Annotated in this window: 153 protein-coding genes, 2 tRNA genes and 1 pseudogene (1 of these 156 running past the window's edge); 93 read left to right on the forward strand and 63 right to left on the reverse strand. The window is 43.5% G+C overall.

Translation table 11 applies throughout. The annotated features are described in order from the left end of the window. From AC59JO_RS24805 to AC59JO_RS24815, 3 genes are all read left to right on the forward strand, one after another. Nucleotides 1-962, forward strand: the 3' portion of a protein-coding gene (locus AC59JO_RS24805) for a hypothetical protein (RefSeq protein WP_497308771.1). Its footprint begins 490 nt before the window's first position; the window shows 962 of its 1,452 coding nt (coding positions 491-1,452); its start codon lies beyond the left edge, outside the window; its stop codon occupies nt 960-962. 816 nt (nt 963-1,778) lie between these two features. After that, nucleotides 1,779-2,906 (forward strand): redoxin domain-containing protein, encoded by a 1,128-nt coding sequence (locus AC59JO_RS24810; protein WP_497308773.1) that lies wholly within the window; start codon nt 1,779-1,781, stop codon nt 2,904-2,906. A 1-nt stretch (nt 2,907) separates the two neighbouring features. Continuing rightward, nucleotides 2,908-4,425 carry a trypsin-like peptidase domain-containing protein gene (locus AC59JO_RS24815; RefSeq protein ID WP_497308775.1) on the forward strand — a complete coding sequence of 506 codons (1,518 nt, stop codon included), beginning with the start codon at nt 2,908-2,910 and terminating at the stop codon, nt 4,423-4,425. A 563-nt stretch (nt 4,426-4,988) separates the two neighbouring features. Here AC59JO_RS24815 and AC59JO_RS24820 read toward each other — a convergent pair. The 3 genes from AC59JO_RS24820 to AC59JO_RS24830 are packed head-to-tail and all read right to left on the reverse strand — an operon-like array spanning nt 4,989 to nt 8,705. Next, the gene (locus AC59JO_RS24820) at nt 4,989-7,097 is read right to left on the reverse strand and encodes a carboxypeptidase-like regulatory domain-containing protein (RefSeq protein ID WP_497308777.1); all 2,109 of its coding nucleotides are present in this window, start codon (nt 7,095-7,097) and stop codon (nt 4,989-4,991) included. A 43-nt stretch (nt 7,098-7,140) separates the two neighbouring features. Then, complete coding sequence (locus tag AC59JO_RS24825) at nt 7,141-8,100, reverse strand: FecR family protein (protein ID WP_497308779.1); 960 nt, start codon at nt 8,098-8,100, stop codon at nt 7,141-7,143. Then, nucleotides 8,097-8,705: an RNA polymerase sigma-70 factor gene (locus AC59JO_RS24830; protein WP_497308781.1), complete on the reverse strand. Its 609-nt coding sequence runs from the start codon at nt 8,703-8,705 to the stop codon at nt 8,097-8,099. The genes AC59JO_RS24825 and AC59JO_RS24830 overlap by 4 nt, the downstream gene beginning before the upstream one ends. A 512-nt stretch (nt 8,706-9,217) precedes the next feature. Between AC59JO_RS24830 and AC59JO_RS24835 the strand changes: the two genes are divergently transcribed. Then, nucleotides 9,218-10,177 carry a hypothetical protein gene (locus AC59JO_RS24835; protein WP_497308783.1) on the forward strand — a complete coding sequence of 320 codons (960 nt, stop codon included), beginning with the start codon at nt 9,218-9,220 and terminating at the stop codon, nt 10,175-10,177. Between the two features lie 252 nt (nt 10,178-10,429). On the opposite strand, the gene AC59JO_RS24840 is transcribed toward AC59JO_RS24835, so the two are convergent. From AC59JO_RS24840 to AC59JO_RS24850, 3 genes are all read right to left on the reverse strand, one after another. Further along, on the reverse strand, nt 10,430-11,302 hold the full coding sequence (locus tag AC59JO_RS24840; RefSeq protein ID WP_497308785.1) for an alpha/beta fold hydrolase: 873 nt from the start codon (nt 11,300-11,302) through the stop codon (nt 10,430-10,432). A 181-nt stretch (nt 11,303-11,483) separates the two neighbouring features. Next, nucleotides 11,484-12,167 carry a type 1 glutamine amidotransferase domain-containing protein gene (locus tag AC59JO_RS24845; RefSeq protein ID WP_497308786.1) on the reverse strand — a complete coding sequence of 228 codons (684 nt, stop codon included), beginning with the start codon at nt 12,165-12,167 and terminating at the stop codon, nt 11,484-11,486. Between the two features lie 145 nt (nt 12,168-12,312). Beyond that, entirely contained in the window at nt 12,313-13,380 is a 1,068-nt protein-coding gene (locus AC59JO_RS24850; protein WP_497308788.1) for an NADH:flavin oxidoreductase/NADH oxidase, read from the reverse strand. A gap of 454 nt (nt 13,381-13,834) precedes the next feature. On the opposite strand from AC59JO_RS24850, the gene AC59JO_RS24855 reads away from it, so the two are divergent. The 5 genes from AC59JO_RS24855 to AC59JO_RS24875 all read left to right on the forward strand — a co-directional run bounded on the left by AC59JO_RS24855 (nt 13,835) and on the right by AC59JO_RS24875 (nt 17,695). Continuing rightward, nucleotides 13,835-14,857, forward strand: coding sequence for a proline iminopeptidase-family hydrolase (locus AC59JO_RS24855; RefSeq protein WP_497308790.1), 1,023 nt, complete (start codon nt 13,835-13,837; stop codon nt 14,855-14,857). 202 nt (nt 14,858-15,059) lie between these two features. Continuing rightward, nucleotides 15,060-15,953, forward strand: a complete 894-nt coding sequence (locus AC59JO_RS24860; protein WP_497308792.1) for an alpha/beta fold hydrolase — start codon at nt 15,060-15,062, stop codon at nt 15,951-15,953. Between the two features lie 49 nt (nt 15,954-16,002). Next, nucleotides 16,003-16,302 (forward strand): hypothetical protein, encoded by a 300-nt coding sequence (locus AC59JO_RS24865; protein WP_497308794.1) that lies wholly within the window; start codon nt 16,003-16,005, stop codon nt 16,300-16,302. After that, nucleotides 16,299-16,745 (forward strand): hypothetical protein, encoded by a 447-nt coding sequence (locus tag AC59JO_RS24870; protein ID WP_497308796.1) that lies wholly within the window; start codon nt 16,299-16,301, stop codon nt 16,743-16,745. Before AC59JO_RS24865 ends, AC59JO_RS24870 begins: the two co-directional genes overlap by 4 nt. Before the next feature lie 293 nt (nt 16,746-17,038). Beyond that, the gene (locus AC59JO_RS24875; RefSeq protein ID WP_497308798.1) at nt 17,039-17,695 is read left to right on the forward strand and encodes a Crp/Fnr family transcriptional regulator; all 657 of its coding nucleotides are present in this window, start codon (nt 17,039-17,041) and stop codon (nt 17,693-17,695) included. 142 nt (nt 17,696-17,837) lie between these two features. Here the strand turns inward: AC59JO_RS24875 and AC59JO_RS24880 are convergent, their stop codons facing one another. Both AC59JO_RS24880 and AC59JO_RS24885 read right to left on the reverse strand, forming a co-directional pair. Continuing rightward, a complete protein-coding gene (locus AC59JO_RS24880) occupies nt 17,838-18,041 on the reverse strand; it encodes a hypothetical protein (RefSeq protein WP_497308800.1) in 204 nt (67 codons plus the stop codon). Between the two features lie 57 nt (nt 18,042-18,098). After that, a complete protein-coding gene (locus AC59JO_RS24885) occupies nt 18,099-18,800 on the reverse strand; it encodes a helix-turn-helix transcriptional regulator (protein ID WP_497308802.1) in 702 nt (233 codons plus the stop codon). Nucleotides 18,801-18,992: 192 nt separating this feature from the next. Between AC59JO_RS24885 and budA the strand changes: the two genes are divergently transcribed. The 7 genes from budA to AC59JO_RS24920 all read left to right on the forward strand — a co-directional run bounded on the left by budA (nt 18,993) and on the right by AC59JO_RS24920 (nt 25,361). Next, a complete protein-coding gene (budA, locus tag AC59JO_RS24890; protein ID WP_497308804.1) occupies nt 18,993-19,832 on the forward strand; it encodes an acetolactate decarboxylase in 840 nt (279 codons plus the stop codon). Nucleotides 19,833-20,241: 409 nt separating this feature from the next. Continuing rightward, nucleotides 20,242-21,258: an aldo/keto reductase gene (locus tag AC59JO_RS24895; RefSeq protein WP_497308806.1), complete on the forward strand. Its 1,017-nt coding sequence runs from the start codon at nt 20,242-20,244 to the stop codon at nt 21,256-21,258. A 12-nt stretch (nt 21,259-21,270) separates the two neighbouring features. Beyond that, nucleotides 21,271-21,696 (forward strand): SRPBCC family protein, encoded by a 426-nt coding sequence (locus AC59JO_RS24900; protein ID WP_497308808.1) that lies wholly within the window; start codon nt 21,271-21,273, stop codon nt 21,694-21,696. Nucleotides 21,697-21,764: 68 nt separating this feature from the next. Continuing rightward, a complete protein-coding gene (locus AC59JO_RS24905; RefSeq protein WP_497308810.1) occupies nt 21,765-22,814 on the forward strand; it encodes an aldo/keto reductase in 1,050 nt (349 codons plus the stop codon). A 740-nt stretch (nt 22,815-23,554) separates the two neighbouring features. Continuing rightward, complete coding sequence (locus AC59JO_RS24910; RefSeq protein ID WP_497308812.1) at nt 23,555-23,788, forward strand: DUF2630 family protein; 234 nt, start codon at nt 23,555-23,557, stop codon at nt 23,786-23,788. Nucleotides 23,789-23,817: 29 nt separating this feature from the next. Next, a complete protein-coding gene (locus AC59JO_RS24915) occupies nt 23,818-25,113 on the forward strand; it encodes an NAD(P)/FAD-dependent oxidoreductase (RefSeq protein ID WP_497308814.1) in 1,296 nt (431 codons plus the stop codon). Then, nucleotides 25,086-25,361 carry a UBP-type zinc finger domain-containing protein gene (locus tag AC59JO_RS24920; RefSeq protein ID WP_497308816.1) on the forward strand — a complete coding sequence of 92 codons (276 nt, stop codon included), beginning with the start codon at nt 25,086-25,088 and terminating at the stop codon, nt 25,359-25,361. Before AC59JO_RS24915 ends, AC59JO_RS24920 begins: the two co-directional genes overlap by 28 nt. Before the next feature lie 11 nt (nt 25,362-25,372). Here AC59JO_RS24920 and AC59JO_RS24925 read toward each other — a convergent pair whose 3' ends face one another. From AC59JO_RS24925 to AC59JO_RS24940, 4 genes are all read right to left on the reverse strand, one after another. Then, nucleotides 25,373-26,836, reverse strand: coding sequence for a hypothetical protein (locus AC59JO_RS24925; protein ID WP_497308818.1), 1,464 nt, complete (start codon nt 26,834-26,836; stop codon nt 25,373-25,375). Nucleotides 26,837-27,627: 791 nt separating this feature from the next. Further along, the gene (locus tag AC59JO_RS24930) at nt 27,628-29,217 is read right to left on the reverse strand and encodes an MFS transporter (protein WP_497308819.1); all 1,590 of its coding nucleotides are present in this window, start codon (nt 29,215-29,217) and stop codon (nt 27,628-27,630) included. Beyond that, nucleotides 29,214-29,915, reverse strand: a complete 702-nt coding sequence (locus AC59JO_RS24935) for an HlyD family secretion protein (protein WP_497308821.1) — start codon at nt 29,913-29,915, stop codon at nt 29,214-29,216. The genes AC59JO_RS24930 and AC59JO_RS24935 overlap by 4 nt, the downstream gene beginning before the upstream one ends. 18 nt (nt 29,916-29,933) lie before the next feature. Further along, entirely contained in the window at nt 29,934-30,629 is a 696-nt protein-coding gene (locus AC59JO_RS24940; protein WP_497308823.1) for a LytR/AlgR family response regulator transcription factor, read from the reverse strand. An 820-nt stretch (nt 30,630-31,449) separates the two neighbouring features. On the opposite strand from AC59JO_RS24940, the gene AC59JO_RS24945 reads away from it, so the two are divergent. The 7 genes from AC59JO_RS24945 (at nt 31,450) to AC59JO_RS24975 (ending at nt 40,165) form a co-directional block, all read left to right on the forward strand. Then, on the forward strand, nt 31,450-31,761 hold the full coding sequence (locus AC59JO_RS24945) for a putative quinol monooxygenase (RefSeq protein ID WP_497308825.1): 312 nt from the start codon (nt 31,450-31,452) through the stop codon (nt 31,759-31,761). A 1,445-nt stretch (nt 31,762-33,206) separates the two neighbouring features. Further along, nucleotides 33,207-34,022, forward strand: coding sequence for a sensor histidine kinase (locus tag AC59JO_RS24950; RefSeq protein WP_497308827.1), 816 nt, complete (start codon nt 33,207-33,209; stop codon nt 34,020-34,022). A gap of 37 nt (nt 34,023-34,059) precedes the next feature. Then, on the forward strand, nt 34,060-36,003 hold the full coding sequence (locus AC59JO_RS24955; RefSeq protein ID WP_497308829.1) for a sigma 54-interacting transcriptional regulator: 1,944 nt from the start codon (nt 34,060-34,062) through the stop codon (nt 36,001-36,003). A gap of 944 nt (nt 36,004-36,947) precedes the next feature. Then, nucleotides 36,948-37,847, forward strand: a complete 900-nt coding sequence (locus tag AC59JO_RS24960) for a LysR family transcriptional regulator (protein ID WP_497308831.1) — start codon at nt 36,948-36,950, stop codon at nt 37,845-37,847. A gap of 318 nt (nt 37,848-38,165) precedes the next feature. After that, on the forward strand, nt 38,166-38,516 hold the full coding sequence (locus AC59JO_RS24965) for a response regulator transcription factor (RefSeq protein ID WP_497308833.1): 351 nt from the start codon (nt 38,166-38,168) through the stop codon (nt 38,514-38,516). Between the two features lie 159 nt (nt 38,517-38,675). Continuing rightward, on the forward strand, nt 38,676-39,146 hold the full coding sequence (locus AC59JO_RS24970; protein WP_497308835.1) for a hypothetical protein: 471 nt from the start codon (nt 38,676-38,678) through the stop codon (nt 39,144-39,146). 257 nt (nt 39,147-39,403) lie between these two features. Continuing rightward, nucleotides 39,404-40,165, forward strand: a complete 762-nt coding sequence (locus tag AC59JO_RS24975) for an alpha/beta fold hydrolase (RefSeq protein WP_497308837.1) — start codon at nt 39,404-39,406, stop codon at nt 40,163-40,165. Nucleotides 40,166-40,473: 308 nt separating this feature from the next. Here AC59JO_RS24975 and AC59JO_RS24980 read toward each other — a convergent pair whose 3' ends face one another. Further along, nucleotides 40,474-40,779, reverse strand: coding sequence for a DUF2911 domain-containing protein (locus tag AC59JO_RS24980; RefSeq protein ID WP_497308839.1), 306 nt, complete (start codon nt 40,777-40,779; stop codon nt 40,474-40,476). Nucleotides 40,780-41,276: 497 nt separating this feature from the next. Here AC59JO_RS24980 and AC59JO_RS24985 point away from each other — a divergent pair, with 497 nt between their 5' ends. Beyond that, entirely contained in the window at nt 41,277-42,284 is a 1,008-nt protein-coding gene (locus tag AC59JO_RS24985) for a sigma-54 interaction domain-containing protein (RefSeq protein ID WP_497308841.1), read from the forward strand. Between the two features lie 123 nt (nt 42,285-42,407). Here the strand turns inward: AC59JO_RS24985 and AC59JO_RS24990 are convergent, their stop codons facing one another. The 9 genes from AC59JO_RS24990 to AC59JO_RS25030 all read right to left on the reverse strand — a co-directional run bounded on the left by AC59JO_RS24990 (nt 42,408) and on the right by AC59JO_RS25030 (nt 59,316). Then, complete coding sequence (locus AC59JO_RS24990) at nt 42,408-44,723, reverse strand: sensor histidine kinase (protein ID WP_497308843.1); 2,316 nt, start codon at nt 44,721-44,723, stop codon at nt 42,408-42,410. A gap of 1,766 nt (nt 44,724-46,489) precedes the next feature. Continuing rightward, nucleotides 46,490-47,446 carry an MBL fold metallo-hydrolase gene (locus AC59JO_RS24995; RefSeq protein ID WP_497308845.1) on the reverse strand — a complete coding sequence of 319 codons (957 nt, stop codon included), beginning with the start codon at nt 47,444-47,446 and terminating at the stop codon, nt 46,490-46,492. 1,501 nt (nt 47,447-48,947) lie between these two features. Then, the gene (locus AC59JO_RS25000; RefSeq protein WP_497308847.1) at nt 48,948-51,227 is read right to left on the reverse strand and encodes a tetratricopeptide repeat-containing sensor histidine kinase; all 2,280 of its coding nucleotides are present in this window, start codon (nt 51,225-51,227) and stop codon (nt 48,948-48,950) included. 203 nt (nt 51,228-51,430) lie between these two features. Next, a complete protein-coding gene (locus AC59JO_RS25005) occupies nt 51,431-51,841 on the reverse strand; it encodes a helix-turn-helix domain-containing protein (protein ID WP_497308849.1) in 411 nt (136 codons plus the stop codon). A gap of 453 nt (nt 51,842-52,294) precedes the next feature. After that, on the reverse strand, nt 52,295-53,410 hold the full coding sequence (locus tag AC59JO_RS25010; RefSeq protein WP_497308851.1) for a S1/P1 nuclease: 1,116 nt from the start codon (nt 53,408-53,410) through the stop codon (nt 52,295-52,297). A 117-nt stretch (nt 53,411-53,527) separates the two neighbouring features. Continuing rightward, nucleotides 53,528-53,791, reverse strand: a complete 264-nt coding sequence (locus tag AC59JO_RS25015; protein ID WP_497308853.1) for a hypothetical protein — start codon at nt 53,789-53,791, stop codon at nt 53,528-53,530. Between the two features lie 868 nt (nt 53,792-54,659). Then, nucleotides 54,660-56,864 carry a glycosyltransferase gene (locus AC59JO_RS25020; protein ID WP_497308855.1) on the reverse strand — a complete coding sequence of 735 codons (2,205 nt, stop codon included), beginning with the start codon at nt 56,862-56,864 and terminating at the stop codon, nt 54,660-54,662. A gap of 10 nt (nt 56,865-56,874) precedes the next feature. After that, nucleotides 56,875-58,665 (reverse strand): erythromycin esterase family protein, encoded by a 1,791-nt coding sequence (locus tag AC59JO_RS25025; RefSeq protein ID WP_497308857.1) that lies wholly within the window; start codon nt 58,663-58,665, stop codon nt 56,875-56,877. Between the two features lie 114 nt (nt 58,666-58,779). Continuing rightward, a complete protein-coding gene (locus tag AC59JO_RS25030) occupies nt 58,780-59,316 on the reverse strand; it encodes a hypothetical protein (protein WP_109610994.1) in 537 nt (178 codons plus the stop codon). Nucleotides 59,317-59,456: 140 nt separating this feature from the next. On the opposite strand from AC59JO_RS25030, the gene AC59JO_RS25035 reads away from it, so the two are divergent. The 3 genes from AC59JO_RS25035 (at nt 59,457) to AC59JO_RS25045 (ending at nt 63,840) form a co-directional block, all read left to right on the forward strand. Then, complete coding sequence (locus AC59JO_RS25035) at nt 59,457-61,736, forward strand: peptidase domain-containing ABC transporter (RefSeq protein WP_497308859.1); 2,280 nt, start codon at nt 59,457-59,459, stop codon at nt 61,734-61,736. 64 nt (nt 61,737-61,800) lie between these two features. Then, the gene (locus AC59JO_RS25040; protein ID WP_497308861.1) at nt 61,801-63,117 is read left to right on the forward strand and encodes an HlyD family secretion protein; all 1,317 of its coding nucleotides are present in this window, start codon (nt 61,801-61,803) and stop codon (nt 63,115-63,117) included. A gap of 69 nt (nt 63,118-63,186) precedes the next feature. Beyond that, the gene (locus AC59JO_RS25045; protein WP_497308863.1) at nt 63,187-63,840 is read left to right on the forward strand and encodes a glycosyltransferase; all 654 of its coding nucleotides are present in this window, start codon (nt 63,187-63,189) and stop codon (nt 63,838-63,840) included. A 62-nt stretch (nt 63,841-63,902) separates the two neighbouring features. Here the strand turns inward: AC59JO_RS25045 and AC59JO_RS25050 are convergent, their stop codons facing one another. Then, nucleotides 63,903-65,006 carry an alpha-mannosyltransferase gene (locus tag AC59JO_RS25050; protein WP_497308865.1) on the reverse strand — a complete coding sequence of 368 codons (1,104 nt, stop codon included), beginning with the start codon at nt 65,004-65,006 and terminating at the stop codon, nt 63,903-63,905. 407 nt (nt 65,007-65,413) lie between these two features. Between AC59JO_RS25050 and AC59JO_RS25055 the strand changes: the two genes are divergently transcribed. Further along, nucleotides 65,414-66,016 carry an ImuA family protein gene (locus AC59JO_RS25055; RefSeq protein ID WP_497308867.1) on the forward strand — a complete coding sequence of 201 codons (603 nt, stop codon included), beginning with the start codon at nt 65,414-65,416 and terminating at the stop codon, nt 66,014-66,016. A gap of 114 nt (nt 66,017-66,130) precedes the next feature. Beyond that, nucleotides 66,131-67,297, forward strand: a complete 1,167-nt coding sequence (locus AC59JO_RS25060) for a Y-family DNA polymerase (RefSeq protein ID WP_497308869.1) — start codon at nt 66,131-66,133, stop codon at nt 67,295-67,297. Between the two features lie 217 nt (nt 67,298-67,514). Here AC59JO_RS25060 and AC59JO_RS25065 read toward each other — a convergent pair whose 3' ends face one another. Genes AC59JO_RS25065 through AC59JO_RS25080 form a run of 4 tightly spaced genes read right to left on the reverse strand, consistent with a single transcriptional unit; the run spans nt 67,515 to nt 69,978 of the window. Then, a complete protein-coding gene (locus tag AC59JO_RS25065) occupies nt 67,515-67,739 on the reverse strand; it encodes a hypothetical protein (RefSeq protein WP_497308871.1) in 225 nt (74 codons plus the stop codon). 19 nt (nt 67,740-67,758) lie between these two features. Continuing rightward, a complete protein-coding gene (locus AC59JO_RS25070; RefSeq protein ID WP_497308873.1) occupies nt 67,759-68,244 on the reverse strand; it encodes a hypothetical protein in 486 nt (161 codons plus the stop codon). A gap of 14 nt (nt 68,245-68,258) precedes the next feature. Then, a complete protein-coding gene (locus AC59JO_RS25075; protein WP_497308875.1) occupies nt 68,259-69,062 on the reverse strand; it encodes a hypothetical protein in 804 nt (267 codons plus the stop codon). A gap of 25 nt (nt 69,063-69,087) precedes the next feature. After that, a complete protein-coding gene (locus AC59JO_RS25080) occupies nt 69,088-69,978 on the reverse strand; it encodes a hypothetical protein (RefSeq protein ID WP_497308877.1) in 891 nt (296 codons plus the stop codon). Nucleotides 69,979-70,249: 271 nt separating this feature from the next. Between AC59JO_RS25080 and AC59JO_RS25085 the strand changes: the two genes are divergently transcribed. From AC59JO_RS25085 to AC59JO_RS25095, 3 genes are all read left to right on the forward strand, one after another. Continuing rightward, nucleotides 70,250-70,723 carry a YybH family protein gene (locus AC59JO_RS25085; RefSeq protein ID WP_497308879.1) on the forward strand — a complete coding sequence of 158 codons (474 nt, stop codon included), beginning with the start codon at nt 70,250-70,252 and terminating at the stop codon, nt 70,721-70,723. Nucleotides 70,724-70,852: 129 nt separating this feature from the next. Next, complete coding sequence (locus tag AC59JO_RS25090; RefSeq protein ID WP_497308881.1) at nt 70,853-73,789, forward strand: hybrid sensor histidine kinase/response regulator transcription factor; 2,937 nt, start codon at nt 70,853-70,855, stop codon at nt 73,787-73,789. Nucleotides 73,790-74,102: 313 nt separating this feature from the next. Further along, nucleotides 74,103-74,954: a hypothetical protein gene (locus AC59JO_RS25095; protein WP_497308883.1), complete on the forward strand. Its 852-nt coding sequence runs from the start codon at nt 74,103-74,105 to the stop codon at nt 74,952-74,954. Between the two features lie 146 nt (nt 74,955-75,100). On the opposite strand, the gene AC59JO_RS25100 is transcribed toward AC59JO_RS25095, so the two are convergent. Together AC59JO_RS25100 and AC59JO_RS25105 are read right to left on the reverse strand one after the other, a co-directional pair. Further along, complete coding sequence (locus AC59JO_RS25100) at nt 75,101-75,292, reverse strand: hypothetical protein (RefSeq protein WP_497308885.1); 192 nt, start codon at nt 75,290-75,292, stop codon at nt 75,101-75,103. A gap of 53 nt (nt 75,293-75,345) precedes the next feature. Next, entirely contained in the window at nt 75,346-75,504 is a 159-nt protein-coding gene (locus AC59JO_RS25105) for a hypothetical protein (RefSeq protein WP_497308887.1), read from the reverse strand. Nucleotides 75,505-75,655: 151 nt separating this feature from the next. Between AC59JO_RS25105 and AC59JO_RS25110 the strand changes: the two are divergent. From AC59JO_RS25110 to AC59JO_RS25120, 3 genes and pseudogenes are all read left to right on the forward strand, one after another. Further along, nucleotides 75,656-76,552, forward strand: a pseudogene (locus AC59JO_RS25110) (DUF72 domain-containing protein). A gap of 75 nt (nt 76,553-76,627) precedes the next feature. Continuing rightward, nucleotides 76,628-76,783 (forward strand): hypothetical protein, encoded by a 156-nt coding sequence (locus tag AC59JO_RS25115; RefSeq protein WP_497308889.1) that lies wholly within the window; start codon nt 76,628-76,630, stop codon nt 76,781-76,783. A gap of 10 nt (nt 76,784-76,793) precedes the next feature. After that, complete coding sequence (locus AC59JO_RS25120; RefSeq protein WP_497308891.1) at nt 76,794-77,567, forward strand: DNA-formamidopyrimidine glycosylase family protein; 774 nt, start codon at nt 76,794-76,796, stop codon at nt 77,565-77,567. Nucleotides 77,568-78,498: 931 nt separating this feature from the next. Here AC59JO_RS25120 and AC59JO_RS25125 read toward each other — a convergent pair. Beyond that, entirely contained in the window at nt 78,499-79,461 is a 963-nt protein-coding gene (locus AC59JO_RS25125; RefSeq protein ID WP_497308893.1) for a hypothetical protein, read from the reverse strand. Nucleotides 79,462-79,855: 394 nt separating this feature from the next. On the opposite strand from AC59JO_RS25125, the gene AC59JO_RS25130 reads away from it, so the two are divergent. The 21 genes from AC59JO_RS25130 to AC59JO_RS25230 all read left to right on the forward strand — a co-directional run bounded on the left by AC59JO_RS25130 (nt 79,856) and on the right by AC59JO_RS25230 (nt 107,833). Continuing rightward, nucleotides 79,856-79,987 (forward strand): hypothetical protein, encoded by a 132-nt coding sequence (locus tag AC59JO_RS25130; RefSeq protein WP_497308895.1) that lies wholly within the window; start codon nt 79,856-79,858, stop codon nt 79,985-79,987. A gap of 86 nt (nt 79,988-80,073) precedes the next feature. Next, the gene (locus AC59JO_RS25135; protein ID WP_497308897.1) at nt 80,074-81,753 is read left to right on the forward strand and encodes an ATP-binding protein; all 1,680 of its coding nucleotides are present in this window, start codon (nt 80,074-80,076) and stop codon (nt 81,751-81,753) included. Between the two features lie 10 nt (nt 81,754-81,763). Continuing rightward, nucleotides 81,764-82,429, forward strand: a complete 666-nt coding sequence (locus AC59JO_RS25140; protein WP_497308899.1) for a response regulator — start codon at nt 81,764-81,766, stop codon at nt 82,427-82,429. Nucleotides 82,430-82,838: 409 nt separating this feature from the next. Continuing rightward, the gene (locus AC59JO_RS25145) at nt 82,839-83,045 is read left to right on the forward strand and encodes a hypothetical protein (RefSeq protein ID WP_497308901.1); all 207 of its coding nucleotides are present in this window, start codon (nt 82,839-82,841) and stop codon (nt 83,043-83,045) included. 132 nt (nt 83,046-83,177) lie between these two features. Continuing rightward, nucleotides 83,178-84,653 carry a hypothetical protein gene (locus AC59JO_RS25150; RefSeq protein ID WP_497308903.1) on the forward strand — a complete coding sequence of 492 codons (1,476 nt, stop codon included), beginning with the start codon at nt 83,178-83,180 and terminating at the stop codon, nt 84,651-84,653. Nucleotides 84,654-84,656: 3 nt separating this feature from the next. After that, complete coding sequence (locus AC59JO_RS25155; RefSeq protein WP_497308905.1) at nt 84,657-85,118, forward strand: hypothetical protein; 462 nt, start codon at nt 84,657-84,659, stop codon at nt 85,116-85,118. Between the two features lie 59 nt (nt 85,119-85,177). Further along, nucleotides 85,178-86,629, forward strand: coding sequence for a hypothetical protein (locus AC59JO_RS25160; protein WP_497308907.1), 1,452 nt, complete (start codon nt 85,178-85,180; stop codon nt 86,627-86,629). Between the two features lie 5 nt (nt 86,630-86,634). Beyond that, nucleotides 86,635-90,078 carry a hypothetical protein gene (locus AC59JO_RS25165; protein WP_497308909.1) on the forward strand — a complete coding sequence of 1,148 codons (3,444 nt, stop codon included), beginning with the start codon at nt 86,635-86,637 and terminating at the stop codon, nt 90,076-90,078. A 3-nt stretch (nt 90,079-90,081) separates the two neighbouring features. After that, nucleotides 90,082-91,317, forward strand: coding sequence for a hypothetical protein (locus AC59JO_RS25170; protein ID WP_497308911.1), 1,236 nt, complete (start codon nt 90,082-90,084; stop codon nt 91,315-91,317). Next, a complete protein-coding gene (locus AC59JO_RS25175; protein WP_497308913.1) occupies nt 91,307-92,872 on the forward strand; it encodes a hypothetical protein in 1,566 nt (521 codons plus the stop codon). The genes AC59JO_RS25170 and AC59JO_RS25175 overlap by 11 nt, the downstream gene beginning before the upstream one ends. 3 nt (nt 92,873-92,875) lie before the next feature. Beyond that, nucleotides 92,876-93,484, forward strand: coding sequence for an OmpA family protein (locus tag AC59JO_RS25180; RefSeq protein ID WP_497308915.1), 609 nt, complete (start codon nt 92,876-92,878; stop codon nt 93,482-93,484). Further along, the gene (locus AC59JO_RS25185; RefSeq protein ID WP_497308917.1) at nt 93,481-93,972 is read left to right on the forward strand and encodes a retropepsin-like aspartic protease family protein; all 492 of its coding nucleotides are present in this window, start codon (nt 93,481-93,483) and stop codon (nt 93,970-93,972) included. Before AC59JO_RS25180 ends, AC59JO_RS25185 begins: the two co-directional genes overlap by 4 nt. A gap of 341 nt (nt 93,973-94,313) precedes the next feature. Next, nucleotides 94,314-94,829, forward strand: a complete 516-nt coding sequence (locus AC59JO_RS25190) for a hypothetical protein (RefSeq protein WP_497308919.1) — start codon at nt 94,314-94,316, stop codon at nt 94,827-94,829. 89 nt (nt 94,830-94,918) lie between these two features. Next, a complete protein-coding gene (locus AC59JO_RS25195; protein WP_497308921.1) occupies nt 94,919-95,992 on the forward strand; it encodes a type I restriction endonuclease in 1,074 nt (357 codons plus the stop codon). Nucleotides 95,993-96,005: 13 nt separating this feature from the next. Next, nucleotides 96,006-96,767 carry a hypothetical protein gene (locus tag AC59JO_RS25200; RefSeq protein WP_497308923.1) on the forward strand — a complete coding sequence of 254 codons (762 nt, stop codon included), beginning with the start codon at nt 96,006-96,008 and terminating at the stop codon, nt 96,765-96,767. A 626-nt stretch (nt 96,768-97,393) separates the two neighbouring features. Next, on the forward strand, nt 97,394-99,388 hold the full coding sequence (locus AC59JO_RS25205) for an ATP-dependent nuclease (protein WP_497308925.1): 1,995 nt from the start codon (nt 97,394-97,396) through the stop codon (nt 99,386-99,388). Further along, nucleotides 99,385-101,253, forward strand: coding sequence for a UvrD-helicase domain-containing protein (locus AC59JO_RS25210; protein WP_497308927.1), 1,869 nt, complete (start codon nt 99,385-99,387; stop codon nt 101,251-101,253). The genes AC59JO_RS25205 and AC59JO_RS25210 overlap by 4 nt, the downstream gene beginning before the upstream one ends. Then, nucleotides 101,254-102,498, forward strand: coding sequence for an exonuclease SbcCD subunit D (locus AC59JO_RS25215; protein ID WP_497308929.1), 1,245 nt, complete (start codon nt 101,254-101,256; stop codon nt 102,496-102,498). Beyond that, the gene (locus tag AC59JO_RS25220) at nt 102,495-106,226 is read left to right on the forward strand and encodes an AAA family ATPase (RefSeq protein ID WP_497308931.1); all 3,732 of its coding nucleotides are present in this window, start codon (nt 102,495-102,497) and stop codon (nt 106,224-106,226) included. Before AC59JO_RS25215 ends, AC59JO_RS25220 begins: the two co-directional genes overlap by 4 nt. A gap of 17 nt (nt 106,227-106,243) precedes the next feature. Continuing rightward, nucleotides 106,244-106,606, forward strand: coding sequence for a hypothetical protein (locus tag AC59JO_RS25225; RefSeq protein ID WP_497308934.1), 363 nt, complete (start codon nt 106,244-106,246; stop codon nt 106,604-106,606). 75 nt (nt 106,607-106,681) lie between these two features. Beyond that, complete coding sequence (locus AC59JO_RS25230; protein WP_497308936.1) at nt 106,682-107,833, forward strand: abortive infection family protein; 1,152 nt, start codon at nt 106,682-106,684, stop codon at nt 107,831-107,833. A 191-nt stretch (nt 107,834-108,024) separates the two neighbouring features. On the opposite strand, the gene AC59JO_RS25235 is transcribed toward AC59JO_RS25230, so the two are convergent. Then, entirely contained in the window at nt 108,025-108,648 is a 624-nt protein-coding gene (locus AC59JO_RS25235) for a helix-turn-helix transcriptional regulator (protein WP_497308938.1), read from the reverse strand. A 693-nt stretch (nt 108,649-109,341) separates the two neighbouring features. Between AC59JO_RS25235 and AC59JO_RS25240 the strand changes: the two genes are divergently transcribed. The 4 genes from AC59JO_RS25240 to AC59JO_RS25255 are packed head-to-tail and all read left to right on the forward strand — an operon-like array spanning nt 109,342 to nt 115,380. Continuing rightward, nucleotides 109,342-109,683: a hypothetical protein gene (locus AC59JO_RS25240; RefSeq protein WP_497308940.1), complete on the forward strand. Its 342-nt coding sequence runs from the start codon at nt 109,342-109,344 to the stop codon at nt 109,681-109,683. A 60-nt stretch (nt 109,684-109,743) separates the two neighbouring features. Next, a complete protein-coding gene (locus AC59JO_RS25245) occupies nt 109,744-110,748 on the forward strand; it encodes a TlpA family protein disulfide reductase (RefSeq protein ID WP_497308942.1) in 1,005 nt (334 codons plus the stop codon). 23 nt (nt 110,749-110,771) lie between these two features. Continuing rightward, nucleotides 110,772-113,999, forward strand: a complete 3,228-nt coding sequence (locus tag AC59JO_RS25250) for a SusC/RagA family TonB-linked outer membrane protein (protein ID WP_497308944.1) — start codon at nt 110,772-110,774, stop codon at nt 113,997-113,999. 10 nt (nt 114,000-114,009) lie between these two features. Beyond that, nucleotides 114,010-115,380, forward strand: coding sequence for a RagB/SusD family nutrient uptake outer membrane protein (locus AC59JO_RS25255; RefSeq protein ID WP_497308946.1), 1,371 nt, complete (start codon nt 114,010-114,012; stop codon nt 115,378-115,380). 55 nt (nt 115,381-115,435) lie between these two features. Here AC59JO_RS25255 and AC59JO_RS25260 read toward each other — a convergent pair whose 3' ends face one another. Both AC59JO_RS25260 and AC59JO_RS25265 read right to left on the reverse strand, forming a co-directional pair. Continuing rightward, a complete protein-coding gene (locus AC59JO_RS25260) occupies nt 115,436-115,729 on the reverse strand; it encodes a hypothetical protein (RefSeq protein ID WP_497308948.1) in 294 nt (97 codons plus the stop codon). Between the two features lie 106 nt (nt 115,730-115,835). Next, the gene (locus AC59JO_RS25265) at nt 115,836-116,258 is read right to left on the reverse strand and encodes a MauE/DoxX family redox-associated membrane protein (protein WP_497308950.1); all 423 of its coding nucleotides are present in this window, start codon (nt 116,256-116,258) and stop codon (nt 115,836-115,838) included. Between the two features lie 89 nt (nt 116,259-116,347). Here AC59JO_RS25265 and AC59JO_RS25270 point away from each other — a divergent pair, with 89 nt between their 5' ends. Beyond that, the gene (locus AC59JO_RS25270; RefSeq protein WP_497308952.1) at nt 116,348-119,371 is read left to right on the forward strand and encodes a lantibiotic dehydratase; all 3,024 of its coding nucleotides are present in this window, start codon (nt 116,348-116,350) and stop codon (nt 119,369-119,371) included. Between the two features lie 2 nt (nt 119,372-119,373). Here the strand turns inward: AC59JO_RS25270 and AC59JO_RS25275 are convergent, their stop codons facing one another. Both AC59JO_RS25275 and AC59JO_RS25280 read right to left on the reverse strand, forming a co-directional pair. Further along, a complete protein-coding gene (locus tag AC59JO_RS25275) occupies nt 119,374-120,099 on the reverse strand; it encodes a LytR/AlgR family response regulator transcription factor (RefSeq protein WP_497308954.1) in 726 nt (241 codons plus the stop codon). Next, entirely contained in the window at nt 120,096-121,121 is a 1,026-nt protein-coding gene (locus tag AC59JO_RS25280) for a sensor histidine kinase (protein ID WP_497308956.1), read from the reverse strand. Before AC59JO_RS25280 ends, AC59JO_RS25275 begins: the two co-directional genes overlap by 4 nt. 95 nt (nt 121,122-121,216) lie before the next feature. On the opposite strand from AC59JO_RS25280, the gene AC59JO_RS25285 reads away from it, so the two are divergent. Together AC59JO_RS25285 and AC59JO_RS25290 are read left to right on the forward strand one after the other, a co-directional pair. Beyond that, complete coding sequence (locus AC59JO_RS25285) at nt 121,217-121,363, forward strand: hypothetical protein (protein ID WP_497308958.1); 147 nt, start codon at nt 121,217-121,219, stop codon at nt 121,361-121,363. Nucleotides 121,364-121,382: 19 nt separating this feature from the next. Then, nucleotides 121,383-122,549 carry a hypothetical protein gene (locus AC59JO_RS25290; RefSeq protein ID WP_497308960.1) on the forward strand — a complete coding sequence of 389 codons (1,167 nt, stop codon included), beginning with the start codon at nt 121,383-121,385 and terminating at the stop codon, nt 122,547-122,549. A gap of 9 nt (nt 122,550-122,558) precedes the next feature. On the opposite strand, the gene AC59JO_RS25295 is transcribed toward AC59JO_RS25290, so the two are convergent. Then, entirely contained in the window at nt 122,559-122,759 is a 201-nt protein-coding gene (locus AC59JO_RS25295) for a hypothetical protein (RefSeq protein WP_497308962.1), read from the reverse strand. 76 nt (nt 122,760-122,835) lie between these two features. Here AC59JO_RS25295 and AC59JO_RS25300 point away from each other — a divergent pair, with 76 nt between their 5' ends. After that, nucleotides 122,836-123,096, forward strand: a complete 261-nt coding sequence (locus AC59JO_RS25300; protein WP_497308964.1) for a helix-turn-helix domain-containing protein — start codon at nt 122,836-122,838, stop codon at nt 123,094-123,096. Between the two features lie 148 nt (nt 123,097-123,244). Here AC59JO_RS25300 and AC59JO_RS25305 read toward each other — a convergent pair whose 3' ends face one another. From AC59JO_RS25305 to AC59JO_RS25325, 5 genes are all read right to left on the reverse strand, one after another. Beyond that, nucleotides 123,245-123,559, reverse strand: coding sequence for a hypothetical protein (locus AC59JO_RS25305; protein WP_497308966.1), 315 nt, complete (start codon nt 123,557-123,559; stop codon nt 123,245-123,247). A gap of 11 nt (nt 123,560-123,570) precedes the next feature. Continuing rightward, nucleotides 123,571-124,881, reverse strand: coding sequence for a hypothetical protein (locus tag AC59JO_RS25310; RefSeq protein ID WP_497308968.1), 1,311 nt, complete (start codon nt 124,879-124,881; stop codon nt 123,571-123,573). Nucleotides 124,882-124,937: 56 nt separating this feature from the next. Beyond that, entirely contained in the window at nt 124,938-125,537 is a 600-nt protein-coding gene (locus AC59JO_RS25315) for a Crp/Fnr family transcriptional regulator (protein WP_497308970.1), read from the reverse strand. Nucleotides 125,538-125,729: 192 nt separating this feature from the next. After that, nucleotides 125,730-126,410, reverse strand: a complete 681-nt coding sequence (locus AC59JO_RS25320) for a hypothetical protein (protein WP_497308972.1) — start codon at nt 126,408-126,410, stop codon at nt 125,730-125,732. A 451-nt stretch (nt 126,411-126,861) separates the two neighbouring features. After that, nucleotides 126,862-127,071, reverse strand: coding sequence for a hypothetical protein (locus tag AC59JO_RS25325; protein WP_497308974.1), 210 nt, complete (start codon nt 127,069-127,071; stop codon nt 126,862-126,864). A gap of 520 nt (nt 127,072-127,591) precedes the next feature. Between AC59JO_RS25325 and AC59JO_RS25330 the strand changes: the two genes are divergently transcribed. Next, nucleotides 127,592-128,227: an IS110 family transposase gene (locus tag AC59JO_RS25330; protein ID WP_497308976.1), complete on the forward strand. Its 636-nt coding sequence runs from the start codon at nt 127,592-127,594 to the stop codon at nt 128,225-128,227. Continuing rightward, nucleotides 128,224-128,829 (forward strand): transposase, encoded by a 606-nt coding sequence (locus AC59JO_RS25335; RefSeq protein WP_497308978.1) that lies wholly within the window; start codon nt 128,224-128,226, stop codon nt 128,827-128,829. The genes AC59JO_RS25330 and AC59JO_RS25335 overlap by 4 nt, the downstream gene beginning before the upstream one ends. A gap of 280 nt (nt 128,830-129,109) precedes the next feature. Here the strand turns inward: AC59JO_RS25335 and AC59JO_RS25340 are convergent, their stop codons facing one another. Continuing rightward, a complete protein-coding gene (locus tag AC59JO_RS25340; RefSeq protein ID WP_497308980.1) occupies nt 129,110-130,270 on the reverse strand; it encodes an alpha/beta fold hydrolase in 1,161 nt (386 codons plus the stop codon). A gap of 604 nt (nt 130,271-130,874) precedes the next feature. Then, complete coding sequence (locus tag AC59JO_RS25345; RefSeq protein ID WP_497308982.1) at nt 130,875-131,297, reverse strand: hypothetical protein; 423 nt, start codon at nt 131,295-131,297, stop codon at nt 130,875-130,877. A gap of 104 nt (nt 131,298-131,401) precedes the next feature. On the opposite strand from AC59JO_RS25345, the gene AC59JO_RS25350 reads away from it, so the two are divergent. From AC59JO_RS25350 to AC59JO_RS25360, 3 genes are all read left to right on the forward strand, one after another. After that, the gene (locus AC59JO_RS25350) at nt 131,402-131,989 is read left to right on the forward strand and encodes a UPF0758 domain-containing protein (RefSeq protein ID WP_497308984.1); all 588 of its coding nucleotides are present in this window, start codon (nt 131,402-131,404) and stop codon (nt 131,987-131,989) included. Between the two features lie 127 nt (nt 131,990-132,116). Next, on the forward strand, nt 132,117-132,692 hold the full coding sequence (locus AC59JO_RS25355; protein WP_497308986.1) for a hypothetical protein: 576 nt from the start codon (nt 132,117-132,119) through the stop codon (nt 132,690-132,692). Nucleotides 132,693-132,896: 204 nt separating this feature from the next. Further along, the gene (locus AC59JO_RS25360) at nt 132,897-133,046 is read left to right on the forward strand and encodes a hypothetical protein (RefSeq protein ID WP_497308988.1); all 150 of its coding nucleotides are present in this window, start codon (nt 132,897-132,899) and stop codon (nt 133,044-133,046) included. 26 nt (nt 133,047-133,072) lie between these two features. On the opposite strand, the gene AC59JO_RS25365 is transcribed toward AC59JO_RS25360, so the two are convergent. Then, complete coding sequence (locus AC59JO_RS25365; protein WP_497308990.1) at nt 133,073-133,351, reverse strand: hypothetical protein; 279 nt, start codon at nt 133,349-133,351, stop codon at nt 133,073-133,075. A gap of 84 nt (nt 133,352-133,435) precedes the next feature. Here AC59JO_RS25365 and AC59JO_RS25370 point away from each other — a divergent pair, with 84 nt between their 5' ends. The 6 genes from AC59JO_RS25370 (at nt 133,436) to AC59JO_RS25395 (ending at nt 141,798) form a co-directional block, all read left to right on the forward strand. Beyond that, on the forward strand, nt 133,436-134,395 hold the full coding sequence (locus AC59JO_RS25370; RefSeq protein ID WP_497308992.1) for a DUF8464 domain-containing protein: 960 nt from the start codon (nt 133,436-133,438) through the stop codon (nt 134,393-134,395). Nucleotides 134,396-134,585: 190 nt separating this feature from the next. Further along, nucleotides 134,586-134,987 (forward strand): plasmid mobilization protein, encoded by a 402-nt coding sequence (locus AC59JO_RS25375; RefSeq protein WP_497308994.1) that lies wholly within the window; start codon nt 134,586-134,588, stop codon nt 134,985-134,987. Continuing rightward, nucleotides 134,975-136,258 carry a relaxase/mobilization nuclease domain-containing protein gene (locus tag AC59JO_RS25380; RefSeq protein WP_497308996.1) on the forward strand — a complete coding sequence of 428 codons (1,284 nt, stop codon included), beginning with the start codon at nt 134,975-134,977 and terminating at the stop codon, nt 136,256-136,258. The genes AC59JO_RS25375 and AC59JO_RS25380 overlap by 13 nt, the downstream gene beginning before the upstream one ends. A 117-nt stretch (nt 136,259-136,375) precedes the next feature. Beyond that, nucleotides 136,376-138,361: a conjugal transfer protein MobC gene (gene mobC / locus AC59JO_RS25385; RefSeq protein ID WP_497308998.1), complete on the forward strand. Its 1,986-nt coding sequence runs from the start codon at nt 136,376-136,378 to the stop codon at nt 138,359-138,361. Between the two features lie 322 nt (nt 138,362-138,683). Then, entirely contained in the window at nt 138,684-140,720 is a 2,037-nt protein-coding gene (locus AC59JO_RS25390) for a hypothetical protein (RefSeq protein ID WP_497309000.1), read from the forward strand. Next, complete coding sequence (locus tag AC59JO_RS25395) at nt 140,698-141,798, forward strand: hypothetical protein (protein WP_497309002.1); 1,101 nt, start codon at nt 140,698-140,700, stop codon at nt 141,796-141,798. Before AC59JO_RS25390 ends, AC59JO_RS25395 begins: the two co-directional genes overlap by 23 nt. 768 nt (nt 141,799-142,566) lie before the next feature. On the opposite strand, the gene AC59JO_RS25400 is transcribed toward AC59JO_RS25395, so the two are convergent. The 4 genes from AC59JO_RS25400 to AC59JO_RS25415 form a co-directional block, all read right to left on the reverse strand. Then, the gene (locus tag AC59JO_RS25400) at nt 142,567-143,751 is read right to left on the reverse strand and encodes a site-specific integrase (protein ID WP_497309004.1); all 1,185 of its coding nucleotides are present in this window, start codon (nt 143,749-143,751) and stop codon (nt 142,567-142,569) included. Between the two features lie 284 nt (nt 143,752-144,035). Continuing rightward, nucleotides 144,036-144,120 (reverse strand) — tRNA-Leu (locus AC59JO_RS25405). 53 nt (nt 144,121-144,173) lie between these two features. Further along, nucleotides 144,174-144,246 (reverse strand) — tRNA-Gly (locus tag AC59JO_RS25410). 123 nt (nt 144,247-144,369) lie between these two features. Then, the gene (locus tag AC59JO_RS25415) at nt 144,370-144,852 is read right to left on the reverse strand and encodes a regulatory protein RecX (protein WP_413666752.1); all 483 of its coding nucleotides are present in this window, start codon (nt 144,850-144,852) and stop codon (nt 144,370-144,372) included. A gap of 60 nt (nt 144,853-144,912) precedes the next feature. On the opposite strand from AC59JO_RS25415, the gene AC59JO_RS25420 reads away from it, so the two are divergent. Beyond that, nucleotides 144,913-147,375 carry a bifunctional UDP-N-acetylmuramoyl-tripeptide:D-alanyl-D-alanine ligase/alanine racemase gene (locus AC59JO_RS25420; protein WP_413666753.1) on the forward strand — a complete coding sequence of 821 codons (2,463 nt, stop codon included), beginning with the start codon at nt 144,913-144,915 and terminating at the stop codon, nt 147,373-147,375. A gap of 48 nt (nt 147,376-147,423) precedes the next feature. On the opposite strand, the gene AC59JO_RS25425 is transcribed toward AC59JO_RS25420, so the two are convergent. Further along, nucleotides 147,424-147,735: a hypothetical protein gene (locus AC59JO_RS25425; RefSeq protein ID WP_413666754.1), complete on the reverse strand. Its 312-nt coding sequence runs from the start codon at nt 147,733-147,735 to the stop codon at nt 147,424-147,426. Between the two features lie 372 nt (nt 147,736-148,107). Here AC59JO_RS25425 and AC59JO_RS25430 point away from each other — a divergent pair, with 372 nt between their 5' ends. Further along, complete coding sequence (locus tag AC59JO_RS25430; protein ID WP_413666755.1) at nt 148,108-148,698, forward strand: DUF502 domain-containing protein; 591 nt, start codon at nt 148,108-148,110, stop codon at nt 148,696-148,698. A 498-nt stretch (nt 148,699-149,196) separates the two neighbouring features. Here the strand turns inward: AC59JO_RS25430 and AC59JO_RS25435 are convergent, their stop codons facing one another. Together AC59JO_RS25435 and AC59JO_RS25440 are read right to left on the reverse strand one after the other, a co-directional pair. Beyond that, complete coding sequence (locus AC59JO_RS25435) at nt 149,197-150,453, reverse strand: TCR/Tet family MFS transporter (RefSeq protein ID WP_413666756.1); 1,257 nt, start codon at nt 150,451-150,453, stop codon at nt 149,197-149,199. Nucleotides 150,454-150,837: 384 nt separating this feature from the next. Next, complete coding sequence (locus tag AC59JO_RS25440; RefSeq protein ID WP_497309008.1) at nt 150,838-152,103, reverse strand: TCR/Tet family MFS transporter; 1,266 nt, start codon at nt 152,101-152,103, stop codon at nt 150,838-150,840. Between the two features lie 93 nt (nt 152,104-152,196). Between AC59JO_RS25440 and AC59JO_RS25445 the strand changes: the two genes are divergently transcribed. Next, nucleotides 152,197-154,149 (forward strand): TlpA family protein disulfide reductase, encoded by a 1,953-nt coding sequence (locus tag AC59JO_RS25445; protein WP_497309010.1) that lies wholly within the window; start codon nt 152,197-152,199, stop codon nt 154,147-154,149. Nucleotides 154,150-154,223: 74 nt separating this feature from the next. Here the strand turns inward: AC59JO_RS25445 and AC59JO_RS25450 are convergent, their stop codons facing one another. Next, the gene (locus AC59JO_RS25450) at nt 154,224-154,931 is read right to left on the reverse strand and encodes an LOG family protein (protein WP_413666759.1); all 708 of its coding nucleotides are present in this window, start codon (nt 154,929-154,931) and stop codon (nt 154,224-154,226) included. Nucleotides 154,932-155,094: 163 nt separating this feature from the next. Continuing rightward, nucleotides 155,095-156,588 (reverse strand): sodium:solute symporter, encoded by a 1,494-nt coding sequence (locus AC59JO_RS25455; protein ID WP_413666760.1) that lies wholly within the window; start codon nt 156,586-156,588, stop codon nt 155,095-155,097. A 258-nt stretch (nt 156,589-156,846) separates the two neighbouring features. Between AC59JO_RS25455 and recR the strand changes: the two genes are divergently transcribed. The 3 genes from recR to AC59JO_RS25470 are packed head-to-tail and all read left to right on the forward strand — an operon-like array spanning nt 156,847 to nt 159,111. Beyond that, the gene (gene recR / locus AC59JO_RS25460; protein ID WP_413666761.1) at nt 156,847-157,473 is read left to right on the forward strand and encodes a recombination mediator RecR; all 627 of its coding nucleotides are present in this window, start codon (nt 156,847-156,849) and stop codon (nt 157,471-157,473) included. A 2-nt stretch (nt 157,474-157,475) separates the two neighbouring features. Beyond that, nucleotides 157,476-158,309: a glycosyltransferase family 2 protein gene (locus AC59JO_RS25465; RefSeq protein WP_497309013.1), complete on the forward strand. Its 834-nt coding sequence runs from the start codon at nt 157,476-157,478 to the stop codon at nt 158,307-158,309. Then, a complete protein-coding gene (locus AC59JO_RS25470; RefSeq protein WP_497309015.1) occupies nt 158,296-159,111 on the forward strand; it encodes an SDR family oxidoreductase in 816 nt (271 codons plus the stop codon). The genes AC59JO_RS25465 and AC59JO_RS25470 overlap by 14 nt, the downstream gene beginning before the upstream one ends. A 150-nt stretch (nt 159,112-159,261) precedes the next feature. Here the strand turns inward: AC59JO_RS25470 and AC59JO_RS25475 are convergent, their stop codons facing one another. Further along, nucleotides 159,262-160,209, reverse strand: coding sequence for an ion channel (locus AC59JO_RS25475; protein WP_413666764.1), 948 nt, complete (start codon nt 160,207-160,209; stop codon nt 159,262-159,264). A 473-nt stretch (nt 160,210-160,682) separates the two neighbouring features. Here AC59JO_RS25475 and trpD point away from each other — a divergent pair, with 473 nt between their 5' ends. The 3 genes from trpD (at nt 160,683) to trpA (ending at nt 164,368) form a co-directional block, all read left to right on the forward strand. Continuing rightward, complete coding sequence (trpD, locus tag AC59JO_RS25480) at nt 160,683-161,672, forward strand: anthranilate phosphoribosyltransferase (RefSeq protein WP_497309017.1); 990 nt, start codon at nt 160,683-160,685, stop codon at nt 161,670-161,672. Nucleotides 161,673-161,675: 3 nt separating this feature from the next. After that, on the forward strand, nt 161,676-163,481 hold the full coding sequence (locus AC59JO_RS25485; RefSeq protein WP_497309019.1) for a bifunctional phosphoribosylanthranilate isomerase/tryptophan synthase subunit beta: 1,806 nt from the start codon (nt 161,676-161,678) through the stop codon (nt 163,479-163,481). A gap of 116 nt (nt 163,482-163,597) precedes the next feature. Beyond that, entirely contained in the window at nt 163,598-164,368 is a 771-nt protein-coding gene (gene trpA, locus AC59JO_RS25490) for a tryptophan synthase subunit alpha (protein ID WP_413666767.1), read from the forward strand. A gap of 287 nt (nt 164,369-164,655) precedes the next feature. Here trpA and AC59JO_RS25495 read toward each other — a convergent pair whose 3' ends face one another. The 3 genes from AC59JO_RS25495 to AC59JO_RS25505 all read right to left on the reverse strand — a co-directional run bounded on the left by AC59JO_RS25495 (nt 164,656) and on the right by AC59JO_RS25505 (nt 166,924). Then, nucleotides 164,656-165,276 (reverse strand): L-threonylcarbamoyladenylate synthase, encoded by a 621-nt coding sequence (locus AC59JO_RS25495; RefSeq protein ID WP_497309022.1) that lies wholly within the window; start codon nt 165,274-165,276, stop codon nt 164,656-164,658. A 143-nt stretch (nt 165,277-165,419) separates the two neighbouring features. Further along, a complete protein-coding gene (locus tag AC59JO_RS25500; RefSeq protein ID WP_413666769.1) occupies nt 165,420-166,184 on the reverse strand; it encodes a hypothetical protein in 765 nt (254 codons plus the stop codon). A gap of 197 nt (nt 166,185-166,381) precedes the next feature. Next, nucleotides 166,382-166,924, reverse strand: coding sequence for a YceI family protein (locus AC59JO_RS25505; protein WP_091219559.1), 543 nt, complete (start codon nt 166,922-166,924; stop codon nt 166,382-166,384). Between the two features lie 185 nt (nt 166,925-167,109). On the opposite strand from AC59JO_RS25505, the gene AC59JO_RS25510 reads away from it, so the two are divergent. The 7 genes from AC59JO_RS25510 to smc all read left to right on the forward strand — a co-directional run bounded on the left by AC59JO_RS25510 (nt 167,110) and on the right by smc (nt 177,854). Beyond that, nucleotides 167,110-168,744, forward strand: a complete 1,635-nt coding sequence (locus tag AC59JO_RS25510) for an FMN-binding glutamate synthase family protein (protein ID WP_497309025.1) — start codon at nt 167,110-167,112, stop codon at nt 168,742-168,744. Nucleotides 168,745-169,001: 257 nt separating this feature from the next. Beyond that, entirely contained in the window at nt 169,002-169,703 is a 702-nt protein-coding gene (nfi, locus tag AC59JO_RS25515) for a deoxyribonuclease V (RefSeq protein ID WP_497309027.1), read from the forward strand. Nucleotides 169,704-170,029: 326 nt separating this feature from the next. Beyond that, entirely contained in the window at nt 170,030-170,695 is a 666-nt protein-coding gene (locus tag AC59JO_RS25520; RefSeq protein ID WP_497309029.1) for an ATP-binding cassette domain-containing protein, read from the forward strand. Nucleotides 170,696-170,756: 61 nt separating this feature from the next. Continuing rightward, complete coding sequence (locus AC59JO_RS25525; RefSeq protein ID WP_497309031.1) at nt 170,757-171,731, forward strand: pepsin/retropepsin-like aspartic protease family protein; 975 nt, start codon at nt 170,757-170,759, stop codon at nt 171,729-171,731. Between the two features lies 1 nt (nt 171,732). Beyond that, nucleotides 171,733-173,160 carry a glycogen-binding domain-containing protein gene (locus AC59JO_RS25530; protein WP_497309033.1) on the forward strand — a complete coding sequence of 476 codons (1,428 nt, stop codon included), beginning with the start codon at nt 171,733-171,735 and terminating at the stop codon, nt 173,158-173,160. A 213-nt stretch (nt 173,161-173,373) separates the two neighbouring features. After that, complete coding sequence (locus AC59JO_RS25535; RefSeq protein ID WP_413666775.1) at nt 173,374-174,159, forward strand: PhzF family phenazine biosynthesis protein; 786 nt, start codon at nt 173,374-173,376, stop codon at nt 174,157-174,159. Nucleotides 174,160-174,311: 152 nt separating this feature from the next. Next, the gene (smc, locus tag AC59JO_RS25540) at nt 174,312-177,854 is read left to right on the forward strand and encodes a chromosome segregation protein SMC (protein ID WP_497309035.1); all 3,543 of its coding nucleotides are present in this window, start codon (nt 174,312-174,314) and stop codon (nt 177,852-177,854) included. A gap of 155 nt (nt 177,855-178,009) precedes the next feature. Here smc and AC59JO_RS25545 read toward each other — a convergent pair whose 3' ends face one another. From AC59JO_RS25545 to AC59JO_RS25565, 5 genes are all read right to left on the reverse strand, one after another. Next, nucleotides 178,010-179,536 carry a S41 family peptidase gene (locus tag AC59JO_RS25545; RefSeq protein ID WP_497309037.1) on the reverse strand — a complete coding sequence of 509 codons (1,527 nt, stop codon included), beginning with the start codon at nt 179,534-179,536 and terminating at the stop codon, nt 178,010-178,012. Nucleotides 179,537-179,590: 54 nt separating this feature from the next. Next, nucleotides 179,591-180,199 carry an HAD family hydrolase gene (locus tag AC59JO_RS25550; protein WP_497309039.1) on the reverse strand — a complete coding sequence of 203 codons (609 nt, stop codon included), beginning with the start codon at nt 180,197-180,199 and terminating at the stop codon, nt 179,591-179,593. Beyond that, nucleotides 180,199-180,498, reverse strand: coding sequence for a hypothetical protein (locus AC59JO_RS25555; RefSeq protein ID WP_497309041.1), 300 nt, complete (start codon nt 180,496-180,498; stop codon nt 180,199-180,201). The genes AC59JO_RS25550 and AC59JO_RS25555 overlap by 1 nt, the downstream gene beginning before the upstream one ends. A 1-nt stretch (nt 180,499) precedes the next feature. Next, nucleotides 180,500-181,159 carry an ABC transporter ATP-binding protein gene (locus tag AC59JO_RS25560; RefSeq protein ID WP_413666780.1) on the reverse strand — a complete coding sequence of 220 codons (660 nt, stop codon included), beginning with the start codon at nt 181,157-181,159 and terminating at the stop codon, nt 180,500-180,502. A gap of 70 nt (nt 181,160-181,229) precedes the next feature. Next, nucleotides 181,230-181,445, reverse strand: coding sequence for a hypothetical protein (locus AC59JO_RS25565; protein ID WP_497309043.1), 216 nt, complete (start codon nt 181,443-181,445; stop codon nt 181,230-181,232). A 186-nt stretch (nt 181,446-181,631) separates the two neighbouring features. On the opposite strand from AC59JO_RS25565, the gene sucC reads away from it, so the two are divergent. After that, on the forward strand, nt 181,632-182,825 hold the full coding sequence (gene sucC / locus AC59JO_RS25570) for an ADP-forming succinate--CoA ligase subunit beta (RefSeq protein WP_413666781.1): 1,194 nt from the start codon (nt 181,632-181,634) through the stop codon (nt 182,823-182,825). 323 nt (nt 182,826-183,148) lie between these two features. On the opposite strand, the gene AC59JO_RS25575 is transcribed toward sucC, so the two are convergent. Further along, nucleotides 183,149-184,009, reverse strand: a complete 861-nt coding sequence (locus tag AC59JO_RS25575; protein WP_090466905.1) for a sigma-70 family RNA polymerase sigma factor — start codon at nt 184,007-184,009, stop codon at nt 183,149-183,151. A 778-nt stretch (nt 184,010-184,787) separates the two neighbouring features. Between AC59JO_RS25575 and AC59JO_RS25580 the strand changes: the two genes are divergently transcribed. Beyond that, nucleotides 184,788-184,988: a helix-turn-helix domain-containing protein gene (locus AC59JO_RS25580; RefSeq protein WP_413666782.1), complete on the forward strand. Its 201-nt coding sequence runs from the start codon at nt 184,788-184,790 to the stop codon at nt 184,986-184,988. Nucleotides 184,989-185,059: the final 71 nt, after the last annotated feature.

A 185,059-nucleotide genomic window follows, 5' to 3' on the forward strand; every position in this document is an offset into this window, starting at 1 on the left:
CGTTGTATATCGGAACAGGATTGCACTATTGGATGGGATTAAGCCGGATGACCTCCGCAAGTTCGTCCAATTATCTGGCGCTTGATGCCCCTATTTATAATTGGCCAACGGTTGAGCTTTCAGATCAATTTGCACGTGCGTTAGGAATTTATTTCAAGGGGAACGTGGGACCGGTGGCGTACCGCTGGTCGCTCAACAAACCTTTTACGGTGCTTTCCAGCGCTGCTAATTATCCTGCCGGTTCTCCTGAGATAAATTACGCAGTTGATAATAATGCAACTGGCAAGCTGGCCACCACCGGTTACGCGGCTTGGCAGTTTTTTGAGAAGGAAGGCAATTCGTTACCCTATACAACGGGAACATATATCGGTACGAAGAAGGTTTTTAACATTGGAGCTGGCTATTACTCAGCCGGCGAGGGTACGGTCACGCAAGCCGGAAATACCACCGCGTCGCCACTAATCCGGCATGATATCAGTCTTTGGGCGGTCGACGGTTTCGCCGATCTGCCTTTCGGCGGACATGAAAACTGGGCACTGACCGCCTACAGTGTCTACTACCATTATAACTTCGGTCCTAACTATTTAAGGAACGGCTCCATCATGAATGCGAACGTCTCTGCAGATCCCAGTTATGGCGGCTCTGTTTCACAGGCTGGCTTAGGCAATAATGCACCCTTGATTGGGACAGGCTGGAGCTGGTTCACACAAGCCGGTTTATTATTACCCAGGAGCTTTACCAGATCCAATACACGGATACAGCCCTTCGGTGAATTCAGTCTGCAGGAATTTCAACGGTATGGCAACTCGAAATTTACTTACTGGAGTGCGGGCGGTAATATATTTCTTGACGGGCATTATGCCAGGCTTACTATTAAGTACCAGACCAGGCCGATCGTAGAAAACAATGTGCAGGCAGCATCAAAAGGGACATTCATTATTGCCACGCAAATTACCTTATAATCTGGGAAGCCCGATCAAAACCCTTAGAAAGCGCCAGTTCCGAATTTTAAAGTTATTTAACGCGATAGTTGCACAACACGATGCATTGACTGCCAATATTTTGCATTATGCGTAGAAGCACCGGCAATCAAAATAACTTTTATTTTTATATGTATTTGATAGGAAAACAATTTCCTGTCGAAGATATAAACAAAGCAGGTATTGGCATTTATCAAAAGCCATACTAATTCAATTGTAAGTTAATGGTACTTAGAAGTTTCACCATATCGTTATCGCAGATAGTCGATATGCTGACATCGTTTAATTCATTCAAGGTGCTGGTGTTTGCCTTGCTGTGCAGAGAATCGCAAGTCAATGAAAGCCTATCATCGTGTTGAGGATAATGGATTTTCAGTTCTCAATGCTTTTCTTGATTAAAAAGTCGACAGATAACCGGCGTAAAGTATCCGCACTGATAGGCTATCCGGATTAAGGTATATAAGTGAAACGTATAGAGCAGCAGTCCTGCTGCAAGGTTATGCGCAATTCAATCTATACCTCAAAACTTTTTGATAGATACGGGCAGAAAAGTTGCTGCCGGCAACATTCGGAGGATGCATCTACTGGAAAGCTGACAAAAAGTTTAGGACAATGTTAATAGATGTCGATAATTCTAAAAAAAGTTTTGCTCCCGATGGGCGTTTTTCATTCTTGGAGATCATATAGACGTACAATTCGTTCAAAGGCATTTTTACTGTCAACGGCAAATGGCCGGAGTCATCACCTTTTTGTAAAACAATTTTTGAAGAACTAAACACATCTGAATATCACTAAAAAATGAAAAAACTATTAAACATCATTTTAAGCATGGCCGCGCTGAATGCCGCCGCCCAAACCTCACATTTTGATATTAATGGGAAGATTGGCAACCTTAATGGCAAGAAAGTTTATTTAAGCTTTATGACAGACGGTAAAGGACATGAAGATTCAACCACGCTGGTTAACGGCGCTTTTCACTTTACCGGCCAAATGAACCCTTACAGCTCAGTACGCATGGCAATTGATCATAAGGGTGTTGGACGCGAGATTGCCACACACGGGGGAGATGTAATTTATTTTAACTTCGCCAATGAAACACTAAATATAGCTTCAAAAGACTCGTTAGCAAACGCGCAATTAAGCGGTTCAAAAACTTACGAGGAATATTCGGCTTATGTGAAAGCTGTTGAGCCTATGCCATGGGATATTGATCGTATTTCCAACGCCGAAATAGCGGCGGCACCCGAACTGGCCAACGATACCGCATTTACTAACCAGGTAGCCCGTCACCATTTTAAGATGATTGCCGATTTCGGAGTTAAAAATCTGGAGTTCGCTAAAACTCACCCCAATTCTTTTTTTGCACCGGTTGCCTTATTCGGTACAGCTGCTAATGAGAAAACCGTTGCAGTAGCTGAACAGGTATTTAAAACTTTGAGCCCCGCTATCCAGACTTCGGATAACGGCAAAAAAATCAAAGAATTTATCGACGCTCACCATCGTTTGAAAATCGGCGGAGATGCTCCTGCTTTTACGCAAGCGAATACAGCCGGCAAAAAGGTTTCGCTGACCAACTATAAAGGCAAGATTGTATTGGTTGATTTTTGGGCCAGCTGGTGTACACCCTGCCGTCTGGAAATTCCAAACCTAATAAGCCAATATAAGAAATATAAAGATAAAGGCTTCGAAATACTGTCTGTATCGTTGGATAATGACCGCAACAAATGGCTGAAGGCTATACAGCAGGAAGGCATGGGTTGGGAGCAGGTAAGCGACCTTAAAGGCGGTAGTAATGACGCCGCCCGCCTCTATGGCGTTTCGGGTATACCGGCTACCTTCCTGGTTGATCGTGATGGTAAACTCATCAGTACAACCCTGCGCGGTGAAGACCTTAATAAAAAGCTGGCAGAACTTTTTAAGAATTAAAATGTACTCACGCTTTCTATTAATCCTGTGCTGCATCATAATTACCCGCTTTGCGGCAGCACAGGATATTAAATCAACGATCATAAAAGTAAGGCCTGCCTGCGTGCGAATGTGGGGTTTCGATACCCTACAACAGCAACGCACCACAGCACAATTCAGTGGCGTACTGGTAAAGGGGCGTTTTATCCTTACGGCAGCTCACGTTATTACACCGGGTAATACCTACAAGGTTTTTTTTCCTGATGGAAGTGAAACCATAGCGCAGGCACTTGGGAAAATCGAGTTGTCGGAAGACAAAACGCGCCCTGATGTGGCGTTAATGAAGATTTTGAAAGGGAACGATCGCCCCGGAGTAGAGATGAGTTTGGCAGGGCCCGTTAAAGGTGCACCTTGTCTTAGTGTTGCTTATCCTGAAAGCCTCGACCAGGTGCAGCCGACCATTCGTTTTGGCAGGATTACCGATCCGTTGAATAGCCGGGGTTTTATCCAATCGACAGCGTTGATGGAGCCGGGTGATTCCGGTGGCCCTCTTTTTAATTTAAACGGAGAATTGATCGGGCTACATAGTGCGATCGAGATTCCGGAATCAAATAATTATGACGTACCTGTAAATCTGTACGAAAAATATTGGTCTGCGCTTCAGGAGCCGGTTATTTATCACGCCTGGCCCGTAAAGACAGATTCCGTTAAAGAAATTGGCAAAGTAACAGATTTTTCCTGGCCAAAAGCTGGAACTTATACTGGAGATTGTGTCAGGCTTACGAGCCGCTTAAACGGTAAAACGCAAATGGTACTTGCTACTGTGATCGAATCGATAGTTGTATCGAAGAACTCAATGGTTGGCGATTCGGTTCTGATCCTTGGTAAACCGGGTATCGTTATTGCGCGTGATAAAATAAATGATCTTGTGCTGATCCGCCCCTTGCAAAAACTTAAAGGTTTAAAAATTAAACAGGCTATCATTCCGGCGGAAGGGGATGTGTTGTTTGCACCTGTAATAGATTCAGTAGTGACGGGTATACTTAGCGGAGGCCCGCTCGAACTTCGGAAGATTACCGGTGCCGGATTTCTGGGAGCTACGCCTCTGCATAACAGCAAGCCGGAAAAAATTTATTTTGTCCGTCCTGGTTCGCCGGCAGCGTATCACGATATCCGGTCCGGGGATATTATCCCGGGATTGAATGATTCATTGACTGCTCATTGGCCGGGCGACACCTTGCAATTAAAACTGCAAAGGGGCTCCCAGTTTTTAGAAAAGGACATTGTACTTACATATCCACCTGTAATAGTTCATGACCACCCTGCTGATCATTTTGCAGGTGGCAGAAGTCAGCGCAGTGATGGTTTCAGAAATGTTTATAGCACTGATTTGATCCTGCGTCCTGAACAATGCGGCGGCCCGGTTGTTGACTCTCAAAATCATTTTCTGGGTATTAATATCGCACGTTTTAGCCGGGCCAACTCGATACTGATCACTGCAGAAACGATCAGGCAGTTTATAGAAAATAGTATGCGATGAGGCGGACGCTCATGGTCTCTTTTCCCGTATTAATGAGCGTCCCCTTCGATTAGATTGACAAAGGGCCACTACCGATTGGAAAAGAAAAAACAGGATCAGGCAATTTTTTATTCATAGACTTACGGTTTATTGAAAAAATATTCCGGGCAGTTCCTGAGTTTAAATTACTACTATCAAGAAAATACAAAGGCTTACCAGGCATCATTCGCAAATTGCTTAATGCTCATGAGCCACTGATTTAACCAACTATTCGCCGGTAATATGCCCTTGTTATGACGCAGGATTATTTGATATTGAAATGGAGATATTTTAATTGTGAAAAATACAAGCTGGATTATAACAGTTACGAGATTAATGATGGCGTAATCTTCAGAATGTTTTATTGGCTGAATATAGTGTTTTAATAAAGTGCGCTAATACCGACTGTCTGTTGCAGCGTTGTCGAATGCCCAAATGAAGAATTGGCAACCATTTTTAATACTGCAAGCAATCTGATAATTGTAGTGGAAATTGCCCTGAAAATGCTCCCTTAACTTATTCTCAATTCATTGCCTTTTCAATTTTCAAAGCTTAAATCTGTAACCCAGTTTTAAAGCATATTGCTGAATACCTCCGCTAATTTTATAAGCGTCTTTTTTAAATCCGGCCTCCACTCCGTTCGGAAAACTAAACCCTGCAGAAAGGCTGTACATGAATGTGTTTTCTCCGTTTACCTCATTGTTGAAATTGCCTAATGAAGAGGGTTTCGAAAAGGAATAATGGCTGCGACTGCGAGATGCCAGGCCCAGCCCTCCATCAACATAACAGATCCGGAAAAATGTATAACGCAATCCGCCGGTAAGCGGAACATAGCTGTACGCGCTACTGTGGTAATCCTCTCCATTGGAGTCCACGTTATGATGGTTTAGGGAGGGGAACCTGTTGTACCCGGCGGAAATAAAAGTACCGAACCCGGAGCCGAGGTCCCGGCGCAACGACAATTCGGTTCCTGGGATAAATCTCGTATTGGACGACAAATCATCCAGGCCTGCGGTGGCAGCAAAACTGACTGACCATGAATTGGACCGGTCGCCGGATTGCTTTTCCTTTTTTAATGCTGAATGATAGGCAATTCCTGCTTCCCAGCCCAGCGAGGTTTTAAAGTTGCCATGCTTTTGTGTATAGTAATCGTTGGCATTATTGTTCTGCGTGTAGGCCAAAGGATTGCTCCATATATAAGAATACCTGTTTAAGGCCGGTCCCGCTAAAATGCTGAAATACTTACCGATCCGGGCATTCAGCAATAATTTTGCCTGCATCCACCGTTCTTCCCAACTTTGGTTGACAGGTATGCTCACGTTAGTTTCAGCAGAGAGGTACATTTTGCCACCCAGCATAAAATCATGTCCGGCACCCAGCCCTACCGCAACAAGGCTTTGGCCGTCAAATAGTTTGACACGGGTGAGGATTGTGGAGTAAAAATAGTGTGTGCCGCTTTTGAAAGTCAAGTTTGTACCGGCTATGTTATTCGCAGAGTATGCCACCTCGTAAAATCCATTGTGCACAATATTGATCAGTCCGAGGCTGATTCCCTGTGAGGTATCGGCTATATTGACCAGGCCGAATTGTAAGCCTTTCAAATGTCCTGTTGAATTATGAAGCAAGCCCAGTTGCACTCCGTTTGCCCCCGCTGCCGCACGGTTGCTGAACAATGAAAGCTGCATGCCCCGCAAAGTATCTAATACCACATTGCCTGCTCCGGCAATTTGTAATCCGGTCATATTGCCGCCAACCAGGTTGAAAACACCTGCCAGCTGCAAATATTTTGATTCTTCCTTATTAATATTGAAAAGGCCGCCGATTTCCAGCCCTTTTACGCCGGCAGTATATCCACCTGCCAGATTAAGGGAAAAGTTATTCACTACCTGAGGGCTAAACATGCCGTGGGTGCTCAAACCCGGCGTAACCGATATCTGGATGGGACGTTTGGCAAAAAAATCCGGGATATTCAGGCTTTGAATTTTTTGGCGGGCAGATATCAGTAAACTGCCTAAAGCAGTACGTTCTACATGGTTCTTTTTATTGCCGGAACTTTTATAGGCGGGATCATCGTTGCTGATGGTGACAGAAACGGATTGAAGGAATGTCACCGTGGTATCCCGGTACCTTAATTTACTTATCGTTATCCGGAAGGGATTAGTTTTGTTCCCTTTTAGCTTCAACCTGAAATAGCCGTGATCATCAGTCAATGTAGAGCTGAGCTGCTGCTTTTCATAAACGCTCGCATTTCTCAGGCGCTCCCCGGTACGTTCATCGGTTACCAAGCCGCTGATAGAATAGTTGCCGCCTTCGTCATTAAGGTCCGCATTTAAAAAAGTGAGGCGACGGAGCGCAGGGGTAATGATCAAATAGTTTTTTCGTTCTTCATAAGCAAACCGGTTGGCGAAGAGCTGCGTGAGCACCTGCATAATTTTTTGGTCACTTACTTTTATAGTAACCGTACTGTCCCTGGGAAGCAGCTGACTATCGTAAGAAAAAATGAACTGTCCTTGTCTGCCCATTTCATCAAGGACATCGGCTAAGCGCCTGCTCTCTTCGTAAAGCGTAACTTCTTTATTAAGTATAGTTTGACCGAATAAGGGAAGGGTTGAAGTGTAAAAAAATAGTAAGGTGAAAAATAAATATACAATCACAGGATTTCCCGGTGAACGGGAACCGCGTATGGGGCCCGTTGAATTATTTAAGCAGGATTGTTTCATTATTTTTAATTACCCTGATTTTGAAAGTGCGGCTGATAATATCAAGAATATCGTCCAGTGATACGTTTTTGAACGTGCTGTTCAGTTTAAGGCTATCGAGCCTCCGGTTTTCAATAACGATGTGACAGCCATAAGCGTCGTTAAGTACGTTCACCAGCTGTGGAAGGGGGGTATCATCTGCAATGAACTCCCGTGTCCGGTAATACTTATAAAGTTGACTGGTGTTTTTAGATACACGCAAATTCCCGGCTTTTGGGCCCATATTTAATTTCTCGCCAGGGTGCAGAAAAAATTGATGAAGGCCGTCCGTAACTGAAACCAGGCCGGTTTCTACCAGTACCTCCACAGTACCTGTTTTGTTACTGACATTGAATGAGGTTCCCAAAACCTGAATACGGATGTTTCCTGCAGTGATAATGAAGGGCTGATTTGCCCGGTGATTGACTTTGAAAAAAGCTTCTCCCTGCTCAAGCCAAACTTCTCTTTGATGCGCTTTAAACCGGTAAGGGTATTTGAAGGAGGTATTTTGATTTAGCGTGATAACAGATCCATCGGATAAAGTGTCTGTTTTGACTTCCATCCTTGTTGTCGAAAGCATTAACTGCCTGTTGTTACGCTGTTGCAGGAAAAGCCACGAAGCGCCAAGTGCCAGCAATAGTACGGCCGCGGCCTTTAACCATATGGCCGGCCTGCTTATGGCGATAACTTTGGGCTGTTCACGTGCTTCGCCATATGTTTTTTGCTTAAATCGCGCCAAAGATTCATGAGCGTTCACCGGATACTTCAAATCCAGGCTTTTGCTAGCGATCCAGATCATCCTGAACTGCTCCAGTCGGTGTCCGTTTTTAGCATTTATGTTTTGCCAGGATTCGACCTCTTCGATATCCCGGGGTGAAGCTTCCCCGAGTATATAGCTGATTATTTTTTCATCATTCATTTTCTTATTAATAAATTGGTCATGCGTGATAAAAAATTAATTAGAAACCAGGCTATAAAGGGCAGGTATTCGGCCAGTTGCACGCGGAGTTTTTTTAATGCCTTGCCCATTTGCGTTTCCACGGTTTTTATCGATAAACCCAACTGGCTTGCGATCTCTGAATATTTCAATTCTTCGAACCGGCTGAGCTGAAATATCGTGCGGCATTGTTCGGGTAGTTTGTTGATCGCGTTTTCTAAATTTTGCACCAGTTCGCGATACTGCAACTGATAGGCGGCATTTTCTTCATAGGGTGTATCTTCAGCTATGCTGCGTGATTCGTAGGCTTGTCTCACTTTTTGATGTTTAATGTAGTTAAGGCATTCGTGATGAACAGATCTGTACAAATAGGCTTTTAACGAAGTATGCACTTTCAGCCCGTCAGGTTTCTCTAAGATCTTCCAGAACATCTGGTGTACCATTTCCTCAGCAATAATTTCATTCTGCACCATTGTGTACGCGTATCGGTGCAAAGCCTCGAAATACTTCAGGTATATTTCGTCAAAATCCTGACTCTCCTTTTTTAGTTTTAAATACCCTGTTGTATTATTTGGATCTGTTAACAATGTTTTATTATTATTGAATACTTACACTATGACAACTTTGATTTGATGCACCCTGACAGCACCAATCAATTTTTTGATGAATCGACCGAAGGAAATTAATCCTTCACTTTAAGGGCAATGCTCCACTAACAACTGAAAAGAAATCTTCAGCCTCATTTATTTCTTATCTGGTTTTACCAACAAGAATTTTTTGTTCCTGCCTAATATGTCGACGTAGGTCTGACCACTGACTGCCCAAATAAGTATGCCATTTGCCTGCGAATCGGATGAGTTTTAATTCTTGAATGTAATTGCTTGTAAGTCAGTGTTTTGATATTTTTTAATGAAGGCTTTTCCCTTTTGGGGAGAATAACTCCTCCGAAAATATCGGAGTCATTAAGGATTAACTCCGAATTATATGGAGTTGAAACATTTTTCCCATTCCTGGCCTCATTAAGAATAAAAATTTAATTGGGGTTGTAAGGGTATACGCTGTTACCGATGTCTTAGGGAGACAAAAAATAATAATAAACATGATTAAGTATTTCGTATTACTGGTAATTGCATTTTTGTTAGTCAATATCAACTCCTTCGCCCAGACACAGCCTGATTACCGGCTGGAGTTTGGCCTAAGCGGTGGTAAAACCACTTCAACTCCCGGTCGGGGTGTGGGAGGGCTGGACATTCGACTGGAAAAAAGCATTTCCAACCGCTTTACAGGCACTATTACTGCAGGTTATGAGCATTATTTCAGTTCAAATGATATGCCGGCGAAAGGACATTACGTTTACACCGGGACCGCTAATGTTTTTCCGGTTAAAGCTGGATTAAAGTTTTTCGTAGATCAGAACATTTACGTTGGAGGTGAGGCTGGAGCCGGTCTCGGGTTGTCCCGTGGCACAAGTTCGTTTTTATATTCCTCCTCCGTTGGCTACACTTTTAGAAACGGTCCTGACCTGAGCCTCAAATATGAAGGTTTCAGCAGGAACACCATCGCCAGCGGACTGATGCTTCGTCTGGCTTATGGCCTTGACCTGAATAAACGTTTTGCCCGTAAACCAATCCCTCCGGCTGATAACTGGCAAATGGGAATCAGCGTTATTTCGGGTACAACCAGCAGTCATGATGTAGTTATCGGCGGTGACATCAGTTTATACAGGCCGTTAACGGGTAACCTCGAAACTACTGCTTCCCTCGGTGTTTTTCATATTTTTGATGCGTATCGTTCAGTTAGTACCAATAAAGAAACTTCAGGTCACAATTTGGTTCCGCTTATGGCAGGATTACGATTGTTTGCGGGAAATAATTTCTATATCGCCGGCGAGGCAGGTGCTGCATTTGACACTCACGGAAAAGTTGAGTTTGCCTGGGCGCCTTCTGTTGGTTTGTTATTTGGGAAAGGATTTGATGTGTCACTTAAATATTCAGGTTTCAACGGCAATCATATACAGGATTTTACCGCACTTAAATTTGGCTATCACTTTAAGCTTTGATTTTTCAAATTAAATGCGCCTTGTTGCTGAAGTTAATGCAAAGAAATGTCTTGTTGCTTGGGGTATTTCGAGCTGCCGGTCAGCATCTTTGAATTTTAACTCTTTGATGTGAACATTGTTAACCGTTTATCCATCGATTAAGCAAATCAAAGATTAGCGTAAAAATGCGCGTTGATAAAGCAAAGAGGTCATTTTCTTATTGAATATGACCTCTTTGTTATTTTGATGCAGATTAATCAATGATTTTGTATATTATCGGCTAATCTTTCTTTTTAAGAAATCCCTGATGGTTGCAGCAATCTCAATTCCATGACTCTCCAAAGCAAAGTGTCCTGCATCGAACAGATGATATTCTAAATTCTTAACATCTTTTTTGTAAGCCTCGGCGCCACCTATCGGGAAAATGTAATCGTTTTTTCCGTATACAATTAACATTTCGGGATTGTGTTTACGAAAATACTCCTGCCATTCCGGATATTTGGGTGGATTTGTACGGTAGTCATAAAACATATCCAGCTGTATTTGGCCATTTTCGGGTCGTTCCAGGTGACGGAGATCTATTTCCCAGTTATCGGGACTGATCACAGAGGTATCCGCGACCCCATGTGTATATTGCCATTTTAATCCGTCGGGATTATGGAACGTTCTTAAAGTATCCTCTGCCTGCTTATTACTCCTGTCCTGCCAGTAAGCTTTGATCGGGTCCCAAAAGGTTTCTAGGCCTTCGTCGTAGGCGCAGCCATTTTGAACAATCAGCGTTTGTATCCTTTCCGGATACTTTGCTGCCAGCCGCCAGCCAACCGGCGCCCCATAATCCATCAGGTAGAGACTATATTTGATAATGCCCAGTTTATTTAACAACTCCTCAATGATGCTCGAAAAATTATCAAAGGTGTAAGCGAAATCAGCAATAAGGGGCTGTTCACTTCTTCCGTATCCCGGGTAATCGGCTGCTATCAGATGAAACTCGTCAGATAGATCGGCAATCAGATTCCTGAACATATGGGAAGATGCTGGGTATCCATGTAGCAACACAAGCGTTGGTGCATTTTTAGGTCCAGCTTCACGGTAAAAAATATTTCTTCCATTGATGTCAATGAAATGGTATGTGGTTTGACTTTTCATCTTATTAAAGGTTTTGTTTTTTGAGTAATGCGCCTCGGGTGAGCGATACCAGGCCACCATTAGTCTGTTCGCTATCGTGTAACGCACCGCGCCGTCCTGCGACAGTTCTTCTTTTAATGATTACGCGGTTTTTAGAAAAAATTGAATATCTGATGTGAGAGCAACAGCTATACCGCCATTTTTATTTATTCGTGCTTTCAAGGATAGCAGCCACTTTTTCGCCGACTCCGGTACCTGACGCGGGGTTTTGACCGGTTACAATCCTGCGGCCAGCAATACTAAAGGGTTGCCATGGGTCTGCAGTGTGGTATATTGCTCCATAGGCGAGAAGTTCCGTTTGCAAGTGGGAAGGAACATCCATCCTGGCGTAATTGTCTTCTTCGACGGTGGTAAAAGATGAAATGTTTTTGCCATTAACGATGTAGGAGCCGTCACTGAGTTTAACGTTTAACAATGATACCGGGCCATGGCAAACTGCGCTTACAACAGATCCCCGTTCATAAGTTTCTGCAATTACTTTTCTTAGTAAGGGAGCTTCAGGCATATCCTCCACAGGTGCAAGGCCTCCGGGAACAAAAATTGCATCGTGGGTACTTACATCTGCTGTATCTAATTTAACCGCTTTCTGCATATCGGCCCATCCTTCGCCGGTCAGGAATTTCAGATTTGCCGGATCTGCTGCCGGTAACAGCGCGTTAAGATCTGGAGTGTCACCGGTGAGGCTGGAGAAATTTATCTCATAGCCAGCTTTTTCCCAAACTTCGTAAGGATGTGCAACTTCAGGTAAAAAGTTACCTGTCCTCCTTCTGTTATGCGGGACAATCGCGTTAGCGTTGGAGACGATGATCAAAATTCTCTTTTTCATAATTTTAATTTGATTGATAGTTATAGCATTGTTTTTATTGTATTTAGATTATAAAATGCGACTGGCTGGTAAACCCGGCGAAAAAAAAACGGATTTTTAAAGAAATATGAATGTTTCCCTTTTCTGCTTGCTGTTGCTGGTTATTTTATTGGGGTTTCGCCCTTGCATATTGGTGGGGCCATGGCACATCCGTATGTACTATTGGTGCAGCCCTCAACGGGAAATAAGGGTCGCGTAATAATTCCCGTGCCATCATAACGATGTCGGCATCCCCATTGGCCAGAATTGTTTCTGCCTGAGCAGCATCGGTGATCAGACCAACCGTACTCGTAAGCGCTCCTGTCCGCTTCCTGATATTTGAAGCAAAGGGTAACTGATAGCCATAGCCTACAGGTATTTTTTGCTGGGCTACTAACCCGCCGGTCGTAACATCTAAAAGATCAACACCTTTTACCTTCAGCACTTCAGCTATTCTAAGCGCATCGTCCATCCCCAGGCCGCCGTCCGCCCAGTCTGTTCCCGGCATCCTTACAAAAATCGGCCTGTCATCAGTCCAAACAGATCGTATACTATCCACAATTTCCAGCAATAACCGGATGCGCCCATCAAAACCTCGCCCATATTGGTCTGTGCGGTGGTTGGTTAACGGTGAAAGAAATTGATGAAGCAGGTAACCATGTGCTGCATGTATTTCTATCACTCCGAAGCCGGCTTGCAAAGCGCGTTTGGCTGCATTTGAAAAATCTTCAATCACTTTATCTATATCTCTGAGATCCATTTCTAAAGGAGCTAAATAGCTATCAGCATAGGGGATAGGTGATGGCGCAAGGGTTTGCCAGCCGCCTGAACTGATAGTAATTTGACTGCGCCCACGTTGGGGCGCCAGTGTGCTCGCTTTCCTGCCAGCATGTGATAGCTGAATACCTGCTATACATTGCTGCGACGCAAGGAACGCATTGATATGTTTGAGGCTTGAAATATGCTCGTCCTTCCAGAGACCAAGGTCGTCCGGCGAAATTCTGCCTTCCGGTGATATTGCAGTACATTCGGTAATGATCAATCCGGCCCCCCCAACCGCACGGCTCCCAAGGTGTACAAAATGCCAGTCATTGGCAAAGCCGTCAATAGCCGAATACTGACACATCGGTGATACGACAATCCGATTTTTCAATGTCACATTTTTAATGCTGATCGGTTCAAATAGCTTTGCCATGGTTTAAATATTGACGTTGGCAGTTAAGCCTGCATTTATAATTATCGAGAACTGTTTTATGCTTCGGATAGCTGGCCGGTGAGCAGGGATTAAGCCCGGTGCCTGTATATCTGTTACTCCTTTAATTATGTCCAAATTTCGTAGGGGGAATATTTTACTGTATATCAGGATTATTATATCTGTTATCAAATAGCTGATAGTTCAGCTAATTCAGGATGGTATATTTTTGAATGGAAGCGAATTGGTGACTGCGATGTCTTTGGCTTGTAAATGATATGGATTGCGCGTTTTCTGTAAGAATATATGGGCTGACTGATAAAAAAATGTGCCTGGTACAGAGAAAGTATGGCTCCTCATCAATATTATCGACTGATTGGCATGTTTCAAACTAAGCTTAAGTTTCGTATCCGTTACTTATAAATTATTTAAACGTTTAACATATCTATTAAAAACTATGAACTCATTTGTGAAATTGTTGCTTGGATTGATGGTTGTGGCTTTAACGGCTTGTAACTCCGGGCACGAATCTTCTGCAAAAAGCACGGCAGCAGATCATGATTCGATCATGACCGGGGGGAATCGCCTTATCGAGGTTGCTGGCGGGCATAAAGTATGGACAAAAAAGGTGGGCAGCGGAAAAATCAAGGTGTTGCTTTTGCACGGTGGCCCTGGCATACCCCACGATTACATGGAATGTTTTGAAGATTTTTTGCCAAAAGAGGGGATGGAGATCTTTTACTATGATCAATTGGGTTGCGGCAATTCGGACGTTCCTTCAGATACAACACTTTGGAATATACCACGTTACGTAGAGGAGGTTGAACAGGTGCGAAAAGGGTTGGGACTAGACCAGTTTTATATTGTTGGGCATTCCTGGGGTGGTTTACTGGCGATGGAGTATCTGAAAAAATATCAAGAACATGTTAAAGGCGCCGTATTATCTAATATGACGGCAGGCATGAAAGATTTTACCAGTTACCTGGCGGTTTTAAAAGGTAAACTTTTTGATCAGAAGGATCGGGTTACGTTTGATGCGCTTGACAAAGCGGGAATGTACGAGTCGGCAGAGTACAATGACTTACTGATGGATAAACTATATGGAAAAGTCGTTTGCAGGATCCCATTGGAGAAATGGCCCGAGCCATTATTGAGGGCCTTCAAAAAAATGAATCGTACCATATACGTTCAAATGCAAGGTGTTGATGAATTTCACGTAACCGGTAACTTCAAAAACTGGGAGTTTTGGGATAAGTTACCGGATATTAAAAAGCCCGTTTTGGTTTTAGGAGGTGTGTATGACGAAATGAATCCGGAGTCGATCAAAAAAGAAGGGAGGTTGCTTCCCAATAGCCGTACTTTTCTTTGTCCCAATGGCAGTCACATGGCCATGTATGACGATCAACAAAATTATTTCAGCGCATTGATAACGTTTTTCAAAGATGTTGACCAAGGAAAGTTTAAACCAGACCCTAAGTAAATATTTTAAAGTCCGAAAATATGCGTTTGTTTATTTAATGAACGCAATTTATTATCCACATTAAATATTTGATGCATTTTATTAGGCAATATTCATCGCCTAATAAAATGCAATTATTAACCTATGTGAATGCTTTTCGATAAAAGTCCTGCGATCTTCGCAGCCCGAAGAATATTTTTTTAGGTGATATAATTACAAAGAAATGAAATGGATTTTAACGATCTGGGGGGGATTGATATTCCTCCCTGCAACAGTGTTTGCGCAAAAAAAATATCTGATCCGTTCCGGCGATAACATATCGTTATATGTTAATGAATACGGCAACGGTAAACCGGTTGTTTTGCTTGCGGGCGGTCCTGGTTTCAACGCCGCTTACCTGGAGCCGGTCTGGAAGGCGCTGCCGGGTTATCGGTTTATTGTGCCCGATCAGCGCGGTACGGGAAACTCTGTTATGGATAAAATCGACTCTGCCAGGGTGACGGTCGATAATTATGTGGAAGACCTGGAGCTATTGAGAAAGCACCTCCGCATAGAAAAACTCGTAATCGCCGGACACTCCTGGGGAGGGATGCTCGCACTGGCATATACGGCTAAATACCCTGCAAATGTTGATCGTCTTCTGCTATTGGACTGCGGAGGTATTACGCGAAATTTTTTCGGCTATTTTAGCAGCAATATCAAGATGCGTCTTCGGGAGGAAGATCTGGCTCAGGCTAAAGCGGCGGGCAATCTTGCGCAGAATCTTAGGGCCATTTGGCCCGGCTATTTTTTTAGTCGTACCAGCGCTTTAAATACGAGATTCCTGGTAGATACCAATCTTGCGAATCATAATGCTGCAAAGATCAATCATATTACCTTGCAGGATTACAAAAATAACGATCAGACGAGGACTTTAAATCTACATAAGTTTAAAGGCGCTGTTCGTTTGATCCAGGGAAGGCAGGACCCCGTTGGGGAATCAACAGCATATGAAACCAAAGGCATCATCCCGCAAACACAAATCTTCTTTATTGAAAAATGCGGGCATCTTCCCTGGTTGGAGGATGAAGTAGCAGCCAAAAGGTTTTATGAACTGATTAAAACTTATTTAAATTAAAATTACTTCAAAATGGCATCAGCGTTTTATCCCTTAATTAATTAACCCAGTGAAGAATAATGACATAGCGTTGCCTGGTTTTACAATTACAATAAAGCCGGTAACTGAAAAGAATGCGAAACCGGGAGAAATGCCAATCGCACCAGACCAGTTTGCATCAAAAATCTCGGATTTTATTAAAAGCAGGTTATTAACAAATAATAATGATATAAAAGTCAGGCTTAGCATTGAAAGCTGGGACGAAACTTTTGACCTGGAAGAATCAATTTACGACATTCATCTTGATTCGCCTACCAATCATACAAATAATTACACCAGGAATTACTGGATTGAAATTGAACGAAAATGAAAAAGACAACATTTAAAATTACAATCATCTTGCCGGCTATCGCGTTATGTACCTTTACCCAGTCGGCAAGCGCCCAATCGGCAAATGAAAAAGTGCCGGCTATACAACCAAATGCTATAATACACGCGTTTTCTATTATCGAACAGCTGGAACCGGTAAAGCTTCCCAGTAATGACGGCTCAGTACAGAAGCCTGAACTATTTAGCTTTGATATGCCGAAAATCAAACAATTGCTGCCTGAACTGATCCGCACGGAAACAGTCTGGGTACAAAAAGGTAAAAATAATCAAGCTGCAACCAATAAAGAAACAGTGGATTTCGCTCAGTTGGTGCCTGTACTCGTTGCGGCCCTACAGGAGCAAAATGTTGAAATAAATGAACTAAAATTAAAACTGAATCAGGTACAAAACCAACTGAGCCCTGATAAAGAAGCGGCCAGGTAATTGAAACATTCGCCGATCCCCATTCAAGACTACAAGACGACTGTCGGGCAGGGTCTGTAAAATAATATGAGGCGCGCCTCGTAGTGTTACTTAAGTAAAGGAGCAGCGGAAGCTGCTCCTTTATGCGTTTCTGTTTTTGAAATAGCTTAACATAACATCATTTATGCCTGCCTTTAGTGACATGGATTGTAATTAAAATCTCATAATAGAGGTGGGTATATCGTTTTACCAATTTTTTTCGTTCTTCCGGATACGTTAAGCCGCATTTGCGGCACAATATAGAAAGGAGTATTATGATTGATAATAATGATATTTTGCGTTGCGAAAATGATGCGCAGGAGCTGTTTTATACACCCTTTTTAAAATATATAGAGAAAGCTATTCCTATAGATGAAGAAATAACAACCTTAGTCGCGAAACATTGTAGGTTGGTTACTTTTGATAAGGGCGAACGTTTATTTAATGCCGGGAAAGCCTGTAAGTACATTTATTTTATCGTATCCGGAGAATGTATGTCTTATTATGCCAATTTGAAGGGAAAAACAACCACCTGGTTTTTTCATTTTAATCAGCCTGAAAGTACTGCAAAAAATTTGTTTGCGGTTGATTATAAAAGTTTTCTTTCCGGAAATCCGGCTACCATTTCTATCGAAGCTTTGTCGCAGGTTACTGCTATCCGGTTTTCTGCCGGCGATGTACAGGCCCTTATAGAGGGATCGCAGGATATGGAACGTTGGTTACGCCAGTTAAATGAAAAGGTGTACATCCAAACTTATGACAGGATTACAACATTGCTTACCTTATCAGCAGCAGAGCGTTATGAAAAATTTCTGGCAACTGAGCCTCATCTTTTGAACATGTTCTCAAACTACCTTGTCGCAAGTTATCTGAATGTTGCTCCACAATCTTTAAGCAGGATCAGAAAACAAATGGTATCCGCTGCTTTGTAACGCTTCGCAAACAATAAAGGTCCGGTCGGGGATAGTTAACCGCAATAAGGGGGCACTTGCAAGATCAAAGGGGGGAGCTAATTCCTTCTCCCCTCTTTGTCCCAAAGGCCATTCAAAGGTATCGGCTTAATAACTAATGGAATCATTGCAGCTGGGGCTCTTCAAAAATAACTTCTTCGCTAGTATTGCCATTTATTTTATAAGTGAAGGGCTGTGTTTTGATGTTGCATCCTCCGTAGCGCCTGTTGCCGGGTTTCTTCTCCGGGTAACTGCGATGTTTCAATTTTTCCGCTATTACAAAAATGGATCTTTCGTTTCTGCGCCAGCGTTCAATAAGCTTTTTCATTAGGCATTGCCGGCCTTTTATTTGTATGTTCTTGATGTTTGAGATTTGTATTAGAAGTTAGAGGAGCTTGCAGTTAATTACTTTTGCAACCAATTCTGTTAAAGAGCTTACGTCAAGTTTCTTGTAAATATTTTTAATGTGGCTCCTGACAGTTTCACGGGTTATATTCAATACGCTTCCCGCCATTTTATAATTAAACCCTTTTACAATAACCGCAAGTACTTCTTTTTCACGAACCGTCAGTCGGTAATCGACCGCCGCCTGTTGAGGTGCGTTGCGATTACAAACGGCTAACAAAGCTTGTAGAGAGATTTCTAAATTATTTGGTATGCCAGGTTTTAACTGAGCCAGAAGAGGAATTATGGATGTACTGATTTCATTATCTAAAAGGGCAGCCGTGGCTCCGTTGAGTAGCCAGCGAAGTAGATGCCCGCTGTTTAGGACAGAACCGATTACCAATACATTAAGATTTGGGTGCGACCGTCGTGATGCAATGATTTGGATCTGCTTTTCTATATCCTCAGGACCGGCTGACGTGATAATGACCGTTGTATCGGTAGTTAGCTGATCTGCAAAATTCACGTCCTGGTCGTAAATATGGGTAACGATCTGTTTTTGATTTTTTAGTATTGTTAATATATGCCGCTGCAACCTATTGTCATCTATGGCTATTATTACACGTATAAATGCAAATCCTGCATTTATTATAGTTCTTTCTTCACTTGAAAAGGAGCTGGTATTTGCATGGCTGTTAATCATTTCCTGCAAATTTCTTTGCTCTAACCCTCTTTATCGTTCACATAGGTTAATAAATGCGATTTAAGATAAATTGTGTCATAAAAGAGATGGTTTCCCACTACATGGTCTTTAAAATGAAATTTTTACGCCTGATACCTAATATCCCCTTTGTAGGTAATTGTTTTACGTAATCAACCTCTATAATTTTGCAAAATGAAAACTCGTTTGGTATCCAGCACATGCTTAATTCTTCTCAGCGTCGGTGAGCTTTTCGCTCAATCGCACGCGATATCTAAAATCAATAAAATGACATATTTAAATCTTAATAAAGAATCAGACAGCCCCTATCTTTATCAATACGGAGTGGCAAGCGCTTTTATATCGGGGTTGTACGAAGGTGAACTTTCAATCAATGACTTAAGGCGACATGGAAACTTCGGGCTCGGCGCTCCCAATCTTATTGATGGCGAACTGACGATAGTGGATGGCAAAGCTTACCGTAGTAACGCGGAAGGACGAACCGTCGAAGCTCAGGGGGACCTTAAAACTCCTTTCGCATTCGTTACATCTTTTGTCCCGGACACCGTTTTGTACCTTTCAAACATACAGGACCTAAACGGCCTGTTTCGGCAAATAGAAGATCTTTTGCCAAATCCTAATGGAATTTATGCGTTGCGTATTAAAGGAGTGTTTTCAAGTATGAAAGTACGGGCTTTCCCGCCGGTGAGTAAAAAACCGTTTAAGCCCCTTGCTCAGTTAATTGACCGGCAAAACTTTTTCCAGTTTAGTCAAATAAACGGGGAGATGATCGGGTTTAATATGCCCGGCTATCTTTCAGGCATTAATATTACAGGACCTCATTTCCATTTTTTATCGGAAGACCGTCAATCAGGGGGACATGTAGTAGGTTTGACAGCAGCAAATGTAAAGCTGGAAATAGCTGAGCTGAAAGGTGTTTACCTGGACCCGTTAAAAACAAGTGAATTTAAAAAATATAATTTCGGCGGTGGCAACAGCCCGGACCTGCAAAAAGTAGAAAAAGGACGAAATTGAATTTAGCAGGCGATAGCAGTTGTGCACAGCTACAAAAGTTCCATTGCTCCACATTTCCCTAATACGACGCTTGCAGCGCATTGGTATTAAAAAGCAATCAGTTTAAACTAAATATAACAAATGGTGAACCGATCAACGATCGTAGTTCACCATTTACTTTAATGGTATCCTTCCCCGGTTGAATCTTTACTTTATTCAAAGTAGTTTCCAATGGCCATAAAGAAGCTATCGCATGTGGCTGATATATAGTAAATTATAGTGTGTTAAATTATAATATTAATAACACTTATAATTCCTGTAATTTGACTTCTCCTTCCTCGTTCCCGTAAATTTGAATAACCAATAATAGTTTACGTATACCTGTTTAACAGGAAATTTTAAAACCGTTGATAAACAAATTATTAAAGCTATGAATATAAAAAAATTACTGCCTGGTAAGATAGGTTTTGGGTCTGCCCCGTTAGGCAATATGTTTAGGGATATACCTGACCATGAAGCTGCTGCCACTGTAGAAGCAGCATGGAACGCGGGGATACGGTATTATGACAGCGCTCCATTTTATGGGGCAGGTTTGGCCGAAATCCGTTTAGGTAATGTGCTGTCACAATATCCAAGAAACGAATATATTATCAGTACTAAAGTTGGTCGTATTATTCTTGATGAAGTTGAGGATGTGAGCAAGAGGGACTTTGGTGAAAAGGGGGATTTGTTTAAATACGGCCGCCCGAATAAGATAGTGAATGATTATTCTTCGGATGCTACCTTACGCTCAATTGAGGACAGCTTAAAACGTCTTCAAACTGATCATATTGACATCGTTTGGGTACATGACGTAGCCCAGGATTTTTATGGAGATGAGTGGTTGGATATGTTTGAAATTGCCCGTAAAGGAGCGTTTAAAGTTCTTGACAGGCTCCGCGACGAGGGCGTGATTAAAGCCTGGGGTTTAGGTGTCAACCGGGTGGAACCAATTGAAATTATACTTGCACTTGAAAATGCACGTCCCGATGGTTTTCTCCTCGCCGGTCGGTATTCATTGCTGGATCATGATCGGGCATTGCAGCGCGTAATGCCCGAAGTATCAAAGCAAGGTCTGGGCATTGTTGTTGGTGGTCCATATAGTTCGGGCGTGTTGGTTGGCGGTTCAAATTTTGAGTATGCTCCGGCATCTCCGGAAATATTGATAAAGGTGGAAAAGATTAAAGCAATTGCCGATCAATATGGTGTAAGCATGAAATCTGCTGGCATACAGTTTTCACTTGCCAACCCTGCAGTTGCCGCGGTTATTCCGGGTTCCAGCAAGCCAGGGCGTATTGTTGAAGATATTGAAGCACTCAATGCCGGTGTGCCGGCTGAATTTTGGCAGGAACTGCGGGCTCATAACCTTGTCAATATCGCCGCGCCGCTTCCGATCGATAACTATTAAATGAGATTCATTATGGCAAAAGCATCTGCATACATTGAAATATCCGTCGACCCTGAAAAAGTTTGGCGGTTAATAGGCGGGTTTAATTCCCTGCCCGACTGGCTTCCTTATATCCCAAAGTCGGAGTTACACGAGGGGGGAAGGGTACGTCACCTGGTTAATCCGGATGGCGGCATCATTATCGAACGTTTAATGGCCTTTGACGAAAAGGAACGCAGTTATAGTTATAGTATCTTACAGGCCCCTTTTCCGGTAAAAGATTATTATTCGACCTTAAGAGTAAAGACGATTGTTGATGGCATTGGAGCGCGGGTGGAATGGTTTGGCGAATTTACGCCGGTAAACACCTCTGAGTCGGAAGCCTCATCTCTGTTTCAGGGCATTTATGAAGATGGCTTAAACGCACTAAAGCAATCCTGTATGAATTTGACTGTGTAAATTTCGTTCAATTTCGTCTTATGGTTGTATATAGTTTCATAAAAAAAATAAATTAATTAATAAATAGGATGGAGTATAAGCAATTAGGTCAGTCGGATTTATGCTTGTCTGTAATTGCTCTTGGTAGTTTTGCAATCGGGGGTATGATGTGGGGAGGCACGGACATTGGTAGCGCTACAGAGGCAGTTCATGCCGCTCTTGATTATGGAGTAACTACTATTGATACCGCGCCTTTTTATGGGCTGGGTTTGAGCGAAGAGATAATTGGAGGGGCAATAAAAGGACGGGACAGGTCCAAAATTCAAATTTTAACTAAGTTTGGAATGGTATGGGATGGAAGCAATAGGGGAAGGGGAGAATTTATGTTTGATATTGACCATGAGGGGACAAGCTATCCGATATATACATTCGCATCTAGAAAAAATGTCATAAAGGAAGCTGATGAATGTTTGAAACGGTTAAATACGGATTATATAGACTTGTTTCAAATCCATTGGAACGATCCTACCACGCCGATAGACGAGACGATGGAGGCGTTACAAACGCTTATAACCCAAGGGAAAATTCGCGCGGCTGGTGTTTGTAACTACAACGTTGAACAAATGAAGAAAGCGCAGGAAAGCATCCGTTTTTCGTCAAATCAGGTGCCTTTCAGCATGCTCACGCAAGATATTTTAAAGGAAGTTATACCTTATGCGGTAAAAGAAAATATAGGGGTAATTGCCTATACTCCTTTAGAAAGAAGTTTGCTGACTGGAAGCTACTTTTCAGGTAAACGCCTGAAACCAAATGACCACAGAAATGATTATTTTAATCACTTTCAACTTGATAAGGTTAAATCTTTTCTCGACCGGATTAGCCCTTTAGCTGAATATAAAAATGCGACACTTGCGCAATTGGTATTAAGATGGACGACCTTGAAGCCTGGCATAACCATAACATTGGCAGGTGCCAGAAATAAGCAACAAGCGATTGAAAACGCCCTCGCTTTGACAATCAGCCTAAGCGAAGAAGAGATAGTATTGATCGACTGTGAGATAGCTAAACTGATTCAGCAGGGAGGATATATAAAGCGTCAGATTAAATGGGGGGCAGAAGGCATTGCAATTTGGGAATAATCAAGTTAAATGTGCCACCGTCGGCAAATTTATAAGTCAAAAGGTGTTTGCCCCGTTGATACATTTCCTTAGCAATATCATCTTGTGTATCATATTAGCGGCGTGTGGTGACGGTCTTTTGAACCGGAAAAACGATGCTTACCTTCACACTGGCATTATCGGAAAGTACGAATGAAAGATCACCTTTAAGCTGGGCGTCTTTTCAATTGTAAGCAACGCAACTATGCTATCGCGTGTTGTTCCGGTAAACCGAACGCCGCGATGTGCCATTTTTAAAAGGGGATTCAAGTGCCTGAATATTTATAATGTCCCGAAAAATTATTAGCAAAGAGATCGGTGTAAAGGTTTTTACAACTAATTCTCCCGGAGATAACATATGATTCATTATCCAGGTTAACTAAAAGCGTTGGTATAAAAAGGCCCCGACAATATCACGTCGTTACGTTTGTTGTTGGCTATGCCTTTCCCGATCAGCTTTTTCTTCACAATTACATTATTATGAATAAAAACAAATTTGTGCGAGCAAAAAATATATTAAAAGAGTCAATTCCTTTGCAAGGCCTTATCACATTATGCCATTTGGATGGGACGAACATAGTATTTTTTTGTGTTTGCGGTTTGCCCAGGCTTTTCATTTTAAGCAGTTTGCACACGATATGCACCGTTCATGGAGTATAGATCGTTCGTACGTTTCTCAACAGTTATCTTTATCAAGAACCTTCAATCATTTATAAACCGGTATGGAAGACGGACAGATATTAAACCACATCAAAAAACTCACTTCTGAAGAGGAAGAATTATGGCGCAAGGATGACCTCAGTGCACAGGAGACAGATCAGTTGCATAAGATCAAACTGGAACTTGATCAATGCTGGGATCTGCTGCGTCAGCGTAGGGCACTGGAGGATGCGGGAAAAAAGCCGGATCGTGCTGAAGCGAGGGATATTGATTCCATCGAGAACGACGTTGACTGATCCTTGCAAATTTTTTTTAACTGTCGGTTATGGATCTCACTAAAGCGTTACTCAATAAAGTCAAGCTTTACAGTTTGGCGGATTCAAGGGAGTATTATGTGATCCGGGATTTTCTGAACCGGAATGTAGTGTCATTCGACTGGGTAATGGTCAATGACATACATGAACTAAGGGTCAAATTCGATTTGGATATTGCCGATGAGGCGTCCTTGCCGGTGGTGAAGCCGCTGAATGGCAAACCGCTCATCGCAACTGCCTCGGAGACCTTCGCCAATGATCTCGGCTGGATCGCCAGGCCACAGCATGCCGGATATCACAATTCGATTTTTGGCGGCGGCCCGGCCGGGCTAAGCGCCGAAGCATATCCAGCTTCTAAAGGACTTCGAACGGTCATGGTCGAGCGCGAAACAATCAGCGGTCAGGCGGGAACGAGTTGTAGAAAAGAGAATTACCTGGGTTTTGCTAATGGTATTATCGGAACAGAACTCGCCAAGCGTGAGCGCCAGCGAGCCGTCAAATTTGGTGTCGAGATCATTTTGATCCGAAAAAGCGTCCTGGTCGGGTCCCTTGACCGGAAAATTGACTTTAATCTCAATGACAGAAGCAAGATCGTCGCCGGAGCAGATATTTGCGGAACAGCTAACACTTGCAGCAGGCTTGGGCTAACCGAGGAAGACAAACACCTCGACCTTGGCGTCTGTTATGGTGTCGATTCAAGTGAAACGCTGTTGTGCGCAGTTGAGCACGTTTTTGTGGTCGGCCGCGGTAATTCTGCCGGACAGGCAGCAATGAATTTAAGTAAGCGTGTCCGGAAAGTGATGATGATCATTCAGGGGAAAGACGTTTCTTCTACCTTGTCCTGCCGGCTGCTTCATAGCATCCAAAAGAAAAAGAGTATCGAGGCACTTTACGATTCGAGTATCAGCGAATTGGATGGGGATTGCATATTACGACAAATAGCGATATGCAACTCCCTTGAACAAACCTCTGCCGTTCATCAAAACTGCTTAGTATCCGTATGCATCGGCTGCAAACCGAACACCAATTGGGTGGATCAAACCGGTGTGGTGAGAGACCAGAGCGGATACCTTGTTACCGGGAACTACCTATACAAAAAGCCATTCCGGAACCGCCGGAAAGGTTACTTCAATCCCGCATTTTTTAAAACCGGCGTCGCCGGACGCTACGCGGCTGGCGTTGTTCGGTATAATTCAATAAAAAAGGTCGCTTCGGCTGTCGACGATGGCGCGATGGCCTTTCCCTTGTACAGCATTAACATAGCTAAAATTATTAAGATATGGCAACTCAAGTATGTGAACACCTGAAAAATTTTGAATTGATACCCGCAGATAAATACTATTGCGAGGAATGTGTAAAGACCGGCAGTAAATGGGTCCATCTGAGGGTCTGTCAGACCTGCGGTGCCGTGCTCTGCTGCGACTCGTCACCGAATAAGCATGCGCACAAACATGCTAACCATACACACCATCCCGTGGTCATTTCCGCCGAACCCGGAGAATTCTGGGCGTATTGCTTTCCTGATAACCAAATGGTGGAACTGGAGCCTTTTTAGGATCTGCCGGATTATAAAGTAATTTCTGTGGCGATTATGAATGTACCTTTTGATGCAGTCTGTGCATTGTTTTGTACAATTGGTCTTGTCTGGTATTTAAATGTCAGTTTAGCGTAGTGTCCGTCGAGAAATATATTACCGCCCGCACTCCAGTAAGTAAATTTCGAGCTACCGTACCGTTGAAATTCCTGCAGACTGAATTCACCGAAGGGCTGTATCCGTGTATTGGATCTGGTAAAGCTCTTGGGTAATAATAAACCGGCTTGTGTGAACGAGCTCCAGCCTGTCCCAATCAAGGGTGCATTATTGCCTAAGCCAGCCTGTGAAACAGAGCCGCCATAACTGGGATCTGCAGAGACGTTCGCATTCATGATGGAGCCGTTCCTTAAATAGTTAGGACCGAAGTTATAATGGTAGTAGACACTGTAGGCGGTCAGTGCCCAGTTTTCATGTCCGCCAAAAGGCAGATCGGCAAAACCGTCGACCGCCCAAAGATTGATATCATGCCGGATTAGTGGGGACGCGGTGGTATTTCCGGCTTGCGTGACCGTACCCTCGCCGGCTGAGTAATAGCCAGCCCCGAAATTCAGTACCTTTTTTGTGCCCACATAAGTGCCGGTCGTGTATGGCAGCGAATTCCCTTCCCTGTCAAAAAATTGCCAGGCTGCATAACCTGTAGTGGCCAGCTTGCCGGTCGCATTATTGTCGACTGCATAATTAATCTCCGGTGATCCTGCTGGATAATTCGCAGCCGCCGAGAGCACGGTAAATGGCTTGTTCAATGACCAGCGGTACGCAACCGGCCCGACGTTGCCTTTAAAGTAGATACCAAGTTGCCGGGCGACTTGGTCAGAAAGTTCAGTCGTCGGCCAGTTATAGATCGGTGCGTCCAGCGCAAGATAATTGGAAGAAGTTGCAGAGGCCATCCGGCTCAGCCCCAGCCAGTAGTGCAGGCCCGACCCGATGTATAACGAAAATCGGTTCGTTTGTCCCGTATTCATATTTTTATCGGGAATCAGGGCAAATTCATTGGTTAGGCCTTGCAGGATTATGGCTGGTTTTTTCCCCAGGGTCCCGTTGAATGTGGCACCGCCATTCCCCGTGTTTCCGCCGCCGGGTATGCCGCCCGAAGAAAAGGCCTGGTTGACCATTCCAATATCGGTCAGAATCAGGAACCTCGGACTCAGCTGGCCAATGATGATGAACTTGAATTGCCGCAGGCTGAGATCTGTCCAGTTACTTTTAGGCAACCCATTCACAGTTGTTCCGGGATTGGCTTCTGTATACCTCGCCCAGAAAGTTGCCGAGGTTACAAAGCGGATGTATTTCCTGCCTGTACTGTCGAATTTAAGCGTCATGCCTTCCCTGTAATCCGGCGATTCACCTTGTCCGAAAGCACGGAGGACAGACAGTAGAATAGCTGCTGTAAGCAAGGAAAACAAACGGATATTTTGATAATTGGTTCTCGTGTTCATTACTATTTTTTACTTGATAATTCGTTCGGGATGAACTGTGTATTCCCTCCCTTCGGATCGACCGGGTAAATCCGTTTCCATGGACCGTCATTGCTCTGCCGCCAGCGCTACCCGGTCCCTATATGTTCGGTCGCAAACAGGATGTCGACTGGATAGATCGTAAAGGGTTCACTGCTTTTCAGCGTAAATCCAGGTGAGTAGAGTTCGTATCGATCGTAAACTAACCACTAACATAGCTTAACGCCTATTTTTTATTTCCGCTTATCTTCGATTAAGTTCGGGTTAGTTCGGTTCTATTGAAAATAACTTAAATTATACGTTTTATCAGTTTTTTAATGAATGCATGCCTTACCATCCGAAGGCCGCCGCCCCGGCTGTGTCAGCGGCCCCGTCTTCGCTGACCATTTCACCGGAAACACCGATGCGAGTGCAAACCTGGCAGTCCCGGGTTAGGAGCATATGGCTGCCTGGAGAATGGAGAAGCCCGCCATTGGTCAGTTCGTCATTGTAAAATGTGCCGATAGGTTTGGCGAATTCACCGAGCCGGCCACTATCCATCCAGACAAACTACTTGACCTTCCCGCCGTCATCCAAAGCGGAAACTTTCATCGGTATGTTGGTCTCTGCTGCTTTAATAATTGCTGCCACGGCGACCTTTATGCTTATAAATGTGATATACTGCATATCGAATTTTTTCTTCGATCTGGTATTTCTTTTAATTTCTTATCTATTAATTATATTACATTTTCTTTGCTGATCAGTAGGACGATGTACTGGCAAGGAAGTCGCGCTTACAAGGGTATATCATCGTCCGGGTTGATCTTTCGCATACTTTGCCTGATGGCCGGGATCAGGCTAATCATCAGTATTACAAGCAGTACGACCCGGTCGATCATGGAATAATAATCTCTGACAGCCTGCAATTTCGATCCTACCATCAAGGCATTTACAAATTGCAACGCAATATCCGGTGGCATCCTGCCGCTGAACGCTGAGACATCGCCCGTAGCGTGATTTAGTTCAATTGCACGCGTAAATGGAGCATTCAACACACTCAGCCCATCCTGTAATCTGGATAAATGATCTTCTGTGCCATAAGTGATGAAATGATTGATCAGGGCTATGCTGATGCACGTTCCGGTCAAACGTCCGAATATTCCCAGTGCAATAGCGGATATGCCGGATTCTGCAGGTACTGAGCTTACCATAAAAACCATCAGCGGCGTTAACAGCATGCCTGTCCCGGCACCTTGCAAAAAAAGTACCGGAAAATAGATACCTGATCCGATTCGTGTCCCTAAAAGCAAGGTGATCCAGATATGGTAGATGAACAGGGCGGTAAAACCGGTCAGCCAGGCCAGGCGAAAGCGATCTTTCAGGACAAGCCTGGAAGAAACGAACGCTCCGGAAAGAATTCCTAAAACATTGAAACCAATGATGGCCGCGTCCGCCCTCGGGCCTAGCTGTAGGACATCTGAAAAATAAAGGATCGTGATGTTGTACCCACCCCGTGCGAAATAAAGGATGATCAGCAGGACAAATCCGGAAAGATAGTTTTTATTTAAAAATACACTCACATCAAGATAGGGCTCCCGACTACAGAGCTGACGGATGATAAAGCCGCCCCCTGCTATAAACGTGACGAAAACAGATGCTACGATTTTACAGTCATTGAACCAGTTCAACCGCTGACCGTATATGAGCGAATAGCTGAGCGCGATGAGCCCCGTTAACAGAAGAATAACACTTGTCCAATCGAGATCGCCGATCGGGCTTTGTGGCTTTAGTCTCCCACGGTCGAGGATGATCAGCATAATGAGTCCTCCGGGAATGAAAAGGAACGCAAGTCCGACGTAAAGTTCATTATAGTTCCAGGTATCGATCAGGGGCGCCGTTATTAAAGCGCAGAACGGGAAAATGGCAAGTAACAAGGTAAAAACGAGGCTGTATCCGACCCTTATGGCTCCCTGGCTCTGGAACCTGCTGATCAGAAGCGTAACGCAAACCGAACCAACGCTGACTGTTGTGATCCCGGCGAAAAACCGGCAGATCAGAATGCCCGCAAAACTGTTCGCATTATAAGATAACCATATCACGATCATTTGGAAAGACAAGCTGAGGAACAGGTAATCCTTGCTGGGGAAATAATTGGAGAATTTTTTCTCCAGGACGAAAAAACTGACGAATGTCGCGTACTGCAATAATTGTGAGAACTGTACGTCGTCAGTACCTATACCATAAAAGCGGGCCGCGTAATCAATGCCCGCGGTCGAAATTGCCAGCAACAGGAGATTTGGTATAAAGACCAGGCAGATACCGGTCCTGATCGCCCATTCGGGAGCATGGGACTTGAATACCGGTACCTCGATAGCTGTTGTCATTTTATCACTTTAACAGAAACGCTCATTCCCGGGATAAGCCTTGCTAACTTCTGCTGATCACCAGAAAATATGATTTTTACAGGGATCCGTTGAACGGTTTTAACGAAATTACCTGTAGAGTTATTCGTGGGAAGTACGGAAAAGTAGGAGCCGGTCGCGGAAGAAAAGGATGCTATGGTGCCCTCGAAATTTTCGTCGGGGAATGCGTCCACGCTGATCTCGGCCTTATCGCCTATATGCAGTTCTTGTAAATCTGTTTCCCTGAAATTAGCGATAACCCACTTCCCGGCATCCTCGTTGATGATAAAAGCGATTACCTGGCCTTTTTCAATAAACTGCCCCTGCTGTATCGCCTGTTTGCCCATCGTCCCGCGAAATGGTGACCGCAAAATCACGGCAGACTGTTCGTCGACAGCCGTGCTAAAAGGATCATTGCCGATCACGAGCAGGGTATCGCCTTTTTTTACGCGCAGGTTCTCGAAACACCTGACCGATAATAAGTAGCCGTCGCGGGGCGCAGTAAGCGGAACGATATACTGTCCGATCTGTGCATCATTGGTCTGCTCGAACCTGAAGTAATTGACCGCATATAGGATCGCTATGATAACAAGGATCAATGCGATCGCGCCGGCAAGTAGCGATGTTATTCTAAGTATAAGGGTGTCTGGTTTTGAATTTACTTCTTTATGCTCTCCCATGATGCCGTTTTTTGATACTCAGTAACATACTGTGTAGTCCTGTACCCGCCGGCTGAGCGCCTTCCTGCAGGAATTGGCGACAGGTATCAATTGCCCGTTAATGAACAGCCCGCCCGCATAAAGCATGTCAATTCTGCTGATTGACACGATGTAACAGCGGTGCACCCTGATAAATTGAATTGCAGGAAGCCGTTCTTTTGTGCTTTTGAGCGTTCCATAAACGGTATGATTTTTTTTTGCTGTGTAGGCCCTGACAAAGTCACCCATAGCCTGTAAATAAAGGATATCGTCCACATTAAGCTTCCAGGTCATTTTCATATCTCTGACAAAGAAGAAATTCTCACCGAATGCCGCTGCCTTATTCCTTGCGAACGTTAACTTATTGACCGCCTTGGTGAGTCTTACGCTCGTGAACGGGCGCAACAGATAATCGATGGCATTCAACTCAAACGCTTCTGGTGCGAAGTCTTTTTTTGAGGCTGTAAAGATGACGGGGATTTTTTTAACCAAAAGATAACCTGCCATTTTCAGACCAGTCGTTTCCGGCATATCCGCTTCCAGGAAAGCCACATCGACTTTTTCCTTCTGCAGGTACTTAGGGGCGCTAACAGTGTCTTCAAATTCATGGATATTATGGATACCTGTCATATTCCCCGCCAGATATCTCATCATTGTCCTATGAACAGGGTTATGGTCTATTAGCAGGCAATTCATATATTTTGGAGAATCGTTTGAGTGTCGGAACGAATTTCCATATTATTCTTACACGGTCAAAATCACTTAAATCATCGCACTTATTAGTATTTTTATAAAACAAGTTGCTCGCTGGGATATCCATCCCCGTCGTGTTTCGCTTTGTCAGCGATTTCAAGATTATTTTATCGCCTTTTGGAGTGTTAGTTTTTACGAAATCCGTCCGATAATGACAATTCTGTGTCTACGACGCTTTTCAACAAACTCTACAGGTTGATGATTTTGTCGCTTGCCTTTTTATTTCGGCAATTCTACTACCAAGTTGTCCCAAGTACCTACTTTGCGTCCAGTCTCATGCATATCACTCTGCTATCGAAATATCCCTGGTTGTCGCAATTATAATTCATCTGGTACACGCTATCAGATCTTGATGGTTGTCAACATAAGCTGATGAGGTTTTTCGAATAGATTAACTAAGTGATTTGGTGAATGATTAGTCACTTTGTGCTTTGGTTGAGGCAGCTTATTCCAGGCGCTGCGCGTTTGTTTTTTTATTAGATTTCTTATATCACCTATTATTAAGGTTATTATAATGCTGATCTTGCTTTTACGAACTTCGGAAAATAATTGTGATTTGCGCGCTGAACCCCGATCTCTTTTATAGCGGCAGAAAGTTAATTGTATTGTTTTCAGTCGCGAGGTCAGGTGAACATTTGATCGTCCTAAAGACTATTTACTTGGTACGACTTTTAGCTGTAGACGACATTTGAATTGAGATGAAGAAAAGGGAGATATTGTTTCATTTCAATGCCAGAGAAATTAATTAAAAAAACTTTAAAATATGAATGAAAGTACTATTCACAGTTTTGCAAAGTGGCAGGTGAGCCCCGGTATGATAGAAACCGTGTTAGATTTATTGAAACGAGTTGTAGAAGAAAGCATACAAGAAAAGGGTAACTTATTTTATCTGGTTCATCAAAGCAACGATGATCCTCATATGATCATATTATATGAAGGTTACCAAAATAATGAAGCCTTAGCTGCGCATAGAAACTCACCTCATTTTCAAAACTTCGTTGTAAAGCAAATACTTCCTGTTCTTGAAAAGAGAGAGGTAATTCTCGCCCATCAGTTGCCTTTTGATGGACTATAGTTATCAAGTTTCGCAAATGGGAGATGCTCCGGGCTCAGCTCGAATTCTATGTGCACTTTATCAACCGTTTTTTTAATTATTATGATTCTATTGTTGTCATTTTTTTGTTGTTAATTGGTGAATAGTTAGATATTGAACCCTATGCATTCAACAATGGGATTAAAAATGAAAAAGCAATTACCGCTGGATAGGATCCAACAATTTTTGAAAAATATCATTACTAAACATCAGAAGCCGGACCTGCGCTTATTCACTTACAAAACGCGCTAAATGCTTAGTAATAGATCCAAAGAAAATAGCAGCGCGATATGACTTATTCAACGCTGAGCAATTTGTTTTACTTGACGCGGTATGGTTTCATTGTATAGCGTGTTTCACAGCCAAAATGATCCGTATTGCGGGCACCGAATGAGCAAAATAATATCTTTCCGATTTTCGAGTGATCACGCAGCCTTTTAAAATGTATTTCTCATAGCCGGCGGTACTCCTCATGATGAAGACCAGGAACGACTTAAGGGCATTGACAAAGCGTTTGATGCCTTTGCTCACACTAAGTAATGAAAAAAAGATCAAACCTTTTTGCAAATCATCACCGGGGTTTTCCGGACCAAAGCTTATGATGACGCAGATAAAGCATTGCTTGTGATCATTCGTCACGCGCAAGGGAATCGGTGTTTACTGCCAGCAATATTCGTTTGATGACCCGACTTATTCCAACTTGAAATAGATGCCCGGTTAAAACCCTAAGATATAAAGATCAATACCAGGAAACCAATCATTTCGGTGTCGATTCTTCCTCGATGGGTGATCTTTATCTGCTTAAGGTGCATTTCTTTAATTCTTTATCAAAGAAATGGAAAGCTATGCTTAGGGTTGACATGATACTGAACACATCAGCAGATTGATTTAATTGATGCTAGTTCCGGACGACGGTTCGTAAAGTGGATTCGCTTATTAATTTCAGCAAAACTTTTGATGCATTAAAAATATTAAATTTGTATCTAAAATGTATCTGTCATCTTATTTTTTGGAAAAATGCGCTACACCTGTTTACTAAGATCCGATTATGGTAAATTACAAATAGAGAAGCTTGTGGAACGAAACTGCAGGCAGCTCGTGGCCAGGCAAGAGCTGCTCTGGTTGAAGGTGTTTACTGTACCTTTCTCCAGGCCTGTTGCCAGATAAGTAATTTCTGCAGAGAAGGGCCAAATTCAAAAAAGTAAATGAATTTATAGCTGCAAAGGTCTTCTATGGATCGGATTATATTTTCAGTCTTGTGCTAACGTCTATTCTGATGCAAAATGCTATTTAAATATGGTCACAAACCTTCAAAAGTAAAATGCGAATAACGTTTTTGCATTTAGTGATGACCATGTCCGCTGAACAATGGGATAATGATATTCAGAGCGCCGAAAAAAAATGCAGGCAGCAGATTAGTCAAAAAAATGGAACAAGCCAACGTGGAACCAATACTGACAATAAAGGTGATAACAGGATGTTTATTGTTGTCGGTCACCATTATCCTCCTGTTAATCAGGGTTTATTTTAATAGGCGCGGCGTCAGGCTTAAAATGGAGGCCATCCGAAAAGAGCTGGATATAAAAAATATCATTTTGGAAAATGTCTACAAAGATCAAGATAGACTGTTAAAAGAAAAAGAATGGTTGCTTGAAGAAATGCATCATCGCGTCAAAAATAATCTTCAGATGGTGACAAGCCTCCTTTATTCTCAAGCTGTTTACCTCGAAGATTGTGCAGCTAAGCTTGCTGTTAACGACAGTCTTCGACGTGTCGAGGCGATGTCGCTTATCCATCAAAGGCTAAATATGGATCAGGTCAAATCAGTTATTAACATGCCCGGTTACATCAATGACCTGGTGCAATACTTCAGTGAAAGTTTTGATGCTGATAATAAAATCGTATTTGAGAAGCATATTGAGAAAATTTTTCTTGATTCGTCGCAAGCGACCCCGCTCGGTTTAATTGTCGCTGAAAGCGTAGGAAATTCGCTGAAATATGCATTTTCGAAAGAACAGGAAGGCCTTGTTCAAATTGCGTTGCAATCTGATGGTTCCGAGCATGTAAAACTCAAGATATCGGACAACGGGGTTGGGTTGCCGGCAGGCTTGGATACTATGGGAAATAATTCCCTTGGTTTCGACCTGATATACGGCTTAGCCCAGCAGTTAGATGGCGAAATGGCTATTGAAACCGATAATGGCGTTCATATTACGCTTAGGTTTAAAGCGTTAATGAACTGATGTTTTATGATAAAAATAAACAGACAGGTTATTTGATATGAGTTGCAAAGTACTGATTGTTGAAGATGAATTTATTGTAGCAAATGCCTTGCGTCTGTTCATCAAAGAGGCAGGTTACGAAGTGTGTGGGATAGCTGCATCCGCCGACAACGCGGAAATTGTTATTCAAAAAACCAAACCGGACATTGTACTGCTGGATATTCATTTGAATGGTAAGCGTTCGGGGATTGACCTGGCAAAAAAATTAAAGAAAGACATTATTCCTTTTATTTATCTATCGGCTAATTCCAGCCAGAAGATTTTGGAAGAAGCCAAAGCTACAGAACCCTATGGTTTCCTGGTAAAACCGTTTCGGGAAAAAGATGTGCTGGTGGCGCTTGATATCGCGTCTTACAAAGCTAAAAACAGCCTTGAGTTCAAATTGCTACGGGAGCAATCGCTAAAGGAAAGGCTGAAAGAAATAAGTAATGGTGAATTGGATCCCGTGCAGGTTTTTTTGAAGATTACCCGTTTGCTCCAGCCTTACGTTCCGAATGATCTGTTTGTAGCAGGACGAAGGCTGCTTCATGAAGAAAGTTTTGGTTTTTTGCGGACTGGCGCTGAAGAGTATCAGATTATCGGAAATGAAAAACTAGCTGCTATAGCAGAACTGACATCTAATTATTTTCTTAAAACCGAACCCTTTAAAAACAAGTCCGGTGGCATCATTTTTACCAAAGGAGCCTACGGTAACTTCGATGACCTGAGTGAGTTGGAAAGAAAATTATTCGATCACTTCAGGATAGAGTCCATTCTTATTTACAGTGTGATATTGAATAACGGCACGACGGTGAGCTTCACATTTTATAATCGTCAGCGCGGTATTTATAAAGAAGAGCACATCGCTATGCTGAGTCGTTTGAGCGTCAACCTGAAAGATATCTCGGAAAGATATTTTGGCGGGAAATCCGGACCGGAGGTTAGTTCCCCTGATCAAGGGTATTCGACGATCATGCCGGCATCAGAATTACCCGAATTCGACCGTATAATTGGAAAACATCCGCTACTAATGGAGGCCCTCGATCTTGTGAAACAGGTAGCACCATACAACTCCTCGGTCCTGATACTTGGTGAAAGCGGTACTGGAAAAGAACGAATTGCGGAGTGTATTCACATGCTTTCGGGGAGAAGGCAAGCACCGTTAGTGAAAGTAAACTGCGCGACTATCCCGGCGGCGCTCGTGGAGTCTGAACTTTTCGGACATGAAAAAGGCGCTTTTACCGGTGCTACGGAAAAGAGGATTGGCAAATTCGAACAAGCTTCGGGCGGAACTATTTTTCTGGATGAGGTTGGCGAACTGCAATTGGATATGCAGGTTAAACTGCTTCGTGTCTTACAGGAAAAGGAAATCAGCTACGTTGGGGGGGCAGGCGCCAAAAAGATCGACGTTCGTATAGTTGCAGCGACAAACCGAAACCTGGAGAAAGAAATAGCTGCCGGGAAATTTAGGCTCGATTTGTTTTACAGGTTAAATATTTTTCCGATTACGTTACCCGCTCTCCGGGAACGGAAAAGTGACATTGCCACGCTGGCTTCTTATTTTGCTAATAAATTTTGCAATGAATTTAAAAAGAAATTCACGGGCATATCGGAACAGATGATGGCAGAAATGCAAGCTTATCATTGGCCGGGAAACATTCGTGAGTTGGAAAACTTTATGGAGCGTTCGGTTATCCTGAACGACGGGATCTCTAAATTAGCATTAAAACACTTCCTAACAGGAAACGCTGTAGAATTGGTAGCTTCGAACAAGCAAACAAGCTATAGCGATATCAAGGATGCTCAGAGAGAAACTGAGCGGGAGTACATTATTGCCATTCTGAAACAAACAGAAGGCCGGATACGTGGCTCCCTCGGGGCAGCAGAATTGTTGAATATCAAACCAACGACGCTCGAATCCAAAATAGCTCGATTGGGTATCAACCGTGATGATTATTTATAATGGCGCTTATCACTTGCCCAGGCCTTACGCGCCCAAGGATAAATACGAAAAACCGGATTTAATTATTTTTTTCTACGAAAGTTTGGAGGAATTGAAACTTGCCTTGTGCGATTTTTAATTTATTTTTTTTAAGCATTTCATTATTAAAACCTTACTAACGTTAGGCGAATTTACTGTTAATTGGCACGCGAATGGAATAGGTGGTCTGTATGGATTTGACAGAATTAAGAAAAAACTTTATAAATCACGAGCTCCAAAATGAAAAAAGAATTCTTGAAAGCAGAGTTGCAGCCGGTAAAGCGAAGGACATCGCCGAAATTCAGAGGATACAACTCCCAAAGACGGTTTATTGTAGTGTCCTGACAGGACTAATAATTTAGTCATGAGCTATATGCCTTCGATCTGGCTTGCAGAAGGTATTAGGGTCGATTACCTTACTATGAATCCATTCGTCCGCACGCCGTTGCTGCGCCGGATCAAACGATCGTGATCACATTTCCGGCATATTTCATCATGCGGTCTGGGCAAATTGCTTACAGCGGTTTTTCAGCGATACCTTCCGTTTTTTATAGGAATATCTGAATGGTGTATTGTAAATCTTTTGATTTCAGTTTTCGGATTGATACAAGTGCTTGCAATTGTTCGGTTGCTTGTGTGCATTGATTTTCATTGCAGGATGACAACACTGAACTGCGGCATTATTTTGAAGGGAACATCGTTCATACAGGTCTTACATCTTTATTGACGCGTGGAGCTTTGATTGGCAAATAACATAAATGATCATCCTGTTGTAATATGGCAGCTTGCTGGATAATGAAAAATGACAATTTCTCAGGAATATTCTGATAAAGCTTAAAGAGAAATTTCAAATCTCCATACAGCAAAATTTCATGATTAAATAAATAATAATTAGCAATTAATATTCAACCCTAACTTAACCTACAATGATCAACCTGGAATGGTTTAGAACGTTTAAGGCTATATATGAAGCAGGTACTTTGTCCGCGGCGGCACGAGCACTATTTATGTCGCAACCAGGAGTAACTCAGCATTTAAGTTCGCTGGAAGCCTATACCGGAGATCGCCTTTTTGACCGGAATACCCGAAGATTGAATGCGACTGAAAAGGGTAACTTTCTTTACAGTTACATCATAGAGCATTTGAATAAACTTGAGGAAGCAGAGCATATCTTTCATAAGCGAAGGAAATCCGAAAATGCAACTGTAAGTGCAGGGATGTCACAGGAAATCTTTCAATACATCCTTGAATCTCACGTTCCTGATCTGCCGTTCAACCTGATCACCCGTTTTGGTGATTATCCGCAAATGTTACAAGAGTTGAACAACGGTTCGCTAGACCTGATTTTAACAGCGCAAAGAGGATCGCAACATAATCTTGAATATATTCCATTCTGTACAGAGAAAATCGTCCTGGTCTGCGGGGGAATGACGGATACCAAGAAGCTGGAAAAGTTGCTGCTGGAAGATGACCGCAATGCGGTCAAAGATTGGCTGACAACTCAGGTATGGTATGCCACAGATGCGGGTATGGAGCCTTTGAAAAGGTTTTGGTCCGCCAGTTTCAATTGCTTTCCGGTCTTTCGCGCTAACTATGTTGTACCATATTACGGAGCAATATTACGGTGTCTTTCAAATAATAGGGGATTTGCAGTGGTGCCTGATTTTTTATGTCGGCGGGAAATTACCGAAAATAAAATCAAATTGGTCTGGGAAGGTATTGAGCCCATTGAAGATACGTTATACTTCTGTAAGAGAAAAACAACGGCATTTTCGAAGGAAATTGAGCAACTGCAAACAATCTTATCTGAATTGGCTTGCTTATGAACGTGAAAATTAGCGTGGGTAAATCTCTGATGGAATTCGTCTTGGAACAGTTTTGGCTTCGATCTTAAGGCAGCCAGATGCGTTTGAGACTTAAGTAAGGCTGCACTGGGTTGCCTGTTTTTGGAGGTATCTCCCTATTATAATGGAAGACGAAAATACGTTGCGAAAATACCAATACCACACTTTATGCAGCAATTGATCTAAGTCTAATGCGATTGATATACATTTTTTAACCGCTCCGGGTGAAATTCTGGAGAGCAGCATCTGGTTAAACCTGTCAAACGCCCGGTTTTTAGCCATGTTTCCTACTGCATATTTATGAAAAAGATTCTGATTTATGACAGGGACCAGGATATCCTGAATATTCTCTGTTTTGCACTGCAACTTGAGGGGTATCTAGCTTTAAGTTGTTTTAACGATGAAGCCGATATTTTACAATCAATCCAGACCTTCAAGCCCGGAATGGTACTCTTGGACTTTGTTTGTAATGGCCTCGATAGTATCAGATTTTGCGAAGCTATTAAACTTAATTATCCTTATTTACCAGTGGTTGCGCTAAGCTCCAATGATAAGATAGCCGAAATCTTTAGCTTACATGGCTTCGATGACTACGTTCCAAAACCCTTCGATCTCCATTCTCTGTATGCTGTAGTTCGCAGATTCCTATAGCATGTTTATAATATGTTGGTCTTAGTCAATGAGCGGCTATGTGGTTTTTTATTTATTACGGTAATTATAAGAGCTATAAGTCAAGTAATTTCCAATGCCGGCAAGCAAAAGCGAACTTCGTGATATGAAAATCAGAAAGCGCCGGATCATTTACTTAATATGGAAAACGCCATGAGCAATCACTCATTAATGCCAGTTTATACTTTGGCTAAGTCGCATTTGGGGTGCAAAATAGGTCGTACTTTTGCACTTTACAATACAAGCCTACCCGTTAGCGAGCCTGCAGATAATTCCCCGCAGAGTACCGGTACATATAAAGATGGTGAAAATCTCTCTTTACAAGGTGGGATTGTAAGGATTTTTAGTATCCCAGTTTTGGCTTTTTCTTCTGCTATAGCCTGGTATGTCATTCCGGTCTATATTATAGTTCTTGCTCCCGTTGCCTTTTACATGATAGTAACAGCCTTTACGCTATACTGCCCAATAAAAGCTGTTTGGTGCAATGCAAAACGGTTTGTAATTAATCAGTTAAAAATTAACTGCCCTGATATAAAGGTATTGAACCAGGATAAAGATATTCGAAGATACCTGATTAGTTTCTTGCGACGAATTAAATCCGTGAAAAGCTAAATTCCGGGTACGCTGTCGATAATTACGATTGAAACAGTCGAGCTTGTCAGCACGAAATAGCTCAGTTATAATTTAGCTAATATGTTGTATTAGTTTATTTATATCTGGATTCGGTAATACTTATTGAACTTCGTTGTACCCTAATTGGTCATACATCCTGCTGTTTATAAGAAATTTTAGTAAACCTGGTAATTGAATATCGTTTATGTTCCGCGAAAAAACACATAACAAAAAAATAATATAACTAATCAGAAATCATGAAAACCTTAAAATTAAAAACCATGTTACTTTTAACCTTATTTGTGGCAACCGGAACGCATGCCCAAACCACTCAAAACGAAAAGCCAACTATTATTTTTGTCCACGGCATATGGGCGGACGGGTCTTGCTTTACCAATCAAATTGAAGCGCTGCAAGCTAAAGGTTATCAGGTTATGTCAATTCAAAACGAAGTAGCTTCTATTGACGCAGATGCAGCGAAAGTTCAGCAGGCTATTGACCTGGTAAAAGGCAAGGTCATTCTCGTTGGCCATTCTTGGGGAGGTATGGTGATTACAAAAGCCGGCAATGATCCGAAAGTTCTTGGTCTGGTGTATCTCGCAGCCTACGCACCTGAAGCCGGCGAGTCGCTTCTCGCCCTATCTTCAAATGCTCCTCAAACTGAATTGACCAAATATTTGGTTCCTTCCGGTGATGCAGTATTCATTACTCAGGAAGGTGTAAAAACAGTTTTTGCAACCGATTTAAGCGAAAAACAACAAGGATTGATCTTTGCAACACAAACTCCGGCAGCGCACACTGTTTTTGACGATAAAAGCGGCGAGCCTGCCTGGAAGCATAAACCAACCTGGTTCGTTATAGCTCAACACGACAAAACGATTCATCCCGACCTCGAGCGATTCATGTCGAAAAGAATGAAAGCAAAGACTATTGAGTTACCGTCATCACACGTGATGATGCTTTCACATCCCGCGGAGGTGCTCAAGGTAATTGAGGAAGCGGCAACTTATAAATATTAAATATTCTTGAAGAGCAAGACGGCATAATGGCCCTATCCCCCGCATTGTTAGTTACCTCAATACAACACTTGGTAAGGTAACCAACTGTTTTGCGCAGCTCTGGATATTGGTAAAATAAGAATTTGAAAGAGATGGAAAGAGAGTTCAGGCATTTGCCTGAACTCTTTATAAGATGGGATACAGGTATTATTTCGTACCTATAAATACATCAGCATACTCCCATTGTAACGAGAAGCCGTTTTTGGTGATGACATACTTTATTTGTTCTTTTCGATCAGGTAATTTTGGGTGCTTGACGATAAAAGAAATTACTGTCCTTGCGGGATCGATATTGGTTTCGCCCCGTCTTTTGAGCCATACTGCCCGGTCTCGGAATTAAAGAAAATTATCCGTTCCGTTTCTCCGGGCGTCGCAAAAAAGCTATACTTATCTGCGGGAAATTTTTTACCTGCAATGGCAATGCCCCTATCGATTAGAAAAACAGTAGCGTCATTGGCTCCTGCTGTCCACACCTTTCGATATGGCAGCAGTCCTCCCAATATTTTCTGCCTTAACGAATGGGCTGCTGTTGTTGTTGAGATGAGCATCACCGATTTTTCCTTTTGCTTCCGCATATGGGCTAAGGTTTTTGCGTTTACTTTACTAGGCTCTTCAAAAAACCGCAGACATAAAGCACAACATCAGCAACATAATTAATTTTAGTGAGGAATTTGTTTTTATGGCTGGCTTAACAAGTTTGTGTTGATATCAAATTTCAAAAAAAGCAATTGTTAAACCAATGAAGTTTTTTCAAATCGCCCGATTTTATAAAAAAGTTTGCACGGCCTTTATTAGATATTTTATATTACATATAACTCAGGTAATTATTAAAATTAGCTTCTTTTAGCCATTTTTGATTAACAATCAAATTGCATGAATAGATATTCCGCGGGTAATTTGATACCCTTCATGACCGGCCAAATAGTTCCAGGCGGGCAGATTGAAACGAATGTTTATCTATCTAACTAAAGGATTTTCCCGGAATAATTAAAATGAGTAGAACTATCATAAAGAATTTACATATAAACAGCTTTACCAATTTATAACAGAGCGAATTTAAATTAAATCAGCAATGCAACTTCGAAAACAACATATTTGCTTGGACAACGATTTCAAAGATATGCCATGTTTTTCCGAAATAATTGGTGAAAGCACGGCTATTAAAGATTCGTTAAATCTGGTTACCAAGATAGCTTCGACAAGTTGTACGGTGTTAATCACAGGGGAAACAGGTACTGGAAAAGAACTTGCCGCAAGAGCGATTCACAATAATTCGCCTCGTAAAGATAAAACCTTGATCAAACTAAATTGCGCAACGTTACCGGCAACTTTAATTGAATCAGAATTGTTTGGACATGAACGGGGTAGTTTTACTGGTGCTCATGAACGCCGAATCGGTAAGTTTGAAATAGCAAATAATAGCACGCTTTTTTTAGATGAAATAGGGGAGCTGCCTTTAGAGATGCAGGCAAAGTTGCTTTCTGTACTTCAGGATCGCGTCATAGATAGAATTGGTGGCAAAAATACCCTGAAAATAGACGTTAGGATAATTGCGGCCACAAACCGCGATTTGGAAATTGAGGTCGAAGAGGGACGCTTCAGAGCTGATCTTTACTACAGGCTCAATGTATTCCCTATTAATTTGCCGTCGCTCAGGGATAGGCGCGAAGACATTCTTCCGTTAACTAATCATTTCATCCAAAAGAGTTCGCAAAAGTTTGGTAGAATGATAACTATGGTGAATCAATGGGCCTTGCAGGAATTGATAGATTATGACTGGCCCGGAAATATCCGCGAGCTGGAGCATACCGTAGAGCGAAGTATTTTGTTAGCTGACGATAAGACCATAAGGCAATTTTACTTACCGGTGAAGAGAAAGAAGTTGCAATCAAAATCCGTTCAGGACCAAAATATTATTAAAACGATCGATGAAAATGAACGTGATCATATTATGTATGCGCTCCAGCGTTGCAAGGGGATAATTTCGGGAAGTAACGGGGCAGCAAAATTTTTAGGTGTCCCATCCAGTACTTTACATTCAAAAATAAAACGGTTGGGCATCAAAAAACTATTTTTTTAATGGCTATCGTTTTATCGACTAATTAGTTAAGGGCAGATGTGGAAACATGATGATTTAAAGCGTAGCAGAGGACTAATGCGTTTATGGCGGCCGAAAATTCCTGATGCTGTTTAAATGCTATTATTAAATATTTGCATCTCGCATCTCGCTTAAATCACTTGCGACAACGGTTTTCTCGACTGGAAAATCTATACGTACTGTCACACCGGCATCAACCGAAAATGAAAGGTTGCCTTTAAGCTGGGTGCTGAGGCCCTTTACCAATGATATACCCATTGAATCCTTCATCTCAAAGTCCAGGTTTATGGATGATCCGACGCCATCGTCACTAACCTGGAGGATGGCCCGCTGACGATCCTTTTTCATGCGGACTTTGATTTCCCCCGATCTTTTGTTTGGGTAGGCATATTTCAAGGCATTGGTAACGAGCTCATTTAAAATAATCCCAACGGGAATAGCTTGTGACACGTCAAGCCACAGATTATCAACGTCAAGCCTGAGCCTGATTTTATCCTCCTTTTTATTTAAAGATTCGTCCAATGATTCCAGTAACCTGGTTATATAAGGTAATATATTAATCTCCGCTACCTTATCGCTTTTATATAACTGCTCGTGGATGAAGGCAATGGCCCGTACACGATGCTGGCTTTCCAGGATAGCTTCCTTCGCAAGTTTGTTGTGCGCCTGGATCGATTGCGATTCGAGCAGGCTCATTACAATTTGAAGATTGTTTTTTACCCTGTGATTGACCTCTTTCAACAACAGGTCTTTTTCTGAAAGTAATTCATCTTTATCTTCTAACAGCTTATTTTTGTCGATAACCAGTTTTTGCAGAACGGTATTCTTTCGGTCTATCTCCGATTTTTGCTGCAACAAAAGTGAGTTGCTACGCTGTTTTAACCGGTATTGACTATAGATAAGAGAAGTGATGATAAATAGTAACAATGTTCCTCCAAAGGTTACCTTTTGGAGAAGCTGATCGCGCTTCATTTTAGCCTCATTTAAAAAAGCATTTCTGGAGAGCGAGTCGATGTGCTTGTTTTTTTCCAGTGCTTCATTTTCAATATGCAGCAATGATATTTGGTAAGCTTTTGCTGCGTTATCGATCGAATCTTTAATTTCTTTTTCTTTAAGGAAATGTTCCATGGCAGACTTCCTTTCTCCTTTTAGCGAGAGTAATTCATAATAACGGTATTCTGCTGTCCTGACATTTGCTGCAAAATTTTGCTTGTGCGCCATGGTGGCAAACAACTCTGTGTAACGAGAGGCCTGTTTTATATTCCCCGTTGAAGAATAGTATGAAGCAAGCGCATTGTAACCGTCCATCAGTTCCTGGGTATTTGCCGGAGATATCGCTTTTAACAAGATTTTCAGTCGCTGAACATAACGGGCTGCTTCGCCAAAACGCTTCACGTAGGTCAGATTGTTAACAAATTCCACTGCTACTGACATCTTATCCAAATCACTGACAGCTTGGCTTTCCATTTCATCGAGTACTGCAAAAGCCTTTATGAGTTGGTTGGTGCGGGTATATTCCAGGGCTAAAGCAGAAGCCTCCAAAATTATAATACGGCGATCATTATATCGTCTTGCCAGCTTTAAGACGTTAATGGAGTAAGGGATTGCCCTGTTATATTCTTCCAATTTAATATATGTGGAAGCGATGGAATGATTTATGCCGGCGATCTGCAAAGTTGTATCTTGAACTTCTTTGGCCGTTTTAAGAGCTAAAAAATTATATTTCAACGAATTATCATAATCTCCTAACTTGAATGATATTCTGCCTATATTCCGGTAGATACCTTCAACAGTTCTGCGACTAACAGATGATCCTAAATTTAACGCTTCAAACAATAATTTTAGGCCTTCAGTGTTTTTTTCGGCCAGAAACAGCAGGTCGGCATTTACTGTAAGTAAATATGACAGCCAAAGCATATTGCGTTCTTTTCTGAATATGTCAATAGCCTTGTTGATGTAAAATATCCGGTTCTGGATTTCTACAGGATCTGAAAACCTATAATATTGGGCGATCAAATGGTATGATCTCGCCTGTCCGTCGTTGTTATTGTGTTTTTGGGCGAATGCAAGTGCGCCTTGTGCGATCTTTAAGGCCGATTGCCGGTCATCGCGATTATAATAAATTTCAGCACTAAGCAACATGGAATTAATTATTCCAAAATCATAATTGAGCCGATGGCTAAGTTCAGAGGCCTGAGCTGCAAATGCTGTTGCTGTATCAATTTCCTTTGCGCCCGTGGTGGGTCTTTGAAACATCAGGTGCCCCAGTGCAAGTTCCAGTTTGACCTTCGTAGTGTCGTTTTTACTTTCTGAAAGTTTTTGTCTTAATACGGGCAAAGTTAGTTCGTCCAGATCGCTTGTCTGGGCGATCGACGGAGCAGTAAAAAATAGTAGTAGTAGAAAGAAATAAAATCGCTTCATTAAATCTTCTGCTTCAAATTGTTTTCTAACTTACGAAATTTTCATAAAAGGCATTTGTTAACCATCGCACATTGCCGAAGAAAGCCTTGACATTCATGGGCTTTGTATACAGATCAATTTGAATGATTGTTGTACACTGCCCCTTAATGCGGTGTAAAATAATGGCTTAGAACATGATCAATCTTTTATCGCAAATAGATCAAAAAAATATTTAAGAACATTAGACAAAGACTTTGATCTCAATACGAGACATAGCATTTTAGGTGATGTACATTCATAAATGCTTGTGCTTTACGGAAAGGGAGATATGAATTCGCAATTTTATTCGGTCTAATAATTCTGTAATTTTTGAACATTTCTTTAGCTGATGGTCGTAGGAATTCCATGGGATTGAAATTAAGATTTTTTAAATATTCCCTATACCCCAGTCTTCTGTTGGCGATGACCCCTACATGGTAGCTGTGACTATTATTCACGGTTTCCAGTAAATGGCGCTGTCTTATCGATGTCGCACATATGAATTGCTGCGGAAAATGTGTCTCCGTCGCATTTCGGGTGTAACAACTTTCTGGCTCTTTAAAAATACCGGGCTTATTTATAATGTAGTTACCACTTGTGTATGAGCATAAATGGGAAAATTCTTATTGTTGTTGGTCGTCTTGTTGGTGCTGATGTAAGTCTGTTTGCATAACTTTTGTCCAGTTGCTCTTTTATCTTAAAAATGTTCAAAGTTGCACTCTTTGTTCATGGTGTACAGATACCAATGAGGTATCCCGAATGAAGATACTTTCTGGATTATGATAATCACCCTCATCTTTTTTTTGACCCAAATTCATAGCACTTCATGATATGCCAGATGAGACAAACAGCCTGCTCCTGATATCGAAATTGAGTATATCCGCGATACATGGCTTCATGACAAAACATAACTGAGGAATTCCTGATGTGCCGGTTTACATATCTAATTACTCTTAGGGTTCAGATGGTATGTTAAACATTTTATGTTCGAACACGTTAACCCGGGTATTTACAGATCAGCTCTTTTGATGAATATCAATTCCGATGCACAGCTGTATTTTTGCATAAGCGGATTGTTTGGCTTTCTAAAGCTTTTACATAAATGCTTTACGGTTTTTATAAGTAGCTCATTTTGTCACGGATCGTCGCGGCTATCCCCAAAATTGGAAGGAGGGAAAGGCAGGTGTGTATGAGGGCGTAATACACACCTGCACCCACATCGGCGAAGACAGCGGTATATGAAACCCAGGGAGCAAATTGGAACCAGGAACGCGTGGCATATTCCGCTGCTGCACGGTAATACAATCAGTCATAGTACTAATAACTTATCTACAGCAGAAAGCTTCAATGTGAGATCCGATGGCCTTGATGTATTTTCTTCCTTTTCATTAATCTCACTTTAAGGGATGATGTGAATAGCATAGGTATGAATAGATCCAATATCTTATAGGAAAATTAGGTTTAGGCCCAGTCATGCATTCCCATATTTCTGATGTTGTTTTCGAGAGCCACTACGCTAAAGCCTAATCTTTCGTGCAAGAGTTAATAATTTGCAAAATAATAACTGTGACGGTTAAACTTAATTGCGGGCCCGGCTCTTATATATTTATAGTGATCAATTTCTTTATGCAAATTACCATTGAATTTTAATAAGTTACGACTGTTAACTACAACGAAAAGTTGCCAACGCAAAAGGCAATTACGATTATGGCGTGCAGTTTATCATGGATCATCAATCCAGAGCGATTTTAAGCCCCCTTATAAACGAGACGTGTGAAAAATTGTCCGTTTATGGCAAAACCGCCAAATTTTGCATCAAATGCAGCCGTTGGCTTTAACGCTAAAACTTCAGAAAGGGGCTTTCCCTGTCTTTTTAAGTTTTGAATTTTTGAAAATATGGTAGTAAGCATATCATAAAATTCAATTAGCTGTTGTTTTTTGGCCACCGGGCCGTGTCCGGGAATGATAAGCGTTTCATTGGTTGTCCGGTCTATATTGATCTTAGTCGCAGCAATCATGCCACTTATATTTCCGCCGGTGGAATAATCAATAAACGGATAGTAGCCATTCCAAAAGGTGTCCGCAGTGTGTAAAATGTTTGCGTTGGCAAAAAATATCGAGCTGTCACCGTCGGTATGAGCATGCGGATAGGTTTTAACAGACACCTTTTCACCGTTGAATTGCAGATGGTGTTCGTTTTCATAAATTATGGATGGCAAACCGGCAGCAGAATGCGGGGGAAAAGTAAAATCCCAATCTTCAACTCGGGTTGTCTGAGATAAATGCTTTTTAGTGATATTCTGAGCAATTATAGTTGCGCCTGCTCTGTGGAGCCATTCATTTCCATCGGCGTGATCAAAATGCCAGTGGCTGTTGATGACATATTTGATCGGATGACTGCTTATGCTGTTTAAGGCACGCTGAATATTTGCCTGAGAGCCTGCGATTCCTGTGTCTACCAGCAGTTTTCCGTCTGCGCCGGATGATACCCCAATATTTCCGCCTGAACCCTCAAGCATAGAAATATTTCCTCGTAATTTGTTTACTGTGATTTTTGCAGTTTTCGCGGCAGTTGTAATAGCTACCACGGGATTTTGCTGTTGGGCAAAAATTGACTTCGGACATATCAAAGTTCCGGCGGCGATTAGACTCGCTGTACTGATAAATTTCCGGCGGTTGATCTGGTGTAAATCTTGATTATTCATAAATGTTTGTTTGTGTGAGCCGTTTGCTATTTTTCGGAATAATATCGGCATGTTGATGGTCTTTAATTGGTACTGGATCATCGACGTGCAGAATCATTTTTAGCCATCTTCAAAGATTAACGTCCTTCACGTTAAATCAATGATGAAGCTTTGATAATCGGCCGTGAGGTTCTTAATAAACCTATTCCACCGTTTTTCTCATGTTTGACTACAAATAGATCTGTAAAATGGATCTTAAATTTTATCTTAATACTGCATAGCGCCCGAATATTCGTATTCGTTCCGCAAGCTCATCCAAGCTGAGAATAATTGCTTATATCGGGTTTCGAAAAATAATCTTTGCGATTAAAATTTGGACTTCCAAAGTTTCAAGGAGCATTCCCGCTTATTGCAGACAGCAGAAATTCTTTCGCATAAATTTTGCCAAGCTGATGAGCACTTGATAGCTGGTTTTCGCCTCTTATTTCGATTTCGGCAATCATTTCTTTGTATTTTATTTGTGATTACACTACCATGACAGACAACGTATAAACAGTTGGTTAATCGACAATTTATAAACCTCGGATAATGTTTCAAATTTAAGCTGCGTGTGATTTTGATACTAATCACCTAATTGATATCAGTTATTAGAATACTTATTAACGCGCTGCAATCTGTGTGTTGCGGAATTGGCTTTCAGGGTCTGAGCGGGAATTTCCTTTGTTAGTTAGGCAGGCAAAATTCCCGAAAATATTTTTTGATAACGTCACGGCGAGGTTGAAAAAACGTCCTGGCTTCTTTTAAGGATCTGTATGATTAAGCCAATTTCGGTTCATCTGCAGGCAATTTATTTCAAGCCTTTAACCGTCTGTTAGCACCTTGGTTAAGTCTACACAGCCTATTTTTGCCGATGATTCAGTTGATAGTTTACCATTTAGATATACCACATTATTTTTTACGCCCTGATAAACGTAAATCAACGATGTGTTTTTCGTTGGAATATGGTGATGCGTTTCTTCATCCCGATAGCATACTTGAGTTTAGACTAAATAGTCTTTTAATTAATCTTTATTATAATCGGAAACATCGACATCTGCTTTGTAGCTTTTTTCGGGGTTATTTTATCAGATGTACAAATTTAAACTGATAGCAATGAGCGTTGTTGAATGCTCTTTATAAAAGCTTATTTATCCACAAATGCCTGTGTGTAAATTGTTTATATTCCTTCTTGATTTCCGTATAGCAAACTCATACCGGCACCGCGCAAAAGATCAGCAAATTTTGTCTTTTGATTCATGCCTTCTTAAGGCAGCAGACGTTCAGCAAATATAATGAGACTACGTTCCTGTATTTGGCTTTGAGCTATGTTTTCTATAGCGGCAGCCGGATAATAAATAGGTTGTGATGGAACATCCATAATGCAATTACACCGGGTATCTTTGGTAAAAGATGATCAAATCGGGAAATGTAATCCTGATCAGATATTCCGCTGCCTGGTACACTAACGTTTTTATTATATAATTTATTTGTTCAGGAGTTGAGCCTGCATCTGTGCGATTCTCATTGGAAATTTAAAAGAAACAGTCAGGCCATTTTTATTTTCGACGTCAAAAGAACCTTCAAGTTGTGCAGTCAGACCTTCTAAAAGCGCAATTCCCAGCGTATTTGTTTCCGACAGCGTAAAATTTGCAGGTAACCCCACCCCATTATCACTGACCCGTGCTACAATAAATTCTCCTTCTTGTTTAACGAAGATTCTAATCGCGCCACCCTGATCATTTGGGAATGCGTATTTGAGAGCATTGGTAACCATTTCATTCAAAATGATGCCGACCGATATGGCCTGGGATACGTCAAGTGTGATTTCATCTACTTCACATGTTATTATGATCTTGTTAACACTGTGATTTAAGGATTCGTCCAACGAATCAATCAACTCCTTAATATATAATGGAAGATTAATTTCTGTAATATTATCTGTTTTATACAACTGATCATGGATCAGTGCGATGGATCGCACCCGGTTTTGGCTTTCTAAAATGGCCTGTTGTGCGTTCTCGATAGAGATATACACGGATTGGGACGCCAATAGGCTCATGACAATCTGGAGGTTGTTCTTTACACGGTGGTTCACTTCTTTTAAGAGTAGGTCTTTTTCGCCAAGAAGTTGATTTTTATCGGATACCAGGTTTTTAAGGGAAATATTTTGCTGGTCGATCTCTGATTTCTGTAAGAGTAATAAAGCGTTGCTTTTTTGTTTTAACCGATAACGGCTGTAGATCAATCCCGTAATAACTAAGAGCATGACACATCCAGTAAGTGCTACTTTTTTTATCAATTGGTTATGCTTAAGCGTAATATCGCGTAATTGCCCTTCCTTTGTTAGTGAGTCGATGTGTTTGTTTTTTGCGAGTGCTTCATTTTCAATTTGTAATAGCGATATCTGATAAGCTTTGGCAATATTATCAATGGAATCCTTCATTTCTTGCTCTTTTAGGAAGTGGCCGATCGCAGACTTCAAATCACCTTTTGAAGTAATCAATTTATAAAATCTGCGTTCGGCCGTTCTTATCCCAGAAATAAAATTCAGCTTACGGGCCATAGCAGAATATAAATCTGTGTAATGATATGCCTGATTTGCCTGGCCAGTCTCTGCATAATAGACAGCAAGCGCATTATACGCGTTCATAAGTTCTGTCACATTATGTGGCGCGACCCTTTTCAGCAGCTCCCTGATTTCATGTGCATAATGCCCGGCCTGCGTGAGACTTTTTGCATAGGTGAGGCTGTTCAGAAACTGGGTGTACACCGTTAATTTGTCGAGATCGCTATAGGCCCGGCTTTTTAAATCATTAAGCAGAGCAAGCGCTTTTTGAAGTTGATTAGTATGTGTGTACTCCTGTGCAAGCGCAGGAGATTCTAAATTGATAAAATCTGGTTCGTTATAGCGCTTCGCCATATCCAATACCGCAACGGAATGCGGAATTGCTCTTTGGTAATCCTGCATTTTGATATAAGAGGCCGCGATATAATGATTAATGATACTTACTTGCATGGTCGTGTCATTTACTTCCTTCGCTGTTTTCAGTGCTAATAAATTGTACTTTAGAGCGTTTTTGTAATCGCCAGATTTATAGGATATCCTTCCTATGTACCAATAGATTCCCTCGATAGTCCTACGGCTGACCCCTTTTCCCAGGTTCAAAGCTTCAAAAAGCAGCCTAAGTCCTTCCGTTCTCCGTTCTGCCTGAAACAGCAAATCTGCATTTGCTGTAAGCAAGTAGGAAAGCCAGAGATTATTATGGTTTTTTCTAAATATGGCTATTGCTTTGTCAATGTAGAATATTCTGTTCTGTAACGCAGCAGGTTCAGACACCGGATAGTATTTAGCGATCAAGTGATATGATCTGGCTTGTCCGTCGCTATTATGATGTTTTTCCGCGAATTCAAGTGCTTTCTGAGCGATTTTTAACCCTTTTTCCATGTCATTCCGCTCATAAAATGTTTCAACATCAAGCAGCATTGCGTTGATTATTCCGAAATGATAATTAAGTTTCCGGCTTAGCGCGGCTGCATCGGCTGCGAATCTCTTAGCTGAGTCGATATCTTTTTCACCCTTTATCGCCTTGAAAAACATTAAATGCCCCAATGCAAGTTGTACCTGTACCTTATTCGTATCGTTTTTGCTGGTTGAAAGTTTTTCTCTTAATACGGGCAAAGGCAATTCATCCAAGTCACTGGTCTGGGCCAGCGCCGGCGTAGTGAAGATAAGGAAGAAAAGGTATAAAAACACTCTCCTCATTGCCAAAACTTAATATACGCTTGATCAGCGGTTGCTATTCCCGAATATAACCAATTTGCATCTGTTAATAAACCTAATTAACACTTTTCTGACCTCTATTTATAGCTTTATAATACCTGGCGATACAGCTTTATACCCGTAAGTTGTGCAATTAATGCTACCCGACCACTCAAAAAACAGCATTCTGCTTTGCTGTTATCCTTTCATCTTTTTGGATTTTCCATTTTACAGCTTAAAATTTCGTTGTACTGCTCCATCAGCCTGATATATTTTTCCATCCAGTAATATACAGCCTGGTTTCCGCCATCAACGCGAACAGCTTCTGTTGTTGCCTGATCTTTTAAGTTCGCATGGCTGTGCTCATAAGCCCCGGGAAATTCGTTTGAAAAGTCGTAACCTATCGCGAAGCCGATTTTAACAATGTCGCTCATGTCAAGATCTTCTTTTTCAAACCAATTATATAAAGTCCGCCGGCTGACGTTGAGTTTTCGTGAAATTTCGCTCAGCCCCGATGGATGACGGCGTACAATGTACTCCACGATTTTGCCGCGGTGGGTATCCCGCGCTGTTCCTGCTGTTGCCTGCTTTGTTGAATTGCAAGGCGTATTAGTCATTAGGCTAACGACATTGTTCATATCACTCCAAATTGTTAAAATCGCTTAAAATGCCGGCTTATAAATATTACAGGTAATAGCCGTTTACACAGCTAAAACCTATACGTTGAATGGAACTTCAGAAATTACGGGTTTATATTTTAACTGCTAATTTAAATATCGTTGGGGTTGATTATTGCAGGAAGGTACGATTGTATAACGATATGTAAATCACTTGTGAAGTTTTGGAAAGTCATCGGCATTCAGTGTAAGCCAATCGATACTTTAATCCTTTTAGCCGGCTGTTTTTCGCACGAGGCTTTTCTGCACAAAGAACGTATAAGGATTGAGATAAATTAAAATTAAATAGTGAATGAGGGGCAAGCTTTCGTGTGAGCCGGGAGCAATAAAATAAGAAACGCCGGGCTCAATCAGCCCGGCGTTTCCTTTAACAATGACTATTGCCTTGTCAACTCACTTTTCAATACTTATTGCGTGCACATCCTCAACAACGATCTCAGCCTTGCCCTGATAGTCAATCACCTTTCCCTGTACGGTAATGGTCTGATCATCTACCTGACCCGCTAATTGCCTGGCATCTCCCTTTAACACCACTGTCAATAACTGCTTTGGATAAGCTGCGCCGAGATTAACCAGTACCATGCTCTTGATATCTTTACCGCTAAATACCTTTCCGCTAACGGTCACGTCCTTGCCAGTGTTGTTTTTTGCATCTTCAAGTCTGATCTTCTGATATTGAGCAGAAGAGTTTGGTACAGGAGGGGGAGCTGACAACTCCATCTTAACGATCTTCACCTTCGTATCATTAAACAACTTGTTCAGCTCCCCGGCCAATCTGATACCAGCCTGGTCAATCCGCAAATGTATGGTTGGAATATACTTCTTATAATAAGCGTCATCTATATTTTGACCTGATTTAACATCAGCGTATAGCTCAGAACTAATCTGGTAACTCTCCCAAAGCCATTCCATCGGGCTGTCAGCCTGCCATTTCTTAATTTGCGTTTCGTTGGCCCAGTCATATTGTTTTGCGATCTGTTCCTCACTTAAGCCCTCGTGTTCGATCAATTTGCTGTCCCATAAACTGTGCAGATTAGTGCCCGCATTGTCAAAACGCACCTGGATCGTGTTACCCCCTTTATCTTCGGCACGGCTGATATGCATCGGTTGATGAGCGTCACCGACTAAATGGATCAGGTATTTAAGGGCGCTGTTCTTTTGATCCGGTGTCGAAGCCTGATCTTTTAAAATAGCTTCCTCCTTAAGTATGGCCCCGTAAACATTATCATTGCTTTGCTGATTAACAAAGTCAACAAATTGCTGGTGGTTCAGACCCAAAGGCAGGTTTAAAAAGTGCCATTTACCCGTTGTCGGGTTGCGGTGATCGTCAGCCCAGGTACTCACATCCGCCATGCTTTCGCCTTTCAAATAAGCGGAAACTGCATAGGCGGTATTGGACGTTAAATGCTTTTGCGCTATGGTCGCCACAGCCCTGTGCCCTTTATATCCCCAGGAAATCAAAGCTGCTGATAAGGCTATCAAGGTAATTGATAATACTTGTTTTCTCATGTGGCAAATGTAGGAAAGCAAATGACAGGTGGAGATCTTTATTTGAATTTTTGCTAATTAATTTAGTATGGTCTTTGTGTGATCACAAGTCACGACCACAAAAGTCCGGATAAGGGTTTAAAAAGCCAGGCTTGACCAAAGTATTTTAAGGAAGCTAAGTGCCTGTTTATCAAATATGGCCCGCAGGTTTGATTTATCAGTTGGGTTTGGTAAGTTTAGGTACCCAAACTGAATGATCATGAAAAGACAACTTATCATGCTGTTCCTGGCTGCCGGAACGCTATTGTGTAAAGCAAGCCTTAATTCACCTGCTAAGACCTCCAATAGCAGCTTCGCTACCTGCAAGGGAGCAAACCCATGCAGGGCCTGCAGGAATTGCAAATACTGTAAACGTTGCGCAAAGCAGGGGCTGACATGCGGGGTTTGCAAAAAATAGGCTGAATGGCTTAACCGGATTCAAGGCAAACTGTACGGGGTGTTTGGTAATAGCGGGGTATGCTTAGGGGAATTTTGACCTGTAGTAGCCTGCCGACGCCCGTTTTCCTTAATAGTGGTATAGAAGAAATGGTATAGGCTGGTGGCCAACATTTCCGGTTTCCTGTTTATCTGCTAATCGTAATCTAATCCGGCACTTGTTGCGATTGCCGATGAAAGCGGAGCGCCTTTCTACGCTGATTAAAGCTTGCCTCTAGTTCTTTGCCACAGTTGCCGGCGCAGCAACAAGAAAATACGGAATAGTAACAGCCCAACTGGAGCTGTAAGGACATTTTATAATCAAATGGATTACGACGGAGTGGTTAATTCAAAAGCAGGTAGCGATTATTGGGCATTTACCCCAGTTTGGACCGTAGCGGATTGGAGGCATCCATTAGCCGGACATAGAGAGTTTCGCTTAACTGATAACCAAAATGGCACATTTACATTTTATACCCGGGGGCGTAGCTCGGCTATGGACGCGTCAGGATGCGATATACAATCGCCTTCTCGGGAATCCAATTAATTAGCTTAGAAAAGAAGGAGATCGAAACTTCTTTGATAGTGCTAATCAACTTTGGAATTCGGTTATGGATAATAAACTAACAAGTTCTTACATAGTTTTTTGTGCGGAACAACTTACTTCGCTTATAAGCTAGAATGTAAAAACAAAAAGCTATGCACCCTCGTTAATTAATCTTTCACCTGCCTACGTTTTCCTTATTATCGATAGTTTTCGTTAATATAGATCAATATAGTTATTTCGCATAAATGACTATTTGATCGGAGAACCGTATTGGTTTTGTATAATACCCTTTTTAAATTTGTTTAATTGCCCCAGACTAAACGTTTCCGTAAACTTGGGAGAAGAAAATACCTTATCCAGCCAGTCGCTTAATAACTTGCCCTTTTCTGGCGTATTAAAATAGTTTGATCCGTAACTAAAACTTATGGCACCATGCATTACCAATTCTTTGGGCGTGTACGAAATATTTAATTTATCTAATTCCCGTGATAGTAAATTGAGAACGTTTTGTTTGATAGTTTTTTCATCGCTGCTTGAAATATTTTTATTATGCACGCGATATTGAAGCAAATATTGCGGAAGATTAGCGACTTCGGTGACTGCGCTCATTCTTGTCCATAAATCATAGTCTTCACAAAGCAGAAATTTGGGATCATACCTTAATTGTTTTGCTAGCTCCGTTCGCATCATTACCAGCGGGTGTATAAAGGGATTGTTAAAATACAATTGTAGTTTAAGATGTTTGCTCTCCACCGGGCGTTGTAACCGCTTAATAACCATGCCATAACCATCGATGATTTCATGCCAAGCCCCGACCATGCCGTATTTGGGATTTTTTTCAAGGAAATTCACCTGCAACGCCAGCCTGTTAGGCGACATGATATCATCTGCATCCATACGGGCCAGATATTTGCCTTTTATTATTTTCAAACCTTTGTTCAGGGTGTGGGCAATACCTTTGTTTTCCTTGTTAACCAATAGCCTGATCCGTTTATCAGAATAGCTTTTAAGTATTTCCAAAGTATTATCCGTACTGCCGTCATCGATTATCAGCAATTCAAAATTGGAATAGCTTTGATTCAGAATAGAATCCACGCACGCTTGCAGGTATGCAGCGGCATTGTAACAAGGCATTAAAACACTAACGAATGGAGTATTTTGTTCGGGAATGTATATGGGCTGCTCCTGTTGTTTTCTGACTTCCGAAGCTGATACTTCACGAAAGACCGCAAGCGTATTATTGATCATTTGCTCCAGGGAAAAAGCTTCAGATGCGTGTTTTCGAGCGTCAACAGATAATTGTTTTGCAGCTTCCTTATCTTTCAAAAGGAAAGCGAGTTTTTGACGCAGATCTTTGCTGTTTAAGCTTACCCCGTCTTTTTTAAAATCCACTTTTATTCTTAAACCGCAGTCCCGGGGGACAATCTCTTTAAGCCCTTCAACTTCACTGACGATAATCGGCAAGCCAAAACGCATCATTTCGATAGCAGTATAACTGCACTGCTCTGCAAAACTTGGGACTATACCCACATCAGCTAACTGATAGAAATCATACAATGTAGATTTGGATAAATTGCCGGTTAATGTAATATTTGCCCAATATCGCTTGGCCGTTTCCGCGATACGGGTACCATCGCCATTACCGGCAATAATTAACCTCGTTTGATGCACGCTTCTATCTTTCAAAAACTCTTCAAATATTTTAACGAGGTCTACAATCCCCTTTCTGGCGTGCAGAACATGTGCGAAAATCACTATTTGTTCGTGCTGTCCAAAGCCGTATTGACGACGCAATTTAGCACGCAGCTTTTCCGTCCTTTGGCTTACCTGAAGATCAATGCCATTGTATATTACCGTGATTTTTTCAGGTTTTACGTTGAACAATAATTCCAAATTTTCTCTGGCATAATCGGTAACGGTTATAATATGGTCTACAAACTCATAGTTAATTTCCTCCTGATGTAATTGCAGCAAGTTTAAAGGGACCTTTTTCTTTTTGTTGAACGCGTCATCTAAACGATAAAACTCCCTGTAATTGACAGTGACCAGGTCCCGCCACGGCACACAATGTTTGGTCAAAACAATTTTACATTTTATTTTTTGTCTGATATGCCAGGCAAGGCTGCAATGGTTAATCCAGTTTAAATGGATAAGCACATTTTCTTTAACGTCGATATGCTTTTCTAAAACCGTTGTCAAATATGCATCAGATTGATTCTTATTATCGGCGGTCCTCCTAAACCTGGGGACAAAAATATGGTCTGCTTTATTGCCGTTTTCAACGCTGACTTCGGGATTATTGCTTTCAACCCAAACATAGGTTAAAGCAATATCATCTATTTTTTCAAAAGCCCGGCCAAGTTCTGCTACGTAAGTATTTAAACCATTATCTTTTTTTTCTTTATAATAATCAATTATATAGAGGTTAATTGGTGTCGATTTATTTTCTAACATATTTACAGAATTAATTATCAATTTCCCTTGCTACACTGTCCATTGCCATTTTTTTTGAATAGAAATAGTGCATTCCATAAATTAAAAGCGAGGGTTCAATTTTTTCCATTGCCTTACTTTCCTTAATAAATACGTAAGCATCAAACTGTCTTCGCAAGGGCGAAAACTTATACAAATCCTCGTATCTGCCGCCTCTTGGTATAAACCCACAGGTTAGGATATCATTGCCCAAATAATTTGCCGGGTAATAGAAATAGGGGATCCCTGTATTGAGTCCAGCATATTCAAAGCTGTAAAAAGGTGGTTTTTTTAAAGTATCCGTTACTGTTTTAACATCCATAGCACACTCATCCTGGCTAAAGGTTCCGGTGCCGATTTGGAAGCTGATTGAAAAATATTTTTCCTTATAATATTCCCGGAGACAAAGCCCTAATGTGGTATCACCGGGAAATCGTTCAAGATTTTGAAGGTGCCCGCTATGCGCCAGTATTGCTGCTTTGTCGTCTTTCTTTAAACAATTGTCCATAAGGCCTTTGACGCTTTTGAACATGATAATGTCCCTGTTAGGAGAAGAAGAAAGTTCGCTTTTGTGAGAAATTACGGCATTATTTAAAAAAGAGATATAGCAGTCAAAGTTTTCTTTGCCCATTATGTTTTGCAGCGTTTTATCGAAATATGAATGGGTTATTAAGGAACCATAGTTTTTTTCAATAGTATTTTTTAAATACCATACTGCTTTATCCTTTCCAAGTAACGTTAAATAAAAGTTAAATAGATAAAGCTTTTTTTCCTCTGGATCGGAATTGTCGATCCCCGAAATATAGACCTTATTGTTTGACCTTATGTTATAGCTTCTCAACCATGAAAGGAAGTCCATCAACAATTTATGATCAATAAAACATGCCCTAATATCATCCTCTATGGATTTTTCGTATTCTCTGGATATCTTCCCCTGTACATATAAGTTCCAGGACAGCGTTGCCGCTGTTGACATTTCCAATAATACAAGCCTGCAGTGATTACTGATAATCAGGTTTTTTATAAACTGGTAATTTGCTTCCTTCGATGTATTGCTACCGTGTGTACTTTCTGCCAGACCAATTAGTTGCTTGCCGTCAAACGCTTTTATTTCTGAAAGCAGGCTGCTGTCGTTCCCGGTTGCTAAAGGCACGATATATTTTTTATCAAGGCTCTTAATCGTTCTTAAACTGTCTTTGAGGTTATCTGAAAAGTAATTGGCACCCGTAATGTCTTTTTTTTCGGCTTTTATTAGAATCCTGTCGATCCAAATATCCTGACTGTTTGAATTATTACCATTATAGTAAATGCTGATCCTTATGGCTTTAGCATCGGAGAGCATCATCTTAACGGAGTTTTCTTTCCATGACTTACTGTTTATTTTAATAGCGCAGGAACGCTTCTCAATAGCATCCTGATCAAGAGCTGTGACCTTAAACCAAACATCCTGGCTGACATCACCTTTGGAAACTATAGAAATATCATATGTTTCACCGGTTAAGGTAACCGGAAGTATAAGCGTTTTTGAGAGGTTAAAGCGCATAGTGTTTCCCTGGTCAAAATTCTTATATGAGAGTTTAACTGCAGGCTTACCTTGTACGATGGTTGTTTCGTCCTTAAAAAAAATACAATTAAACTTAGAGGATATCCAGGAATGATTGCAGGGGACAACATCGTTGAAATTAAGGTCATATTTTTCGCCAATTGTTTGTGATAAGGCGGAAACGGAAGTAAAAAACAGTATCGTTAACGCGGATATCAGGCAATATATTCTATTTTTCAAGTTGGGTGAGAAATGTAGTTCTATGCAGATTGCATAGAACTACTATGGACGGTGAAAATCTATTTCGTATGAAATTTGGAATTTTATACCAATGAGGCGTAGATATGGCGAATGTTATCTGCCATATGTGCCAAATATACTTGGATCGTTCTTAGACACGGTCCCAAAAGTGCAGGTTTGGGGATCGTAGGTTTTATAAGTGCCAGAGCTTTCCATGCCTAAAATATCAATTGCATGGCCTGAGTTTCCGGACGTTGATAGAAGAAGAATTCCCTGAGTGCCTGAAGAGTACTGGCCTACAGGGGCGGTGCTTGTATAACCCGAGTGCAATCCATATTGCATGAAAAATCCGCTGACAAATTCTTCCTGGACACCGAGGTAGCCCGAAAAGTTACCGCTGATATGTAAACTGGCGCCTGAGGCTGCACCATATTTAACATCCACGGCATGGTTGTAATAAGTTACATATTCATCCTGGATTTGCTGAACGGATTTATTCTCTATAAAACCTATAGATTGAAACACACAATCGTTGGGGCCGCCAAGACCAGCGCCTCCCTTAAGTTGTTCCATTTCCTGGATGAGTACGCCTTCCATTTCTTTTTCCAACATTTCAAATGCAAGCTTTCCTTTGTGATTCGGTTTTTTCATTTTTTTGATTTTAAGGTAAAAGGTTAGTTTATAATTACCTATAAAGAAAAATAATAATATTTAATTTTCAAAATTTAAAATGTATTATTATAAAAAAAACTACCTTGGTAGTACTTAACCTTAACCTGAATACTAATTCTATGTTACCTAAGAAATTTCCGAACGACAGGCAATTGGACTTCATGGACTGCGGTCCTTCCTGCTTAAAGATGATTGCTAAGCATTACGGGAAATTTTATAGTCTGCAATATCTGCGGGATAAGTGTGGACAAACCAAGGAGGGCATATCTTTTCTTGACCTAAGCCATGCGGGAGAAGAAATCGGTCTTCGTACGCTCTCTTTAAAATGCAATATGGAAGACCTATTATTAAAAATCCCCTTGCCTGCCATTGTCCATTGGGCCGATAGTCACTTTGTAGTAGTATACAAGGCGGAGGCTAAACGTTTCAAAAGAAAAAGCCGAGGCGTAGAATCAGGAAGAAAGTTCAACGGCATAATTCATGTATCAGATCCGGCCAAGGGTTATATTAAGTATACTGCACAGGAGTTTGCAGATAAATGGGTCAAAGCGGGCAGCGATAAAGGTATTTTAATGGCGGTAGAGCCCCAAGCAGATTTTTATCAGCGCCAGGGTAACGAAAAAATAGAACGCCGCAAAACCTTTGAAAATTTCGTTAGCTATTTTAAACCTTACCGGAAGAGTTTTGCAAGCCTGTTTGTGGTTATGTTACTGGTCACCATTTTACAAGGACTATTGCCGTTCATTAGTAAAGCGGTAATTGACGTTGGCATACAGACCCATGACATTGATTTTATCAATATTGTTCTGCTTGCTAATGTGGCAATTATTATAAGTATCTTATTAAGCAATATTATCAGGGATTGGATTCTGTTACATGTAACCAGCCGGATCAATATCTCTCTGATATCTGATTATTTAATAAAACTCATGCGTTTGCCTATTACTTTTTTTGAGAACAAAATGACCGGTGATATTTTGCAGAGGGCGCAGGATCATGAGAGAATCCGCAGTTTTATTATGACCAATTCCTTAAATATGATTTTCTCCACATTTACCTTTGCTGTCTTTGGTATCATCATGTTTATCTACAATCCCGTTATTTTTTATATTTTCCTTACCGGGAGTTTAGTTTACGTGGGTTGGGTTATGGCCTTTCTAAACGTTCGAAAAAAATTGGATTGGGAGTATTTTGGTCTCGTGAGCAAAAATCAAAGCTACTGGGTGGAAACTATTGATAGTATACAAGATATCAAGATCAACAATTACGAAAAACACAGGCGTTGGAAGTGGGAAGACATACAAGCCAGACTATATCAGATTAACCTGCGTGTATTGAGTATAACAAATACTCAGAACGTTGGGGCTCAGTTTATAGATAGTTTAAAAAACTTATTTATCACCTTTTATTGTGCCAAAGCAGTAATCAATGGTGAAATTACCTTTGGTGTAATGATATCAACACAATTTATCATCGGTCTGCTAAATGCCCCGGTGGTACAATTTATTCAATTTATCATTGGGTTTCAATTTGCCAAAATCAGTTTTTTGCGATTGAACGAAATCCATCAATTGGAGGATGAACACGATAATGTCGGCACCAACAACGTGGATCTACCTGAGAATAAGAATCTGACCATCAATAATGTGGCTTTCCAATACACCCCGAAAGGAAGGATCGTTCTTCATGGTATACAACTTGTTATTCCAGAAGGCAAAGTTACAGCCATCGTCGGGGACAGCGGCAGTGGAAAATCGACATTGCTTAAACTATTGCTTCGTTTGTATAAACCGAGTTACGGCGAAATCATGATCGGTAACATGAATATCAATAACATTAGCCTGAGGCAATGGCGCAATAAATGCGGCGCAGTAATGCAGGATGGCAAGATTTTTAATGATACCATCATAAACAATATCGTACTAGACGATGAAAAGGTCGACTATGTGAAGTTAAAAAAAGCACTGCACACCGCCAATATTGCCCAGGAAATTGAACAGCTGCCGCTGGGTTATTTGACCATGATGGGGGAGCAGGGAAGAGGACTCAGCGGTGGGCAAAAACAACGGATATTGATTGCCCGCGCTCTTTATAAAGACCCGGACTATCTTTTTTTTGACGAAGCTACGAACAGTTTAGACACAATAAACGAGCAGAAAATTGTGACCGCCCTCGATAATGTTTTTAAAGACAAGACAGTAATCGTAGTTGCACATCGGTTGAGTACTATCCGAAAAGCCGATCAAATTATTGTAATGCAGGGCGGCATGGTGGTAGAAATAGGCAATCATGATAGTTTAATGGAACGAAAGGAAAGATATTTTCAACTGGTTCAATCTCAAATGGACTTAACGAATGAAAACAACGCAGGTCCATTAATACCAGTTGCCGGGAATTAGCAATTATGATTAAAGGCCAAACATTATTTGAGTAAACACTTACTTCCACCTTATCAGAGAATCAATGACAGATGAAAAATTAAAACAAGCCGACGAACGTACAGAAGAAGTACAGAGTATCATTGAGCGGATGCCAACCCGGTTTGGCGTTTTGGTAAGTATGATAGTTTTGCTTCTTTTCATATTTATGTTTGTATTTGGCTGGATAGTACGGTATCCGGATATTGTTGTCGGTCGGATTACTATAAACGCTAACGTAGCGCCCCTGAAATTGATAGCCAACAGTAATGGGAAAATTAAGTTAAACCATATAAAATCAATGGATTGGGTTAAGGAGGGTTCGGTAATAGCCTATATTGAAAACCCAACTGATCTCCGAAGTGTGATCTTCGTGGATAGTTTACTGAAATTTTATAATCCTAATAGCGGCGACATCCGGAAAATCTATAGCGAGTTGCCATATAATTTTTCCATGGGCGAACTTAACGCGAAGTATTATGCTTTTGCAAATAGTCTTCAGGAATTTATGAATTATAAGGACGACAAGTTATTTGATAAACAGGGAGAAAGTTATAAAGAGCTTGAAAGGGAACAAAAAAAGGCTGTTTCGGTGGCATTAGAGCGTATAACAATGGTGAAAAAAAGCCTCGACTATTCACACAAGTTTTATTCACGTGACTCCATACTTTTTATCAATAAAGTAATTAGCGAATCGGAAATGGACAAGTCTCAAATGACTTATTTAACAAGCAAAGATGCACTGCAGAATGCCTATAATAACTTGATAAATGCCAAACAAACGCTACAGCAAACGCAAAGCAAATTACGGGAGCTGGGCATACAGAAACCCGAGAAGGAAAAAGAATTGCGAATTGCATTGATCTCTTCTTACAATGACTTGGTGGACAACATCAAAAGCTGGGAACAGAAATATGTCTTTAAATCCCCTTTTACAGGAAGAGTCCAGTTCTTGAAATTTTATAGTGAAAACCAGTTTGTTCAAACAGGCGAAGAGGTTTTTACCGTTGTGCCGAAAGAAGAAAAAGCATTTGGCCAACTTATTTTACCTGCACAGGGAAGTGGGAAAGTAAAACGGGGACAAGAAGTTGTTATTAAGCTGGACAACTATCCGTACATGGAATATGGTTCAATCGTCGGTCGGGTGAAATCAATTTCGTTAACAACAAGCGTTGAAAGATCGGAAAAAAACGAAATGGAAACTTACATGGTTTTAGTTGATTTCCCAAAACAACTAAAAACTAATTATGGGGCGAAACTCGATTTTAAGGCCGAATCTAAGGGTTCGGCTGAAATAATCACCAATGATCGCCGGTTGATCGAAAGGCTTTTTGACAATTTAAAATATGTAACGAAAAGATAGTGGCTATCGCCTGGTATTCTGCAACATAATTGAAACCTTATTGATTTTATAAAACTGATTCTTATTAAAATGGTACCAAAGATTATTCATATTATAGTCGGGCCTAAGGCTAATTTTCTAATAAAAAAATGTATCTATTCATGGTCTGTCTTAAACGATGTAGGTTTTGAAATTATGATTTGGGATGACAATAAGATCCTGGATTTCATGAAAAAGCATTATGCTTTCACGCTCGGAGCAATCGAGAACGCGAGAAATCATGCCGAGGTTGCGGATTTAGCCAGGTATGCAATAGTGCATTATTTTGGAGGCTATTACTTTGACTGGGATATTGAACTATTAAATAAAGAAAGGTTCCTCTATTTATGTGATTCTAATCCGTTGGGCTTTTTAATTCAGGACCCAATTAATCAAACATTGGCCCCGGAAGCTTTCTCTGCTCTTCCCGGTGAATTTTTTTTTAATTGTCTGTTAGACAATATCGTGGATATCTTTTCCAATAATTTTAGGGACTCAATGCCTACACCTCACTATTCCGGACCGTTTAGGATGAGGGAGGTTTTCTATTTTCATAAACAAAGAACCAGACAGTCGATAAAATTAGTGAAAGAGGTTTTTTTGTACGATTATTTAGAAATAAGGCAAATGCCACCACGCGAAGTGGAGGTACCCATGATACATTATTGGATCCATTCCTGGCTGCCTGTTGCAGAAAGTCGTTGATTTGCAGTGTTTTGTAAAGTTGTAAATTGCTTATTGTGAGCTAATCGCTGTTCGTTTTTAAATCAGCCATTAGAAAGCCGGTTTGTTTTCATATATTCAAATAAAAGAAACCGCTGATAAAACCCCGATCTTCGAAGTTTATTCAAAAAATACAAACATTTTTTTTCAAGTTTTGGGAATTTTATTCTAAAATCAAGCAACTCAGTTTCTCCATCAATATCAATTGCTATATGGAACTTTTCTCCGGTCCTCAAGTAATATTTCCGCGAAGTAGAGTCCTCCTTGAACTTTTTAATTTTGTCCCAGAACATTTCTGTGTTAAACGTAACATCCCACTTTATTAAATTCCTGTGTAAGAAAAGAATGTTACCAAGGGGGTCATGTTGCACCATTGTAATTCCATTAAATACTTCATTCTTTCCTTGATATCCACAACTTGCAGTATCAGTTGCTATCATATAATACTCAGTTTTTAAGGCAAGCCATGCAAATTTGAATGTATCCTTATCGCCATACAGCAGTTTATAATAAATATGAGAATGTAAATTTAAATAGATACATAGATTCAGTTCTCGCCAACAAAGGCTTTTATTGATTAATATTTGACCGCTTTCTTGTTCAGCAGTTTCCAAATAAGGCACCTCCAGTATATCCCAAATGGGGTTGTTTTTTGGCGTTTTCCAAAAGTCTGGCCAAAAAATCGTTCCATGTTTTTTATAATTTGAATCTTCAAAAATATAAGATGGGTCATTGGCCGTAATATTGTCCGCGTCTAAAAACAAAACTTCCTTGAATTTACTGTAAAGGATAGCCAAGGGTTTCATAGCAACGCCACTGGCTTCTTTAACAAATTCATAGATGTTTTTGCATTCTACATCAAATTTGGTTAACTCAATCATCATTTCCTGCGAAACTTCATTTCCCGCATACCAAAGCTCTATCGGCAATTTACAGTTCTGATATCTTAACATTGAAATCAATACCCATGCGCAAGTGATGTATTTCACACCACCAGCACAAATCACAATTCCCTTGCCCTCGTATGTATCAGGATATTCCTGAATTGAAGAAACAAAAGCTTTCCAGCTATACTTTGCGTTTTCAATAATTTCATTTGAAAATGAAGTGTTTACTTCCCTAAGGCCGGTTTCAGAAAATTTGCTCACTTTATGATAGGTTTAGTTGTTAAGCAGCAAACTTAACCAAAGGAATTTATTTAAAATTCAAATAATTAAATATACAAAGCGAAGATCATTATCGAAAGGTCAATCGCACAATGATATTTATTGATCCCCAAACAGGCTTCAGGCGTACCCGGCAACTCACCGGCCGTAATTTTTCGGAGATTAACTTCGCGAATAGTGATTTTAAGATTTCGATCGCCATAAGACAATAAAAATAACTACATTAGTTCAGGCCGAATCCGCATCCATTTCGGCAATTCGTTTAATCGTTCCGGCTCATATTAAAACTTACTTCTCATGAAAAACAAAGGTGGATAAAAAATTGTAAAAAAGTATAGTAATTTACTAAAAATATTAGCATTGTTTTGTGATTGCCAAATTGAATTGTTATGGCAGGCGAGAAACAGGCAATCATCGACAAGCTCAGGCAGGATATCCTGTCCCGGGAGGGCTATAAGCCCGCAGCAAGCGGCGAGGCCGATCATTTCGGCCTCGGACCGCTCGAAGCAGCATTCCCCAATAAGGTTTTTCCAACCGGGGCCACTCATGAATTCATCAGCGGGCGGCCCGTTGAAACGGCGGCATGCGGTGGTATCATCGCAGGTATACTCCGTGTACTGTTGGAAAAAGGAGGAATTTGTGTATGGGTAAGTTATACGGGGCGGATCTATCCGCCTGCATTGAAACGGTTCGGACTGGACCCTGACTGCGTGATCTTCGTCGATGTCCCCCTGCAGAAAGATGTGCTGTGGGGCATGGAGGAAGCGCTCAAGTGCCAGGGTGTTGCAGCCGCGGTCTGCGAAACGCGTGACCTCAGTTTCATGGAATCCCGGCGCCTGCAGCTCGCCGTCGAGCAAAGCCATGTGACCGGCTTTGTGCTGCGAAAAGATGTAAAAAAAGGAAATACGACCGCCTGCGTCTCACGCTGGCGTGTCCGGCCTGTCCGGAGCCAGCTGAGGACAGGGATGCCCGGTGTCGGTTTCCCCCGCTGACAGATTGACCTGACGAAAGTCAGGAACGGTACGCCTGGTACATGGATCCTGGAATTGTGCCGGCACCAGTTCCGAACAGTAACGCCTTTGCTGCACCCGAAAAATTGCACCGGTATGCCTAAGCGTTTTTTGTCCCTTTGGTTCCGTTACCTGCTGACAGATTGGAATGCGGTCCGCCAGCCGGAGCTCCGGGGAAAACCTTTTGTTTTTGCTGAGCCGGATCACGGACGGCTGATCGTCAAAGCGGCGACAGCGGCGGCCCATGGGTTTGGCATTGAAGAGGGGATGACCCTCGCTGATGCCAAGGTGATTGCACCAGACCTGGCTGTCTTTGAACATAAGAAAGGCAGGGAGGCCAAATTGCTTGCCGGGCTGGCTGAATGGTGTCTGCGTTATACGCCATTGATTATGCCGGACCCGCCCGATGGTTTGCTACTGGATATTACCGGCTGTGCCCATCTCCGGGGAGGGGAACGGGAATACCTGAAAGATATGGTCACCAGGTTAAAGGCTGTTGGTTACGACGTCCGCCCCGGGATCGCCGATACGATCGGTGCCGCCTGGAGAGTTGCCCGCTGTGCCCAAAAAGGCCTGATCGTCCCTGAAGGAGGACACCGCAACGCCTTGATGCCGCTGCCGCCATCGGCGCTCCGCTTACCGACGGACCTGTTAATCAAATTTCAGAACCTCGGCCTCGATAAAATCAGCAGTTTCGTGCATATGACGCATTCGGTGCTCCGCAGGCGCTTTCAAAAGGAGTTGGTGCTGCGCCTTTTACAGGCACTCGGTCAGGAGGAGGGATTCCTGATCCCGCTGAAGGAAGCGGTGCCCTATAGCGAACGCCTGGAATGCCTGGAACCTGTACGGACGCGTGAGGCTATCGAAATCGCAGTTTTTAAGTTATTGGACACACTTTGCAAACGCTTGTGCGGAGAAGGCAAAGGCTTGCAGCAATCGGAGCTGATCTGGTTTCGTATTGACGGTAAGAAGGGGCAAATAGGCATCGGTACCAGCCAGGCCAGTAACCGTACGGAGCATCTTTTTAAACTCTTTTCATTGAAGTTCGATCAGATCAAGCCGGCACTGGGAATTGAGCTTTTTGTACTGGGGGCATCGCTTGTGGAAGCTGTCAATGATCAGCAGGCCGGCCTTTGGGCCGGAAAACCGGGGCTGGAAAGTGAAGAGATCGCGGAACTGATCGACAGGATCGCAGGGCGGATCGGCAACCAGGGGATCAGGTGTTACCTCCCTTCGGAACATTACTGGCGTTATATTTGCTGATTACTCTTAACAAAGGCGCCGGCATTCCCAAGCCGATCATAAAAGAAGCAGCCAAAACACCGAATTCAAAACCGGCATTTTTAAAGCCGGTCCTCTCACTTCAATATAAGCTATGCATAACCCAACTTTATGCCGAAATATAGAAGACAAATTTATTTTTCCCGTGTCTTATTCCGCTATGTGTTATGAATCAGTTTTACCAATCATATCCTCTACATTATTCAGGTTTGGAAGCCTGCTTTTTTGCTGCTTCTTTTTTTCTTTTGTCCATGATTAAACTGCCAACGGTGTAAATAAGCATCAGGGAACCTACCAAAGTTGTTTCAGCTTTATTTTGTGTGACGCCGCCCAGCAGGCATATCGCGCCAAGGATAGTGCCGTAAATAAGTGCGGGCTTTCTGCGCATGAAAATGACCATAGTGAGAATTTTTAAGATGATCAATATTACTTATCGTGATCAATCACTGTACGACAAGGTCTGCTTCAGCATTGATCTCGTTGCCTGCTTTTACTTTATCCCATATGCGCACCTTGACATGATAAGTCTGCCCGGATGCCATGGGCTGTGCAATTGTGATATCACCCCTCAGCTCTGTCGCTCCTGCCGGCGGGTAACCTTTGCCGCCTGCAAAAAGGTCGGCAGACTTGATCACCGGGTTACCTTTCTGATCGGTAACGGCCAGCATCATACCCGGATAAACCTTTTCGTCCTTTAATCCATAATTGATGACGCCCAGGGCTGCAACAGATACGCGCGTATTTAATGATACCTTGTTGCTGCTTAATGGATTGCCTGATGCATTGATCAGTAAAACATTCTGTACGTTAAAGCCATTGTAACTGTAGGATAATCCTGTACTGAAGTCTTTTTTGGCGCCCCTGCTAAAATTGCATGCGGTAAGCACCGTGCAGCAATATATAAACATAATGATTGATGATGTTTTCATGATGCCGGGCTGTTTTATTGATAAGCGATATCAATTATCGTATGATCGACAGCAGAAGCCGGGTTGTTGATTTCTATTCTGTCGATGTATCCTTGAGCATTTTTGTGATAAGTGAGATTATGGGTGTAGCCCGGACCTTTTATGAGTGTCGGCAAAGTTTTACCGGCATATATTGATGGAAAGGTATGGCCGCTTCCGCCGTCATCATTGGGTACAAAGTCGCTAGGATAATCTGTAGTGCCAAAATAATCGAATCCAAAATTGCTGCCTTTGAGTGTATTGACGTTTTCGGCTGAGAATCCGGAATAGGTTACCGTATAATCTTCGTTTTTAGCTATCTGTCTGCTGCTTAATAGATTGCCATTATCGTCCCAGGTGTACATAAAAGTCAATTCACGGATAACATTGCCATAGTATGTGTCAGTTTGTATTATTTTGACCAGGCGGCCCTTTTCATCATAACTAAATGTGGCGTTATAACGTTCGTTGGTATTGGGATAAGTCAGTACCGTTCCAATACGGCTGTTGTTATCCAAAGTTACATCGGTTGTTAATTTCTCGTTACTTCCATAAGGCTGTGTTATTTCGAAACCACCGGCATTATACGTAATGATCGTATTTGCATTTCCTACGGTGGCTAATCGTTTCTGATCATCGTAAGTGTTATTCAATACGTCCCTTAAATATGGATAGGTTATCACCATTTGTTTCACCAATGGTGTAACCACAGGAGCAGGTTGACTTTTTTTGTCGTTTGAACAGGAAGTAACTGCAATTGCAACAAGGAATATTGCACTTGCTATTGGCAAAGTTTTCATAAGTATAATAATTAAAGATGTTTGATTACTGACAGTTATAGGTCCAGCTATCAACGTAGCCTTTCGTTGGTGTTTGGCCATATTCGCCGCCAGTGCCATTGCGTTCAGTGGGCTGGCCTTTGTCATTATATTTGTATTTGAAATTTTCGGCGTATACGAAGCTGGTACCCAGGCTTGTGGCAGTATAGCCTAACACGTTATGGGCACTGAGGTGATCAAACACATAGCGCGGATAGTCAAGATCGGTACCTATCCAATAAAAATCATATTGAATAAAGGAGCTGTTTTTTATAGCGGCATAAGGTGTTGGATTTTTATCAAATCCAGTTGCGGTATAGGTGTGCGTAATGCCATCTTTATTTTGATAGGTTAATTTGATTGCGTTACCGTTGTCGTCGTAGGTTATCGTTACGGTTGTGGCTGTTTCAGTTTCGAGCACGCCGTTGTTATCTGCGAAACCTCCGGTTACCGTTGCCAGGCGGCCTTTGCCATCATAAGTGAAAACGCCGGCCAGCAATTGCGTTGATACATCAGAATGCACTACGTACGAAGAAGGGCGCTTGTCAAGATAGCTGACATTATACGTAATCCCGCGGTCAAGCGCGTTTGATACTGCTTCGTTTATATTTATTTGCGTAGGTTGTATAGTTTGAATAATAGATAATGTGCCATTGTTGGTGTAAGATACCTTTGAGGGGTTACCATTGGCATCGTATTCAAATTGAAAGCTCTCCGGCCTGTTGTTATAGTTTGTGTACTGGGTTGTGAGCCTGCAGGTGGTAGCTGTATTCCCGTTATTATTGTTATTGCCATTATTGTTGCCATCACCCGGTGCAGGATTGTTTGGCTTGTTCCCGCATGATAATACCAGCCACAGGCAGCAGCATACTGCCGTTAGTTTTAATAATTTTTTCATAGGTAAGTTTTGTTATTTGTAATCAACGCCCTCAACCGTAAGGGCCGTAATGCCCGGGGGCAAATTGTTATTACAAAAAAACGGGACTATTGGGAAAGTTTGTTTCGCGGTTGTTACAAATCAGTTCGAAATCGTTTCGTCAATCGGGCAGGTTTTGTTTTATGTAACAAAAACTAAAGGATTTGTAACACAAGCATAAGTAACTCCATGAAGTATCACCTTAATTTGTACTATCCGCTATAAATGTTTATCCGCCTGTATAAAAATACCTATGAAAAAGATAACAAGCCTGATACTTCTGATATGGCTATGCTGGTCCAGGACGCTGGCACAGCAGCCTGACACGACGTCGAACAACGCTGCGATACGGCAGATGATTAAAAATTATGAAGATGCGTGGAATAGCCATAGCCCCGAAAAACTGGCGGCCAACTATACCTCTGATGCTACCTGGGTGAACTGGTTTGGCGCCTACTATAAAGGCCGGGATGATATTTTCAGGCATTATAAACAGGTACATAATACCTATTTCAAAAAGACACAGTACTACACCCGGGCTGTTGAAGATATTACCTATCTTAATCAGGACCTTGCGCTTGTACACGTACGAACGGGGCTTGCCGGCGACGAACGATATCCGGGGCAAACGTTTGAGTTTCGCCGGATGATCGTCGTGATAAAGCAGAGCGGTGAATGGAAGATATTTGCAGGTCAAAACGCCAGACTGGAAAAAGGCATTAACTAATATTAGGGCCGCTTTGTTGATGAGACTTTGCAACCATTTGATAAGGCCTTGCGGTATCGATATTATAATAACAGAATATTATTTTTGATTATAAAAAGCCCTGCGGTTTTACATAAACTTAAACTCAACATGCATCCAGCTAAATGTACCTTCGTCCTGTTGCTTTTGCTGTTGGCTTGGTACAATAAGGCCAATGCGCAGGACACAGTAATCCTTCATCCCAAAGATTTCGGCGTCTACCATGAGATATCACTGCGTGATAAACACTGGTCCTTTCATCCGGAAATAAATAACGCAAATACACTGCCTGATGTCCGTTCCGGCGGCTGGGAGGTCGTACAGTATACGGCGTTTGGCGCAGACAAACTACCCGCCGGGTGGAAAGGTATTGGCTGGTTTAATATTTGGGTAAAAGCGGGTAAGGATATGGCCGGCCAAAAATTTGGCCTGCGCATTAATCATGACGGCGCGTCGGAAATATTTATTGACGGGGAGCCAGTAGGCGGACATGGCAAAATCGGCTACCCGGTTGAAGCAACGGAAGCCAACCGGGCACCATTGGAGATGATACCTTTTTGGTTAAAGGACGATGTGCCGCATCTGGTAACTATTCACTACGCCAACCCTTTTGGTGTATACCGTAATTTTGTAGGCTTTGAAGTGTTACTTACCAATTACGATTTGTATAGCAGGCGGATAATGCGCGCCCGGACGCTATATAATTTTGTGCCCATGTGTGCCGCCGCGGCCTTCATTCTTGGCTTGCTGCACTTTTTGCTTTTCCTGTTTTATCCGAAGCAGAAGCTGAATTTTTATTACGCATTGTTTGTTATGCTAACCGGCATCACCAGCGGGTGTGTATACCTTTTTTATTTAACCGCCGATCCGCAGCTGCAATATATCGCCCATTACATGATCTATAATCTGAAGGTGTTGCTATTGTGGTGGGGGCTCATTTTGTTGTATATGCTGGATTATGGCAAAATACATCGCTGGCGGCAGGTTACCCTGGCATGTGTATGCATGGCCTATTTACTTTTCTACTTTTATAAATTTTATATGGTAAAGGAAACTGATTTTCCCGATTTTTTTTCGTCAGTTTTCCTTGTCTGCAATCTGGATGGCTTTATCTGCGTGTTTCACCTTATACGTAAAGGACGGCGTAAGGCGTGGTTGGTAACAGCGGGGGTACTGGCCGTTTTCCTGGTTTATATTTTTTGCTGGGATGATACGTTCAGCGTATGGCCTTATGGCTATAATTCAATGCGGGTGTTTGTCATGAGCGCGGGCGAGCTTGTTTTACCGCTCTGCCTGTCACTTTATATCGCCCTCGATTTTGCCGGCACAAGCCAGCAATTGGCCACACAATTGGCCGAGGTTGAAGCGTTGTCGGCTTTTGCGCTGTCAAAGGAAGCTGAAAAAACCGAACTGATTGCGGCCGAAGCCCGCAAGCTGGAATCGATTGTACAGCAACGCACGGCTGAACTGAAAGAAAAGGCGGATAAACTGCGTGAACTGGACGCCGTTAAATCAAGATTCTTTGGTAATATTGCGCATGAGTTCCGGACGCCGTTAACGCTCATCCTCAGCCCGGTCAGGGAGCTTGCCGGCAAGACCTCCGATCCGTCATTGCTCCGGGATTACCGGATGATCCTGAATAATGCGGAGCGCTTGCTAAGGCTGATCAACCAGTTGCTTGACCTGAGTAAACTGGAGCAGGGACTAATGGAATTGTCATTTGAGCCGCTCGATTTAAATGCATTATTATTGGGCCATATTCAAAGTTTTGAGCCGATGGCGCTTCAAAAAGGGATCACCCTGCATTTCCGGTCAAACTACCGGGAGCTTTGCGTAATGGGTGACCGCGACAAATTGGATAAGATCGTGCTGAATGTAATTGGAAATGCGGTAAAATTCACATCTATAGGCAAAGTAGAAATTTTTCTATACCAGGATGGCGGCATGCCTGGTAATCAATATGTAATCTCCGTCCGCGATACCGGTAAAGGTATCCCCCAATCAAAGCTTCCGTATATTTTCAGTCGTTTTTACCAGGTCAGTCCACCGGTTAGCCAGGCCTCTGAGGGCAGCGGTATCGGGCTGGCTCTTTGCAAGGAACTGGTTGAACTCATGGGCGGCAGCATACGCGCGAGCAGCTGGGAAGGCGCATTTACCGAAGTGGTTATCCAGCTGCCCTTGGACGAAGCAGCGGATGCTCATACTAATGGCGTGGAATTCACGGTCGTGAAACCGGCCACAGAAAACGAAGAAGCAGACCTGTCGGCGACAGAAGCCGATAAAGACCTGATTTTGCTGGTGGAGGATCACCCGGAACTTTGTGACTTTATCGAACGTCAGCTTGCCGGCCAATACCGGGTAATAACCGCTTCAAACGGAAAGTCCGGGACAACTTTGGGGATAGCACATATTCCGGCACTCATTATTACCGATGTGATGATGCCTGATACAGATGGGTATGAGCTGTGTGCGTTAATGAAAAAAGACGAGCGGACAAGCCATATCCCCATAATCATGTTAACGGCTAAGGCTGACGTAGAGAGCCGTATAAAGGGTATTCAAACTGGAGCCGATGCTTATCTTGCCAAACCGTTTGAGAAACGCGAACTGCTGGCCTTGATCGGCAACCTGATCGAGACGCGCAATATTCTGAAACAAAATGCTGTAGTCCCAACCAGATGGTTGATTGACCTGCCTTATATGCCGACGATAGAACAGGCTTTTTTAAACAAGATAAAATCCGCGGTTGAAAATCACCTGGATGACAATAGCTATGGTACCGATCAACTGGCTGGAGATATTGGCCTGAGCAGAATTCAACTGCATCGAAAATTAAAAGCAATAATTGGACGGGCTCCCGGCGAACTGGTACGCGAAATACGATTACAGTATGCACACGATCTCCTGGCCCGCCGCGCTGCCACCATTGGGGAAGTGGCTTACCAGGTCGGTTTCAGTAGTCCGGCAAGTTTTTCAGCGAGTTTTTCACGACATTTCGGTTTTTCGCCTAAGCAAGTTAATTCATCGCCGGAAAACGACCCAATGTAAATATTGGAAATAAGGTTAGGCCAAAGCCGGAATTATTCGGGCCGGAGCTAGCGGAAACAGCAAGTGCTTTTAAGATCTCCGGCTGGGTAAAGCGTATACGCAGGATTTAGTATCATAGATGCTATTGTAGCCGCAACCCACAACGGTGCGCTCGCTTTAAACCTGTGTTCACATAAAGGCCTGTTCAAAGTAAGCATGGATGCACATCCTGTTGATGCGAACCCGCTTTAGGATATTGGAACATTCAAGTCTTTTTAGCGGTAAAGGGAGAAGCATTTTTGTAAAACGAATGAGTTATAAAACCAATAAGATAATGAAACCGGTAAAATCAATCAGCTATATTTATCTGTGCAGTGTCCCTGTCCTGACTTTCATTCTGGCCTTTCAGCTCGGTCATATCAGCTACAAAGTTTATGTTCCGATATGGCTTGTGAACATCGCCCTGATGCTGGCGGCGGCATGGATATTGGGCGCTAAGGGTATCAAATCAGCAGAAAAAGAAAAAAGACACCTGGCTTTTGGTGCCTGTTTGTTGATCCTGCCTGTCTGCATGCTTTCCATACTTTTCGGCATGGGTGCGCCTCCCGGCAGCATACAGGGCTGGGTGGACACTGCGACCGAGCAAAAGGCGCGCTTTGATATCCTGCTGGCGGACGGGATACTGGTCGCCCTCGGTTTATCACTGTTAAAACTAGTTCTAAATGAGAAAGGTGAAAAATTCTACGCACAGTTAGGCTATACGGCGATAGTCATTGCGATCCCGCTGTTCTTTATCAACACATCGTTCTGGCACAGCTTTGCCATTCAAACCTATAAAATAAGGATTGCAAGAGGGGCGCCCGGCAAACCCTTGGAATGGTTTGCTCCCGCAATGCAGCAAATATGGGTCATCACGATCGGACAAGTGCTGCTCACCTATTTCTCCGCAGCCATGTTTGCCGGCGCTCTCCTGCGGGCCGGGATTTTCAAAAAAGCTGCAGCCATATACATCGCCTTTAGTATTGTTGCGATGTTATCCATTCTCCTGTTCACGATGTATCCTGGTGCAACGGCCTTTTCGGGATTTCCTTATTACCCGTTTATGATACCTGCCGTGCCGATCATGCTTTTTTATTACATCGGCGTCAACCTGCTGAGGACCTGCCGGGAGGTACCGGCAACCTGATAGGCCCGCTTTTTCAATCAATTTATCCACCCTGTATCAGGTGGGGCATTGCCTGCAGAACTACAGGTATTTCGAACAATTCAATGGTTAAGTTCCTCGATCTTTGATACGATTTTATGGAACAGGTCTTCACCCAAAGGGTTTCCCTAGGTTTGCTGCCATGCTTCGTGTTGTTCAATAACCGCTATCAGTACCCCTGCCTTTTCTCCCCCAAAATGCCCTTCATTGTCAGTAACGCGGTAAAAGTTCGTTATGCCATTGGTAGTTTCGGTAAATGTCAACGAACCATACGGCTCTTTCTCCCGGATAAAACCGACAATTTGTTCCTGCTCTTCCATGCTAAAGTAGTCACCGGTAAACTCCCAGATCTGGTCGTCGTCCAGGTGAAAGGCTACTTCTCCGAGCTCCTTCCGGTCATATCGGCTTCCAGGATACGGTAAACGCCCGTAAAATACCTGGATTCCGGCAGGCTGATAAAGATCGGCTCAATCGTAACGGTAAACCGGCTGCCGTCAGGTTTAGTTAGTGTTAGCGACGAAATGTTGATCATGACACTTGTTTTCTTTAGAAGGATTAAAATCAAAAAAAGCTTCAACCGCTTACCTGGCTTTCTCGGAGAGCTTTGATGAAGGTGAAATCTTGCTGGCAACCTTTTACTTTTATTTACCTTGAAATACTCAATGCCTCCGTAACTTCGGCGTATGCACTTTGGAAGAAACGAAACCGGTCTGACAAATTTTGATTATCACTTGCCCGCTGATCCGGAACTGACCACTGCTACGCTGCAAAGCGTTCAGCCTGCGGCACAGGTTGAGGCCTTTGTGGGCGCCCGCAAATGGGGCTATAAAAACTGGCTGGGTAAGTTATATCCGGGGGAGACCAAAGACGCTGATTTTTTAAGCATTTATGCCGCTCATTTTAATACGGTTGAGCTGAGCACGACCTTCTACCAGCCGCAGCCTCCGGAAAGGATGTATGCCCGGAAACAAATGGTCTAAAACTTTGCTGATTTTAAATTCTGTCCGAAATTTCCGCAAAGTATTTCGCACATACGCAGGTTCCGGAACGTGGAGGAACAGACCAATGAATTTTATACCAGTATCTCTGTTCTCGGGAAACACCTCGGGCCCTGATTCCTTCAACTGGCAGATAATTTTGGCCCGAACAGTTTTAATGATCTGAAAGCTTTCTTAGCGACATTGCCGGCGGATGTTCCGCTGTTTTTGGAAGTGAGAAATAAGAACTGGTTCGCAGATACAGTGCACCGCAGGAATTTATTTGAGCCGCTCAGGGAGTTACATATGGGGGCGGTGATTTCCGATAGCATCGGGCGGCGGGACTGCGTCCATATGGAACTGACCATACCGCATGCCTTTATCCGGTTTGTCAATAGCGGGGATGAGCAAAACGACCTGCAGCGATTGGATGAATGGGCCATAAGCCTGAAAGCATGGAAGCAGCAGGGCCTGCAATCTTTATACTTTTTTATCCATGCCGGCGATGCGCCGGCTTTGACTTTGTTTGAATATTTGATACCCAAACTCAATCAGGAACTTGACCTGGCTATCAAAGTACCCGGAAGCGCATTAGCTCAGTGATTATGGAAGATCAAATGCCTTCTTTTAGTTTTTGAACTGGAATAGGCCGGTAAAACAGTAAATTGCAAAGTGAAAATGCAGGCGCAATCATACGATATATTTTTCGATGGCCGGTTGATAGGAACTATCGCCCATACCGGTGATGCGGCCTGGATCCAGGAATCCGGGGCCATACTGCCTGATTCAATCATTGAAGAAGTTGGCCTGCGGGCCGAAAGTGAATACAAATAATAATAAAGCCATGCCGGAAATCCCTGATTTAAACATATTCAGCAGCAACCTTGCCCGAAGACTTGCCGGAAAGACCCTGGCGTCAATCCGTATTCCGATAACCCGCCAGCTCAAAGTCCCCGAAAACCTGATGCGGGAGGCCCTGGAAGGTCAGCCTTTAACGGCCATTAACAGGATAGGTAAAGAATTACAATTTTTATTTGGAAACGGGCATGTATTGAGCATCCACCTGATGCTGCACGGCACCATGTACTGGTATGAAAATGAAAATGCCAACCGGTTTACGATTGCGGAATTGCTGTTTGCCGACGGTACGGGGCTGGCGATCGCCGACTGGCAAAAGGCGGTTATCCTGACGCTCGATCCTAAATCCAACGGAGCGCCGGATGCGATGGACCTGCCGGCCGGTTACCTGAAGACCGCACTTGCAAAATTATCGAAGCCGATCAAAACGGTGTTAACGAATGGGAAAACTGTCCAGGGTATCGGCAACGCCTATGTGGATGAGATTCTTTATGCTGCAAAAATATCACCTTTTTCAAAAGCCGATAAAATACCTGAAGCCCATATAGAAATCTTAACCCGGGCCATTGAAAGTGTATTAACTGATGCGGAAGACCATATCCGCGGAAATTTTCCGGATACCATCACTGAAAAGGAACGCGATTTTCTGCAGGTGCACCGGCCGAAGCAAACTTTGACACTTAATGGTGAGGTAATACTAAAAGCCGAGCTGGATAAACGGAAAACGTATTATGTAGAAACTCAGCAGCTGTTTGAATAAAATATTGCCGGTTAGTTTGTTATGAAAGGTTGATTGGCAAAGTGTCCGGTAATGATAATTATTAAATCAGCAATGATCATTCAACATGCTGTAAAATGGAATTGGCTCAAAGGAACCAACAACAGCATTCGTCCCCAATTGCCTTATAAGAGAAAGTCATAAGATTATGTTAGTTTCTAAAATCAGTTCAAAAGAAAAGAGGGGCAATTGGTTGCATCGAATAATAATTTTCTCATATCACAAGAAACGCCGGGTTCAATCAGTCCGGCGTTTCCATTTCCAAATGACTATTACTTTTTGTCAAATCACTTTTCAATACTTATAGCATTCGCATCAACCACAACAATCTCAGACTTACCCTGATAATCAATCACCTTCCCCTGTACAGTAATAGTCTTATCATCTATCTGACCCGCAGGTTTGATTTATCAGTTGGGTTTGGTAAGTTTAGGTACCCAAACTGAATGATCATGAAACGACTCCTTATCATGCTGTTCCTGGCTGCCGGAACGCTATTGTGTAAAGCAAGCCTTAATTCACCTGCTAAGACCTCCAATAGCAGCTTCGCTACCTGCAAGGGAGCAAACCCATGCAGGGCCTGCAGGAATTGCAAATACTGTAAACGTTGTGCAAAGCAGGGGCTGACATGCGGGGTTTGCAAAAAATAGGCTGAATGGCTTAAGCAGGTTGAAGACAAGCTGCCCGGGTTATTGGTTTGGCGGGTAATTGCAGGCTGGCTTTAAGCGAATTTTGACCGGCAAGAGGCCTGACAACGCCCGTTTTCCTTAATAGGGGTGTAGGGGAAATGCTATAGCTGATAGTAATTATTTCCGGTTTCCTGTCTGTCAGGAAATCGGAAATCCAGTCCGGCGCTTGTTGCGATTGCCGGCATGGAAGCGAACCGCCTTTCCATGCTGATTAAATCCTTCCTTTAGTTCTTTGCCGAAGCCTGGTTGGCGTATTTGTTCAGGATGTATATCGTCAATGGCTTCAGCCTGCGTTCCCGGTGAACCGGGTGAATGCCGCCCGCGGTATAAAATTCGACATTGCCGTCGATTTTGGAATACCAGACGTGGCCCAGTGACCTTTGCGTCAGGGTATCCGGCCTGGTGATCTTTTTGAAATTGGCCATTTGCAGGCTGTCCATCCCGAAAATATCCGAACCTTTTAATTTTTCCCTGCAGGAAATGGACCGGTAATGGTCCCCTGTCCAGCACATGCATTGTTCCTTACTTTGCTTCGCATTCCAGGCCCAAAAGAGCCCTCCAGCAGAAGTGCACAACAACAGCATCAAAACAGCCGTATTTCTTAACCTTGAGTTTCGGGAAGTTTTAATTATGTGAGGGGGAAGGACAGCCTGGTTGCGCTTCTCCTCTGCGTTGTGATTAGGCAACTGATTTTTTGTCCCTGCAGGTAGTCCGGGCAAAGTTATGACAGCTGGTTCTTCCATTTCTTCTTCCGGCTTTCTCTTTTCTAAAATCCTCCCCGGCAAATTCATTTGCCCGGCTTCGGGTTGATGTGCCCTTTCCAGTTTTTCGTAGGAACGATTCCACTCGTATGGGCGGGGTTTAAAGTCGATCAGCCAGGCCAGCAATTCGATGTTTTTTTCCTGAGTCCCGGAGGTATCCCCCTTTAAAAAATTATCAAGGGTTTTGAATTTCACTGCTTTAAGGTTTGTGATCGCCCGCATATACGCGGCAGCATCTTCGCGATACCCGAAGAATTGCCGGAGTATTTTTTCATCATGATGGTGGTCATAACGCGCTGTGAAAACGGCAATACATTCCTCCCGCAACCTGCCGGGCGTGGTATTGACCAAATTGGGCGAAAGCTGGTTCGCCGTTTTCTTTTCGTGATAGGTCAGCAGGACTTGCTTTTGATAATCAGCAAACATTTTCCAAAAAAATTTAAAGTAAAACTAACGGAATTTTCGGAATTCCGGCAGCATTTACGGAATCCTGCCGGAACGAGCGGAATTGCCGGAATTCCTTGCTGCAAAGCGGTTTAGGTCGCTATACATTTGCTTTCGTAATCAGACGGGCAGCCCGATAGCTAAGGGAAAACCTACCCGGCAGGTTTCAAAAAAAGAGCAGCGAAAGCGGCGGCCGCTAACCGGCTTGGGAAGCGGTAACCCGGCTTCCGCGATCATTGCTCACACTTCCCAAAAAAATGTAAGAAGCGCTTCTTACGCAGTTTGCCAGGCCCGGGACCGATCTCCCCGGGTGCAGGCCATTAGCTCACTTATTTAAATTTTTTGGAAAATGTTTAATCTATTCTTTGCAATATTTATGGCATTCGCATGCCCTGCACATAACCCTCACAACGGAAGCAATACCGGTACAGTAACGATTAATGCCGACAGCGGCGGCGATAACGGGCACCTGCCCCCTCCGCCCCCTCCGCCACCAGGTGGTTTTTAAATACTGTTGTCAAGGCAGGCCTTCAGGGCCTGCCTTTTTTATTGCATCCTGTATTACTTCACAGCTTTTTCCTACATTTATCTCCAATGATCACACCGGGAAAGCTGTCCTTATGTATAGGCATCTGCCTAGCAGTACTGTGTTCCTGCCGGGAGGCCAAACGGCCGGCACCGAAGGCGAACTGGGATACTTACCGGAAAGCCTATGCTTTTCTTTCCAGCCGGCCTGATTCTGCTTTTTATTATTTCAATGAAGTCGTATCGGCTTCCAAAGACAGCCAGCAAGTCGCCATGGCCTATACCAATATGGGCATGATCCAGTCGGAAGCGGGGGATAATTTCGGTGCGCAGGAAAGCCTGCTGCTCTCCCTGAAGTTCCTGGATGAAAAGGACGGCAAAGACCACAGCAGCCTGGTCAATGATTATAACGAACTGGGCATGACCAGCTTCAACCTGAAGAACTACGACGCTGCGATCAGCTTTTATGACCGGGCGCTTGGCGCCACCAGCGATGAGCAGCTGAAGCTGGTGATCCTGAATAATAAGGCCAATGCTTACCGGGAGCAGAAAGCCTATGGCCCCGCGCTGAACATCTATAAAGCCATTACGGGAAAGACCGGGAAGGACAAGGCTGCCTATGCGCGGGCGCTGACCAATATGGCCGCCACCCGATGGCTGAGCGACCCGCGCTATGATGCCGCACCTGAACTGTTAAAAGCGCTTGCTATCCGGGTGAAGGAAAAAGATGAATGGGGGCAGAACTCGAGCTTTGCACACCTGGCGGATTATTATGCCGGCAGCCGCCCGGATGCTGCATTGGATTATGCCCGCAGGCTGTATGCGACGGCACAGCGGCTCCAAAGCCCGGACAACCGGCTGGACGCTTTGGAAAAACTGGTTAGGATGGCGGGCCCGGGAGAAAGCCGTGGCTTTTTCGTAAAATACCGGGAGCTGGGGGATAGTATACAGACGGCGCATAATGCAGCCAAGAACCAGTTCGCCCTGATCCGTTATAATGTACAGAAGGAGCGGGCAGATAAACTCAAACTGCAAAAAGACAATACCGAAAAGAATTACCAGATCGACCGGCAAAGGTTGATCATATTAGGGACTTTTGCCCTGATCATTTTGGGGGCGTTCTTTTTACGCTTCTGGTATCGTAAAAGGAGGCAGCGGCTGGAGCTGGAGGCGGCGAACGCGATCAGGGAAAGCGAGCTGAAAACCTCTAAAAAAGTACACGATGTGGTGGCTAACGGCCTTTACCGGATCATGAAGGAAGTCGAAAACAGGTCGGGAATAGACAAGGCTGTGCTGCTGGACAGTATCGACAACCTGTATGAAAAATCAAGGGATATCTCCTATGATCATAAAACACCGGAGCGGGAGGCTTTCCATGAACACATTGCAACGCTGCTGAACTCCTTTGCTACAGACCAGATCCGGGTGCTTTCTGCAGGGAACAACGAAACCCTTTGGGAGCATACGAGCCCGGAGCAACAGGAGGAGGTCGGGCATATCCTGCAGGAGCTCATGGTCAATATGCGCAAGCACAGCGGGGCGACGAACGTAGCTTTACGCTTTAGCCTGGAAGAGCGGAGGGTGCATATTTTCTATGCGGATGACGGTGTAGGTATGCCGGGTGGGCTGAAAAAAAAGAATGGATTGCGGAATACGGGAAACCGTATCAAAGGTATGGGAGGCGAACTTATCTTTGACACCAGCCAGGAAAAAGGCCTGAAAATCCATATTTCCTTCCCGGCCATCTAAAAGCTGTATGATGTTTAAAAACGTATTGATCGCCGAAGATCATGAAAGCGCCAGTATCTCCGTCCGGAAAACCCTCGGGGACCTGGGGGTTACAACCCCTGATTTCGCTTATTACTGTGACGAAGCCCTGAAGAGGGTTTCGATTGCCATCAGGAACGAGCGCCCCTATGAACTCCTCGTCACCGACCTGTTCTTCGAACCCGACGACAATGCTCAGCGGCTGGCGGATGGCGAAGCGCTGATCGCGGCAGTGCGGCAGGTGCAACCGGACCTGAAGGTGTTGGTGTTTTCGGCGGAACATCGGGCAGGGGTGATCGAACCGCTGTTCGAAAGACTGAAGATCGACGGCTATGTCCGCAAGGCACGTCATGACGCACAGGAACTGCGGGTGGCAATGCAAGCCATTTTTTCCGGGAAAGTACATTACCCCGCTCACCTCCGGCAGGTTACGGGCCGGAAGAATGCCTATGATTTCACAGAGCTGGACGTGATGATCATTACCCTGTTGTCCCAGGGTGTGCTACAAAAAAACATCCCCGATTATTTACAGCAAAAGAACATGGAGCCCTCGGCTTTGCGAAGCGTCGAAAAACGCCTGAAGCAGATGCGGGACGCCCTGAACTTCTCGAAGAACGAACAGCTCGTGATTTTTTGCAGGGATATGGGCATCATCTGAATTCAGGCATTGGGTGCAGTTGATCCTGTGTAATGATCCGATAAAAATAACAGGGTACGCAGCATCGCGCCCGTCCCCTGTAACCTAAACCTTATCACAAATCGGGCCGGACGGCCCTTTTCTTTTGCTAAAGTAAGCAATTTTACGAGTAGATAAAACCTTTTATCTTTCAGGCAACGGCATAGTTTATTATTGAAAGCTGCCGGAGTGCCTGCGATGGTTTCCGGTATCTGTTTCTTTTAAGCATGGTGTCACCTCATTCTTTTTCTTCCTTTCAGACCTGCCCGGTCGCCCATGTAATCCCACGGTCCCGGATGAACAATCAAAACCTAAGCTCGTGCGGTTTCCCGCAAAAAAGGGGGCTTCTGAGGCGCTAATTTTGAATCGACACTAATTAACAAACTTGGTTATGAAAACATATTACGTAAATACCAACCCCCAGGCCAACGGCGACCATGAGGTACATCATGAGCATTGTTCGTTCCTGCCCGCACCGCAGCACCGGAAACATTTGGGTGTTTTTGCTTCCTGTAGGGGAGCAGTTACAGAAGCAAAGAAAACCTATCCCACAGCAGACGGCTGCGCTTTTTGTTCACCTGATTGTCATACCCGTTAGTATTACTCTATTAATGATCCACACCACCCGGGACACTCCGGTTTGCAGATAGCTGGTGTGGCTATCAACGAGAAGCACCGAATCTTTTACTACAGTTTTTAAAAATGCTCAATAAATAATTCTGGATAATTTATGAAGAAAATATACTTTTCTTTTTTATTTCTTGCAACGTGTCTGACTTCCTGCAAGACAGAGTTTGAAAACTTTCAGGATCATGCAATTAAATTCGCAGCCGGAGGGAAATTGAAAAAGGGGGCGTTTTATCAACTGCTTGATGAAATCGGCAGAGGGAAAGAAAGCAGTTTCAAGCAAGTATTTTACGTTCATAATCATCTTGATACGCTCAAAGTTGCGAACTACTTGTCGAAACTTTATGCCGTCAAAGGCATAACAATCCCTGCCCGGCTTATATGGGCAGCAAGCGGCGACGAAAATCCAACCGAAAGCAATAAATTTAATATTAATGTCTACCTGGAAAATTCGGCCAGCATTGATGGATATGTCAACGGACAAACTGAGTTTAAAGATGCTTTATATTCCTTACTCGGTGATATCAAATTAAATAATTACTGTGACAGCCTGAACCTGAATTACATTAATCATACGATTCCCTTTACCCGGTCAAATGCAGGCGCCGCGGATATTGATGATTTTATACAAACCTTAACCCCGGCAAGTTTTAAAAAGAGAGGAGGCGTCCGTTCTTCATCTGACATAAGGCAAATCCTTAACACAGTTTTGAGCCGGACTAACAGTAGAAATCTGTCAGTTGTAATCTCCGACTTTGTCTTTTCACCGGGCTTGCAGACGAATGCATCAAATTATCTCGCTCATGAAAGCATTGGTATCAAGGTAGATTTTGCAACCAAACTGAAGGTATTCAACCTGTCTGTAATGGTTATTCAGCTAGCATCCAGGTTTGATGGCTATTATTATGATCAAACAGATAAACCAGTCAGCCTGCATCTTCAGCGACCCTATTACGCCTGGATTATGGGAAGCGAAACCCAACTGAGAGCAATTATTAAAAGCGGCGTGATCGAGAATATAAGGGGTAGCTACCGGAACAAGCTCCTCCTGCAAAGAGTGCAACAAACCATGGTTCCTGATTATAAGATATTATACACCGGCAAAACCGGTTCCTTTCATCTGCCTTTGGGTGCCCACGGCCCTATCGAAAATGCAGTTGCATCGAGCCAGCCGCGGACGATGGACAAATTTGGGTTCAATGTGGCGGTTGACTATTCTGCAAGCCTCCTGCCACCGTCTTTTTTTTCAGATACCAATAATTATGCACGTAATAAGAATTATGGAATAGAAGCCAAACAGATCGGTAACACAACGGACCCTAGTCTAAAAAACTTTACGCACCTGATCCATTTAACTACAACAAAACCCAGACCGGAAACGATCACCGTCTCCATCAAAAGAAAAATTCCAGAATGGGTGGAAAACAGTAGTTCAGAGAATGATACAAAGATCGCCGCCTGGTTACCGGAGCAGGCAAAGACATTTGGTTTGAAATATTTGATCGAAGGCGTATACAATGCCTATTACCAGGCCTCTGGCAACAATACCATCAGCAGCTTTGACATTATTATAAAATAAATTATGAAAGACTTTTTTTCAAGTATGTATGAGTTCGGCGGGTTATTTTCATTATATGCCGCCGACCTGGGTGACCATCTCCGGGGATTTGACGTTACCTGTAGTGATTACATCGCGACACCATGGTATACTTATGTCGGCTGTATCATGCTTGCATTGACCGGATTCGCATACCTCGTGCAATATCATGTAATCGATAGTCCGCGCTATAACGGGAAAGGCAGCTGGTGGATAACTGTTTTGGTCCTCTCGGGGCTAAACTTTCTCATCGCTTTCACGATAGCTTATAATTCTGTCCATTCCGGGCAGGTATGTAAACAATTAACAATCACAGGAGGGGACCTTGCCGGCTTCGGCCTGGCAAGTGCTTTATGGGCTTTCATCATATACCTCTGCGTGACTTCTTTTCCGTGGATCCGGAGATTCAGTACCAATTGTAAATACACCACTTTTTGGAAACCTTAAACTAACATCACATGGCCCGTTTGTTTTTATTTGCTATCGGAGGGACCGGCTCCAGGGTATTGAAATCCCTGACGATGCTGCTGGCCGCCGGAATTAAGCCCGATACCCGCACCGACTTTGAAATAGTCCCGATCATTATCGATCCGCATAAATCCAATGATGACCTGAAAAGAACGCTTAGCCTATTGGAGAAATACCAGGCCATTACGGAAGTAGCAGGCACAGATAACGGCTTTTTTGGCACTCGGTTAAATACCCTCGACAAGCTCAGCAATTCTGAGCACCGTTTATCGAGCAGCTTCACCCTGGGCCTCCAACAGGTTGCCCAAACACGTTTCCGGGATTACATAGAATATGGTCAGCTGGACCGGGAAAGTGCAGCTTTGGCCAACATTTTATTTTCAGGAGAATCGGTCAATAAACGCGGCGAAACCACGGACCTGCTCGACCTTGAAATGGATATCGGTTTTGTGGGAAACCCGAACATCGGAAGTGTGGTTCTCAACCAGTTTAAGGATTCTGAGGAATTCCGGGAGTTTGCCGGTCAATACAGCCAGGAAGACCGTATTTTTATTGTTAGTTCTATTTTTGGAGGCACTGGTGCCGCAGGCTTCCCAACGATATTAAAGAATATCCGGAATGCCCTGAATAATGACCGGATCAACAGCCGTGGCAACGTTGCGAATGCAAGGGTAGGGGCACTAACGGTGATGCCATACTTCAACCTCGAGAACATCGACTCCAGCCCGATCCAGAAGTCGGATTTTATCGCGAAAACCAAATCAGCGCTTGCTTACTACAAGGATAATGTGAATGATCAGGTAAATGCATTGTACTACCTCATGGACGATTTTACCGGAAAACCGTATAAAAACGACCCCGGAGAGGGGGGACAACAAAACGATGCGCATTTCATCGAACTGGCAGGTGCTCTTGCCGTAATTGACTTCCTCGGTATCCCCGATGATGATCTGGTAACGAATGGCGGTCGCGCTGCCAATCCGATATGCAGGGAGTTTGGAGTAAGGGCTGATAAACAGTCCATCACATTTCCCGACCTCCATGATGACAGCGAAAGGATTATTGCTAAACGGCTGTCCCAGCTGATGCTGTTCAACAAGTATTTGAAAGATCAGCTGAGTAAGTCTCTTGGCAGGCAATCCTGGAGCATAGACGCACCGGCTATCACCACGGAGTTTATTCAGGAGAATTTTTATCGTTCCAAAATTGCTGATTTTATGAAAGCTTATGAAGAGTGGCTGCGCGAACTGCAATTAAACAGCCGGTCTTTCTCACCATTTAACCTGGATGCGTCGCTCGACGCGACGATTGTCGGACGTAAGGCCGATACTCCTCTTTTCGGATCGAAGGTAGATATGCATTCTTTTGACGATATGCTATCTAAAACTGTGAAAGGGAAAACTTATCGTTCAGCTGACCAGAAATTCATTAATCTTTTTTACCATGCCACCGAGGGATTACTTACCTCTCGGTTCAGCTTTAAAAAATAATCCTTATGACAAAGATATTCGGTTATTCAAAGCGGGGCGGACAGGACTGGTTCGATACCGACGCGTATGGGGACACGGAGATTGAGCTGATCAATGACCCCGAAGGAGGAAGCGGGGAATCGTTGCCTACTGCGATCCCGACACCATTTGCCAGAATGGACCTGGCCAAAACCGCTTTTAAAAACATCAGCCGCACACCGGAACTGAGAAGCTATAATGCTAATGGAGATACCATCGCAAGCAGGGAAAATGAAAAGCAGGTCTCCGATGCCCTTGACCTTGCTGAAATATTATTCAATATTGATAATCTTGGTGACCGGGTAAGCCTGATCCGCTGGGACAGGGATCTTGAGCTGGCGAAATTGAAAAATGGCATTCCAGAGCATCGCCGTTTTGCGGAAACCCTTAAACTTTATCTGTCAGAAGATCAGGAGGCATTCAATTTTGACCTGATGTCCTGCCTCTACCTGGTGGTGTGTGATCATAAAGTGATTGGCTGTACCTCCCCTGTGACGCTGTTTTTTGCGACAGGCAACGATCTCAGTCACGCTGCGATTAACCTGGCTGGTAATGCCCGGTCCTTTTCAGGCAGTTTCGTGCCGCTTTACGCCAGGGATGAGGATTTTCAGTTTTACCTTCACGCGCTGTTTAAGGCTAATCCAGTACTAAGTTCCCGGATGCGGTATTTTAACGATTACCTGATGAAAAACCTGGAAATACTGAGCAGCAGGAAGCCATTACTCTATAATAGGATCATGCGGCAAATGGGGACTGCGCTGGTTGACGGTTACAACGAACTGGATACCGGGATCAACGGAGCTACCGTCGAAGTATTGGGTGTTGCCCTGCGAAAACGCCGGGTTGAAAGTATACTTGACGCGGTCAGTCAAAGTGATTTCAGGATCAGCTCAACTAAATTCAAAGGGGAAAAGCCTCCTTTAGTGTTACAAAATAATTTAACAAAGTCGGGGTTCCGGTATGTTCAGGATGCCTGGGATACAAAAAAAACTATACCGTTTTCAGATCCATTGCCGCTCGCTCAAAGGAAACTTCCGAATCTTAGCATTTCTTATCCCTACCTGACTTACAGCGACTTTTTGGAGCCGCGGCTGATCCGGCTTATTTACCCTATTAATAAGGATAAATTTTTTGACGGAAATGTCCGGGTGGAAGCGGGTGACGATTCCAAAGGTTACCTGTTGCCGCTGAAACCAGCGTTTTTCGACTATTTCAATTCGGCCGATCTGCTTGACAAGTATCCCGGCAAGCCGAGTATAGAATTGATTCAGGGCGCAAGTGCTTCGGTCAAAGTCGTTTTGAAGATCCCTGTCCAAAAACAGGGAGAATACATTACGTTCGAACGAACCTATTATTCACCCACAGAAGGAACAAGTATGGATGCAGCGCCGGAAATGAACAAGGGAGCGATTGTCGAGCATCAGATCGGCGTATCTGTTTTTCCTTTTATTAAAACGCCTGCCACAGGTATTGCAGCCAGTTACCGCGTTCAGGTGATCGACCGGGACTGCTTTGGCTTACAGAAAAATGCCCAGCTGGAACTGAAATTCTTTTCTGACAGAGCAAAGGAAACACTTGCGGAGACCGCCAGGAGAAAACGGAGGACGAAAGGGGGCGATACGGCCAGTTCTGAATATTACGTCCTGAACGAACAATTTGATTATATCCAGCTTCGGAACCTTACCACAGATGGAGCCAGCGGCTTTATCATTCCCAAATGGCGTTTCTACGAACCCGGGAATGAGGTCTTTGAATTTGCTGTGGATTTTGGCACAACCAATACCCATATCGAATACAAAAACAGTGAAGAGGGGCCAAAAGCATTTGATATAAAAGCCACGGAAACGCAGGTGGGCACCCTGTTCCACCCGGATCGGCTGGATTCGATCAGACGGTATTCAGCTGATGATATTTATCAGCTGATCGATTACGAGTTCGTACCCAAACTGATCGGTAACCAATCGGAATATGCATTTCCCCAGCGTACCGTAATTGCGGAAAACCGGGCACTCAATATCGATGCCGTGGAAACATTTACTTTGGCCGACCTTAATATCCCCTTTGTATATGAAAAGAAAGAGGATAAAGACAAGATCCAGTCAAACCTGAAGTGGGCAAAAAAAGAGAACGGCAATGCACAACGTGTACACGCGTATCTGGAAAACCTGATCATGCTGATGAGAAACAAGGTTTTGTTTGGTAAAGGGAACCTCGCCCAAACACGGCTGACCTGGTTCTATCCCTCCAGCATGACGGCCGGTAGACGGGGCCAGCTCGAAAACGAATGGCGTGCACTTTTTGAGCGGTATTTCGGCAATCCTGACAACCTTGTAGGTATGACCGAATCCCTCGCCCCATACTATTATTTTAAGGAAAGTAATCAACTCAGGGGGATTTCAAAGCCGGTTATCTCTGTTGACATCGGTGGAGGTACGACCGACGTCGTCGTGTTCAGGAGTAACAAGCCCTTGCTGCTGACCAGTTTTAAATTCGCAGCGAATTCCCTGTTTGGCGACGCTTACAGTGAATATGGTGCTGCAAATTCCAATCAGCTGATCAGTAAGTATTTTATGCATTACAAAAAACTGCTGGAGAACAATAATAAGTATGACCTGGTCAAAGTGCTCAACTCCATCAGGGAAAAGAACCGCACGGAAGACATCAATGCTTTCTTCTTTTCAATAGCTGACAAACAGGCAAATGGAAATTCCCGGCTCTATTCCTATAACAAGCTACTTTCCCATGACGAAGATATCAAGATCGTATTCCTTTATTTTTATGCAGCGATCATTTATCATATCGCTAAACTTTGTAAGTACAAAAACATTGGTCTACCCAAAAATCTTATTTTCAGCGGTACGGGATCCAAGGTGCTTAATATCATAACGCCCGATATCAAAACGCTGGAAAGACTTTCCGAGATAATATTTGAAGAAGCATCGGGGGATAAATTTGACGGCGACGGCTTTAGGGTGGTGATGGAAAAGGATCATCCCAAAGAGGTCACCTGCAAAGGCGGCCTGATGACCAACCAGGCCACGGAAGTCATCGATCCCGAAGATATCAAGGTAGTTTACAGCTGCGTGGATGGTGATGCTTCTACTACTGCTCTCAGATACGAACTGCTGGACGAGCAAATAAAGGAAACCATTGTGAAGGAAGTAAAAGCATTCAATGAATTCTTCCTGAAGCTGGACTCGCTCTATTCGTTCAAAACAAATTTTAATGTTTCTCATCCCGGCATGGAGCTTTTTACCGCAGAGTTCGGCAAGCATACCTACGATTTCCTGGAGGAAGGATTGGAATACAATAAGAAAATGAATGGCGTGAGTACAGGTGAAATCGAAGAAAGCCTTTTCTTTTACCCGCTGATCGGAACCATTAATAACCTGATGAGTGAATTGTCTGCATTATCTGCAGTTATCCAATAAGACATGAAAAAGATATTTTTATTTATACTGGTCCTGGCCGGTATTAAAACCTCGGCACAGGAATCTAAGAAACGTTTTGAGAAAGACGTAAATTATCTCGGTTGCAGGATCACAGCGTATACTTTGCAGGGAAGGTTGCAAACGGAATTTCAGAAGAAATTCTCCTGTGATACGATAAGCGGGGTCAATGAAATAAATAATTACCTGAAGGAGAATAAGCAGGAAGTCAACATTCAGCTTCTTGGCGAAATAGAACAACTGAACCAATTCTTTAAACCGGCCTGGAAACCTGATCGAATTACTTCTTTTCTCACGAAAGACATCTTTGACGATGACAGGTTCCAAAAAATCAAAAAATCTTATAGCAAGCACCGGTATGAATCCGGTTTCGAAGAATTACTTGCAGACCTGAGAAAGAAAATATCGGAGAACGATCAGGTAGCGACAAAAGATTCGGTCAAAGCTTCAATAGCAAAGCCGCAGCCGTTACAGTCCACGGACACGCCCCGTAAGAGCGATGAAGCATCGCCGTCGCGGGAAAAGCTACCCGTTTACCCTGAGGAGGAAAAAAGCTGGTTCGGTGGCTTGAAATTTGAGATCGATGTGTTCTCTATTCTTTTTACGCTTGGCATCGGTCTTATATTGCTTATAGGAAAAGGTAAAAAGCGATCCGAAGAGGTTCCCAAACGCTTTCAGGACTATGTACAGCATAAATTGTCAAAAAATAATTTTGATTTTGCCACCCGACAGGTAGCAGAAAGAATAGACAGAGAACTGGCTGAGCTCCGGAGGACCGTAGAACAGCAGGGCCGGAAGTTAAGAGACCCAGTGCTAAACGCAGCACCCGTTTGGGTGCCTGAACCCAAACCCTTTAATGAGGATCCAATTCCAGAATCGGACCGCAATGAAGCCCAGGTTGAGATCATCTATCTTCCAACCCCGGGGTTGGACAGTAGCTTTGATCATAACTTTGCTTCGCCTGTTTACCGGGAGGGCACATCCATTTACAAAGTAACGAGGAAGCCAGGTAACCGGGCTTCCTTCCAGATCGATGAGCACGAAACATCGATAAGATTGGCCTTACAATATGCGGAGCTGCGTATTGAGCCCTGCTGCGTCCCGCTGAATGCTTATAATGCCAACAGCCGGAGTATAGAACTCGTCAGGCCAGGTGAATTGGAACTGAGAGAAAACAGATGGGTAATCCTGTCAAAAATGGAGATCAGATATGAAAATTGAATATATAGAGGGTTTGCTGGTCGTCATTATCCTGTTTTTTCAGTTCCGGTCTTTTTACCGGACCTATAAAAATATCCGTACATATGAGGCCGCGTTGCCGCCAGCGGCAGCCTTGAAAATGAGAAAATACGAAGTCGGTCAGGCCGAGCTGGAAATGCTTGATCCCGCAGTTTTACTCGATCAACTCATGGGGGAGGTCACAAACATAAACGTAACGGATGAAAGGTTAACAGAGGAAGATGTTATCAATGAGGAGGAATGTGATCGTGCAGCGGAGACCGATAGCAGCCCGGAAAAAGTTACATTGGGCATTATAGAAAATGAAAATGATATGCCTGGTGTTTTTAGGACAATCAGGAGGTCATTGAACACTTATCTTATCCGCAACCATGGTGCCGCCGCGGATTTCCATTTGGTCAAGGATATTGTCGAACGGAATGTGTCTGCCCTGGAAGAAGAGATCAACCTGAGTATATCTATCCCGCTTTATCTTGGTTTAATGGGGACTATGATCGGGATAGTTATTGGCCTGTTCAATATCCCGGATCTCGGTCTCGTGTTAGATAACGGAGCGAAGGACGCGCAGTTGAATACGGGTATCGCACTGTTGATCGGGGGGGTAAAAGTAGCGATGATTTCCAGTTTTTGCGGTTTGCTGCTTACCATTATCAATTCCGGTTATGTGTTCAAGGGCTCAAGGAGCAGGGTTGAAGCCAATAAAAATGACTTCTACACTTTTGTACAGACCGAATTGCTGCCGGTGTTGAACCAAAGCCTGGGATTTACACTGGTTTCCCTGCAAAGAAACCTGATGTTGTTCAACCGGGAAATGTCCGGTAACCTAGACCGGTTATCCGGCATGTTTCAGGTCAATTATGAAGCGATCACTGCGCAGGACCGGGTACTCAGTAAGTTGGAGAAAATTGATATTTCGCAGATCGCTAAATTTAATGTTACCGTGTTGCGGGAATTGCAACAAAGTGTCAGGGAGTTTGAACAGTTCAACAGCTACCTTAAAAATATGAACACTTTTGTAGAGTCCTCAAAATCATTGGTATTCAAAGCGGACGCCTTACTGGAACGTACGGGTAACTTTGAGGATATTGCGCAACACCTGAAGTCCAGGCTGGATCAGAGCCAGTCATTGATGGATTTTTTAAGCCGGCATTTCGAGTATCTGGAAAATCATAAGAACCTGGTCAACGGTGCTGTAGCCGATGTCGGTCATGCGATCTCGGGCACCTTCGTGGACCTGCGGGAACATATCCAGCATTCCACTGACATCGTAAGGCAGTTTACCGTGGATGAGATTGAAGCGCTTAAGAACGCCTTGTCAGAAAGCAGGACGAATCTGAGCAATTTATCGCTATTGTCCGATCTGAATAAAGATGTCGCGCAGTTCAAAAGCAGTTCAGCGGTACAGGGTGACCGCCTCGGTTCTCTCGTCGGGGAACTGAACGCTAACCTGAAAAACTCGATCTGTATACTGGAGCAGATACAGCAAAACAGTTTAACCTACCGGGTGAGGAGCCTGTTCATCAAGGAAAAACTTTAAGGTATGAAAGGAAATAATTCGGGCTTCTTTTGGCCGAGCTTCACTGATCTGATGACGAGTTTGTTTTTTATTATGCTGGTACTATATGTGCTTACCTATGTCAAGCTGGAATACCAGCGTAAAGCTACAGATAACCAACTTCAGAAGATCAGGCAGATCCAGGCAGCAGTAAAGGAACTGCCGACGCAGTATTTCGCCTACGACTCACTTTATAAACGTTTTTCGCTTGTGAAAAACATTGAATTTGAGACGCAAAAGGATGTGATCAAACCACAATATACCGATTACCTGGTCAAGGTAGGTGCGTCGATCAAAACACTGATCGATACCCTGAAAGTGAAGTACTCCGGGCAGGATATTAAATATGTCGTGATCATCGAAGGGATGTCTTCCCGCGACCAATATATTGAGAATTATCCTCTGAGTTATAAAAGGGCGCAGGCCATTAGGGTTTTATGGATCCAGAATAACATCAGACTTGACCAGTCCGTCTGCGAGGTACAGGTTTCCGGTTCGGGTACCGGCGGTATCGGGCGCTATCCAATAGAGAAGGACAAACAGAACCAGCGTATCCTGATCCAGATCGTACCTAAAATAGGAGAAATCAAATGATCAGACATTTTTTTATTTGGCTCGCTGTTTTGTTGACAATGAGCTGTTCACGTTCCGGGCACCGGAGAACCGGTAACCATTCTGAAAGATCTCTGCATACAGAAAGTAATATTGTAAAAATTGAACAGCTTGACGGTGTGTATAAAATACCTGTGGAAATCAATGGCATCCCTATGCATTTTATTTTTGATACCGGAGCAAGTGTGATCTCTATCTCGGAAACAGAAGCAGTATTCCTCTATAAACAGGGAAAGCTGTCCAGGGAAGATATCCTTGGCGACGCTAGCTTTTCCGATGCCAAAGGCAATATATCGGCAGGGACTTTGATCAATCTCAAAGAAATCAGGATCGGGAACAGAAAGCTGCAAAATATCCGCGCCACAGTTGTACATAACTTGCAGGCGCCCCTGCTTCTGGGGCAATCCGCCCTGCAAAAATTCGGAAAAGTTACGATTGATTATCAAAAAATGGAGATCGAACTGAGGTAGGACTAATGGCGGAAATCCCAGTTTACGGTTTCCCGTAACAAAACAATCTCAGCGGGAACTAAATTTGGATCATCAGGGGCCGTTAAAATGAGTAAAGATAAAGTGAGATAAAATGAGCGCGAGAGCCGGAGAGTTAGTCTTAGTCCAGGAATTATTTTGAACCTGATTGATCCAGGAACAGACGATGCCCGATTCCCGGTAATAAATGGTAATTAAGAGAAAGAATTATCCTAAACCTGGTCTCGAATATAGCCGGTGCTATCAGAGACAATGGATCCGGTAAACCCGGGTCCATTTCCGGATGCCCTTTCTTGTAAGCTTTGCTGTAAATTTTTATATATATGAACCTGTTAATAATCGCTTCTCTCGTCATGTTAGTGCTGGGTTTCTTTAACCCAAAGGCCAGTTTGTTTTGGTACAGTAAAGAACGAACCAAAGGCCTGTCAGTGGTCATTTATGGCCTTCTGTTCCTGATACTGTCGTATGTAAATGGACATAGTGGCGCTGATCATGTGATTGTCCCACCCGCGACCGTACAGACAGAAAGCGTAGACAGCGCAGCAACGAAACAGGATACAGGACTTGTCAAACCGGCTGTTGCGGATATCGCACCACCAACGGAAGAAGACCGGGTCACCGGAAAACTGAAAGCTATAGCTGAACGCGACTGGCCAAATGATTACAGCACGCAAGAATACTGGGTTAACCAGGAACTGGAGGATTACCGGTACATGCTCACGATCCCGGACGACGCGATAAAACAACAAGCAAGCAAGGACTGGCCTTACGATTACTCCACACAGAAATACTGGTATAGTCAGCAGATTGAAGCCAGGGAACGGTTGAACAGCAGATAAATACAATATATTCAAATGCAGGCCTGGACATTGATATTATTCAGGCTAAGTCATTGTCATTTAAACAAATCTATGCTTATATCACCATTATGGACTTTAAAGACCAAATATTACAATTAGCCTCCCGCGTGGAAAAGATGCTCCCGCAGCTCAAGACCGAGGAAGCCACCAAGAATGCCCTCATCATGCCTTTTATACAGGTATTAGGCTACGATGTATTCAACCCCTTCGAGGTCAACCCCGAATTTATCGCCGATATCGGCATCAAGAAAGGGGAGAAGGTAGACTACGCCATTATGAAAGATGCTGAACCCGCCATCCTCATCGAGTGCAAGCACCACCTCGAAGACCTCGATCCGCACAATTCGCAACTATTCCGGTATTTCCATACCACTAAAGCCAAATTCAGCCTGCTGACCAACGGACTCAACTACCGCTTCTATACCGACCTTGTCGAAAAGAACAAGATGGACAGCACCCCGTTCTTCGAGTTCAATATCACCGAAATCAAGGAAACAGAGATTGTCGAACTGAAGAAGTTCCACAAGTCCTATTTCGACGTGGAAAGCATCACCAATACCGCCAGCGAGCTGAAGTACCTGAATGAACTGAAAGGCCTGCTGAATAAAGAGATGATCCTGCCCTCGGAAGCATTTGTAACCTTCCTGACCAAACAAGTTTATTCAGGGGTGATCACGACCAAGGTGAAGGAGCAGTTTACCCCGATCGTAAAACGTTCCCTTAACCTGCTGGTCAGCGATGCGATCAGCGAGCGGCTGAAGTCTGCGCTAAACCAGGAGAAACAAATGGAAGTCGCCGAGGCCGTGAAAATGGAAGAAGCTGTAGCTGAGCCGCAGAACGGTATTATTACCACCGAAGAAGAACTCGAAGGCTTCTATATTGTTAAATCCATGCTCCGGCAGCACGTAGGCGCAAACCGCATCACTTACCGCGACGCCTTATCCTACTTCGCCATCCTCCTCGACGATAACAACCGCAAAACCATCTGCAGGTTGTACTTAGGCACGGGCAAGAAGTACCTGGTGGTACTGGATGAAGCGAAGAAAGAGGTCAGGCAGGAGATCCAGTCCGTGGATGAGATCTATACCCACCTGGAAGCATTGCTCGCGGTGATACAAAGATTGGAAAAAGTTAAGGTTTAACGATAGATTTGACATGCCGTTTCGCTTTCATGAATATAGAGCCGCTGTATTACGGGATTATGAACTGCGTAAAGCAGCGAATGATCTTAGGTTTGGTCTGGTTCACCCAACAGCAGTAACGCTAAGAGACGAGGCGATTTTTGTCTGCACCAGCAGATTTAAGCGGTCAGATGAAAAAGTTTTAGCTGCTTTTTTTAAAAGTCACCAGGATCAGACTGGGTATGTGAACGCCATAACTGAAATTAATGTCAGCGACTTCAGACCACTCGTTAATTTTTTAAGGGGCAGAACACAAAACCCGGAAGAGCGGGTAGTAGAATTGCTGGCCTGGCTGACGGATTTTGAAGCCAGGCCCTATCAATATTATATTGTAGTAACGCCAGAAGGCGGAAAACCGATAACTGCCCTTATCGATGCAGCGAGGCCGGGCACAGGAGAGGATGAAGGCCAGGTTGAAGAATACGAAAGTCAGCAACCCGAAGCTGGAAGCCGAAAAAGACAAGGAGAAATTGAAGCCAGCCCTTCAAATCAGAAAAGATGGTCTATGGTATGGAAAAATGGTATACTAATCCTTTTGGCCTTCCCCTGGGTTTTGCTAACGTGGATACCGCCCCCGCCCGGCTCCGTTTATATCTGTGACAGTCTGGGAGCTAAGAGGTATCATTTGCGGAAGAGCTGCAGCGGGTTGCGTAATTGTAAACATGAAATCATTCACATCAGTCTTGATAGCGCGAAGAAAACCGGCCGGACGCTTTGCCATTTTGAGGGAGGGTAAGCTATCAACGCGGGAATCCGGCTATCGGTAACTGCTTTTAACAAATGCATAAAAAAGAATGCATGTGTCATTGCAATTGGCGGCGGCATGCGCTTTATAATAAGTATTTGGGATGTATGTAGATGCTTAAAACTAAGATTAAACAACGGATAATGTTCAGTTATCCGTTGTTGACCTGTGATAATCATGTTTTACGCCAATATCATGAATAAACATCCATCATCGTCAAACGTTGCAAGGTCCTGAAAGCAGCGGCATCGTACTGGCCAAGGTTATGTTTAGGCTCTCTTTCCGCTAGTTCGGCACCAATGCTGCTAACTCATATAGAGATAATTTAAGGCTATAGCTCGCTAGTAATGATATTTAGTTGCTATTCGCTATGCTTATTTTCTAAAAATATTATACATTTAAAAAACCTTATTATGATGAAACCTCTTCCATCCACTCCTTTCTTACCGCCCAAACCCCGAGATTTCCAATATATTTATACATAAGTCGTATTAAACACCGGTTTTCTTTGTCAATTTTAAATGAATCGTCGATAAGAATGAAAAATACACCATTCAGGAATTAGTGTCAAAAACTCCGTCACTTTGTATTATAATAATTTCAACCCCTGAAATAATATGTTTATCAGCCAATTAAAAATAAAAGGGTTTCGTTCCTTTGGAAGCGAGACAACTATCGCCATAAAAAAAGGCCTTGCTGCGTTTATCGGCCTGAATAGCTCAGGCAAGACATCAGCCTTAGACGCGCTGAGAAAAGTTTTTGGTGCGTCTAATGAACGTGATATTCGACTTGAAGATTTCCATATCAAGAAAGATGAGGATCCTGCGGAAATTGAGTCAAGAGAATTATCCATTGAAGTTAAAATAGACTTCGATGAAGACGAAAAAGAAAATATTCCACACTTTTTCAGCTATATGGTGGTGGATGAAGAGGGCGCCGACCCTTATCTTCGGATACGCCTCGAGGCCAGCTGGCAAAAAATCGCCTATGAACCAGAGGGCAGTATCGATATTAAAACCTACTACATCAAGATCTCGGAAGATGACATAGGTGAAGAAATAAAGCAGCTCGTGCCATCGCACTTTAAAATGCTATTCCAGATATTGTACGTTCCGGCAATTCGCCGCCCGGCCGAACAATTGAAGTATGCATCAGGAAGCATTCTTTACCGCGTACTCAGGAAAATAAAGTATGAGGATGACTTCAGGGAGAAATTCGACGAAACGATTGCGGGTATAAATGAGGATTTTCGGGAATTGCCTGAACTGATTACCGTGGAAAAGGCGATCAGAAGTTATTGGGAGAGATTTCATAAGGATGAACGCTATAAAGATACAGAACTCGGCTTTGGCGGAAGCGATTTCGATTCGATCCTCAAAAAAATAGAGATTTCCTTTAGCCCGACGCCAACTCACCGAAAGTTCAACATAGATGACCTCGGCGAAGGATACCGGTCATTATTCTATTTGACTTTGGTCTGCGCCTTACTAGAAATTGAAGAGAAATTTGCGGAAAAGGAAGACGAGGAAAGCATCGGCATCAACAGGCCGTTAATGACTATCCTGGCCATCGAGGAACCGGAAAATCACATTGCTCCTCAATTGTTGGGCCGGGTGGTAAGTATTTTGAAGGAAATTGCAAAAAGAGCCAATTGCCAGGTGGTTTTGTCCTCCCACACACCTGCAATTGTCAAGCGGCTCGATCCGGAATCCATCCATCACTTCAGGATCACCGAAGAATTTGAAACTCAGGTTAGCGGCATCGTTCTGCCAAAAAAACTCGACGAGGCTTATAAATACATAAAGGAGGCCATTTATAATTACCCGGAAATATATTTTTCAAAGCTGGTGGTGATCGGTGAAGGAGATACGGAGGAAGTCGTTTTCAATAGGCTCATGGAAGTCCGGAACACGGACTTTGATGACAATATTATCACATTTGCCCCGCTGGGTCACCGGTTCGTCAACCACATCTGGCGCTTGCTCAAAGCACTGAATATTCCCTATCTGACCTTGCTCGATCTCGATACGGAACGATACGGTGGGGCGTGGGGACGGGTAAAATATGCCCTCAACCAACTGATCGAGAATGGAGTGGATAAAAATGAATTATTAAAGTTGAGTGATGACAGTATTTTGAGCGATGAGTCGCTCGAGAAAATGCATGAATGGACGCTGGACACGGAAAAGCAAAGAGAAAATCTGGAATCCTGGGTTAACTTCCTGACCGAATACCGAGTTTACTTTTCCGCGCCGCTCGATCTGGACTTTTTGATGCTCGAACATTATACTGATTTTTATAAAAAAGCAATTCCCAAAGGCGGGGGGCCGGAAATTCCGGACAAGGATGACGAACCGGACGAATTTGAAAAGAAAATGGAAACGGGCATCCACGCAACCTTAAAGTCAGACAGTGCCACCGCCGAAACCTATTCCGAAGATCAAAAGGAACTGATGATTTGGTATAACTACCACTTCTTAGGGCGAGGAAAGCCGTCGACGCATATTCACGCCTTGTCCCTGATGACTAACCAGGACGTCCTTGATAATTTACCGCCGGTAATTGACATCATTTTTGATGAGATTCAATCGCTGCTTGAATTAAAAAAATGATCAAAGCGATAAAAAAAGTAGATTGGGCTCCGGCGGATGGCTTCGAATTGGAGGACAATGCACTAACCGTGGTAAAATCTACCGGTAATTCGTTGGTTCTTGCAGGCCCTGGTGCCGGAAAAACGGAGCTGTTGGCGCAAAGAGCGAGCTATTTGCTGCAAACGAATGCATGTACTTTCCCCGGAAAAATATTGGCGATCAGCTTTAAGCGGGACGCTGCATTTAACCTGCGGGAACGCGTAAAGCTGAGGTGTGGCGATGAACTGTCGCGCCGCTTTGATTCGATGACTTTCGATTCCTTTGCCAAACAAATTCTGGATAGGTTTAAAATGGCGTTGCCATCGGATTATAGCATTGATGCCGATTATGAAATATCGATGAAGGACACCGAAACGTTGAGCTACTACCAGCTGGCCGATCTCGACAACAATTACGACCAGCGCCAGCCTCTGGCGCTTGCAACCTTAAAAAAGCATACCGCATCAAGCCTGCCTCTGCACGCGAAAGGCGCTGCAAACAGGCTGAGAAAGGAGGTGTGGAAAAGCATGCTCTCGGAAACACCGTCAAAGCTCAATTTTAAAATGATAATGCGGCTTGCCGAGTTAATTATCAACAAAAACCCCAAAATAAAGGCGTACCTGCAGCAAACTTACCAGTATGTTTTTTTGGACGAGTTCCAGGACGCGACTGACCTGCAATATGATTTTTTTAAGGCCTGTTTTTTGGGAAGCAATTCCATTTATACCGCTGTGGGCGACGACAAGCAAAGGATCATGCTTTGGGCGGGTGCACTCGATGCTGTGTTCGAAGATTTTATGAATGACACAGGGGCCGCCAAAGTTTCGCTAAAAATGAATTTCCGCTGTGCCCCCAGGCTTGTAAAGTTGCTGAACCATTTAACTGAACATCTTCTTGGCAAAGATGATTTTGCAACTCCTTCCAAAAAATGGGACCCGGATGCGGGGGAATGCTTTGTTTGGGTCTATAACAAACCGCAGGAAGAGATGCAGTCGCTCCTGGAAGAAGTAAAAAGCTGGGTGGATGCCGAAGGGCTGAATCTTCGTGACATTTGCATCCTGGTTAAACAGCAATTAGGAAGCTATGCCGGAGGCCTGATAAGGTATTTCAACGAACATGGTGTGAAAGCAAGAGACGAAAATGCTTTTCAAGATTTGCTCACACAGGAGATAACTCAATATATTGTGAGTGCGCTCTATTTGATTTTCGGCAAAAAACAGGCCGAATACAAAAAAACTGCGCTCTCTTTTCTGAGTAATATCCACACCGAATTTGAAGATGAACAACTGTTACGGCTGGAAAGCAGTTTTCATCAATTCATAAAAAAAGCAACAAAATCGTACGCCGCAAAGAAGATTACGGAAGACTTGCTGTCACGACTGATTGAGGAGATTGTTTCTTTTGCCGGAAGAGACAGGATAAAAGCCTTTTATCCGGCTTATAAGAATGTCAAGTACCTCAACGAGCTGATAAAAGACATTCTGGAGAAAATGGTCGAAAGCGGCGTTTACGCAAGCGACATGCCTGCTGCTCTAGATCAGTTGACGGGGAAAGACACTATTCCGGTAATGACGGTTCATAAAAGCAAAGGGCTTGAATACCATACCGTGATTTTTATCGGCCTCGAAGATGGCGCTTTCTGGAAGTTTCAGGACAACCCCGATGAGGATAAATGCACATTTTTTGTTGCACTTTCGCGGGCAAAGCAACGTGTGGTCTTTACATTTTGCCATCAAAGGCCCGATAAAAACGGCAGGATGCGCAGCCAGTCAACCGAGAATATCGGTGAAATCCTTGCTACCCTCGAGAGTTCGAAAATTGTTACCATAGAAGAAAAAAATATATAAATGAAATTCATCCATACCGGCGATTGGCATTTGGGGCAGCTGTTTTATGAATATGATCGTTCGTACGAGCATCTGTCTTTTTTAACTTTCCTGGAGGGAGTTATCAGAGACCGCCAGACAGATGTCTTACTCATAAGTGGCGATGTATTTGACCAGTCTAATCCTTCCGCAGCTTCGGTAAGAATGTTTTACACATTCCTCAACAAGGCAGTTAAAGCTAACCTTGAGATTCAGATTGTCATCATAGCAGGCAACCATGATTCCCCGTCCAGGCTTGAATCGCCCAAGCCATTACTCGAATCGTCGAATATTCACATAGTGGGTTTGGTCGAAAAAGACGGTGAAGGCAATACTGATTATGAAAAACTCATCATCCCATTGAAAGGCAATAACGGGGAAACAGAAGTATTTTGTCTTGCTGTGCCTTTTTTGAGAATGGGTGAATATCCGGTCATTACGGAATGCAGCGACCCTTATGCGGAAGGTGTGTCCGAGGTTTATAAAAAGACCTGCGAACTTGTCGTTGGTAAAAAGCATGCAGATCAATCGATGGTAGCGATGGGGCACCTGTTCGCCGCGGGCGCGCAGCAATCGTCAGATGATGACCATGAAAGGCCGATATTGGGCAATATCGAGTGCGTATCAGCGGCCGCCTTTCCAACCGGATTGGCGTATGTGGCTTTGGGACACATACACAAAGCGCAAGTGATCGGTGGTCATGACCACATCAGATATTGCGGCACGCCCGTGCCCATGTCATTTACAGAAAGTAATTACAGGCACCAAGTGCTTTCATTTGAAATAAATAACGGGACACTGGAAAACCTTGCTCCGATTGATGTCCCTGTCTCGATTCCGCTTCTTCGGATCCCGGCGGCGCATCAGCCGCTTCACGAAGTCATTTCATTGATAAATGCGTCGCCGGACAGCGATGAAGATCTGGTAAATGCTCCTTATCTGGAAGTGAGGGTATTATTGGAGGGTCCTGAGCCGGGTTTGCGGTATAAGATTGAAAACGCCCTTAAAGGTAAATATGCAAGATTGGCAAAAATCGATATCAAATATCTCCAGGCAGGGATCGAGACGGAAACGCAGGAATTAACGAGTAAAAAGCTTGAAGATATCCAGCCGGTCGAGATATTTACAAGAGTATATGAAGCAAAGTATCATAGCTCGGTTCCTGAAATATTAGCGGGTCTTTTTAACGAGGTTCTGATAGAAGCGTCTTCGGAGGAGGAAAAATGAAAATCTTAGGTATAAGGATAAAAAACCTGGCCTCTTTGGATGGCGAGACGGAAATCGATTTTACAGCTGAACCCTTATGTTCGGCAGGTATATTTGCCATCATAGGACCTACAGGATCAGGCAAATCGACCATTCTGGACGCCATCTGTCTTGCGCTCTACGGAAAAACACCCCGTTATGTCCAGGCAAAAGAAAGCGGTATCGAGATAGACGATACAAAAAACAGCAAGATTTCACAGGGTGATGTCAGGGGGATACTTCGTGACGGTACAGGCGAAGGCTTCGCCGAAGTCCATTTCGTTGGAACTGACGGGTACCATTATAAGTCCTTGTGGCAGGTGAGGCGCGCAAATGGTAAAGTGGATGGGAAGCTTCAGAAGGATACGATAATGCTGACCCGTTTGGATAACAATACCATTACATCCGGGCAGAAAAAAGATACTTTAGATGTAATCGAGGACGTGGTAGGCCTTAGTTTCGAACAATTTACAAGGTCGGTTCTGTTAGCGCAGGGTGATTTTACGGCGTTTTTAAAGGCAAACAAAGAAGAAAAGGCAGCTCTTTTGGAGAAACTTACCGGTAACTTCATCTATACGCGAATATCGCAGCTGGTTTTTGAAAAATGGCGAAAGGCTGAGCAGGAGCTCAGGGAACTTAATATTAAAAAGGAGGGTCTCCAGATTCTTTCCGAAGAAGAGTTGGCGCTGATCGGCGACCAGCAAAAGGAACTTGATCTCCAAATCGCCGATTTGGAGAAATCAGTCAAAGACCTGGAAGGCGAGAGAAACTGGCATACCCGTTTAATTGAATTAACAAGCCTGGTTGACACCGCCAAAAATGGCGTTGATTCCGCCATTGAAGTCAAAACCAATGCTGCCGGGCGCGTTACGAAACTATCGCAAGTTAATGCGGTCCAGGCAAACCGGTCATTCAATGATGCGAGAGTACAGGCGTCGAATCAGTTGAATGAAAATCAGGTGCAGGCGGGCTTAGTGTCGACAGAAATCACCGGCTTGACCAATGCCAGCTCCGGAAGCAAAACTCGTCTGCTTAATGCAGAAACCGCGCTGACGGATTTGAAAAGAAAAGTAAGTGAGGCAGCGCCAATGTTTGAAAAAGCCCGCGGGCTTGACATCAAGATTGGCGAAAAACGTACTCAAGTAAATGATTGTGAAATTGAATTATCAGCGTCACGTTCCGAAATTGAAAAACATGATGAACAGTGTCTTCTGAAGGGCGAAGAAGTAAAAAGCCTGAAAAACGTTATTCAGGACCTGGAACAATGGAAAGAAAAGAATAAACACCGGGAACTGTTAGTTTTGAACTTAAACCTCATCACTTCAAAACTGACCGATGCCGGCAAAACGCTTGCTCAACTTAACCAGGCAAAAAACAGCCGAAAAGCAACATCTCTAAAATTGGAGAAATTGCGTATAGATATTGAAAATTTGACTAACGGCATTCAAGCAGAAACCGAAACGCTTAATGCCAAACTGAAAACGATCAACGAGTATCAGCTAAAAATACAAGACACCGATTTCAAAAGCCTGAGAAATGGTAAGCAGTCTGCTGACGCCGGCATAACCCAAATCATTGAAGCCGTTGCGCATTGGAAGCTGCTATATCAGGCCCAACTCGATTTAAAAAGTTTATCAGACAGCCTGACATCAAATCAGGATACCTTAACGAACGGCAGGGATCTCGCACCTGCTGTAAAAGTAGAACTCGGTGACGCCAGGATCAGGCGGGATGCAGCCGGCCAAACGCTTGACAAGGCGAAGCTGAGAGTTGCTGAAAATGTTGAGCACTTAAGGGCGATTCTTGTTGACGGTGAACCATGCCCGGTTTGCGGCAGTATTGAGCATCCTGATAAGGGGCATTCTTCCGTATTGGCTGCTTTGCTCAACGGTATAGAAGAAGATTTTCGCTCTGCCGAAAGTCATTATGAGGCATGTGTGAAGAAAAATACTGACCTGCTTTCACAAATTGTCCATTTGGAAGCGGTTGTCAAAACCGCTCAAAATCAATTGACAGTAAGGTCTCAAAACGTTGATCAGCTTTCGGAAAAGTGGGATTTATTTGCCGTTAAGCCGGAAACTGATACGGTTTCGGACGACCAAAAGGAAAACTGGCTTAATCAAAAGCTGGCAGGATTGAGACGTAAACAGAAAGAGCTGGAAAACCAAATAAATGAGTTTGATAAGAATAAAGAACAGATAGAAAGAATTCAACTCGAGGTTGACAGGATAAAGAACTCACTATCCGAATTGACGAATCAACGTAAAGATAAAGAAGGTGAAAGAAATACGCTGATTTCAACCGATACACATCTCGAATCATTGGAAAAAAGTTGTGACACAGACCTTAATCAAATACATTCAGAGCTCGACCCTCATTTCGAAATAAGAGATTGGTTTGATACCTGGCAAAAAGATGCGGAAGGATTTGTAAAACAATTGAACGATTTTAGTGAATTGTGGAGCAAAAAAATTCAATCACTTGAAACAACCAAAAGACAGGAAGAAGTCGCATCGGCAGCGCTTTCCGCTTTGACCGCAAAATCCGGCGACCTGAGCGGTAAACTGGCGAAAGTGCAAAATGTGTACTCCTTATTGGGAGCCGATCTTAAACGGTTTACAGAAGAGCGGAATAGCATCTTCCAGGGCGAAAATATTGTTGCCGTACAAAGCCGTTTCGACCAGCAGATAACCGATAACGAAAAACGAATTGCAGACGCAAGAACCGAATCCCAGGAAGTAGAGAGTAATCTGATTAAAGCACAATCCCGGTTGTCAAACCTGGCTACGGAAGCCGCCCGTCTTAAAACTCAGATTACGGAACATTCAGCAAAAATCAGGAAGTGGCTTGATGATTATAACCTGAAACAGGAAGTAAAATTGTCGGAACAGGAACTGATTGAACTTCTGCAATTTGATCATCAATGGATAGAAACGGAGCGGCGCGAAATAAAAACAATTGATGACGCGGTAACCAGGAGTCAGTCTGTTTTTGACGAACGAACCAATCAACTTGCACAGCATAACTCTGTACGAATTTCTGATAAGGATCTGCAGCAGATCACAGATTTGGTAAATGAAGCAAAAATTTCCTTTCAGGTAGCAAATACAAGTAAGACCGAGAACAACTTTAAAATACAGCAGCATCAGATTAACCTGCTAACTATTGCCGGGTTACTAACGGAAATTGAGGGGAAAGCCATGATTTACGAAAATTGGAGCAAATTAAACGAGATTATCGGGTCGTCTGACGGTAAGAAGTTCCGTCAAATGGCACAGGAATTTACATTGGATGTCTTGTTGGGGTTTGCCAATATTCATATGCAAATGCTAAGCAAAAGATATTTTATCAGGCGGATTGAAAACACGTTGGGCTTACAGATGGTGGATAGAGATATGGGTGACGAAGTCAGGACGGTGTATTCACTTTCAGGCGGCGAATCCTTCCTGGTATCATTGGCATTGGCACTAGGGCTCGCCGAACTGTCATCAAGCAAGATGAATGTCGAATCGCTGTTTATTGATGAGGGATTTGGTACGCTGGACCCGACAACGCTGACAATAGCCATGGGCGCCCTGGAAGCATTACATAATCAGGGGAGGAAAGTCGGCGTAATTTCTCACGTTCAGGAATTAATGGAACGCATTCCGGCGCAGATCAGGGTGAATAAGTTAGCAAGTGGCAAAAGTAAAATAGAGGTTTCCGCTTAAATGCAGCTGGGGGCATCTTGCTGAACACCGGAATGTTCAGCCTACCAGATGATATGTTTCGGGAAATGATAACCCATATCCTGACGCACAATACTAATACTATAGAATTTGCTTTTTTGTTTTCCCAAGTCACACAGTCAAATGGTTTTGATACTGTAGCCAATTTTTATTGTGACTTTATTGGAAATGTTCCTGAGAGGTTAAAAAAACTTAAAAACTGGGCATGGGATATGGTCGAAAATAAAATGATCGAACTTATTGTTTCATCTGACCGCAGTGCACAACTGATCCCCATACACCCTGTTTCCATTTATGCCGGGAGAAAGATATTTTACTGGAACCCTGGCCAGCTGCCCGATTCCAGAGGAGTTAGACAATAGTGGCTGTAATTATCATAGCGCTTGCAAACAGTTAACTGTCAAGATGTATATTTATAGGATAGTTAACTTTATCGCATGGATATAATTGCCCACATTAAACCTCTCTATGATGATCTTATTGGGATCGGATTTCCTGCCTTCATGGAGGACAATGAATTTATTCGTATCGCTAATGACACCGGTTTTACCAATGAATATGCCGAAGCTGTAAACGAAGTTACCGCAAAACAACAAACTAATTGGCTTGGGTTGATTGAGGGCATATCTTATCAAGATGTATTAGCGATATTTTTAAATCGATTGTATAACATTAATCCGGCCAAAGTAACAGAAGAATTGACCCCTGCCGTTTCTAAATGTATCAGCTTCAGCTATTTCATTACTTCAATAAATGATCTAAAAAGAGACTTTCAACTTTTAGGAGGTACAAAAGAACAATTAGAGAAAATAGAAGCCGCGTGGAATGAAGTCTCAAAAGATTATTACAAAAAAGTAACGGTTTTAAAAAGCTTACTTACATCACGGGCAACAGGTGGTAATGCGGACGAGGAGCATTTCCAGGTTATCAGAAGAGACATACTTGCACATCCTCTGTTAAAGACATATGTTCCGGATTATGTCCAAAAAAGTAATAATTTATATGAATACTGGCAGTTTATAAAATATCACTTACCGTCTTATGCAGAGCGCCGATTGTTTATTAAAGAAAGTTTCGAGCATTTGATTAATGCCGCTTTAAAATTAAATGGGCACGCACCTCATGAAATCCATATTAATGAAGTCGTCCAAACCGTTAATGAGCAATATATCTCAGAAACCTGGAATAAAGCATTACAACGCATGCATGATGATCCAGAAGCTGCTATTACATCGGCGAGAGCACTAGTAGAAGTAGTTTGTAAGCATATTCTTGATTCGCAGAACCAAGTTTACGATGACACAATCGAATTGCCGAAATTGTATAAACAAGTGGCTGGTATATTAAATCTTGCACCGGATCAACATACGGAGGCAGTATTTAAACAAATACTCGGGGGGTGCCAAACAGTCGTTGAGGGATTGGGCGCACTGAGAAATAAATTGGGAGATGCACACGGTAAAAGTAAAACTAAAGTTAAGCCTTCGGCACGCCATGCCGCACTTGCGGTAAATCTCGCCGGGGCAATGTGTAGTTTTCTCCTGCAAACATACGATCACATACAGGAAATGAAGCCAGAAAAGAAATAGATGTTGCCAACAATTAATAAGTAATCTGTTCATTGCCGAGTAATAGATAACTATTTATTATCTAGTATCTCTTTTCATTTCGAAAGCATACGCCACCTTCGTCGCTTGCGCGTTAGACAAGCCACAGGTTTTTTTAGTAATGTTCAAAATCTATATTGGACTCTTTCGCTCCCCGTTGAAAGGTAATACAGTCAGTTTAATCCATTGAATTTTAAGATTTCCTTCCCTTTTTCAGTAGTATAATATTTTTGATTGCTGCTATTGGGCTTTTCTGGATTGGTCATTGAAATCCATTCCGAACTGATCGAGAATTTTATAAGATGCTCTAAGTTTGGAGTTTTGGATTTTAGCCCTAATTTTTTGATGATCTGTTTTTTGGATAATTGAATATTACATGAGGCAATTATTATATATAATCTTTCAAGATCGTCGTTACTAAATTCATTTGCTTTTTTTTCGCCTATTAAAAGTGTAACTTGGTATCTAACTTGGTTAATAAGGTGGGATTTGCTTTTCTCTATAAGCGAATTATCGTTATTGGATAATGCTAAAAAGTTGGGATTAAATATATCTTCCTCGGAAAGGCCCAGCAAATCAGCTGTATTAAGAAATGTTTCTATAGTCATGTTTTCTGATCCAGCTTCGTATTTTCCATATTGAGTTTCTGATATGTTTTTACTTACAGCAAAAGCAATTGAACTACTATAGCCAAGTCCCTTCCGCTGTCTTTTAAAAGCATTTCCAATTCTTCGAAGAAGGTTATCAAGTTTTGATGCGTGTGTTTTTTTCTTTCCTTTCTTAAGTTGATCATTCATATTTAAATCAACTATTATATAATAATTATTTTTTAGCGTTAAAAGGAGAATTTTATTTGTGTTTTTAACTAATTGTTTTATATTTGTGATATAGATATTTTAAATGCAAAATATCGGAGCTGAAATTTAGCTAAGTTATTTATGCATGTTATTGGTGTAATTTAAGAGTCTCGTTTCCCAAGTCTCACAACAAATCGAACGCGAGAACGGTAGATTATGCCTGCATGTCTTGATATGCTTATATTTGCATATTAAGGATGTGGGCGCTATCGTTTTGTGGAGTTCGAGAGCGTGAGACCTTGGGAATAAAGCAAATCGGAGCGCCCCTCCTTAATGTTATCATCCGAGGCTCGTTTAATATACGAGCAATGATTAAAGAAACCGAACTCCCATATTTAGTTGATATTAATTATTCACTGCATATAAGTGAGCACACAATTCGTATAGCAGCTTTTGGGAATTTAAGTGTTGGTCAGAATTTTTTTTCTCTCAGCTGTTCTTCCCATCCCCTCCAAAACCCGATCAAAAACGTAATAAAATCCCCTACATAAATCCCCGAAAACGGCAGTCCTGTTAATAGTTAATTAAAACCGGCTGCCGTTTTCTTGTTTTTTGCCTAACCGTGAAACCACCAGTTTTTCACCGGAAAGGCGAAGCTATGTCGTTACTTACCGTTTATTCCCATCGTCATATATGAGTGCAATAGTAGTAGACCTGAAAGATGTGTTTGTCAGGACACCCGAGCAGGCCGTCCGTGTGTTTTATGAAAACTTTGATCCAGAAGAAGTCAGAGCCGGCCTCTGGGAAGCTTTTCGGGGTTTCTCCCTGGCAACAAACCATACCACCGGAAAACAACTGCCCGATATCAAAGCAATAGCACAGCTGTTCGACGGCCTCATCAGCCTCGTCAACGGCGTATATGACCTGCAAATAAAAACAAACGGCCGCTGCGTCATCTGCGGGCGAAACGACGACAGATCCCGCAAAAACAAAGGAAACAGCGGCAACGACGACGACCTGCATACCGCAGGTTAGTATTCCCGGCTTATGCCGGACCGTTCTAGTTCAGTAAATAGAACTTTAATCTCATTGAAAATGAAGCGATTTTTCAGCTTCCTGGCCTTGCTTTGCTTTTTTTTCGGCGCAGGCGCACAGGGAAATATCAATAATGAAAAAAATAAGGGGCCTGAAGCTCCCGCAATGGTAAAGCCGCTGGAGACAGGGGACAGGCTGCCCGGAACAGGACTGCTTAAAGCCTTGAATAATGGCAGCAAGCCCATCAGCCTTGCAGCCTATAAAGGCAGACTCCTGATTATCGATTTCTGGGCCACCTCCTGCAGCGGCTGCATCCAGGGCATGCCCCGGCTCGATTCACTGCAAAAAGTGTTCGGTGATCAGGCCGCCATTATCCCCGTAACCTATGAAAAAGCCGAAGCAGTTACACGCTTTCAGGCCAATAATGTTTTCTTAAAAAAAGCGGGTGTATCTAAATTCCGGACCGTGGTAGCGGATAAGGTCTTGCACCAGCTCTTCCCGCACAGGTTACTGCCGCATGAGGCATGGATAAGTAAGGATGGCGTGGTGCTCGGCTTTACGGACGGGATCGACGTGACCGCAGCGAACATCCGGAAAGTCCTGGCGGGTGGTGCATTGCCCGTGCCGGAAAAACGCGATGTGCTGGACTATGATAAAAGTAAATTGCTGATGGTGAACGGAAACGGCGCACCGGATTCGGCTTTTTCTTACCGGAGTATTTTCAGCGGGGAGATCCGCGGCATTAACTCGGGACTGGAAGTAGAAAGAGATACCGTCAAACGCATGGTGCATGTACGGGCGACCAATGTAGATGTTCGCTACCTGTATATCCTCGCCTGGAAACAACTGCGCTTCGTTCCGCGGTCACAGGTGGATGTCACCCTGCGGCCGGGCCTGTTCTGTTACGAGATGACGATGCCCCTGGCACCTGCCGCTATGGTGCGCGAAGCAGTACATCATGACCTTGATCGCTTTCTCGGGGTACGATCGGTGCTGGACAGCACAGGCTTCCGGCTGATGCCTGTGCCGGAGGATGACAATGCGCATACTCCTTTATCACTTTGACTTTAACCATAAAACTTTAGATCATGAAAGAATTTTACTATAAAAGTATATGGCTGGCCTGCTTGCTGCTGCTGGCCACAGGATCCTTTGCGCAGGAACTGCCGGGCCTGGTACAGGATATGGCCGGCAGGCCGCTGGCCGGGGTAAGTGTGCGGGTGAGGGGAAAAATAAATAAGGCAGGTACGGGCATGGTGTTGACTGGGATTGACGGGCGCTTTGTGATACCTGTCGGGCGTATGGATACCCTCATGCTGCGGAAAAATGGTTTTTTGGACCGCGATATCGTGGTGTTTGACCTCAGCTTCCTGAAAGTCACCATGCGAAGGGAAGTGGAGGAGATCGACGAGGTAAAAGTGGTTTCGACGGGCTACCGTACGCAGCCGCTGGAAAAGTCGACAGGTTCCTTTGAGCAGGTGGGGAAGGAACTGGTGAACCGATCGGTCAGTACGAGCGTGCTTGACCGCCTGAACGGCGTCAGCACGGTGCAGTTCGATACGCGGGTTGGCCAGCAGGGTAACCTGACGATCCGGGGGCGCAGCACGCTGTTCGCCGGGGCTTCGCCATTGATCGTGCTGGACAATTTTCCGTACAGCGGCGATATCAATAATATCAACCCTAATGATGTGGAAAGTATCTCGATACTGAAAGATGCTTCCGCCGCGGCGATCTGGGGCGTGCGGGCAAGCAACGGTGTGATCGTGATCACGACGAAGAAAGGGGCGAAGAACAAACCCATGACGGTGAATTTCAATGCGAACGTGAATATCGCGCAAAAGCCGGACGTATTTTACCTTCCACGCATGTCATCATCTGATTTCGTCGGTTTGGAAAAAGACCTGTTCGCCAAAGGTTTTTACAGCGATGACGAGCAATCTTATGCGCATACGGCGCTGTCGCCGGTAGTGGAACTGCTGATCGCCAAAAGGGACGGTACCATGGATCCCGCTGTAGCGGACCGGCAGATCGGGGTATTGGCAGGGCAGGACATCCGCAATGACCTGCAAAAATACTGGTACCGCAAGGCGGTCAGCCAGCAATACGCGCTCAGCATTAGCGGGGGATCGGATAAAAATACGTATTTCTTTTCCGCGGGCTATGATCGCAATTTGAGCAACCTGGACGGTCGCTTCCAGCGGTTGAACCTGCGGGCGGACAACAGCTTTTATCTGGCGAAAGGGCTGCAGCTGGATGCGGGTGTATTGTTGACCAGCAGCAAAACGCTGGCGGGGAGGAGCGACCCTTCGTCGCTGATCAGCATCGATGGCAAAAAGCCCTGGCCTTATGCCCGCCTCGCGGATGACCATGGAAATGCCCTGCCCCTGAATCTCGATTACCGGGAATCGTTTATTAAAGATTCGGAGGCGCAGGGTTTTCTGGACTGGAACTACAAGCCGCTGGATGACTATAAGAACGTGGACAACCGCAGCGACCAGCTTGACCTCCTGCTGAACACGGCGCTGAAATACAATATCGGGTATGGTTTTGATGCGGAACTGCGCTACCAGCTGGAAAGCAGCCAGACACAGGGCCGCTGGCTGTATGGCGCGGACAGCTACTACGCCCGGAACACGGTCAACCAGTACACGCAGACGGCTGATGACGGAACTTTGTCCCGGCCGGTGCCTGCAGGCGGGATCATGGACGCCTCGGACAGCAAACTGCTGTCCAATAGTTTCCGTGCCCAGCTGAATTTCAAACAGGCCTGGGGCAGGCACCGGCTGTCCATGCTCGGTGGGTATGAGTACCGCAACGATCATACGCGCTCGCGCAGTTTCCGGGATTATGGGTACAACGCAGCAATTGAACAGGCATCGCCGGTGGATTACCAGACCAGTTACCTGCTTTCAAATTATTCTTATTTCATTGACAGCACCATCCCGTACCTGAACGCTTACGGCGACGTCGACAATTATAACCTGTCCTGGTTCGGTGACGCCGGCTACAGCTTCGACGACCGGTACAGCCTGTCCGGCAGCATCCGCCGCGACGAATCCAACCTCTTCGGCGTCAATGCCAACCAGAAAGGGGTGCCGCTCTATTCCGCGGGTCTGGCATGGACGATCAGCAAAGAGCATTTCTACCGGGCGGGATGGATGCCACGGCTGAAGCTGCGGGCGACCTATGGCTACAGCGGGAACGTGGACAATACGCTGGCGGCGCAGACGACCATCCGCTACAATGCACTCAACCCGCTCAGCGGCCAGTTCTACGCTTCCGTCCAGAACCCGCCGAACCCGTCTTTGGGATGGGAAAAAACGGGCATCCTGAACCTGGCAGTTGATTTTTCGGTGTTCGGGGATGTGCTCTCCGGATCGGTGGAGTATTACCGCAAAAGGGCTAAAGACCTCATAGGCTTCCAGCCGCTGGATCAGACGACAGGTGTCCTGAACCCGGCTACCAACCAGTACCAGTTCAAAGGCAATGTCGCCGAAATGGCGGGACATGGCTGGGAACTCAACCTGCACAGCAATAACCTGGGCGCCTCGGAATTACGCTGGCAAACCGACCTGCTTTTCAGTTACGCAGCCAACCATGTCACCAAATACTACCAGGCCAGTGACCTTGCCGCCACCTATGCCGCCAACGGGATTACCGTTTCCCCGCTGGTGGGCAAACCGGTGTATGCTATACTTGCCTATAAATGGGCGGGCCTCGATCCGCAGACCGGCGATCCGCAGGGCTATCTCAACGGGCAGGTCAGCAAAGATTATAACGCCATACTGGCGCAGACCAAAGTCGGCGACCTGCAATATATTGGTTCGGGCGTCCCCACGTACTTCGGGAACTTCCGCAATACCTTCAGCTATAAGGGCATCGCCCTGTCGGCCAATATCGCCTACCGCTTCGGATACTATTTTATGCGCCAGGGGATCTCTTATAATGCACTGATCAACAACAGGGACGTATCTGCGGGTGATTACGCGCTCCGCTGGCAAAAGCCCGGGGATGAGACGCATACCAGCGTACCTTCCTTCGTCTATCCGGCCAATTCACGCCGTGACCAGTTTTACAGCCAGTCCGCCGTCAACGCGGAGAAAGCGGATAACATCCGCCTGCAGGACCTGCGGCTCAGCTACGACGCTGGTGGCAAATTTCCGGAACGTATCGGCCTGAAACGATTGCAGGTCTACCTCTACGCCGCCAACCTCGGCCTGCTTTGGAAAGCGACGAAAACAGGCCTCGACCCGGATTACCCTTATTCCTTCAAACTGCCCAGGACGGTCGCTTTAGGATTTACAGGTACTTTTTAACCGATAAACGATGAGCAACACCATGAATATAAAAAAACTACGCGGGACAGCAGCACTGCTTTGCTGCTTCCTGCTGCCGGCTGCCTGCAAAAAGCAGCTGGATATCAAACCTTCCTCCAGCCTGCAGGTGCCTTCGACGGCAGCTGACTTCGAGGCATTGCTGGACAATACCGACATTTTTAACTCCTCCTGGCCTATGGCTGGGATCGCGGGGGCAGACGACGGTTTTATTTTGGATGCCACGCTGGCATCCGCGCCGCTGACTGTTCGAAACGGCTACGTCTGGAACCGGGACGTATTTAATGAAAATGTCAAGAACGACTGGTCGCTGCCTTACACCGCCATATTTTATGCCAATGTCGTGCTGGAAGGCGCGGCGAAATACGGTGGGCCCGGCAGCACCGGCTGGAACAATATCAGGGGACAGGCAGCTTTCTTCAGGGCCTATGCCTACTGGCAGCTGGCGCAGGAGTTCTGTAAGCCTTACGATGCGGCTACAGCCTCAGCCGATCCGGGCCTGGTGATCAGGAGTAGTTCAGACCTGAACGCGCCGTCCGTACGCAGCACGGTAGCGGCAGCCTACGCGCAGGTTACGGCAGACCTGCAATCAGCTGTCAAACTTTTACCGGTAAACGTCATCGCCAAGACCCGGCCGGGAAAGGCCGCGGCCTACGCCATGTTCGCCCGGACTTATCTGAGCATGCGGGACTATAAACGTTCGGCAGTATACGCGGACTCGGCCCTGGCGCTGAGCAGCACGCTGATGGATTATAATAGCATAAGCTCAGCATCAGGTCCGTCCTTCAGACGCTTCAATGATGAGGTGATTTTTCATGCAGGCCCGACATCTTACAGCAGCCTGCAGTCACCGAAATATTTGGTGGATACCGTCCTTTATGCTTCCTACGATGCTGCGGACCTGCGGAAACCGCTTTTCTTCAGCGCGGCGACGGCAAATAAATACCAGAACTTCAGGGGAAGCTATGACGGGAGTTCCAGGCTTTTCAGCGGCCTGGCTACAGATGAGCTTTACCTTATCCGTGCCGAATGCCGGGCGAGGGGTGGGGATTTAGGCGGCGCATTGGCAGACCTGAACCTGTTAAGGAAAAACAGGTATCTCAAAACTTCCTACACCGACCTTATATCTGCCGACGGAAAAACGGTATTGCGCTGGATACTGGAGGAAAGAAGGAAGGAACTGCTGTTGCGGGGACTGCGCTGGTCGGACCTGAGGAGGCTGAACACGGAACCGGATTTCCAAAAGACCCTGGTGCGGATAGCCGGCGGGATACGCTATGAACTGCCGCCAGGCGATCCGCGCTATTTGTGGCCTTTGCCATTGGTAGTGATCGCGCAAACAGGGATCGCGCAGAACCCCTGATGCAAAAAAAACGGGACGGCCAGAAGGCCGTCCCGCAACACAGGGGACAGGGGCATTAATTGTGCAGTTCCTCTTTGCTGATCGCAGAAAGGTCCGGCTGATTGGTATTCGTAGTACTGCGTGGTGCCTGGATCGCACAACGATCGCCGCTGGTGCCGCAATTCGGGTCAACGGCGCTGAAAGTGTACTTACTTGGATCAGCCAGTTGGGTTGGGGTCTGGTCACCATTGTAGGTCCAGAAAACATTGGCCGGTTTGCTGGTTTTAACCGGATGTGCTGTAGTGGCCAGTGCGCCGCCAAGACCTGCGATCAGGGCCATGCCCAGCATGAACGACTTTAAATTTTTCATAACGATGAATGCTTTTTTGCTAAAAAACAAACGAAAAACTTTAGGTATAGTATGGTGCCTACTCTTTTCACGGGTTTTCGGCTTTCCCCCGTTTTTGCGGATGAGGTCAGGTCAGTTGCAGTCGGTTCCGGCGGTAAAAAACAAGCGCCAGGATATTGATGATCATGAAGGCCCAGTTGAAGGCCAGGTGCTGCGCCCAGCCCATATGCTCCAGGATGCCGCCGCAGGAGCAGGGTACCCGCTTCCATACATGAAGCAGACCCATAGAGATATAAATGGTGAACGCCGTAAGCAGCGCGAGGGACGCGATGAGTCCGGCTCTTCGGCTGCGGTCAGTGAGCAGCAGCCCAACGACGATAAGTTCAACTCCGGGCAGCAAGTAAACCAATACATCGCTGAAGGCATGCGGGAATGGCTGCAGGTATAATTGACCCCTGAATTTATCAATGTCTGCCAGTTTGCTGGCGGCGGCGTAGGTGAACAACAGGACGAGCAGGGACGGCAGAATGGCGGTGATATGTCTTTTCATGTTGCGGTGATTGTTTGAAACAAAGTACGGGACGACCGAAATGGTAAAACAGTGGTAAATGGGTAGTATACCCTTTTTTGATAATGTATATGGCTGTAATTGAGTGTTATAATTTTTTTGACCAGGTGTTTCTACGAGTGCCATTTTATAGTTTTGAAAATTATGGCATAGGGAAAGTATCCCGGGTACTCAGTGATCCCGCCTTCCGGGATGCGGTCTGGCTGGCAAGCCCTGTTTATCACCGGGAATTGGAAAAGAAAGGGTTTGATTTTAACCTTTTATCGGAAAAGGAGCGGCTTACACTGTATAAGTATTATAACCGGATGTCTTTTCGTTGTACGCCTTTTGGTGCATTTGCATCGTGTACAATGGCCGGTTGGTCAGCAATAGACAGGCTTGTACTTGAAAGAAAAGCTATTCTTCATGTACTGCCTTCATGGAAATGGCTACAGGCAAGAAACGCCCGATTAAGAGAAAGCTCCGGTGATTTCATGATCTACAGTAACCCCTCATTGTACCGGCAGGGAAATTTCTGGCGGTACACCATCTCCAGGGCGGGCGCAAATGGGAAGCTTGACTTTTCCTTGCAGGGAATAGCTGCGGAACGGCTGAATAATTACCTGATTCGGCAGTCGGCCAGGACCTTGCATAAACGTTCCGAACTGGTCACTTTGCTTAAAGACCGCTCGGGATGCAGTGCTGATGATGCAGCAACGTATATTGATTTTCTGATGGCTGAGCAGGTATTGCTTTCCGAATTTGACGGGTCGCTGCTGGAAAATGGGTTGGTTGAAAGAAATAGAAAAGATCCTGAGCCTGTCGCGAATTTTTGGGAAGAGCAAAGATCGATAGTTATACCGGCGGCACCGGGTATTGCCGAGCGCGCGGCAAAGCTCGGTGAGTTGAATATGGGCGCGGGGACCACTGCAGATGCAGATATGTTTTATACGAGTGCAGGACGAGCTGTGAAAACGGGCGGTATCGGGGATTGGCAGCAGCATGAACTGGGGCAGGCCATCGGGTTACTGGCAAGGCTCGTTCGGCCATTTAACCCGCCTGCACTGCAGGATTTTATAGCCGCATTTAAGCACCGCTTCGGGGGCCGGCGGGTGCCATTATTGGAGGCACTGGATCCGGATACAGGGATGAGTTACGACGGTCTCCATAATTATGCAGAGGGTAATGGTTTGCTCGCAGGTTTGAATTTTCCAGCAAATAACAAGACTGTTACCAATCATGATTGGGATGCTGTGGGGCAACTCTTCCTCAGGATATGGTTACAGGACAGGAAAAGGGGGGAATGGGATAAAGTAGTTCTTCGCGAAGAAGACCTTAGCCTGCCGGAAAGAACTGAAGAAAGGCATCTGAAGATGCCGCCGTCCCTGTCCGTTTTATACAGCAGAGCAGGCGATCAATTGGTGCTGGATAATATCGGCGGAGCAAGTGCCACCTCGCTAACCGGTCGATTTTCGGTTTTTTCAGGCGAATGGAGTGCTTTCTGCAGGCAAATCGCCCTGGCAGAAAAAAATGCAAACCCCGATATTTTGTTTGCTGAACTGCACCAGTTATCCCATGAGCATGTAGATAACATTAACAGAAGGGTGCAAATATACGATCACGTAATAGCGTTATCCGGGTACCCCATGGCTAAAGCAGCCGGGATAGTGTTTCCTGCGGATCTGTTGTTATCTGTTAGGGGTGATGACCTTATCCTGGAATCGGTGTCCCTGGGGAAGCGCATAATTCCGCGGCTCCCAACGGCTTATAACTATCATCATAATGAAACACCGGTTTTCCGGCTGCTTGCCCATCTTCAGTTTCAGGGGCTGCAGGTAAATTTTAATTTCGACCCGGAGAAGCTTTTTCCCGGATTGCCGTTTTACCCGAGGGTTGAATTCCGGCGCTGTATTTTTTCGTTAGCAAAATGGATATTGAACGGCGAGGATATCAAGTTTCTTTCGGACAGGCCTGTTTCCCTTGGCAGGTTGCACCAGTTTCGGCAGGAAAAGGGGATTCCGAGATTCGTTTCTCTTGGAGGAACCGATCAGCAACTGATCTTCGATCTGGTCGATGATTCAGAAGCTATTTTTTTTCTGGATTGTCTCCGCGGAGCTGGCAGAACCGTGCTGCATGAATTTCTGCACCCCGGGGGATCGGTTTCGGACGGATCGGACTCATTTGCTGCGCAAAGCATCGCCGTACTGCTCAATCCTATGCCGGTATACAGCGGATTATCACCAAGCAAACCGGTTCGCATGAAACTGCCGCAACGGCGGTTCATGCCAGGCAGCGAGTGGCTCTATATACGGATGGATTGTACAGAAAGGAGCGCCAACCAGTTATTGACAGAGGTTGTGGTTCCGGTCATCCGCAAAAATGAAGATATTGTCGATCAATGGTTTTTTGTTCGTTATTATGACCCGGAGCACCATATCCGCTTGAGATTTAAAGTAAATGCCGAAAATACCGGCCGTATACTTTCTGCATTTCATAACGGTTTCTCAAAAGAAATATACAGCCCGATGGTAAAAGAATTTCGGACAGAAACCTATATCAGGGAACTGGAACGCTACGGCCCTGATATAATTGCAGAGGTGGAGACGTTTTTCTTTGCTTCAAGCGAGTGGGTCATTAACTACCTCGGAATGAAAGAGCACCTGGATGCTGTACCAGATCAGCTCCTGCCTGTAATTTTCGTTTATAGAATGTGCGGGGCATTCTTCAAAGATCAAATGCATGTTGAAACCTTTCTTACCGTTGCGGATGCCAGGTTTCGCTATGAATTTGGGGCAGATAAAGCACTATTGGTCGGGATGGACGGCAAATACAGGGAGCTGGCAAAAGATCTTACCCGCATGCTGGAAGACGACCAGTTACAAGCTCAATTTCCGATCGCTGGAACCGGAAGGATGTTGCAAATGCTGGAGCATTTCAGCAAGTTGTGTAAAAATTGGGAACCAGCACTGCAGGAACGGTTGCTGGCAGATCTTGTACACATGCATCTTAACCGTTTCTTTTCTTTCCGGCAACGGCACCAGGAAGGACTCGTCTACTTTTGTCTCCGGAAATATGTATCTTCTCTGGTTGTACGAAAACGGGATGGCGTCAAATAATATTACTGTTCCCGGTAACTTGAAAACACAGGGGCGCCGAGATTTTGCAAAAAAGCTTTTTTATAATCACGGCCGATAGGAACAATATAGCCTTGTTCCAGGAAAACTTGGCCCGATTCGATAGACTGTATCCTCGCAGGGTTAATGACGAAGGACCGGTGTATTCTTAGGAATATATCGCCAGGTAATTTTTCCATAACTTCGCGAAGTGTAAGGTAAGCAGAGATGATTTGTTCTGAAAGGTATATTTTTACGTAATTGCCGTTACCTTCAATAAACAGAATATCCTGAGCGATAATTCTTTGTAGCTTGCCTTTTGCTTCTGTCTTTACAAAAAAAGAAAAGCTGTCATTTGTTGACATGGTTTCGGATATGGCGTCGGTTCGGATGCTGTGGATGCATTCCAGAAAACGCTCAAAAGTGATCGGCTTGAGCAGATAATCATCTGCCTTTAATTCATAAGATTCCGGGCCGTATTCCCTGTAGGAGGTGGTAAAAGCAATTCGGGTAATATTGCGGATCAGTTTGGCCAGTGTTAATCCGTTCATGACGGGCATACCAATATCCAGGAATGTTACTGTAGGCCTTATTGCAGGTATTCTTTCCAGTGCTTCTAAAGGGTCACCGGATGTTCCGGCCAATATCAGACCGGGTGTATTCAGAACGTATTCTTTGAGTTGTTCTACGGCATGATACTCGTCATCGACTATAAAAATGGAGATGTTCATAATTGAATTTGTAAAGAAAGTTGAAAAAAGTCCGGCAGCGTGTTGTCAATAAGCAGCCGGTGGGAAGGGTAGGCGTATGCTAACCGTAACCTTGTGTTGCGCAAACCGGTACCTTCTTTCAGATCTGTATTTTCCTGATAGGACTTTTTGTTCCTTGTTTCAAATGTCAAACAACCCGATGCTGTCACGGACAGATTGATAAAGATGTCTTCATCTTTCAGAATACCATGTTTGAAAATATTTTCGGTCAGCGTGAGCAGGACGAAAGGTATGATAAACGATGTTTTAGTATCACTTTTGTAGTCGAATCGGATGTTAAGCGGATAATCAAATCTCGCCCGGTTGATCATGATCAGATTGTTGATCTGCTCCGCCTCATGGCTTACCGCTACTTTTATATCTAATTGAGAAGCAGACATACTAAAGCGAAGTATTTCAGTAAGCCGGTAGATAACATCGGCGGCCTTTTTCGAGTGTTTATAAACGCTGTAATAAACAAAATTAAGTGCGTTAAAAACCAGATGCGGATTGATTCGCTGTTGTAGTAACGCGTTTCGGGTATTACCTAATTGTATGTCTGTTTCTGCGGCCTCTTTTTCGAGACGCGAAAAGCTGCTTGCTGACCAGTATAAAGTCCCAAAACCTATAAAATAAACGTTTCGAAAAAGATCCAATACGATATATCTTCGAAACAGCGGAGGGTTTTTGATATGAGCACCCATAGTATCAAAAAAATATTCTCCGACGGCTTTCAGCACCAGGAAGATTATAACCGCTCCGATGACTAAAATTGCCCGCTCTACGTATCGCCCCGGCGATCTCCCGACAGTTTTATTTAATACATGGATATGCGTATAAAACAAGCCGATGTTGCAAATCAAATAATAGAAATAAGCAGATGAAAGCCCTGGTTTATTATTTACAAACCAGAGAAAGCACTGTTCGTAAATAGCGAAAGCTATCCAGCCGACCGTATGTGCAGCGATTTTGCTTGTTAACGGGTTTTGTTTTAAAACGGACATCTTCCCAATATTTGATGTTTACATGTTTAATACTGTCGTTGACGTAAGGAGGTTGCTATCTCTTAGGTATTATTGTAATATAGAAAAAAAATAATATGAAAACAAATAGAAACAAATTGCCTAAAGCAGGTGTGGTAAAGCTCTACAATTACAGTAGCAAAGCCATCAGGAATGGAATGGAAACTTCGACTGCCAGTGACCCCACCACTACGTGTACAACGGTAATCACGACAACGCATTAACATTTTTTAACTTGATGTTATGGGCCCGCTCAAAAATGAATTGGTATCAGTTATGGAAAGCACAAAATTGCCTTCAACGGCAACTTTCATGTCAGATTGCAGTTCAGGTATTTCAGCGGGCCCTGATTTTGTATGTTTCCGCCAACTCTGTGAGCGGGTGCGCGAAGGTTGGGCCGGTGCGGTATTTTCCGCTGCTACGGACGAGGCATTAGGTCGTTATTTTAACTACCACTTTGACCTTCTAAGCGATTTATTGAGCAACTCCCAACTAACGGAGACTGAGGTTTCGCAACTATTGGACCTGATGGGACATCTGCTGCTTTTCTTCAAACAGTATCTCGATTGGGAAAGACCATTACCTGCTGCTTACCTTTTGTTTAAATTTTCCGAAATAAAAGAACAACAAAGTTCGATTGAAAATCTGTTTAACGGATCTCCTGTTGATGATGCACTCCGCAAATGCCTTATGAAATACTTTTCCGGCGTACTGGACGCAATAAGTGCCGGCTGTTTATCAGTAGGTGAGTTTTTCTTTGCCAATAGATTGGTGAATGAATTAGTTGTTAAGCTAAAAATGTCGGGTAGGGACGCTATAAACCAAAGCGTTTCTGAACTACTGATCCATCTTAATTTTAATCATCTTGATTTTTTTGTCTACCTGAAAAATCGGACTGATGCCGAGCTGGTTGCCCTTTCTGAACCGGAACGTAGTCAAGTGCTTCAGCGAAAAGCTGCAGAAATTCAGCTTAACGGGGACTCTCCCCGTAATATTTATGATAAAAATCTTCCACCAATATTAGTGATGTTAAAAGGCTGGATGGCAGAAGAAGCCGTGTTGATGAAAGCCGCATTCGAGAAAAGCAAAGTCAGCATGCTTGATGCCTGGCCAGGGAAGATCGGTCTTCGGCTTTCTGTTCCGCAATTAGCTTGTCTGATCCACGTTTTTCATGAAGCCGGTATTTATGCCACTTGCAATCTTACCCAGATATTTAAATCTACCGCGTTTAACTACAGCACGATCAAACAAGAAAATATATCTCCGGATAGTTTAAGTAAGGAGTTATATGGTATCACCCAAAATACCGCGAAAAAAGTAATGGAGCTGCTGCTAAAGATGGCCGAATTTATTAAGCTTTCTTACTTCCCGGCAGTGGCTGTAATAAGTGTAACAATCCTTTATCGCTAAGATATTCGCTCAATTCTGCAAGCCAGTGGTAATTAAATTCTTTTTTTTGTTGTAATGCAGGCAGCCCGCATGCAATGATTTCAGCCATTGTCTGACATCCCATTTCTTTTGAAGTAACGACGAATCGGGGACTGAGCCCCAGCATCTCGATTGATTGTTGTAAAACCTGCTGATCTTCCATGTACGGAATATGAACTGCAATTTAAGCATATTTTATATTGTACCTATTAAAATAGGTATAATATAGTAGGTAAGATTAAAACAGGTATTTCGGTTTCTTTGCCCTATGTGCGCCGAAAGGAAAAAGCTAATCGATGAGGATCTGTCGGAATACTATAAAAAAGTAGGTCGGCGCCTGAGGTATTTTAGAAAACTTCGGGGCTTCAGCGACTACGAAAAGTTTTCCTATGCGCACGATCTTAACCGGTCCCAGTATGGTGATTATGAAAAAGGCAAGAACCTGAATATCGGCACTTTGCATAAATTATTGAAATTGCTGCAGATCAACGAGTCTGTATTCTACGGCGATGGCTATGAAGAGACATAAGACACAAAAGAGTATCAACCCGGAGTTCTTTATAGGATGAGGCAGTTAACAGATAATGATTGCCAAAAAAAGAGGAGTTGGTTGACTCCTCTTTTTTTGATAAAAAATTTGCGTTATTTTTTTAAACAGTAAATATCGGTCAAGAAAGTCAATCGTTCCCTTTATACGGCAGGCGGTAACGTTCGCTAAACAAGATTTCCGACCATTCCCAGAACCGCCATGGTTTGATGGTAAATGTACGGTACAACCTGTTGTCTCCCCGGTCTTTTTCGGGATGCTCACAAAGAAAGTGACCATATGATCTTACACAACCTATAAAGGATTTTCCTTTTCCTGCTTCTTCCTTGTAAAGAAATGACTTGTCAAGGTTTTGATATTCATAATCTTCTTGTAGAAAGAAATTAAAAAATGGCAGGTTACTTAATATAATCAGTGCGAATATTATTAATGCTGTTTTTTTCATAGTAAACTTTATTATTTACAAGGACCGTTGCTAAATGGCGTTGTTGCACCTGTAGTGTTTACGTTTGGATTTCCTTTTAGTTTTTCGATGCTGTCGCCCAGCGCCCCCGGGGCAAGCGCTGGACTTGAGGGGTACAGTGGTGAATAGGTGATCGGATTGGGCAACGTAATATTGCCGGCAATGCACGCGCTGTTCACAAAATTAGTACAGTTAAAATCCGTGATATCATAGATGGTTGGCGGATTACTGATGTAATTGATGATCTTATTAAAGTTTTCAGCATTTACCGGGTAGGAAATACTGACGTTGAAGTCCAGGTCACCGCCGTTATCAACTAATTTAGAGGGGGCATGCATCTTGTCAAATCCGGTTGCGTCCGGGTAATAGCCGACGGTCTGGGTAATGCTGGAGCTTCCGTTGGTTTTGGTCAGGCTGATGGCCGTGTGACCAACGCTGTTGGGGCCGATATTAAAGGTTGTTCCGGGCCAGGGTTCCTGCACATAGATAGTTACGGTCATGGTGGCACCGTTATCGGGTATGTTCCGGAAACAGTTCATATAGTCTTTGGGATTGATGCCGCTTTTGTTTTCACCCGGGAGATTGGATACCTCCGGAACAGCGGGCGCACCTGAACCTCCCGCGCCTGCGGAAGAACCGTCTCCGGGGCTCCCGCCCGAAGGCCCGCCACCGCCGCTGTTATCATCTCCGCCAAGGTCAACATAGGAAGTTACGCAGATCTGTTCTGAGTAGATCACCGCATTCCCGTCTCCGTCGACATAATTGTTGTCAACCCATGTACACTGCGTGACAGGTGCGATCATATCGGTTTTTATTGGCTTCGTATTGGCTGGGGCAGGCTTGATCTGCCCGATCTGCTTGCCGTTTGCATAGGTTTTTCCGTACAATAAATGATAATTGTCATCATAGATAAAGCGTCTCCCTGTAAAAGCGGTGCGGGGATATTGTTGCTTCCGCTGAAGATAGATCGCATCGGGAATGGTTTCCAGGATCCTGGTAGCAATATTTTTATTCGGGTCCAGGTAAAAAAGCAATTGCCGGTAGCCGAGGCTCAGGGATTGAAAGCGGGGACGTCCCTCAATGCCTACCAGCCAGTAGCCGCCATCTTTATCGGGGACATACAGCGCCTTATCCCAGTGGATGTTATTCGAAGTGTCACTTTTATAAAAGGTTTTGACCTGTTCAAGGGTAAGCGTGCCCCCGGGATCTTCAGTGGGTTTTGATGGCGTCTTTTTTTGCTGCTCCTTGCGGCAACCCAAAATCAGGAGCAACAGCATGATCAGGTATTTGATTTTTCTTTTCATAGCTGTGGTTTTAATACAAAATTGCCCGATAGCAGCCGGGGATTATTTGATTTGAATCAAATTTCTCTTCTGGCGCGGATCCGGCTCAGGGTTTCAAGCGTGATACCGAGAAAGGAGGCGATCTGTCCCAAAGAGGCGTGCTGAGTGATATCCGGTTGTTTTTGCAGCAGCAGTTTATAGCGTTCGGCGGGTTGTTTGTTCCGCAACAAAATGGCCCGTTCCTCCGCCATGATATAATACCTTTCGGTAACCAGCCGGCCATGGAAGTTATATTCCGGGAACTCCGCATAAATGATCTGCAACTGGTCCCAGGTCATGGACAACAGGGTGGAATCTTCGAGGAGCTCGATGTATTCGGCAGCGGCTTGCTGGGTGTAAAAACTGTAAACGGAGATCATCAGGTCGTATTTCTTCATGAACCAGGTAGTGTGTTCCCGGCCTTCGCGGTCAAGGTGATAGGCGCGCGCGAAGCCGTTGGCTATAAAATAAATGCGCCGGGAGACTTCGCCTTCGCGAAGGATAAGTTCTTTTTTCTTATGTTCCCTTTTGATGATGAAATCTTCGAAGCGCTGGCGAAGTGCACCCGAAAGCGGGGCGATCATGGTCAGCATCTGGAACAGCATGTCAAGTTCTGTAATTGGTGTGTTATTTTCCATGGCAGATCGGTTAAAATCTTACCGGTGATTTATAGAATTTAGCTTTTGGTTAACAGATAATAAGTTAAAATTAATAATTATATGATAATAATAAATAATTATGTGAAAAATATTTACAAATATATTATTGGTTAAATGATTTATGCTGTACGGTACCGGGCGGCGAGCGGCATTGGTGTAATGAGCAGGCGCTTAATAAGTTTTAATTTTCCGGATGAGTTCTTCGAGGGTATCAATAGCGATCGCTTTATCCCGCTCTTCTATTTTCATGGTGCTGCTCCTTGCGCTTTTCCAGGAAAAGTCAGGCATTCTCTCAGTTGACAGAAAGGGAGTGATGCTGCGGAGAACGAGGCTGAAGGAGCGGGCTGCGAGTAGCCGCGTATCGTCGGCGGCTTTCAGGAGGATGGCCAGCTGGTCGACGCTGAGCCTGCAGGTAACTTTGAATGGTGCTGAGTGCTCGGGCGGAGCCGGGTTATTCCCATTTGTTCGGTTGTTTGGAAGGTAATTGCCATAACGCCTCCGGAACTGGTTTTGTAAGTGGTCCAGTTCTGCTAACACTTGTTCACAGAAGCTGGCCAGGGGGGTATCCAGTGGATAGGCAGCCTGATTGACCATCGCCTGCCGTTTGAGTTCGTCCAGGCTTTCGTGGTATTGCAGCAGCATAGCCGAAATCTTTTCGGGATGTATCGGAAGGAAGGTTTTCGCTTTAAGTTCTTTCCAGATGATGTCTGTTTCGGCGCTGAGCTGTTGCTTCCATCCGGATAAATCATTGGGGTTGATCTTCCCGGATTGCGTGCGATCAGGGTTGAGTTCTTTGCCGACGATTTCATCAAGCCATTCAAAAGGGTACCGGAACTGGTTTTTATCTGCCATAGGTTTCGAATTGTTGGTATAAAGCCTGAGTTTCCTGTTATTGAAATGAAGAACGGTACACGACGTTGTGCGCCGGGTAATCCCTGAACCTGTAACAAAGGTAAAAACGACGGCCCGGTAGCAGGTTGATGTTAATCAAATTCGATGGGACATTGATAAAAATAGTTGGAAGTGTGTTATGGGCCTGAGAAATGCGCTCATCGGGATGGAATACCGCATGTTGTGGTTTGGACTCGATTTTATCCCCCTGGTGACGTCGACACTATTTAACCTGATTTGATTTTGATCAATTAAACTGTAGACGATGCTTGTCCAGATAGGGCGATTGAAAGCTGATTCAGCGACAATGTCCAAACCGTGGATTGCAGCTTGGTTGGGCTCTCAAATCAATAAAGGATATTATTGAACGGCGGGTTAAGGCCCGGGGGGACAACATATTTTTGGGAACGGTTCAGACCTCTCCAGCTGCAAGCATGACTGCACCAACAAGTCCGCTTTTCATTTCCATCGCGTTCGACGGATGATTGACCCAGCGTTCCCCGTTTTTGATAAAAGTGTACGGCGTGCCGTACATGATGATCTTCAGTTCGCCGGGCTTCCTGTTTTCTATGGTAAAATAGTAGGTGCGGTTTTCAAAATGTGCTTCGAGGCGTTGTGACATGGCGCGAAATTAGGAATAGTTAAAGTTGATCACAAATCGGAGTGATTGCTTTACTTGGATTTTTACCAGGAAGGTTATCAATCGTAATCAATTGAAAAGAGTTAATGTGAAATGGAGGTTAAGGCTTTGTGGCGTTTATCGCGATTTAATGAGGTTCTATTCGTTGTACAGGCTCACCGGAATACCGGTATTAGGCGGTGTGCAATCACCTCAACAAATAGGCCGGGAAAAATATTCAGGCTGATGTTATGCGCCTGATCGATGTTTTTTTTGATGAAGGTTTAAGAGCCATATCGGATACAATCATAAAAAAAGGGCGTTGGATCTAAATTATGGGAATTCATGCGGAGCCGGCGAGTTTTGGGTGGTGTTTGCATGACTGGGCATTTCCATTAAAGATAAGGACAAAATAAAAGTCCCCAACACTCGCTGTTTGGGGGCTTTAACCTAAGTATTATGATTTGGAAAAACACCCGGGCTCATAAAAATGTAATTCATAGATAATTAACGGAGGATATTTATGAAACAACAAGTAATTGAAGATGTAAACATTATGCCTCAATTGGATAGAGCCTGTGGTTTAGATATGCACAAAGACAAGATCGTCGGCTTTATTTCTGGTAAAGATGGTAGCAACCAAGAGTTTAGGAAATTTGGCACCTACACCTGCGAACTCAAACAGATTAGAGATTGGTTACAGGAGAATGATATTCAGCATTCCCTGATGGAAAACACTGGCATTTATTGGATGAGTTTACACGCTATACTCACCGAAGCCGGTATTGAAGTCATTGTTGCAAATCCGGTTCATATCAAGCAAATGCCTAAGCGGAAAACTGATCGCAAGGATGCTAAGTGGCTTTGTACATTATTACTACATGGATTAGTCCGGCCAAGTTTTATTCCTGACAACACACAACGGATAATCAGAGATTATTGCCGAAATCGGTTATTCTATATCTGGCAGCTTAACAGGGTAAGGAATCGTTTACTAAAGATATTGGAAAGTAATAACATCAAACTACGATACGTCGTCAGTACGATTCATACATTAACCGCTATGGACATAATAAGATTGCTGGCTAAGGGGGGTACCGATCAGGAACAGTTAGTCAATTGTGCCAGAGGTAAGGTAATAGCAAAAAAGAACAGTTGATCAAAGCATTGGATGGAACCCTGCAAGGTTATCACCATACTCAACTACAAATGCTACTGGAAGATTACGACCATGTGCAAAAGCAAGTCGACTTTTTAGATAAATCAATTACTGAAATTATCAGTGAGCATTACGCCCAAGCTTTTGAATGTCTTGATAGCATCAGCGGTATAGGTGTCAAATCAGCGGAAATTATTATTAGCGAGGCTGGAAAAGATATGGGGCGTTTCCCAACAGCAGATCATTTCACCGCGTGGTGCGGTATTGAACCGGGCAACAACGAAAGTGCAGGTAAGCGAAAAAACACAGCTATTAAAAAAGGCAACAGTTATCTAAGGGTTGCCATTGTTGGCGCGGCATGGGCTGCTGTTCGGATGAAAGATTCTTATTGGCATGCCTTATTTGATAAGTTACGTAAACGTATGAAAGCGCAAATGGCTATTGTCGCTGTCGCAAGAAGATTGCTTAAAGTGGTTTATAAGACACTGGAAACATTAACAATTTATCAGGAAAAAGGCATTGCTCATTTTGTCGATTTGCAAGCTAAAGCGACTCTATACCATAAGGTACAGCTATCTTGGCCGCAAACGAATGATGTTTAAACGAACTAAAAAGACGGAAAAGGTAATAGAATAAAAAGTCTGAACCTAAGCTGCCAAAACTGTAGATAGCCCCAGGTTTGTTCCATGAGAACGCAGAGGAAACTTATTTTTGAACTTCAGTGCTTGGCATTAATTAAACTAATCGATTTTATTATGGTTGTAATCATTCCAATTGTATTATACTTTTTCCAACTTTTCCAAAAAGAGCATAGGTTTTGTTATGATTAATTCATGTGTCATGAGGACCAGTTAATTCGCGAAATAGTATTTGAACATTATTTTATTGCTTGAGTTGTTGCAGTATTTTCTTGCCGCTCTCACTTTTGGGATTAAGTTCAACAGATTTTTGATACATCTTCATGGCCTCTTGTTTTTCACCGTTTTTCAGCAATGCCTCGCCGTAGCTGTCAAAAGCATTCCAACTATCCGGGTTTAAAATCGTATTTAATTTAAATACTTCTAACGCTTCTTTATTTTTTCCCTCTTTGATTAATGAATACCCCCACGAATTCAGGTCGTTTTCAGAATGTCGGCTTAGTGCTTCCGCCTTCTTCGTTTCGTTAGCGGCGTCAATATTATAATTCAGTACTTTGGCAGTTAAGGCCGCTTTTGGTTTAGTGTCGAGTGTTGCAGCGTAGACTTTGGCTATACCGTTGATGATCAGTGCGGGGTTGTCAATAAAAATATAATGACCGCAGTTATAGGCAGTGATGCCTGTACGGTTGTTTGCGGCCCTGACAAATTCCTCATGACAACGTTTCCAATCGGTCGCATCCACGGGATTATCAAACGGCGGGCGGCCGGAAACAAAATCGATAGCCGGAATGTTGATCGGGAAGGGGCTTTCACGAACTAACTTAACATTTGTGCTGAGGTCGCCGTACTGATAGTAAAGTCCTGGCTTTGTTGTTTTCCTTGACACCTTGTCTATATCATTTTGCCGCTGAAGAGCGCTGAGCCTGCTATCGAACCAGCAACTGGTACTTCCGTCAATCAATACAGCTCCTTTTACTTTGTCGGGATGGCGGTAAGCGTAGACCGTTGTTGAAAAGGCGCCCTGTGAATGGGCCACCAGAATAATGTCCTTATCATATCCCAGCCTGTGCAGTGCCGTTTCTAAGCCCAAAATGCCATTTAACAACCCATGTTTGTTTGTATCAAGTGTGCTTTTACCAAAGCCGGGCCGATCGTAGGTGATCAACGTAGTACCGGTTAGTTCGGATATCGGCTTGAGCAATCCGGTCCAAACCGATGCATTGTCGCCGCCGCCGGCTTCAAATAAAATTGGTGTACCATGTCCTTTAACTATGAAGAAATGAAGCTTGTAATTTCCAGCATCAACTAGGGTGTCGACCGTTTGATATCTGGCAATTGGTCCGGATTGTCCAAATGAGGTATAGCTGAATAATAAGAGGACAAATAATAATAGGTATCTCTTCATAATTAAAAGATATTTAAAAGCTTTTTAAGTTATCAATCAATTAAAATCATGCCAATTCGTAAATGGTTGATGAGCAATTGCTTACATGATATCGGCCAGAATGCTGTAACGGAAACGGACAATAGATGTTCGTTTTTAGTATGTCCGGAATTTTTGGAATAGGAAACGGATGATGCTTCAAGTCGACATTTAATCTATTTTTAGAGGAACCTTATCACAATAAACTGGTATGATAACCAATTCACGGGTAGCTAAAATACGGACTTTTTGGGATGGCCGGGTAACTTTTGGGCTATTGCCCTGATGGTGCGGGAAAAGCCGGTTCACCTTCGCTCTGCGCGCTGTCGCGCACGCCGCTCTGGTTCACCCGCTTTTCTCCGCCGACGCAACAGCCATCATTTTGGGTGCGCTTCGCCGGTGCAGGCGGCTATCGCCGGCCTGCCCCTCCCAAAATCATGGCAGTTGCTGTTTTATTGGTTGTGCTTTTTATGATATAATCCAGTTAATTTTTACTGCCCACATAGGATGATCGGGGAGTATGAAGGAGATAACAATTTATGTTAAGCCTTGCCGGAATCACCTGGGGCATAACGGTGATTTTTAATCAGCAGAAGGTTTCCTGTACGTTTTCCTCGATGTAAACCCGGCCGGTTGAAGTGATATGATACCCGTAGTCGAAGCAAAAATTAAAGATGCCGACTTCAGGCATTTCGTACTGGCTGGTAAAATATTTCAGGTTAAGGCCTTTACCCAGCAGGTCGCGGAGCATGTAGGGTTCCTCTTTGTAAAGGCTGTGCATCATCAGTAACTCCCGGTTACTTAATAATATTTCATAGATCTTCCGGAAGTTGGGGCTGTCGCGGTGGTTTGCTTGGGGGGCCTTTGCGTTGTCCTTGCGCCTGCGATTGTTAAATGCGGTCCGGCAAATATCATTGCAGAATTTGCGGTCATCGCGGCCGGCACCAAGGGGCTGGCCGCATTCATGACAGTTTTTCTCAATTGTATTGTTTGTGTCGTCAGGTATCATTGGACCGGCTGGGATTTAAACGTTTATAATCGTTTAATCAACAGTGTTTTGTCTTTTTTGATTGATTTACTGTGGAATTTTGTGCTTTACTAATATCAACGGTCATGGAAAAAGCACAGCGCACCACCAATTATCCTAGCCTGGCGAGTGAAAACTTCAGGCATGGCAAAAAGCATTATTTCATCGACGTGAAGAAGGCGGCGAATGACAGTCATTTTTTGCTGATCACCTCGAGCGAGCAATATGGCGGGGGTGAATATCACCGGCAAACGGTCCAGCTTTGGCAAGAGGATCTGGGGATGTTCGTGGAAGGTTTGTCGATGGTGCTGCGGAGGTTGGCGCATGGCGACCTGGCAACGGCGGAGCCGGTGATGAAGCTGGTGAAAGGTGTGACAGGTATGGATGCTGTGGCGCCGGAAGACCGGCCGCGGGAGAAGCTGCATGCTTTTGGAGCGGGTACATTAAGCAATACGGAGTTGCTGGCGATCCTGTTTTGTACAGGCAGTTCAGAATTGTCGGTACTTGATCTGTGCGGTCAGGTCATGGGATCCATCAGCGATGAGGCTGCGGGTTTGAGGACGATGACGACGGAGCAGCTGTGCGCGTTTAAGGGAGTTGGTGCTGCAAAAGCCGCAACGCTGTTAGCTGCGCTGGAATTGGGCCGGCGGGCTTTCACTTCGTCCATCAGCTAAAGTTTTTGGGGCAGGCAAAGGTCGCGCTGGCACAACCTGTCCGTCAAGGGTATATGAACCGGGGCATTGCCCCGGCCCTTGACAGACAGGCCGTGCCGCGCGGTAATGCCTTAAAAAACTTTAGCTTATGGAAAAGTTCGCATTAACCCTGCAATCACAGTCTGACGTTGAAGCATATATCGCCGGCTGTTCGACGCGCTACGAACGGGAACTGCTGGAAGAAATAATAGCATTGATAAAAGCCGGTGATCAGGAGCAACTGACTTGGTTCGGTGGCTTTGGTGACAGCCTTCGTCAGATATTGATGAATGTCAACGAGTACCGCCATGCGTTGGGATTCGGGTTCACCGAAATCGCTTTTAACCGGTACGGCTGGTTCGCTTCACCGAAGTTTCTTGATTTTGAGGAAATTAGTTTGGGACAAAGCTATATCCGTATCGGTCGCGGGCCGAATGGCAGCTGGGCTTATGCTTTGAGCCGCCAGTATGGTACGGCTGGTACCAGCGGGCCGCTTTGCGTGTTCTGCAAAAAATATCCCGACCGGGATACGGCACTTGCTCATGCGCTGTCGGAAATAAAAACAGATATGAGCAAGTATCTCGGCCATCCCGATACCACTAATTACAAACAGGATTTTCTCCATCAAACATTGAAAGCCATCGCTGCAATGGAAGTGAGCCTTGCACAGTTGAGCCTTTTTTAAGGCTCAATTCGGTAAATTGGGGTGTATTCCCTATTTTCAACAACCTGAATTTTAAACATGGTTTATTTACCAATTATTACCGCTGTTTTTTCCGGCTTGTTGCTCTGGATACTCGGAAGATGGAATGTCGATAAAGCGGAGTAAAAACAGGAAAAGAAACGGTTGAACCAGTTGTCGTATAATATGCTTTAATTCAAGCATTGGGTGGATAAGGCAATCAGTTCCGGGCCGTTCATAGCCAGTTATATGGAAAAGATGCCTGCAGCGGTTAAAGCGGCCGGTCCGAAAAAAAGCGACGCGGAACTTACGGAAAAACTAATAGCTTATCCCGATGATCAAACTGATGTAAATTAAGGCCAGTATATTTACTGGCCTTAAAGTTAGTTTTTAAGGGTTTTCATTTTTTCGCTCAGTTCTTTTAATCCGGCTTTTTTTAGGCACTCGTCGCCAAAATTTTTTAATTCTTCGCGGTCTTGTTCCGGGATCAAACCGAGCAAGCCCTGTACCGTCGGTTCTTTGTCAGCCACGCCATTTTCAATCAGGCTGCTCAACAATAAAATTGTTTTCCGGCTGATCTTCAAGTCGATCTTAACGGCTTCATTCATCCCTGGGCTACAAAGTAAGGTTTCGTAGACCGTTCCCAACACATCTTTTGCCATGTCGTAAAAATTTAATGGTTAAACAATGGGGCAAAGTTAAGGGGTAGCAATGAAACGATCCTGTTCGAAATTTAGTCGGGATTGGTGGATATCGTTCGGCCGCTTTACTTTTGGTTGTTTGTGATGAAGGAGGCGATGGATATGGAAGCGAAACGGATAACATTGGATCAGATCAAGGCGCTGGATGTGGTGGCCTGGCTGGCGGGTCTGGGCTTTGCGCCGGAGTTGGTCAAAAAGGGTTATGAATATTGGTACCGGTCGCCCTTGCGGGAGGAAGCGCACGCGAGTTTTAAGGTCAATCAGCGACTGAACCGCTGGTATGATTTCGGGTTGGCAGCGGGTGGTAACCTGGTTGATCTGGGCTTGCGTTATTACGGCTGCACGGTTAGCGAATTGCTGGTACGGTTTAATGATGGTGGGGATGTTGGGGGGCTGGTGCCACACCTTGAGAAACCGGTGGTTACCGAGCGGCAATTGGTGGTTAATGATGTGCGGCCGATCTTTTCTTTCCCGCTCAAAAATTACCTGCATGAGCGGGGTATCCCGGTGGCGGTTGCGGATGAGTTTTGCGTGGAGGTCCGCTACAAAGTGGGCGGTCATGAACTATTTGGCATCGGATTTAAAAACGATGCCGGGGGCTATGAGATCCGGAGCAAGATCGCCAAGAGCAGTAGCGCGCCCAAGACGATAACGTCGCTTAATTACGGCGCTTCTTCAGTACAGGTTTTCGAGGGCTTTTTCGATTTGCTTTCCTGGCGGGTTTTGCACCCTTATGATGATCCGCGTGCGACTAATTTGGTGGTGCTGAATAGTGTGGCTTTGTTCGAGCGGGCGTTGCCTTTTCTGGAATCGCATGAACGGGTGCATTTATGGCTGGATAACGATGGTACGGGGAAGCGTTACCGGAACCAGGCGCTGGCTTTAGGCGCACGTTACCGCGATGAAGGCGGTTTTTACAGCCAATTTAAAGATTTGAACGAATGGCTTTGCCGCAAGGGTGTGGCGCCGGAACAGCGGCAGCGCCTGAAGGTCGGCGGTTTGTGAGGTGAAGGGGCTGTTTATTCTTTTTCCCCTCGGCAGCCCGTGGATTGAGTTTGCCTTGTGCGCAAACGGCAAGATGTATAGTTGTCTTACAACTAATCCTGCCGCCCTCGGAACTCGGGCGGCTTCGCGTGGAGAATGTGAGCTATTGAGGAAGTTGTTAATTGGTGTATTCTTTTTTTGAGTTGATACAATGGATGAGGTGAAAGAGCAGAAAAAGACGGGCCGTTGGCGGGTGATCAACTTTCGGTTAACAACCGAAGAGTATGATTTGCTGTCGGCGCGCTGGAAACAAACTACGCTGAAAAAGCTGAGTGCTTATGTCCGGCAGGTTTTGTTCGGGCGAAAGCTGACAATGAAAACGCGGAATGTTTCGGCGGATGAATTGGTGGCGGAATTGGTTTTGCTGAAGAAAGAATTAAACGCTATCGGCGTGAATTTTAACCAGGCGCTGCACCGCCTGCATACGCTGGATCATGCGCCGCAAATGCAGGATTGGCTCCGGCGCTGGGATGCGGATAAGCTTGTTTTATTTAACCAATTGTCCGCCATTTATGCACGGATGGCGGTGATCGAATCCGCATGGTTGCAGTAATCCATAGCAGCACGTCGATGGCCCGGGCGATCAGCTATAACGAGCATAAAGTTAAAGCGGGTCAAGCCGACCGTTTGGAGGTTTCGGGCTTCCTGAAACATCCTTCCCTTTTAGGATTCACGGAGTTGTTACGGCGCTTTGAAAAGCTGACAGAATTGAACCAGCGGACGAAATTAAACAGCCTGCACATCTCGCTGAACTTCGATCCCTCAGAGCAACTTTCAGAAGAAGTTTTGCTGGCGATTGCGCGTGAGTACCTGGAAAGAATCGGCTTTGGCGAGCAGCCTTTTTTGGTCTACAGGCACCGCGATGCGGGACATCCGCATCTGCATTTGGTGACGACGAATATCCGGCAGGATGGCAGTGCGATCACGCTGCATAAGCTGGGGGCGAACAAGTCTGAACCGGCGCGGCTGGCGATTGAGCAAAAGTATGGTTTGGTCCCTGCGGAAATTAAGCAAAGGGCGGCCGTGTTAAAGCCTGAGGCTGTTGACGCCACGCGGGTTTTGTATGGAAAGTCGGAGACGAAAAAGGCCATTGGTAAAGTGCTGAATTTTGTGCTGAAGGAATATCGCTTTGCGTCTTTGCCGGAATTGAATGCGGTGCTGGGCTTGTATCATGTGGTGGCCGATCCGGGTGCGGCGGATAGCCGGGTGAGGCGGCATGAGGGTCTGGTGTTCCGCGTGTTGGATGCGGACGGGAACAAGGTATGCATGCCGCTTAAAGCGAGTTTGTTTGCGGGTAAGCCTGTTTTGAAAAACTTGCGGTTTCAGTTTGAGCGGAATAAGGTCAAGCCTGTGGATGGGCAGCGGCATTTGCGGACGGCTATCGATCTGGCTTTGTCGGGCGGGCAACTGGAACCGGATGCGTTAAAAGTGGCTTTGCAAAAAGAGGGTATTGACCTGGTTTGGCGGCAAAATGAGGCAGGGATGGTTTATGGGATCACTTATGTGGATCATGTTCACCGGGTGGTGATGAATGGCAGTGAGTTGGGGAGAAATTATAGTGCCAAAGCGGTGCTGGAGCGCTGCAAAGGTCTGGTTGCGGGCGAGGGGGAAAAACAATGCGGCGAGGCGCAGCGGCCGGGGGCATGGCAGGATCATGAACCGGGGCGGGTACAGGGTGGATATGTTGGTGCTGGCGAGGGGAAAAAAGAACCTGGGGCAGGGTTGGTGGAGGTATTGCTGGATACCGGTTACCAGTCGGAGGCGATGGACTGGGAGTTGAAGCGCAGAAAGCGTAAGAAAAAACGGCGTTTGTCGCCGGGTTAGTTCCTGGATTTTTTGCTTGTGAATGAGCCGTTTTTCCGGTGAGGGAAGGTTGGCAGGCAATTGTTGTGCCCAAATTTTCGGGTTGGAGTTGAGGATTGATTGCGTGAGGAGGATGAGATGCAGACGGGAGAGAATGATCAGGCTATGCGCCAGATCCTGGATATGACGCGGCTGATTGCGATTGTACTATTGGCTTTGCACTGTTATGTGGTTTGCTACGGGGCTTTCGCCCAGTGGCATTGGACGGCGCCGCTGGTAGATAGGTTGCTGGTCAATGTGGGGCGAACGGGTTTGCTGAATGGGTTTAACCGGCCGAAGTTTTTTGCGCTGGGCTTTCTGGTCATCGCGCTGATCGGTGTGCGGGGGAAGAAGGACGAAAAGCAGACCTGGAAGACGGCAGCGCTTTTTATGACGGTTGGGCTGGTGCTGTTTTTCGGCAGTCAGTTTGTCTTGCTGATTAGAGGTAGCCTTGAGCTGGTGGCCGCTGGCTATATGGGGCTTTGCGGGTTGGGGTTCCTATTGTTCCTCAGCGGCGGGACGATGCTGTCGCGGATCATCCGGGACCGGATTTCGGGGAATATTTTTAACCGGGATAACGAGACTTTTCCGCAGGAGGAGCGGCTGCTGGAAAATGAGTATTCGGTGAACCTGCCTACGCGTTACCGGCTGCGGGGGGAATGGCGAAACGGATGGTTGAATATTATCAACCCGTTCCGTTCGACGGCGGTGATCGGCAGTCCCGGTGCGGGTAAGAGTTATTTCCTGATCCGGCATTTTATTACGCAGCACATCCGCAAGGGTTTCGCAATGTTCGTGTATGATTTCAAGATGCCCGACCTTTCGGTTATCGCGTATAATACCTGGCTGAAATACAAAGCCGGGTATAAGGTCGCTCCGTCTTTCTATTGTATCAATTTTGATGACCTGGCGCACAGTCATCGTTGTAATCCGTTGGTTCCTTCGGCGATGCACGATATTACCGACGCGGTGGAATCGGCGCGGACGATCCTGCTGGGGCTGAACCGGGAATGGGTAAAGAAGCAGGGGGATTTCTTTGTGGAATCGCCGATCAATTTTTTGACGGCCATTATCTGGTTTTTGCGTCGTTACCAGAGTGGGGAGTTCTGCACGCTGCCGCATGTGATCGAGCTCATGCAGGCGGAATATGATAAGCTGTTTACGGTTTTGCGTACGGAGCAGGAGATCGATGTGCTGATTAACCCTTTTGTCAGCGCTTATCTCCGGGACGCGGTGGAACAGTTGGAGGGGCAGATCGCTTCGGCGAAGATCACGATGTCACGGATCGCTTCGCCGCAATTGTATTATATCCTGTCAGGCAACGAGTTTACGCTGGATATCAATGACCCGCTCAAACCGAAGATCGTTTGCATGGGCAACAACCCGCAGAAGATACAGATCTATGGTGCGGTGCTGTCGTTGTTCGTGAATCGCTTGCTGAAGATCATCAACCAGAAAAACCGGTTGAAGTGCAGCCTGATCTTGGATGAGTACCCCAGCCTGGTGGCTGATGTGATCGCTACGATTGCGACCGGGCGAAGTAACCTGATCAGTACCTGTCTGGGCATACAGGATGCCAGTCAGTTGCGCAAAGAGTATGGCCGGGAAGCAGCGGATGTGATTATGAACATCGTGGGCAATATGGCAGTCGGCCAGGTGGCCGGCGATACGGCCAAAATGGTTTCGGAAAAGATCGGGCGGATCATGCAGGACAGGGAAAGTTTGTCGATCAACCGGAGCGATACATCCATCAGCAGGTCTAAGCAATTGGAAGCGGCTGTGCCGGCTTCGCGGATTTCGGCTTTGAGTTCGGGGGAGTTCGTCGGGTTAGTGGCGGATAATCCGGATGAAAAGATCGAGTTGAAAGCATTTCATTGCGAGATCGTTAACGACCATGGCGGGCTGAAAAAAGAGATCGATGACTACCAGCCGATACCGACCGTGCGGGTGATCAATCCGGGGATTATACAGCGGAATTATCTGACCATCAAACAGGATGTACGGGAAATTATTGAAGAAGTTTTTGAACGGTTATTGAATGATCCAGCGAAGTCGCATTTAGTCATTAGGAAAACGAAAAGTTAATTCATTAGCCGCAATGTCAAGGTTAAAGATTGATCAAGTTTATCGAAAATTTTTATGTCCATTCTTTCAAGCCCAGGTTTGATAAAATACTTTAGCGTTTTCAATGACTTGCAAGTCCTTGGCAAAGTAAAACAAGCAGCATCTTTGGACGGGCCGTATCATGGGACAAAGATGTTGCCGTAGACTTCCTTGAAAAAACGATTTCCTGTACTCATGGAAGGTGACCAGGATAAGTGTTTTCAAATAGAACCAAATGAAAAGGGAAGTTTGACTTTCCGGAAATCTAATTTAATTTTTACTTTTAATGCTCCTAAACAACATCATGGCTTACGAAATCAAAGATTTTAAGTTACTGGCAATAAGACCGCGAAAGGGCTGCCACCGGGATTACCGTAAGAACCTCAACGACCATTTGCTGTACCAGTTTTACGGTTTATATGACTTCAAAAAAGAAGATGACCAGCCGTACCGTATCGAAGCCACGGGCTCTGACCATGGCCTGTTCAATAAATACGTTGATATTAGGAACGATCTCCGGATCAATGTTTCAGCCATCGTCGGAAAAAATGGTGCCGGCAAATCTTCCATCACAGAACTGCTTTTCCTTTGCTGCTACCTGGTCGCGATCAAAAACGGCATTTTAAAAATCAATCAGTCGAAACGAAATAATACCGAGCAGAAGCAATACGAGGCAATGAGGTCAGGCCTGAAAATGGAACTTTATTATGCCATCAATGATAGCTACCATTGCATTGTCATCGATGAACAGTTTGAGCGCCCTAAAAAGTCCCGGGGGAATATTAAGTTTACCGATCTTTGGAAGGTCAAAAAGGTCCCAATGCCTGCGTTTTTCTACACCATTGCAATTAACTTTTCGATATATGGATTGAACGAAGCTTTATTAGGTCCCTGGGTCGGACGTTTATTCCATAAAAATGACGGCTATCAAACGCCGGTCGTGATCAACCCCTTCCGGGACCGTGGCACGATCAATATAACCGGGGAAATTCACTTCGCGCAAAGCCGCCTGCTGGCAAACCTGATGCTGAACCGCAAAGAAGAGGTTGAAATCATCCCGGGAAAGAAAGTCACCCAACTAACCTTCCTTACCAATAGTTCTAAACTTACCCGCATTGAAGGCTATGATATTAAACTAATCATGGACGAGATAGAGGAAGCGACAGGCTATTCCGGAGAAATGATTTTTAACCAGACCTACCAAGCCTTGCTTGGCGAGCTCCCAGCGCCTAATTCGCTAAGTAGCCCAAGGTGGCGTGAATTAACCTTAAATTACGTAATTGGAAAACTAGTGCGGATCGCGATGAATTATGGGGAATACAACAGGTTCTCTGAACGCTATTCTACCGATGAGGTACCGGGTATTAAGGATATTAGCGAATATCTAAAAGCATTGAGCGCTGACCATACGCATATCACCCTTAAGCTTAGACAGGCGTTGAACTTTTATAAATATGATCCGTTACACACCGGAACGGAAGGTGTCCGGGAAACAGGTAACCAAATACATATTCCGATAACCAAATTCTCGCAAAGGATCAGGTCAAATATGGAACAGAATCCTAAAACTGATCCGGTAGAATTCATTCCCAATGCGCCATTCACACCAAGGCTGGCTATAGATAAAGATGTTGATTTTGATAAATTAAGCTCGGGAGAACAACAATATATCAATGCGGTACAAGCCGTTATTTATCATATCCTCAATCTAAATTCAGTCTTTAAAAACAAAAAACCAAGATCGTCTAAGGTCACCTACGACTGCATCAACATCATACTGGACGAGATCGAATTGTACTTCCATCCGGAATTCCAGCGCAGGTTCGTGAAGGATCTGCTTCAAACCGTTAGCAACCTGGATATCCCGTATATCAGGAGTATCAACATTTTGTTCCTGACCCATTCACCGTTCATATTATCTGATATACCAGGGTTTAATGTGTTGCGCATCAAACCAGGAAAAATTGAGGAAGAAAAACCGTCAACCTTTGCCGGAAATATCCACCAGTTACTGGCCAGCAATTTTTTTATGGATGCGACAACAGGAGAATTCGCTCGTGACACCTATCACGAAATCATTAAATTTTATGACAGGGTCAGTGCAGTAGATAGGGATCAGCGGCAAGCGTTTACCAGGGAATATCTCAAAAAAAGGGAAATGTTCCTATTCATCGTGGCTCAGATCGGTGAAGCTATTGCCAGAGGCGTATTAGAAAATCATCTCCATTACCTCGACGAAAACCTGTTGAAGGATGAAACCCAACGCCAATATTTAACCGCCCAAATTGCATTACTTAATCAACAATTAAAAGAGCTCGATGATAAAGATCAAATATCCTAAGGATTCGGTGGCCTTAAAGACCTTCCAAAATGCTTTCTTGGATAAAATACGTCCCGCTTTAAATAGCCAGTCAGAACTGGTTAGGGTTTTGGCACAGATCATGATCAATAAAACAACGCCACTGACATGGGAATATCTCTTGACCGCTCCGTTCGACGAACTTTTACAGTTGAACTTAGCCGTCGAGAAAAAAAAGAAGGCCGGAAACATGAAACGACTTGCTCCGCTAACTACCTATAAAACTTTACAAAACAAGATCGCTGCCTTTTTTATGGAGCAATCACAGGTAAAACTGATCTCCTGCTTTTACTGTAACATCGACAGCATCTACTCCTTTAGCCTCATTGGGGACTATAAAGACGGTCTGGATTTTATCAAGCGAGCAGGCGAAGACGAACTTCTAAATTTCCATGGTATCGGCAAGGTGACCTGCGCAGCGATTTTAGCTGTCCGCGGGACAGGGGCGATTACAACAATCGATGACTGTCCCGTAAATAAGCCGCTTAAAGCAGCCCTGAGATCGTTTAAACCCACACATACACACAACCATTTCACGTTGGATCATTACCTGCATCAGGCAGAATATCCTTATTTAAGCCTGTGCTTGTACAATTTTGTGCCCAGTTGCTATGTCTGCAATTCTAAATACAAAGGAGACCGCCGGCTTTACCTGAGTGACCCGGCCAGTTCCAATCCTGGTTCCAGTGTGTATACATTTCATCAAGACGTGCAATTCCAAGTGTTCTATCACCGGCAGGATAAGAAGATCCAGTCAAAGGATGATTATTCGGTTGAGCTGAAACCAATCCATAATGTCGCTTCTCATGAGCAGTATATTAAAACACTTAATATCAGGGGACGCTATACTATCCATAAGGATAAGGCACAGGATCTTATTGAAAAGCAAAAGGATTATCCGGACACCCGGATCAAAGAATTATCTGATGAGTTTAAGAGACCCATGGACGAGATCAGGAAACAGATCTTTGGTAAAGAATTGTACGACAGCGACCTTGACCATGCGCCACTGGTCAAATACAAACGCGACATCGCGAAAAGCATTAAATTGTTGCCTTGATGCGAACCCTTTGTCAACGCATCCGTAAAAAGCGTTATCGAAATTGCTGTAAAAAGCAGCAAAAAACTTCGGTTAATGTTCAGCAACAGATTAATACTATTGATTTACATCGAGACAAAAACAAAATAAATAACAAAAACTGAATTATTAAGAACCTTGATAATAATTACAGATGAGCTACTCTTTTAGTGGTTTTCTATCCAAATATCACAAATCTATGTTTCGCTACTACTTAGTGCCTAAAACATTATATTCATTATAATAACATCTATTTCTTAGACTTACCGCCACTATTTGCTCTTTTCGCTTCTATCAGTAGATCAAGCTCATCCAATCTTTTTATGTCCATTTTTTTAAGCACTATGCCAATAAACGCTGCAGAATCTTCAATCGCCTTTAAATCAGCCCAAAAGTTGGACCTTTGTCTGCTTAGGTCTACCGGATCGGAGAACTTTGAAAAGTCAAAATTGGTTCAAATAGTTGTTGCCGAATCTTGGTTATATATAAATTCCTTGACCTCTTCGATATTCGCAGTGCGATAAGTTGCTTGAAATAATACAGCTTTTCGTGGTGAATTGAATCGATTATATTTAATAATCAAATGCGGAATAAATACGCACGAATATTTACAGATTGAATTGGGTGTTTATATTGGGCCTTGGAATGTTTAGTAATCAAAATCATCGAAAAAAACAGTTGTCAAAAATTACGGACCTGTTACGAGAATTCGTAACAGGTCCGTAATTTCAAGTAATATTATTAATAACACTAACTCTTCCTTCTTTTTATAAGTTCCTGCATGTCCTGGCTTACCTTTTTGTCTGTTAACTTCGCGTAATGTTGTGTTTGTTTAATATTCATATGACCAAGCATCTTTGATACGGTTTCTATAGGTACGCCGTAATTAAGCGTGATTGTTGTGGCAAACGTATGTCTTGCTATATGGAAGGTCAGTTCTTTATTGATACCAGCAATTGCCGCAATTTCTTTTAAATACGCATTCATTTTTTGGTTGCTGAGGATCGGAATGGCCCGATCATTAGCAACACATTTTTCGTGATTTCTGTATTTTTTAATGATGGAAGTGGCTTCGGGTAGCATAGGCACCCTTGTCGATGTATTTGTTTTCTGACGGTTTGTGAAAATCCATTGGCTATTATCGATTCCTTCAACAATTTCGCTGAGTTTCAATTTTTCAACGTCAGCGTAGGAGAGGCCGGTATAACAACTAAATAAGAAAATGTCCCGGACAACTGTTAATCGGTCTGATGTGAATTTCTTCTTTGTAAGTTTCTGTATTTCTTGTTCTGTTAACACAACCCGCTCAACCCTTTTTTGGGTAAACTTGAAGTCGGCAAATGGATCAGTTGCCAGCCATCTGCTCTTAACACAAATCAATACGATCTTTTTTACATTCGACAAATATTTCATAGTCGAGTTGTGATTGCATTTCTGAATGCTTTTAAACCAAAAGCAGAACTCTGCGATGAACTCGTAATCCAATTTTTTAACGTCGATATCTACCTGGCCAAATTTCCAGACGATAAATGCGGCTGTATGGGTCAGGGTCGTTTCGTACCTTTTAATAGTGTTATGGGAAAATTCAGCCCCTACCAGGGTTTTCATTTGTTCATTATGTTTCCTGAAAACAGACAACAACGTCACTTTTTTTTCATCGATACCAGTCATTATGCCCTTGATCGCTTCAACTGTAATTTGCTTTTCAGACTCGATTAATTTCTTTTTTGCCTGGAAAACCGTTTGCTCCAGCGCATCGAGATAACCGTTTAATTCTTTAACAGATTCCTTTTTTCCTGTCGCACGCCCCGACTCGCTGCTCCAGGATTGTGGATCGCATTTTCGTTTGGTGGAAAGCTCTTTCGGTACGCCGTCGACTGTAATTCTTAAATAAATGGGTAGCGGTCCTGTCTGGTAGTTTTTGGGTTTTCTCATGAAGAATAATAACCCGAAGCTCTTTTCTAACATAGATACTTAAATAAAAAGGTAAAACAAATGTCGGAATCAAGCCACCATTAATCAAGATGTTCATGTGGTGTACATGTTTGATTGATAGTTAGTTATGTGGTTTTCAGTGAGTCTTTTTTGAAATTAAATTTACTCACTGAATCACTCACTGGAATTTTATGTTTATTTGCGAATTTTGAGTGGGTTTTAAAGCAAAAAAGCCCCAAATCATTGATTTTGGGGCTTTTTGAAGCACTTTGACTGTGCTTTTGTACTCAGAGCGGGAATCGAACCCGCACTCCGTTTACGGGAACAGGATTTTAAGTCCTGCGTGTCTACCAGTTCCACCATCTGAGCAGGTGTCTAACCTTTTAAAAATAAAACCCTTCTTTCAATCAGGAAGGGCTTTGAGCGAAAGACGAGATTCGAACTCGCGACCCCGACCTTGGCAAGGTCGTGCTCTACCAACTGAGCTACTTTCGCGTTGGTATTTTCCTCGCTTCGAGTTCGCTTTCGTTAACCGTTTGCTTATCTCGTTTGCGGGAGTGCAAATATAGGCAGAATTGTATACTCTGCAAGATAAATTTTAACTTTTTTTAAAATAGTTTATAACTCGCTGTTTTTCAAAATATCAGCTATCACCTCAGCTTCAAATCCGCGGCCCATGGCATACTGCTGTAACTTGTAACGGCGCTTAAGCTGGTTCTTTTCGGTTAGGGTAGCGGCTTTTTTTTGCAATAAAAGGGTTAATGCGGCAAGATAATCGTCAAAATCAATATTGAGCAGTGCTTTTTTGATCAGCACATCAGGCACTCGTTTAAGCTTAAGACCTTGTTTAATTTTAATGCGCCCCCAGGCTTTTTGGTTAAATTTACTTTTGGCATAGATCCTTGCAAATCGTTCTTCATTAAGAAAGTTGCCTTCAATCAACTGACTTATAATGTGCTCTACAGCATCGGGCCATAAACCCCACTCATAAAGCTTATCGCGTACTTCCTGTTGGGCACGTTCCTGGTATGCGCAAAAATGTTCGGCTTTGGCAAGGGCAACTTTCTCGTCGGTAATTTTAATTGGTTTGGGCTGATCCATTTAAAAGCCAAAATTCGTTAAAAATTATTCTATTTGTTTTAATATCTCCAAATTAGCAGCATGCCCAATAATTCATACGCTATATCCGCTATAAAAAAGATCATCAAGGCCGATGGCAACATTGTTGAAGATTATGCCATCAACGCACTTTTTACTGACAGCCGCCGGATTAATAACCCATCCGAAGGCTTATTCTTCGCCCTGAGCGGCAGGCGCAACGGGCATGAGTTTGTTGCCGAAGCTTATGCCGGCGGTGTCCGCAATTTTGTGGTGGAGCATGGTCCTGAGTTTAACCTGCCTGGTGCTAACTTTTTGATAGTGACCGATCCGCTGGTTGCTTTGCAAACCCTGGCAGCTTATCACCGCAGCTGTTTCAAGTTACAGGTAATTGGTATCACGGGCAGTAACGGCAAAACAATAGTTAAAGAGTGGCTGTACCAATTGCTTTCGGCCGATAAAAATATCGTTCGTAATCCTAAAAGTTATAACTCACAAATAGGTGTTCCGTTGTCCGTATGGCAAATCAATGATCGAAACGACCTCGGTATTTTTGAAGCAGGCATCTCCACTGTAAAGGAGATGAATAAGCTAGAGGCTATTATTAAGCCCGAAATAGGGGTGCTTACCCATATGGGTCCGGCGCACGACGAAGGCTTTGAATCGCCGGGACAAAAACTTCTGGAAAAGCTGGGACTGTTTAAGAACAGCAGGCTGTTAATCCATAATTACGATCAGCTGATAGGTTATGAAAAAGATATTGCGGCAAAAGAAACTTTTACCTGGAGCCGCAAATTCCGCGAAGCTGATCTGTATGTTTTCAGTGAGACAGTGATCTCTAAAAATTATTATTTCCGGGCCCGTTACCAGGGTAAAGAGATAGAGTGCCTTGTTCCTTTTACTGATCAGGCTTCGGTAGAAAATGCTATTACCTGCTGGGCTACTATGCTGGCTTTAGGCTACAGCCCTGTTGAGGCCGATAAACGTATTGAGCGCCTGGCCCCGGTAAGCATGCGGTTGGAATTGAAAAACGGGGTAAACAACTGTTCTGTTATTGATGATTCATATAATTCCGATCTGCAATCGCTTGAAATAGCGCTTAATTTTTTATCGCAGCAAAACCAGCATCAAAAAAAGACACTGATCCTGTCGGATATTTATCAATCGGGCTTGCAGCAGGATGTACTGTACAAACAGGTGGCTGATTTGATCAGGACAAAAAAGATAGACAAGTTTGTTGGTGTTGGTGAAGCTTTGCTTGGCCATCAGCCGTATTTTGATGTGGCTGAACAGCATTTTTATACCGATACTACCACATTATTGCAGCAGCTAAAGGCGCTCAATTTTAAAGATGAAACCATCCTTATAAAAGGTTCAAGGAGTTTTGAGTTTGAGCAGATAAGCCGTGCCTTAGCCCAAAAGGCGCATGAAACGGTTATGGAAATCAACCTCAACTCTTTACTCAATAACCTCAATTTCTATAAGTCGAAACTTAAACCAGGCGTAAAAGTAATGGCGATGGTTAAGGCATTTAGCTATGGCAGTGGCACATTTGAGGTAGCCAATATGCTGCAATACAATAAAGTTGATTACCTGGCGGTGGCTTATATAGATGAAGGAGTGGCTTTACGGCAAGCCGGCATCATCCTGCCCATCAAAGTGCTCAATCCCGAAGCCTCGGCATTTGATAAGCTCACCGAATACAAGCTTGAGCCGGTAATTTATAGCTTTGGTTTGTTAGATGATTTTGTGGGGTATGCTTCGGCGCAGGGAATCGTCGGTTACCCGGTACACCTTAAAATTGATACAGGCATGCACCGCCTCGGTTTTGAAAATTATGAGATCGAAACCCTGTGTGATATGCTGGAGGCTAACCGTTATGTGCGTGTGCAATCGGTATTTTCACATTTAGCAGCAAGCGAAGCCCCCGAGCATGACGAGTTTACCAAAAAACAGATCAAGCGTTTTGAGAAAGCTTTTAAAGAGATAGAACGAACACTGGGCTACAAGGTGATTAAGCACATCTGTAACACTGCCGGAATTATTCGCTGGCCTTCGGCGCATTATAATATGGTTCGGTTAGGGATAGGCTTGTATGGAATTGATTCATCGGTGCCGGCCTCAGATGCCGGTTTGCAACCTATTGCCAGCTTAAAAACCAGTGTTGCCCAGGTTAAAAAGATAGGAGCGGGAGATACTGTTAGTTATGGTCGGAGCGGCAGTCTTTTAAAAGATGGTAAAATAGCTACCATCCGCATCGGCTATGCCGATGGCTACCTTCGCGCTTTTGGTAAAGGTGTTGGCAAAATGCTGGTAAAAGGTACGCTGGTACCTACAGTAGGTAATATTACCATGGATATGTGTATGCTTGATGTTAGCGGGTTGGATGTACGTGAAGGCGACGAGGTAATTATATTTGACGAGCACCAGCGTATTGAAGAACTGGCAAAACAGATAGGCACTATCCCCTACGAAATATTAACCAATATTTCGCAAAGGGTAAAACGGGTTTATTTTTACGAGTAGGATTAAACGCTCTGTGGGATTTCTTGTAAATAGTCGGGCGAATTAGTTTTAGTCGGGGTTTTTAATATGCTCGGTTATACAGGCAATCAGATTTTCTTTTGCTTTTTCGTAGCGGGTAGCTGTAAATTTCGTTGCAGTTTCCCATTTGATATCTGCTTTAGTAACAGCAACATCCTCTTTCAAGATTATCATTAACGAATCGGTTAAGGTTAGTCTGTGGGCGGGGGATTCCTTCAATAATTTTAACCATTTTGCATGTATCCATTGTAACGCAAGCCCTTGTTGATGTTCCCATTTACCTAAATTTTTGATTTGTTTAATTAAAGATATCAACTCACGCATTAATTCAACTTTTTTCATAAAATCGATTAAAAGGTATAAAACCCAAAAAGTGTTTGATTGAGCTAATACAGGTAGTTTTAGAAGCGCATAGTCTTTTGGAGTATCGGAGTGTAATATAAACATTATCTTTAACTAAAGGTTTCTTTTAATTTCAAATAACTTAGTCTTTTCCGCATTATTGAAATAGTTTCACTTTAAAATAGCTGGGTAGACTAACCAAACGACACCTGTGATACGATGTAAACATAATATGCTTTATAGTGATCATCTAAACTGGTCGGCACGAGGAGACTGCCATAGTAACTTTAGGCGCTGCAAGCACACTTTATGATTTAAATTTTATACCAATTTAAAAGAGTGTATTTTTACCCGTAAAATCAGCGGCTTAAAATGAACAGGTTAGCGCGGGCATTATTCAGGTATTTTATAAAAGGCATGTTGGTGGTTGTGCCTGTGGGCGCAGCTATTTTCCTGATGTATTGGGCCGTTGCAAGTATTGATAAGGCACTTAACCTGAGCGATTTTTTGGTTGATAAAACCGGAAAACATATATACATACCCGGCTTAGGGATCCTGAACGTAGTGGTTGTTATCATGATTATGGGGGTACTGGTTACCAATGTAATTACCGAGCCTATCAAAGCCTGGTTTAAGCGTTGGTTTGCGCGTTTGCCCATCTTCGCATTCCTGTATTCTTCAATAAAAGATTTAACTGAAGCCTTTGTGGGGGAGGAGAAAAAGTTCAATGAGCCGGTATTGGTTGAAGTAAACGAGTTTGGTTTAAAAAAGATAGGCTTTCTGGTTCAAAAAGATCTGGCAAAGATCGGTTTACCTGGCGAAGTTGCTGTGTATTTCCCATATTCATATTCATTTGCCGGGCAGGTGGTTATTGTTGCCGCCGATAAAGTAAAACCAATGGATAAAAGTGCCGCCGATGTGATGAAATTTGTGATATCGGGAGGTGTGAGTGGGTTGGATTAAACAATTGCCTGATTTTAAATACGATCTTATCCTACCTTAAAAAGAAGCGCTGGTCCGACAAAAAAGCGGGGAGGGAGTATCGCCTGTGCGCAGAAGCATTTTTTTGTCTTGATGTTTGGTTACTTTGCATCTAAGGTAAAGTAACTGGCCCGCCCGGCCAAGAGGGCGACGGTGGAAGTTACTATAACAAAATTTATTATTTATCCTATTTGGGATTGCTTCGGATCCTATAGTGGATTGTTAGATATGTTTTCTTGATTTTTGTTATCAATTTGGCGTTGCCTTCGGCCCGGGCTTTCCGCTCATACGCCTGCAGGCATTATGCTCAAGGCCGGTATCCGCTGCAATCCCTAACGCTGGCCTGTGCATCATAACTGTGAAAGCTGAAACAGTATATCTTTATTTATATGCAATTCTGGTTTTTACAAGGCTGTCGTCTTGGTTATTATGTACAATGACGTAATAGGGGTGTTGTTTTTGCCTTCTGAAGTTGTGGAATTATGGTACTGCTTCCACCTCCTTCGAATCCACCACCCCGGCTTTCTTAAAGCTTCTGATCGCCAGGAAAACAGCTATCAGCATTAAAACCGCACCTAAAATATACGGAGCACCCGGAAAATAGGTTGATGTATTACGATGGGTAAACAAATGAAATACCGAACTCATTAACAGCGGACCGATAATCACTGCCAAGCTGCTGATACTGGTCAATGAGCCCTGCAATTCCCCTTGTTGTTTAGCTGATACCGTACTGGTAATCATGCCTTGTAATGAAGGCCCCGAAATGCCGCCCAGGCAATATGGAACCATGAATACGTACATCATCCAACCCTGGTTTGCGAAGGCAATAAGCGTTAAACCTATGGTATAAAAAAGCAATCCCGCTATGATATTCTTCTCTTGCCCGAATTTTGGGATGGTAAACCTGATCAAGCCGCCCTGTATCGCTACCAGCACAATGCCAATGAAAAAGCCTAAAAAGCCAATGCTTTTTAACTGCCAGTCAAACTTTTCGGTTACGTAAAATGATAGCACATATTCAACTGCCTTTTGTGCAATATATACCAATGAAAATGCACCAATCAACCCTGTTAACGATTGATAGCGCGATAAGTTCCGTAATGAACTTACTGGATTGGCCTTTTTCCATTCAAAGCGCCTGCGGTTTTTCATATTTAAGGATTCGGGTAAAACAAAATAGCCGTAGGTTGCATTAAGTAAAGCCAGCCCTGCTGCCAGCATAAAAGGAAAACGTACGTTCAGTGCGCCTAAAAAGCTTCCTGTACCTATGCCAATGATAAATCCAAGTCCGGATGCTGCTCCAACCAAACCAAAATTTGCCGCCCGGTTTTTACCGGTACTAATATCGGCTATGTAAGCGGTAGCAGTAGTATTGCTGGCGCCTGCAAAGCCTGCTATTGCCCGGCCGATAAATAACCAGGCCACCGTAGGGGCAAAGGCCATAAAAATATAATCTATCCCAAATCCAATAAGTGAGCCTAACAGTACCGGTCTGCGGCCATATCTGTCGCTCAGGTTGCCCAAAAGTGAAGAAAATAGGAACTGCATGGATGCATAAGTGAAGGTGAGATAGCCGTTGTATTGCGCCGCAGTACTCACATCCATGTTGCCCAGTTTCTCGAGCAGCGACGGCATTACCGGGATAATGATGCCTAAACCAAGCACATCAATAAAAAGCGTTACGAAAATAAACCCTAAGGCGGCGGTATGTTTCTTTTTAGGTTTGGCGCTCATTAATAATGATAAAGGTTTAAGCAAGTTAAAAGTTTTATTACGGGCTGTTTTACAGTTTAATATTTAATTTATACTTGTGCTGTTATTGATGGGCAGCTCGCCGTTGTTGGTGTTGTCACCAACAACTTTACGCCCTGCCTTTTAATAATGGTGGGCAGATATTATAAAAATACGGGGGCCTAAAATGTTGTTGGTGACAACACCAACAACGGGCGAGCAATCGCATGCTATACAGGGCGGATATGCTTCCGTGCAATTGCCGCGCTCCGCTTATAATGACATGGCTTTTGTTTAATCTCCCAATAATTTTCATCTCCCGAATACTCATTACAACAACACCAACAACAGCAAAGCTTTAAGCTTTGTGCATTCTGCTTTTGGCTTTTAATGCAACGCAGCTACAGCGTCAACATCCTTTGCCGATGTCTTCTTCACGTTTTTAAAATTACGGATGGCAAGCAAAGCGCTTATCAGCATCAGTATCGCACCTAAAATAAATGGCGCTCCGGGCAAAAAGAAAGGCCTTTTATCGTTGGTGAAATAATAAAATAAAGTAGTCATTACCCATGGGCCAAAAATGGCGCTTAGGCTCATGAGGCTGGTTAAGCCGCCTTGTAACTCGCCCTGCTCGTTGGCGGGTACCTGGTTGGTCATAATACCCTGTAAAGCCGGACCTGCAATGCCGCCGAGGGCGTAAGGAACCATAAAGGCAAACATCATCCAGCCTTGTGTTGCCATGGCAAACAGGATTAGGCCGATGCTATATAGCAGCAATCCAACCCAAATACAGCGCTCCATGCCCAGTTTAGGCAGTATGATACGCATCAGTCCTCCCTGTACAAGGGCTATCATTAAGCCAATAAAGGCAAGGGAATAGCCTACGGTATCCTCACCCCATTTAAATTTTTCGAAGGTGAAATAGGTCCAAACGTTTTGCACCGCTTGTCCGGCAAAATACACCAGGAATAATGATAATGCCAAACCCATTACCGAAGGGTATTTTTTTAGCTGCAACAATGCCCCCAATGGGTTTGCCCTTTTTGCATCAAACGGGCGACGATGCGCTTCATCCAATGATTCGGGCAGGATGAAGAAACCGTAAATGGCGTTTAAAAATGCCAGGCCGGCAGCTGCAAAAAACGGATATTGTACATCCATTTTACCCAGCACACCGCCAATTGCCGGGCCAATGATAAAGCCAAGGCCAAAGGCAACACCTATCATTCCAAAGTTTTGGGCGCGTTTTTCAGGCGTGCTTACGTCGGCAATATAGGCTGAGGCGGTAGTAAAGCTGGCGCCGGTAATACCTGCGATGGCCCGTCCTAAAAACAGCCAGCCTATTGATGGCGCAAAGGCAAGGAACAAATAATCGACACCGAAACCAAGCAGAGAACAAAGCAATACCGGGCGACGGCCATACTTATCGCTCAGGTTCCCAATCATCGGCGAAAACAGGAATTGCATCACCGAATAAGCCAGCGTTAAAAAACCTGCATAAAGCGAAGCCTCACTAAGGCCGGCGTGGATCAGTTTTTCAATAAGCTTGGGTAGTACGGGTATAATGATACCTAAACCAACTACATCAATCAGTAAAGTAATAAAAATAAAGCCTAAAGCCTTCTGCGGTTTATTTTGGGCGGAATTGTCCATGGTGCAAAATAAATTATTAAGGTTAATAATTGTTAAAATAATTGTATTTAAAATAATTTACCACTAACTTCAACTATATAATTAGTTAAACCTATGAAACCACACAAATCAATCATGCTGGTACCGGCTTTGCTGGTTATGCAAAGCGCATTTGCGCAAAAAAACCATCTTACGTTATCAGATAATTATCCATCGCCAACGGAAAAAGTTAAGATCACCTATGATCCGGCAGGGACACCTGTTGCCGGCAAGAAGGATATCGGCGCAGAGATCTACTACATTGACGGAAAGGACAACCCTGCAACCGACATCGATCTGAAAGCTGACGGAAGTTCATTGTCAGGTGATTTCACTATCCCGGCCACGGCGAAGGCTTTCTTTATAAAAATATTTAGTGACGGTGATATTGATAACAATAACGATAAAGGATATGTTTATTTAGTTTATAAGGATAAAAAACCTGTTCAGGGCGCTTATGAAGCCCAAGGTTATATATTAAGTGGTGTTGGTAACAATTTTGCCAAAATAAAGACCGACTCTGAAGAAGGCCTGGCATTGTTTAAAAAAGAGTATGATGCCTATCCTCAGGCCGAGAAGCCTTATCAGTTTAATTACTATTACATATTAGCGAAGAAAAAAGATCCCGCTACTACTGCCACGTTAAATGCAAAGGTTAAATCGTTTGAAAAAAGCACGGTGGAAAAAGACCTGATCCTTGCCGCCAATATCCTGAACTGGCGAAACCAAAAACCATCTGCTGATTCATTGGGTGAAATAATTAAAGCTAAATACCCCAAAGGCGAATCGGTGAAGAATGATGCCGAATTTGCGATGATGCGTGAGCATGACGTGCACAAAAAGGATTCGCTTTATATTGCTTATGTGACCAAATTTCCTGAAATGAGCACCTATAAAGGCGGAAGAATAGATTTTATAAGAGGGCAGTTAGCCGGCGGTTTTTTAAGAGCTGGTGATACCGTGGCATTTAATAAATACGCAACGTTAACTCAAGACAAAATGAGCATAACAATGAGCTACAATAATATGGCTTATGAATGGGCGCAAAAAGGCGAGAATCTTAATCAGGCCGAAAAGCTTTCAAAGCAAACGCTGGATATCATTAATGAAAAAATGAAAAATCCGATGGTGTCATCATTCATGTCGGTAAATGATGCAAAAAAGCAAAACCAAATTGTTTATAATATCTATGCTGATACTTATGCATTCATTTTATATAAAGAGAAAAAATATGATGAGGCACTTAAGTATCAGAAAGAACTTTATGCCAGCAACAAGGATAATGACCCTACCACAAACGAGCATTACGTACTCATTTTAAATGCGCTTGGTAAATACTCAGAAGCGAAAGATGTAATTGAAAGCGCATTTAAGGTGGCTAAAGTTTCACCTGCGTTAAAGGAGGAATTAAAAAAAGCTTACGTTGGTGTAAAGGGCGATGATACAGGTTACGATGAATATCTGACCGGATTAACAGGCATTGCAAAAGATAAAAAGAGGGAAGAGGTGGCTAAGCAGATGATCAATCAGCCGGCTACAAAATTTGCCCTTAAGGACTTTGCAGGAAACAACGTTTCGCTGGTCGATTTAAAAGGTAAAATTGTGATAGTTGATTTTTGGGCTACCTGGTGTGGCCCTTGTAAAGCCTCTTTCCCGGGGATGCAAATGGCCGTAAATAAATATAAGGATGATCAGGATGTGAAGTTCCTGTTTATCGATACCTGGGAAAACGGTGATAATTATATTGATGGTGTAAAGAAGTTTATTGCCGATAATAAATATACCTTCAATGTGCTCGTAGACGAGAAAGGCGGTGATGGCAGGCAATCAAAGGTGGTAACACAATTTGGCGTAACCGGGATCCCAACCAAGTTTATTATTGATAAAAACGGCAACATCCGCTTTAAAGTTGTGGGTTTCGATGGCTCGGCAGAAGGATTGGTTGATGAAGTGAGCACGATGATTGATATGGCCAAAGAACCAGCCATAGCTGAGGCTGCTGCAACACCTAAGCAAAGCATGAAATAGCTAATTGCAACCCTAAAACTATATCCAACAAAAATGCCGCCCTGATGGAGCGGCATTTTTTATTTTGAAGCCTGTTAAAAGTTTGGCTTAAGTACGTATTTGTTGTAAAAGCGGGTGATGTGTTCAACTGCTTCTTCGGCGGTGTCAACTACACGGTACAGGTTTAGGTCGTCGGGGTTGATGTTGTGTTGCTCGTTCAGCATTTTTTCCTCAACCCAGGCAAACAGGCCCTTCCAGTATTCAACCCCAACAAAAATGATAGGGAAGCGGGCTATTTTACCGGTTTGGATGAGGGTGATGGCCTCGAACGATTCGTCCATAGTGCCAAAGCCACCGGGTAAAATGATAAAGCCCTGCGAGTATTTCATAAACATAACCTTGCGGATAAAGAAGTAATCAAACTCCATAATCTTATCCCTGTCGATGTATTTGTTGTGGAACTGCTCAAAAGGTAATTCGATGTTTAAGCCTACCGATTTACCGCCGTTTTCGTAAGCACCTTTGTTGGCTGCTTCCATTATACCTGGGCCACCACCCGATATTACGCCATAGCCATGCTCGGTAAGCAAGCGGGCTGTTTCTTCGGCCAGTTTGTAGTACTTGTTATCGTTATGTGTACGGGCTGATCCGAAGATGGATACGCAAGGGCCTATCTTGGCCAGTTTTTCAAAGCCGTCAACAAATTCGGCCATTATTTTAAAGATCTGCCAGGAGTCGGTAACTTTAATTTCCTGCCAGTTTTTGTTCTCGAACGCTTGTCTTATTTTATCTTCTCCGGTCATAGCCTTTTATTAGTCCGAAAAGTCCGAAAGTCGGACGTCCGGGAGTGTGTTTGTTAAGTCCGAAAGTCCGGGAAGTCCGAAAGTCCGGGAGTTTTATCTTATATTAATTAATGCAAAGTACAAAGAAAATTGATTCCGGTTTATTAGTCATTTAACTTTTTAATTACCCAATCTCAGGACTTTCCGACTGACGGACTTCGGACTTCCTCGAAGAGGATACCCACAACCCAACAAATGTGATTAGTCCGTTCACAATGATGAGTTCGTTACCAAAAACATATCCGCCTAAAATTGATTTTGATTCGGCATTTAGAAAATAACATATAGCAGGAGAGAGTACGCAAATGAAAGGCACCAGTTTATCCATTACCTGCCTGTTGCTTACAAACAAGCCAAATGAATACAAGCCAAGTAATGGGCCGTAAGTGTAAGATGCTACGCTGAATATAGCGCTTACTACTGCTTCGTTATTAATGGCGTTAAATATAATAATGGTCAAGAACATCAGCCCCGAAAAGGCTATGTGTACCCAATGCCGCACGGCCACCATCTTTTTGCTGTTTACATCGCTACGCTTATTAAAGCCTAAAAAGTCCACACAAAAGGAAGTGGTTAGCGCCGTAAGGGCCGAATCGGTAGTGGCAAAGGTGGCGGCTGTTAATCCCAGCATAAATATCATTGCCGGAACAAGCCCAAGATATTGGAGGGCTATGGTAGGGTACAGATAATCGGTTTTGGTAACGTTGATGCCGTTTTTAGCTGCATACATATAAAGCAAAGCGCCAACGCTCAGGAAAAAGATATTGATCACTACAAAAACGCCAACAAAGCTGAACATGTTTTTTTGTGCTTCTTTGATGTTTTTAAGGCTGAGGTTTTTCTGCATCAGGTCCTGATCGAGCCCGGTCATGCCTATGGTAATGAACATGGCCCCTAAAAATTGTTTCCCTAAATGCAGCTTGCTGCTCATGAAATCGTTAAAGAAAAATATTTTGGAGTAGCTGCTGTTTTTGATGGTTTCGGCAGCCTCAAAAATGTTCATGTGCAGGCTCTGGCAAATAAAGTATATCGACAGGAAAACCGATAGCACCAGGAAAAACGTTTGCAGGCTATCGGTAATGATAATGGTTTTTAATCCGCCTTTAAAGGTGTACGACCAGATAAGCAGCAAACATATCAATACTGTAACGGCAAAGGGTACGTGGTAACTATCAAAGATGAATTTCTGCAATACGATAACCACAAGGTATAACCGGAATGCCGAGCCGATAACGCGGCTTACCAAAAAGATGGCTGCCGCAGTTTTATAGCTCCAAACACCTAAAGCACCTTCAATATAACTATAAATGGACGTGAGCTTAAGCCGGTAGTATAATGGGAGTAATACGGTGGCTATAATAATAAACCCTGCTGCGTTACCCAGCACAAACTGAAAATAAGCAAACTGATCCGTACCAACCTTGCCCGGTACAGAGATAAATGTAACCCCGCTCAATGCCGTGCCAATCATCCCGAAGGCAACCAGGTACCATTTTGAATTTCGGTTGGCTACGAAGAATGTATCATTATCCGAGGATTTTTTTGATGTAAGCCAGGAGATGATCAGTAAAACCAAAAAGTAACCAATAATGAATGATAATAATACTCCGGGCGACATAGGCATTTTTTTAGTCCGGAGTCGGAAGTCCGAAAGTCGGGTGAGTCCGAAAGTCGGTAAGTCCGAAAGTCCGAAAGATTTTTATTTAGTCCGGAAATCGGGAAAGTCCGAAAGTCCGGAGGATTTTTTGCAAAATACAAATACATTGTAAGATTTGCCAATCATAACTTATCTGCTTTAAATTTTCTAAATCTACTTTCCCGGCTTCCGGACTTGCCGACTTTCGGACTTCCGACTTAAATTCCCTACCTTCGCACAATGAATTTCTCGTCCAAATTACTGGAAAATGCTGTAGCCGAATTTGCCAAATTACCGGGTGTTGGTCAAAAGACTGCCCTGCGTTTGGTGCTGCATTTACTTAACCAGGATAAGCAGGATGTTGAACGATTTAGTACCGCGGTAACCAAGCTTCGCAACGAAATACAGTTTTGCCGCGTTTGTCATAATATATCTGATTTGCCTGTTTGTGAGATTTGCTCATCGCACCGCCGCGATCATAGCCTCATTTGCGTGGTTGAGGATACCCGCGATGTAATGGCCATCGAAAATACCAATCAGTTTAATGGTGTTTATCATGTGCTTGGCGGCTTAATATCGCCAATGGATGGCGTTGGGCCGTCAGATTTGCAGGTGGATACCCTCATTGAACGCCTTAAGCCAACAGCTGATAATGAGGTAAAAGAGGTGGTTTTTGCACTCAGCGCCACTATGGAGGGTGACACAACGCTGTTCTATCTTCATAAAAAATTAAAAAGTTTCAATATTACCATTACAACCATAGCTCGTGGCATAGCTTTTGGTGGTGAATTAGAGTACGTGGACGAAATAACTTTGGGCCGCTCGATAGCTACCCGCGTTCCGTATGAAAATTCACTATCAAAGTAAGTATGAAACTATCAATAGTTGTTGTAAGCCATAATACCTGCAACCTGCTCAGAATTGCCCTGAATGCAGCGATCAAGGCTGCCCAGGACGTTAGTCACGAGGTTTTTGTGGTCGACAATGCCTCGGCCGACAAGTCCGTTGCCATGCTTAATACCGAATTTCCTGATGTGAAAATAATAGCCAACGATAAAAATGAGGGCATGGCGCGCGCCTACAATCATGCGCTTAAATTGGCTACAGGCGAGTATATTTTACTGGTCAATGCGGATACAATTACAGGCAAGAAGACAGTAGAGAAAGCACTTGAGTTTATGGACATGCACATTGAAGCCGGTGGTTTAGGTGTACGCATGATAACTCCAGAAGGTAAATTTCTGAAAGAGTCAAAACGCGGCTTTAACAAACCATGGGAAACTTTCTTTAAGCTAACAGGGCTGGCAAAACATTTCTCCAAATCAAGGCTCACTAACCCGGAGAGTAAAGACTGGGTAGAAGAGTTTCAGACTTCTGAGTCGGATATCATAAACGGTGCTTTCATGTTATTGCGTAAAGAAGCCCTTAATCACATAGGCTTAATGGATGAGCGTTTTCATACCTATGGTTATGATATTGATTATTCGTACCGCATCAGGCTTGCAGGGTTTAAAAATTACTATTTCCCCAAAACATATATCATCAACTTTAACATACAAAACAAGGTTAAATTTAGCTGGATACACATTAAGGAATATTATGGTGCGATGATTATCTTCGCCTCCAAATATTTATTTAAGGTGCCTGAACTTAAGGTGGAGGGCATCCCCCAGTTAATTCCTCCTTCGTATGAAGTTAAATGATAAGGTTGTTATAATTACCGGCGCTTCGTCGGGTATCGGAAAATCGCTTGCTTATGAATGTGCTAAGCGCGGCGCCCATGTGGTGCTGGCAGCAAGGCAATACGTTACACTTTGCCAGGTTACCGAAAAATTACAGCAGGAATATAAGATCAAAGCGCTTGCCATACAATGCGATGTAACTGTTGAGGACGATTGCAAACAACTCATTAAGCAAACACTCACCACATTTGGTAAAGTTGATGTATTGATCAACAACGCCGGTATGTCTATGCGGTCGCTGTTTAAAGACGCCGACCTTAATGTGTTGAAGACCTTAATGGATGTGAACTTTTGGGGCACGGTTTATTGTACCAAATACGCATTGCCCGAAATTATCAAGACCAAAGGTAGCATAGTAGGGGTATCGTCTATAGCAGGATATAAAGGTTTGCCGGGCCGCTCTGGGTATTCGGCATCAAAATTTGCGATGAACGGCTTTTTAGATTCGTTACGGGTTGAAAACCTCAAAACCGGCGTTCATGTATTAACTGCCTGCCCTGGCTTTACCGCATCAAATATCCGTAATACAGCTTTAAATAGCGAAGGCAAACAGCAAGGCGAAAGTACCCTTGAAGAACAAAAAATGATGAGCAGCGATGAGGTAGCTAAAATTATAGCCGATGGCATAGAAAACCGCAGCCGCACCCTCATCATGACCGGCCAGGGCAAGCTAACCGTAGCCCTAAGTAAATTTGTCCCGGCTTTTTTAGATAAAATGGTGTATAACGTTTTTACAAAGGAGCGGGATCCGTTACTGCGTTAGTCATTTTTGGTAGCCATCAGGTCATTGTGTCATTATTTCATTGGGTAATTGAATCATTGCTTTTAAGGCGATAAAAGTGGCTTAATGATGTAATGACCCAACGACCAACAACGCTCTCAAAGCGATAAAATGACTTAATGACCCAATGACCTAATGACCCACAAGTTCATACGCACTTATCCTGCTCAAATCCAATACAACGCGGCCTGTTTCATCGCGCTCAAATACGGGTTTAAATTTAGCATCCCATATAAAGTCATCGTACTGGTAGGAGGTACGTGAGTGGATGGTTTGTGAAAAAGTATCATCGAATGTTTTGAGGCTGACGGTTAAGCCGGCTTGCCTGCGTTGAAGTTCTTCGGAGGTGATGTCTTTAATAGGGCTGTTATCATCAAGCGGGTGCACTACCGTCCAGTTCAGGGTAAGGATGCTAACGCGGGTACGTTCCAGTTCCAGCTGGAAAAATTTACGTACAGTTTTGCCGTTCTCCTCGTCGTTATAGCTAAAAACTACCTCCATTTCCAGATCGATCAGGATATTCTTCCGTTCGTTAGCCAGACGAAACATCAGTCCTTTGCCGCCATCACGATAAGGGGCGATAAGCACATTGCGGCTATACATGATCTTGGCCGAAGGGCGTGAAAAGCGACCATAAAGTAAACCTGTAGCCAAAGCGAATGCCAGCAAACCCATCATGGATTCGAGTGCTGCTATAGTATTAGGTATAATACCCTTGGGGCTGATGTGCCCGTAGCCTACCGTTGATATGGTTTGTGCCGAGAAAAAGAAGGCATCCATAAATCGATCGAAGCTATCGTTGCCGCTTTTACCGTCTAAAACATCTGGCCCGAGCGAAAAATAAATAAGGGCAAAAATGATGTTTACCGTGAAGTACGCACTGAAAACAATGAACCAGAACTTGCGCCAGCTCATGGTAATCAGCGAATGGTAATTGTTGGCTGTACTTAAAAATGGCAGACCAGTACGCTTTACGTTGATAGTACCATCCTTATTAATAACCGGCTGGCTCTTGATAACCGGCTGGGTACCAAAACCAAGATCGTCTTCCGGGTTAATTTTATCTTTACGTATGGCCATGGAGCTAATTAGTGAATTGTTGAGTTAGTGATTTAGTGAATTTTTGATTGAACGCGGGCAATACCGCAGATCCAATAAATCAACAGCTAAAATATCGAATTTAAGTAATCTTGGATTGCTTTCCAGATTAAATCACTAATTCGCTAACTCGATAATTCATTAACTGACCTTAATTCACTAACTCAATAATTCACTAAGTGATTAAATTCTGTTTGTTTTTATAAAAACTATTTACATATTTGTGCCAACAAGTAACAATGATAAAATTAAACAGCAATTGGTGGTGGCTTAACGAGTAATCGTAAGGCAATTCCGTGTTTGTTTGAAAAATATATTCAGGAGGGTTGCCATACGGCAGCCCTTTTTTTATGTCTGGCCCCGGCCCCTAAAGGGGGAAGAATTTGCGAAGGGGCAGGAAAATGGAAATAACGATTTATGCATATTAACTCCCCCTTTAGGGGGTTGGGGGGTAAATGAAACAGATACTTAATCATCTTTTTGAGCACAAAACCTTTAGCAGGGAACAATCTAAAGGCATTTTGATGAACATTGCGCAAGGCAAATACAACAATGCGCAAATGGCAGCCTTCATGACGGCCTATTGTATGCGAAGCATCACTGTTGAAGAACTGGAAGGTTTCCGCGATGCGATGCTGGAGCTTTGTTTGCCGGTTGACCTGGAAACTGATGGCCTTATCGACCTTTGTGGTACCGGCGGTGACGGCAAGGATACTTTCAATATCTCCACGTTGGCCTCATTTGTGGTTGCGGGTGCTGGTTACAAAGTAGCTAAGCACGGTAACTATGGCGTATCATCAGGTTGTGGCTCATCAAATGTAATGGAGTATTTGGGCTATCAGTTTACTAATGATATGGATAAACTGAAACGCAGTACAGATGAGGCAAACATCTGTTTTCTGCATGCACCATTGTTCCACCCGGCTATGAAAACCGTAGCGCCAATCCGTAAAGAACTTGGTGTTAAAACCTTCTTTAATATGTTAGGCCCCATGGTTAACCCGGCTAAGCCAGATAATCAGTTGGTAGGGGTATTTAACCTGGAACTTGCACGTGTGTATGCTTACCTGTACCAAAAATCAACTACAAAATATACCATCATAAACGCGCTTGAAGGTTACGATGAAATTTCATTAACCTGCGATTTTAAAACTTTCTCGGCCGATGGTGAAAAGATCAATAGTGTAGAAGACCTGGGTTTTGAATTGCTTGATCCGAAAGAGATCATCGGTGGTGATACCGTTGAGGCTTCGGCAGCTATATTTAGTAATGTACTTAAGGGAGATGGGACAACGGCTCAAAATAACGTAGTATTGGCTAATGCTGCGCTGGCTATCAGAACCATAAACCCCGAAAAAACTTTTGGCGATTGTTTTTATGAGGCAGAGGAAGCATTGCTTGGTAAAAAGGCATTGAAAAGCTTTAATAATTTATTGCAAAACTAAGCCATGAAAATAAAGGTTTGCGGTTTAAAACATCCTGAAAATATTGAAGCGGTTACCACTTTGCAGCCCGACTATGTTGGTTTTATTTTCTATGGAAAATCGCCCCGGTATATGGCAGGTTTAGCGGTTGATGCATTGCAAACCATACCTGCTTCTGTCAAAAAAACCGGTGTTTTTGTAAATGAGAACGCCGAAAATATTGAAAAGCTGATTGCTGAATATGGCTTTGATGCCGTTCAATTTCACGGCGATGAAAGCCCTGAGTTTTGCGCGAAGTTTAAAGGCAAGGTGACTGTAATAAAGGCATTTGGCCTTAATGAGAACTTTGATTTTGAGCAATTGAAGGATTATGCCAACAATGTTGATCTTTTCCTGTTCGATACCAAAACAAAAGAATATGGTGGCTCGGGTAAAACTTTTGATTGGGCCATTCTTGATCAATATAAACTGGATGTCCCTTTCTTTTTATCAGGCGGAATAGGCCCTGAAAATATAGCTGAAGTTAAAAATATTAAACATCCTCAATTTTACGGGGTTGACCTTAACAGCAGGTTTGAAATTGAACCTGGCCTAAAGAATATTGAAAAACTAAAAGACACATTTAATGTCGTCAAAAATAAAACACAGATGAAATACGGAGTTAACGAACAAGGTTATTATGGCGATTTTGGGGGAGCATACATTCCCGAAATGTTATATCCTAACGTAGAGGAATTAAGGCAACAATACCTCAATATTATAAATGATGAGGGTTTTAAAGCCGAGTTTGATGATCTGTTAAAAAATTATGTTGGCAGGCCTTCGCCGTTATATCATGCCAAAAGGTATTCAGAAAAATATGGTGCTAATATCTTCTTTAAAAGGGAGGACCTGAACCATACCGGCTCGCATAAGATCAATAATGCCATAGGGCAGATCTTACTTGCTAAACGCCTTGGCAAAAAACGTATCATCGCCGAAACCGGTGCAGGGCAGCATGGGGTTGCAACAGCAACTGTATGCGCTTTAATGGGCATTGAATGTGTGGTTTACATGGGCGAAATTGATATGGCCCGCCAGGCACCTAACGTGTCGCGTATGAAAATGCTGGGTGCAAAGGTGGTACCGGCAACATCGGGAAGTAAAACACTTAAAGATGCTACCAACGAGGCCCTGCGCGATTGGATAGGCAACCCTGTTGATACGCATTATATCATAGGTTCGGTAGTTGGTCCGTATCCATACCCTGATATGGTGGCCCGTTTTCAGTCTGTTATTTCTGCTGAAACAAAAAAACAATTGGTAGAGCATACAGGCAGCGAATTACCACAATACGTATTGGCCTGTGTAGGCGGCGGCAGTAATGCTATGGGCATGTTTTATCATTTCCTGGATGATGAAAGCGTGAAACTGGTAGCAGTTGAAGCGGCAGGTAAGGGTGTAAACAGCGGCGAATCTGCTGCTACTACAGCCTTAGGCAACGAGGGGGTATTGCATGGCAGTCGTACCATCCTGATGCAAACTGAAGACGGGCAGGTTGTTGAGCCTTACTCTATTTCGGCTGGTTTGGATTATCCTGGTATTGGTCCGCAGCACGCGCATTTATTTAAAAGCCACCGCGGCGAATACGTAAGCATTACCGATGATGAAGCTTTACAGGCCGGCTTACTTTGCTGTCAGTTGGAAGGGATCATTCCGGCCATCGAAACAGCCCATGCCTTGGCTCAATTGGAGAAAATGAAGTTTGAGCCAAACGATAATGTAGTGATCTGCATTTCGGGCAGGGGAGATAAGGACCTGGATACTTATATTAAATATTTCGGCTATTAGAATAGTTCATAGTTAATGGTTCATAGACCATGGCTTACACTGGAAAACAAGAGCAACAATAGGGTACTAAATAAACTATGGACTATGGTCTATCGTCCATCGACAAATAAAATACAATGAACCGTTTAAACAAGCTTTTTGCATCAAAAAATAACAACCTGTTATCTATATATTTTACAGCAGGCTATCCTGCGCTGAACACCACGGTTGATATTGCCGAAGCCCTCGAAAAATCAGGCGCCGATTTCCTGGAGATCGGTTTTCCATACTCCGATCCTGTTGCAGATGGCCCAACTATTCAGCATAGCTCGGAGGTAGCATTGGAAAACGGCATGAGTCTTAAAGTTTTATTTGAAGAACTGGCCGAATTGCGCAGCCGCGTAAGCATTCCTATTTTGCTTATGGGCTATTTTAATCCAATTGCCCAGTACGGCATTGAGCGTTTTTGCAAAAAGGCGGCCGAAGTTGGTGTTGATGGTATTATCGTACCCGATCTGCCAATTTATGAATATGAAAACATGTACTCCTCATATTTTATTGATAATGGCCTGAGTAATATATTCCTGGTAACGCCTCAAACATCCGAAGAGCGGATCCGCAAAATTGACGATTTGAGCAGCAGCTTTATCTACCTGCTATCGTCATCAACCATAACCGGCTATAATTTGAAATTAAGTGATAGTGTTGAGGATTACTATAAACGTATCACAGCCATGAAGCTGAACAATCCTACTGTTATTGGTTTTGGTATTACCGATAGCAGCAGCTTTACTAAAGCCTGTAACTACGCCAACGGTGCCATTATAGGCAGCAGGTTTGTAAAATTATTAGGAGAGGACGGTTATATGGATAAGATTGATGGCTTTGTGAAGGGGATAAGGCCGTAAAAAATATACACCGCTCAATGAATATTAATGAATAAAACCGAATGTCATTTCGACGAACCGGTAGTGGAAAGTGTGTGAGGGGGAGGAGAAATCTTATACGCCCTGTTCTAAAACATGTCTACGACTCTATAGGGTGTATAAGATTTCTCTTTCGCCCCAATGCCGATGCCCCGCTGCTCAATCGAAATGACATTTTCTTTTATTTAAAGACGCGCCCATCCCTTTGCGCAAGTCTTGGGCGACGGCCCGCATCGGGATGACTTGTGCCAACTACGGGTGATTGTATTTTATAAATATAACTCCAAATCGCCTTTACCTTCACGAATAATATCAAAGTCGCCGGTGGTGCAATCTACTATGGTTGATGGAATGTTGTCGCCATAACCGCCATCAATTACAATATCAACCAAATCTTCATATTTCTCGTGGATCAGTTCCGGATCGGTAGAGTATTCTATGATATCATCATCATCCCTTATTGAGGTTGAGAGGATCGGGTTACCCAAAACACGCACAATTTCGCGGGCTATATTATTATCGGGCACCCTGATACCAACTGTTTTTTTGTTGGAGCTAAGCATTTTGGGCACCATATGACTGGCATTGAAGATAAACGTAAACGGCCCCGGCAGCGCTTTCTTAATCACACGGAAAGTAGTATTGTCAATCGGTTTGATATAATCAGAAATATGGCTCAGATCATAGCAAATGAATGAGAAGTTAGCTTTTTCGGGTTTGATGTTCCTGATCTTGCAAATGGCTTCAATAGCACGGTGATTAGTGATATCGCAACCCAAACCATAAATGGTATCGGTAGGATATATGATGAGACCGCCTTTTTTTAATACCTCAACCACCTGCTCAATAGCCTTTGGATTAGGGTTTTCGGGATATATTTTAATTAACATAAGTATAAGAACAAATATAGCGCTACTTGGTTTAAAAACGGCGGCTTAAACGTGCTTTAAATCATGTTATTAGAGCTTATTTTGCAATGCGACGGAGAAAACTTACGAAGTTTTAAAAACTTCGTAAGTTTGATATGGCTATGTTAATAACTTGAATACTGGAATGTACGTGTGCTTTCTAAGTAGAAGTAATCAGTTATTAACCCATCCAGTTCTTTTACGGTTTCAAATAGCTCTTTTTTTAATTTAGGCTTTTCTTTATCGGGAAAGTCGAAGTTTGAGCTTAACTCATCGGTTATTTGTTGTTTAAGCGCATTGAGATAGAGCATTTTTTGCTTAGTTATATCGTATGATTTATCGTAATAATCGTTGCCTTTTCCCCGATAAATACTGTATTCGGCTTCTCCTAAAATTCTGTTATCTTGATGTCCGAAATAAGTGCCGCCTTGGGCTAATCTGCCAAAAATGAAATTTATATCGCGATAAATTTTAATTAACGTTTCCCGCTCTTTTTGATATTTCTCCCCTCCATTTCTCTTCTTTAAAAAATAGGCATACAACAGGTAATAATCGTCTTGTCCAATCTCACTGCTAAAAATATCAACCGGGTCAGATTTATCGATAGTTGAATCTCCACATATCCCTCGTTTGCCATAAGTAATATCAGGATGAACAGGCATACTATCGTTGAGTTCAGGATTATGCCTTAAGATCGTTCTTAAATCAGCTTTTGAATATTTAAACATCTTCGTTTTAATAGTACTGATGTCTATTGTGTCTGCGCCACCAACCAATATACTGTCTTCTTTGTGATGTTGACTTACATTTTGATTTGTTTGCCTTTTAGGAGTTCGCTGGCTGCAACCCAGCATCAGAGAAAGAATAAACAGAGTCAGAAGGTATCTCATGGGTTTTGGTTTCACCCTAAAACTAAGTAATTATAAGCTAAAAACCTTGCTAAACAACAAAGCCATCCTGACTAAATCAGAATGGCTTTACCATTTAATTTTAATCTGCTCCGCCGTTTCAACAATGCCGTGTTGTTTGGATCCTTTAACAACAGCGGCATTTTAAAAGTTAAAACACAGCAACAGTATTAAAACAATTAAGCTTGTTTAGCAAATTGTATGTTGATCAACAATTTGATGTCTTCGCCAACTACAATTGAACCGGCTTCGGTTACGCCGTCCCAGGTTAAACCGAAATCTTTACGGTTAATTTTACCGCTGATTTCAAAACCTGCTTTGGTGTTACCATAAAAGTCGGCAGCCGAGCCACCAAATTCTACGTCAAGAGTAACCGGTTTAGTTTGATCTTTAATGGTCAGGTTACCTTTCAGTTCATACTCTTCGTCATCAGTTTTGGTAAATGAAGTAGATTTGAAAGTGATCTGAGGATATTTTTCAGCGTCAAAAAACTCGGCTGATTTCAAGTGTTCGTCGCGTTGTGTCTGGTTGGTATCAATGCTGTTGATATCTAAAGAGAAATCAATTTCAGCATTTTCAAAATCATCGTTATCAGTTAATAATTCACCATTAAAGCTTTTGAAAAAACCACTTACGGTTGAAATAACCAGGTGTTTAACTTTAAATTGTACTTCTGAGTGCATAGGGTCGATAACCCATTTTGTTGCTGTTTCTGTTGCCATGATTTTTATTTCTTTTTTGTTGATACAAAGATAAACACAAAAATAAATGTTTAAACATCTATTTTAACTTTGTGACTTTAAAACGACATTGAGTAAGTTTCTTAACCACAAATTTGCCCTATTGTTTAGATTATAAATCTATTTTTATAAAACTTAATAGCCGCTTCATATAAAATTAACCATCCATGAGAAAGCTCTTCATTGTTTCGTTTTTTATCATATTCAGTATGCTTGCCTTGTGGACCATCATCTGGCCGCCTGCTGTATGGTCATTCCTGTTCATTGGGCCAATATATCTTATCGGCTTTTATGATATGGTACAGCCTAAGCATAGTATTGTGCGCAATTACCCGGTGTTTGGTCATCTGCGGTATTTGATGGAGGAGTTGAGGCCCAAAATATACCAGTACTTTATTGAAAGCGATACCAACGGTACGCCCTTCAACCGCCAAAACAGGAGTGTAGTTTATCAGCGTGCCAAAAAGGTTGATGACACGCGCCCCTTCGGTACCGAGCTTGATGTGTACGATAATGGTTACGAATGGCTTAACCATAGCATTGCAGCCATTGATCACCATAAACTAAATATGGATCCGCGTGTAAAAGTAGGCGGTCCGGCCTGTAAGCAACCTTATATGGCCAGTGTATTTAATATTTCGGCCATGAGCTTTGGCTCATTGAGTATGAACGCTATCCTTGCGCTTAATGGTGGGGCTAAGCTGGATAATTTTGCCCACAATACCGGCGAGGGTGGCTTGAGCGATTACCACCTGCAACCCGGCGGTGATATTATCTGGCAGATAGGCACAGGCTATTTCAGCTGCCGCCATAAAGATGGTACTATTAACTACGATGCTTTTGCCGAACGTGCAGTACTTCCGCAGGTAAAAATGATCGAGATCAAACTATCGCAGGGAGCAAAGCCGGGCCATGGCGGTATTTTACCGGCGGCTAAGGTTACGCCTGAAATTGCCCGTATCAGGCTGGTAGAGATGGGTGAGGATGTGATATCGCCGCCTTATCATACTGCGTTTACAAACCCTTTAGAGTTGATGACTTTTATCCAAAAGCTTCGCGATCTGTCGGGTGGTAAACCCATTGGCTTTAAATTATGCGTTGGCCATAAGAGCGAGTTTTTAGCTATTTGCAAGGCCATGGTTAAAACCGGCATCACGCCCGATTTTATTACCGTTGATGGGGGAGAGGGCGGTACCGGTGCTGCTCCGCTTGAATTTAGTAACTCGGTAGGGATGCCGCTGCGCGAAGCCCTTGCCTTTGTTTACGATGCGCTAACAGGTTTCGATCTTAAAAGGAATATTAAACTCATAGCATCAGGCAAAGTAGCTACTGGCTTTGATCTCGTCAAAAATTTTGCGCTCGGCGCCGATATGTGTAACAGTGCCCGCGGTATGATGTTCGCATTAGGGTGTATCCAGGCGCTGGAGTGTAATAGCAATACCTGCCCCACAGGTGTAGCTACCCAGGATAAAAGCCTGATGAAAGGCCTGGTAGTTGATGATAAAAAGGTTCGCGTAGCTAACTTTCATAAGTTAACCGTAAGTAGCGCCATACAAATGATAGGCGCTGCAGGCTTAACCAAGCCCTGCGATTTGCACCGTATGTATATTTACCGCCGCATTAACCACAGCCAGATCCTTACTTATGGCGAGCTGTTCCCTTATATTCCCAAAGGCAGTTTGTTGAACACACCATATCCTGCGTCATTTGAGTTTGATATGGCTATCAGCAAGGAAGATACTTTTGTGCCCGATTATAGTGGCGTAACTAATATTGATTATAGTAATGTGAGTTCGTATTAGAGGTGAATAGTTGATCGAGTTGATTAGGTGAGTGGTTGGTTTTTTTTAAGACAAGGCAGGTTCAAGCGTCCACGCTTACGCTTATTAATAAGGCAGTAAATCTTGAGCGTGGACGCTCACTTTCAGTATTGTTCAAGCGTGGACGCTTGAACATGCGATTGAGTAAATCCATCAGAATCAAAACAAAATCCCCATAAAAATCATTATCATACAATAAGTCATCAGCGAAATCAACGTAATCATTCCCCCAATCAACGGTGCAGGCAGCATTATATGAAAACCTTACCCCCGAACAAGCCATTGCTTATCAGCATGAATTGCGCAGGCAAATTGATATTCGCCCCTTAGATAAGGCTGTCAAAGTTATAGGTGGTGCTGATATTTCATTCAATAAGTACTCGGAAGTGGTTTACGCAGGCATCATCCTGCTTAAATATCCGGAGCTGACTATCATTGGGCAGGCAACGGCTATCAGTAAAACAAAGTTTCCGTACATCTCCGGTCTGCTGGCATTCAGGGAAGTCCCTGCCTTGCTCGAAGCCTGGGAAAAATTGCCTTTTAAGCCAGATGTTATGGTTTTAGACGGACAGGGAATAGCGCACGAGCGCCGTACTGGCATAGCAACCCATTTCGGTCTGCTTACCAATATACCATCTATAGGCAGCGCTAAAAGCCGGCTTTACGGCAGGTACCAGGAACCCGGTAATGAAGTTTTTGACCAGAGCCCGATGTATGATAAGGGGGAGGTGATAGGAATCGCTTTACGTACTAAAAAGAAATGTAATCCCATTTACATATCTCCGGGCCATCACATCAGCATGGAACAAAGTGTTGAACTGATCAAAAATTGTATCCGTGGCTATCGCATTCCCGAACCAACCCGGCAGGCACATTTGTTGGTGAACAAAATAAGAATTGCCGACGGGGAAAATTTTAATTCGCAACCTACGTTATTTTAGCTGACCTGTCACGATAGCTGGATGCGTAACACCATAAAAATTACCTGGTATTTTTATAGATCAATATTGTTATGGTGCATGACCATCAATATGGTATGCATTTACTTTTTACTCCGTGGAGAGGTGAATGTTATTGGATCATACGTTTTGAAAATAATGAGCTATGGTTTAATCATTGGTTTTCAGTATTATAATTACAACGCCAACAAAACGTTCTTCTACTTTCGCAATGCGGGTTATAGAGTAGGCAGATTGTATTTATACGCGTTTACTTGCGATGCCCTGGCTTACGGTATATTGCTATCACTCTTAACGCTTGTAAAATATTGGGTCAGCATATTTTAAAAACCGACAGCGTTCACCTGGAGTTTGATGGGCGCAAGATATTGCAGGATATTTATCTCAGTTGCCGCCAGGGCGAGGTGGTAGGCTTGCTTGGCCGTAACGGTTGCGGCAAGTCGTCGTTGCTGCGGATCATTTTCGGTACCCTAAAGCCATTGTACAAGCACGTAAGTATTGACGACAGGTACGTTTACAAAGGTTATGACGAAGGGCGTGTAGCCTATTTGCCACAACATAATTACCTGCCGCAAAATATAAGGATCGAAAACCTGGCCGAAATTATTATTGACCCTCAGTTTGTTGATGGATTTACTTCATTGCCAATTTATCAGGATCATTATCGCAAAAAGCCAAACCAGCTTTCGGGCGGGGAGTTGAGGCAACTGGAAACACTGATGTGTATTTACAGCCGGGCGGATTTTATTTTACTGGATGAACCGTTTACCCACGTTTCACCGGTACAAGCGGAGATGTTTAAGGGAGTTATTCGTAAGTGTGCGGAAGTAAAAGGTATCATTGTTACCGATCATCAGTATTACAATATCCTTGATGTGGCCGATAGGATAGTGCTGATCACTGATGGCAGTACAAAAGCTATAAATAACCCTGATGACCTGATCAGGTACGGTTACATCAATCACATTATTTAATTGTCGGCCCGTGTAACTTAAAGTATAAAATGAGGGTCTATTAGGTATAGTATTTAATGCGATGCCTAAGTTTTATCTGTTGGTCCTTTTTTTATTTTTCTGCTGCCCTGGTGCAGCGGGAAGTGAGAAAGTGACTCTTGATGGCATCACCTTTAAAAATGTAAAGCCCGAACCCGATGCTTCACCTACAGGCGATTTCAAAACGTTGGTTATCCCTATAAAAAGGGCCGGGAACCTCATTGTGATCGAAGCCCAGATTGATACCCTCGAGGGCAATTTTGTGCTTGATACGGGTGCGCCTTACCTGGTTTTGAATGAAACCTATTTCAGAGATCTGCCGCATGCTGCCGAACAGGAATCTGCCGGGATTAATGGGGCTGCCGGCAGTTCTTTTACAACTTATGTCCGCAACTTAAATATCCTTGATCTGCATTATTCAAAACTAAGGGCCGATGTTACCGATCTTTCCTCTATTGAAAACGGTCGCGGGATAAAGATACTGGGTTTACTGGGCACCCGGTTATTTGCCGATTTTGCAGTTACTGTCGATCTGTTTCGCAATACGCTCTACATCCAAAAGCTTGATGAAAACGGTAATATCCCCGAAGCCGAAAAGGTATTTCATGACCGTTTTATGGTAAGCCCTTTCAAGTTGCTTAATGATGTTATTTTAATGAAAGGGACGGTTAATGATAATTCGCTTTGGTTTGCCTTTGACAGCGCTGCCGAAACCAGTTTACTTGATTACCGACGCTCAAAAAAGTTGATCCCTGATATGGAAGTCATTAGCCGTTCAAAAATTATGGGCATTGGCGGTACTTCTATCGAAGTGATTTATACCCGTTTTGATAACCTGGTTGTCGGAGATCGTAAGTATATGAAAAACCGCATCATGATAACCAGCCTCGAAAAAATGGGGAGCGCATACGGCTACAAAATTGATGGCGTTTTAGGTTACGATTTTTTTGTGAGGGGCATATTCACCATCAACTTTGTTAAAAAAGAATTTGAAATGTACATTTACAATATCCAGTAATATGAAAAGGGGCACCCGTATAGTTATTGTTTTTTTTGCGATGGTTTGCATGGCCCTGCCTTTAAGCGCGCAAAAACGCAGTAACCTGGTTATAGGTAGCGATAAACTGGTGTTGTTCATTGATATGCGCTCGTCTAAAACCGAAGTGGATACGCTGCTCAAAAAAGCAGGCTTAAAGGGGGTAAATGCAGCCGCTATTTTGAAAGGTGATTTTACCGCCCTGCAAAAGGACGGCTGGACAATGGCAAAAAAACAGGGGAACATCGTGGAGTTCGATAGTCCGCTTGAAAACCTCAATAAAAATCCGCAAATCAAACCATACCTGATAACTACTAAAATAGATAACGATGATGAGGGCTCGCCCGGATATCCGGCCGATGTAAATTTCGGTATCAACAAGTTTGCTAAAGTTACTGTGCATGAATTGGCGTCGGGTTTAACGCGGTTCTTTTTGCCCGGGTATTTACAGAACAGGAGGGCTCTGTTATCAGGCAACTTCAATAACTGGAGTACACTTAAAGGCATCATGGCTAAAACCGACAGCGGCTGGATTGCCGATGTAAAACTTAAACCCGGCAAATACGAGTATAAGTTTATTGTTGATGGCCACTGGATCAACGACAGGTACAATAACCTCGTAGCCGATCATGATGATAATTCCATCTACTTCAGGTATAACTACACTTTTAAACTGAATGGCAATGCGAATGCTCATAAAATAATACTGACCGGAAGTTTTAATAACTGGGATGCCAACAGTATTATAATGGAGAAAAGCGGTGGAGTATGGCAGAAACAAATGTATTTGCATGATGGTACGCAGGCTTACCGTTTTTTAGTTGACGGTAAATGGATCATCGATCCGGCTAATCCCAACAAAATCCAGGGCGATGATGGCCTTATGAATTCCATATTGAACCTTGGTGAAATAGTTATTTTTAAGCTCGACGGGTATACCGATGCGAAAAAGGTATATGTAGGCGGGAGCTTTAATAATTGGGAACGTGGCCTGATCCCGCTTACTAAAACTAAAACTGGCTGGGTATTATCGTTAATTATCCCGCCAGGTAATTACGGTTATAAGTTTGTTGTGGATGATAAGTGGATAACTGATCCGGCCAATCCGCGCAATATGGTTGAAGGAGGCATTGTTAACTCATTTATTTCAGTTAAGCCTAATTACACGTTTAAACTAAGTGGCTTCAATAATGCTAAAAGCGTTCATTTGGCAGGCAGTTTTAATAATTTCGATAAGTTTGGTTATAGCATGGCTTTCAATGGCAGTGAGTGGACAGTAAGCGTACGACTTAAACCGGGTAAACAGTTGTATAAATTTATTGTTGATGACAAATGGATTATTGACCCTGGTAATAAACTTTACGAACCCAATCAATATAATTCGGGTAATTCCGTTTTATGGATTGAGTGAGAACAGAATCGAGACTATAAGAGTCAAGATGCAGGAATAAAGAAATAGGAAACGCGATTACAGAATCTGAATAATAAATGTCCTGATTCTTATAGTCTTGTTTCTTGATTCTTATGGTCTTGCATCTTGATTCTTGCGGTCTTAAATCTTGGCTCTTATTGCCTTGCATCTTGGCTTTCACCTTACTATATTAGCTAAAATACGATATCTGATATGACTATCCCAATATACCAGGCCGACGCGTTTACCGATAAGCTTTTTGGCGGCAACCCGGCGGCAATTTGCCCGCTTAATGAATGGCTGCCCGATGTTACCATGCAAATGATAGCTATTGAGAACAACCTTGCTGAAACCGCTTTTTTTGTAAAAGAAGGAGCCGGTTATAAGCTGCGTTGGTTTACGCCGGAATATGAGATAGACCTTTGCGGGCATGCTACGCTGGCCTCGGCACATATCCTGTTTTCGGAGCTGGGATATGAAGGGGATACCATCCAATTTGAAACAGTAAAGGCCGGATCACTTACTGTAAAGCGCGATGGCGATAAATATACAATGGACTTTCCCTCAAGGCCACCTATTCCCATAGAAGCGCCTAACGGATTGGCCGAAGCGCTTGGCGAAAAGCAGCCTGTAGCTTTTTTACGCTCAAGGGATTACTTCATTGTTTATGAAACCGAGCAGGATATCAGGGACCTTACACCCGATTTCTTTGCCATGTCGAAAATGGATACCGTGGGAATCATAGCCAGCGCTCCCGGCGATAACTCTGATTTTGTTTCGCGCTTTTTTGCGCCCGGTGCCGGTATCCCCGAAGATCCCGTTACCGGATCGGCACATTGTAACCTGATCCCGTACTGGGCAAAACGCCTGGGTAAGGATACACTTCATGCATATCAGCTTTCGGCCCGCCGCGGTGAGCTCTGGTGTGAGCTTAAAGGCGACCGCGTGCTGATGAGCGGCAAAGCGGTTACTTATTTAAAAGGGGAGATAAGGGTTTGACCCCACCCAACCCTCCCCTGGGGGAGGGCTACAAAAAGATGTTAGAAGTCTCCCCCTTGGGGAGATTTAGAGGGGTGAAAATATACTTTCAAAACTCAATTATTTATAATTACTTTGGAGGTTTGGACTTCGCAAGGTACTTAATAAATTAAATGCAGCTTACCCGTTTAGAAATCAAGGGCTTCAAGAGTTTTGGCGATAAAATAACCATCAATTTTAATGAGGGTGTTACCGCTATTGTGGGGCCTAACGGTTGTGGTAAGTCGAACGTTGTGGATAGTATCCGTTGGGTTTTGGGTGAGCAAAGCACCCGGGCGCTCCGTTCGGAGAAGATGGATAACGTTATTTTTAACGGTACCAAAAGCCGTAAGTCGGCCAACCTTGCCGAGGTTTCCCTCACTTTTGATAATACAAAAAATATCCTGCCTACCGATTATTCGCAGGTAACGCTTACCCGTAAACTTTACCGTACCGGCGAAAGTGAATACCGCTTAAACGATGTGCAGTGCCGTTTAAAGGATATTACCGATCTTTTCCTGGATACAGGTATCGGTTCCGATTCTTACTCTATCATTGAGTTAAGGATGATCGATGAGATCATCACCAATAAGGAAGGCTCACGCCGAAACCTGTTCGAGGAAGCATCGGGGATCTCCAAATACAAGCTCCGCAAAAAGCAAACCTTCAGTAAACTGAAAGAAACCGAGGCCGACCTGGCCCGTGTGGATGACTTGCTTTTTGAGATCGAAAAGAACCTCAAATCACTGGAAAACCAGGCGAAGAAAACAGAACGGTATTATCGCCTAAAGGAGCAATATAAAACGCTGAGCATTATGCTGGCTTCGTTCAGGATAGTGGCATTTAGCGAATCGTTAAAAAAGATAGAGGAGCAGGAGCTGAAGCACAAAGCCGAGAAAGGCGATATTATCGCCCAGATAGACACTTTGGAAGCTACCTTACAGCAGCAAAAGCTGGATAGCATTACCAAAGAGAAGAACTTGTCGGTTCAGCAAAAAACAACCAACGAGTTTGTTTCAAAGATCCGTGCTTACGAAAGCGAAAAGAAGATCAAGAACGAGCAGCTGAAGTTTCAGCAGGATAAAGAGTCGCGGCTAACAGATGAGTTGGAGCGTGACAAGAACCAGCTGAACCACGTTTTATACAATATCAAACGCTTAAACGAGGAAAAGGCCACTGAGGATGAAACTTTACAAGCCATTCAAAGTAAACTATCCGATTTAAAGGAGGCCGTTGATGAACTACGTGCACAGCAAACCGAAGCGCGTAATGAGCTCAACGAACTCAATAATATCAATACCCGCCTGCAAAACCAGGCTTATAAAGCCGAAAAAGACCTGGATATATTACAGATCCAGCAGCAGGCTTTAGAGCAGGAAAGCCAGCGCAATATGGAAGATACCACCAACAAAGAGGTGGAACTTTCACACTTTAACCAGGTGGTTGCCGAGTTGCAATACCGCAAAGAAACGCTTGATGATGAATTTCAGCAGGCTGTTGAGTTTGAAAATAAATTAAAAGAGCAGATTGCCGAAACCGACGTTGAGTTGAATTCGGTTAAGGATACCATTATAAAAGAAAGCCGCCGTCTGGATGCCAAGCAAAACGAATATAACCTTACCAAAAGTATGGTTGATAGTTTGGAGGGCTTCCCTGAGTCTATCAGGTTCCTGAAAAAGAATACCGATTGGGCTAAAAACGCACCCCTGTTTAGCGATGTGCTTTTTTGTAAAGAGGAATTTCGTGTAGCCATCGAAAACTACCTCGAGCCGCTCATGAACTACTACGTGGTTGAAAGCTATGACGACGCGGTAAAGGCTATCAATTTGCTCAGCAATTCGGCTAAGGGGCGTGCAAACTTCTTTGTACTGAATAATTATGCCGATGAAGCTGCAGCACAGGTGAATTTTGAAAAAAGCGACGCTATACCTGCGCTTGGCGTTATTGAGGTTGAAAAACGTTACCTGCCGCTTTGTAACTATCTGCTTAAAGGTGTTTACCTGGTTGATGATGACAAAGAAGGCCAGATCAACAGCGAGGCTTTACCTCAAGGTGTGGTGCTGATTGGTAAAAGTGGTAAGTTCAATAAATCAAAACATACCATGGCCGGTGGTTCAGTCGGTTTGTTTGAGGGTAAAAGGATCGGTCGTGCCAAAAACCTGGAGAACCTTGCTAAAGAGATTCGTGGAATTGAGAACCAGGTAGGAGCGTTCAGAACAAAGTCTGAAGAGCTGCAGAATAAGCTTGGCGCGCTACGCGGTTCGACCAAGGCTGCTGAGATCAATGAGCAGCAAATGATCATTAACAGGTTAAATACGGAGCTGATCACCGTGAAAACCCGCCAGGAGCAATACCAAACCTTTATTGAAAACAGTCTTAACCGTAAGGAAGATATCGCCCGCAAAATTGCTGGCATAAAAGATGAAATGGCCGCCCTGCAACCGCAACTGGCCGAACTTAAAACGCAGCGCCAGATCCAAAGCGATTTATTGGCCGATAAGCAGATGGCTTTTAACGAGCTTAACGAATACGTGTCGGTTCAATCGAACGCCTATAACCAGGAAAATATCCGTTTCCACCAGCAGCAAAACAAGGTGTCGGGGTTAATGAAAGACCTCGATTACCGCGATAGTCAGCAGGAAAACCTTGATACGCGTATCCGTCAAAATACAGTTGAGCTCGAAAAGGTAAAGGTTGCCATACAGGAAAACCTGAAGCTGGCCGATAACTCGGACGACAATTTGTTGGAGATGTACGAGCAGAAGGAAAATCTGGAAAAGGCCACCCAACAAGCCGAGCAGGAATACTATCAATGGCGCGGACTGATCACCGAAAATGAGAACCAGATAAGCTCATTGAGGCGGAAAAAGGAAAACAGTGAAGTTATTGAAAACGAGCTGCGCGATGAACGCAATAATTTAAAAATAGACCTGAACGCGCTGAAAGAACGTCTTTCGGTTGAGTTTAATATAGATATTGAAGATCTGCCCGAAAGCGAAGTGCCAGAAGGTGAAAATGAGCAGGACCTGCGCGAAAAAGCCGAAAAGCTGAAAAAACAACTGGATGATTTTGGGGCTATAAACCCGATGGCAGTAGAGGCTTATAACGAGATGAATGAGCGTTATACCTTTATCCAGACGCAAAAGAAGGACTTGAGCGAAGCCAAAGCATCATTACTGGCTACTATCCAGGAAATTGATGATACCGCCAAAGATAAGTTCATGACCGCCTTTATGATGGTGCGTGAAAACTTCATCAAGGTGTTCCGCTCGTTGTTTAATGAGGAAGATTCATGCGATCTTATCCTGACCGATCCCGATCATCCTCTCGAATCGGATATTGATATTATCGCCAAGCCAAAAGGTAAACGTCCGCTGTCAATTAATCAGCTATCAGGAGGGGAAAAAACGTTGACCGCAACGGCTATCCTGTTTTCGTTATACCTGCTTAAGCCGGCGCCGTTCTGTATTTTTGATGAGGTTGACGCGCCGCTTGATGATACCAATATTGATAAGTTCAATAACATTATCCGTACTTTCTCCAAAGAGTCGCAATTTATCATCGTATCCCACAACAAACGCACTATCGCCAGTACCGACGTTATTTATGGTGTAACCATGGTTGAGCAGGGAATCTCCCGCGTAGTACCTGTTGATTTAAGGGAATTGGCTGATTAAGGAGGCTTAAAGCAGAATGCGGAAAGCTTAAAGTATATAATAAATAAACAAAAGCGTCATTACGAGGTACGAAGCAATCCCAAACTATACAGGGCAGACCTGCTAATTGGCGATTGCTTCGTACCTCGCAATGACGCTTTAAATAGATTTATCCTTTACTTCTTCTTTTTAAATACCGAGGGCGTTTTAAGCATCAGGCCTTTTACCTTACTGCGGCTAAACTTCTGCTCCATCGCGCGTTTCTGATCGGCCGAAAGCACGTTTTTTGATGAGGCGGCCAAACTTTGTGTTGTTACTGAACCGGTTTTATACTTGCCGGTTGAGATATAACTTAGAGCTTGCGATAATAACCCTTCTGTAGGGTCGCCGAAATCTTTGGTTAGGTCATCGGCAGCGCTGATACCTTTATAAGGATCCTTTCCTGGTGTCATACCGGTATAGTAGTCGCCATTGTTTGCCGAGTTCCTGGTAGAGAACATTGGCATATACAGCTGATATTTATTGATATCAATGCCATAAAATCCAACCGGTTTACCGTAAGTAGTTGAGCCTATTAGTTGAACTTCCAGTTCAGGAATAAGGTTATTAATAGTTAATTCACTTGCCGAGGCCGTACCGCTACCAACTATAAAGAATATACGGCTTAAGTTAAGTGAACCCTGCTTTTGAAAATTAACGGTTTGGTTACTCACCGAGAAAAAACCTTTAGGGATGTCATAAAGATTTTTAAACAGGGTATAGTTGTCGTTAGTAAGCTTATCGTTAAAATAGGCTGTATACATTTTAGTGCCGTTTTTGGCTGAAGGCACTAAAAGGTTATCAAAATATTCGGCAGTTTCAACCGAGCCGCCGCCGTTATACCTTAAATCAATGATAAGGTCTGAAATACCGGTGAAGCTGTTTAATGCTTCCAGTATTTTAGGTTTCGCATTGGCTAAATCGGTGAATGAATTGAAAACCATATAACCTGCTGTTTTGCCCGAACCTGCATCCAATGTTTTATAGGTGATAACCGGATTGATGGTGTAATTGGCAGTGCTCATAGTTACATCAAGCGTGGTATTATCAGGCCTGGTTAGCGTCATGGTTATAGTTTTGCTGTAAGCATAGGCCTGTATTACAAACTGTGTAGTTGTGCCGCCGTCATCATAAGCAAGGTCGGTACGGCCATTGATCTTGGTGATCTGGTAGCCTCGTTTAATACCCTGCTGGTCGGCAGGTGAGCCTGGGTATACATATTTGATCCGCAAATCTGTGCGGGTAGGGTAGAACACCGAAAAACCGAAGTCGCCGCCATTACCGCTCAATTCGTTTGATACCGATCCGTCATCAATAAAGGAATATTTGGCTGTGCCGGTATTATCGTAATATTCGTATGGCTGAGAAGTTGCCGGATTTATGGCATATTGCGACAAATGGTCAACCTCACTGCTTAAGCCTGTAATGGTATCGCTGCTGACATAATTACGCGGTTGAAAGTTTTTGTAAGTGGGGAGTTGGTTGTACCATAAATAGGTCTCCAGAGGGTAGAGATAAACGGAGTCCCTTATACGGTCAAGCGCAGTACCGGTGCTTGGCGGACCGGTAGTTCCATCGTCACCATTATTCAGCGGTTTGTTTTTTTTGCAGGCAGATAATGATGCGATTGAAATAAGGGCTAAAAAGTAAAGTATTTTTCTCATAAGCTTGAGTTTAAGTATTTAAACGCCTTGTTAGTAAGTATGTTATAGATAATACTATAAAAAATCTTCAACATTAATATAGTCAATGCCGCTGGCTTCGGCACAAAGCTTGTCCGTTTCCGAATTTTCAATCATTATTATCTCTTTACGCTGAAGGCCATGCTCCTGAATAAGCAGGTTAATTACATCAGGCTCGGGTTTTGGCGTGGTTTCTTCTGTGAAATAGCAACGGAGATATTTTTCCAGTCCGTGCCACTCTGTTTGCTTTATTTTATTTACTTGTTCCTGTACGTTACCGTTAGTTACGATGAACAGTGCTTTGCGGTCGACCACAATTTCCTGCATCAGGGTAAGGATATTTTGATATAAAAGCAGCTTGAGCGGCAGCTTGGCAGTTAAAAGCAGGTTTTCGAACTTATCACGGTATTGCTCAGCCACCGGGAATTCTGCAGCTAAACGGTCAAAAGCGGCATCCTTCCCTTCAGCTATATACGTATCAGTTAATACTTTGGTTGCGGACTTCGCGTCAATCAGCTCAATATATTCAAGCATGTTTGCAAACAGGTAATAAGCTTGAAAGTAGTAATCCTTTGCAGGATAAAGCACATCATCTAACTCAAAAATAAAAGCCGTTTTACGTTTATCGATATCCTTATAGTCCATTAAGCAATTACGTGTAGTTTTATATCATATTCATTAAAAAGGGTTTCGGCTTTTAATAAAAGCGCGGCTTCATCGGGTCTTAATAAATAAACCGAATCAATACTCTTATCCAGGCAAAGCGTTAACATTTCATGTGTATAACTTGCCGAAGCTGGTTTAGGCAACAAAATCATTTTGCCTGTTTTTAACATGAAATCGGGCAAATCCATATAATCACCTAAAATAATATTTTTTCCTTCCAGTTTGTTTTTAAGCTGGTAGGCTTGTGCCGATGTGGCGGCTGTAATTAAAATGCTCATGTTAATGGGCGTTAACAATTAAACCATCCTTCATTGTAACTGTACGATCAGACAGGTTTGCAAGATCTTCATTATGAGTAACAATTACAAAGGTTTGCCTGAAATCATTCTTCAGCTTAATAAATAATTCATGAAGTTCGAGCGCGTTCACCGAATCGAGGTTGCCCGAAGGCTCATCTGCAAAAATAAGAGCAGGGTTATTGATCAGGGCCCGTGCCACAGCAACCCTTTGCTGTTCACCACCTGATAGCTGGTTGGGTTTGTGGTGTAACCGGTCTTTCAATCCTAAAAGGTCGAGCAACTCTGCGGCCCTTTTTTCAGCATCAGACTTTGATTTGCCTGCTATAAAAGCCGGGATACAAACGTTTTCAAGTGCACTAAATTCGGCCAATAAATGATGAAACTGGAATATAAAACCAATTTGCCGGTTGCGGAAATCGCTTAGCTGTTTATTATTTAACTTGTTTAGCTCAATATCATTGATGGTTAAAGTGCCCGAATCGGGCCTGTCAAGGGTACCCAATATGTTAAGTAAGGAACTTTTGCCGGCACCGGAAGCGCCAACGATGGTTACGATCTCGCCCTTTTGCACCTCAAGGTCAACGCCTTTTAATATTTGTAACTGTCCGTATGATTTATGGATAGATTTGGCTTTAAGCATTTGACAAAGTTAACGGATTAGCTGATTTATTTGTTTGGTGTGCACGGATTTGTTGTTTCTCGCAATGGTGTTAAGGTGTTTTTTTTCGGGCTTGTGCGGCGGCCGCGTTAGGGATAGGAGCGGAAAGCCCGGAGCGGGCCATGGCCATGAGCGCCGGCAAAGCGACGACTTGCAGCGCATAGCCCGGGCCGCAGGCAACGCCATTATTGATGTCGGATTTTGGATGTTCGATTTCGGATTTTTGAATTATATAGATTAAGGAACTTATAGAATATAAAAGCAACATCCAATAATTGTTATTTTATTGATTTTTTTCTTTGCGCCTTTGCATGCTAAAAAACTAAAGCGGAATTAAATGATTAAATGTTATTGTAAATACAATGTTATTTACCCTAAATAAGGGCAAATAAACTGAAACAAGGTGTTTCCCGTTTCAAACAAAATTGTAGCTTTACCGCAAATTCTTCAAAACATGAATATTCACGAATATCAGGGTAAAGCTATATTAAAAAGCTATGGCGTTAGAGTTCAGGAAGGCATTGTAGCCGATACTGTTGAGCAGGCTGTTGAGGCTGCCCAAAAAATGAAAGAAGACTTCGGTTCGGACTGGGTTGTGATCAAAGCACAGATCCATGCCGGTGGCCGTGGTAAAGGCGGTGGTGTTAAACTTGCCAAAAATATCGACCAGGTAAAAGAATTATCAGGTAATATTTTAGGTATGCAACTGGTAACTCCGCAAACCGGTCCTGAAGGTAAAAAAGTTAAGAAAGTTTTAGTTGCACAGGATGTTTATTATCCGGGCGAAAGCGCTACTAAAGAGTTTTACATGAGCGTATTACTTGACCGCGCACGTGGCCGCAACATTATCATGTACAGCACCGAAGGTGGTATGGACATTGAGGAAGTTGCACACTCAACTCCTGAGCTTATATTTAAAGAAGAGATTGATCCTAAAGTTGGTTTACAAGGTTTCCAGGCCCGTAAAATAGCTTTTAACCTTGGTCTTGAAGGCGAAGCGTTTAAAGACATGACCAAATTCATTGCTGCTTTATACAAAGCTTATGAAGGTACCGACTCGTCACAATTTGAAATTAACCCGGTTTTAAAAACCTCTGATAATAAAATTTTAGCAGTTGACGCTAAAGTAAATCTTGATGATAACGCTCTTTATCGCCATGCAGATTACGCTGCTATGCGTGATACCGATGAGGAAGATCCAACTGAGGTTGAAGCAAGCAAATCAAACCTTAACTATGTTAAGCTTGATGGTAACGTAGGTTGTATGGTTAATGGTGCCGGCTTAGCTATGGCTACCATGGATATCATTAAAATTGCCGGTGGCGAGCCTGCCAACTTCCTTGACGTAGGTGGTACTGCTAACGCACAAACTGTAAAAGCTGGTTTCAATATCATCCTGTCTGATCCTAACGTAAAAGCTATTCTGATCAACATCTTCGGTGGTATTGTACGTTGCGATCGTGTTGCACAGGGTGTAATTGATGCTTACAAAGAAATTGGTAACATTCCGGTTCCAATCATTGTTCGTTTGCAGGGCACAAACGCTGCAGAGGCAAAAGAACTGATCGATAACTCTGGTTTGAAAGTTTACTCGGCTATATTGCTGAAAGAGGCTGCTGACCGTGTTAAAGAAGTTTTAGCACTTTAGTTTGAGAGATTAGAGGTTGGTGATTAAAGATTAGTTGCCAGGCTTCTTTTAGATATGAAAGCGGTGAGTTTAGGCTCGCCGCTTTTTTTGTGTAATAAGGTAACGTATTTCCTCAACGATGTCATTTCGATTGAGTGGGTGAGAATAGAGCGTGGGCGCGAAAGAGAAATCTTATACGCCCTGCGAGTCCGATAAGCATGTTGGCTTAGCGGGGTGTATAAGATTTCTCCTCGTTCTTCATTCCAAATGACAATGAGCGCGGTATAAACAACAAAAAAGCCATCGAAAATCGATGGCCTTTTAAATATCTTATTGAAGTTTGATTAACCTAAGTATGATTTCAAAATTTTGCTCCTTGAGGTATGGCGCAGGCGCTGTAAAGCTTTATCCTTGATCTGGCGTACGCGTTCGCGGGTAAGGTTGAATTTTTCGCCTATTTCCTCCAATGAAAGCGGGTGATTGGTACCTAAACCGAAAAACAATACAATGATCTCGCGCTCACGTTCAGTAAGGGTTGAAAGCGAACGTTTGATCTCTTCAGATAACGACTCATTGATCAGGATCGAATCGGTGTTGGGTTCCTGGTTTTCCAGTACGTCAAGCAGCGTATTTTCTTCACCCTGTACAAATGGTGCATCCATTGATACATGACGGCCGGAGTTGCTTAGCGTGTCAGAAATCTTATCAACAGTGGTTTCTAATATATCGGCAAGTTCTTCGGGCGACGGTTCACGCTCGTATTCCTGCTCAAGCTTTGAAAAAGCCTTGCTGATTTTACTTAACGAACCTACCTGATTAAGCGGTAAACGCACAATACGTGATTGCTCGGCAATAGCCTGCAATATCGATTGGCGGATCCACCATACGGCATATGATATGAATTTGAAGCCTTTGGTTTCATCAAAACGTTTGGCTGCTTTAATCAGGCCAAGGTTGCCCTCGTTAATTAAATCGCCAAGTGTAAGGCCCTGGTTTTGGTATTGTTTAGCAACAGATACAACAAAGCGAAGGTTCGTTTTGGTTAAACGCTCCAATGCCGCCTGGTCGCCCTCGCGGATTTTTTGAGCTAAAATTACTTCTTCTTCGGCGGTTATTAGGTCTACCTTACCAATCTCGTGAAGATATTTATCAAGCGATTGCGACTCGCGATTGGTAATGGATTGCGTTATTTTGAGTTGTCTCATCTATTTAATAAACCTGTCTATTCCTTATATCCTGAATAGAACGTGCAAAGCTAATATTTTGTTTCTAAAATAAAACATATAAATCAGAAATAGCAATACCAGTGTCAAATTTTATATTTTATTTTTTAGATTGATGAATTGCGATGAAAACTTATTGTGAAACGATGATTTTATTTTGTTATTTAATAAATATTGTTTTCATTTGAAATACATTAATATCATAATGTAATGAAAAAGGTACGCATCCTGCAAATACTCGTTTATACAGTGTTTGGTTTGTTTATTTCTTAAAATATGGCTGCCAATGTTTGGCAGGGATATAAGAATGGGTATAATGGCAAAATTAAAGCGACCGATGGCAATAAAAGGTACTGGCCAACATTACTGCAGGTCACTATTAACTGAAGTTTTATTGCGCAGAAAAGCAATGGCGAGGTGAAGGTGGGAGCGGAGTATACTTTTAGGAATATAATCATAAAAGCTGATATTGTAGTTAATAATGATAATATATCTGCTTCTTGGTCACTAAATGCAGTTGAAATTGGGCCGATGCTTATTATAATCATAATAACAATAAGGATCGCCTGTCTTATTAATAAGATTATTATAAATATTGTTAAAGGCCATTGTTTTAGTTGCTATGTATTAAGGTCATCAAAAGCAATAGGATGATGTATTGCTATTGCATTGATGAATTAAATAGGGTAGTCAAATATCCTATATGTGCAAACGCCTAAAAATGCGCTGAAACCATCAACAAGTTTTAACTATTTAGATTATGCCGATAATTATCAATCTGGATGTAATGATGGCAAAGCGAAAGATGTCATTAAATGAGCTGAGCGGCAGGGTAGGCATCACCGTATCAAATCTTTCCATCCTGAAAACGGGAAAGGCGAAAGCCATCCGCTTTGAAACCCTTGAAGCAATATGTAAGGCGCTTGAATGCAAGCCGGGTGATATTTTGGAATACAGGTGAAAGGTGAAAGGTGAAAGGTGAAAGGTGAAAGGTGAAAGGTGAAAGGTGAAAGGTGAAAGGTGAAAGGTGAA

The sequence above is a fragment of the Mucilaginibacter sp. A5337 genome, from assembly GCF_059690695.1.

Excerpts from the sequence above, each read along its gene's own strand:
- AC59JO_RS25270 (WP_497308952.1), top strand. The coding sequence starts at position 116,348 with ATGGCTGTAATTGAGTGTTATAATTTTTTTGACCAGGTGTTTCTACGA.
- AC59JO_RS24965 (WP_497308833.1), top strand. The coding sequence starts at position 38,166 with ATGAAAAAGATTCTGATTTATGACAGGGACCAGGATATCCTGAATATT.
- AC59JO_RS25090 (WP_497308881.1), top strand. The coding sequence starts at position 70,853 with ATGCATCCAGCTAAATGTACCTTCGTCCTGTTGCTTTTGCTGTTGGCT.
- AC59JO_RS24940 (WP_497308823.1), bottom strand. The coding sequence starts at position 30,629 with ATGAATTGCCTGCTAATAGACCATAACCCTGTTCATAGGACAATGATG.
- AC59JO_RS25485 (WP_497309019.1), top strand. The coding sequence starts at position 161,676 with ATGAAAATAAAGGTTTGCGGTTTAAAACATCCTGAAAATATTGAAGCG.
- AC59JO_RS25445 (WP_497309010.1), top strand. The coding sequence starts at position 152,197 with ATGAAACCACACAAATCAATCATGCTGGTACCGGCTTTGCTGGTTATG.
- AC59JO_RS25435 (WP_413666756.1), bottom strand. The coding sequence starts at position 150,453 with ATGAGCGCCAAACCTAAAAAGAAACATACCGCCGCCTTAGGGTTTATT.
- AC59JO_RS24945 (WP_497308825.1), top strand. The coding sequence starts at position 31,450 with ATGAATGAAAGTACTATTCACAGTTTTGCAAAGTGGCAGGTGAGCCCC.
- AC59JO_RS25085 (WP_497308879.1), top strand. The coding sequence starts at position 70,250 with ATGAAAAAGATAACAAGCCTGATACTTCTGATATGGCTATGCTGGTCC.
- AC59JO_RS24880 (WP_497308800.1), bottom strand. The coding sequence starts at position 18,041 with ATGAAAAAGCTTATTGAACGCTGGCGCAGAAACGAAAGATCCATTTTT.
- AC59JO_RS24950 (WP_497308827.1), top strand. The coding sequence starts at position 33,207 with ATGGAACAAGCCAACGTGGAACCAATACTGACAATAAAGGTGATAACA.
- AC59JO_RS25035 (WP_497308859.1), top strand. The coding sequence starts at position 59,457 with ATGTTACCTAAGAAATTTCCGAACGACAGGCAATTGGACTTCATGGAC.
- AC59JO_RS24850 (WP_497308788.1), bottom strand. The coding sequence starts at position 13,380 with ATGGCAAAGCTATTTGAACCGATCAGCATTAAAAATGTGACATTGAAA.
- AC59JO_RS24840 (WP_497308785.1), bottom strand. The coding sequence starts at position 11,302 with ATGAAAAGTCAAACCACATACCATTTCATTGACATCAATGGAAGAAAT.
- AC59JO_RS24935 (WP_497308821.1), bottom strand. The coding sequence starts at position 29,915 with ATGGGAGAGCATAAAGAAGTAAATTCAAAACCAGACACCCTTATACTT.
- AC59JO_RS25415 (WP_413666752.1), bottom strand. The coding sequence starts at position 144,852 with ATGGATCAGCCCAAACCAATTAAAATTACCGACGAGAAAGTTGCCCTT.
- AC59JO_RS24980 (WP_497308839.1), bottom strand. The coding sequence starts at position 40,779 with ATGCGGAAGCAAAAGGAAAAATCGGTGATGCTCATCTCAACAACAACA.
- AC59JO_RS25155 (WP_497308905.1), top strand. The coding sequence starts at position 84,657 with ATGAAAGACTTTTTTTCAAGTATGTATGAGTTCGGCGGGTTATTTTCA.
- AC59JO_RS25230 (WP_497308936.1), top strand. The coding sequence starts at position 106,682 with ATGGATATAATTGCCCACATTAAACCTCTCTATGATGATCTTATTGGG.
- AC59JO_RS25220 (WP_497308931.1), top strand. The coding sequence starts at position 102,495 with ATGAAAATCTTAGGTATAAGGATAAAAAACCTGGCCTCTTTGGATGGC.
- AC59JO_RS25105 (WP_497308887.1), bottom strand. The coding sequence starts at position 75,504 with ATGATCAACATTTCGTCGCTAACACTAACTAAACCTGACGGCAGCCGG.
- AC59JO_RS25470 (WP_497309015.1), top strand. The coding sequence starts at position 158,296 with ATGAAGTTAAATGATAAGGTTGTTATAATTACCGGCGCTTCGTCGGGT.
- AC59JO_RS24955 (WP_497308829.1), top strand. The coding sequence starts at position 34,060 with ATGAGTTGCAAAGTACTGATTGTTGAAGATGAATTTATTGTAGCAAAT.
- AC59JO_RS25000 (WP_497308847.1), bottom strand. The coding sequence starts at position 51,227 with ATGAGGAGAGTGTTTTTATACCTTTTCTTCCTTATCTTCACTACGCCG.
- AC59JO_RS25345 (WP_497308982.1), bottom strand. The coding sequence starts at position 131,297 with ATGATACCTGACGACACAAACAATACAATTGAGAAAAACTGTCATGAA.
- AC59JO_RS25010 (WP_497308851.1), bottom strand. The coding sequence starts at position 53,410 with ATGAGAAAACAAGTATTATCAATTACCTTGATAGCCTTATCAGCAGCT.
- trpA (WP_413666767.1), top strand. The coding sequence starts at position 163,598 with ATGAACCGTTTAAACAAGCTTTTTGCATCAAAAAATAACAACCTGTTA.
- AC59JO_RS25080 (WP_497308877.1), bottom strand. The coding sequence starts at position 69,978 with ATGAAAAAATTATTAAAACTAACGGCAGTATGCTGCTGCCTGTGGCTG.
- mobC (WP_497308998.1), top strand. The coding sequence starts at position 136,376 with ATGCAGACGGGAGAGAATGATCAGGCTATGCGCCAGATCCTGGATATG.
- AC59JO_RS25100 (WP_497308885.1), bottom strand. The coding sequence starts at position 75,292 with ATGGAAGAGCAGGAACAAATTGTCGGTTTTATCCGGGAGAAAGAGCCG.
- AC59JO_RS25295 (WP_497308962.1), bottom strand. The coding sequence starts at position 122,759 with ATGCTTAAATTGCAGTTCATATTCCGTACATGGAAGATCAGCAGGTTT.
- AC59JO_RS25185 (WP_497308917.1), top strand. The coding sequence starts at position 93,481 with ATGATCAGACATTTTTTTATTTGGCTCGCTGTTTTGTTGACAATGAGC.
- AC59JO_RS25305 (WP_497308966.1), bottom strand. The coding sequence starts at position 123,559 with ATGAAAAAAACAGCATTAATAATATTCGCACTGATTATATTAAGTAAC.
- smc (WP_497309035.1), top strand. The coding sequence starts at position 174,312 with ATGCAGCTTACCCGTTTAGAAATCAAGGGCTTCAAGAGTTTTGGCGAT.
- sucC (WP_413666781.1), top strand. The coding sequence starts at position 181,632 with ATGAATATTCACGAATATCAGGGTAAAGCTATATTAAAAAGCTATGGC.
- AC59JO_RS25275 (WP_497308954.1), bottom strand. The coding sequence starts at position 120,099 with ATGAACATCTCCATTTTTATAGTCGATGACGAGTATCATGCCGTAGAA.
- AC59JO_RS25240 (WP_497308940.1), top strand. The coding sequence starts at position 109,342 with ATGAGTGCAATAGTAGTAGACCTGAAAGATGTGTTTGTCAGGACACCC.
- AC59JO_RS25075 (WP_497308875.1), bottom strand. The coding sequence starts at position 69,062 with ATGAAAACTTTGCCAATAGCAAGTGCAATATTCCTTGTTGCAATTGCA.
- AC59JO_RS25260 (WP_497308948.1), bottom strand. The coding sequence starts at position 115,729 with ATGAAAAATTTAAAGTCGTTCATGCTGGGCATGGCCCTGATCGCAGGT.
- AC59JO_RS25210 (WP_497308927.1), top strand. The coding sequence starts at position 99,385 with ATGATCAAAGCGATAAAAAAAGTAGATTGGGCTCCGGCGGATGGCTTC.
- budA (WP_497308804.1), top strand. The coding sequence starts at position 18,993 with ATGAAAACTCGTTTGGTATCCAGCACATGCTTAATTCTTCTCAGCGTC.
- AC59JO_RS25355 (WP_497308986.1), top strand. The coding sequence starts at position 132,117 with ATGGAAAAGTTCGCATTAACCCTGCAATCACAGTCTGACGTTGAAGCA.
- AC59JO_RS25555 (WP_497309041.1), bottom strand. The coding sequence starts at position 180,498 with ATGAGCATTTTAATTACAGCCGCCACATCGGCACAAGCCTACCAGCTT.
- AC59JO_RS25325 (WP_497308974.1), bottom strand. The coding sequence starts at position 127,071 with ATGTCACAACGCCTCGAAGCACATTTTGAAAACCGCACCTACTATTTT.
- AC59JO_RS25195 (WP_497308921.1), top strand. The coding sequence starts at position 94,919 with ATGGACTTTAAAGACCAAATATTACAATTAGCCTCCCGCGTGGAAAAG.
- AC59JO_RS24815 (WP_497308775.1), top strand. The coding sequence starts at position 2,908 with ATGTACTCACGCTTTCTATTAATCCTGTGCTGCATCATAATTACCCGC.
- AC59JO_RS25375 (WP_497308994.1), top strand. The coding sequence starts at position 134,586 with ATGGATGAGGTGAAAGAGCAGAAAAAGACGGGCCGTTGGCGGGTGATC.
- AC59JO_RS24870 (WP_497308796.1), top strand. The coding sequence starts at position 16,299 with ATGAAAAAGACAACATTTAAAATTACAATCATCTTGCCGGCTATCGCG.
- AC59JO_RS25310 (WP_497308968.1), bottom strand. The coding sequence starts at position 124,881 with ATGAAAAGAAAAATCAAATACCTGATCATGCTGTTGCTCCTGATTTTG.
- AC59JO_RS25580 (WP_413666782.1), top strand. The coding sequence starts at position 184,788 with ATGCCGATAATTATCAATCTGGATGTAATGATGGCAAAGCGAAAGATG.
- AC59JO_RS24930 (WP_497308819.1), bottom strand. The coding sequence starts at position 29,217 with ATGACAACAGCTATCGAGGTACCGGTATTCAAGTCCCATGCTCCCGAA.
- AC59JO_RS24910 (WP_497308812.1), top strand. The coding sequence starts at position 23,555 with ATGGAAGACGGACAGATATTAAACCACATCAAAAAACTCACTTCTGAA.
- AC59JO_RS25235 (WP_497308938.1), bottom strand. The coding sequence starts at position 108,648 with ATGAATGATCAACTTAAGAAAGGAAAGAAAAAAACACACGCATCAAAA.
- AC59JO_RS25340 (WP_497308980.1), bottom strand. The coding sequence starts at position 130,270 with ATGAAGAGATACCTATTATTATTTGTCCTCTTATTATTCAGCTATACC.
- AC59JO_RS25560 (WP_413666780.1), bottom strand. The coding sequence starts at position 181,159 with ATGCTTAAAGCCAAATCTATCCATAAATCATACGGACAGTTACAAATA.
- AC59JO_RS24860 (WP_497308792.1), top strand. The coding sequence starts at position 15,060 with ATGAAATGGATTTTAACGATCTGGGGGGGATTGATATTCCTCCCTGCA.
- AC59JO_RS25095 (WP_497308883.1), top strand. The coding sequence starts at position 74,103 with ATGAAACCGGTAAAATCAATCAGCTATATTTATCTGTGCAGTGTCCCT.
- AC59JO_RS24855 (WP_497308790.1), top strand. The coding sequence starts at position 13,835 with ATGAACTCATTTGTGAAATTGTTGCTTGGATTGATGGTTGTGGCTTTA.
- AC59JO_RS25425 (WP_413666754.1), bottom strand. The coding sequence starts at position 147,735 with ATGAAAAAAGTTGAATTAATGCGTGAGTTGATATCTTTAATTAAACAA.
- AC59JO_RS25180 (WP_497308915.1), top strand. The coding sequence starts at position 92,876 with ATGAAAGGAAATAATTCGGGCTTCTTTTGGCCGAGCTTCACTGATCTG.
- AC59JO_RS24975 (WP_497308837.1), top strand. The coding sequence starts at position 39,404 with ATGAAAACCTTAAAATTAAAAACCATGTTACTTTTAACCTTATTTGTG.
- AC59JO_RS25145 (WP_497308901.1), top strand. The coding sequence starts at position 82,839 with ATGAAAACATATTACGTAAATACCAACCCCCAGGCCAACGGCGACCAT.
- AC59JO_RS25125 (WP_497308893.1), bottom strand. The coding sequence starts at position 79,461 with ATGTTTGCTGATTATCAAAAGCAAGTCCTGCTGACCTATCACGAAAAG.
- AC59JO_RS24960 (WP_497308831.1), top strand. The coding sequence starts at position 36,948 with ATGATCAACCTGGAATGGTTTAGAACGTTTAAGGCTATATATGAAGCA.
- AC59JO_RS25575 (WP_090466905.1), bottom strand. The coding sequence starts at position 184,009 with ATGAGACAACTCAAAATAACGCAATCCATTACCAATCGCGAGTCGCAA.
- AC59JO_RS25030 (WP_109610994.1), bottom strand. The coding sequence starts at position 59,316 with ATGAAAAAACCGAATCACAAAGGAAAGCTTGCATTTGAAATGTTGGAA.
- AC59JO_RS25500 (WP_413666769.1), bottom strand. The coding sequence starts at position 166,184 with ATGAGATACCTTCTGACTCTGTTTATTCTTTCTCTGATGCTGGGTTGC.
- AC59JO_RS25495 (WP_497309022.1), bottom strand. The coding sequence starts at position 165,276 with ATGTTAATTAAAATATATCCCGAAAACCCTAATCCAAAGGCTATTGAG.
- recR (WP_413666761.1), top strand. The coding sequence starts at position 156,847 with ATGAATTTCTCGTCCAAATTACTGGAAAATGCTGTAGCCGAATTTGCC.
- AC59JO_RS24985 (WP_497308841.1), top strand. The coding sequence starts at position 41,277 with ATGCAACTTCGAAAACAACATATTTGCTTGGACAACGATTTCAAAGAT.
- AC59JO_RS25320 (WP_497308972.1), bottom strand. The coding sequence starts at position 126,410 with ATGGCAGATAAAAACCAGTTCCGGTACCCTTTTGAATGGCTTGATGAA.
- AC59JO_RS25045 (WP_497308863.1), top strand. The coding sequence starts at position 63,187 with ATGGTACCAAAGATTATTCATATTATAGTCGGGCCTAAGGCTAATTTT.
- AC59JO_RS25530 (WP_497309033.1), top strand. The coding sequence starts at position 171,733 with ATGAAAAGGGGCACCCGTATAGTTATTGTTTTTTTTGCGATGGTTTGC.
- AC59JO_RS25115 (WP_497308889.1), top strand. The coding sequence starts at position 76,628 with ATGCAGGCGCAATCATACGATATATTTTTCGATGGCCGGTTGATAGGA.
- AC59JO_RS25130 (WP_497308895.1), top strand. The coding sequence starts at position 79,856 with ATGGCATTCGCATGCCCTGCACATAACCCTCACAACGGAAGCAATACC.
- AC59JO_RS25390 (WP_497309000.1), top strand. The coding sequence starts at position 138,684 with ATGGCTTACGAAATCAAAGATTTTAAGTTACTGGCAATAAGACCGCGA.
- AC59JO_RS25165 (WP_497308909.1), top strand. The coding sequence starts at position 86,635 with ATGACAAAGATATTCGGTTATTCAAAGCGGGGCGGACAGGACTGGTTC.
- AC59JO_RS24905 (WP_497308810.1), top strand. The coding sequence starts at position 21,765 with ATGGAGTATAAGCAATTAGGTCAGTCGGATTTATGCTTGTCTGTAATT.
- AC59JO_RS25550 (WP_497309039.1), bottom strand. The coding sequence starts at position 180,199 with ATGGACTATAAGGATATCGATAAACGTAAAACGGCTTTTATTTTTGAG.
- AC59JO_RS25430 (WP_413666755.1), top strand. The coding sequence starts at position 148,108 with ATGAACAGGTTAGCGCGGGCATTATTCAGGTATTTTATAAAAGGCATG.
- AC59JO_RS24915 (WP_497308814.1), top strand. The coding sequence starts at position 23,818 with ATGGATCTCACTAAAGCGTTACTCAATAAAGTCAAGCTTTACAGTTTG.
- AC59JO_RS25140 (WP_497308899.1), top strand. The coding sequence starts at position 81,764 with ATGTTTAAAAACGTATTGATCGCCGAAGATCATGAAAGCGCCAGTATC.
- AC59JO_RS25395 (WP_497309002.1), top strand. The coding sequence starts at position 140,698 with ATGATAAAGATCAAATATCCTAAGGATTCGGTGGCCTTAAAGACCTTC.
- AC59JO_RS25170 (WP_497308911.1), top strand. The coding sequence starts at position 90,082 with ATGAAAAAGATATTTTTATTTATACTGGTCCTGGCCGGTATTAAAACC.
- AC59JO_RS25255 (WP_497308946.1), top strand. The coding sequence starts at position 114,010 with ATGAGCAACACCATGAATATAAAAAAACTACGCGGGACAGCAGCACTG.
- AC59JO_RS25535 (WP_413666775.1), top strand. The coding sequence starts at position 173,374 with ATGACTATCCCAATATACCAGGCCGACGCGTTTACCGATAAGCTTTTT.
- AC59JO_RS24875 (WP_497308798.1), top strand. The coding sequence starts at position 17,039 with ATGATTGATAATAATGATATTTTGCGTTGCGAAAATGATGCGCAGGAG.
- AC59JO_RS25330 (WP_497308976.1), top strand. The coding sequence starts at position 127,592 with ATGAAACAACAAGTAATTGAAGATGTAAACATTATGCCTCAATTGGAT.
- AC59JO_RS25250 (WP_497308944.1), top strand. The coding sequence starts at position 110,772 with ATGAAAGAATTTTACTATAAAAGTATATGGCTGGCCTGCTTGCTGCTG.
- AC59JO_RS24825 (WP_497308779.1), bottom strand. The coding sequence starts at position 8,100 with ATGAATGATGAAAAAATAATCAGCTATATACTCGGGGAAGCTTCACCC.
- AC59JO_RS25135 (WP_497308897.1), top strand. The coding sequence starts at position 80,074 with ATGATCACACCGGGAAAGCTGTCCTTATGTATAGGCATCTGCCTAGCA.
- AC59JO_RS25020 (WP_497308855.1), bottom strand. The coding sequence starts at position 56,864 with ATGTTAGAAAATAAATCGACACCAATTAACCTCTATATAATTGATTAT.
- AC59JO_RS24900 (WP_497308808.1), top strand. The coding sequence starts at position 21,271 with ATGGCAAAAGCATCTGCATACATTGAAATATCCGTCGACCCTGAAAAA.
- AC59JO_RS24810 (WP_497308773.1), top strand. The coding sequence starts at position 1,779 with ATGAAAAAACTATTAAACATCATTTTAAGCATGGCCGCGCTGAATGCC.
- AC59JO_RS25380 (WP_497308996.1), top strand. The coding sequence starts at position 134,975 with ATGGTTGCAGTAATCCATAGCAGCACGTCGATGGCCCGGGCGATCAGC.
- AC59JO_RS25400 (WP_497309004.1), bottom strand. The coding sequence starts at position 143,751 with ATGAGAAAACCCAAAAACTACCAGACAGGACCGCTACCCATTTATTTA.
- AC59JO_RS24995 (WP_497308845.1), bottom strand. The coding sequence starts at position 47,446 with ATGAATAATCAAGATTTACACCAGATCAACCGCCGGAAATTTATCAGT.
- AC59JO_RS25265 (WP_497308950.1), bottom strand. The coding sequence starts at position 116,258 with ATGAAAAGACATATCACCGCCATTCTGCCGTCCCTGCTCGTCCTGTTG.
- AC59JO_RS25055 (WP_497308867.1), top strand. The coding sequence starts at position 65,414 with ATGGCAGGCGAGAAACAGGCAATCATCGACAAGCTCAGGCAGGATATC.
- AC59JO_RS25455 (WP_413666760.1), bottom strand. The coding sequence starts at position 156,588 with ATGTCGCCCGGAGTATTATTATCATTCATTATTGGTTACTTTTTGGTT.
- AC59JO_RS25525 (WP_497309031.1), top strand. The coding sequence starts at position 170,757 with ATGCCTAAGTTTTATCTGTTGGTCCTTTTTTTATTTTTCTGCTGCCCT.
- AC59JO_RS25120 (WP_497308891.1), top strand. The coding sequence starts at position 76,794 with ATGCCGGAAATCCCTGATTTAAACATATTCAGCAGCAACCTTGCCCGA.
- AC59JO_RS24925 (WP_497308818.1), bottom strand. The coding sequence starts at position 26,836 with ATGAACACGAGAACCAATTATCAAAATATCCGTTTGTTTTCCTTGCTT.
- AC59JO_RS25565 (WP_497309043.1), bottom strand. The coding sequence starts at position 181,445 with ATGTTGCTTTTATATTCTATAAGTTCCTTAATCTATATAATTCAAAAA.
- AC59JO_RS25005 (WP_497308849.1), bottom strand. The coding sequence starts at position 51,841 with ATGACTAATACGCCTTGCAATTCAACAAAGCAGGCAACAGCAGGAACA.
- AC59JO_RS25070 (WP_497308873.1), bottom strand. The coding sequence starts at position 68,244 with ATGAAAACATCATCAATCATTATGTTTATATATTGCTGCACGGTGCTT.
- AC59JO_RS24970 (WP_497308835.1), top strand. The coding sequence starts at position 38,676 with ATGGAAAACGCCATGAGCAATCACTCATTAATGCCAGTTTATACTTTG.
- AC59JO_RS25290 (WP_497308960.1), top strand. The coding sequence starts at position 121,383 with ATGGGCCCGCTCAAAAATGAATTGGTATCAGTTATGGAAAGCACAAAA.
- AC59JO_RS25060 (WP_497308869.1), top strand. The coding sequence starts at position 66,131 with ATGCCTAAGCGTTTTTTGTCCCTTTGGTTCCGTTACCTGCTGACAGAT.
- AC59JO_RS25350 (WP_497308984.1), top strand. The coding sequence starts at position 131,402 with ATGGAAAAAGCACAGCGCACCACCAATTATCCTAGCCTGGCGAGTGAA.
- AC59JO_RS25285 (WP_497308958.1), top strand. The coding sequence starts at position 121,217 with ATGAAAACAAATAGAAACAAATTGCCTAAAGCAGGTGTGGTAAAGCTC.
- AC59JO_RS25475 (WP_413666764.1), bottom strand. The coding sequence starts at position 160,209 with ATGGCCATACGTAAAGATAAAATTAACCCGGAAGACGATCTTGGTTTT.
- AC59JO_RS24845 (WP_497308786.1), bottom strand. The coding sequence starts at position 12,167 with ATGAAAAAGAGAATTTTGATCATCGTCTCCAACGCTAACGCGATTGTC.
- AC59JO_RS25315 (WP_497308970.1), bottom strand. The coding sequence starts at position 125,537 with ATGGAAAATAACACACCAATTACAGAACTTGACATGCTGTTCCAGATG.
- AC59JO_RS24885 (WP_497308802.1), bottom strand. The coding sequence starts at position 18,800 with ATGATTAACAGCCATGCAAATACCAGCTCCTTTTCAAGTGAAGAAAGA.
- AC59JO_RS25205 (WP_497308925.1), top strand. The coding sequence starts at position 97,394 with ATGTTTATCAGCCAATTAAAAATAAAAGGGTTTCGTTCCTTTGGAAGC.
- AC59JO_RS25465 (WP_497309013.1), top strand. The coding sequence starts at position 157,476 with ATGAAACTATCAATAGTTGTTGTAAGCCATAATACCTGCAACCTGCTC.
- AC59JO_RS25440 (WP_497309008.1), bottom strand. The coding sequence starts at position 152,103 with ATGGACAATTCCGCCCAAAATAAACCGCAGAAGGCTTTAGGCTTTATT.
- AC59JO_RS25245 (WP_497308942.1), top strand. The coding sequence starts at position 109,744 with ATGAAGCGATTTTTCAGCTTCCTGGCCTTGCTTTGCTTTTTTTTCGGC.
- AC59JO_RS25215 (WP_497308929.1), top strand. The coding sequence starts at position 101,254 with ATGAAATTCATCCATACCGGCGATTGGCATTTGGGGCAGCTGTTTTAT.
- AC59JO_RS25280 (WP_497308956.1), bottom strand. The coding sequence starts at position 121,121 with ATGTCCGTTTTAAAACAAAACCCGTTAACAAGCAAAATCGCTGCACAT.
- AC59JO_RS25420 (WP_413666753.1), top strand. The coding sequence starts at position 144,913 with ATGCCCAATAATTCATACGCTATATCCGCTATAAAAAAGATCATCAAG.
- AC59JO_RS24990 (WP_497308843.1), bottom strand. The coding sequence starts at position 44,723 with ATGAAGCGATTTTATTTCTTTCTACTACTACTATTTTTTACTGCTCCG.
- AC59JO_RS25200 (WP_497308923.1), top strand. The coding sequence starts at position 96,006 with ATGCCGTTTCGCTTTCATGAATATAGAGCCGCTGTATTACGGGATTAT.
- AC59JO_RS25545 (WP_497309037.1), bottom strand. The coding sequence starts at position 179,536 with ATGAGAAAAATACTTTACTTTTTAGCCCTTATTTCAATCGCATCATTA.
- AC59JO_RS25510 (WP_497309025.1), top strand. The coding sequence starts at position 167,110 with ATGAGAAAGCTCTTCATTGTTTCGTTTTTTATCATATTCAGTATGCTT.
- AC59JO_RS24920 (WP_497308816.1), top strand. The coding sequence starts at position 25,086 with ATGGCAACTCAAGTATGTGAACACCTGAAAAATTTTGAATTGATACCC.
- AC59JO_RS25190 (WP_497308919.1), top strand. The coding sequence starts at position 94,314 with ATGAACCTGTTAATAATCGCTTCTCTCGTCATGTTAGTGCTGGGTTTC.
- trpD (WP_497309017.1), top strand. The coding sequence starts at position 160,683 with ATGAAACAGATACTTAATCATCTTTTTGAGCACAAAACCTTTAGCAGG.
- AC59JO_RS25505 (WP_091219559.1), bottom strand. The coding sequence starts at position 166,924 with ATGGCAACAGAAACAGCAACAAAATGGGTTATCGACCCTATGCACTCA.
- AC59JO_RS25450 (WP_413666759.1), bottom strand. The coding sequence starts at position 154,931 with ATGACCGGAGAAGATAAAATAAGACAAGCGTTCGAGAACAAAAACTGG.
- AC59JO_RS24835 (WP_497308783.1), top strand. The coding sequence starts at position 9,218 with ATGATTAAGTATTTCGTATTACTGGTAATTGCATTTTTGTTAGTCAAT.
- AC59JO_RS25040 (WP_497308861.1), top strand. The coding sequence starts at position 61,801 with ATGACAGATGAAAAATTAAAACAAGCCGACGAACGTACAGAAGAAGTA.
- AC59JO_RS25300 (WP_497308964.1), top strand. The coding sequence starts at position 122,836 with ATGTGCGCCGAAAGGAAAAAGCTAATCGATGAGGATCTGTCGGAATAC.
- AC59JO_RS25150 (WP_497308903.1), top strand. The coding sequence starts at position 83,178 with ATGAAGAAAATATACTTTTCTTTTTTATTTCTTGCAACGTGTCTGACT.
- AC59JO_RS24895 (WP_497308806.1), top strand. The coding sequence starts at position 20,242 with ATGAATATAAAAAAATTACTGCCTGGTAAGATAGGTTTTGGGTCTGCC.
- AC59JO_RS25365 (WP_497308990.1), bottom strand. The coding sequence starts at position 133,351 with ATGGCAAAAGATGTGTTGGGAACGGTCTACGAAACCTTACTTTGTAGC.
- AC59JO_RS25175 (WP_497308913.1), top strand. The coding sequence starts at position 91,307 with ATGAAAATTGAATATATAGAGGGTTTGCTGGTCGTCATTATCCTGTTT.